Below are 230,686 nucleotides of genomic sequence, written 5' to 3'. Positions count from 1 at the left end.
AAACCTTTGACGCATACTGTACATTGGAAAGCATCGAATAAAGATGGAATTAGTTATTCATCAGTAACACCGTTACGAGTTATCCCTCTTGGAGAAATGGCGAGAACATTATCTGTAGATGCATGGGCAAAATTTGCTTATTTCTATGGAGAGTACAATGCTGGAGAAGAAAGTACACTAGCTTTTCAATATAGAAAAGTAGGTACTACAGATTGGACAATCGTTCAAGATGTTACTGTACAAAGTGATAGCAAATATTCTGCTCAAGTAATTGGATTAGAACAAAGTACGGACTATGAATTTAGGGCCTATCGTTCTGAAGCTATTTTCGGCGATATTCTGTTATTTACCACAGAGGAAGCCAAGACAGTACCTTATTTAGATTTTGCTACTTGGTTTCAAGTAGGATCAGGTAATAACTATTACAGATTGCCTGGCAATAGCCTATCGGATTCTCCGTGGAGATCGGGCGATAAAGGAGCGGCAGATCTTACTTTTTCACAATACATGAAGACGGTACTACCGATGCCAACGATGGAAAACCCAGAGTTTGCACGATTAGAAACTAATGAGGCTTTAGGTTTTAAAGCAGCAGGTTCTTTATTTTTAGGTGATATTCAAGGAAGTGGATTAAGTAACGTAGTGATTGATTTTGGTATTCCTTTCGAATCAAGACCTACTAAATTTAGCTTTGATTATCAATACAGCCCTTTGATGTATGATAACAAAATGGATGAGCTAGATGCCTATCTAATTTTACAAGTAAGGGAAGGAAATAAACGTTACCGATTGGCTACAGCATGGTTAAGGTCTGATGTAGAAAAGACTACTTGGACACCTGTAAACCTAGATATTGTCTATGGTAATGATGCATCGTTAAGCGATTTTATGCTACCAAAAAAGAACTTTGTAGAAAACCCAGAAGAAGGATTCTATCCTGATCTAACAGCGAAGCCTACTCACTTATTAGTTGTATTTTCTTCTTCTGCACATGGAGCAGATAAGTCTTCTGCAGCTAAGGGAACGGTCTTCGATATCAAAAATGTAAATATAGCATACGAAAAATAAATGATCATAAGAGGGGAGATTGAGATTCAACTCCCCTTTTTGATATCTACAACCAACAATTAAATCAAATTTAAACCAACAATGAATTTTAAATTACTAAGAGTGCTTAGTGTACTTTTACTCATTAGCTTTTATCACAAAGGGTACGCCCAAGAAGACGTTCAGGATGAAAAAGTGAAAAGGAGTGAGATGTTTAATCGTGGTATCGAAAACAGGACTTTTATCCCCAAAGGTCAGTGGTTAGTAGGTTCTACTTTTAATTATTCTGAGCACCAAAACAATAACTACAAATTTCTTTTGGCAGAAGATTGGACGGGACAAGGTTACAATTTCCAAGTGAGTCCTTTTTTCGCTTATTTCCTTAAGGATAACTTTGCCATCGGTGGTCGTTTTACTTACAAAAGAAGTAACCTTGATATCGATCAGATGAGTATTGTGATCGACGATGATTTGACGTTTGATATCAATGGTGCACATCAATTGTCTCATACTTTTTATTCTACCTTTTTTATTAGAAACTACATCCCTTTAGGTAACAGTACACGATTCGGCTTATTTAATGAAGTACGATTATCTTACGGCTATGGTCAATCAAAAGAAATGACCGTGGGAAGTACCCCTGCAGATACCCACGGAGTGTATTCTGTAATCAATGAGTTTAATATTGGAGTAGCTCCAGGTATGGTTGCTTTCATCAACGATATGGTTGCATTGGAAGTATCTATTGGTGTACTAGGATTCTCGAATAAGTGGATCAAACAAACAGAAAATCAAGTAGAAGAGGGCGATAGAAGAATTAATAAGGCCAACTTTAATATCGACATTTTCTCATTAAATATTGGCTTAGCATTCTACCTATAAATCAATGAAATATATATATAAATTAACCGTTATTACAGTATTGTTTTTAGTTACTTCATGTATTGAAAATGATATTCCTTATCCAACTATTTTTGGTGAGTTTTTACATTTTTCTGTTGAAGGACAAATAGGGACATCTCTTATTTCTCAAGAAGATCAAACTGTGATTGTTCGTGTTCCTACTGGGTATGATTTAACCAATCTAACTGTAGATAGTATTGCGATAACAGAAGGAGCAGTAGTAGCTCCGAATCCACTAGAAGTGAAAGATTTTTCTCAAAAAGTAGTTTTTAAAATTGATACGTATCAAGAGTATTATTGGGAAGTATTTGTAGAAACAGCAAGTGAAGATGTCAATATCACTCACTTTGAAATTGAAGGACAAATAAGTACAGATATAAGTGAAGGTAGTAAAGCCATAAGAGTAACTATGCCTGCAGGTACAGACTTATCAGATCTATCAGTTTCAACTTTTGAATACTTACCATCAACTGCAACAGTGAGTCCGAATCCTTCAGAAACTCATGATTTTACCGCTCCAGTGGTTTTTACATTTAATGATGAAATCAATTGGACCGTTACAGTAATTCATGATGGAGATGTAATTGAAGGAGATCAGGTACCGTATTCAGATTTTCAAACATGGTTCCAAGAAGGTACAGGAAACAAATCTTTTTACCTTCCGGGACAATCTTTAAGCGAGAATATTTGGAGGTCTGGAGATAAAGGAGCAGCAGATTTGACTATTAAAACTTATCCTCAAACGGTTTTACCTTATCCATCTATGGATGCTCCTGAATATGCAGTTTTAGAAACAAAAACAGCCGTTGGTGTAATTGCCGCAGGTTCATTATTTGTTGGCGATATTCAAGGTAGTGGACTTGCCGATGTGAAAACTGACTTTGGTATTCCATTTACAGATCGTCCGATTTCATTTACTACGGAAGTTGATTATACTCCAAAATCATATGGGGATAACCTTATGGATAAATGTGATATCTATGTGATTTTGCAAGTAAGAGAAGGAAGCGGTGAAAATGAGAAACGTTATCGTTTAGCGACTGGTTGGTTTAGATCTGATGAAAATATGAGTGATTTTACAACATTAGATATCCCAATGTTGTATGGTAATCATTCTTCATTAGAGTCGTTCATGATGCCAAGTACAAGTAATGAAGAAATGCCAGAAAATGGTTTTTATGAAGACGAAACGGCTAATCCGACTCATATCATTATAGTTTTTGCTTCTTCAGCAGATGGAGCCAATTTTAATGGTGGCATAGGATCGAAATTGAAAGTGAAAGGAATTGAATTAAATTATTAATTCCTCTAAAATAAGTAATTAAGCACAAGAAAGTTTCTTTTATAAAGTTACTTTCTTGTGCTTTTTTTTTCGCAAAGTTTTATTCGTCTCTACTATCCTAATAAAGAAAGTTTTACTTCAAGGTTGTCTTTTATGTATCTGATAAACAAAACAATATCTATTAAAGTAAAAGAAAAATACAGAACAATTAATTTATGTGATTAACATAGTATCCCCTTTTTGTAATAAAGAATACCCTATATTTCTTCGCATTCATTCACAACACTACAACAACTATTATTTATTATTTGCCGTATTATTCAATCGAATGAACAAATCTTTATATTATATGAAAATAAGAATTACGAGTGCTATTAAAATTTCATTACTAACTTTTTTATTTTTAGGAAGTGTGCAGGAATTAAAAGCTCAAGTTACCGTTTTACAATTAGCGGGCTGGGATAATTCAGTAGAATTTTCAGCATGGCAACAATTAGGTAGAAGCAGTTCGAGACATTTTTTAAATGTCCGTTTTGGTGTGAATGATTGGATGTACGCAATGAATCCAGATTCAGATGTCCACAATCAAGTAATGAAAGGAAATTATTCTGTCTCATTAGGTTATGGTTATCAATTGACCAGTAAATTGATGCCCTATTTAACGATAAGGAAAGACTTGAACCGATGGGATAATATTGGCTTTGTAAGTGGGGTTGATATTCAAACCAATAATAGGTTTAATTATACAGTGGGCTTTACAAGTACTTATGATGTGATGAAAGAATGGGATAGGAGTAATGCTTGGATAGATGTCTATTATGCGGTTGGAAATAAAGGTTGGAAAGTGGGTATGGAAGCAGCAGTCACCGTAACGGGTGAAGTGGGCTTTCTTTGGATGATTAATAAATCGATCAATTGGTCTAAGAAATAAAGATTCTTTTGTGATAAAATATAGAATGAAAACGAAAATTTTTAATATTCTCAGTGCGACTACTATTATGGTATGTCAACCTAAATTATCTTAATTGCTACAATCCCCCAATAGTATGATTACTTTGGGGGATTCTTTTTTTACTTCTTTAATTCCATTAGGTTTTCATATTCTTTAAGCGCTTCAGGGTTTTGAAGTGCATCTGTATTTTTTACTGGTAAACCATGAATAACGTTTCTAACGGCAATCTCTACAATCTTACCACTTCTTGTTTTAGGAATATCGTTTACTTCGATCACCTTTGAAGGTACATGTCGAGCGGTAGCATTGGTTTTTATCATATTCCTGATCTCTTCTTGGATAGAATTTGAAAGTGAATATCCTTCTTTCATTACCACAAACAAGATCACTCTACAGTCATCTTTCCATTCTTGACCAACCGCAATACATTCCTTGATACTCTCCACCTTCATCACTTGACGGTAAATTTCTGCAGTACCAATTCTTACACCACCAGGGTTTAAAACAGCGTCAGAACGTCCGTAAATAATCATTCCTTTATGAGAAGTTATTTCAGCAAAATCGCCTTGTGCCCATATGTTTTCATATCTAGAATAATACGCAGAATGATACCTTTTATTCTCCTCATCATTCCAAAAATATAGAGGCATTGTTGGGAAAGCATTTTTACAAACAAGTTCACCTTTTTCTTCAGTGATAGGTTGTCCTTCATCATTTAAAACATCTAAATCAAATCCTAAACCTTTACATTGTAACTCTCCAGGGTAGACATTTACAGTAGGGTTTCCAGACGCAAAAGCACCAATAAGGTCTGTACCTCCAGAGATTGAACTGACGATTACATCCTTCTTAAAACTATTATATAAGTAATGAAAACTCTCGATAGATAAAGGAGATCCCGTAGAATGAATAGACCTTAATTTCTTTAGTTGATGCGTTTGCATCGGGTAGATTTCAGCTTTTTCTAACGCACTAATGTATTTGGCACTTACCCCAAAAATACTTATTTCTTCTTCATCAATTAAATCAATCAGATAATGTGGAGAGGGATAAAATGGACTCCCATCTACAAGTAATAAGGTACAACCTGAGGCGAGGCCGCTTACTTGCCAATTCCACATCATCCATCCGCAAGTAGAATAATAAAAAAAGACATCGTTTTCTGATAAATCTACATGTAAACGGTGTTCTTTAAGATGTTCAAGAAGTACACCTCCGGTTCTGTGAACAATACATTTTGGTTGTCCTGTAGTACCGCTACTATACATGATGTATAAGGGATGATTAAATTCTACTTGTTCAAATTCTACCTCCTGAGCAGTATTATCTACGTAATCATGCCATCTAACAGCATGAATAATATCTTCTAAAGACACGTTGTATTCGATAAAATCAAAGACAATAATTTTTTCTATAGATGAAATATTTTCAGCAAGCTGATGTACTTTTTCTAAACAGCCATGTTTCTTACCATTGTACGAATAAGCATTGGCAGTAAATATCATTTTAGGAGCTACTTGACCAAAACGATCGAGTACGCCTTGAAGTCCGAAATCGGGTGAACAGGAAGTCCAAATAGCACCAATACTGCTTGTTGCTAACATTCCAATGATAGCTTCAATACAATTGGGAACAAACCCAGCCACACGGTCTCCTTTAGAGATTCCATCTTTTCTCATTTGATAAGAAAGACGAGCCACTTCTTTGTATAAGTTACCATAAGTGATCTCTCTTCTTTCTCCATTTTCTAAGCGGCTAACAATAGCAATTTTGTTATCCCGTCTTTTTAGAAGGTTTTCTGCAAAGTTTAAAGTTGCCTCTGGAAACCATTTAGTTTTAGAGATATGATTAGATTCAAGAATAAAAGGAGGTTGACCTTTCTCTCCTAACACCTTACAGAAACTCCATATTAAAGACCAAAAATCTTCTGATGCGTCTACAGATTTTTGATGGAGTAAATGATAATCGTAAGGTTGGTTACCAATAAATGATTGAAAAAATTGATATATCTGTGTACTTTCAATCTTTTGGTTTGTAGCGGTCCAAAGTGGTTGCATTTGAGCGTGTAGTGTATGTGTTTATTGTGTTTAAGTAAACCTAATATAATTAATTAAAAGTAAAGAAGTAACTAATTAAACAGTTTAAAAACTGCTAAAAAGCATTGTATGACAAAAAAAAACAAATGATTTAAGAATTAATCAAAATAAAGTTGACATTTGAAATACACTTATTTAATTTTGAGTCACATTTCATGAACTAGACAAATTTTTTAATGCAAGATTCTAACAAACTTCTACTTCACTACTTATTTCTTTTTATTCTAGGCTTTTCATTAATGGGTTTTGTAACCCCTCCTTCAGAGGATGATGAAGACAGAAAAAAGGTTCTAGGAGACGGACGACTTTACATGATAACATGGCAAGATGAATACGATTATTGGATGGGTGTAGGCCCAATGCAGGTTATCTTTAGAGGTGTGTCAACAGAAAAAGAGGCTCTTTCTATGATCAAATCTTCTGCAGCTAAGGAATGGGAATTTCTTGGAAAATGCGGAAAGTACAAAGTATACAAGGCAGATCAATACAATTCTTATGACGAGAATACAATTAAAAATGCTCAGAAAAAGGGCTTTAATTGGTGTTTCTTTTAACTGATTTCCTTATCAAAATAAAGGGTAGTGTAATTTATATTATTACACTACCCTTTGTTATTTTACAGGTTTACCATTTTGGTCTTTCATCTGAATTGTATGTTGTTACATGTCTTAATCATCAAGGTATCCCTACTTTGGTTGATTGATGTCATCAATAAATTCTTATTAACACTGTACTATTCTATACCTATTGAGAATACAATACATTTGTTACCATACTCTCAATTAATGTTTATACTATATTATAAATAGCTAAAAACTCCTTTTAATCAAATGAAATACCTCAGATTTATTTTTGGGTTATTTATGCTGACTTCATGTGTGGAAGACAAAGATGAATATCATCAATTATTAAATTCTGCATTAACCCTTTATGAAAATGCAGAATACGAGAAATGTATTCAAGTTTTAGATAAAAGCATAAATACTTATCCTGATTCGGTGTTACCATATAATGAAAAAGTAACTCTTTTAATCGAACTAAAGAATTATGATGAACTAGATAAAACTCTTGATCTTATGCTAGAGAATAATATAAGTAGGCAAACTGCTTATTTTTTGAAGGGTGTATTATTAGAAAAAAAAGAAAAAACGGATTTAGCATACGAGCATTATTTCTTATCCTATCAAGCGGCAAGAGAATACATAGTTTCTGACGAACAAAAAGCCATTGATTATATATTGTATCTAAAACTTATCCATAAAGAGGATAGTGTAAAATACATGATTGAATCAGTATTACATCAATATCCCAATAGCCAATTAATAGAAACGTTTACACAATTATTAGAAGATACTGATATTGAACTCTATAAAGAGAAATGGATCAATTTTGATTCTTAATTCAATTCCAGTTCAAAATTTAAACGCAAAAAATCCCATCTGTTCTGGATGGGATTTTTTATATATATCTTTTTTTTGAATTCTATTTTTGAAGATCTTGTCCGACATAAACATGCGTTTGAGGTACATCAGCAATTTTATTATGGTCTTTAGGCAATAGTACAGATACAGTTCCAAAAACTATAACCAAACCAATAAATACAGCTAAAAATCCTTTTAATATTTCGATGATATCTTTCATGACAATGAGAGTTTTAATTTATTAATTATAACTATTACAACGGCTTTAAAAACAACATGTTAGCTTTGTTTGAAGTTGTTAAATAAATAAAAATTATTAAGTAGTTTATCCTTTTCTGAATAAGGATTGGTACCATTTCGTACAGGTTTTTTTAATCTTTTGTCTTTTTCGATAAAGATATTCATGGACTCCACTGAAGGTGATAAATAGGAATAAAAGTGATAAAATGGGAATAAATAGTATTCCGATTTTACCAAATAAAAAATTGAATAATCTGCCGTTATGTAGCTCAAACATATAATTCCATAATGGAATGTGATATTGATCTATCAAACTTTGGGGCATTGCGTAAATAGACTCTTCTGTAGTTTTAAAAATGGATAATAAGCCATGTTGAAAAGTAGAAATAAAGTGAATTCCATCAGGTGATTTAAAATAACCCATTACCATATAATCAGCTGGCCTTTCCATACCGTTATATTTTTCTACACCTTTGCCATATATAATATCATAGGAGAAATCATCCCCTTCTTTATAATCAAAAAGCCCATAAAAAGAACCAACAAGGTAGTGGCCTTCCCCTTTGTAATCTAATACTGTTGCTCCCATTACAAAAATATTGACTGCCCAATCTTGTTTGGTAAATATTGCATTATGTTTCAAATCACCTTTGTAGACCCCTTCTTTAGTATCTAAAATAAGCTCATCTGTGTCGGTATTGATAGTAGCATTTCTTATACTATGATACCATTGGTTTTGAATTAATCCATTAGGAACATATTTTAATGGAACCTGCCCATCTACTAACGCAACTAAGGCAGGTGGTCTCATAAAAAAGCCTGTACCTCCAATTATGAGTAAAAATAGAGAGACATAAACACCTATGTTTGTATGGTTTTTTATCATCCAACCCATCCATTTATTGACTTTCTTTTTCTTGTCTATATTAGATGGTTTTTTCTTTTTCCTAAAGGTGATATATAAAGCCGTAACACTTAAAAAGATGAGCAAGAGTGAAATGATATCATAGACAATTTTTCCGGGTAAACCCCATAACCACCCACTATGTAAAGCAAAAGTATAGGAGATGAGGTTATAATCCGTCATCTGATCTTTTGATATTGCTAAATCTTCAAAATTTGATAAAGAAGAGAGGTTTCCTTTGAAAACATGATTTTCGGTAACCACTATCAGATGCTCTTTATAAGGGATGCTTTTTACTACTTTTTCTCTATATTCAGAGGGTAGTTCAATCCTTTTTGATGTTTTTTGATGAAGATCGATCACATATAAACCTCCATAACATGAGAGAAGTACTTGTTGGCTTTCTTGATAATAAAATAGACTATTTATTTTTCTGTAATACGAATAACTTTCAAAATCATTCCAGGAGTTAAATGTTTGTCCCTTATCTGTACTTATCCATAATCCTGCATTTCCTCCAACTAGAACCGTATCTGTACCTATGTAGGCTGCATCTCGAATCATACCTCTATTCCAATGTTGAGGGAGATAGTCAGAAGGCAACCAAGTTTTAGATACATTAAATGGTGCACAAAGGTCAATGTGGTTTAATAGAATACCAGATACACTCATCCATATTAAGATAAGAGAAATACTAATACCAATGTATTTATGCCATTTTTTTGAGAAGTGATATAGTCTTTTACTTCTTTTCATTTTACATAAAAGGAGGTCACAAAATGATGAAAGAAGTTCACCCCGTAATTATTATGGTTTATCAAGTGTCTATTTAAAAGGAGACAACCTTATTTGTATCAAAATTACTTAATTATAAATAAAAGACAAAAAGGTCTTGTATAAGTGTGGTTTGTTTTTGTTAATTTTGATCAATCATCTATAAGAGGTGAATTTTATTACCTTTTAAGGTGATTAGTTAATTTATCTTTGAGTATTAAAATTAAAACTCACTACCCCGATGTTATCAAAAGCATGCACATATGGCATTAGAGCCATGGTATATATAACTCAAAAAACTGAAGAAGGACTTAGAGTAGGAAGCAGAGATATTGCGGAGCATACCAAAGTACCTGAGCCTTTTATTGCTAAAATCTTACAGCAAATGAAGAAAGTCGGGCTTATAGAATCTGCTAAAGGCCCAAAAGGAGGGTTCTATATGTTAGAAAATCAACTGGACATAACATTATATAAAATTGTGGAATCTATTGATGGAGATAATCTTATGACCAGTTGCGGTCTAGGGTTTGAACATTGTTCGGATGAGAAGCCTTGTCCTTTACATTCTCATTTTAAAGGAATTAAAAAGGATTTGAATAAAATGTTGTCTGAAACAACCATATTAGATTTGGCTAAAGGTGTAGATAACGGAGAAGCATTTTTAGTGTAAGGATACTATTCATTCTTAGGACATCATCAAAAATATAAATTTATTTGATGATGCTTTTTTTGACTTATATAATAAAGTAAACAACTTTTAGTGGCTCAGATTTAAAAGTACAGCAAACCTACCCGTTTGATCAATCCTTAAATTATACCTTTAGACTATATTAGTATCAACACTTTAATGTAGACGGTGTTACGAGAGAATTTATTACTTCTTTTTAGTAGAATTTGGATAATTGATTTTTTGTAGATTGATTTGGTTACTCAAACAATCAATACATCCAATAAACATGAATAACAAAGCACTAAAAATAGGTATTATTAATGTTTCTGACAGAGCTAGTAAAGGAGAATATGAAGACTTGCCTGGTAAAGAGGTAAGACGATTAATGAACCTTTGGTTGGCCTGCCCATGGGAAGAAGTCTATGCGATTGTACCCGATGAGCAAGATCAACTAGAAGATGAGCTAATTAAAATGGCCATGAAAGGATGTAGTTTAATAGTGACAACAGGAGGAACTGGTCCTGCAATAAGAGATGTTACTCCTGAGGCTACAGAAGCTGTTTGTCATAAAATGCTTCCTGGATTTGGAGAACAAATGCGACAGGTGAGTTTACAATATGTACCTACTGCAATACTTTCTCGTCAGACTGCAGGAATTAGAGGTAATTCTTTAATCGTAAATCTACCCGGAAAACCTAAATCAATTAAAGAATGTTTGGAAGCTGTTTTTCCAGCTATTCCTTATTGTATCGATTTAATTGATGGGGCATATATAGAAACTAAACCTGAAGAAATGAAGGTTTTTAGACCTAAAAATTAGAAGAAAAGCCTGTAAAGAGAAGAATGAAAACTCTTTACAGGCTTTTTGTTATTGGACTACTTTATACTTTTTTCTTAATCCTTTCAGTTCTTCTTTTAATGTTTCTACAACTTCTGTATAGGCAGGGTCATGATAAACACTACTCATTTCTTGAGGATCTTTGTAACGATCATATAATTCCCATTCATCAACATCATCATAAAAATGAACTAATTTGAAGTCTTTTTTGACGATACCGTAATGTTTCTTTACCATATGAATGGATGGATAAGCATAATAATGATAATACACGGCATCTCTTGTCCATTGTTGATCATTACCAGTCAAAAGAGGAATCATACTCTCTCCTTGCATATCAGAAGGTGCTTCTATTTGAGCGGCTTCTAATAATGTCTGAGCATAATCTAAGTTTTGAACCATTTCGTCTTTAACTACTCCTTTTTGAAACTCATTAGGCCATCTTATAATTAAAGGTGTTTTAAATGATTCATCATAAATAAAACGTTTATCAAACCAACCATGTTCACCCAAATAAAAACCTTGGTCTGAAGTGTAGATCACTATAGTGTTTTCTGCCAATCCACTTTCATCTAAATAATCTAAAACTCTACCCACGTTTTCATCCACAGATTCAATACAACCTAAATAATCTTGCATGTATCGCTGATATTTCCATTTCATCTTTTCTTCATTGGTCATTGAAGGCCAATTTTCCTCAAAGTATTGGTTAATACTATCTACCACAGGGCCGTATAATGCTTTTTGTTCTGCCGATGCTCTATTGTACGGATAGTAAAACCCATCTTTGTAATTTTCGATATGAGGTGTTACACCTCCCATTTTCTGTAATGTCTCAGGTCTTATTTTACTATCATGATTATAGGTCATGTGGGTAAGTATGTTCATTTCTGCACTTTTGGCCGCTGTCCCTCTATTCGCATAATCATCAAAAAGAGTAGCAGGCTCAGGAAAAGTCATTTGTGAGTATTTTTTGAATTTATCTGCCCTTGGCCACCAAGGTCTATGCGGAGCCTTGTGCCAATACATCATCATAAAAGGTTTATCAGTATCTCTTTTATCTTTTAACCAACCAAGCGTAAGATCAGTAATTACATCGGTAACGTACCCCATTAATGTAGTATCCCCTTGTGGGGTAATGAAATCTGGGTTAATATAATTTCCTTGATCAGGTAATATCATAAAATCATCGAATCCTTTTGGGTTATTCCCGAAATGTAGTTTACCGTACATTGCCGTTTCGTAACCTGCTTTTTGGAATATCTGAGGAAAGGTCATTTGTGTGGTATCAAAAGGATGTATGTTATCCATTTTTCCATTGATATGAGTATGCTTACCAGTTAGTATTGTCGCTCTAGAAGGAGCACAAATAGAATTGGTAACACAAGCATTAGTAAACAATACACCTTCATCAGCTAGTCGATCAATATTAGGAGTTTGGATTAATTTTGAGCCATAAGCACTTATCGCTTGGTAGGCATGATCATCAGACATGATGAATAGAATATTAGGCCGTTTTTGTGAAGTTTCCTTTTTATTACAGCCAAAAATAAGAATGGTAAATATAAAGGGAAGGAGTAAGTTTAATTTCATTTTATTTCAAAAATTTTGTGATGTTGGAATTTAGGTATTCCCCTTTTTATATAGCTACTTTTTTATAAAAATTAATAAAAGGAGAGGTGAGAAGCATTTGTTGTTTTGGATCTTAAAAATAATTTCTAAGTCTTTTTTGTGCTAAAAAAACTAGCCTAGCGTTAATGAAAAACTGTTTTTTTATAAATCAAGAGAAAAGGAAATCCATAATTTATTGAAATGATTTCCTTCGGAATCTATGAAATTCACCCTTTTTCTTTGAATTAATGAATCATGACCGATTCCATTTTCATGTCTTCTATATTCGTTTTTATCAAATCCTAAAAGGAAGAATAACTATTTGATATTTTTTGATATGATAAAGTAGAAAGGATGAAAATATTTAAGAAAAAACTATTATCAATGATATTGGGTGTGGCAGTCATAGGGTCGGCCTGTTCTCAATATCCAACCGCTCAACAAGAAGTGGAATCAGAAAGCGTAACAGATTATGTGAATGCTTTTATTGGTACATCTAATAAAGGGAATACTTACCCTGGAGCTGTATTACCTTGGGGTATGGCCTCTCCAAATCCTCAGACAAAAGACTTTAGATTAAGAGCAGGTACACCGGCAACATATGAATACGGTGATCCATTTATCTACGGTTTTAGTTCTATTAATCTTTCAGGAGTGGGTTGCCCAGGTGGAGGTAGCATTCCTTTAAAACTTTCTACAGGAGATCTAGATTTATCTTCAGATAGTTTTAAGTCGTCTTACAATTCTGAAGTATCTAAGCCAGGATATTATAGTGTTGTTTTAGACAAGCATAAATTAAGAGCTGAAATGACTGCGACAAAAAGAACTGCTCGCTATCAATTTACTTTTAATCCTGAAGTTAAAAAGACAAACCTTTACATCGACCTTGCTTCTCAAATGAGTCATATGAAAGGTGGTGAGATTAAAGTGGAAGAGGACGGAACAGTTACAGGTTATCAATTAGATGGAGAATTCTGTGATTGTGAGGGAGTAGCAAAGATCTATTTTGCATTGAAAGTACAATCGACTCCTAACGCAGTAAAGGTATTTAAAGATCAAAAAGAAGTAGCCAATACATCGGCTAAAGGAAGTGATATTGGTGTTGCTTTTTCTTTTGATGGTAAGCAAAATAACCTAGACGTTCAAGTTGGTTTATCATTTGTTTCTGCAGAAAATGCAAAGTTAAATTTACTAACAGAACAAAAAGATTTAGCCTTTGAAGATATCAAATTAGCAGCAAAAGCAGAATGGAAAAAACAACTTTCTAAGGTAGATATTGCTGATGCGGATGTAGTAGATAAAACCATTTTTTATACTGCATTGTATCACTCTATCATCATGCCTCATATCATTAGTGATGTGAATGGAGAATACCCTTTGATGCAAAAAGAGGGTGTTGGTAAAGCAGAAGGATACACTAGATATTCTGCTTATTCTTTGTGGGATACTTATCGTTCTGTACACCCAATGAATGCACTATTATATCCTAAAGAACAAAGAGATATGACTGTGACCATGCTTGAGATGTATAGAGAATCGGGATGGTTGCCAAAATGGGAGTTGTATGGTAATGAATCTTGGGTAATGGTTGGAGATCCTGCTGTTCCTGTTATTGTAGATACTTATTTAAAAGGAATTACGGATATCGATACTGATTTAGCTTTGGAAGCAATGCTGAAAGGAGCAACAACAAAAGAGAATAATCCATTAAGACCTGGTATCAAAAATTATTTAGAATTGGGATATTGCCCAATAGATGATAGAGGTGGAGATCCAAAAGATTTTACCTTCCATAACGGAATTGTATGGGGTCCAGTATCTACAACATTAGAATATAACTTTGCTGATTATACCATTTCTAAGTTTGCAGAAGCTTTAGGTAAAGATGAGATAGCGAAAAAGATGTACGATCAAAGTATGTCATTTAAGAAGTTATACGATCCATCCACAGCGTTTTTCCGCCCAAAAACAAAAGCAGGAGAATGGATGGAACCTTTTAATCCTTTGGATAGACATTATGATATTCGTTGGAAAGGTAGTGGAGGTAAAGGATATTGTGAGGGTACTGCTTGGCAATACCGTTTCTTTGTGCCTCATGCTATGAATGAGTTGAAAGAACTAATGGGTGAAGAAAAATTCTTTACTAACCTAAAAGCTATGTTTGATGAAGGACATTTTGATTTATCAAACGAGCCAGATATTACTTTCCCTTATTTATTCAATTATCTTGATAATAAACATCATTATACACAAAAGTATACGAAACAAGAGTCAGAAAAATACTTTAAAAACGCTTCTGTAGGTATACCAGGTAATGATGATGCAGGAACAATGTCTGCATGGTTAGTCATGACACAACTAGGTATCTTCCCTGATGCACCAGGTATTCCTGTTTATCAGTTTACAACTCCTAAGTTCAATAATGTGACTTTACATTTAGATGATTATGTGTACGAAGGAAAAACAATCACTTTGAATAAAAGCGGTGATGGTGAGTACTTTAATTCTGTAACAAAAGGAAATACAGGAGAAAAAGTAAAAGGATTTAGTATTACCCATGATGAATTAGTTAATTCTGGTACGCTTACTTTCCAAACGGAGTTAGCTGCAGTAGTAGAATAATTAAAATACAGCATATTTTTTAAGAGGTAGAAGACTTAAGTTTTCTACCTTTTTTTATTTTAAAGTTTATGGCATTTTTTATTCTGATGAGATAAATCTAGTTAAAACCCTTAATTAAGCATCGTAAACAATGTTATTCTGTATTTTGTCTAGTCAGATCATTTTTAGTAATTTCTTTATTTCTTAAAATTTAAAGAGTCTAATGCTAATGTAACGTGAAATTTACACTTGTTATAATACACAACACCAGTATGAATTTTATGAAATATTACATTAACTTTTTAAGTGTCTTACTTCTTTGGAGTATTTCACTAAACGCACAAGATTGGCAACAACTAAACCCAGGTGCAGGAGGTAGAGTACAAGGCGTTTCTTGTGATCCTTCAACTCCGGGTAGAATGTTTGTTGCTTCAGACATGGAAGGGTTCTACTATTCGAATGATTATGGTACGAATTGGAATTGGTCTGGTAAAGATTTACCTACTGCCTTTATATTAAAAGTAGAGGGTAGAGGAAATAAGTTCTATGTAGGACATGCTAAAGGATTAAGTAAGAGTACAAATAAAGGGAGCTCTTATACTTTAGTACCAGAAACTACCGATAAAGCAATCGGGGTAATAGAAGTGGATCCTTCTAATTCAAATAATATCTATGCAGGTATAAATTGGAGAGGAAATGATGGGCACTTAAGCCATTATCCACAAACTACTACAGATACCAAACAATTATGGTATAGCCATGATGGTGGTACTACTTGGAATGCGTCTTCATGGGCTAATTTCCAATCAGGAGACCCAAGAGTTCAGAGTATTCAAGTACTTCCCTCAAATAGCAACCACGTTTATATTGCTACTAGTGATGGTTTATACAAATCCACTAATAAAGGGGGAAATTGGAATAAGGTCAATGGTCCATCTGGTATTGATGAGCAATACTGTTGGGGAGCGGACTTTACAGAAGACGGCCAATGGGTGTATGCTTTGTACAGAAAAGGTGGTTTCACTAGACTTTTTGCTCAAAAGTTATCTACTGGAACTTGGATTGACTTAGGAAAAGGTGCTTGGGATAGCCATAATATGTGGGAACCTTTGGTCTATCAAGATAATAACTCATCTAAACACTATGTATTAGTAAGTCAAAGAGATCAAAACCCAAATGAAGGGCTATTTGAAGCAGAAATATCGATCAATGGAAATAATGCATCTGCTTCTTTTCAGGTGATTATGTATCATAATGGATCTAGTAATGCAATTAATTATGATATTGGTTGGAACTATTACGTGACTAATAATCGTAATAAAGCATATTACCCAGGAACATGGAGTAACACAGGTTATACAAGAGGAGTATTTACACAATCTCAACAATCTTATTATACAGGTGATGCTGCAAAAGGTAATGCCGATTGGCGTGTAGTAAGTACAGGTTACGTGAAAACTCAAAATGGATTAGATTTTTATAGAAGTAGAGGTACTGCATCCACTTTTACGTATGATGTAGCAGGTATAGATAATTATTTAATTCAAGGTCAAGCAGATAATTTAGCGTTAGAAAGTTGGGATAATGGCGGATCATGGGTGCAGACAAGAACAACTTTTGGTGTTCAAGATGGTCATGGTGTGCATGTTATACCTAGTAATCCTGCAATTGTATTAATGGATGCAGCTTCTGGATTCGGAGGAGGAAACCCTGCGGCTAATTCAAACCTTTTATATAAAGTATTAGATAAGAATAACCCAGACCACAACTGGCAAAAATTAGCTTTTGGTACTTCTACTGCGGATAAAAAAGGGTTACCTAAAAATAGAATTTGGCAGTTTCATGCAGACCCTAACGATTACAAACGTTTATATGTAATCACTCATACAGGATTATATATTTGTGATGATATAGTTAGTCTTATTAATACAGGGGCACCTTATTTTAGAAAAATACACACAGGATCTACATTAGGAGCAGGTCTTTCAATAAACAGTGCCAACACAAACGAAATTTATTATAAAGATAATTCAGGAGTGTATAAAGGAACAAGAGCCGGAAATGGTGACTACTCTTGGGTACAAATGTCTCGTTCGACAGGTCAGACTAATAATTTACAATGGGGAGGAGTTGCCGTTGTGAATAAAGGCGGTAATAAATATGTGTATACCTATGAACGTTACAAAGGTATTGTAAGAGCAGATAATAACGCTACTCAATTTGGCTCTGGAGCGGTATTATGGGATGCAGATTTATTTAATTATTTAGATCAACCATCGTGGTATGATCCCGCACATCATATTATTCAGACCAATGCCATGTTTGTAGATGATGACGATATATATATTACTTACCATGTTTGGGAAGATGTTCGTTGGGGGTATGGTATTGTAAAAGGTACTGTTCAAAATGACGGAAGTGTGAATTGGCAAGATTGGACTTCAGACCTTCATTATTCTACTACAAAGCAGATTAAAAAGATAGGGAGTAAACTTTATGTAGCAACACAAGGATCGGGTATTTTTGCAAGAAAATTAAACGGTGGTCAAGCAGATGCATTACCTCCAATAGATGAAAAAGGATGGGAAAGTCCTAATGCCAACCAATTCTTTGTATTTAGTGATGCCGCTAAAGCGGATGGTTTAACTTGGGGAGGAACAGGTGATGTGGTTTCTTCTTATAGTTCAGGTCAAGCGATAGAAGGAACAGAATCTCGTTATGTAGATGGTTTAAATCAATCTGCAGCTCCCGGTGCAGACCATACATTAACGATTAATTTCTCTAGTCTAAATGTTTCTGGAGGTACCTTAAACCTAAGTGTATTTGGTATTGGAGGTGCACTTAATAATATCAATATTAAAATAGGAAGTACTGACGGAGGGTATCAAGATGTATTAAACAATACAATCTCTTCTAATTCATGGTCAGATATTTCTATACCACTATCAGGCGGTTCTTTTGATCCGACCAATTTTGATAAAATTATTATTGAAAGATGGGGTGGCGGAATTAGTAAGTTCTATTTAGATAAAATTTTCATTAATGGAACAGAAGTATCAGATGGTGATGGTGGATCAGGGCCAACTCCTCCTACTGGAAATGGCGATTGTGATGCGACATCTTCAGCTGGTAAACCTAACCCTCCGTGTAATGTTTGGGTAGAATCTGTAAGCAGTACTTCTGCAAGATTGCACTGGAATGATAATTCTGATAATGAGAATTATTTTGATATTCAAGCACAACTATCAGGTGATTCTTACAGAGCTTCAGGTATGCCTGATGGCGGTACTAATGACACCTCTGTTTTAATTACAGGATTAAATGCGAATGCAAAATATAAATTTAGAATTAAGGCCGTCAATACCAATGGAGGTTCTGTTTGGGTAGCTTCTGATGAAGTGACATTAGGAGGAGGTTCTTCTACTGTTGGTGTAACAGGAGTTAGTTTATCTCCAAATAATGTATCCTTAGAAGAAGGGCAAACCAATCAATTATCGGCAACGGTTTCACCAAGTAATGCTACGAATAAAAGTGTATCCTATAGTACATCTAATAATAACGTTGCTTCTGTGAATTCGAATGGTGTAGTTACAGCTAATACTAATGGTAATGCAACAATTACGGTTACAACTGCTGATGGTGGTTTTACTTCTCAAATTAATGTGACAGTTACTGCAGCTTCAGCTCCACCAACTGGAAATGGAGATTGTTCAGCAACATCGCCGGGGGGAAAGCCTAACCCAGCTTGTGGTGTATGGGCAGAGGTGACTTCAGCAACATCTGTTACGCTACATTGGAATGATAATTCTAACAATGAAAACTACTTTGATATTCAAGCTCAATTAGAAGGAGATAGTTTCCGAGCTTCAGGTATGCCTGATGGAGCTCAAAATGCCAATTCTGTTTCTATTACTGGATTAAATTCAGGAGCGAAATATAAATTTAGAATAAAAGCAGTGAACAATAATGGAGGTTCAGTATGGGTGGAATCAGACCAAGTACAGCTGAGTTCTAATGCTAGGCTAAGCACTCCTTTTAAGGAGGTAAAAGTATCGATTGCACCAAACCCAAGTAACGGACAATTTAAAGTGATTAGTCCAGAAGCCGGAAATGGTCAGTTATATTCTACTTTAGGAGAATTAATCACAACATTAAGTTGGAATGCAGGAGAAAATACATTTTCCTTGAATTTACCTAGTGGTATGTATATATTAATGTCTGAAAATCAAGGATTTAAAGAAAAGATAATTATCAAATAATCATAGAAAGGTAAGGCTTAGGTCTTACCTTTTTTTATTTAAATTTAGTAATCAGAAGAAAAATTATAGATTTCAAGAGTAATAAAAGTGACATTCAAGAGATATTGCATTACTATCAATTATTGATGTATTACTAATAATCACACTTAATTAATAACCACCTATTCTTATACAAAACATCAATAAAACTATGAAACACTCATCACTATGATGACTCACTACAATTACTTTAATTATGAAATGGATTTACTTTTTTCTTATCACATCGCTTTTAGCAATTAATGCCTTCAGTAATCCTATTGAGGATGAAAAACCGAAGCCTCATATTCGCTACTTAAATACTTTAGATGGATTAAGTACAATTGATATTATTTCGATTGAAGAAGATAAACAAGGTAAAATTTGGTTTGGTAATAAAGGTGGTGCGAAAGGATTTGATGTTTTTGATGGAAAGAAGTTTTCCAAATGGGAGACTATTGAGAACAATTGGTTAATCAAAAATGTATTAAAATCCCATAAATTAAGTAATGGAAAGGTATGGACATTGTACCAGAACTTTGGTAATCAAGGTTCTTTAGGTGTATTAGAGCCAGTAGAGAAAAAAGTATTTTATCATCATCTAGTTAAGGATGAACAAGGAAACCAGAAAGACTTAAAGCAAATTAAATTTATTGACTTCTTTTTTAACGAAAAAGAAGACCTTGTTTATCTACTAGATGATGCTAAAACACTTTATAAATTAACACTCGATGAAGACAAAAGACCTGGAGTCATTACAGAAATAAACACCCCCATTGATGCCTCTAAAGCTAAATATGCTCAAACAAGCATTTATGTTGATATTAAAGAGACTATTTGGATATCTCATGGTTTTCATTTGTTCATGAAGAAAGATTTAGATCAAAAATTTAGAGAAGTACCTTCAGTTGGAACAAACAAGGATTATATCATTAATGGTGCATACAAGACCAAAAAAGGAAATGTATTGTGGTTAACTAATTTTGGTATTTATACAGTACGAAAGGGGAAATTTGTAAAAGTCATTTCAGACGAAAATCACCCTTTGAATAAAACGAAAGTTTCCTCAATTATTGAAGATGAGTTAGGTAATTTTTGGATAGGTACGTGGGATGGTTTATGTAGAATGAAAAGCCTTACTTCTTCTGCTAAATATGAAATTATTGATAACTCTATGGAAGGGAAGATCTTTAATTGTATCACCGCAGATAGTTTTGGAGGAATTTGGTTTTCTGTAAAGCAGAAAGGAGTAGGTTACATTAATTTATATGATACTTCTTTTGGTATTATTAGACATAAAAATAATAAAGGTAAAGATAAATATATTGATGGTTACTTTAAAGATTCTAAAGGTAGAGAATGGTTTCTAACCGATTATGGATTAAGTGTTTATGATCCCTCAAAGAAAAGGTTAGGAAAATACAAAAGAGAACAAAAAGCATCGAATAAGACTTTTCCTCAAACAGATGCACTTGGGATTTTTGAAACAAAAGATGGGTCCATATGGATCTACTTTGTCAACCTTTATTTATGTAGAGTAGTGGGCAATGATGTACAAAACCTTCACCTCGATTTTCGCTATTTGAATATGAATATCATAAGAAATATTTCTGGTATTCAAGAAGATGATAATGGGTTATTATGGATTTCATCAGTAGAGAAAGGCGTTGCATCTTACAATCCAAAAACATTTAAGCTAAATAATTATTCAGATCCGGAATTAAAGATTGGTGCTATTTCTATAGCTAAGGATCCTTTATCAAATAGTATTTGGTTTGGCACCTCTAAAAAAGGAGTTTTTAAATTTGATGTAGATAAAAAAGGATACCCTAATAATATTAAGAATTATAAGGTGTCTAATAATATAAATAAAGACAATCTTCCAATACGTTTTTTACAATTTGATAATAATCATATTCTGTGGGGAGGAAATAGAAACAAGTATATTTTTAATAAATCGGATGCTGATTCAATATTTAAAACGGTAGGTGTTTTTAACGATGTGAAAGATCAAGTTTTTAATAATATTATGGTAGATGACGGTGCTATTTGGATCGTCGGAGATCATATCAATTATTATGATCTTGAGAAAAAAACTATGATTAATTTTTCTCCTAACATCACTAAAAACAGTTTATTTGGTAAGGCAAATATTTTTAAAACAGACGACGGAAATTATTATTTCTCAGGAAGTAATGGAGTTGTTTATACCAATAAATCGAACATTGAGTTTTCACCTTATCATCCTAAAATCTATTTTAATGATTTGTACGTGAATGGTGAAAGATTGACGAACGGTGTGAACGCTGAGAATGAGGTTATTTTGAAGCAGCATCTTTCTAAAACAAAACAATTAAAGTTGTCTTATGAAAATAATGATGTGGCTATTCAGCTTATTGGTATTTATCCTCCTTCAACAGGTCAACTGATCTATTTTTATCGCTTAAAGGGGTTGAATAATAAATGGTTCTCAACCACTAACGAAATGATTAATTTTGGTGCAATTACTCCAGGAGACTATACTATTGAAGTATATGCAGTAGATGATCAAGGAAATAAATCTGAAATAAATGCAATGCCTTTAACTATTCAGAAACCTTGGTGGATGTATACAGTAGTCTGGTTTGCAGCTGTTTTACTATTGATCATATTTGGTGTGATCATCTATAAAATGAAAGTGAAACAACATAAACAAAAAGCCAAGGAATTAGAGGCTATTGTACAAGAAAGAACTAAAGAAATTCAAATAAGAAATGAGGAATTACATCATCAATCGGAAGAACTAGAACAGCAAAGAGATAATCTTTTTGAGGCGAATCAAACCATTTCTCTTAAAAATGAAATGATTACACAAAGTTTGAATTACGCCAAAACTATTCAAGAAACCATTCTTCCTATAGAAGATCAATTGGATGCTGTATTTACAAAACATTATGTCTATTATCAGCCTAAAGATATTGTATCAGGAGATTTTTATTGGATGGCTAATGAGGGAAATAGAACAGTCATAGCATGTGTGGATTGTACCGGTCATGGTGTCCCAGGTGCATTAATGTCGATGGTTGGAAATGCAATTTTAAATCAAATAATAAAAGAGAAAAAGATTTTCTCAACGAAAGAAATATTACAGGTTTTAGATGAAAGAATAAAGAAGTTATTAAAACAAGAAAAAGGTTTTAATGATGATGGAATGGATTTATCAATTTGTTGTTTAGAAGACAAAGGAGAAAAGATAAAGTTAACGTTTAGTGGAGCTAAGAATGACTTGTATTATGCTAGAAGTTTTGAAAATCAGCTATCAGTTATTAAAGGGACAAAGCGACATATTGGAGGTAAAATATCTTCTTCAAGAGAGTTTGAAGAGGAGACTCTTTATTTCCTAAAAGGCGACAGAATTTATCTTTTTACCGATGGTATAATTGATCAACATGACGAAAATAGAAAGCGTTTTGGTAAAAAAAGGTTGATTCAGTTAATCGAAGAAACAATGTCGAACTCTGTAGATGAACAAGGGGAGTTAATTGTTGATACAGTTGGTAAATACTCTGAAAATCAGACACAAAGAGATGATATCACTTTTATGGCAATGGCGCTTTAATTTTCTGTTGAATTACGAATAATCTGATGATTTTTAATTCAATAGTATTTTTGGTCATTAATAAGATATATTTAATTAATGTTTAAAAGTTCAAAAAATTGAAATACAAACGTATTTATCATGCCAAGAAAATGCTAGAAATAAAATCAATTTTTTGAAGAGCCAACTAAAAATAAAGTCTTGAATTTTTTAAAGAAAATAGATATAAAACAAGCTCTAAACGCCAATAATGAGTACCCTAATGAATCAGTACCTAAAAGTAGACTAAAAGGTATAGGAAGTTTCATTGGAATGGTCATTGGTGAGCATACTACTGCAACGGAGTTTGTGATTGGCCCTTTATTTGTCTTGCACGGAGCCACTTTTACAGATGTCTTTCTGGGGTTGTTTTTTGGTAATCTAATGGCTATGCTATCTTGGGCTCTAATTTGTGCTCCGGTAGCTGTAAAGACTAGACATACCATACATTATGAACTTAAGAGAGTTGCTGGTACAGGGCTTTTGACGATCTATAATATCATCAAAGCACTTATGTTTTGTGTAATGGTTTCTGCTACTTTAATAGTCTCCGCCTCCGCAATAGCTCCTTTTTTGGGAATTACTCCTCCAGGTCTTATCAATTTTGAAATCACTAGTATCAATTGGGTTTGGTTAATATTAGTTGTGGGTACAATAGTGATGTTCATCGCTGTATTAGGCTTTGATTATATCGTGAAATTTGCCAATTTATTTGCTCCATGGATCCCATTAGTTTTTATTGGATCTGGCATTGCAATTTTACCTGAACTTGGTGTACATTCTTTCTCTGATTTTTGGGTGGTAGCTAATGAATCTATTTGGACAGGTGTAGCCGTTACTTCGGGAACGGATTATTCCTTCTTACATATTTTTATCTTTTCTTGGCTTTGTAATAGTACAATGCATATTGGTTTATCTGATATGTCTATTTATAGATTTGCAAAAAAGTCATCCTATGGGTTTGTTTCTGGATTAGGACTCTATATTGGACATATGTTAACTTGGATTTCTTCAGGTATCCTTTGTGCAGTAGCGCTAAAAAATGGAAATAGTAACCCTTCACCTGGAGAATTAGCGTTTTTAGGGGCAGGGTTTACGGGAATAATTTGTGTGATAGTCTCTGGTTTTACATCGGCCGTCCCTACAATGTATAGGGTAGGTTTAGCAGTACAAAGTTCGTTGAGGAGGTTCCAATTTTGGCAGATTACTTTAACCATGAGTCTAATTAGTATGTTATTAGCATGCTTTCCTGTAGTTGTTACTAAATTAGATCAGGTATTAGGAATAGGAGCATTAATTATCTCTCCTTTAGGAGCAGTTATTTTTGCAGATCATTTTATCTTCGAGAAGTTAAATTTATCTCCATTTGGAGCAGAGAAGAATAAAATTTACATCAACCCTCCAGTCATGAGTGCATGGATTGGGAGTGTTTCTATAAGTTATGTCATTTTTAATTTCTTTGGATTCGATTATTATTTCTTCTTAGCCTTCCCTTGTTGGATGTTCTGTTTGATATTGTATATCAGCTTAACTGCTATACAGCAAAAAATTATGATTAAGAAACCAACATTTGATGTTTACATTAACAGTAACAAAGATGATGTTTTAGTTGATTGATTAACATACAATATATTCTATATCCACCTACATGGATCACTTTAGTGTAAAGTGATCCTTTTTTCTTTTATAAAATTATTGAGTTTTAAGGTATAATGTTTTGAATAGAGCATAAACTCATGCTATGCCCCTTCTTATCAATAGCTAATCATATGAATATTGATACTGTAAAGAATCATGAGCTGAGTATTATTTAACGTTATCTATTGGTAAGGTATAGTAAACTATATACCATCATTTTAAAGGCATTACAATAAAAAAGACCTTCATTCTATACATTGAATGAAGGTCTTTATAAATATATGATGAGGATGTACCTCTAAGTAGTATATTCTATTACATATAATAAAAAGTATGGCTAATAATAATTTAATTCTTAACCCGTCATTAAAGCAGGTTGTCCCTCATCTTTTAATTTAATACGATATTGACGAGGAGTCATACCAGTGATTTTCTTAAAATTAATATAAAACACAGACTCTGATCTAAAACCACAATCAACGGCAATGGCAAAGTTAGTTAACTTCTTATCGATATCGGAAGCAATAATCTTCTTAGCCTCATCGACTCTCTTTTCGTTAAAATATTCGCTAAATGATTTACCAATGTGATCATTTAATAATCGAGAGAGCATATAAGAAGGAATACCTAAGCGTTCAGATAATAATTTTTCATTCAGTTCAGTATTCATATGAATTTGCTCCACATTAATCAGCTCATCAAGTTTTTCATAATAGCTATTCATTATTGTTTGATCAGTCTTATCCATTTTTACTACTAAGGTATTTCCTGATAATGATTTAGGGAATTTTAGAGCAAAATAAATAGTAATCAATATGATGCTACTATTAAATAAAATGTAGTTTAACTGAATAATATTCCAGATAAAATCAGATCCGTTTAACGGGAAAACTACTGTTCTGTACGTAAACTGAAGAAGAGCAATATAAAAGGTAACCCCAATAAAAGCACCCAATACTTTAGGCCAATGTAAATCGTTGGCTTTTTTAGAATCAGATTTAGGCTTTAAAGCTTTGAATTTTTTGAAAAGCTTAAATCCTATAAAACCTCTCCAAACTACAATGCTACCTAATAAGCATAAATGGAAGGTTGTACCAATGAATGAGTGATAAGTAAAAGATGAAAAAGATAGTATGTAACCAATTCCTGCTATTAAGGCAATAGCCGAAGGTGCAAAATACCAAGCCTTTTTCTTAGAAATCTTTTCGCCAAATAGTTCATCGAGGTACCAAAGTATTAAAGCAGGTTGCAACAAGTCTAATACATCTGATACAAAGAGCAACTCCGGAAAAGAGAATTTAACATTGGTATATCTAAACAAATACTGAAACATAATATTTACAGACATTGTAAGAAATACTGCTGATAATATGGAGTTCGACCTTGACTTCTTTAAGAACCCAATTGCAAAACTCATTAATAAACTTTGGACAAAGGCCCAAAGGAATAATACATTAGCCATAGTTTATTGAATAGATTTAATGTGTTTGTAATAATAGAAAACTTTCATTTCGAATAAATATAAAAAATATAGCGAAGGAGACAGTAATAATTTGCTACATATAAATATATCCTAAATATGTATAATTATTTTCATTCACACAAATAATGTGTACATAAAACACTTATAGCGTGAAATCATTAATTTTACGACAACAAAATATACTCTATTATCTTCTTAATACTCTTTGAATTTACTTATTTAAAGAAAAAATAAATATTTATAATAATATAATCAACTGATAATAAGGTGTTTGTATAATATTTACATTTTTCTCATTTAGAATAATGATTGAAAAAATGTTCTCAGATAATAAATGTACAACCGACAACTAATTTCACTTATTTTTTGAAATAATAGAATTTTGTTAATCATCTTAACAACATTTGAGCATGAAATGAACGCAAGTTCTTCAATCTATGGTGGTCAGCCAGGTAAATTTCAACTTTAAAACTAATTGTAAAATGATTAACAGAATTCGACTATTTTATTTTTTAGTCTTCGTGCTCTGTTGGGGATCTGCCCAAGCCCAAGACAAGATCGTCTCTGGTATTATTAGAGATGTAAATAAGCAACCGCTTATCGGTACTAATGTTGTAGAAAAAGGAACAATAAATGGAACTATTACTGATCTTGAAGGAAAATTCTCTTTAGTCTTAACTACCGAAAACCCTGTTTTAGTTTTTTCTTTTATAGGATACCTAGAACAAGAAATAACAGTGGGATCTCAAACGGACTTAATGGTAACATTAGAAGAGGATTTAGCTGAATTAGATGAGTTAGTAGTTATAGGTTACGGAACTCAGAAGAAAGAGAATGTAACAGGAGCAATTACCAAAGTAGGTAAAGATGCTATAGAGGGTAGACCTGTTGCAGATTTTCAATCAGCATTACAAGGTCAAGTAGCAGGTTTACAAATTACAGGAACTGACGGACAACCTGGTGCAGCTCCTACAATTCGTATTCGTGGTACAGGTACAATTACAGGTGGATCTGAACCTCTTTATGTAATTGATGGTGTAATCTTACAAGATGGAGATGCTTTCTCAACAATTAACCCTAGTGATATTGAGTCGGTGAACGTATTGAAAGATGCGTCTGCAGCCGCTATATATGGAGCTAGAGCAGCAAATGGTGTCATTATTATTCAAACAAAAAGAGGTAAGTCAGGTGGTAAGCCTCAATTTAATGTGAATATTTTCGGAGGACCTAAAACAGTTACAAATAAGTTGGATATGATGAATTCTCAAGAATACCAACAAGTAATGAATACTGTGAAAGATAATTCTGGTTTACCAAGAATACCTAATTTAGATGGAACAACAATAACTACTAATACAGATTGGCAGGATGAGTTGTACCAAACTGGGTATCAGCAAAGTTATGAGTTGAGCGGTAGTACTTCAGGTAAAAATGGTTCTATCTATGCATCGATCAATCATTACGATGAGAAAGGTACAATGATTAATACAGGTTTCACTAGAACATCAATGAGAATTAATAGTGACTTGACTGTAAAAAGATTCAAATTCGGTAATACTATTTCTTATACAAGATCGAATTATAATTTAGGATACTTGGGTGATAGAAACCCTACATTCTGGGCATTAGCTTACTCTCCTGCTATTGAAGTGAAAAATCCTGATAATTTAGGTGGATATAATGGTTTAGGGCCATTGGATGGTGATTATAATATGATCCAACCTGTAGCAACTCAAAATTTATTGGATAGAAATAGAGTGATCAATAGAGTAATTGCAAGTGTTTATGGAGAGGTGGAGCTTTTCCATGGATTAAACTTCAAAACTAATTTAGCGGCAGATGTTTCTAACATCCACCATAAAATGTTCATGCCTGAGTTCTATTTAAATGATACAGGTGAGCCTCCATATTTATTCCCAAGAGGTGCAGAATTACACGAAGAAAGAAATGAAAGATCGATGTGGTTATGGGAAAACACATTAAACTATAAAAAGACTTTTGGAAAGCATAACCTTGGTCTATTAGCAGGTTATACTATGCAACATAGTAGACAAAATTGGATGAATGCTTCAGTTTACGGAGGTAACTTATCTTCTGAATTACCTATTTTGAATGGTTCTCCAAATATTATTGCAGACTCAAAGTCACCTTTATATGATAAGAATACTTTATCTTATATCGGTAGAGCCATCTATGATTATGATGGTAAATACATGGCTACTTTTAACTTCCGTAGAGATGGTTCTTCAGTATTTACAGATGAGAACAGATTCCATAATTTCATGTCTGGTTCAGTAGGTTGGTTAATCTCAAAAGAAGGTTTTATGGTAAATGGTCCATTTGATCTACTAAAATTAAGAGCTTCATATGGTAGTTTAGGTAATGATCAAATTAACCAAAGAGCAACTCAATCTTTATTAAATTCAGTTCCTAGATATGTATTTAATGGTGGAACTCTTGTACCTACTGTTGCTCCTGGAGCACAGGTATTTAACCCAGCTTTAGTTTGGGAAAAGCAAGTGCAAACTAACGTAGGTATTGATGCAGCTGTATTAAAAAATAGATTATCATTTACTGTAGATTACTTTATTAAAGTATCTGATGATTTATTACTTGATTACACATTACCATCATCTACAGGATATAAAAACGTATTTGTAAATGCTGGAGAAGTACAAAACAAAGGCTGGGAATTCTCAGTAAATTGGGGTGATAAGAAAGGTGAATTCACTTACAGTATTGGTGCCAATGCTACATTCATTAATAATGAGGTGACACGTTTAGCAGAAGGTTTACCTTTTATTACTGAATCGAAAAAAGCCAACTGGGAATTTACTAGAAATAGAATTGAAGTAGGTCATTCTTTATATTCATTATATGGATTTAAGTCTGATGGTATCTACCAATCACAAGCAGAAATCGATGCAGGTCCTACACCTTACCCAGGTGCTGAAACTAAGCCTGGTGATATCAGATATGTTGATGTTAATGGTGATGGTGAGATTACTGATGATGATAGAACTTTTATTGGAGATGCTAACCAAAGTGTGACTTATGGTATGAACATCAATATGGGTTACAAAGGATTTGATTTTAACCTTCAATTACAAGGTGTTTACGGTAATGATGTTTTCAATTCTACAAGGTTCTACACTCAAGGTTATGACAGAGACTTTAATATGACAAAAGATGTATTAGGAGCCTGGACACCTGAGAACAAATCAACTACACAACCAAGAGCCATTGCAAAACAGTTGTCTAACAACGATGTGATTTCTGATTGGTGGGTTGAGAAAGCATCTTATTTAAGAGTTAAAAACTTACAGTTAGGGTATAGCTTTAATGAGAGCCTTAGAAGTAAAATGGGTGGCTTAAGTAAACTAAGATTATATGTTGCAGGTCAAAACTTATTTACTTTCACTAATTATTCTGGTCTAGATCCAGAAGTACAATTAGATGGTATTATACCTGATGGTACTTACCCAATGTCTCGTAGCTTTATTGCTGGTATTCAAGTTGGATTTTAATAGCTGATTATAAAAATGAAAAATATTTTAAATAAATCGATTTTAGCTGCAAGTGTTTGTCTTGCAACTATTTTCACCACCTCTTGCGAATCGTTTCTAGATGATGCGAAAGTACAAGTAGATGTGGATTCAAATACATATTACAAAAGCATTAAAGATGCTGAAATGGCCATTAATGCAGTGTATACTCCTTTGCATTGGTATGGTTTGTATAAACGTCATAGATATCTTTTAGATTATATGAGTGGTGATATGCAAACTACTTCAGGTGCTACTCAATTAATAGAATATGAAGGGTTTGGTTTTAGTCCTACCACTTCAGAATTAATCCCTAAAAGTTGGGAAGCAAGTTACACAGGTATTGCAAGAGCAAATGTAGTCTTAGATAAAGTACCAAGTATTGAAGTGTTAACAAGTGAAGAAGAGCGAAAAGCACACTATATTGGTGAAGCTTACTTTTTAAGAGCTTTCTACTACTTTAACTTAGTCACTCTATACGGTGGTGTACCAATCTATGATAAACCTTTTGATGGTAATTTATCAGAAGAGTTTTTAAGACCAATGCGTAGTACTGAAGCAGAAGTATATGCTTTAATTGAAACAGATTTGTTAAAAGCAATTGATATGCTTAAGGCAAGTTATGAAGGAGATAATATAGGTCGTGCTACTTCGGGAGCTGCTCAAGCTTTATTAGGTAAAGCGTATCTTTATCAACAAAAGTATAATGAGGCCAGAACTGCTTTGAAAAAAGTAATTGATGGTGAACATGCTGCTTATGATTTGGTACCATTTGATCAAAATTTTGTGAAAGATTTTGAAAATAATATGGAATCAGTATTTGAAGTTCAATTTATGGGTGGCGTTGGTTCTCCATGGCCAGATTATGATACTAACCAATCATCGAAAGCCAATTGGGTATCAACAGCAATCTCACCTTTCCGTTTTGCCAACGCAATTCCTTCATTAGAAGTGGATGGTTATTTTAATAGTTTCCCAGAGGAAAATGATATTAGAAGAAAGTACACTATTGCTAAGGAAGGAGATGAATGGAGCGGAGAAATTATTACAGCAACTCCACATATAGATAACGGTTGGAACAATAGAACAACAGAACGTGATGAAAATTACATTATTGGTGTAAGAAAATTTGCAGAAGATAAGTCTAACCCTGGGTTTAACCAGTCGCCTGTAAACTTTAGACAAATGCGTTTTGCAGAAGTTCTATTAATGTTTGCCGAAGCAGAAAACGAAGTAAATGGTCCTTCTGCTGATGCATACATGGCTGTGAACAAAGTAAGACAACGCGCAGGAGTAAGTGATCTAGCAACAGGATTAAGTAATTCAGAATTCTTTGTTGAATTAGTACATGAAAGAAGAAAAGAATTTACATTCGAATTCCAACGTTTCTTCGATTTAGTAAGATGGTCAAAACGTCCGGACGCAGCATCATTACCTGATTTTGCAAAACCTACGTATATGCCAGGCTTTACTCCAAATAAAAATGAATTATTACCAATTCCAGCAGTTCAGATTCAGCAGAATCCTAACTTAACACAAAACCCTGGATACTAATAATTTCACTATTCAAGAAAAAACTATATCTTGAACTAAACCTATCAGAGGTGCTTGCATTATGTAAGCACCTCTTTTCTATATTTGAATTTAACTAATTTTATAGAAGCAATGATTTATAATTGAAATACGTTTTATAAACTAGAATAAGGAATGTGATCTAAGGTGAAGAAAAGTTCCAATAGTTTTTAGACCTATGTTTAAGTATGAGGGAATTTTTGGTGAAAGAATGATGGCTTTGGGAGAAGAATTATTTCATCAATATCAGTATGATTTTTATGGTTTAACACAAGAACAAATGATATTAGGAACAAGTACAAGAAGTGGTGCAGAGAGAGAATCGGAAGCAAAAGTTTTTGATATGTTACTATTAAACACATCAGGTAAAGAATTAATTCCTATACCAGATTATATGATAGATTTGGCGATTCAAAATGATAATGATGAGAAGGGATCTTTATATTATTTATTAAATTTTCATGAAGGTGATAAGTCAATAAAAAAAGGAGGAAAATATTGGAATAGTTATGATAAATATCTTAAATCCCTACACTGTTCGAAGTATCAAGCCGTAGGCGTTACTTCGAACTCTCCAATTGTATAAGTTTGTAACTTATCACTAAAAGAAAACAACCCTCTCAAGTAAAAAAATGTTGGTTTACACTGCCAATAAATCCATCAGCAATTTCAAATCTTTTTATGAATCAAGATTACAGTACAGCAGCTTATATAAAAAAAAGTAGAACAGGAACAGACAGGTATGGAATTTTAAATAGTAATCAAACATTAACGAAAATGAAACGAACAAACGTAATGATGTTAACTCAACCTAGTCATTTTAAGAAAGGGTGGGTTAAAACTTATAGTGAAGAAAACATAATAAAAACTGATTTTATAATAAATAAAATTCCGGGTTTAACAGGAGAAGATGCACCGGTTCAATTTTTTGTACCTTCTCAAAGGCATAAACAAAATAGAAATATTAACAATGATAGATAAGTTGAAATTCCTTAGAATATTATTAATGCTTTGTTCTGTTAATAGTTTTTCATTTGCTCAAGATGAAGTTAATTGGGAAATAATTTTATCGTCTTATAAAACAGAGAGAAGCAAAATGACTGAAAATCAAAAGCAAATTGAAGATAGTGAACTGATTAAGAATTTAAATTTACCTATTACTAAAAGCACCGAGATGTGGTGTGATAGTATTTGTAAAGTTTGTAATTACAAGAGTTTTCATTTTGGTAGTAATAATAAATATCAAGGTGAGATATCTTTAACTTTGTATCAATTTAATAACAATATTATAGTATTTGGAGGAATATTTGATTTTAGTAGTATACCTGGATTTTTCATTTTTTATAAAAGGGAAAACATTTTAATTTTTTTAGGAAATTCAACTGGAAGTTTAGATCAAAGAGATATGACCTTTCATGATATCTATCTAATAGATAGTAATTATGAAGCATACAAAAGAATTGTATTGAATAAGGGAAAAGTTATTTATAAAACTAATATAAAAGAATACCCAGATAGAAAAGAATCTTTATTTATTCTTCAAAAGAAAATACAAACTCCATTTAATCTTAAAACATTATTGCCTTTATTTAATGATCAAGAATATTGGAAGTTTACTCGTGAATATTTATTTCCAGAACTTTCTCATAACCCTATTTGGTTTAATCCTATTGTGACTTATTCAGAAGAGCCTTATTCTTTAAATTATTTAACTGTCGAAGAAGAAGAAGAGTAGTAGTATTGAATTCCCCAAATGATTATGCAGTTGCCCACGGGAGTAATACAAGCAGGAGAAATCCCTCCACTGTTCGAAGTATCAAGGGGTAGGCGTTACTTAGAACTATCCCATTGTATAAGTTTATAACTTATCACAACAAACCAAGCAATCTACCCCCACATAGATTGCATTATTTCATATTACAACCTTTCAATTTTTGTAGCTCCAATTGTATAAGTTTGTAACTTATCACTAAAAGAAATCAACCCCCTCAAGTAAAAAAATGTTGGTTTACACTGCCAATTAATCCATCAGCAATTTCAAATCTTGGAGGTGGTGGAGTATAAGTTGCACCTGATTGGAATATATGCATTTGGAACAGTTTCAGGTAGTTTAATGAGTAATGCAAGTGGAGAATCCGTATTTAATTTTACAGTATTTCCTAATATGCCTTTTCATGTTTATGCATCAGGTAGGGGAGGTGAAGTAGCAGTTGAGTCTTTTATAGTCGCATATTCATCAGGGTATTGGGGAGCAAGTTTTTCTGTAGGTGTTGGTGGTGCTATATTACAAGTTGAAGGAAATTTGAATGCTTCATATAGTTGTGTAAAACCTATTAAAGATATTTCTCAATTAAAGTTTATTAAATCAATTTCTGATGAAAAGCAAAAAAATATTAGTTGTTACGTTAATTTTAATTTCTTGTAATATGAGAAAAGATGGAAAATCTTATAAAATAAATGAACCGGTTATTAAAAATGAGCTGTCTAAAGAAGAATTAGATTCTCTAGAGAAATTACTCGGACCAGAAAAATTTAAAGAACATCTGAAATTTATTAATAGTATAGAGGATACGTTTTCTGTAAAAGGAAGTAATAAAATTAAATTCAAAAAAAAATAAATTACATAATGGTGTTTATCACTGTTATATAGAATCCACTGTTCTAAGTATCAAGTCGTAAGGCGTTACTTAAAACTGTACCATTGTATAAGTTTGTAACTTATCACTAAAAGAAAAAAAACCACAAGTAAAAAAATGTGGGATTTACTTTATTGGTCAATGTCTCATGTGATAACTGTAAGCGTCTCTGAAGAAGTGAATTTCTTAGTTACTCATGGTTATATAGATGAAGTTGTTCAAAATACTTCTTCAGATATGATAAGAAGCATTACTGGAATAAAAAATATTGGTAATTGAGAGTATGTAAACCCAAATACAGAAAAACGATCTTATGAAGACACAGGAGAAAACTCAAGCTCTTTTACTGAAAGTACTTTTTTTAGATAAGAAAAATAAGTGAATATGAAAGTATTTAAAAAATATTTTGTCACCCTTATTATTATAATTATTTATGTCTTTTTATATGGTTATTCTATTTCTATTTTAATGAATTATGAAGATCACTTTTCGCAAGGAAAATGGTATTCATTTGAAAGTTTTGAATCTCATGAATTGAAAGCGTTTATCATATATAAGTATTTGCTTAATTTTCCTTTATCATTCTTTGTTTGGTTCTCTGATGAACTATTATTTTTAACGACATTTTTATTTATACCTAATGCAATATGTATTTCTATTTTATTTAATAAGCTTATTTTTAAAAAAAGATGATTTAAGTGAAATCGATGCAGCTTGGTCTACTTGGAGTGGAAGATAAGCAAGAAAATATGGATTTAATAAAGTCGAAGTTAATAGAACTGAAAATGGTGTTAATGCTAAATTTATAAAATGACAGACAGTAAATTAATTATCAAGGGTATATATAGAGATTTTCAAAATAAAAATAATTTAATTTTTGTTTGTGAGCTTTTAAATGGCAATATAAAAGTTGGAAAACATATCCTTTGTAAAAAACAGATGATTGGAAAAATAATTAGCTTTGATACAATTAAATTACCATTTTCCAATAATACTTATGAAGTAACCATAAACACAAAAAACTATAATTGGAAACGAAATGATGTAATAGATAAGGAAATAACTATTCTTTAGATGGCTATATTTACCTATAATAACCAATCTACCTCCCCAGATAGATTGGCTTGTATTATTTATTACAATTTTTCCATTTTAGTAGCTTTAATCATAGAATCGATAGCGAAAAGAATATGTTCCTGTTTGTCCCCCCACTGTTCGAAGTATCAAGCCGTAGGCGTTACTTCGAACTCTCCAATTGAATAAGTTTGTAACTTATAACAACAAACCAAGCCAATTTACTCCCAATTAAGAGGGAATGTGAAATAAATATCAACAAAAAATGTAGTTATAACTCTATAATGGGCTGAAATATATTTACTTAAATTTAGCTGAAGAAAAATGAAACTATTGTTACAAAAAAATCTATTTTTGGTTGTAAAATGATTGCCTCATAAGAAAGAAAATCCAGATATTCTTTGTTTAAGTAGGTAGGCTGTACATCGAATAAATTTCAAAAAAATAATGAAAAAACTTACAAAGCAAACAGTCCTTTTTACTTTCTTTTTTATAATCTCCTTTACCTTATCTGCACAAGAAAATATTGATAAGCTGAAAAACAACAAAAAGTTTGAACCGATAAAGGTGGTATTGAAAAATGGAAAAGTATTAGAAGCCTATAAGAAATCGTCTCAAGCATTTTATTTAGATTCTGAAATAAAAATTTATTCTCCTCAAAAAAAGGTCACCTATTTGTATCCAGTAGAATTTAAGTCTTTTTCTTATGGTAAGGTGACATATTATTCAGATGATGAAGACATATATGAATTAAAAATAAAAGGAAGTAAGGTCGACATTTTAGTAAAACATTCTGTAAGTGTATCAAGTTTTGATCAGCATACATTTACTACTGATCATGAAAGTTTGTATGTCAAAAAGAAAAATCAAAAAAAAGTTATTCAAGTAAAAAAGAAACATTTTGCAGAAGTCTTTTCGAAATACTTCAGTGATCATAAGGTACTTTCAAAAAAAATTTTGGAAGGAAAATATTCTCACCATGATATTGAACGTATAGTAGAGATATATAATACATCAAGCAGTGAATTAAAGTAAATAACTATTTTTTTGAAAAGAGAAAAGTGTCAACATCTAAGGAAAAGACTTGATAGACTAAATAAAAAAGGGGAAGACGATTATCGCCTTCCCCATAGTAAATGTAAGTGCAGTACAATAGTACCTTACAAATAGTTATTCATTATTTTACTAATATTCTCGCATTATAACTTCCTTCTTTACCTGCAACCTTGATAAAGTAGATGCCACTAGACAATGTACTAATATCGATGGTCTTTTTGATAGAGAAATACGCATTTTCTGAATGTACCTGAACACCATTCATATTGTAGATTGTAAACGTATAATCACCTGTAGAGATACCAGAAATATTTACCTGACCTCTTGTTGGGTTAGGGAATACATACATATCATTTCGAGTTACTTCTGCAGCAATTCTTGAAGATGAACTTTGAGGAGTTAAAGTAATTTTATCCAAGTTCCATTGCCAAGTAGCATCGCCAATAGCATAAACTCTAACTGTATGTGTGCCTTCAGAAAGTTGAACACTACTTCCATTTAGTGCTTGATAATCATCCCACTGACCATTATTCGCTACATTGTCTGTAGAAACCGCTGCTCCATCTATTTGAAGTTGAATTCTTGTGTCTCCATTTGTAGGAGTAGAGATCATATATTGAATATCATAAGTACCTGCACCTGTCACATTGATTTCATAATCTGCATAATCTTCAGAATTTACCCAATTGATTCCTATGTTGTTGGCTTTGTTTACTCCAAAAGGAACATTACCATCATTATAAGTACCACCCGTAGCAATAAAATCTTCTGCTTCGATGACAATGGTTTCCGCTGGGTTTCCAGTTCCAGGACCTTCATCAGTTGCATTTACTGTTATGTTTGATGTTGCCGTAAAACCTCCATCAGTAGTTGTAGCAGTAATTATAGCAGTACCTTCTGCTATCGCTGTAACCACACCAGAAGAAGTTACGGTAGCTACAGAAGTATTATTAGAGGTGAAAGTCATGGTTTGATCATCTGCATTTGCAGGGCTCACCTGACCTGTAAGGTTTCCTGTTTCATTAATTTCTAATGTCAGATTACCAGGGTTTACACTAACTCCTGTAACAGGAATTGTTTGTTCACCTTCTACAGCTGTTAATGTAATTTTATCTAAATTCCATTGCCAATTATTACTTCCAGAAGCTGTTGCTCTAATCACATTACTTCCTTCTGATAATACTATGGTAAATCCAGCGTCTAGATCAGAATAATTATCCCAAGACCCATTATTAGGAACAGGAGTAGATCCGGCAGAAGTACCATTGGCACTTAGAGAAATTGCGGCATTATTTGATGGAGTAGATATACTATAACTTACTTCATAAGTACCTGCGGTAGCATTAACATCGAATTCTACATAATCCCCTGAGTTTACCCAGTTAATACCAGTACCACTAATTTTGTTTGCTCCATATGGAACAAAGCCATCGTTAAAAGTACCACTTGTTCTAGCAAAATCTTCCGCCTCGATAACAAGAGTTTCTCCAGATGGAGGAGGTGTTGTACCTGTTGTTGATACCGTAATTGTTGATGTTGCCGTAAAACCACCATCGGTAGTAGTGGCTGTAATCACAGCTGTACCTTCTGCAATGGCAGTGACTAATCCAGATTGGTTAACAGTGGCAACAGCATCATTATTTGATGTAAATGTCATTGTTTGAACATCCGCATTCGATGGAATAACTTGCCCGGTAAGGTTCCCTGTATCACCTGTTTCTAAAGATAAAGAAGTAGGAGAAATAGAAACTCCACTTACGGACACAGGAGGAGTTGGTGTACCGCCATTCACTGGCTTATACACACGAACCCAATCTACTTCCATGGCATTTTTTGCTGGATTTGCTAATGAAGCATCTGTAGGAGTTTTGCCATAAGATACCAACCAACTTTGTGATTCTACATTGATAATGATATCCATTTCTTTTGTAAATCCGTTACCATTTTGATATTCACCCGGATCAATCACATTGTAGCCATTTGAAGCATTGCTAGCTGCTTGTAATGTTGCAAATTCAAACTCACTAGAATAAGCATAATTAGTGACCGCAGAATATCCGTTAGATAAATTGACAGGTTGTCCACCTATATTATTACCATATGAGTCTTGTGTTCCGGCTGGATGAATTTGATTGTAATAAGTATACTCCCATGTGCCATTCATTAACGTAGCAATAGCATTATGATACATTACCCTTACAAGATCACCATCAATATAATATTCGAAATGGAAAGGAGTTTTCCAATAGACACCTAACCTAAGGTATCTTCTATCTCCGTTGTTCCATGCCCAATCGCCCCAACCATAAGAGGTATTTACTCTACTATCGGGCCACCAGCTATTCCAATCTCTTGGTTGATAATCATGAAAAGGAGAACGAATAAATGAATGGTGTGAAATGTGTGTAAGATGTTTGAATCCATCAACGCCACCATAGTTTTCGATAATATCAATCTCTTGAGTATCGTCTGGGCTTAATAACCAGAAACAAGAAGCTAGATCAATATTGGCGACACTAATAGCCGATTCTACGTATACAGGATACTGTACTTTGGCATTAGAAGTAACACAGCCTGAGTTTACTCCGTTATTAGGTTTCCCCATTTTTGGAGAGTTTCCGTTCCAAGGATTGGATTGGTTACTTTGGTCCCATCTTGAGGTATTGATGACAAGACTACCATCTTTTACTGCAACATTTTGGTATTTCCAATACGTCGTTCCTGGGCCATCCCATGTATTGTGGTAGAAATTATACCATTTCCCATTACCAAAATTTGAGCGAGAATTAACTGCGTCAAATGTGTAGTTAAAGTCATCAGAAACATTCTCTTGAAGCTCCCATGTTTTGCCATTTCCTGCGTCTGCAGGTACTGGAATACTACTCCAATCTTGTGCTATTACAGTAGTACAAAGAAAAGAGAGAAAAAGTAAATTAAAGTACTTCATTTCATTAAAGTTTGTGTAAAACCCAAAGGGTATAAAAAAAAACTGGTTGTCGTTTATAATTCATTTCGAAAGTCAATTAACTTATTAAGTGTAATGACAACAACTAAATAGACTAGACAAAAACTGAATATTCATTTTATTCAAGTGGTCAATGATGCTGTATTATTTTAGTTAGCCACACTCTCATTTATTAGTTATGTGCATTGTTATTATTGTTTTTTACTCTTTAATTTAATTTTTTGTTCAGTTAAAATAGGGCTGATTTTTACTAGACAAATAACAGATTAGGCCAAAATTTTCAATATTAGTTCTTTTTGAAAAAAAGTCGGATAAACGGATTTTATTCTGCGTTATAAATTGTTATTGGAATAATTTGAGGGTTAAATTCTTAAATAATGTTAGATAATTTGGCTTTCGATTGATGTAATGTGTCCTTATAATGATAATTTAAAAAATTAAACTCTCTTATATATGAAATTAATAAGCCACTTATCTATCCTCCTAATTATAATACCTTTTACACTAATAGGTCAAACTGTAGAGAAAAGTACCATTGAAGATGTTACTGTTTTTACAAATGCTGCTCGTATTAATAGAACAGCCAATGCCTTTGTAAAAAAAGGAAATCATGAATTGGAAATCACCAATTTATCAAAGAATATCAAGGATGAATCTATTAGAGTAGAAGGCAACAATACATTTACTATTTTAAATGTAAGGTATGAAAAAGACTACATTACTGTAAAAGAGGAAAACGAGAAGCATCAATTATTAAAAGAGAAAATTGATGTATTACAAGAGCAAATCAATAAATTGAATTTAGATCTCACCATTGTATCAGAAGAACTATCTTTCTTAAAGGAAAATAAAAAAATAAATTCTACTTCATCAAGCTCATCAGATTTTCAACAATACATGGTCTTGTATGGAAATCAATTAAAAAAGTTGAGTACTTCAAAATATTCTATTGAGAAAGAGCTCAAAGTACTGAAAGAGGATTTGAAAGTGCTTCAAAATCAATTGAGAAGAGGAGGTAGAAATACCAATAAATATCAAGGGAAAATTATTGTAACTTATGAAAGTAGTGTGGCAAAAGAAATCCCGTTACACTTTTCTTATCAGGTATACGGAGCTAGATGGTACCCTACCTATGATATCAGAACTGCCAGTGCAGAATCTAAAGTAAATATTTCTTTTAAAGCCAATATTACTCAAAATACTGGTATAGATTGGGAAGGTGTGAAAATTAAATTATCGACTGCAAAACAACATGTTTCAGGAAATATACCTACACTTTACCCTAATTATATTGCTTATCAAAAAGATGTAGGACAGATGCTTCAAGATCAAGTTGCGGGTGTGGAAATTCAAGAGGAAGACGACATGGGATACCTCAAAAAATCATCTTTGAACGAAGTAGCTATGATTAGAGGCACATCTGTAAAGGACTCTAATCCCCCCTTGTATATAGTAGATGGTGTTCCCCAAAAGCATAATCCTAATTTACCACCTGAGGCAATTGAAGAAATTAATATATTAAAAGATGCTTCTTCTACAGCTATATATGGTTCAAGAGGTAGAAATGGAGTTATTTTAGTTAGTACCAAGAAGAATGGACAGTCTAATAAGTATAAAACATTAGCCAATAAAAACAGAACTGCTTTAGAGTTTACACTTGCCGATAAGCAAAACATATTATCAGATAATACGAAAAAAACAGTCATATTTAAACAAAATAAAGTGTCTGCAGATTTTGAATATAATAGTGTTCCGAAATTGTCTAAGTATGTATACCTCACTGCTATTTTAAAAGATTGGGAAGAGATACAATTAATGAGTGGACAAGCCAATATATTTTTAGATAATGCTTATGTCGGAAAGACAGATATTCAAACTAACAACCTATCAGATTCTTTAAATATATCTTTTGGTGTAGACAATTTTGTTTCTGTGGATCGAGAAAAACTGAACAAATACGAAGAGAAGAAAACAATAGGTTCTTCTCAGAAATTAAACGAATCATTTAAGATCACTTTAAAGAATAATAAATCAGAAGAGATTACTTGTAATCTTTTAGATCAAATTCCAGTTTCTGAAAGAAAAGAAATTCAAGTAGAAATAATTGATTTATCAGGAGGGAAATTAAATAAGAATACAGGAGAGGTGAAGTGGGAAGTGACACTAGCTCCTAAAGAAATTAAAGAGGTAGTGATAAGGTACAGTGTTAAATATCCAAAGGATAAAAAAATAGAGCTGTAATTATTATAGATTTATAAATGGAAAAGCACGAATAGCCTCACTCTCCAAATAGGCTATTCGTGCTTTTTTTATGGTGCTAAAGTATATTTAGGTTGATACTTAAATATCCCATTGACAGGATCTACTAAATCATGGTTAAAGATGACCAATTCAAAAGTGGAGTCTACTGTTTCGTGAGTGAATTCTATTTGCGGTATGTATTGAGGTTTGTGATTTTCAGCCCTCCATTGTGCTTGATTTCCACTTGTATTTAATTGTTCTACTTTAAATACAAATAAGCTTTGAAGCCCATTACTTTCTTCTACTTGACTTTTTGATAAGACTTTTCCCTTAAGGGTGATTTTCTTGTATTGATAATCGGAAAACACTTTTATTCTCTGTTCTCCGAATACATGCATTATACTATCTTCATTTTCTGAATGTGAAATGTATTCGAAAGTATTGTCATCGAATATTTTTAATTCCGAAGCTCCATTAGAAAAATAGGTGTGGTATTGTTCTTTTATTGTTTGATGAGATGATGGAAGAACGTCTTCTTTTTTGGTACATGAAAAAAATGTAGCCATTGAAATAACGATCAATAAAAAATGTTTCATTGAAATAGGTTTAATGATGAATAGTTGAGAGTGTTATTATTTATAGATTGAATTATCTTATTACGATAACATTGTGCAAAAGATAATTTGTTTTTGCTTTGTTAACATTTTTTACCCTTGAATTGGGTAATATAAGCACGACTATGAAGTTGTTATTTTGATAAATTACTGATTACGACACACTATGCGTATTTATTTGTACCTCTTCCTTTCAGTTTTTCTTTTTTCTTGTACCAATGCGAAAAAGGAAAACTTTAGTGCTCCTTTGTTACCTAAAGACTATATAATCAAGAAATTTCAAAACCACGATATTATTCTTTTAGGCGAAGAACATGGTGTAAAAGAAAATATAGAATTTATCCAAAGTATTATTCCAAGTTTATATAAAAACGGAATTTATTATTTAGGAATGGAATTCGGTGCTTATGAAATGCAAGAAGAATTAGACGAACTATTAGTAGCAGATGAATATGACCCACAAAAAACGAAGGATATTTTTTTCTATTATAATGTAGGATGGGCTTTTCTAGAATATCATGAAATCTATCATAAAGTATGGGAGTTTAATCAGACCTTATCTTCACAACAAAAGAAGTTTAGAATAATCAATTTAAGCTATAAGTTTCATTGGGATAAATTTGATATGGAACATCAAAAAGAGAGTTTAGATGAAGTATTTAACTTAGGTGAAATTGATTCTTTTAGAAGCGAAATCGTTCAAAAGGAAATCATTGATAAAAAAGAAAAAGCATTGTTATTGGTTGGCACACCACATGCTTTTTCAAAATTTACGCATGATGTTCAAAAACCAATAAAAGATCCTAATTGTCCTTTTGTAGATATCTATCTAGGAAATAGGTTGTATGATATGTTAGGAGATAAAGTATTTACGATTTTATTTCATCAAGCATTCTATGGTTATAAAGATAACGGATACAAAAGCAGTACCCCTGCAGATGGTAAATTAGTTGAAATGATTCAAAAAAGACATATCGGAAAGATTGGTTTTGATGTTTCAGGGGTCATCGGAAATCTACCCGATCATAGTTCATTAGGATTTTGTCAGGAGAATGTAAAATTAAGGGATATTTGTGATGGGTATATTTATTTAAAACCATTGAAAGAATTATCTGCCTGTACTATCGATGCATCTTTTTATAGTGGCAGGGATTATAAGACAGAGGTGTACCCATTTATTCCAGACCCCAATTGGAATACACCACCAGAGACATTGAAAGAATATCTGCAAAATATTCATGATTATGTATCCATTGAAAAAAGATATGGAGGCTTATAAAATGCATTATCTCTTTACGATCAATTCAAAAAAAAACCACTCCTCAAAGAAGGAGCGGTTTTAACAATTTTAGTTATCATCTATTAAACTTATCGCTTAATAAACTTTCCAAAGTGTGATAGTTCACCATCAATAAGTAGGGAGTAAATATAAATTCCTGATGGTAGTGTAGAAGCATCATAAACTAATTCATGACGACCTCTATTCATATGACCGGCATCCATTGATTCCATTTGAACGCCTTGTAAGTTATGAATGATCAAGCTAACATTACCTGATATTTGTGCATCGAATGCAAATGTAGTTTGCGTAAGAACAGGGTTAGGATATACTGTAATTGATGATTCTTTTGGTGAAGGTAAAGTAGAAGTGATATCATCATCTTCGGCTTTAACTTCAACAGAAATCATAGCAATTGTAGTTAAACCATGTACATCTGTAGCCATCATTGCTACTTCTGATATACCGACAGTAATTGCAGAGAAAGCAAACTGACCATCAGACAATCCAACTAAGACAACACCGTTTCCAGAGTCAGCAATTTGATAAGTAAGTGCATCACCATCCACATCACCAAAGATCTCAGAAGGGTCTTGATAGTGAACATCTCCAATAGTTAATTCAATATCAGAGGCTTCTTTAATATGAGGAGGTTGATTAACATGTATCACATTTACATTCAAAATACCTTCTGAAGTTGTACCATGTTCATCTTCTCCCAAGAAAGATAAAACATATTCGCCAGCATGTGTGTGGTCTGGAGTAAAGGTGATATATACCGTGTCATTTTCCACTTTATATGAACCAATATCACTTAAGCCATCTACTGTTACTGTATACTCGTCGCCTTCGATCTCTTCAATTGCAACTGATAACATTGTAGTGTCATTTTCATACACCATAAAAGTGGTATCGCCTAATTGGAATTGTGGACCTTGGTTAACGTGCATTGAAGTATAGAATGAAGTCCCTTCATGGTTAGGATCATTAGAAAGGATGGTCACTTTAGCGGCATAATCAGCATATGCTTTTGCATACTTTGCGTCATAACTTAACGTCAATTCTGTAGACTCAGCTATTGGTGTGCTACCTTCTTTTTGATCTATTGACAACCATATCCCTTCTTGAGCAGTTTTAGCCATAGCTCTTACCATGTAGCCTTTTTTCTCAAATTGAGGTGAAGCTGTGATATCTTCCCATCCATTAGATGTAGGTACAAAGAATGTATTCTCTAAACGCTCACTTACATCTGCAATACCTTGTGGATATTCCATTCCTGTTGGATAAGTAATTGCCACGAAGATTTGCTGACCAGTATAGAAACTGATTGTTTTTTCTAAATCAAAAGTCATCATCTGACCATTATCAGGCAGTTCTTCTTTGTTGTAAGCAACTGTTTTTTCAATTAATTTCACAGGCTTTTCGATAGATCCACCTAAAATAGTAATCACTACTTCTTCATTTTGAACAAGTCCTTTAGGAGTCATCCATGTAGCAACATGTGATAAATCAAATCCTTCTTCAGGAGTTGTAAATGTAGTAATAGTGGTTAGAGAAGCACTACCATAACCAATAGAAGAAGAAGGTGTCTCTTGTTGATCATAAGATAATACCTCATGATAATCAGCAGGATCTATTGCTGTGTAAGTAGCAGGAATTGGAGCAGATGCAGCCTCTGCTAATAGTTGTCTACTTGATGTAGCAAAAGAAGTTTTTGCTAATGGCTCAGTATCTTCTTGAGGGATTTTACCATCAATAATATACTCCACAATCACATTCCAATCTAATGAAGATTTACCCTCGTTATTATTGAAAGAGAAACTATACTCATCTGTATGATCAGGCTTGTTGGCATCAACATGAATATCTTTAACGATAGGCATATCGAATTGTGCAGGCTCATAGAAATTAGCTTTTACAGTAAATACATGCTCTTCACCATCTATCATAAAGGTGATAGATTTTTCCATCTTACCGGCTTCAAGTGGCATTAATGTAATTCTAGCTTCAAGTTCTTCACTAGGAGCAATATTAGGATTGACGTAATGGTATTCACCTTCTACTTGAATGATATCACCAAAACAACCACCCCAAGGATCAGGAGCACCGTCACAGATTTCTTTCCATTTGAAAATAGTCTCTAGGCCGAACCACTGCATAGGCACTTCTTGAATTCCACTTTCTGCATTAATTAAATTAATATTTAATTCCATATTCAATGCATCGTCTGCAGAAATATTATCCTTTGTCATGTCTAAGTTACCTGTACCAACGTTCTTTAATGTGAATTCTTTTTGCATCCACATGTTTGGAGTATAAAGTACATCTCCTAAATCAATCACATCTTCAGACAGAGCAAATTCTGGAGTACCAATTACCGTTAATTCTACAGGAATAGAAATATGTTCTTTACCAGGAGTTTTATTGGTAAACTCTAAGTTATGATGGTAAGCACCTCCTAAAAGGTCTGTTGCATCTACTGTAAATGTAAACGTCTTTTCTTCTCCTACAGGAATGACTGTTTTCTTAGCAGGTACATATTCTACTACCAAACCGTCAGTAATGTAAGGACGATAGAAGTTATTGACTACACCATCTGAGGCATCTTTATTTTCTAACCCACAAGTAAAGTACTTATTAAATACATTTACAGCAGCCTGATCGATAGTTTTGTACTGCGTTCTAATCGTACCATTTTTATACAAAATAGTCTGTGCAGAAACATAACCACCTAATGAACCCCAGTTATGAATATATCTATTGTAAGTGATGATAAAACGATCTTCATCATGTTTTACCCAAATACCTTTTAATGGATGTTCATCGTAATAATCTTCTCCTGTAAGCGACCATAAAGAAGCGATAAAGTTATGAGGTTCAGCCTCTGCATTAGGAATGTCTAAAGCAAATAACGGAATAGGAACAGTAGGTTCTGTAAACGTCATGATACCGTTATATCCAATCCACATTTTATCGTAACCTTCTTCCCAGAATTCGAAAGTGAAAGGCAGGTCATAAGGTTCCCAAAGTAGATCTAAATCTTGCACAACTACTCTTGTCCAAGAATCGTCGATAGCTTCCCATTGGAATACTGGAGCATTAGGATCAATAGAACCATCTAATTGGTTTTTATTATCTCTCCAAGCATAAGTAAAGTCTTTAATTTCAGGAGAAGACATCGCCTCCATTGTAGACTCATATAACCAACCCGAACCATTAGGAATAACTTCTAAATCTGATTTTCCATCAGCATTACTTACCGTAATATTCAAAGTAGAAGTAGAACCCGCATCTAAAGAAAGTGCTATCGGAGATTGATCTAAACTAATCTGAGGTTCATCGATTACAGTAGCTGTTACTGTGAATTCAAATGTTTCACCTTCAGCATTTTCGAAAGTAATTTTATCAGAATAAACTCCTGTTGCCTCAGAATTAAGAATTACTTTTACAGTGGTACCTAAACGAGGAAGTAATTGGAAAGCAGATTTATTTACACTGAATTTAGTGTCAACTCCACCATCAATGGTTATAGAATTAAAATCTACTACTGCGGTACCATTGTTATTAAAGTTGATATTATGGATTTGCTCCGAAGTACGGAAAACAGTACCAAAATTAATTGTTTTTTCAGAGGTAGAAATATCTGCTACACCACCATCCATAATGTCTACATTAACGGTAAAGTGAGAGATTGGAGTTATTGGATCATTACTTTGGATGGCAATATTTTGAGTGTTTAATCCTTCAACTAAACCATCTGTTGTAACATCATAAGTAATTTCAATAGATTCTCCTACACCTATAACACCTTCTGTTTTTGATAAGTTAGAGATAATTTGAGGACCAGGGTGGTTGACTTTAACCATCACTTCAGTCCAATCATTTTCAAATAACTTTTCTGGCTTTTGGGTAAACTCATAGATGTAAAACCCGTCTTTTTTATCTGGAGATTCCACACCAACAAAAGGGTCTGTTGCTTGACTGTTTGCATATCCAATGTCTTTATAACGCATTTCGATATTACCATTATAATACAAGACTACTTGGAAGGTCATCGGATAATCAGAGCGGAAATTTTCTTGTTTAGGCACCATTTGCTCATATTGTGCCACTACACGGTCATCAAATTTTTTGTATAGAATTTTAGAGTTCAAACCCCAATCAAAATACTCATACATAAAGGCGATGTAACCATTAGAAGTGAAATTTCTACCTAACAAACTACCGAAAGAACCATTTACAGGATCTTTGTCATCTACTGCAATCATACCTACATGCGAAAGGTACATTTCAGTTACCAATGTATCATAAAATGGAAATTGGAAACCAAGGTCTACCTTTACAAAATCTAAGAAAGGGTTTGATTTGAAGTCATTAGAAAAGTCAATAACATCATCAGCTCCAACTAATTCATCCCATTTCCAATCTTCTGTATCAGGGGCATCCGTATCAATTCTATCCCATGAATAACCAAATTGATGTATTCCTTCAGTAAGTTGATTACTGTATTTTGGAATCACAAATTCTAGCGGGAAGTTACCATTATTACTAATTGTTACAGTACCGTTACCTTCTTCTCCAAGGTTATGGTGATGAGTAATAGTGGCAGGGGCAACGTCAATTTCTGATGGCTCAATACCAAAAGCAGTGATAGCAATTAAACGTTCCCACCCTTCATCGTTGAATAATCTAACGATGGCATTTTCATTACCGCCAACTGTTGGGGTATAATTTATTTTTAAATCTGTTGCTGACCTAGGTTGGAAGGTCGCAAACCATTTTTTACCATTTGAAAGCTCCCATGAAGAAGTATTAGGTATACTGAAATCTGATCCCTCTAGAGTGGTCAAATCAATGTGGATGTTCTTTTCTCCACCATATCCAAAGTTGTTGATAGTAACTACAAACTCTTTTTCAGTTCCTATTTTTACACTACCAACTTCTACAATGTTAGGAGTAACTACATTAGACGGGTGTTCATAGACATTAATAAAATATGGAGATCTTGCTTCGGGATTTTCAGTAGCATTAGAAGCAATTACAGTATTGATTTCTACATATCCATTGGGAACTTTAGTAGCATCGATTGTTAAAGTAACTTCTTGTTCTCCTACACCGTTAATTTCACCATTCTCTGGAGATAAAGTAACGATTTCACCATAGTGACGGTCTTTACTAACACCTGCCACACAGAAAGAATAACCACCAAAACCTAAAGCATTAGAAATAGGTTGCCATGTTTTTCCTTCATCAAAAGAGAACCACTGTAAGTTTTCTGCATCTTTAATATTTGCATTCGTAGGGTTGATACCAATAGGATATTGGTTACCTGAAGGAACTCTTACAATAATCCACATTACTTCTCCATAAGGAAAATAAATATGTTCGCCATGAGCAGCCTGTACACGATGTAAACCTGCAGACGTATCGTTCACCTTTTCTGAAAGGACTAATTTAGCTTGAGAAAGAATACTACCCATGTATACTTCAACAACCGCTTTCTCATTCGTGATTTGATTTAGGAATACTTCAATTTCAGTAAGGTTAAAACCTTCCTCATCTTCAATAACAAAAGCAGAAGCTGTAGTATTAGAAATTGATAAGTCTTCTTCTCCAACGACAATACTTGCATAAATGCCATCTACATATTCTAGGTATTTGTTTTCGTAAGGTTGTAGAATACTCGGATCTTCTTTTACTGAAAATACTTCGGGAGTAATTTTTTTCTCGAAGCTGATATTTCTTTCACCTGTTTTTACATTACCCACAGTAGGAACACTATAGTAAGCCGATTTAAACTGATATTTATTTCTTGCAAACCCATTCCATTTAAGGATACCCTCAGAATTATTTTTGATAATATGTGTATGCTCAATAACATTGTTTTGAGAAGTATAAACCGATAAATAAGTAGTATTCGTTGGCACTTCAATATCAGGACCAAGATTAGTTGCAGTAGATACAGTTTCACTTAATTCAGAAGAATTTCCCCAACGATCATAAGATCTAACAGCAAAAGAATATGAAGTTTCTTCTTTTAGTCCTTTAACTTCTACTTCGTAAGCAGTGTTAGCAGTACTATCATTAAAGAAAATGACAGAGGTAGCTGTTGCTTCATTAAAATCTCCTTCGTGGTATAAAACTTCAAATTTTGAAGGTTGACCATCGTCTTCATCAGTTGGAACGGTCCAGCCTAAACGGATAAAATTATTTGTAGCACCTTTCACTACTAAATCATCAATTTGAATAGGAGCGTTACCTGAGTTTTCGATAACAGCTAATCCTGCATCAATTAACCCATGTCCTAATTTCCCTACGAAATTAGGGTTAGCACTATCAATATTTCTTGAAGAAGCAGTTAACTGATTCCATAAAACATCTGGTGTCATCTTGTCACCACCCATAGTAGAAAGAATAAGAGCAGCTACACCAGATACATGTGGACAAGCCATTGATGTACCTTGTAGGAAACCATAACTATTATTTGGTAAAGTAGAAAGAACTCCATTTTGAGATCCCATAGAAATATCACCACCAGGAGCAGTAATATCAATCCATCCACCATAATTAGAATAATAGGCTCTTGTTTTATTCGGACCTGTAGAGGCCACTGCCATCACATTTTCATAGTAACCAGGGTACATTTGCGCATCAATATTGGAGTTACCCGAAGCAAAGATCACAAGACCACCTTTCATTGGAGAACCTTCATAATCACCAGCTTCTGCAATAAAATAATCAATAGCATCTAGCACTGCTTGTTCATAGGCTCCAGCAGAAGTATATCCCCATGAGTTTTGAGAGATGACTGCACCATTGTTAGCCGCATAAACATAAGAAGCTGCCGTATTATTATTCGGTCCGCCAATCATTTGAAGCGACATGATACGTACACCATCACCAGAACCTGTACCACCTGCAATACCTGCAACACCTTTCTCATTGTTGGTTACCGCACCAATAGTACCGGCAACGTGTGTTCCGTGTTCTTGTGCATCTACAGCACCTCTATTGTAAGCAAAGTTGTAACCGTGTACATCATCTATGTAACCGTTTCCATCACTATCCACACCGGGCTCGCCATTTAATTCGGCTTCGTTTACCCAAAGGTTATCTTTAAGGTCTTCATGATTAATATCTACACCTTCATCGTGTACAGAAACAATCACATTGCTTGTACCTTGTGTAGTTTTCCATGCTTCTAATAACTGTATACTAGCATCAGCAGACCAACCACTTTTCTCACCGTCGTTATGGTAGTGCCATTGTTGAGAAAATAAAGGGTCATTGGTAGTAGGTGTATCTTCCTCATTAAAGAAAGCAGCAGTTTCTAAAACTTTTGCTGTACCTCTATCAATAATATGTTTCTCTAATCTAGGTTCTGCAATCTCAATAGCATCTACTTGGTAAAAACTATTGACCACCATTTGAGGATCTACATGAGCATCAACTTCAATTTCAAACCATAAATGCAAACCATGTCGTTGCAATTTGTGTTCATTACGTGCATCGTAAGGAAATACCCTTTTCATGTTGTGTGCATGAAATTGTTGTGCTGTAGCATCAAAGTCAGCTACTCCAATTTTACTCACTCCGGAGGTGTTCATTGGAGCAACAGAAAGTGCTGATTGAGTCTGAGGTTTGAATTTTACCCGCAGGTAACCTTTCGCTACACCATTACTTGTGTAGCGCATTGGAGCTGGATTGTTTTGTGCATTTCCTTCGTGTATAGGTACGAGCCCTAGACAACAAAGAAGAATAAGCACATAAGTTTGTAGCTTTTTCATCATTGCGATTTTTTAATAATTGAATCAGTAGAAGAGGCTAGTTTTCCATATAGCTTCTTGAGTACGTCAATCTCCTTCTTGCGTACCTCTATTAATTTTAAAAGAGATTCCTTGTCATCGGAATACTCAGTTTTTTTGTTTGTCGGCATGACGTGGAAGTTTAGGCCAACGATAATTACAATGTTACTCAGACTTTAAATGAATCTTAATAATGTAGTAGTGCTATAAGGGTGCTATAGGGGGTGCTACATTAATGCTACATTCTTCTTTTTTGATATTTAACTTGTTGGTAATTAGTTTTTTGTATTGTAGTAATGTGTTGGTTTAATAAAAGAATGATTAATGCATTTATAGTAGTAAATCAACGATGTATGTATCATTCTTTATAGAATTTTTTATCATAAAAGGACGGGTAAACAATGTGATTTAAACATTGATGAATGAAAAAGACATTGTGTTAGCTTAGAAAAGTAGTTTTCTTAAAAATGAATAAGTATTCATAAATCATATAACATATAATAGTATCAGAATTTCTTCCCATTCGATCTTGACGCAAATGACTTTATTATGATCTTACAATATGCGATAAAGGGTAAACAAAAGGAATAAAATTGGAAATAGTAGCGTCTTCCAATTAGTACATATCTTGTACTTCTTGAACGGTTAAAGCACCACTATCAAATTTACTTAAGAATGTTTGAAAGTCAATATCAGAATTGATCAAACCTAATTTTTTACGTAAACGGTATCTGGCCACCTGAATAGATTTAACACTTTGATGAGTAATATTTGAAATATCTTTAGTGCTTAAGTTCAACTTTAGAAAAGCACATAATTTCTTTTCATTAGGAGTTAGGTTAGGAAATTCTTGTTGTAATTGATCAAAGAAATGATGATGAACTTGTTCAAATCTCACTTCCAATTCTTTCCAGATTTCATCTGATCCAGATGTTTGTAAATTATAGACAATCGATCGAATCTTTTTACGACTATCAGCATTCATTTGAGGATCATCAAGCTGCATCAATTGTTCTGATACATTATTGATGAGTTCATTTTTTTGCATTAAGTGCATGACATTGGTCGTAAGTTCCTTGTCTTTAAAAGCAACATCGGATTGTAGGGCTTGATTGTGTTCTTCTATTCTTAACTGCACTGTTTCCATTAGTTCTTTTTCCATTTTTGCCTTCTCTTCATTTTGCTTGGCATTAATGGCTTTCAACATTTGCATTCTATAAAGAAGTACAGAAATTACGATAAATAAAATCATGAAAATAAGCACTCCAATAAGAATATTTTGCTGATCTTCTTTTTCGTTTTTTAATAACTGTTGCTCTAAAGCCAATTGATGATTTTTTTCTATAAAATCAACAGTTTTAATATGAGAGTTATTCTTTAATTGATCTTCTGTTTCTTTGAACTTGATATGATACTCTAAAGCTTTATCAAATGATTTTTGAGAACGGTGAAACTGAAAAAGATTATTATAGACATTTACTAAATCTTGATAAGCTTTAAGAGATAAAGCAATTTTTTCAGCTTTTAAATAATTCAATTCAGCTTGTCTAAAGTCATTTTCTTTTAAATGAATTTGAGCAAAAGCCAATAACGAATTGATCTGCCCTGAATGATCATCCGTGAGCTTTTTAATATTGTAGGATTGATTGAAGTAATGAAAAGCAGAATCAATACTATTACTCTTTAAATATTGATTACCTAAATTATGCAAAGCTCTGCCTTTTAAAGTAAGCTGATGGTCTTCTTTACATAATTCGATTACCTCTTTAAATTGCTGAATTGCCTGCTGTGACTTCCCAATTTCATCAAATAGATTAGCCTGATTTAAAAGGATATTCGGAATGAGGTATTCGCTTTCTGATAAAAGATAGGCTTGTTTTAAAGCTTCTTTATATACATTTTCAGCTTTGAGGTATTCTTTTTCCATTTGATAAAGCGTTCCCAAATTGATTAAAGCTTTTGTTCTACCAGCACTATATTTAAGTTTTAGAAATATCTGATCTGCCAAATAATAATCATTTCTGGCATCGGCATATCGGCCCTGTACCATATTTAAATTACCCTTTTGATGGTATAATTTTCCTAAAAATAAGGTAGGAGCATCTGTCGTATTTTGAAAGATATAAGTATCAACCAAGCGCAATGCTTGAAGTAAATCTTTTGAACCAATTTCCTCTATTTTATCTAATTGTTTTTCTTCTTCTAAAGTTAGGATTAAAGAATTTGAAGCAATCAGATTTTGAGCAATGACAGTTAATACAGTAAGCGTTAGTAATATAAATTTTTTCAATTTTAATCGATGGGTTTAGTTTAATTTCAAACATAATGTAATATTATTAATTTTCAAAATAGTCTAATTTTTTTTAAACTTATAAATGACATACTAACTATTTTTAAATTACTGGATTTTCAACATTTTTATTCGGATAAAAAGTCAAGTCTCTCTTCAATGATATAATTCGAATTTTTATTCATCAAATTTTAATTATATTTGGAAGACACTATAATTTTTAGACTACAATGAAATGAACTCTTTAGAAGAAAGAGAAAATGACTTTTAAACTTCAAAAGTTTATTAACAATGAATAGAAAGATTTTTTTTAAACTATTTACATTAGTTATTTTTTTGAATGTTTACTTTATATCTACTTTACTTGCATCTAACAATGATCCTTTTTTATTTAAAAGAATAAGTAATAAGGAGGGATTGAATCAAAATTCAATTTATTCTCTTGTTCAAGATGATCTGGGATTTATTTGGATGGGTACGCCCAATGGTTTGATAAAGTATGATGGTAATGTATTTACAACATATCAACATCAATTAGGTAACAAAAAGACTTTATTAGATAACTTCATTAAGGTTCTTTACAAAGATAAAAAAGGTAATATTTGGATAGGTACGAGCAAAGGTATTTGTGTTTATTTGATTGATGAAGATAAATTCATACCAATCCAAAGTTTTAATAAGCTAGTACAAAACTCAGTATTAATACATACAATAGCTGAAAATAATGGGGTATGGTTAGCTACTTCATTAGGGCTATTTCATTTAAAAGAAGAGGTAGGTAATTATCAATACAGTGTTCAAAATTTAGAGGGTCATAATAAAATTAGACCCAACCAACATTTTAGTGATGTCATTGTTTTAGAAGATCACACTTTGTTGGCAAGTAGTAGAAATAGTATTTTTCATCTAAAAATAGAAGAGAATAGTAAGGTTAGCGTAATTCACTCCATCGGAAACATTGAAAAGAAGAATTTAAATATTAGAGATCTTTATCAAGATGCAAAAGGAGTTATATGGGTGGGTGGTTTGAACTTTCTAGAATGTTTATCTATCCAAAAAACATCCAATAAATATAGTTATCAATGGAAGGAAGGTCCTCAATTGCAATTACTATCTGGAAGTTTAAAGAAATTAAGCATAATGCATATCTTCGGAGACGATAATGGTGAAAATATTTGGATTGGTACAAATAGAAAAGGGTTGTTTACATGGTCAAAATCCAAGAAAGAACTTAAAAATTATACACCTGAACCTAATAATCTTCGAAGTCTGAGTAGTTATTATGTGAATGATTTTATTTTAGATAAAACGGGAGTTCTTTGGATTGCAACAGCACAGGGAGGGATTAATAAAGTGGATTTATATAGAAAACCATTTTATTCGCTTACGGCTAATGATTTTAATAAAAAAGGTCTTTCAGGTAATTTAATCAATGATATTTTCATTGATTCCAAACAAAGAATTTGGATTGGGACATTTCAGAATGGAATGAATGTTTCTGAACGTGCTTTCAATTTATCCGATATTGAAAAAACAAATTTTAGACATTTATTGGGAAAGCAAAGAGTATTTTGTTTTCTCGAAATCAATCAACAATTATTGATTGGTACGAATAAAGGGTTTCAATTATACGATATTAAAAATGATAAACTCGTAAACTTGACAGATGATCACCCTCTAAGTAGAGAGAGATTTACCGAAGGAGTATTAAATCTCTTACATTATAAAAATCAGATTTGGGTAGGTACCCATAAAGGGTTAAGACGCATAAGTTTTACGACTACTTCACACGATTTAATTAAAGGAAACCTTCATCTTGAAAAAATAGAGAATATATCTAAATCTTCTATTCAATTATCTAATTCAGCAATAAATACAATGATGTATGAAGAGTCCAGAGGGTTATGGATAGGAATAGATAAAGGTCTATTCTTATTAGAAAGTGATGGGGAAGCATACAAGGTAAGTAATTATTCTTTTAACGAAAATGAGCAAAATAGTCTATCCAATAATCGTGTTTTTTCAATATTTAAAGATAAAAGTAACGGCAATATTTGGGTAGGTACTTACGGGGGTGGTCTAAATAAAATGTTATTTGATAGCGAACAGAATATTATTGGTTTTGACCGAATTACAGAGGAAGATGGTCTGTTCAATAATGTTGTATATGCTATCCTGAAAGATACTAAAGAAAATTTATGGTTGAGTACTGATGCGGGTATTTGCAAGTTTAACCCCGAAAAGAAAGAATTCAAAAAATACAATATGGGAGACGGTTTGTCTGCCAATAATTTCAGGAAAAATGCGAGTTTTCAAACTAAAAATGGAATAATATTATTGGGTGGGCTTAATGGACTTACCGCATTTTCTCCCAATAAAATTATTAAAAACCCATATCCATCTTATCCAATCATTACAGATTTTAAAATTTTTAATGAATCGATAAAACCTCAAAAATCGTATTACAACCAAGTTATATTAGAAAAATCGATCTCTCATACCAAGAAGCTTGTATTACCACATGATTTAAATCAGTTGACATTTGATTTCTCTGCTATGCATTATGCAACTCCAGAAAAAAATACTTTTGGTTATAAACTAGAGGGGATTGATAAAGAGTGGACGTATGTAGATAATCAACACCGATCTGTCAATTATACACAATTGCCCTTTGGAAAATATACCTTAAACCTTAAAGGTTTTAATGGAGATGGTGTAGGAAGTCAGAGTGTGCGGAAATTGGAAATAGAAATTCTAAGACCTTTCTATAAAACGTATTATGCTTATTTATTCTATTTTTTAGTCGTTTGTTTACTGATTTATTTAGTATTTAAATACCTGAAATTTATTGTAAGGTTAAGAAACAAAATAGAAATTGAAAAAAGAGAAAAGAATCATGCTAAAGAAATCAATGAAGCGAAATTAAAGTTTTTTACTGATATCAGCCATGAATTCAGAACACCGTTGACTTTAATGGTTAGCCCTTTAGAAAAAATCATCTATGACGATAGATTACACTCAGAATTAAAACCTATTCTTTCAAACATAAATACAAACGGACAACGATTAATTAGCCTTACCAACTCTCTTATTGATTTTAGAAAATTAGGACAAGGACAGGTAAATCTTTCTGTTTCAAATGATAACCTCGGTAGATTCATAGAGAAAACATCAAAAGCTTTTGTTGATTATGCAAAAGAAAAAAATGTAAAACTTAATATTCATATTCCAAAAGAAGAAGTTATTGGGTGGTTTGATTCGGCTGTGATTGAGCGAATCCTTTTTAATTTACTTTCCAATGCTTTTAAGTTTACACCCGATAGAGGAAATATTAGTGTATACCTCACCAAAATAAAGGAAAACGAGATTTGCTTAGAAATCCAAGATACTGGGAAAGGGATGTCTCAGAAGGAGTTAAAGCAGATTTTTAAACGATTTTTTCAAGGTAAAGGACAACAAAAAACAGTTTTCGGTAGCAGTGGAATTGGTTTGTTTTTAGTGAATGAATTAGTCAATCTACATAAAGGAGAAATAAAAGTATTTAGCGAAGAAGGGAAAGGGACATCTTTTAAAATTTATTTACCCATTAATAAAGAAATATACAACGATTCAGAAATCGTTAATCAAGCCAAAAGTAACGGGTTTATAGATCAATCAATAGTAAAAGAACTTGAACCAAAATCATTGGTAGAAGCGAAGGATAAAAATGTAGGGAAAATTCTAGTCGTAGAAGATAATATTGAAATTCAAGCCTTAATAGAAAGTATTTTTAAGCAGAAATTTGATGTTTATATAGCTTCAGACGGTCAGGAAGGATTCCAAAAAGCGTTAGAAATAATACCTGATCTGATGATTGTGGATGTGATGATGCCGATTATGAACGGTTACGAATTAAGTAATCAAATTAAAAATGACCGTAGGACAAGCCATATTCCTCTTTTATTTTTAACTGCACTCAATGATTTTGATAATCGAAAAACAGCTTTTGAAGAAGGAGGTGATGTTCATATATCTAAACCATTTTCACCTTATTTATTAGAGCTTCAAGTCAATAATTTACTCGAAACAAAAAGGAAAGAGGCAGAGTATATCAGAAAGGTTTTACTTATGGAACCTGATAAACCTAAGCTTGAATCAAAGGAAGAAACGTTCTTACACTTCGTTAAAGAAACCTTAGAAAAAAATTATATTAATGATGCATTTAATGTAAAAGAGATAGCTGAAAAAATGGCAATGTCTTATGTGCAATTTTATAGAAAATTTAAGGCCTTAACGGGGTGTAATCCAAATGAATACCTAAGGGAATTTAGATTAAAAAAGGCAGCAGAGTTTTTAAAGAGTGACAAAGAGCTTTCAGTAAATAAAGTAATGTATGATGTTGGCTTCAATAGTCAGTCTTATTTTACCAAAGCTTTTAAGAAACAATATGGTATCACACCTGCTGAGTTTAAAAAAGATGAAAATATAACTACATGATAATCAATGGTTAGTCATAGTAGAGCAAGAGAGAGTAATTTTAAAGCTAAACCTTATTTTAAAATACCGCCTAATTGCAAGTGTAGATATTACATATAATATCATCTATTCTTTAACTATACACTTTAATATGAAGAAGTTTTTACTCATCTATTTGCAACTATATAGTCTAGTGGTTTTTTCACAAGCAGTGAATAACGAACTCACGGCTGTTTTTCCTGAGGCTAATGTACCACAACAAGGCAGTACACCTCTTGTTTTTACTGAAGAATATACTTCTTCTGAATCTGATTGGGCGATATCATGGGGAGAAAATAAGGTTTTTGACTGTTTACTAAAATACGATAGCCCTATCAATCCTAATTATTCCTATGAACTTAGAATTGGAAAAGGAGGACAAGTTTATTCTTTTATCACTTCTAAAGGAGAAACAATAGCTCCACAATGGAGAAACCCGAATTCTGCCAATGGTTTAGAATATGGACCTAACTACTCTCCTTGGGTAGATGACGTATGGCAGTTAGTCGCTGTTGATAAAAGTTTACATGACCCTGAAAATCATGAAAAATATTTTATACATCAAGCAGGTGTTTACCTGAAGGATCCTAACATGAACAATCAGCAACCTTTTTATTCGCCTCAAGTAGCTTCTTATTATGATGCAGCGAATGAGTCATATACAACAGTAAATTGGGGGCAACATGCACACGTTGATGAAAACTTAAAGGCGGGTTTTACTTCAGAAATATTGTATTATACACAGTATAAAAATATTGGCAACGGTATTATTCAAGTAGATTATTTGATCTACAATTTTGGAAACGATACGATGGATCATATCAATGCACCTTGGGGAGGGGTAAGGCGTTCTGCATATGATCATAATTTTATGTCCAATTCAGACAACTCCTATTCAGAAGTAGTGGGTAATTTCTCCACTTTACCAAATACAAAGTTTACAGAGACTAATGGTTGGGTCGCTTTTTCTACAAATCAGTCAGGAACAGGCCCAAGTATGGGGTTGATGGTAAATAACGCAAGTGGTTTAATGAGAGTAGGTGATGCTTCAGGTGGTGATAGTAGAGACTTTAGTGTTTATTCTGGTATCAAAAATGGTTTTAGCATTGATTTTGGAAAGATCTATCGAATTAGAAACTATTTTATTTTACAAAGTTCAGTTGCTCGAATCAGTGAAAAAGTAGAAATTTTACAGCTACAAGAAAGAACATTTTGTGATTTCGAATCAAAAACAGAAAATGAAGTAGGCAGTACACGTTATTTTTTCAATCAAGATGATTTAAAAATCACTACCCAACAAACCAATAATGACAACGGGCTTTTACTGAAACTGCAACCCTATAATGATGCTTATCCATTATTTAAAATCAATGGTTTAAATGCAAAAAATGAAGTTGAAACACGCATTACTTCAGATTTATATTCATTTTCTCAGTATCCATATGATGGCCATTTGAACGATATTCAGTTGTTAGGCTTTACTAATTCTAAAAAAGAAGTGACCTTGGAAACGGTTACCATTACAGCAGGAGGAAATTATACTTTCCCAGATGGCACAATACAAAATAATCTTACAGAAGAGGTGACTTATTTTAGTTCTTTGGGTACCGATGCCAATGGGTTAGAGCAAATGATACAAACAACAGTAAAAATACGTGAGGGGTATTTTATGTGGTATGAGAATAGTTCTAATATTGAGAAAATTGATTATTCTACTCATACAAATAGTATTTTCGCTACAGATATTTCCAATCCTTACACAGGTGGAGTGAACACAAATAGCATAGTAACACGTTTGATGAAGCCTGAAGAATCACAAAATCCAACGGTGACTTTTTCAATGCCAAAAATTACAGATTTAACTCATCTAAAAATTAAACTTAAAGCTTGTTTAAATACGTCTAATTTAGTGCCTTTTGGAGAAGAAAACGCAAACCAACGCTTTAGGGTAATATTGAGAAATTCAACACAAGGTGGTACAGGACAATTGGTGTCACTACATTATTTCACTAATAAAACTACTTGGGAAGAATTCACATCAGACTTTACTTCAAGTACTATTGCTCAAAATATAATTGACGCCGGAGGTTTTGATCAGTTATTGATCTACATGGATAATACAGATACAACACGTTTTAATACGTACTTTATTGATCAAATAAAGAGTACTATACAAGTCAATATCGTTAATGCACGAATGAAATTTGAGGAAGAATTACCTGAATCAAAATTAGTTTTATATCCTAATCCTGCAACAAAAACTTTTCAACTTACTGAGAAAGTAGAATCTGTCAAAATTTTTAATAAAAGCATGCAGCTTCTTAAAGTTTACAATCAGGATCAAGAGTTTTATGATATTTCAGATTTATCTAATGGACTATATATCCTTGAATTTACAGATTTAAATGGATTGACAAACAGATGTAAACTAATGAAACAATAAACAAAGTAATAGAAATGAAATTACTTATCAACAGAAATTAAAGAGAAAAATTCTTTTTATATAAAGATTAAATGCAATATAAATACCTTTCTTAAATAGTTGATATTCAATGATATGAAATAATAAAACAAAAGAGAGTAATTATAAAGCAAAAACATTTCACACAATATAAACTACTTGCCTCTGTCATTATTACATGACAATCACTTGTCAATGATAGTAGTTCGCCTCTGAGTTGAAAGTGTTACTTTTTATACTATTGAAATGAAAACCGAGCTATATTTTTTATGAAAGCTCTGTCTATTGAAATGAATTAATACAAATAACACATGGGAAAAAAATTATTACGAATTGTATACTTATTCACAATATTAACGCTGTTATTTAGTTGTGAAGAAGAGCAAAATTTACAAAAAGTAGAAGTGGAAAACTTCTCTATTATTCCTTTAGTTGATACAATGAAAATCGCAAAAGGAAATCAATACTATTTTGATGTTTCAGTTTTTCCAGAAGATGCAACCAGTGAATCTATTCAGTGGGCATCTACCAATGCTGAAAGAGTACAATTGATTGATGCTTCTTTAGGTAAAATAGAAGCTTTAGAAGATGGTATTACTAAGGTCTACGCAAAATCTAATTTAAATGACAGCATCACTGATTCTATTTATGTACATGTAACATCTGATGTAATTCATGCTGAATCAGTAACTATTTTAGATGATGTAGAAAGTATTGACATATTTGAAAAAGCTACCAAACAGTTTACAACGACCATCCTACCAGAAGAAGCGGTGAATCATAATGTGATTTGGAATACTTTGGACCCTAGTATTGCCACTGTAAACCAAGAGGGTGTCGTAACAGGTGTAGGTCTTGGAACTACTCAAGTAACGGTAATTACTGAAGATGATGGAAATGGAGATATCACTAATGAGATCACGGTCAATGTCATTACAAAAGTTCCTTTGACGAATTTAAGTATTGACCCTTCTTCTGTAGATTTTATGGTTGGTAACACGAAACAATTAACTATAAACTTTCTTCCAGCTGAAGCAAATGATCTAGAGTGGGAATGGAATTCTAGTAATGAAAATATTGTGAGTGTTGACGAAAATGGAATAATTAAAGGAGAAGGAATAGGAACAGCTTCTATTACTGTAACCAATGGAACAATGACATCTGACCCGATTACTGTGAATGTTGCAACACCAATATTTGTCACTGGTATTACAGTTTCGGATAAAGTATATCAGTTTTCAAGTTTAAATAGATCTTACCAAGCAAGTGCAACTTTAGCACCTGTTGATGCCTCAAACCAAACAATATTTTGGACTAGTAATAACGAGTCAATTGTGACTGTTAGTGAAACGGGATTATTGACATCAAAAGCAGAAGGAGTGGCCATCATAACAGCTACTTCTGAAGATGGAAACTTCGCTGATGAAATAGAAGTTACTGTTAAAGTTGAAAATGTGATGTACTATAGCAAAGGATTAAAAACAAGTATTGTAAAAGGAAATCCTATTGCAGCATTTGGAACACTTGAGGTGGTTAATAATCCAGCAGATGCAAGCCATAAAGTAGGCAAATTCACAAGAGGTGCAGGTATTAACTCCTTCCTTAAAATACAATTGAATGGAGTTTTAGATTTATCAGGACCAAAGATATTTACTGTAAAAATGTATACGGAAAGTAAGGCCGATGCTCACAATGGTTTGAAAATGATTTTGCGTAATAGAGCAAAGGGAACATCAACACAAGTTACTTGCAGCAGTAGCATAAAAGTATTTGATGAATGGGTAGAATATACTTTTGATTTCACAAAAATCAGCTTAAATGATGATGTATACGAAGATGTCTATTTATTCTTAGCATCGCCTGATCGTACAGGAGGAGGTACAGATATGGTGTATTATATTGATGAATTTCAAGGACCATCTTTAATAGCTGAATAATACAGAAAATAAAGGCTCTTGAAATAATTAAACTAGTTTTTTAGAGTATTAGTATAATTATTTCAAGAGCAATGAAGTATGATTAAAATTGATAAAGTTTTGATGAAGGAAAGGAACAGGTTGAGGTATATGAAACGAGCTCTATCAATAAATAAAACAAGATAAAATTTATAAAAATGAACGTAACTATTACAAGACATATATTATTCTTCTGTCTACTCTTACAATCTACATTGCTTTTTTCTCAAACAAAAACAATATCAGGTAAGGTAACAGGAAGTAATGGGGAAAGCTTACCGGGTGTCAATATCTTAATAAAAGGTACAAATAACGGTACAGTAACAGATTTTAATGGACAATATTCAATAATACTCACTGGAGAAAATGATGTATTAATGTTTTCTTATATTGGTTATCAATCAGTTGAATTTTCTATAACCAATACTTCTTCTTTTGATGTTCAAATGGAAGAAGATATGAATGTCTTGAATGAGCTTGTTATCACAGGTATTCGAGCTTCACAAATGAGAGCTTCAGAAGTAAAAAGAGAAGCAGCGACAGTTGTTGAAGCAATTACTCCAGAAGATATAGGTAATTTTTCTGATATAAATGTAGCAGATGCATTACAAAGAGTTCCAGGTGTACAGATTGAAAGAAATGTAGATGGTTCTTCTGGAGATAGAGTATCTATTAGAGGGATAGGGCCACAGTTTGTTACCGTAACTATGAATGGCCGTACGCCAATTTCAGCAGGTAATGAGGGACGTTCTGATATGAGAAAATTTAATCTTAATATGATCCCATCAGAAATTATAAATGGAGCAACTGTTTATAAGGCCACGGAATCCAGATTAATATCGTCCGGAATTGGTGGATCAATAGACTTTCAAACAATTCGTCCTCTTGATTTAAAATATAAAAAGAATAAAAAGTATTTTGGAGTAGTTAGCTATAGAGGTTCTAGTAATTCAAAAATTGATGAATTAGATTTTTCTCCTAGATTTAGTGGTTCTTTTGGAGGTAAAATTAGAAAAAACCTTGCAGTATATGCTTCAGCAATGTATCGAAAAGAAAAATTTTATCGTGAAGAAGCTGCACTTCGAGGCTATAGAGAATTGGATTTAAAAGAAGATAGTAATGGTGATGGTGTGTTTAATGAAAATGATGGTGATAGACTATATAAAGATGTCATGGTGCCTACTGTAATTAATAACACACAGATGAATGATGAAAGAGAGCAATTGGCTATTTCTTCGGCTATTCAATGGAAACCAACCGAAAACTTAGATATTGTTGCAGACTACTTTATGACAAAGTTAAATGCAAATAGCGATAGACAAATGATGCAAATGCTATTAGCTCCAGGTGGTGCAAATGGCCTATTAGGTGCTAATAACTTTTTCCAGCCAGGTAGTATTTTATTCAACAAGAATTACCTTAATCATATAGACGCGGCAGGGGCAAGTAAGTCAAGAGCAATCTTAAGAAATAGGAATCAGTTTTTTGATAATCATACTACCAATAATATGGCAGGTCTAAACGCTAGGTATACACCAACAGAAAATCTTAAAGTGAATGTAGATTTATCGTATTCTGATTTGAACTATTTTCAAAACCTAACACAACCCGTTAGTCAACTTAATTTAAATACATATAGTCAAAGTGATATCAACGTGAATTGGAGAGGTGATTATCCAAATTACAATGTACCTGACGAATTTTATGATGCATCTAATTATGACCTTCTGAATACGCCGATTAAAAACATCAGGACAGAAGGGATTAATTATGCAGGAATGGTTGATTTAGATTATAAGGTGAATGACAAAATTAACCTATTAGTGGGTTCTCGTTTAGCAGTGACTGATTTTGAAAGTAGAGAAGGCGGACTTTTAATTAATGATTACACTGATGAACAAAAGGATGAATATTCAAAAATGATGTCGGAAGGAAGATTAATTAAAAATAATTTTTTTGATGGCAAAACAGGTTTGAATAATTGGGTATACACACCAGGACAAGAAATATTGGGCTTGACTCCAAATAGATCAGCTCTTGACGGTGGTAGTATTTTTGATTTTAATACTCCTTTAAGAGATGTGGTTTCAGAAGAAGGAAATATGTCTTTAGCTTCGGCTCGTTCTTATGGTTCTCAAGAAAAAACGTTTTCTGCATACGCTCAAATGAATGCTAAAACAAAACTATTTAATATCCCAATAGCGTTAAATGTTGGTGTTAGAGCAGTACACACAAATAATATTTCAAGAGGTTTTACTGGAGTAATGCAAACGGATCCTGTTTCAGGAGGAAGAGAAATTGTAGATGGAGCACTTTACCATGAAACAGAGTTTTCTGATTGGCAATTTTTACCAAGTTTAAATGCTAATTTAAGGTTGTCAAACAGAATCAATTATAGAATTGGTATCACAAAAGCAGCGTCTAGACCAAGATTTAAAGATTTGATTCCTAGTAATGATATTCAGTATTTAAACCCTAATTCAGAAATCTTTAATCCTGAATCGGAAGAGTATATTGAAAACCTTGCTGAAAGTACGCATAGAGGAACTGTTATAGCAGGTAATCCTGAATTAAAGCCGTATACTTCTTGGAATATCGACAATACTTTCGAATACTATACCAATAAAAATGGTGCATTTGTAGTGAGTGCTTTTTATAAGCATATTAAAAACTTTATTGGTACGGAAACATTAACTGATCAACAATATCCTGGGGAAGAAGTTTACGGAATAAGTTTACCTGCGGGTCAAGAAAATTTATTATTTGATATTACAAAACCTATCAATTTGACGGATGCAAATATCTACGGTTTAGAAGTAGGTTTTAATCAACATTTCACTTTCTTACCAGCTATGTTTAACGGCTTCGGTTTACAAGCAAACTATACTTATTTACATAGTCAATTTGATGATGCAGTTGGAGATGCTATTAATGGTTTCCCTGGCTCTTCTCCACATAACTTTAACTCTGTGCTTTATTATGAAAAATATGGATTTACAATCCGTTTCACTGCAGCATATAGAAGTAATTACTTAAGTAACTTAGGTGGTGTTGGTTCAACTAGAGCAGATGAGTCGCATTATACAGAAGGTGGAGTACGTTATAGTTTTAATGCAATGTATAGAGTATACAAAGGATTACAATTATCTGTAGGTGGTATCAATATTACAGGAACGGATACACGTAGATATTTAGCAGATGATCCTAATAATTTCAGTGCTTACTACAACCAAAATCCAGTTTGGAACTTTTCAATAAGATATAAATTGTAATCGTTTTTAGGACGAATATTTAGATAAAAAAGAGGAGTATTTTTAAGTACTCCTCTTACTAAACTAATCAATTATCAATCAAAATGACTTTAAAGATGATGTTATTCAATAAAAACAGTATTCTAGTTGTTCTCTTACTTCTGTTAATTCAGATCACCACTTTTGCTCAAAAAGAGGGAGCGAAAGATGAAAATATGGATGAAATGTGGGGAAGGACTACTGTGAAAGTGGATGCCCTGAAAGAAGGACGTGGAGAGCTATTCGCAGATGGAAATTTTGGGATGTTTGTCCATTGGGGTTTGTATTCTCATTTAGGTGGAAAATGGAACGGAAAAACATACTATGGAATTGGTGAATGGTTATTGAGCCCTAGAGTAGCTGATATTCCTGTGGAAGAATATAAAAAAGTGGCAGAAAGTTTCAATCCTACTGAATTTGATGCTAAAAAAATTGCTCAGTTGGCAAAAGATGCAGGAATGAAATATATCATCATCACGTCAAAACATCATGAAGGTTTTGCAATGTTTGATTCTGAAGTGAGTGATTTTAACATTGTAGATGCCACACCATTTGGAAGAGACCCTATGCATGAGCTTTCTGAGGCTTGTCATGAATTAGGTTTAGGATTTGGTTTTTATTATTCACATTATCAAGATTGGACGACAGCAGGAGGAGGAAAAAGCAAAATAGAAGGAGGCGATTTTAAAGATTACTTCTACAATAAATGTAAGCCACAAGTAAAAGAAATTTGTACTAATTACGGTGATATTGATTTCATATGGTTTGATACTCCAGGTGGAATGAAAAAAGAGTACATCGTTGAGTTAGCTGGTATGGTAAGAGAGTTGCAACCGAATGTAATGTTATGCAGTAGAGTGGGACACGGATTAGGAGACTACGCAAGCAGAGGAGATATGGAAGTGCCAGAACGCAACTATGAAGGTTTATGGGAATCGGCAGATACAAACAACGATTCTTGGAGTTATGCGTGGTATGATAACAATTTTAAAGGACCAAAAGCCATTTTGCACCGATTGGTTTCTACAATTGGACGTGGCGGAACCTACCTTCTTAATGTAGGTCCAAACAGTAAAGGAAGTATACCTGAAATAGGGGTCACTTTTCTAGAAGAAGCAGGACGATGGATCAATAAATATCCTCAAGTAATTTATGGTGCAGGTAGTTCTCCTTGGGGGCATGCCTTACCTTGGGGAGATGTGACTACACAAGGAAATACGTTATACCTGTCGGTATTTGATTGGCCACAAGATGGCAAATTATACCTTCCAGGACTTCAATCTAAAATTATATCAACGTCTATTTTAAACGGTGATAATAAAGAAGAAATTAGCTTTGAACAACAAGATGAGTGGGCCATCTTAAATGTACCCAACAAACCTGTAAGCCCATTAGTAACGGTTATAGCAGTAGATATAGATACAGAAGCAAAAAGTGCTAAAGTAGATCAAACTTTCGGGATTTATCCAAATACAGAAACCCATCTACTCACTGAATTTGCAGAGGTTTCTAATGCAGAGAAAAAATCTATTCGATGGATGGAGAAATTTGGAGAATGGTTAAAGACTACTCAAGTAAGTAAGTGGGAAGAAAATGGAGAAGCTGAATGGACAGTTGAAGTAAAGAAGCCCGGTTATTACCATTTAAATTTATGTCATAAAGGTGAAGGCAGATTGGTTTGGAAAACGGTAACGGATGAAGGAGCGTTAATCCAAAATCAACAAGCTGCTACTGAAAAATACCAAACGTATCCAATGGGAATTATTGAATTCAAAACAGCTGGAAAACATAAAGTAAAGGTCTCTTTAGTAGAGGGTGATGCTGAAACTTCTAGCTTGAAATATATTGCCATCGAGCCCATTGTTAGTGAGTCAAATTATAGTGAATTATAATAACCAATAAAGATTTTTTAAAATGAGAAAGAACAAAATAATCTACTTAGGGCTTATATCATTAGGTGTCATTTTAACTGCTTGTGGAATCAAACCTCAAGACAAAGAAAAAGTATTTAAAAAACCCAATGTCATTATTGTCATTACGGATGACCAAGGGTATGGAGATCTAGGACATACGGGAAATACTATAATTAAAACCCCTACAATCGATCAATTTTCAACACAAGCAATTAACCTTTCGAACTATCATGTAGCCACCACTTGTGCACCAACAAGATCAGGACTGATGACAGGGAGAAACGGAAATAGAAATGGTGTGTGGCATACCATAATGGGTGCTTCAATTCTGAATAGAGAAGAGGTGACTATGGCAGATGTATTTCAGCGAAATGGTTATCAAACGGCCATGTTTGGGAAATGGCATTTAGGAGATAATCATCCTTTTTTACCACAAGATAGAGGTTTTGATGAAGCTTTTTATCACGGTGGAGGTGGTGTAGGGCAAACACCTGACTACTGGGGGAATGATTATTTTAATGATACCTATTTCCGTAATGGAAAACCGGAAAAGAAAGAGGGTTATTGCTCAGATATTTGGTTTGAGGAAGCCATTCAATTTATCGAAAACAAAAAGGAAGCTCCTTTCTTATGTTATTTGAGTTTGAATGCACCACATTCTCCTTACAATGTGCCAGAAGAATACTATAAGATGTATGCCAATGAAAGCAATTTAAATGAATCTCAAAAGAGGTTTTATGGAATGATCACCAATATCGATGATAACTTTAAGAAGTTGCTTTCAAAATTAGATGAACTGAACATAGCAGAAAATACTATTGTCATTTTTACTACTGATAACGGAACATCCAACGGATATAAGCTAGATAAGGAAACAAAGCAAATGTTGGGCTACAATGCTGGAATGAGAGGAACTAAAGCGAGTGAATATGAAGGGGGACACAGAGTTCCTTTTATTATCAGATGGCCAAATGGAGGCATTACGGGAGGTGAAACACTGAATGATTTGACGGCACATGTAGATATATTACCAACCTTAACTTCTTTGGCACAAATAAATTATGCTGCTGAAAAAGAAATGGACGGTGTTTCTATTAGTAGTTACCTAACAAAAGGCACAAAACTAAAGGAAAGAATGCTTGTGATTGATACACAACGTGTTCCATGGCCTGTAAAAGGAAAGCAAAGTTGTGTAATGAATGGTGATTGGAGATTGATAAAAGGTAATGAATTGTACAACATTGCGAATGATCCTGGTCAAGAACAAAACGTAGCAGAAAAACATCCGAATAGAGTGACTGAAATGAATGCTTTCTATGATGCATGGTGGCAGAGTATGATAAAAGAAACGAAATTCTCTACCATTGACTTAGGTGTGGATTCTATTGATGTTTTAACGTGTCATGATGCACAAACAGTTGGTTATTACCCTCCTTGGAATCAAGGTCTTATTAGAAAAGGAAAGCCAATGAAACCTGCAAAAATAGCTGTCAATTTCGTAAGTGATGGAACGTATACATTTAATATAAGTCGATGGCCAGAAGAAAGTGGCTTTGCACTTGGTCAGGAGTTAAACGACGAAATTCCTGCAACGGCTTCAACTAATGCAAGAATTAAAGGGGAAGCCATGAAATTCAAAAAAGCTCATCTAAAAATTGGGGAGAAAAAATATACTCTTGATGTGGATAATACTGCTCAATCAGTAGATTTTGAAGTAAAAGTAGCAGAAGGTAAACAAGAATTAACGGCTTGGTTTGATTTAGAAGATGGGACGCCAACCAATGCATTTTACATCTATGTAAAGAAAGAGGGCAAAGTGCTTTAGATAATTATCAATCAAAAAGCGAAGAAAAAATAAATCTATTCTGAGGTGATACGTCACTTCTAAAACGACAAAAAAGCAACAATTTAAAAATGAAAAATAAAATTAATTTCACACTACTGATTAGCTGCTTAATGATGGTTAATTTGTATGCTCAAAATACACCTGAACGTTATCCGGATCTTACATGGGACAAACCACCTGTACTGCTTCATGTGGGAAAAACAGAAGGTATTTTTTCTCAAGAAGAAGTACAATTTATTGCGAGTAGTACAGATATTATTTGCTTAGAAAAAGGGCATGGTATCAAGCAATTCGGAAGTACTGAAAAAGGAATTGAAAAAGAAGTAAAGCAACTTAAAAAAGCAAACCCCGATATTAAAGTAATTTATTATTGGAATGCGTTTTTGGATTACCCGCTTTATGATGCACATAAGGAATATAACCAACATCCTGAATGGTGGCTGAAAGACAAAGAAGGAAACCTTGACTTAAAAAGAGGTAAAATGAAACGCTATGATTTATCGAATAGTGAGGTAAGAAAGTGGTGGGTGAACTCTTTAATGAAAGCAATAAAACAAACCAATTGCGATGGCGTCTTTATGGATGCTTTTCCTCAGGTAATTAGCCAAAAAAATAAAGAAATATGGGGAGAGAAAAAATATGATGAAATACAAGAAGGATTATTTTCACTGATTGCAGAAACTAGAGCAGCCTTAGGGGAAGATAAATTAATTATCTATAACGGTATAAGATGGATTAAACAATTAAATACCTCTATTGGAGAACAGTATTTTGATCAAGCAGATTGTGCAATGATGGAACATTTTGGCCATTTTGCAAGTGCATCAAAAGAAGCAATGTTAAGCGATATTCAAGCCATGGATAGGGTCACTAAAAAAGGGAAAATGGTGGCATTCAAAGCATGGCCAGAGTTCTCATGGTTGGACGAAGAAACACTTAAGAAACCTGAAAAAGAAAAGTTTGCCATAGCAGAGAAAAATATCACTTTTCCATTAGCTTGTTTTCTAATTGGAGCAAATAACTATTCCTTTTTTACCTACTCATGGGGGTATAGAGCAGGGCATGGTATTTTACATCCTTATGCAGCTTTACAGAAGAAAGTAGGGAAACCTATATCTGAATATTCAAAAGAAGGGTGGGTGCTTACAAGAGAATATGAATTTGCTAAAGTAAGAGTGGATTTAGAGAAAAAAGAAGCCGCTATTATTTACCCTAATTAGTACTTCTTTCAAGGGAAGTGAAAGTATGGAAAGATAATGCAAAGCATATCAAAAATAGAGACGAATACTCGGGCAATAACAGATAAAATATCATTTCAAAGCTACCCAATTATGGGTGGCTTTTTTGTTATGTATAAATTACTTAAATACATGTATCCTCCATTGTTCGCTTTATCATGTCGACAGACATCACTTATTTTAAATGTTAGAAGCCTCCTGAGGTCAATATGAAAATCATTAATACCCTATAATTAGAAGTAGTAAGACTTCTACAGTTTTTAATAAAATGAAGCCTATCAACTTACAATATAAAAGTAAAGTTTTTGTGCCACACTATAGTCTAGACATCTTAGTAGACAGCATAAATGCACCCTTATCAAATCCCGTTCTTAACTCTTAACTAATAACTATCTTAATACAAAGTATTTACCATTCAGGAAAGTGAAATATAATTCTATCCAAATTGTGAATAATAAAAGAAAGTATTGCAAGATTTGTACACTCAAAAACTGCAATGATACTACAAAAACTATTAATTTTAACGATCAAAACGTATCAACATTCGTAAGTTCTCAAGAAGAAGTGCCAGTACTTTATTGATGAGATGAATAAAGAATATAAGAAGCTTCAGATGGAATACATCAATTAAATTGACCAACAAAAGGAATAAAATATGAAAATCATAATTAGTTTATTAGTTGTAGCATGTTTCGTTCTCTCTTGTCAAGAGGAACAAAAAGAAGAAAAAGAACAAGAAGTATCCAGACTCGAAATAGATAATTCGACTAATAAAGTTGGATTAAGCAAGGATATTAAGTTCATACCTTTAAACCCTGCTCGAGGAGATAAGGCTCCGCAAGCAGGGGCTATTTATGGTAACATTAGAAAAGATGTAGCCACAGGTTACATAGGTAAATTTAAAAACGGTTTTTCCTCTCCTCCACATATTCATAACATCACTTATCGTGCTATTGTAATGAATGGTGAATTGCATAATGCTGACGAAAAAGCACCAAAAATGTGGATGACGACAGGTTCTATATGGACACAACCAAAAGGACAATCACATATAACAGCAGCACAAGGAGAAAATGCAATGGCTTATATTGAAATTGATAGCGGTCCTTACTTGGTTAAGCACGAAGGAGAAGCCTTTGAAAGTGATGAAAAACCAATCAACATGCATGCTTCCAATGTTATTTACCTTGGAAAAAGTGAGTCTAAATTAATTGGCGAAAACTGTGATGCTAAAATCGCTTATGTTTGGGAGAAGAAAAATGGTGAAAATGGTTATTTACTCAAATTACCAACAGGGTTTAAGGGGAATGTCTATAGTGAAGGTAGCATTTTTTTCGGTATTATTATCTCAGGAAAAGTAGCTTACACAATGCCAGATTCTGGAAAAATAATTGGTTTAGACCAAGGAAGTCACTTCGAATCTAAAACAAAAGCAATTCATGATATTTCCACAAATGAAGAGTCGTTAGTTTATATTAGAACGAATGCAAGATTTATGATTGAATAAACACTACAGCCAACAATAAACATAAGTAAAGAGCGTAAACCTAGGCCTTCTTTCAGATATTAAAAGTAATTAAAGAAGTAAAAAATGAGGGCGAAACCTTCAATAAAAAGTCATCATAATTTCTTGATAAATAATGTAATACTAATTATCTTATTGGCATCTAACAACAAACTATTTTTAAAGAGGTTTGGTGTATTTTTTAATAATGCATATGTTCAATATGGCGTATATCCGGAAAGTTTGGATGGATAAACCTCATTGTGTTTATCTAATGTTAGTCACAACTAAATGAAATTTTTAAAATACACAATCGCAATATTGCTTTTAATCACTGTCGGTTTTGGATTAGATTGGTTCGCAAATGAAATGAATCGATTTGGAAAAACTGTTATTGAAGACTATAAAAGACAAGCTGAATTTTTAAAACAACATAAGGACTCTACTGGACAATTGATAATTAACATAGAAAACTTAAAACTAGAACCTAAAAACGAAACAGAGGTTCTTTTTAAACCCATTTTGATTGATTATGCTTAAGATGAATATGTAAGATGTGATACAGCATCAACTAATTTAGCCATCAATGTTTGTTCTTTAAAAATGCTTGAATTAGAAGAAACCTTATTGGACTCACTAAACTTAGTTGCAAATAAACTATATGATAGTCTTATCATTGAACAGAATAAAGAAATTGCTCAATGGAAAAATGAAAATGAACTTTCTCAATTTGAATATGCATTCAGAATAAAAAGATACCACCGCCATCATACATCTTATCGTCACATAGCGGGATTACCTCAAATCCATATTCTTGACAAAATGCTATGAAATCTTTACCATCCTTATGAAACAGAGGATTTCCAAATACCATGATTTGACTATTAAAAATACCACAGCATCCACCCAAAAAACCGTAAGCATGGTCTTCAATTTTTATTTCTTTTGGATCGAAATAGAAGCATTTCCATTGTTGTTGTTTTAGAAACTTTTCTACTCCTTTATCTGACGTAATCGCCACTCCTTCCTGTAATACTAATGTGCTACAACGAGTGTAGGCTTGAGGGATATGCAATAGTTTTTTTGAAGAATGATCGATGATAGATCTTGACGTAAAACCTAATTTATGAATGATATAATTAGGGGTAGAGATACAGTTATAGTAAGTACTATCCTTTAAAGAAATTCCTACGCTTTCAATTCCAATAGTGTAGTCTATATTGTGTTCTTTAAGTACTTGCTGATAGTAAATTGGAATATTAGGAGCAATAATTAATTGCTGATTGGGTAGTTGATGTAGAAATATATCAGGATGACAACTAATAGAATTATAGGTAATTCCATCTGTTTTAAAACCGATCAAATGCTCTGCAAATAAGGAGAGTTTCTTTGCTACTTTTGGAAGAATTCGATCATCTACAAAGACTAATTTTGCTTTCATATAGATTTAAATTTTCGTTTCCTCTAAATTTCACTTGATACCCCTCTTTTAACAGAAGCGACTTATTTTTGCTCTTATAGCCCACCGCATAATTTACCTGTTGTTGTGGTACTTCAAAAGTATATTTTCCGGCAGGGTGATGAAGTATAAATTGATGCACTTTTTCAGCCCATATTTCAGACATCACTAATTCTTTAAAGGCAGGATGTAACGGACCATCAACTAAGTTTTTTCCCTTCACTAAATCTTCTGAAGGATGCAACCCAACCCTTAAAACTTTTACTTTGTTCTCCTCGAAATAATGCAAAATTTCTTTTGTCCATTCTATGGCTTCTTCCAAAGAAAGTGGTTGATACAAACCTTTGTAAAAACGCTTCTCTAATACGGTATCTTTCACCACAACGGTAGGATATATTCTTGTGGTATCTGCACCAAGCATAACAATATCTTGGGCGGTTTGAAAACTTAATTGTTTTGTATCGAAAGGAAGACCAATCATCATTTGTAGTCCAAGTTCGATACCCGCTTCTTTAATTAATGTAGCAGCTATTTTTATATCTTCGAACGAGTGACCTCTGCCAGATTTTTGTAATACAATTTTTGATGTCGATTGAGCACCTAATTCAACGGCAGTGACCCCGTATTTTTTTAAAAGTTGAATGATATCCCTATCAATATAATCTGGACGGGTCGAAAGACGTATGCCATGTACTTTTCCATCCATAATAAATTGATGGGCAACCTTTAAATATTCTTCTTGTAATTGAAGGTCTATACCCGTAAAACTCCCACCGAAAAAAGCAATTTCAATGGTCCTGCCATCATTCATAGTAACTAGGTATTCTTCAATAAGGCCTTTAATTTCAGATGGCTGAATGATGACATCTTGCCCAGAAATATTTTCTTGGTTACAAAACACACACTGATGAGGGCAAGCCAACTCAGGTATAAAAATGGGTATATTGGAATGTTTCTTTTTCACGAATTAGGTATCACTTATACTCAAATATATGGTAATTGTAGGTAGATAGAAATTAGGTTTGGAATTAATAACTATAGGGTACATAATTAGAATATTATTAAGCATTCAAATACAAAAAAAATGATGAACTGATAGTCTGATATTTACCCTCTTTTTCTTAAAGTTCGTTGGTGTAATTGTATCGAAGTTTTATATCAGTTTATAGTTAAATAGATGTATTGATTTTTCTGTATTTAAATCATAAATTGTGATGAGAATTTACTTTCTGACTACTATTCATTCAAAAGCAAAATATTATCGCCCAGTGCATATTAAGATTATAAAGTAATAACAGTAACAAACAATTGATAAACCCCAAACTAAGCGAAGTGCTTACGTTTGTAGTTTATCAAATTCACAAAGCACATTAATTGTATGAAATATATATTTTTCTTCGTCACTTTATTTTATTTTAATGAGACGTATTGTCAATTAGGAAAAGTTTATCCTAAAAATGAATCAAAAAATGATTCTTCATTGATACATTTTATTTCGGAATTAAAATTAGCAACACAAAAAAGAGATAAAGTATTTATTGAACAATCTTTAGCAACCAAAACTTACATTCCTTTAGAAGGTGTTGAGATATCGAACAAAGAAAAGTTTTTGGATTATTATTTTGACGCTCAATATACAGGAAGTATTCTTTGGGACAATTTAGACTATATTTTTAAAATCGGTGGTGGTGGATTTTCAGATTCAAAAGATGAATATTACCTTCCATATACCTCAGCAAATCTTTCTGTTAATGATATGTTTTCCTCTTTAGGATTAGTCGTTGCATTATCAGATTCTGTACCTGTTTTCGATGCACCTCATGATAATGCAGATATTATCAATCATTTATCATTTGATGTAGTAGAAGTGACATACGAGGGGTATCATAAAGACTACCTTGAAGTAATACTCAATTTATCGGATACAGTTTACGTTAAACCAAGAGATGTTATACCGACAGTTTCAATTAGAGCGGGTTTAATTAAAGAAGAGGGCAAATGGAAACTTCAGTATGCTGATGCTTTCGATTAGTAAATTAAATATTAATAAATAGTAGAATTAAAAATAATGCTTGATAAATTCAGACAACTGATAGAAAAGTACGCATCGATTAGTGAGGAAGAAGCGAAATTTGCTGTAAATCATTTTCCTGTAGAAAAACATGATAAGAATGAAGTGTTTTTTAAAGAAGGGAGTATTGCAAAAACGGTTTATTTTGTGATAGAAGGCTGTGTAAGGATTTTTTACAACGTAGATGGCAATGAAAAAACGGCCTTTTTTTTTACTGAGGGAAAGTTCTTTTGTGCTAATGAAAGCTTTCTGAATAATACACCCGCAAGAGAAAATTTTCAGGCCCTTGAAAATACGACCATAATGTCATTTCCAAAATCATTTGATGTAGCTCAGATGGAGAAATTCCCCAATTTTGAAATGATTGAAAAATATGCTCTTATCGATGAATTAATTACCAATAATCGAATCATAGAATCCTTTGTCACCAAATCTCCTGAAGAAAGATATATCGACTTATTAAAGACAAATAAAGCATTGTTTCAAAGAGTTCATCAACAATATATTGTTTCATACCTTGGCATTTCGCCAGAATCGTTAAGTAGAATTAGAAAAAGAATTGCAAGAGATCATTCTTAACTTAAGTCAAGATGTTCAAGAAGTGTAGTGATTAGTTTTGTCTCAAGTTTAAAATAAACATACAGTACATGGTTGCTGTTCATTATAACACTTTAAATAATTAGAGACATGAGTAATGCTTTTTCAAGAGAATTTTTAGGTGATAATCCAACAAAAAAAGATCTTTTAAAAATTGGGGGAGTTACTTTACTAGCGGTAGTAACCATAGGATATAGTAATTATGCCGAGTTATCAGAATTACCAATATGGAAATCCATCCTATTTTTATTAATGTTATCAGACATCTTTGCAGGGGCCATTGGGAATTTCACGAAATCAACTCAAGATCATTATAAAAATGATACAAAAAAACGAGTAACCTTTCTATTAATGCATATCCTACACATTAGTTTATTAGTAGTGGCGGTTGGACATGTATGGTTTGGTATTGGCCTTTTTGTGTATACTATTGCCGCTGGGCTCCTGGTGAATGCTTCGAAAACGGTAAAACAACAAGAAATTAATGCAGCATCCGTCATTTGTTTAGGTTTTCTACTTTTCTATGTGGCTTTTCCTGCACCTAAAATTCTTATTTGGTTGCCAGCTGTTTTTTTAATTAAACTAGTAATGGGATTCTCAATTAGGAGAGAGGATGATTATAGTTAAACCTTGAAATTAAAGATTCATAAAGGAAGTGGTTATTTGATATAGTTCATCTTCATGGTATTTATATGAAGACAGTGATTCAGATAAATGAAATATACCTGCTGATAATTAGGGCTTAGTTTGGTCAATAGGATCTAAAATTAAGCCCAAGTTGAACAAAGTTTATCGGAGGTAGAATTTTTTTGATGTTTTATCAATCACCCTATTGTTCTAAAGGGTAAATTGATTTAAACTTAAAATTATCTGCTTTTATTATTTGTTCCTCCAAGTTTTGAAATTCTACTATCATACTGGAATCCTTGCTTGAATTTTCACTAAAAGTAAAAGGTATAATATAGGGTAAATTACCATTAGAAATCCATTTTGCAGAGTGAATATCTTTTTTGACTTCTGTTGCATTAAGAATAAAACGAGTAGTAGATAATAACTGTTGTGCTTCATTTTCTTGCATTAAAACACGCCCTTTAATCACTTTCTTAGTAAAAGTATAAAGGATATTTTTTTGAGGAATTTCTGAAGTTTTATTAAGAATGGTATCGTTTTCTTGTAAATAAGAGATGAATTCAAAATCGTTATTATCGTATATATTCAGTAGTGACTTTCCTCTTTCTTGATTGTTATTAGTATAACTTTTGATGACATGATTTTCTAAGTTTTCATTACTACAAGCCAATAATACATTCAAACAAAGAAGTGATATGAATATTTTTTTCATTTTATGAATCGATTGATGGTAAATATTAAAACGTTTTTAACAATTTTTAGGTGTTAATTATTGAGTGTTGTTAACGGAGGGTAAACCATTAATCCTAGCTACTTTAAATAAAGTTGTTGTACAATTTTACTAGGGGAAGTTCAGCAATTTCCTATTGAAGTTCTCTTCAAAAGGAAGGTGAGGATGAGGTGTTATTGAATCATTTATTCTTGAATGATAACTACAGATCAAACCCAATTGACTTTCTAAGTAGAGTTAGAAAAAAGTATAGATAAAATACGATTTATAAGTAAAATAGTCTATATATTAAGCCTAATACGAAGAATTAGGAGGTAGAATTATTATACTCCAATTTTTTTTTATTCTTTCGTATTTAAGATCAATAACTGACAAATCAAGCATGATTGAGCAATTATCAAGTATCTATCAAGAAGAAGGGAAGAAAAACGCACCGAAATATTTACAGCTTAGTAATACATTTAAAACTTTAATAAAATTAGGTGTTTTAAAAGCGGATGACCGGATGCCATCTTTCACAGAATTGGTAATAGAATTAGATCTATCAAAAGATACTGTAGAAAAAGCGTATAATATCCTTAAAGAAGAAAACTATATTATTAGTATTAGGGGTAAAGGTACTTTTGTTAATAGCGGTCCTGCATTAGGTAAAGCAAAAGTGTTGTTGGTATTCAATAAAATAAGTCCTTCAAAAAAGAAACTTTATGAGTCATTTTCTCAGACTTCTGAAGGAAAAATTGAGCATGATTTACTTTTGCATAATGGAAGTTTAAGCCATCTAAAGAAGATTATTCAGGAGCAAAGAAATAACTACCATTACTTTGCGATTATTCCGATTTTTAATAATGTTTCTGATCAAGAAGTAGAGAAAGTATTGACAGAATTACCTTCCGATAAATTATTACTCTTAGGGAAAGCTGAAAATAATTTTAATAAAGAAATTCATAGTGTTTATGAAGATTTTGCTGAAGATTTATTCGATACACTTCAGCAGAATATTAAGCCTATTATTCATTTCGATCAACTACATTTAGTTATTGCTAAGGAATCTTCTAGAACCTTACAAGACGTTTGGTCGGGTTTTGTTAGATTTTGTCTTCATTTTAATTTACCCTATACAGTAACATCAAATTTTGAGGTAGGAAATATTGTTAGTAATACCTTATATATCGTTACAGATGATCAAGATTTAGCCAACATCGTTAAAGACAGCAAGAAAAATAATTATCAGTTAGGGAAAGATGTAGGATTGATTTCTTATAATGACTCTCCGTTAAAAGAGATCATTGGAGATGGTATAACAATCATTTCTTCTTCTTTCAGTGATATGGGTAAAATTGCAGCATTACAGATCATAAATAATGAATTGGAAAGTGTAAAAGTTCCTTTTTTGATGAAAAGGAGAGGATCTTTTTAAAAATGATTGGAGTATTTTTTCCATTACAAATAACCCACTGTGAAAGACCTATTTTAATTCTTTTGTGATAACTAAGATGTGTAACGTTTCTATTATAAAACCGAAACTAATTCCTATCCGATTCAATAATAAATAAAACCCAATTTTATAGGTATTAATATCAGAAGATTCATCATTATTTTAGTATATTCGATAAACAAAATGAGGATATTTAAAGTACTACTCATTTTATCACCCATATAAAACTAAGAATGAGAATAAAGATTAGTAATTTTTCAATTTAGTTTCTTTTCAATAGGTAAAATACTAAGATGGTATTTTATTAAAGACAATGAGACCCAAATTTCATTCCCTCAAACTGAATACAAAAAGCAACCAAATATTCTAAAAAAAACATGATTAAATTAAAAACAACAGCTCTAATACTCTCAGTATTATTTTCTGCAGTACAATTATTAGCACAAGACAAAAGAACTTATAAAGCCATTGACGAGTCTATACCCACAGGCAAAGTTATAAATTCTAAAATTGGTAAATTAAGTTTCCCATTGGGGTATCCAACAGACAAAACAGCTCAAATGCTGGAAGATGAGATGCTCTATATCAATGCCGTTAATGCGTACAATAATACCATTCAAGGGGCATCATTATGGGCATTAAGAAAAGGATTTGCTTCTATTGGAGTAAATGATGGTGATTTTATCGTTTCACCTGAAATGGTAGATGGAAAAGCATTAATGCTTACAGCTAATATGGATACCTATTACTTTTGGGGTAATGTAGACCTGTCTAATGGCCCATTGGTAGTAGAAACACCTCCAAACGTTCTAGGTATATTGGATGACTTTTGGTTCAACTGGATTTCTGATTTTGGATTGGCTGGACCTGATAAAGGCCAAGGGGGTAAGTTTTTAATAATTCCACAAGGTTATGAAGGTGATTTACCTGAAGGTGGTTACAATATTTGTCATGCTAAAACCAATTTAGTGACGGTTTTGGGACGTATGTTTTTAGTAGATAACTCAACTGAAACAAGTATTAATACTGTAAAAGAACATTTAAAAGTTTATCCTTATGTAGAAGGTGCACACGGAACTAGTGTAGCAAAATATTTAAGTGGAGAAGCTCCATTAGCAAGACCTTCAGATAAAGGCGAATTAAAACTTGTAGATGTATCTGGAAAAGATTTTAACACTCTACCTCCAGCAGATTACAATCATTTTATTTATATAAACGAGTTAATACAAAGTCAGCCTGTAGGGGCACTAAGTCCAGAAATTGCTGGTCAGCTTGCAGCTCTTGGTATTGTGAAAGGAAAGGAGTTTAACCCTTCTGAAAAACAAAAGCAGATATTGACAAAGGCAGTACAAGTAGCAAACGCCTACTCAAGAACTGCTGCTATGGGTGCTTTGCCTAACAACAAATCTCGCTATTACGAAGAATCATCTTCTTGGTACAATCCTTTGTTTGATGGTGGATATACTTTTATGACACCTCCACCAGAAATTGGAGAGAAAGGAGAGGTCATTCCTTACCCATCTGATGGTGCAAGAAAACTTGCAGCACGTACTTCGTTCTTCTACTTAGCCACAGGTATTACACCAGCAATGTGTATGCGTCTTACTGGTATTGGATCTCAATATTTGGTAGGGGCTACAGACTCTGAAGGGAATGCGTTAAACGGTAAGAATACTTATAAATTAACCTTACCACCAAATATTCCTCAAGAACGTTTTTGGTCAACAACTATTTACGATAATCAAACACGTTCTATGATTCAAACCGATCAGCGTTACCCTAGAGCAGGTAGTCAATCTTACCCAAGCTCAGCGGCTGAGGCGAATGAAGATGGTTCGATTACGATATATTATGGTCCAAATAAACCAGAAGGAGTGGCCGATGGTAACTGGGTTCAAACTATACCGAATAAAGGGTGGTTCCAGATTATTCGTTGTTATTCTCCTTCAAAAGGATTTTTCGATAAATCGTGGAGACCAAGTGAAGTTGAACTAGTGAAATAACAATTTCTTAAATAGTATAAAGGGTATTTTAATGCCCTTTATACTCCACTTTTTCTTTTAAGCGAAGATAAGCTTTTATAAAAAAAGACTCATTTATAGTAAAAGACACTCCATATTATACCTTAAATCTGGTTTATTTATAGCCTATTAAAAACTAAACTCTATACCCTGTAAGCACAACTGCTTACGTAGTTTACGCCAAACTCTTTTCAGACATTTAGTTACAATTCATTGAAAGGTCATTTTTAATGAGTTTTTTCAACTTTTCTTGTGTACTTTTCTCTCATTTTTTTTATCATGAGAAACATGATTTTAGGGAGGTTAATGGAGTAAATATTTTCATCACCTACAAGTAATAGAACAGGTCATAAAAAGCCATCACACTTTCTTGATAAATAAGCCCTTACTATTTACCTTGTAATCATCTTTCAATCGTTGAATAGCAAATTTTTTAAGAGGTTGGTCGTTTTTTTTAATGGATATATACCATCGCGTTTATTCTCTGTTACTCACAATTAAACTAATCAAAATGAAATCAATTAATAAAATAAAACTATTAATTTTTATAATTCTAGTCACTACTATTTCTTGCAGTATTTCAGATCAAAAAAATAAGAAAGATCTTAGCACCAATGAGTATCAAGAGATAATCAAAAACGACTATGAAATAAGCAAACCTACAAAGGGCGGGAACACAACACTTATCTTGTTCGGTGGGTTTCCTGAAAATGCAAGTGATATAAAACGAAAATTTCATTTTTTAGAGAAAGCAAAACAACATCAGATGACGATTTTATATATGAATTATAATCGGAAACTATGGATGACGAAGGAAGAAAAAAATGAAATGACCAAAAGACTCAATTCCATATTTTCTTCAAATAATCTTCCAACTGAAAACATACATATTGGAGGTTTTTCGAGTGGTGGAAATATTACTCTGTTACTTTCCAATCACTTAATATCAGCCAAGTCAGAGGTACAACCTAAAGGTATTTTTATTGTCGATTCTCCTGTAGACTTGTTGGAGCTTTATAAAGTGGCTGACAGAAATTTAGAACGTAATTTTTCTGAAACCTCAGTTCAAGAAGCCAAATGGTTAAAGAACTTATTCAATAATGAATTAGGATTACCAGAAAATGGTATTGCTAAATACAAAGAGTATTCTCCATTTACTTCTGAAACTAATCATATGAGTAACTTAACCTATTTAGATGGATTGAAGATTCGGTTTTACTCAGAACCAGATACTTTATGGTGGAAAGAAAATAGAAACTATGATCCTATCGATTTAAATGCTCATTGGATTGAAAAGTTAGTGAATGAACTAAAGATAAATCTACCAAACTCTCAAGTTGAATATATAACCACAAGTAATAAAGGATATAGAGAGAATGGTGAAAGGCATCCACATAGTTGGTCGATCATAGATAAGGATGATTTATTAAATTGGATGCTTAAAAATGCTAATGATGTCCAATAATTAACGTTTAGTTAGGTCTGATAGATCCAACTTATCCTTTTTAAAGGATCTCGAATAAATGATTAGTTTCAACTCAGAAAAATCCATTATTAATGAATCTATAAATTCATCGATAATGGATTTTTAACTAAAAACAAACATTAGCTATACTTTATCCACTGGTCAACTTTAGCGATCTTTAGAGAAATACCAATAATCTGAATAGTCATTTATCACTTCATCCTACTTTTTTTCTATAAGAAAAACTGTCACAAACATCTGAAATTGTTAGAGATACAAAAATCAAAAATATTATTGTAGACTACAACATATTGACTAACTGCCACATTTAAAGGATTAAAAAAAACAATTTTTGGAATGTTAAGGCCTTGAAAACAGAGGTCTGTTGTTTACTCAGATCGATCTGGATAATCATTGGATCATCGTGTAAACAGATAGCAATAGTGTGGTCTAAAACTCTAAAATTTTAAGTTTTCAAAGAGTTTAAACGGACACCTAGAATTTATGTAATAATTAAATTTACTATGAAAGAAATGATGAAATTTTTTACAATTAGCGTATTAGTGATTTTGTTTAGTTGTTCTAACCAAAATGCCATCCTTTTGGAGCCAAAAGGTCAAGTCTCCCAAGTAGAAGAATCTGCTGAAAGGGTCGTCACAACATTAAAAGAGACCGATTTTTTTAAAGAACCTACTAGTTTTGTGGTGTCTAAAAATTTCAAATCAGATTATCCTGTAGACAATAGTTTTTCTACTAACGATAGTGATGTACTACAAAAAGCGATAGATGATATATCTTCTCAAGGGGGAGGTAAACTATACATACCAAAAGGAAATTATTCCTTTTCAGAGGTATCTTTGAAATCTAATGTGCACTTGAGAATCGATTCCAAGGCAGTATTTAGACCGGCAGAGATACCTGATAAAAGGAATAAGAATTATACTATGTTTAAAGTAGTTAATGAAAAGAGTAAAACGCCAGTACAAAATGTGAGTATATGCGGTGTTAATGGAAAGTTTACGGTAGACCTTAGATATACGAAGACTGAATTTTTAAATGTGAGAATCATTCAATCTTTTAATGTGACCAATTTTAAGTATACTAATTTAATTGTTAGAGACAAGTTCTCTAAATTTTCCGTACTCACCTTCAATGGAATAAAGATTGGAAATCGGGTGTATGGACCTAATAAAGGATTGATTAAAAATATAGAACTATATGGTTCAGACTATGGTTATGGCGTTGTTCAGTTACAGTTGGCTAAGAAATTATTGTTTAAAAACTTATATGGCGAAGGAGGAGCTACTTTGAGAATAGAAACCCACAATAAAGTGTTAAGAGAATTGGGTACATATGATTTAGTAGATGAAATTTATGGAAGAAACATCAGGTCTGAAAATGGTAATTGTGCCTTAATGCTTTCACCTCATTTTATTGATCAAGGGAAAGTAGATGTTAGAAATATTAAATCTATAGGTAGTGGTTTTGCTGTGAGAATTAATAAAGGTTTTGCTAATCCTGAAGAAGCCGCATTAGGATTGAAAGCAGGAAGTTTTAGTGATGAATCTGTAGTGAAAAATGTTTCAGCTACTTATTCTAAAACTAAGGCACAAATTAAACCAAAACACTATAAATATATGCCATGTAATTTGAGACAGTTTATTCAAAAAGATCCAATCACTTTATTTCCGCATGGAGATAGTTATAATGGCCCTTCTATTGCCGCAGTACTTTATAATCCCAATTATAAGGTAAATATTACAGATAAGGATGTTTCTATAGAAGGCTTTCAAAAAGGTTTAGAAATAGTGACGGATGATGATATGAAAACTGATAATGAATGCGGTTTGTAAAACATTAAAAGAAGATATCTCTTTTATGTCACTCTAATGTGTCTATAAAAGGATAGTTAATTATAATGCTATAAATGGGTTTAGTTTTGTCTTTAGGATGAAAAACTAAGCCCATTTTTTTATATATACAGTATCATAATATAGTCATTGAAATTGATTCTAGTAAAATGATGCTATCTGAAAGATTATTCTCTTTAGTTAAACTTGAAAAGTGATGGTATACAATCAATAGATATCCTGATGCCTAAAATTTAAAAGAAGTGTATAATTACTAACTTCATGAATATAGGATTGACTTTTATAAGTTAAAAACCATAAATTAGAACTATATTCAAAAATCCGAATAACAAGCTACTTTTTTATGAATATGTACTATGATGTTTATCCTGATCATTTTAAGAAAACAACGTCATTGCAATTATTCTATGTTGTGTACAAGTTAAGAATGAAAAAAACGGATTAGATAATGTGTAACGGTACATATTGGTGAAATACTATTAAGTACCATATAAAAACGCTGTGTCAAATTTAAACACCAAAAACAAACTCTAACGGAAGAAAATCATGATAAAAAATAAAAAAGCCAAATGGATTGTAAGAGCATTATTGCTTAGTGGAACAGTTGTTTCTTTGTTTTTTGTGCCTTGGATTTTGGTGAAAGCTTGGATTTTACCGCTTCCAGATACTATTCAAGAACAAGTAGATGAGGCAATATCACATGGTTTTGATGGAATGATAGTATATGTGGACCAAGCAGGGAAGCCACCAGTTTTTTATACAGGGGGATGGAAAGATAGAGCAAAGAAAATTCCTGCCGATCCAAAATCATTTTTTAAAATTGCCAGTATTAGTAAGTTATATACCGCTGTTGCTGCCACTAAACTAGTGAAAGAAAATCGTTTATCTTTTGATAAAACACTAGTCGATTATCTTCCGGAACTCAAGGATAGGATTGAAAACTCTGATAAAATTACGCTGAGGATGATGATTCAACATCGTTCTGGTATTCCTAACTTTACAGATAATCCAGCTTATTGGGAAGACGAACAGCAAAATGGCAAGAATGCATTAGATTTTGCTCTTGATCTCCCAGCAAGTTTTGCACCTAATGAAGGATATGAATATTCAAACACAAATTATTTATTGCTTCGTAGAATTATGGATGATGTTTTAGGTCATAGTCACAATCAGTATATCAAAGAGAAAATATTGATTCCTTTGGATCTGAATAACACTTTTTTTTCTATTACAGAAGTAGATTTAGATGATGTGATGAGTGGCTACTATGTGGGTTATGAGGAAGACTTTAAAGATCATGAGTATGGAATGATGGCAACAGCAGAAGATGTAGGGACATTTATACGTGCGTTAAACGACGGTTCTGTATTCGAAGAAGGAGAAAAAGATATTTATCCTTACGAATATAATCACGGAGGTTTGGTGATTGGCTACCAAAGTCTAGCAGAATACCACAAGGATATTGATGCGGTAGTAGTCCAGTTTATTAATACTACAGATTTTAATGGTTACGAATGGAACCTATCGGAAATTACAATTAATCGAATTGTAGAAATCATAAGAAAGAAAACGAATAACAATTAAAAGCAGAATGGCTTAGGAGAGTGGTATCAAAAGTGAAGGTGCTCTCATTTAAATCATCGGTTTAGTAAATTGATAAATGGAAATACCTACAAAACAAATGTATCTTATTTAAACCTGTTAGATATTCATTTTGTTAATGAAGTTTGATCAAGTTTCCTTTATTGGAAACAAAATTGCACATTTGTATTATCAGTTTCCAGAAGAGGAAACTATGAAAGATAAAGTACTGATTCTAAATCAATTTTTGTCTTGAAAATTAAGAATAAATTAAACTGTTAATGAAGTTTGATCAAGTTTCCTTTATAAGAAACAATTTGTCACATTTGTAATGTTAAGTTACTTCAACAAGAAAAAAAAGATCAACTCTCTAATGCTATAAAAAAATGAAGATAACATATTTCATAAGAGAATAATTAAAGTAATTGTTAGAAAGTGGTTGTAAATATTCTATTTATTATCTCTTCGAGTTATATTTGTTTCCTAAATTGAAAACTTAAATTCTCATTACATCTCAATCAAAGTTGAATAGGAAATAATGGATCGAAAACAATTATTAGAAATCTTTGCACAAGCCCATAAATTTGATGGCTTACCACCTCTAGCAAATAAAGTTATAGGAGCCTTTTATTTGACCGATAATAAATACTTATCTTTTGATGAGATTATTGAATTGGTTGAATCTTCTAAGGGTGCTGTGAGTAAAGTACTTAAGTTGTTGATAAATATCCATAGAGTACAATATATTCCAGATCCTAAAACTCCTAGAAAACGCTTGTTTTATCTTGACCCCAAAGGAGGGAAAGGATATATCCAAGAAGTGGTTCAAGGACTGAATATGCAGACGGAAATGATAAAACAGTTCCAAAGCATGAGGTCTGAACATGCAGCAAAAGATATTAGTGAGCTTATTCAAAGCACAATTGCTTTTAATGAGGAAACTATTAAATTTTTGCTAAAGAGTAGTAAAAAGTATTATGAATAACATTTATTAATTAAACATTTTTATTCGTATTACGTATATAATATTATAGTACATATTTAGTTTCCTTCTGTGGAAATAATAAAAAACCACAAAAATGAAAAACAATTTCCTATTCTGGGTGAAGATATACCTACCCATGGTATTGATCTCCCTATTTGCTATCATTATTACACTTTAGTGAGTGTAAATCTATCCTAATTATCATTACATACTAAATCTATAGGGCTTTATTTATCATTCATTTAGCCCGGTTAATCTAATATCTATTTAGTTTCCTGAGACGGAAACTACACTATCTATCATGAAAAAAATTATTATCATAAGTTTTCTTCTTATCGGTTTTATGGATCTTCATGCCCAAAACCAATTGTCTATTGGTATTATGGCAGATATGAAGTCTTTAAAGACAGATAGTCTAGACGCCACCTTAAAAGGTGAGATTCAGTCTTTATTGGGTCATAAATATGATCTAAAATATTCTAAAGTACTTTATAATGAGCATAATATTAAGAAAGCCAAATCTCAATACGATGAATTGGTGGCCAGTAATTATGATGTAATCATCTCATTTGGAGCTACAAACGCATTAATGTTCCATGATTATAATATGGAATTTACAGTTCCAACGATATTAGCAGGGTTCATTAATCAAGATTTTATTGATCTACCATCAAACTCTAAAACATCTGGTATTAATAATTTCACTTATTTGATTACTCCCTTCTCAATTACAGATGATATCGTATCATTCAACTCGTTAGTTGAAAGTAAAAAACTAGGAATTGTTGTTGATCACTTCCTTTTAGAGAATTTTCAAATAGAAGAAGTAGTAAATAAGTTAGGAATCAATTATAAAATGATTTCCATTGACAATGCTTCAGATACTTTAGATTTTCTAAATGATATAGATGCCATTTATTTTAACAGTACTGAACAACTAGATAGTTTACATTATGCTCAAGTTATAGAGAAAGTCAATAGCTTAAAATTACCTTCTTTTTCTGCTTATGGTATAAGTGATCTAGAAATGGGAGTAATGGCGACTAACCAACCGAAGGTAAATTTCCCTCAGATTTTTAGAAGAATTGCTTTATCTATTGAATCGATTACTAGAGGTGAAAATCTAGCTGATTTACCAGTTAAAGTGAATTATAAAAAAGAATTGACAGTCAATCTGGAAGTAGCCGAATATATCGGGATTACATTTAATAATAGTGAGATTGTAAACATCAATTTTGTTCAAAATACAGTAAAGCTGGAGGAACAACCTTATACGCTAAAAAGTGTAATGAACATAATGGTGCACAATAACTTAACGCTTGATACTAAAAGAAGAGATATCGCAATTAAAGATCAGGATGTAAGGTTATCTAAATCTAATTATTTACCTGAATTAGGTGTAAATGCTGGTGGTACTTATGTAAATGCAGAAATGGCGGAACTATCTTTTGGACAGAATCCTGAGTACAGCATGGCAGGAAATGTACAACTAAAACAAACCATTTATTCTGCAGATGCTTCTACAAATATCAAGATTTCTAAACTGGCTTTAGAAGCTGAAAAAGAGGAGTTTAATGCATTTGAACTGGATCAATTGTTCGAAGTAAGCTTGGCCTATTATAACACACTGATTTATGAAACTAATAAAAGTATACAACTTCAAAACCTTCAATTAACGAAAGAAAATTTAAGGTTAGCAGAAGAAAACTTGGAGTTAGGTGTAGGAGGGAAATCAGATGTATTAAGATTCCAAAGTCAGTTAACACAAAATGTACAGTCGTTAATTGAAGCAAAAAACACAGTAGGTCAATCTCATCTAGCTTTAAATAAGTTATTGAATTTGCCAATGGAAGAAAGAATTGCTTTAGACGACAGTTTATTACTATCTAAAGTTGGAATTGATAGTGATTACGAAGGCTTATTAGAACTCTTAGATCAGCCAAGAGACCGTTTATTACTAACTAAGTTTTTAATCAGTGAGTCTTTAACAAACTCTCCAGAATTACAAAGCTTAAACTACAACAAAGAGTCTTTATTAAAGAATTATAAGTTAAACCAAAATGGTCGATTCCTTCCAACTGTAGCTTTACAAGGGCAATACAATCAGTTTTTTTTAAGAGAAGGAGCAGGAGTGAGTATGCCCACTGGCTTTCCATCGGTGCCTTTAAATAATTATAATGTTGGTTTGAATGTTTCCATCCCTATTTTCCAACAAAACACAAGAAATATCAACAAACAAAAGTCTAAAATACAGATGGATCAATTGTCTGTTCAGAAACAAGATTATGAACAAAACATTGAAAAATTTATCCATGAAGGTATTATAGGGTTGATAAACGAGATTACGAATATCGAAATATCAAGAGCTAATATGAGCATTGCAGACAAAAATTTAACCTTGTCTCAAAGTGAATATACCAACGGAATTATTCCAGTAGTACAATTAATTGATGCTCAGAATAATTACTTGGAAGCTAAAATGTCTTTTTCGACAGCACAATACAATTACTTTATCGTTTCAATGCAGATACAAAGAGCCATGGGTTATTTCTTCTTGATGAACTCAAAAGAAAACAATCAGGATTTCCTTTCTCGTGCAGAACAATATATCAGAAATAATTAATTCGAAAGAAAATGAAAAATACTACAATCGTTGCCTTCTTCCTTACTGTTCTAATTTTTAATACCTCTTGCAAAGAAGAGAAACAAGAAGCAAAAAATGTATTTAGAATAGTTCGCTATACAGAAGTATCTTACTCAGATTTAGATAATGCAAAGTCTTATAGTGGCAAAGCTGTTGCAGATCAGGAAATGGAATTAAGTTTTAGAAGTTCTGGAATTATCACTGAGAAAAATGTAAAAGTTGGTCAGAATGTTAAGCAAGGAGAATTATTAATGAAATTAGATAATATCCAAGCTAAGTTAACTTACGAACAATCTGTAGCTGCTTTAAATACAGCCAAATCTGAAATGTATACTGCAAAATCAGAATTTGAAAGAGGAAGAAAATTATATGAGCAAGGAAATTATACCTTAAGTAAATACCAAAGCGTAATGAATGCTTTTGAGAATGCTTCCAATCAATATGCTTCTGCCGAAAGAAAATTAGCCATTGATAAAGAACAAGTAAGAAATGGTTATATCTACGCTCCAAAAGATGCAGTGGTAGCAGAAGTAAATGCTAATTTGAATGAAACAGTAAGTTCAGGACAATCTGTGATTTTATTAAATGCAGGTAATGATTTAAATGTAGAAGTTGGAGTACCAGAAAATACCATTAATAATATTTATGTAGGGATGAATTCAACTTTGACTTTCAAGTCTATAGAACAAACAGTAAGTGGTAAAGTGATTGAAGTTTCACCTATCTTGGATAGAGAAAATGCAACTTTCCCTGTGAAGATTAGACTGAATGATTCTTCTAAAAAAATTCATCCAGGTATGCTTTCAGATGTGAAATTTGACTTTGAGCATATCGCTTCAGAATACAATATGGTATTACCATTAAGCGCCATTGGAGAGGATGCAAAAGGAAATTTTGTGTATGCCATTAAGCCTCTTGAAGATAGCTTAGGAACAGTGACAAAACAATATATAAAAGTAGGAGATTTGACCGATAGAGGAGTGGTAATCAATAGTGGTGTCGAAGTCGGACAAATAATCGTAACCGCTGGTCTACAGACATTGATAAGTGGCCAAACAGTAAAATTATAATTATTACCTCATCTACTATTCATCAAATATCATGATTAATTTCGCAAAGTTCTCTATCGAAAAAAACCGTATTGTTCTTAGTGTTTTAGCCGTTGTAATGTTAATGGGTATGGTTTTTTATCAAGGCTTATCTCGTGATAGTATGCCTCCATTTACTGTACGTGTTGCTACTATCGTTTCTGCTTTTCCTGGGGCAAGTCCTGATAGAGTAGAAGAGTTAGTAACAGATAAAATAGAAAAAATTGTTCAAGAATTACCAGAGTTAAAAAAGGTATCTAGTGATTCTCGTACAGGTTTATCTGTTGTACAAGTTGAGCTAAAAATGGATGTTACTCCAGAAGAGTTACAGTCTGTGTGGGATAGGCTAAGACGTAAGCTGGATAAGATGAACGATCTTCCTGCCAATGTTCATCCTGATTTACAAGATGAAGGCATCGGAGAAGTGTTCGGTATTGTTGTAGGGATTGCCAGTGACGGTTTTTCTTATGCTGAAGTGAAGGAACTTGCTGATGATTTAAGAAATGAATTGATAATGTTAGATGCTGCTGCTAAAGTAGAGATCAACGGTGTACAAGAAGAGAGAGTGTTTATCAAATTTGATAATGCCAAGTTGAAAAATTATGGTTTAACATCAAGTAGTTTAAAGTCGGTGATTAGTTCTACAAACATTTTAAATTCTGGTGGAGAAATCAATTATAAAAATGAAAGAATAGTTTTAGAGCCTTCAGGAAATTTTAATGATGTGGAAGATATTAAAAATGTACTTATTCCTATCGGTAATAAAGGAAGTGTGATCACACTTTCAGATGTTGCTGATGTGAAGAAAGGCTATATCTACCCTCAAAAACAAATTGTAAAGATCAATGGTCAACAAGGAATGACTTTGCATATTTCTTTAAAAGAAGGTAGAAATATTCTTCATTTAGGGGAAGAGGTAGATCAAGTTATCGAAGCTTATCAAGAAGTATTGCCGGTAGGTTTAGAGGTATCTCGTACTTCTTCTTTAGATCATTATATCGATCATAAAATCACAGACTTTGAGGGTAATTTAGTACAATCTATTCTTATTGTATTGGCTGTTATGCTTATCTTCTTAGGCTTCAGAACAGGTTTGATCATTGCGAGTTTAATTCCAATTGTTACCATCACTACTTTTATGGTAATGGGCTTACTTGATCTTGGAATCAACCAGATTTCTTTAGCAGCTTTGATCATGGCTTTAGGTATGATGGTGGATAATGGTATTGTAGTAGCAGAATCTATTATGGTAAAGATGGAAGAAGGGTTAGAGGTGAAAAAAGCGGCAATTGACTCTGTTCAAGAGTTATTCTACCCACTTTTAATTTCTACATTAACTACTTCTGCCGCTTTCTTATCATTCTTCATGGCAGAATCTATGATGGGTGATATTATGGGACCTATTTTCTCGGTCATCTCTATAGCATTAATTTCTTCTTGGATTATTTCACTAAGTATTATCTCTTTAATGTGTGTTTACTTTATGAAAGTATCTCCTCAAAAGGCAGGGAAAAAGAAGTTTTTAGATCGAATGATTGAAGCCTTAAAATCAGGTTATCACCAAGTGATTTTATGGTCATTAGAATATAAAAAGACGGTGGTATTTAGTGTAGGAGCTATGTTTGTGTTGTCTATTTTATCTTTTGGATTATTAGATGTTTTATTCTTCCCAAATAGTGATAGAAACATGATAACTATCGATATTAATTTACCACAGGGATCGAGAATTGAAGCTACGCAAGAACTTGTACAAGAAGTAGAGAAATATTTTAATGAGGAACTTAAGGTAAACGATATGCGTGAAGAAGGAATTGTTTCTTGGACCACATATATTGGTGAAGGACCTTCTTCTTATGATCTTGGATATAATGCAGATGAGCCTAATGCTAATTATGCACACATCTTAGTGAATACGTCAGATCAATTGATCAATATAGATTTAATCAATAAAATTGATGCGTACTGTTTCTTAAAATTCCCTGATGCCGATATTAAATCGGGTCTTTTAGGAGCTGGTGGTGGTGGTGCACCTATCGAAATTAAAGTATCTGGTAACGATCCTGATCAATTACAAGTGATCGCAACTTCTATTAGAAAACAACTTTCTGAAGTAGAAGGAACTAAGAATGTAAAAGATGATTGGGGTCCGAAAGGTAAAAAGTTTGTGATAGAGATTGATCAGAGTAAAGCCAAAAGAGCAGGCATTACTAATCAAGATATTGCAGAGTCTTTACAAACTATTTTAGATGGTTATACCATAGGAGAATACAGAGAAGACGAGAAATCAATTCCGATTTTATTACAAAGCGAAGAGAGTGCTAATATATCGTTATCAGTATTACAAACATCTAATGTTTACAGCCAGAATTCTGGTAAAAGTGTACCGTTAAGTCAGGTGGCTAAGGTAGTGCCAGTGTGGCAATACACTCAGATCAAAAGAGAACAATTAAAAAGAACAATTACTGTAGAATGTGAATTAACCGAGAACGGTAATGCAAATGGTATCATGGCAGAAATGAAACCTTGGTTAGCACAAGAAAATAAAAATTGGGGGAAAGGTTATACTTATACCTTAGGTGGAGATGAAGAAGAAAGTGCTGAAAATATGGGTGCTGTGTTCCAATACTTACCTTTATCAGCTTTCATTATTGTGATATTATTAGTGATGCAATTCAACTCTTTCCGTAAAATGAGTATCATTATTTGTACAATACCTTTAGGTGTGATCGGAATGGTGATAGGGTTATTGATCTTCCAAGTTCCATTTGGTTTCATGGCTTTCTTAGGAATTATTTCTTTAGCAGGTATAGTAATCAATAATGCAATTGTTTTAATAGAACGTATCGAAGTAGAGGAGAAAGAACTAAAGAAACCAGCAAAACAAGCCATTGTCGATGCCTGTTTACAACGTTTCAGACCAATTATTCTAGCTACATTTACTACAGTACTTGGTTTAATTCCTTTGTATTTAGGTGGAGGAGCAATTTGGGAACCTATGGCCGTTACAATTATGGTAGGGTTGATGTTCGGTACAATCATCACTTTAATCTTTATCCCAGCTTTATATAGTATTTTATTTAAAACGAATAAGATAGCATAACATAATTAACAACTAGGACTAGACTAACAAACAAACAAATCGAAAATAAATCTAATCTAATCTAATCATCAATTTAAGAATACTAATCTTATGTCAATCATTGTTATACAAGCCGTTGTTTCTGCTTTGTCAGTGCCAACGGAAATGGACAACATCAACGTGCACTTAAAAACGGGCGAGGTAGTTTCCGTAACACAGAGAGAATGGAAAAAAGGTAAAACTTTTAGTGATCATCAAAGCTTTGTTTTTATCCGTAAGTCTGAAAAAAAAGTGATAAAAAAAGAGGAGATCGATTACATCAGATATGAATCTTATAAAACGCACTCAAAGACTGCGAATTTTATGGAGGAGTATGCTAAAATTCAGGATTTGTCTTTAGAATCAAAGCAATATTATCATTCAAAAAAGATGAAAAAAGCGAAGTTGTCTAAAGCGATGGCCGTAGGATCTTTGTGTGCAGGAGTCGTGATCAATCCATTTATATTTATTGTAACTCCAATTCCTATTTCTCAAGCAATTGTTAGAAAAATCAAAGTTGATAAGCAATTCTGTCTGACAGGCAAAGCATGGAAAGAACTTAAAAAGAACAGAAAAGAAAAAATTAAATCCTATAAACTACCCACTGTCTAATCACTATCAATCAAAAAATGAAACAATTAATAACAAGCCTTTTTATTATCCTAATGATGACCATTGTTCCTTTTTGTACCTCTGCAGAAGATAAAGGAGATCCTTTTGACAGAGGCATAACCAACAGGACATTTATTCCTAAAGGCCAATGGTTGATAGGGGCAACAATCAATTATTCGGAACACATGAATGATAATTATAGTTTCTTAGTCCTAAATCAATGGGACGGAAGAGGTCATAATTTCGGTGTAAGTCCTTTCTTTGGGTATTTTATTAAAGACAATTTTGCTATTGGAGGGCGATTTACCTACCAGAAAAGCAGTCTAGAAATTGATCAATTGCATCTTGATCTAGGAGATGATATCAACCTATCAATAGAAGGGTTATCTCAATTATCTCAGACATTTTATACTTCTTTTTATATTAGAAACTATATCAGTTTAGGTAAAAGTAACCGATTTGGTTTATTTAATGAAGTGGGTATATCATATGGTTATGGGCAGACAAAAAACAAGTCGAATGGAGATCATGCAGAAGATATAAGAGGAATTTTTACGACAACAAATGAACTTAATATTGGTTTATCTCCAGGAATGGTGGCCTTTGTCAATAATAATCTGGCCCTTGAGGTAAAAATGGATGTGATCGGATTTAATTATAAACATGTCGATCAAAATGAAAATCAAATTAATACAGGTTCAAGAAGAACAAGTAGTGCCAACTTTGATTTGGACATTTTCTCTTTAAATATTGGTTTATCGTTATTCATATAATATCATGCAAAAATATATATTCTCTTTCATCAGCTTATTAGTTTTAAGTTCTTGTTTGAAAAATGATATTCCATATCCTTATATTTTTGGTAGTGTAAATTCTTTTCAAATAGAAGGGCAGAAAGGTAATGCCATTATTTCTGATGAACACATGACAATTGAGGTTAAGGTACCTTATGGAACAGATTTAAGTCAGTTAAAAGTAGCTGATATTGATATCATTGAAGGAGGTACTTTTTCTCCAAAGAAAGAAGAAATGACAGATTTTACTCAGGGTATTGACTTTATGGTAACTACCTATCAAGACTATACATGGAGTATTTCTGTTATTGAAGACGATTTTAATATTGTCATTCATCAATTAGAAATAGAAGGGCAAATCTCTTCTGATATTGACGAATTGAATCAAAAAATAACAGTTATAATACCGAATAATCTATCGATAGAACAACTGAAAGTAGTATCATTTGATTATTTTCCTACTTCTGTGGAAGCAGTCCCCAATATTTTTGAAGTGGTAGATTTTACAACACCTCAAAAAGTATCTTTTGAAGGAATTGAATGGACGATTGAAGTGTTATATGAAGATGATAACATTGAACTTGTAGGCGATCAGATAGTCTTTTCAAATTTTATGAGTTGGTATTATGGAGGTAGAAAAAGTGATGAATCAAATAATAGTAGAAAATTCTATCTTCCGGGAGAAGAATTTGATACTACTCCTTGGAGATCAGGAGATGTTGGTGCTGCAGATTTAATTATTCCTACAGGAGTAGAAACAGTATATCCTTCTCCATCTATATACAATTATGAATACACAACATTAAAAACAACTTCAGCCTTAGGTGTTGTGGCTGCAGGTTCTTTATTTGTGGGTGATATTCAAGGAAGTGGTTTGGTAAACGTGCAAACAGATTTTGGAATTCCATTTACAGATAGACCAAGAAGCTTTACTACAAACATTCAATATATTCCAGAAACATATAAAGGGGATTTAGACCAATGTGACATCTATGTATTATTACAAGTGAGAGAGGGAAGTGGTGATGACGAGAAAAGATACCGATTGGCGACAGGTTGGTTTAGATCTGATGAAGTGATGTTGAATTTTAAAGAGTTAAATATTCCTTTATTGTACGGCAATCATAACGATTTAGCTCCTTTTATGATGCCTTCATCATCTAACACTAGACTACCAGAACATGGCTTTGCATCAACAGATTTAGAACCCACACATATTGTGGTCGTTTTCTCATCTAGTTTTGATGGTGCCAATTTTAATGGAGGAGTGGGTAGCGAATTAAGAATAAAAAACTTTGATCTAAAGTATTAATCAGCATTTGATAAATAACTTTCTGGGCAAGTTTAATTTATAAAATTTAGAATGAAATAAATATCAAAATCATGAAAAAGTTTCAAAGTAATATAATAACAATAGTAATATACACGTTATTTCTAATCGTATCATTTCACTTTTTTTCTTCAATAGATCAATCCAATTCACAAAAAAGTTGGAGATTGAAAGAACTAAAAATAAATCATTAGTAGTTGATAGTTTATAAAAATGTAAGGGAGAAACAAAGACCCCAAAGGTTTTGCTTTTGGGGTCTTTGTTTGCTATTTCAAGGTATACTTAACAGTATTTTTTACTTTTAAAGAAGTCCCATCAAAAGTATAGTCAGAAACACTATACGTTGCTTCGCTTGTTTTCTTCATGATCAAACTACCTTGCTGATCGGGTAAAAACAGTTCTGCCTCATCTGCTTTTTTGATAATGTAAGCATTGGTTGTTTGGCCTTCATTAGAAGGAGATAAGGTAATACCTGCTTCCCATGGTCGAACACATTCTTTTTGAAGTGCACTCCATATATAACCTGCAGAAGCTATACAACCATGGGCATCTTTATCGTTACCAACCATTTGACCTTGTTCTTTACTATTACTCTCTTTTTGCCCACAGGCACTTAAAAGAAGTAAAGTGATAAAAATTGTAATGTTTTTTTTCATTTTGTATAATTGATTTTACCAGAATTTCCACCAAGCTGTAGCAGCTTTATTATCATTAATATTTGTAATAGTATTCACTTTATCATCAGCGGATTCTATTACATATTTTATGTCTATTAATGCAATATTACCACTAGCAATTTCCCAACCTTTTATAATCGGATTTTCTCGGATATCACTAACTAGTAAGCTGAATATAAAATCTGAAAAGGCATTTTCTTCTATACTATTAGGGATAATATTAATGATAATCTCTCCTGAAAAATCATTATCGGCAGCTTCAAATATATCTAAGACCACTTCAAAAAGATGATTTGATAGTGTAGAAGCATTGTAATGTCCTGCAAACAATTCTTTGATGATTTGTTTGTCTCCATTTACTCTTGATATACCGGATAGATAGGGTTGATCAATCTCTTTGAAGGTATCTCTTTTTATAAGTTGAACAGGAAGTGGCTCCTCTTTACTTACTAGAGTGGGATTACCTAGTTTTTGAAAAGGTTCTCCTAACTCTAAACCCTTAAATCTTTGAATAAACATAATTCCATTTGGAGAACTAGTGTCATATCCTTTCACAATAATCGCATCATGTTTGGTCTCCTCAAAAGGTACTTTACCTTCTAGGCACATTATGATTTGATCGTATTGTTCATCGTCATTTCTTAGAGTAGAAGAAAAGGCTTCTAAAGGATTTCCTTCAACAGCAACTCTCACAAGTTTAGATTGCCCATTTTTATAGAGCATCATGAAAGGCACAAATGGTACTTCAAGATCATGTCGAGAATAGAGGGCATAGTCCATGCCTGAAAAGATTGCTTCTTCTAGTTTTTGGTTACCTTGGAATACATCCATGATATTTTTTTATTGGTTTTTTAAAAAGTTAATCTAAAATAGTAAAAAACATGATAAGCTATTATTAATTTCACTTATTTTTTTGAAGAAATAATAATCCTATGATAGGTCCGATGCTTAAAAAAGTAAATAAATAAGTGGGTGTAATCAACTCTTGTAAAACACTGATTAGCTGAATGCTGATGATTGTAATACTAAAACCAAGACAATTGACTATCGTTAAAGCGGTCCCTTTTAATTCTGCTGGTGCATTTTGAGCAACAAGGGTAGAGAACAATGGAGAGTCGGCAATAACAAACATTCCCCAAAGAAATAAAAACAGAAGAAATAAAGGAGCTGAGGGAGACTGAAACAAAATGGGCGATATCAAACAACATATACAAGATAAGAATAATGACCATTGGGCAATTTTCTTGACACCGTATTTATTGGATAAATAACCTCCGATAACACAAGCAATACTTCCAACACCAATTATAAGAAAAGAGAAAAGAGGTACATTAATATTTAATTGATGATTGGAGGAATAGGCGCTCAACATTATTGGAACAAATGCCCAGAAAGTATACAATTCCCACATATGACCAAAATAGCCAAAAGCAGAGGATTTGAATGTTTTATTTCTAAAAATGATAAGTATCGCTTTACTATTAAATTGAGAAGAAGATTTTCTAAAAGGACCATCAGCAGCAAAAAGCAACATCAAGAAAGCACCAGTGATTGCTAAAAAAGAAGTAGCTACAATTACATATTGCCAGGGAAATGAATGGGTTAGTACCTTTAATAAATGGGGGAATGCTGTGCCCAAAACTAATGCACCCACTAAAAATGATAAGGACTTTCCTAAACCTTTTTCATAATAATCTGCCGCAATTTTCATCCCCACTGGGTAAATACCCGACAAAAAAAAGCCTGTAAAAAAGCGGATTGACATAATAGAAAGTAATGAATGTCCGTCCCAGATAATACCTAAGTTAAAGAGTCCCCCTAAAAATGCAGAAACAAAGAATACTTTTGAAGGAGAAAAACGGTCGGTGATTGTAAAAAGTGCAAAGACTAATGTTCCGAAAATAAACCCTAGCTGTACCACAGATGTGAGACTTCCTAAGGCGGAAGGTTCAAGCTGAAGGTCATTCACAAGATCACCCATTACTGCATTGCTAGCAAACCATAACGAAGTACAACAAAATTGAGAGATAACAATAAGAGGAAGGATGAGTTTATTTTGCATTAAATGTAAAAGTTGTTGATTGATAAGTACGAATGTAGTTGTATTTGTTTGTTTGAACAAATAAAATTCTGCTATAAATTTTAAATATTTCAGATCTTTAAGAAAATATTTTTGCAACTTAGAATAGTATTGTTTTACTTTTAACAATTATGAATTATATAAGAGCTACATACCGACTATTCAAACTAAGTATTGCCACAATTTATTATTTGCTTTGGGGTTACTTTCAAATCCTTTTAGGAAAGGATCGTGATTTGGTTTCTCACCAACTAAGAAAGAATTGGGGAGAGAAATGTTTATCGATTCTTAAATTTGATGTATCTGTTCAGAATACATTGGAGCAAGATCCTAAAGGTTTGATTATGGCAAATCATAGAAGTTACATTGATGTGCTAATCTTGTTTGCTTTATATCCTTCTAGTATAGTTGCAAAAAGTGATATAGGTAAATGGCCAATTCTTAGCTTTGCTGTAGGTTTAGCGGATATTATTTTAGTAGATAGAGGAAGTATGAATTCTAGGTTGAATACTATGAATGATATCAAGGAAAGATTAGAAAAAGATAAACGTATTATTCTATTCCCAGAAGGAGGTATAGGTGACAGTCATTTTCCTCAAAAATTTAAAGGTGGTAGTTTCCTTATAGCCTCTCAATTAAATACTACTGTCACTCCAATAACACTTTGGTACGAAGATAAAAACGATGCTTGGGTGGGAGATGTAAGTTTCTTAAAACACTTTTATCTTCAAATGGGTAAGAAGAAAAGCCATGCTAAAGTAAAAGTGATGCCTCCAATTTATAACGAAAGAGCTCGTGCTTTAAGTCAAGAAGTCTTTGATTGTATACATCAAGGAGTAATAGAATTTGAAGAAGGAGTAGAAAATAGTTTATGTGTTTAGTTTAATTTGTAAACCCACTCAATTAATTTAATAAGTTTCTATTCAAGGGATAATTTTGATATATAGTGTAAATGGACAAAAATATTAAACTAATTGAAAAAGAGATTTATGATAAATGCTCATTAAGCATTTCAGACTTTACATTAGAGACCGAAAGTGTAGACTATTATGCATGTCAGTTTAAATTAAATGAATGGCATATTATTAGTCGTAATGCCAAAATAACACCCAAGAAAGTAGGGCAGTTTGTAACCTTTTGGAAACGAAATAAAGAAAAAACTATTGCGCCTTTTGATGAAAATGATTTTCTAGATTTTTATACAGTAAACGTGAGGACTGAATATGAATTTGGTCAGTTTGTATTTCCAAAATCAGTGCTTATTGAAAAAGGAATTATATCAACAGAAAAAAAAGAAGGAAAACGTGGGTTCAGAGTTTATCCTATTTGGGATACTGTAACAAGTAAACAAGCAGAAAGAACTCAAAAATGGCAGTTAAATTTTTTTTACCAACTAAACAATCAGACTGATATAAAAAGAGTGATGGCATTATATGGTCAAAAATAAAATAAATTATTTTGTGTATTGCAATATTAAAAAACCACTAAAGCCCTGGTTTCATCAAATCTAAATCTTGATATTCAAAAATTTTACTTTTAAATTGTGCTTGTCTTTCTACTATCAAACAGCAAACTATTTTTTAAACTGTTGGAAGTATTTTTTATGCACAAATGTTATCAAGTTTCTTTTATATAATGACAGAACATTAAAGCTATTATATAAACACATTGTAAAAAAAGTGGTCGATCAAATGAATAACTGAAACCAATTTTTTTAAGAAAAAATATAAACCTTATGAAAAACAATAACTTCTACAGAAGATTTCAAGGGAAGGCCAACTCCGAATTAGCACAAATTATAAATAATCCTAAGTCTTATACTGAAGATGCATTAATAGCTGCAAGTCAAATATTACAAGAACGAAAGTTGGAGTTTTCTGAAGACCAGAAAGAGACGATTGAATTAATTGAAACACGAGTAAAAGAAAAACAATTTGAAGAAGAGAATAGCATAGAAGAGAAAGAATATTTTACTTTAACAAAAAGGGGAATTGCACTTTTTATTGATTTATCAATTCTTTCTGTAATAAGTTATTTCTTTGGATTTTTACTTATTGAGACCCCGTTGATTAAAGCACCGTGGGAACCAATACTAAGTTTGGTAATTATACTCGGGTACTTTACAGTTTTTAATAGTTCTATCGGTAAAAGAACATTAGGTAAGAAGGTGATGGGATTAAAGGTGAAAGATTATAACTTGAAACCTTTAAAACTTACCAATTCATTCATCAGATATAGTCTTTTAATTTCCCCATTTTTTGTTTTCAAAATTTTGAATTATTTGTCTTTTAACTCTTTTGGTGTGCTAGACGGTTTGAAATATACTTATTATGTAGGTATTGTTTATTTTATGATTACAGACAAAGAGCTTAGAAGAAGTTTCCATGATTTGATCACTAAGTCTTTTGTAAAACCTGAAAATCGTGATGAGACCAATTTCAACTACTCCATTAAGAAGCTAAAAGCTTTTTACTTTATTGCTTTTGGAATTATTACACTGTCTATCATTCTGAATGTGAATTCAAGGTCAAATGCAACCACGGAAACAGTTGATTTTGAAACTCAAACCCAACAACATCAAACTATTTTAGATGATAATACGTCAATTATTGAAAACATGATTATTGAAATTAAGGGAATTGAGGGTGTCGCAGAAATTGAAGGAATTAATTTTAAGATCATCAACGGAACAACAAATTTAGAAATCATTATTAGACCTAGTTACCTTTTTATGAAAGAGGATTTAGAAAATCAAGTGTATGAAATCTTCAAAAGTAAAGAGTTAAAAGTAGATAATCTTAAAGTCATTAAGCACATTGGGCTTGATATGACATTAGCAGAATTCAATATGACTAGAATAAAAAATTACGAACAATGACTTTAGATAAAACCCATCTGTGATGACAAAGTTTAAATTCATAAATTGTAATCTTATTATCACATAGACGAAGCAAATTATTTTCTAAACAGGTGTGTAATAATTATTTTTTGATAGAAAAGATGGACTTATTTAAGTCATAAGCAAACTAAAATGAAACAAAGAATATTACTAATAGGATTTTTGATTTTGTCAATCAATATTTTTGCGAAATCTGAAAAAAAATTCTGGGAAAGCTATAAAAAAGCCGATTTCACAACAGCGAGTAGAATAGGAGAAGAACTAGGGAACTCAAATATTGATTACCTATTTTTATCTTCCATATGTAATCACAATAACTATGATTACGATGTATACTATCAAAAATCCGATTATTACCATCAATTTAAAAATGGTAATTATGAGACATTAGAAAAGTTACTCAAAAAAAATTATGATGAAGAGGATTATTCAATCAATAATTTAATGGGAATTATTAAAAATCAAATTCCTTCAATTAATTTAAAACCTGCTGTGACTTATTTCCAAAAATCATTAGAATTAAAAAGTAATAACCCAATTGCACACAATTATCTTTCAATGATTTACATCCAAAATGGAGAGATTGATAAAGGAATTGCTTTTGCTCAAACAGCCATAAAGGAAGATAATACTTATCCAGAACCTTACAATAATTTGACTTTTGGATATTATCAAAAAGGAGAGAATAAAAAGGCTTCTGATAACTTGATTGAGTGCATGAAAATGTGTTTAAAAAATACAAATAGTACCTATCAAAACTTTATTCAAATCTCTTGCAAAGAAGTTACGCTCTTACTTAATAACACAATGATTGGTGTTCCAAGTTTTAGGGATAATGCATATAGAGAATATTTATTTACTGAATTAAAAGGTAGAAATAATACCTTGTTGAGTTTGGCTAATCAGTTTTATGAATACAATAGTTACAAAGAGGTAAATTTGATCTTAGATGAAATCAAAGTGGATAAGTCAAACCAAGGTAAATTCTATTTTTTAAAAAGTATGAACTCTTTAATGGCTGGTGATACGATTCAGCATAGAAAGAATTTAGATCAATTAGTTAGAATTAAAGCGGTCGAATATACCTTAGATGTAGGTAATTACTGTTATGCAAATCAAGACATGAATTTAGCTCTTGAGGCCTATGAAAAAGCAGAATCAATTATTAATTCAGAGGAGTTAAAAGTAAAAATATTAGCGAATATAGGAACAGTAAACTTACAACTGGGGAAATATGAAGAAGCTATTAGTACGTTTGAAAAAGTACTAAAAATAAATGCTAAAGATGATATAACTCTTACTAATCTTGGAGCAACTTATTTTTTTAAAAACGACCATGTGAAAGCAAAAAAGTATTTACTAGAAGCGAAAAAAAATTGCACTTCACAAAATCAAATGGATGCAATAGAACTATGGTTGAATAAGGTTGAATCAAAATAAGAGGGAAGACCTGAATTAAACATAAAAAGACAAAAACTAGGTCCACAAATTATTGCTGGACCTATTTTTATTTACCCAGAGAATATGGGGGTAATCGGAGATAAAAATTCAATCATTTGATTATAAAGGTAGTTTAGAGACTAAAAAAGTATCCCTGCGTCATTAGAAATACTCACAGAAAGGATTTTTTTACTGACAAGTACTTTATTGATCTTAGGTGTAAATAATTTTGTGTATCACCAACATGGAGTAATGACTACTGAAATTGGTAATGATATCATGTAAATCAGAAATTTCTGAAAATACGATTGATATAACTTTTTTAATCCCATTGGGATACTAAACAATAAATGAAATGAAGAAATTAGTTAGCTTTTTATTTGGAGTACTTTTACTTCAACCACTGTTTGCACAGGAAAAAGGAATCATGAATAATAAAGACAGCGAGCATGTTGTTTTTAAGAGTATCAATATTGGTGACTGTAAATGGACAGAGGGTTTTTGGGCAGACAAATTTAAAGTTTGTGAGGAAGCGATGATTCCTTATATGGGCGAAGTATTAACAGGAGATGTTGGTCATGCTCTGAACAATTTTAAAATTGCAGCAGGCATGAAAGAAGGGGAGCATAAAGGCATGAAATGGCACGACGGTGATTTTTATAAATACATGGAGGCCATGATGTATATGTATGCTCAAAATGGAGATGAAAAGCTGATTTCTACTTTAGAGGAATACATTGATATTATTGGTAAAGCCCAAGCAGAAGATGGGTATCTTCAGACTCAGGTTCAAATTACTGATAAGGAAAGATTTGGTAACCGTCAGTATCACGAAATGTACAATGCGGGTCATTTAATGACAAGTGCTTGTATTTACGAACGTGTTACGGGTAAAACTAATTTCTTAGATATTGCTATCAAGCATGCTGACTTCTTATACGAACAATTTTTACCTGAAACACCAAAAGAACTGATGCGTTTTGGGTTTAATCAAACACAAATTATGGGTTTGGTAGAATTGTATAGAACAACAAAAGATCAACGTTATTTAGAATTAGCAGAGCATTTTATCAACTTAAGAGGTAAGTCTAAAATTTGGCCGGACGCAGTCGCTAATTATAAATTTATTGGCGATATGGTGCAAGAGAGAACTCCACTTAGAAAAGAAAAAACAGCAGAAGGACACGCAGTTTTGGCTTTGTATTTCTATGCAGGTGCGGCGGATGTATATGCTGAAACGGGAGAGAAAGCATTAATAAATGCATTGGATCGTTTGTGGGGTGATGTAGTAAATAAAAAGATGTATGTAACAGGTGCTTGTGGTCAAACTCACCATGGGGTTTCATCTCATGTAGATATGATTCATGAAGGCTTTTTACAGGAATACATGATGCCTAACTTATCGGCTTATAATGAGACTTGTGCTAATATCTGTAACGCTATGTTCAATTATAGAATGTTGGGGTTACATGGTGAGGCAAAGTACGGTGATATTATGGAGTTGGTATTATTTAATAGTGCTTTATCAGGTATTAGTATTGAAGGAAAAGAATATTTCTATGCCAATCCTTTAAGAGCATGTAAACTGGGATATAAACCCAAAAATAATACAGAATTTGTTTCACGTAAACCTTATATTAAATGCTTCTGCTGTCCTCCTAACTTAGTTCGTACAATTGCTAAAGTTTCTGGATGGGCCTATAGCTTAACTAAAAATGGTGTAGCTGTCAACCTTTACGGTGGAAACGAATTAAAGACAAAAATGTTGGACGGTTCGGTAGTAGAATTGACACAAAAGACGCAGTATCCTTGGCAGGGATCAATTAGTGTAACAGTCAATAAAGCCAAGAAAACACCTTTTGATATACAAATGCGTATTCCAGAATGGGCAAAAGGAGCTACATTAAAAGTAAATGGTAAGAATGTTGACACTGAAGTAGTTGCAGGTCAATATGCTACAATTGAAAGAAAGTGGAAAAAAGGAGATGAGATTAGCTTAGAATTACCAATGGATATTAAACTATTGGAAGGTAATCCTCTAATTGAAGAAGTGAGAAACCAAGCGGCTATCAAAAGAGGTCCTGTGGTATATTGTGTTGAATCGCCAGATCTACCAAAAGAGACTTCAATTCTTGATGTATATTTACCAGTGAAGTCTAATTTTACAGCTACTTACGATCCTAACTTATTGGGTGGCGTAACTACTATTAATGGTACAATGAAGATAAGAAAAACGAATAAAACAGAGATGTATAACGAACTATCTTCTAAGACTTTTGTAGACTACTCTGCTAAACTTGTTCCTTACTTTGCATGGGCAAATAGAGGGGACGCAGAAATGACTGTTTGGGTACCAATTGTTTGGTAATCGTCATCAATATAAATATTTATAAAAAGGTTGTCTCATAATTAAAAGAGACAACCTTTTTTTGTGAAGTAGATGGTAAGAAAAAATACCGTCATAAGCTGTTATAATAGATATTACTCTTCCTTTCGAATGTACTTATCATAATTTCATGCTAAATAAGAAAGTACTAGAATATAACTTAAAGTCCATTCTAGTACTTAATAACTCAGCAAATTTTCTAAAATGGTTTATTTATCCAATAAATCCTTTTAGAGTGTATACAACTATATAAATTTTCGTTCTACTAAATATGTTTGATTTACTCTACCGTTACTTGTAGAGGATGCTTTGTTTTTATTGCAAAGTCGTTTAAGTAACTATTCCATTCTTCTTTAGACTGAAATTGTTGACTACCTTCCCATCCAAAACCAGCATAATAATCTACTATTTTTTGGTTTGGCTGAGTGATAACATATAAATGACTTAAATCTTTTTTATCAACCTCATGTCTACGAGCATCAGAAATAACATGTGGATTAATAACGATACCTGTACCCAGCATATGCTGATCAATTTTCTCCCAATAGCTGAAGTATCCTTGTTTAATATTCAGGTTAGATTCCCCTTTCTTATTATGTAAAGTAATACCTATAACAGTAGGAGGTAAAGGTTGATCACTTGTGAAATGTGATTGAAAGTGACATAAATTACTGCCTAAATCTAAGCTGATAATTTTTTTCTCTGCAACGCTATCCCCATCAATAAACCATTTTTCATAGTTTAATTCGAACATAGTTCTAATGGGTCCTTCTGCGATCTTTTTATAAGAAGAGAAGTTTTTAGAACAGAACAAAGTGTCAGAATTCCAAAATCCAATGCCACCAATACCTCTACTAATACCTACATGGTAAGGATCATACCCCTCTCCAGTATCTTTATGGTAAGAACCTGTTTTTGCAACATATTTACTGTACCATTTATTAATGATAGGATAATCCACTTTTTTTAACCAAGCATCAATACCACTAGTTAATGTACCTTGAGGCAGCTTTTGCTCCACTCTGCGTTGGGCGTCCGGTCCGTATGTTCTAAAAGCAACACGATCGTTTTCCCAAGCATAATCATCTGTTCTTTCAGGAACAAACCTTGAGTAGGTCATTAAAGTAGATGTAGGTTGTTGTTCTCCATCGTTTAATGGACGAATATTAAATCTCAGGGTCTCCATCGATTGTATATTCGTTTGAAAAAGCCATACATCGTTTTTACCATCCCCATTCGTATCCATCCATTGATTAACCAATAGCTTATTTTCTTTTTGATCGAAAATAGCTAATTTATCATACCCATATTGATCAATAAGAGCTTGAAAATCATTAGGATTTAATTCGATGGTTTCATGTAAACGATCTGAATTCAAGGGATTTGTGATAGTAATAGATGTACTCTTATTATTTTCACATCCAATTAGACCAAATGGTAATACTAGAATTAATATTTTAAAAAAGTTTCTCATCTTTCTCACGTATTAATTGTTGATTTTTGCCATTTCTAATTTTGGTAATATCAAATGAATGACACCAAGAATAATTAGATAAGAACAGCCGGCAATTAAGAACATCCAGAAGTAAGCTCCTGAACCATTTCCATCCAATAATTGTCCTAGAGCAAAATCTATTGCCATACCAGTAACCGCTCCAATCATACCACCAAAACCAACTACAGAGGCAACAGCTTCCTTAGGCATAGTATCAGATGCTACAGAAAATAAGTTAGCAGACCATGCTTGATGTCCTCCAGAGGCCAATGCTATAAGGCATGCAGCAATCCATTGGTTGTCTGTACTAGTTGCAAATACCACAGGAAGAATGCAAAGTGCACAAATAAGCATTGATATTTTACGAGCTTTATTAAGTGTCCATCCTTTATCAATAAAGAATCGAGAAAGATATCCGCCACCAATACTACCCAAATCTGCGACAACGTAAACAATCACTAACGCTGCACCAAGCTCCTTAATAGAAACTCCGAATTTATCGGTAAAAAACATTCCTGACCAGAACATAAAGAAGTACCAAACGCCGTCCGTCATTTTTCCTATAGAAAAGGCCCAAGTTTGTTTAAGCTGAATCAGGTTCTTCCAAGGTAATTTCTTCACCGCTTTCTCCTCCTCATTCATGTTCAGCTCATCTTGCTGTATGTAAGCAAGTTCTTCTTTAGATACGTTCTTATTTTCTTCTGGCTTTTTATAGATTGTAAGCCAAAGAACAACCCATATTGCACTCAAAGCACCTGTAACTAAAAAAGCATACTGCCAATTAGTACCATCTTCCAATACAATAGATGCAACAGCAATTGGTGCTAAAACAGCACCTACATTAGAACCGGCATTAAAAATACCAGTGGCCAATGCTCTATCTTTTTTAGGGAACCATTCTGCAACTGTTTTTACAGCGGCAGGGAAGTTACCCGCTTCACCAAATCCTAATCCAAATCGGGCAAGAATAAAACCTATTAATCCAAATGCAGGACGTAAACCTGCGTGAAGCATACCAAAAGTACTCCATATTGCGATAGATATGGTATAACCTATTCTTGTACCAAATTTATCTATAATTCCACCCATTGATAACATACCAATAGCGTAGGCACATTTAAAAGCAATATTGATAGTAGCGTAATCTGCTTTCGTCCAATTGAATAGTTTTTCTAGAGTTGGAGCTAAAACGCCAATAATACTTCTATCCATGTAGTTGATAGTCGTAGCCATGAAAAGCAATGCCAAAATTCGGAATCTATAATTCCCTGTTTTTTTTGGTGTTTGCTTATCATTAACTTCACCATCAACAAGTATTTCTTGATTAGTGTCCATAGTTATATAAATCTTATAAGTAAGTAGTCATTAAAAAGTATAAGTAAAATTCAAAGAGTTGTTAGTGTAGATGATCAATTAAATTTAATAATGCAATACAATTTAATTGTAGAATCTCAACATAGTTACCATTTCAATTACTTAAATATATTTAATTGTCTACTTATTTTTACATTTCATTTCGAATAATTTGATCAAATATGATCAATTATAAAGTGGAAGAGAGAAGTGAAGCTCATTGATAAGAGTTTCACTTTTCTTTATTGAAGAGAGTATTCAGTCTTATTCTTCACCGTGAGGTTTACCAATAGTAGCTAAAATACCACCATCAACATAAATAACTTGTCCATTGACAAAATTAGAGGCCGCTGACGATAAGAATACTGCAGTACCAGCTAAATCTGAAGGATCTCCCCATTTACCAGCTGGAGTTCTATTGATAATAAAGTCATTAAATGGATGACCATCTACACGGATTGGTGCTGTTTGTGAAGTAGCAAAGTATCCTGGTCCAATACCATTTACTTGAATATTATATTTTGCCCATTCTGTTGCTAGGTTTCTAGTAAGCATTTTTAAACCACCTTTAGCAGAGGCGTATGCACTAACACTATTTCTACCTAGTTCACTCATCATAGAGCACATATTGATGACCTTTCCACTTCCTCTTTCTTTCATACCTTTTGCCACGTATTTAGACATGATAAAAGGTCCAACAAGATCAATATCAATTACTTGTCTAAAGTCTTCTACATCCATTTCTAAAGCTGGAGTACGTTTAATGATACCCGCATTATTCACTAAGATGTCAATTGGTCCTACTTCTGCTTCTATTTTTGCGATTCCTTCTTTTACTTGGTCTTCTTTAGTGACATCAAAAGAGTAGGCTGCAGCCTCAATATCGTTGGCTAAGTATTCTTTTACTGCGTTGTCTAATTTATCTTGAAATACATCATTGATCACAATTCTTGCACCTGATTTGGCTAAACCTGTAGCTATTGCCATACCTAGACCATGAGTACCACCTGTTACTAATGCTACTTTTCCTGCTAAACTGAAATTTTGTATCATAATATATAATTTTTATGTTGAATGATTGGAAAAGAAGTCACAACAATCAGTATTATCCTAGAGTTGTTTGTTAGTTGTAGTTTAACGTTGTGACTTCTTGATTTTTGAAATGAAATATTTAATCGAAATATTGTTGTTATCTGAGTTCTGTAATGGCAAATTTATCCATGTCATCATAGTCTAAATTTTCACCAGCCATTCCCCAAATAAATGTGTAATTGCTTGTTCCTGCTCCAGAGTGCATAGACCAAACTGGTGAAACCACAGCTTGTTCGTTATGCATCCAAATATGTCTTGATTCTTCTTTTTGACCCATGAAATGACAGATTGCTTGATCTTCTGGTAATTCGAAATAGAAGTAAGCTTCCATTCTTCTATCATGAACGTGACCAGGCATTGTATTCCATACGCTACCAGATTTTAGTTCTGTCATACCCATTTGAAGTTGACAAGTATCTACCACACCATTGACCAATAGTTTATTGATAATTCTATGGTTAGAAGTTTCTGGTGCACCTAATTCTACTTTTTCTGCCTCTTCATTTGTTACTTTTTTAGTAGGAAATGATTTATGTGCTGGAGTAGAGTTCAGGTAAAACGATGCAGGTTTAGAAGAATCTACGCTTTTAAAAGAGACATCTTTAACTCCTCTACCCACATAAAGAGCTTCTTTAAAATTCAATGTGTGTACATCACCATCAACAATTACTAAACCTTGTCCACCTACATTTACGATTCCAAGCTCTCTTCTTTCTAGAAAGTAGTCTGCTTTTAAAGGATCAATTGGTTGAAGCTCCAAAGTTTGGTGAACTGGTTTTGCTCCACCAACAATGTATCTGTCTTCATGAGAGTAAGTGAGGTTGATACTGTCTTCTTCAAACACTTTCTCAATAAGGAAGTGCTCTCTTAGTTCTTTTGTATCGTATTTTTTAGCATCCGCTGGATGTACTGAGTACCTACATTCGTATTTCATAATTTCGATATTTTATAATTAATACAATCGATTGTAATCTTTGAAAAAATAAAAAGTCGTTGATTTGACTTGTTTTGATACTGTAATATTACAAATGTTTCTTTTACATTTCCAAATTTCTGCCAATAAAAATACAATCGATTGTATTTTTGGTATTTTAATTTCATATTTGTTGGAGTTATTTATACACATAAGCAATATGTAAATACTATTTATGTAGTATACTTGCAAGGTTGATGTCACTATTAAATGGTTAATTTGTAGACATCCAGAATGAATTAAACACTGAACTACTTTTGAAGTGCAACCACTTTAATAGGTAGATATATATATTATGGAGAATAAGAAATCGGTCACTATACATGACATTGCAAAAGAGTTAAAGATAGATAGTTCTACAGTATCGAGGGCACTAAACAATAATCCTAGAGTATCTGCAAAAACAAAAAAGATAGTTCAGGATAAGGCCAAGGAAATGCACTATCAACCGAATAATCTAGCCTCCAATTTAAGAACACAAAAATCAAATACTATTGGTATAATAGTACCCCATATTACTAAATACTTTTTCTCTACAGCGATTAGTGGTATTGAAGAAGAAGCACATAAAGCGGGGTATAATGTCATTATTTGTCAATCTAAAGACTCTGAAGAATTAGAAGCAAAAAACATCAATACTCTGATTTCTAGTAGGGTAGATGGTATTTTGATTTCTCCAGCGATTAAAACTTCTAAGATTGATCATATAGAAACAGCGATGAAAAGAAATGTGCCTATTTTCTTTTTTGACCGTTACATTAAAGGAATTGAAACAACTAAAGTAATTACGGATGACCGTACTACATCGAAAGAATTAACCCTACATTTATTAGAACAAGGGATTCAAAAGCTTGGTGTTTTGGCTGGTGATACTAAGGTAAGTATTTACGATAATAGAGTAAAAGGTATCTATGATGCCTTCAAAGAGTCAGGACTAAATACAGAAAGTAAACTTATTCTTCAGCAAATAAAGTTAGATGTAGACGACGCCCATGATGCAATCAATAATTGGGTACAAAATAAAGTAACGTTTGATGCTATTTTTGCCATGAATGATATGGCTGCAATTGGTGCTCAAATTGCCTTACAGGAAAACGGATACAAAGTACCGGATGATATATTAGTGGCAGGGTTTAGTAATGAACCTATAGCTAAATTAGTAAGTCCACCTATAACAACTGTACATCAGCCTGCTGCAGAAATTGGAAAATTGGCTGCTAAAAAGATCATTAATTATATCCAAGAAAGTGATACAAGTATTCTGGCTTCCGAAACAGCTGTACTTAAAAGTGAATTAATAATTAGAGCATCAACAGAAAAGAAGTCTACTACTTAATTATCTTTACTAAGTATTACCCAATAAATAATAGCTTATAAGAAAACTAATCATAGGATAACGAACATTATTATACTCTGATTGTTGTTTTTCATACTTTCTACTATCATTTGAAATAAATGAGGATTTGAAGGTTTTATGAGTGATAATATGTACGATTTTACCCGTAATAAAGACGATTGAACGATTTTACCCCCTTTTTTGGACTTTCAGATATCCCTCCTTTTCTACTTTGCGTCACTTAAATGTCAATCACACACTTAATGAGAGTGTGATTTTATGATGAGTAAGAGGAGGAAAGGGACAATAAAAACTAAATAAATTCCCTCTTCCATTCCAACTCAAAAGTCGTTGGTGATTTTTAAAATTCAGGTTTTAAAATTCATTTTAAGACTTGATGTAATCAGCAATGAAATGTTTTATTATTTACAACCAAAATTTAACAACACAATGTTTAAAACTAACTTAGGATGTCTCATTAAGAAGGCATCATCATTTGCTACTAAACAACTAAGTACAGGAGTTTTTCTGTGCGCACTCTTATTTACTTTACACACCAAAGCTTCAGCCGCAACAATTAATGTAAGTAATTCTCAACAACTAATTGATGCTTTAAAGAATGCAGCATCTGGAGACGAAATTGTTTTAGCAAGTGGTACATATACTACTTCGGCATCCACCTATTACTACCCTTTACTTAGCTATTATTCGGGTATTGATAGTGATATCGCATCTAGAACTGCCTACTTCAGGGGATCGCAAAGTAACATTACTCTGAGAAGTGCCAACCCTTCTAATCCTGCTATTCTAGCCGGTTCAGGTTGGAATGTTGATGGTTACGTGCTACATGTAACTGGAAGTAATTGGGCGATCAAGGATTTAATTATCAAAAATGGAGCGAAGGGGCTTATCCTTGATAACTCTAGTAATTCTATGATACAGAATGTAGAAATTTATGATATTGGCCAAGAAGGTCTTCATGTCAGAGATCATTCTCATGATTGTATTATTGATAATATTTTTATTCATGATGTAGGAAAACGAAACGATGGATTTGGCGAAGGTATTTACATCGGATCTGACAACTCTGTTTGGTGGGAAGGTGATGGAAATAATACGGGTGAAAAAGGGAAACGCTACAGAAGGGCATGCCATAATACACTTGTAAAGAACAGTACTTTTGGTCCTAATATTTCTGCAGAACCAGTAGAGATTAAGGAAGGTTCTGAAAACACAATTGTAGAAAATTGTATCATCCGAGGGTCAGGTATTTCAGGAGCTAACTTTGCTGATAGCCACTTAGACATCAAGGGTACATTTACCCAAATTAGAAATAATACATTCTACCAAGATGGGAACAGTGGAATTGCTCGTTCAATTATGATTGTCCCTAGACAAGGTGCGGGAGTTGCCCAACAATATACAGCACATGATAACTACATTTATGGCAACACCTTCGAATTGAATTCTAGTGGTGTCGAAATAGCCGTTGCCAATAATGGTTCAGAAGATATATACGCTTGGAACAATACTAGAATACCTTCAGATGGAGATTTTTATAATAGTAGAATTAATGATTTTGAGCCTTCAGTGATTAAGACGGGTAGTGCTGCAAAAGGAAGTTCTTGCCACATCGCAACGCCTGAAAGAGGATATGAATTGACGGGAAGCAGTGGTAGTTTTAGCTTTGAAATTCTTACAGAAGAAGGTTTTACAGTCAGTTCTGATCAAAGTTGGATGTCAGCTTCTAGAAGCGGAAACACTATTACAGTTAATTATAATAGTAACTCTAGTGGGTCGAATCGTTCTGGTAGAATTACTATTAATGGATGTTTAGATACCTATGTAACTATTGATCAAACTACAGATTCATCGTCAGTTTGTTCTTTAGTGGTAGGAAATACTTCTTTATCGTTTACAGAAGTTGCAGGAAGTGCGAGTATTACGGTCACATCCGAGGAAACATTTACAGTAAGTGATGATCAATCATGGCTGACAGCTACAATAAATGGAAATGAGGTACTTATCAGTGCATCAGAAAATACTTCTGAAACCACACGTACAGCATTAGTAACAGTGGTAGGGTGTGAAACTCAAACAATTGCAGTAACACAATCTGGAACTACTTCTATTTGTACATTATCTGTTTCAGAATCAAGTTTAAGTTTTGGTAGTAATGCAGTAAGTCAAAATATCAATGTTACTTCTACTGAAAATTTCACCGTATCTTCTTCTCCATCTTGGATTTCTACTGCAGTAAATGGTAGTACGCTTACTATTAATGTAAGCGAAAATACGGCTAGTTCTTCAAGAAATGCTACGATAACAGTTTCCGGTTGTCAGAATAAAGTGGTTATTATCACACAAGAAGGGGATACACCATCATCTGGAGGAACGACAATTAATGTTGCAGCCGATTCATATGTTAGAGAAGATAAGCCCACCAGAAATTATGGGACGTCTACTTCTATTAGAACAGTTAATTTAAATAACGACAGCCAAGAATGTTATTTAAAATTTGACCTATCGGGTATTTCTTCAGGAAATGTTAATTCAGCGCAACTTAGTTTGTTTCCTTATTCAGGCAAAAGAGTGAATAATAATTTACATGTAGCCAACTCCAATTCTTGGTCAGAAACAGCTCTTACTTGGGAGAATAAACCTTCTTATGGAGGATCAATTGCCAATTGGTATATTGATGATGACGACCAATTTTTCTACATTGATATCACTAATCTAGTAAAATCGAATGCAGGAGGAGATTTGACATTAGTGATTACAGGAGCATCTGAGGACGATATAAGATATAGAAGTAAAGAGTCAGGAAATAACGCTGCAACTATTTTGATTAATGGAGGACAAAGTAATGTAAGGCTTCATAATCAGTCTATTGTAATTGAAGATGATTTAATGACAGCAACTCCTTTTACGGTGTACCCAAATCCAAATAGCACATCTACTTTAAAGGTTTCTGGAGCTGATGAAAAGGTATATATTTTAAATCTTCAAGGAAGTATGGTGTTGAGTTCAGTAGAACAAACAATTGATATTTCAAGTCTAGCCCCTGGTTTTTATATTGTAAAATCAGGAAATCAGACCACCAAACTGATCAAACAATAATGAAGATGGGCCAGTAATTATTTTTATCAAAAATGAATGGCTATTTCCCACCTCTTATGAGTAAATATAAGAGGTGGGAAAATTTTTAAAACGTGTTCTCAATACTTGTCCTTGTGATGAATAGATAGACAATGATTTATTGAAAAAATGAAAAGAATTGAATGTGTATCGTTTGTTATTTGTAAATAGACTACCAATAACTTTTTTTTAATTGTAAACATTGTTAATTTAATGATGAAATCAACGATTGACTAATGCATTATATTATTGAATACTAACGAATTGATTTTTTTTTAATAATGCATTTATGATGACTATATAGGGGCTATTTTCTCACTTTCAAATTCTATAAAAACAGTACGTATATAAGAATAAACTCTGTCTTGTCCATTTATTCTTATCAACGAATACGGTTTGTTACATTCATTTAGCATTTATGTGCTACTAGCATCTAGCTCTCATCATTTTTTGAAATGAAAGGAATATTATGAAAAATTGGAGAATTGTATTATTTGTATGTTACTACTTTATCGCATCAGTAGCTGCAGAATCATTACCAGATCGACTACAATATAAATATTTAAATACTAAACACGGGTTATCTCAAAGTAACGCCATCACCTTAATTGAAGACAATCAAGGAATGATTTGGATAGGAACTAGAGATGGATTAAACCGTTATGATGGAAAAAAAATAGAGATTTTTAGAAATGATCCGAAAGACTCTAATTCCTTATCGAATAGTGATATTTTGGATTTAGCACTAGACCCACAACATGGGTTATGGATTGGTACTTATTATGGTTTAAACTACTATAATATTCATCAGAAAAAGTTTACAAGGTATTTATCGGGTACTTCAGATTCAGATAATATTTCGAACAATACCGTGCGTTCAGTCACTACTTTACCGAATGGTAATATATTGGTTGGAACTAGGGATGGTCTGAATGTGCTAGATGTAAAAACCGGTAAATTTTCTAAATTCTTTCACAGAGACAATGACCTTCATTCTATTCCTGATAATCATATTTTTAAAGTATTTGTTGATGCACAACAGAAAATTTGGGTGGGTACAGCTAAAGGACTTTGTATCATGCGTCCTATCCAAAATGGGTATACTTTTGAGCAAGTGGAATTACTGAATGGGAAGGAAGTTTACGTACAAGAAATCTTGGAAGATAAAGACCATAATATATGGGTGGGTACCCTCGGTGATGGACTTATTAAGATCGGCAGTAACTACAAAACATTGCGTCATTATAAAAAAGAGAATAGTACTTTTTCGAATAATAATGTTCGTGCATTGGCATTTGACCAACATGATAGACTTTGGGTAGGCACTTATAATGGTCTCGATATTTTGGAACCTTCAGGAGAATTAATCACCTCTTACTCTTCTTTTTATAACACTAATGCCCTCTCTGGAAATAAGGTAAAAAGTTTATTGTGTTCTAAAGATGGTACAATATGGATTGGTACTTATTATGGAGGGGTGAATATTTGGAATGAGGGTAATTTTAATTTTAGTTTCATTAATCAAAAAACCACAAATAATAGATTTACTCATAACGTTATCAGTTCTATAGAAGAATTGAAAGGGAAATTATATTTTGGTACGGAAGGTGGAGGAATCATTATATGGGATAAGCAGAAAGATCAATTCACTACCTATAATACTCAGACTTCTTCATTAAAAAGTGATATTACTAAAAGTTTAAAAGTAGATACAATTAGAGATGAACTTTGGGTGTGTACTTTAGATCAAGGGATTTCAATTTTTGATGTCAAAAAATCTAGATTTACTCATTTTATCAATGATAAAAATGGTTTAAGTCATAATGCAGTATATGATGTTATTCAATGGGATAAAGATCGATTTTGGATTGCTACTTTTGGTGGAGGACTCAACCTTTACAATCGCTCAAAGAATAAAGTAGAACAAGTATTTACTCCTAAAAACAGCCAATTGTCTGATGAAATGATTCGAACAATGCTGCTTGATAAAGATAAGAATCTGTGGTTGGGTACTCAAAATGGATTGACCTATTTAGCACTTGATAAAAAGACAAATCAAGTACTGCAAACCAAACAATATTTTTTTGATGCAAAGAAAGGAATTAGTGCGGATATAATTGAGATATTCCAAAGCGGAAGTGGAGATATTTATGTAGGAACCAGGGTGTATGGCCTTCAAAAGTTATCAAACGATCGTTTTCATGAAATTGATTTATTTTCTGAATTATCCTCTTCTAGTCAATACATTCATGCCATTGAAGAAGATGAAAAAGGAATACTTTGGATCAGTTCCAATAACGGAATTATGCGATATGACCCCTTAACCAATCAAAAGAAAATATACCAAGAATCTGACGGATTAATCTCGAAAGGATTCAATAATAAAGCCTCGAAATTGGGGAGTGACGGTTTAATGTATTTTGGAGGTCCAAACGGAATCACCACATTTAACCCCAAGTCAATTTTAGAAAATGATTACGCTCCCGAAGTTCAGTTGATGAATATTTGGGTGAACAATCAAATGATTTTGCCGAACGATTCCACCCAAATTCTAAATCAAGCCATTGGAGAAACGAAACAAATAGAATTAGCGCATGATCAATCGAATTTCACTTTAGATTTTGCTTTTACTAATTATATCAACTCAGAGAAAAATAAATTCATTTATCGTATTAAAGGATTGGATAACCAGTGGAAACAGACAGGGAATTCGAAAGCTAATTTTACGATTCAACAAGCAGGAAATTATGAATTCCAAATAAAAGGAGTGAACAGCGACGGGGTGGAGAGTACCCAATTAAAAGTTTTAAAAATTAAAGTACATCCAGCTCCTTGGTTTTCTATGTGGGCTATCATTTTGTATGTTATTTTGCTAGTAATCATTTCATTAGGGATTTATCTTGTGATGAAAAGGCAAACGAGCTTGCAGTATGAATTAGAGTTAAATCATAAAATAAACTTGCAGCAACAGGAAATCAATAGAAGTAAGTTACAGTTCTTTACTAATATTTCTCATGAATTCAGAACGCCTCTTACTTTAATATTAGGCACTTTGGAGCAAGTGATTGCTGAATACAAAGGAAGTAACACCGTATTTAAAAGACTCTCTATCATTCAAAGTAATACCCAACAGTTAATGAAATTAATTAATCAGTTGATGGATTTTAGAAAGATGGAGAATGATAAATTAGTTTTGGAAGTGGTGGAAGATGATTTAGTACAATTTTCAAAAACCATATTTCAGTCCTTTCAATCATTAGCCTCTGAAGGGGGGTATGACTATGAGTTTAAGTGTGATAAAGAGCACATTGATTTATATTTTGATCCTCATAAATTAGAAAGAGTTTTTTACAATTTGTTGTCAAATGCTTTTAAGTATACTCCATCAAAAGGGAAAGTATCATTTAGTATAACAGAACATCAGGAAAAAGTATTTATCGTAGTAGAAGATACAGGGAAAGGTATTCCGAATGAATATAAAACAAAAATTTTCGAACGCTTTTATCAGGTTTCCGAAGAATTAAGGAAGAACCAACAAAATTATGGAACAGGATTGGGTTTAGCGATTTCTAAGAGTATTGTCGAGTTACACCAAGGCGAACTTACAGTAACAAGTGAAGAAGATAAAGGAAGTAGCTTTGCCATAGTTTTACATAAAGGAATAGACCATCTACAAGATCAAAATATCACTTTTAAAAATACATCTTCTTATGCCTTCGAAAATAAAAATCAAGAGGGGATAGCACAAAAAGGTACTGAAGTGAAATTGAAACAACTTGTGAATGATAAGGATAAGTCTACAGTTTTGGTGGTAGAAGACAATACACAGGTAAGAGATTTTATTGTAGAACTTTTGTTGGAAGAGTATAATGTAATAGAAGCTGAAAATGGAGAAGTAGGCTTGAAAAAAACATTGGATCATCATCCAGATTTAATTATAAGTGATGTGATGATGCCTGTTATGGATGGAATTACTTTTTGTAAGCAAGTGAAAACGGATATTCATACAAGTCACATTCCTGTAATACTATTAACTGCAAGAACTGCTGATCAATTTAAATATGAAGGGTTAGAAATGGGAGCGGATGATTACATGAGTAAACCCGTTAGTATTGCAGAACTAAAATTGAAAGTAAGAAACCTTTTGAAATTTGTTGACAGCTTAAAGAATAAATTTAAAGACGAAGGTCTTGTCAGGCCAAGTGAAATGACGATCTCTTCTGTAGATGAAGAGTTGCTGGAAAAGGCCATTGAAATAATGAATGAAAATATAGGGAATCAGTTTTTTAATGTAGAGCAATATGCCGAAGATCTTGGGTTAGGAAGAACCATGTTGTTTACCAAAATAAAGAAATGGACAGGCTTAACACCGAATGAATTTATATTGGCTATGCGTATGAAGCAAGCAGCGCAATTAATAGAACTGAATAAAATCAATATTTCACAGGTTTGTTATAAAGTAGGTTTTAAAGATCCGAAGTATTTTTCTAAATCTTTCAAAAAATACCATGGCTGTACTCCTTCGGTTTACAGTAAAAAATTTAGAGAAAACATCGATATAGACCATTAAGACGCTATTTTGTACTATTTTATCCCTTTTTTTGAACAATTTTAAACTTATCACCGCCTTACTTGCCTAAAAATTATCAAGTGTTATATCGACATTTCATTATGTCGTTTTAGTATGAAATGAATAACTATTACTCTTCAATAAATAAGCTTGATAATTCAGTAAACTTATTGAATTTATAAACTAAATATTATGAGATTGAAAAATCGACTTTCAAAGGTTCGCTATTTGGCCTATGCTATTTTTTTCTTTTTGTGTTTAAACGCCCAAGCACAAACATCTTCTGAGGTGAAATTTATCACCGGTACTATTACTGCAGAAGATGATAAAATGGGTTTACCTGGAGTTTCTGTGGCTATTGAGGGAACTACAAATGGCGTCATCACTAAAATGGATGGTAGCTTTACTATTGAAGCCAAAGCGGAAGACATTCTATTGATTTCCTTTATTGGTTACGAATCGCAAAGAGTAACAGTAGGAAGTAGAACTGTTATTAATGTGGCTTTACCTACACACACAGAATCATTAGAAGAAGTGGTGGTAGTTGGTTATGGAGCTGTTCGTAAAAGTGATGTATCTGGCTCTGTTGCCTCTGTAAAATCAGAAGACTTAGCAGCTTACCCGGTTTCTTCTGCAGTAGAAGGATTACAAGGTAGAGCAGCAGGTGTTCAAATTTCATCAGCAAATGGAGGACAACCTGGAGCAGGTTTCAACATTAAAGTAAGAGGGGGGACATCAATTAATGCTAGTAGTAACCCTTTAATTGTAGTAGATGGTTTTGTAGGTGGTGAAATGCCTCCTGCGGAAGATATTGCCTCTATGGAAATTCTAAAGGATGCTTCTTCTACAGCAATTTATGGATCTAGAGGTGCCAACGGTGTGATCTTGATTACTACTAAAAATGGTACATCTGGTGAAGTAAAGGTGGATGTTAACACTTCGTACACTACACAACAAGCGTCTAATAAGTTAGACTTATTGAACGGTCAGCAGTTTGCTAGTTACATGAATGATTTTCAAGATTATGATTATCAAGGAAGCAATACAGATTGGCAGGATGAGATTTTTAAAACAGGAGGAATTTCAAATACTCAAGTATCAGTAAGTGGTGGTTCAGAGAATGTGAAATATTACATTTCAGGTACTTATTTTGATCAAAAAGGTATTTTGGAAAGCTCTGGATTTAAGAGATATTCTATTAATTCTAATGTGAATGTAAATCTATCGAGCTGGGTAAAAGCAGGTGTTAGTGTTTATGCTAGAAGAGGAACAACCAATGGTGTAAATACACAAGAAACATCTGGTGGTTCAGGTAATGCAGGTGTGATTAGTTCTGCTTTTAGGTTTAACCCTGATTTAGGGATTTATGATGCAAACGGAAATTATACAGTGTCTACAGTGGGTGATGAAATTGACAACCCTGTAGCCATGACTAAAGAGTATACTAGAGAGAAAGTAACCGATCGTTTACAATCAAATACTTACTTGGATTTTAAATTTGCTCATTGGTTAAATTTTAAAACAACATTAGGTTTAGGAGTAACTAACTCTAGAGAAGGAGAATTCTGGCCTACTACCTTAATCAAAGGTGAAAACGCCAACGGATTAGCTGGTATACAGAATAGAAAGAATTCATCAGTATTAACTGAGAACTATTTCACTATTAAAAAAGAAACGGATAAGCATCGTTTAAATTGGGTGAATGGTTTCTCATATCAAAAAGAATCGGAAGAATTTTCTTCAGTATCTTCTCAAAATATGATTTCAAATTCGGGTAGTTTTTGGGCACTTCAGCAAGGAGGTACACCCAATACACCTTCTTCAGCACTGACGGAATCAAGCATTATGTCTTTCTATTCTAGAGCAAATTATACTCTTAATAACAAGTATATTTTTACGGTAACTGCTAGATATGATGGTGCTTCTAATTTTGCAGAAAATCAAAAATGGGCATTCTTTCCGTCTGCAGCCGTTGCTTGGGACATCAATCAAGAAGCCTTTATGCAAAACCTAGATAAGTTTTCTGAATTTAAACTGAGAGCGAGTTATGGTATCTCTGGTAATCAGGCAATCGATCCTTATCAATCATTGGCTCGTTTAGATCCTACTTATTCAATCGATCCAGGGCAGAACGCTCTTAAGATTGGTAACTTCGCTTCTCCAGACCTTACTTGGGAAACTACTTCACAAGTGGATATTGGGGTAGATGTAGGGATTGTGAATGGTAGAGTAACTTTATCTGCCGATTACTACGATAAAAACACAGAAGACTTATTGTTCTTTAGACAATTACCAACTGTTGCAGGTTTAAAAGGACAATTACAAAATGTAGGTTCAGTAAATAACTCAGGTTTTGAAATCATGTTACGTACTAACAACCTAGTAGGTGAGTTTGAATGGGATACTGAATTTGTATTCTCTCGTAACAGAAACCAAGTAACATCTTTGCCTGACTCTACTGAATTCTATGGTAATTCTCCTGCACATATGTTGTTAGGTGATGATACTCAGTTATTAGTGGAAGGTCAACCTGTAGGAGTATTTTACGGATACAGATATTTAGGTGTATATCAAGAAGGTGATAACTTTATTGAAGGTTCTGGTTTTGAAAATGAAGCTGGAGGAGAGCGTTTTGCAGACTTAAATGGTGATGGAGAATTAAATGCAGATGACAGAGAAATCATTGGTGATCCTAACCCTGATTTTACTTGGTCTTTAAACAACAGTTTCAGATACAAAAACTTTGATTTAAACCTTTATATCCAAGGTGCTCACGGACAAGATATGGTGAGTTACACGCACATGGAGTTAGAAACAATGTCGGGTAAAGGTAATTCAACTACTGCCGCATTAAACCGTTGGACTCCTGAAAATAGAAACACGGATATTCCAAGAGCTAATACCGCTAGACCTTACAGAATGTCTGATCGATTTATTTATGATGCAAGCTTTATCAGATTAAAGAACGTTGCTTTAGGGTATACTTTCCCAAAAACTGCGATCAAGAAAATCAAGCTTAGATCATTACGTGTTTATGCTAGTGCTCAAAACTTACTAACATTTACAGATTACCCTGGTTTAGACCCTGAAGTAGGTTACGGAAGCGGTTCGAACTCGAATAGAAATTTAGGAGCAGACTATGGTAGTTATCCTAATGTAAAAGGATACACTTTTGGTATCAATATCGGTCTTTAATTCACTACTAATCAATAATAAAATGAAAAATAAATTTATATATATCATCTTATTATCCTTAGGTGTAATGATGAATTACTCTTGTGATAATCTAGAAGAAAAACCAGTAGGTGTACTATCTCCTGGGGAATTATTTAATACACCATCTGATTTGATGTTGAGTGTAAATGGTGGCTATTCACTATTAGGACATGAGGCATTTTGGGGAAGAAAATTACCATTAACATTATTGTTAAGAGGTGATATGGCTACCATTGGTGATATGGGTACTTCGAGTAGAAGAATAGAAGTAGACCAAATGAGTATGAGCGCAAATAATGGTATGGTTTCGGCTTTTTGGCCAAAAGGTCATGAGATTATTGGTGCAGTAAATGTAGCTATTGAAGGGGCAAAGATTGTGAACGGAGATGAAGAAAAAGTCAATGAGGTTGTAGCTGAGGCCTACTTTTTAAGAGCATTTATCTATTACAATTTTGTGAGATTATTTGGTGCTCTACCTTATGTGGACGAAGGTATTACTAATCCGGATGATGCTTACAATATGCAAGAGGTTCCTGAAGAGGTGGTTTATGCAGGTATTATCGAAGACCTTGAGTTTGCTAAACAATGGTTGCCCGATCAGCCAAGCATGAGATCTCGTCCTGGTAAAGGTACAGCAGCAGGCTTTTTAGCTTCTGTGTATTTAACTGTAGGAGAATATGAAAAGGCCTATCAAGAAGCAAAATATGTGATTGATAATAGCGGTACATTTAACTACAATTTGGAAGGAGATTTTGCTGCTCTTTTTGATCCGTCAATTGCAGGTGCTTCTAATGAAGTATTGTTTGAGATTGATTCTAAAGGGGGTGATGGTGCAGGTGTTCCTAGCTCTTTAGGAGGTGGAAATGCAGCTACAGATTTTATGGCACCGGTTACTGGTCCTAGAAAAGATGAGCGTTTTAGCTTTAATGATGGATGGAGTGTTGCAGTGCCGTCTCTAAAAGTATTTGAGACTTGGGATGAAAAAGATTATCGTCGTTCTGTAAGTTTTGATACTACAATAATGTTTAAAGGTGAAATGATACCTTTTACGGATTTCCCAACAGCAGATACAAGAAATGTAGCTAGACCTTATATAGCGAAATACTTTAGGGCGAGTGGAGAAGCAGGTACTCCTGCAGGTAGAAATGGTAGAGATTCTGAAATTGATTATCCAGTCATGAGATATGCAGAAGTATTATTAATTGCGGCAGAGGCGTTAAACGAAACTAGCGGTCCAACGGCTGAAGCACAAGGTTATATTAATACTGTACGTGAAAGAGCAAGAAGAGAATTAGATACAGATGGATCTAACGACAGTGCTTATCCAGTGAATATTTCTGGTGGATTGTCTCAAGATGATTTTAGAACAGCAGTTTTAGAAGAAAGAAGATTAGAGCTGGCATTTGAATTTGGTAGATGGTATGATATCAAGCGTCTTCAATTAGGCCCAGAAGCTTTTGGGGCAAATGGATTGGAGCAACAAGCATTTGATCCTTCGAAAGATTACTTGATGCCAAAGTATCAACAAGATGTAGATAGAATGCCAAATATTTCTCAAAATCAAGGTTACTAGATTTATGAATTATTTTAAATGCTTAATAGGAATTGTGCTGTTTGGATGTGCAGCAAGTAACGGAAATAATACCGGAGGGGATACAGCAAAAGCAAATGAGCATTATGAAATTTGGAACTCGAGCGTTGATGCTCGAGTTCCTAACATGCTCAAATACAAGGTAGATTCCGTTAGTTTCCCTCGTAGCCTCGAGAAAGACGGGGTGACCAGAAAAAGACCCTCAAAAGATTGGACGTGTGGTTTCTACCCAGGTTCTCTAATTCAGATGTTTCATATCACTGGGGATTCCATTTTTCTAGATCAGGCCAATTTATGGTTGCCTTATGTAGAGAAAGAACAATGGAATGCAGGTACTCATGATATGGGTTTTAAAGTGTTTTGTAGTATTGGAGAAGCATATAAAGTCTCTAAAAACAAACATTTGGAGGAAGTACTTCTACAAAGTGCTAAAACTTTAAGTACTCGATTTAACCCAGAAGTAGGTTGTATTAAATCATGGGATTTCGGTCAAGACCGATGGACCTATCCTGTGATTATTGATAATATGATGAACTTAGAGTTACTATTTGAAGCCTCTTTAATTTCTGGCGACTCTTCATTCCATGATATTGCAGTTTCTCATGCAGAGAATACCATGCAAAATCATTACAGAGAAGACAACAGTTGTTATCATGTTTTAGACTACAATCCTAAAACTGGTGAAGTAGAAAACTTTTTGACCCATCAAGGTTTAAATGTCAATTCAGTTTGGTCTAGAGGACAAGGTTGGGGTTTGTATGGATTTACAATGTGTTATCGCTATACAAAAGATGAGCGTTTCCTAAAACACGCACAGAAAATAGCTAGTTTCATTATGAATCAACCTAATATGCCTGAAGATAAGGTGCCTTATTGGGATATGCATGCACCTAAAATTCCAAATGCTTTTAGAGATGTTTCATCGGCTTCAATATATGCATCTGCTTTATACGAACTCTATACTTATACTAATGAAGATGCTTACCTCATTTATGCAGATGAGATTCTCACTTCTTTAGGGAATGAACAGTATGTATTAAATAACATTGATGCACCATTTATTTTAGATCATAGTACAGGGGATTGGCCCAAAAATGATGAGATTGATACATCAATAGCTTATGCAGATTACTATTTTCTAGAAGCGATAAAAAGAAGAAAATCATTGGAAATAAACATGTAAAAAGTGAAGAGGATGGAGAAAGTGTATGTACTGGTTCTTATGGTTTTTACACTAATGTGTACAACAATTACGAATGCCAGAGAGATAAAAAATATAAACAAAGGGTGGTATTATTTAGAGCAACCTATTGAAGATGTGAAAGAAGTGTCTTCATCTGGTTCTTGGGAATCTATTCATCTTCCTCATACTTGGAATGATAAAGATGTGATAGATGCTGTACCAGGTTATAGAAGGTCTTTAAGTTGGTATAAAAAAGTATTGCATTTTGATAAACTAGATAATCAAAGGAGGTTTATTTATTTTGAAGGATCAAATATAACTACTGAAGTATTTGTCAATGGAAAAAAGGCAGGGCAACATATTGGTGGTTACATAGGTTTTGAAATTGAAATGACAGAATTCCTTACTGAAGGAGATAATGAAATTTTAGTCAAAGTCGATAACAGTTATAATCCTCAAATCATCCCTTCTCAAAAATCAGATTTTTTTATCTACGGAGGCATTACTAGAGATGTATGGCTAAAAACGGTAAGCCCAGTATATGTGGAAGATGTAAAGGTCACTCTTGGAGAAGTATCTCATAAAAAAGCAGTAATAGACCTTTCTGTTCAACTAGATGGTGTACTACAACACAAAACCTCAATTCGTATTTCAGTAAAAGACCCGAAAGGGAATATTGTCGCGACCGTAAAAACGAAAGCAGACAATAATATCAAAGAGCAATTGGTATTGACTGATCCTACTTTGTGGAGTACATCATCCCCTCATCTCTATTCTGTAAATGTGGTATTACATGATAAAAAAGATACCAGTGATCAATTATCTACATCATTTGGGGTGAGATGGTTTGAATTTAAAAAGAATGGCCCATTTTATTTAAATGGAGAACGATTATTATTAAGAGGTACTCACAGACATGAGGAACATGCTGGCGTAGGTGCAGCTATGAGTAATGCACTCCACCGAAAAGACATGGAAATGATTAAAAGCATGGGAGCCAACTTTGTGAGATTAGCCCATTACCCTCAAGATCCAGAAATATATAAAGCTTGTGATGAATTAGGTATTCTAGTGTGGGATGAAGTGCCTTGGTGTAGAGGTGGTGTCGGAGATGAAACATGGAAAGCCAATACCAAGCAAATGCTGAAAGAGATGATTGATCAAAATTATAATCATCCTAGTATTATCATTTGGTCTTTGGGTAATGAAATCTATTGGCTACCTGATTTTGAAGGGGGAGATGATGTGAATAAAATGAATGCATTCTTAACAGAAATGAATGATTTGTCGCATACATTAGATCCTACTCGTAAAACAGCCATCAGAAAGTATTATGATGGAGCCAAGATTGTTGATGTTTTTAGTCCATCAATATGGTCTGGCTGGTACAGTGGTGCTTACACAAATTATAAGACGGTAGTGGATAAGTCAATCCAAGATTATAATCACTTTTTCCATATGGAATATGGAGGGTCTAGTCATTTAGGCAGACACACAGAAAATCCAATTACTGGTGAAGGAGTGATACAAGCTGACCATTGGGAAGAAGAAGTCAATCAAATAGAAGTGAAAAGTATCTCTAAAATAGGTGATTGGAGTGAAAACTACATCGTAGATCTTTTTGATTGGTATTTGAGTGTAAGTGAAACACATCCCGACTTTGTGGGAAATGCACAGTGGGCATTTAAAGATTTTGGTACCCCTTTACGTCCAGAAAATGATATCCCTTATATGAATCAAAAAGGACTATTGGATAGAGCAGGTAACCCCAAAGATGCATTTTATGTATTTAAAAGTTATTGGTCAGATGAACCATTTTCTTATATAGAGTCCCATACTTGGACAGAACGATCGGGTAAAAAGGGGCGACCAAGAAATGTATGTGTTTACAGTAATAATGCAAAAGTAGAATTCTTCCATAACGGTAAGAGCCAAGGAATTAAACAGCGTAACATAAAGGAGTTTCCTGCGTGTGGTTTAAATTGGGATATACAGTTTGAAGAAGGAGAAAATAAGCTTTTCTGTATAGGTTACGACGAGAATGAGGTAGAAGTTTCCAGAGATTCTATGGTGGTAAATTATAGTTTTGAAAAAGCTGGGACACCTTATGAAATACAACTTAGCACTCAACTTATGGAAAATGGTCGTTATTTATTAATCGCCGTAACAAGAGATAAAGAAGGTAGAAGGTGTTTAGATTATGAAGAAAGGGTCTATTTTCAATGCTTGAATGGAGGAGAACTGATACAAAATCAAGGTACTCCAAATGGAAGTGCATCCATTAAAATGGCCAATGGAAAAGCGGTCATAGAAGTACAGCCACATGCATCAGCCCAAAAGCTTCAATTAGGTGTTTTAAATCAAAATTTTAAAGGAACTTATATTGAAGTGAAACTGGAAAACAATACAGTAGAACAATAATACCCGAGTTCATCGAATATAATGTGGAATGGCAGTGATGTATCATCCATTTTATTTGTAGATACATTAGATCTCAAATAAGACCCATTTGGTCATATTTGAGGTCTTTTTGTGTTAATTTATTCATTTATTTCACATAAAAAGCGTGTAATACATCATTTTATTAAAAAATATTTACATAAATTTTGTTTTTGTGGTACTTAATAGCATATATTTGTAGTGTAATACATCATTAAGATGAAAAAAGTTACACGTTATTAGACAGAAGTTTTTCAAAAAATTTAAGTTTTATTCATTCATTAATTGATTTAGAAGTGTAAATCCAATAATAGTTTTTAACAACTAAACTACAGACAATCATTTCATTATAATTTAGGACAGTTATTATAGGACAGTTAACAAACAAATTCGGACCGCAAAAAGGCTTATTGCTTTTTTGGGGTTTTTTTTTGTGCTAATAATTGTTTTCTATAATCCTTAATGGATAGATTTGCGTGTAAAACAACATTTTTTGATAAAAATAAGTAATTTAGGTAGTATATATTTGCATTTAATAATCATAATCATGTACATTTATGATGTAATACATGATTTAATAATAATTAATAACACATAATGATGACTGGGCTAACATTTTCTGATTTAAAAGATAAAGTAACTGTTGTTACAGGAGGAGCAGGAGTATTAGGACTTAGTATTTGTAAGGCATTTGCAACACATGGTGCAAAAATAGCCATACTAGATCTTGATCAAGAAAAAGCAAAGGATACAGCATTGTCATTAACAAAGGAGTTTGGTAATCAAAACCTTGGCGTAGCAGCAAATGTATTGAATAAGCAATCTTTAATTGATGCTAAAGAAAAGATCAATCAAGAACTAGGACAAATAGACATCTTGGTTAACGGAGCAGGAGGTAATCATCCAAAAGCTACTACCAAAGTAGAGCAAATGTTTGATGCAGAAGATGAGGGTACTTTCTTTGATTTAGATCTAGAAGGTTTTGACTTTGTGTTTGATCTTAATTTTAAAGGAACACTTCTACCTTCAATGGTTTTCACTAAAGATATGGTAGGAGAAGGAAATAAAGGAGTGGTATTGAATATATCATCAATGAATGCTTTTAAACCTTTAACTAAAATACCTGCTTACTCAGCGGCAAAAGCGTCAATCAATAATTTCACAGAGTGGTTAGCGATGCATATGGCACCACAAGAAATTAGAGTGAATGCAATAGCTCCAGGTTTCTTTATTACAGATCAAAATAGATTTTTAGTCACCAATAAAGATGGTTCTTTTACAGAAAGAGGACAAAAAATTGTGAACGGTACTCCAATGGCAAAATTTGGAGAGCCAGAAGATATTCAAGGAGCAGTTCTTTATTTATGTTCTGATGTTTCTTCTTTTGTTACAGGAATTTGTATTCCTATCGATGGTGGTTTTAACGCATATAGTGGAGTATAATGAAAAATTTAGGATTAGAACAAACATGGAGATGGTATGGGCCAAACGACCCAGTATCTCTTTTAGATATTAAGCAAGCAGGTGCAACAGGTATTGTATCTGCCTTGCATCACATTCCCAATGGCGAAGTATGGACTGTTGAGGAAATCAATAAAAGAAAGCAGGTAATTGAAGAAGTAGGATTGACATGGTCTGTGGTAGAAAGTGTTCCTGTTCATGAAGACATCAAAAAGCAATCAGGCGATTACAAATTATATATCGAGAATTATAAACAATCTATCAGAAACTTATCTGAGTGTGGTATCGATACAGTTTGTTATAACTTTATGCCTGTATTAGATTGGACAAGAACAGATCTATCTTTTAAAGTAGAAGACGGTTCTGAAGCACTTCGATTCGATGTTTATGAATTTGCTGCTTTTGAATTGTTTCTATTAAAAAGACCGGGAGCAAAAGAAGATTACACTGAAGAAGAGCAAGCGAAAGCAAAAGAGATTTTTTCTAAAATGTCAGATGAAAAGAAGGCAGAATTAGTTAAGAATATAATTGCAGGTCTTCCGGGTGCTGAAGAAGGATATACGTTAGAACAATTCCAATCGGTATTGGATAGTTATAAAGACATTGATGCACAGAAATTAAGAGAAAACTTAAGAGATTTCTTATTGGAAATCGTTCCTGTGGCTGAAGATCAAAATGTGTATTTAACTATACACCCTGATGATCCTCCTTATCAAATTTTAGGTTTACCAAGAGTAGTAAGCACAGCAGATGATGTAGCTTGGCTTTTTGAACAAGTCCCATCATTACATAATGGTCTTACTTTCTGTACAGGTTCATTTGGTGTGAGATCTGATAATGATTTGGTAGAAATGGTCAAACAATTTGCTGATAGAATCAATTTTATCCATCTTAGGAGTACGAAAAGAGATGCAATCGGTAACTTTTACGAAGCCAACCACTTAGAGGGAGACGTAAATATGTTTGGAGTGATGAAAGCACTTTTAGAAGAACAATCTAGAAGAATTGAGGAAGGGAAAGGAGAAGTGAGAATGCCAATGAGACCAGATCATGGACACAAAATGTTAGATGATTTGGTGAAAAAGACTAACCCAGGTTATTCTGGTATTGGTAGATTGAGAGGTTTGGCTGAATTAAGAGGACTGATGCATGGAATCATTTTATCTAAACAAAAAGAAGTGTTGTGCATAGAAGAAAGTCTATAAGAATTCAAGAGATTGCAAAAAAAGCAGGTGTATCGGTAGGAACAGTTGATCGTGCTCTTCATGACAGAGGAAGAGTAGCGCAGAAAACGAAAGATGCCATTTTAAAAATCGCCGCTGAATTAAGTTATGCAGTTCCTAAAACCATTGACAGGAAAATAGGAATTGGAGTGTTACTCCCGGATCCAAAAACAAACTCCTATTGGGAGAAACCTTTGGAAGGCATAGTTCAAACTGCAGAACTCTTGAATGATACAGGCTTAAGCATTCACCTCCAACTCTTTGATTATAACAATGAAGAAGATTATTTAAAAAATGGTCATTTGCTGTTAGAAAAGGAGTTGGAGGGGATGATTATTCACCCTAAATATAAAGAAGCAACGTTCGAATTGATTAGAGAAGCAGAGCAAGTAGATATGAAACTCGCTTTTATCAATTCTAATATCACGGAGATTTCTCCTGATTATTTTATTGGTCAAAATATTGAAGCTTGTGGAGCATTAGTAGGACGATTACTAGAAGTTTCAACAAGAGAAAATGAAGATATTTGGATCATTAATCCTTATCATGATGAACGTCTACCAATTTCTTTTCAAAGAGAAAGAGCTGTAGTTAATTTTTTGACAAAAAGAGGACAAGACAGGTCAAATCTTATCATTATTGATCTCCCTTTAAAATCAGATAATCCAGCTTCTTTATTTGATGGCAAAGCAACACCAAAAGCCATTTATGTTACTAACTCTAGGGTAGCAGAATCTTATTCTTTTATTCAAAAAATCAAAGGGTATAAAGACAAAGAAGTTGTTTTTATAGGTCATGATTTATTAAAAGATAATAAGGCATTACTTACCTCAGAAAAAATAGATTTTTTAATTACTCAAGACTCTGCAAGACAAGGCAGGGAAGTGTTAGAAAATCTCTACAAAATATTAAAAAGTAAACAACACAAAAAAATAGAAACACTATTACTGCCTTCTTTAGTTACCAAGGAGAACATCTGATGAGTAAAAGTGTATTCTTTTTTGTTGAACCACATTAGACATGAAAGCATTTATACACGAAGATTTTAGTCTTGAAAATAAGTATGCAAAGCAACTTTTTCATGATTACGCTAAAGATATGCCGATAATTGACTATCACAATCACTTATCAACAAAGGATATAGCAAATGATAGACAATTTCAAAACATTGCTCAAGCTTGGTTGGAAGGTGACCATTATAAGTGGAGAGCAATGAGAGCGAATGGAGTGAATGAAGATTACATTACAGGAAATAAATCTGATAAAGAAAAATTCCTTCAATGGGCCGCCACTGTACCACATACATTAAGAAACCCGTTGTTCCATTGGACACATTTAGAATTGTCCAACTATTTTAATATTGATACATTATTATCGCCGAATACTGCTGAAGATATTTATACTGAGACTTCAAAGTTGTTACAACAGAAAGAGTATAGTTGCAGAAGTTTATTGGCGAAACAAAATGTAAAATTAGTCGGAACTACAGATGATCCTGTGGATACTTTAGTGGATCATCAAAAAAATAATCTTGAAAATACGGATACAGTGATGTGTCCAACCTGGAGACCTGATGCTATTTTAGGTATAGAAAAAGGAACTCAATTTTTAGATTATGTAGCTAAGTTAAGTGAAGTAGGAGGAAAGGATATTACTTCTTACGATAATTTAATTGATGTTTTAAAAGACAGAATGAATCACTTTAATCAATCTGGCTGTAGAATGTCTGACCATAGTTTATCAGAAGTACCTACAGGAGATGAAGAGATTGAAGAGGTTGCCGCTATCTTTAAAAAAGCATTGAAGGGAGTTGCCTTATCTAAAAAAGAACAAGATGCTTATAAAAAGCATTTACTTATTGAAATGGGAAAAGAGTACCACCGTTTAGGTTGGGTAATGCAATTACATGTTGGCGCTCTTCGTAACAATTCAGAAAGACAATTTAAACACCTTGGACCTGATACTGGTTTTGATTCAATTTCTGACGCAAACCATATTATTCCATTATCAAAAATATTAAGTGATTTAGATATAAAAGATCAATTGCCAAAAACGATTTTATATAATCTAAACCCTTCTGATAATTATGCTATGGCTGCTTTAGTAGGGAATTTCCAAGATGGTATTACACCAGGGAAAATTCAATTAGGTTCTGGATGGTGGTTTTTAGACCAAAAGGAAGCAATGGAATGGCAGTTAAATACACTATCTAATATTGGGTTGTTAAGTAGGTTTGTGGGGATGCTAACAGATTCTAGAAGTTTCTTATCTTTCCCAAGACATGAATACTTTAGAAGAACCCTTTGTAATTTATTAGGTAATGATATTGAAAAAGGACTAATTCCTAACGATATGAACTGGGTAGGTGGTTTAGTGCAAGACATCTGCTATAATAATATAAAGAACTATGCTTTTTCAGATTTAAACGTCTGATAAGAAAAAATCGATGTAGTTAAAAAATAGGTACTCATTTCTGTCATGTTTTGTGTGTGTTTGATAGAGTGGGTTACCTATCTACAAAATTACTTATCAAACGATTGATAAAATTCTAGGTATTAAATTTATTGATGCCGTTTGTTGTACAATGTTATTTTTAACTGCAAGTAGTAATTTAGAAAACGAAAAATTATGGAGAAGGGGTGTATTCCTCTAATAAAGAATTGATTAACACTTTTTAAGGGTTGTTTCAATAGTAAAAACAAGTAGCGTTTATAAATGACCGTTACTTGTTTTTGTGTTAAATAGGTTTTATCAAAAGGTCTAATTTTTATTAATTGGAGAAAAGAGAAGGCATTTTTTTAGAAAGTATTTTATTGATTTTAGAGAAAACAAATACCTTACTTATTTTTCATTGCACTCAAGGTATTATAAATAATACTCCCAGCTAATATTGAACATTTTAATTAGGAAGTTTGAACGTTAAGTAAAAGTCTCCTCTTTTTATAATTCATCATTCATTAGAAATATGTTTCATTCAGTCTTCTTGATTAGTCTAAAAACGAATCACCTTATTTTCTTAATGTAAATGTTCAACTGTTTATGAGTATGAACTACAAATTAACAATATCAATCGGTTTTTTTGTTAAGTTATTGATTTTACATCCCAGTTATTTTAACTTTTATAAAAATTAATCTTGTTAATGCAGTAAAGTTTTCAGCCATCCTATTTTTTCATTCTATGTATTATTAATAATTTTATATTATTCATAATCTTACACATCCATATTTATTATTCATAGCTAGCTCTTTTGAAAGATCTCTTGGAATAAAAATTGGTTAATGAATCTTAACATGTATTATACTTCCACATGTTAAATTTGATAATGAATATTAATTAACAATTTAATTATTTGAACTATGTAGTGACGAGACCTAATACAACGATTGAATTTAGATTCATTTAAAAAGTGTTGATTTAACAATAAAATCGTCTTTTAAAGGGGTTAAATAATACCTTTTGGACGAATTTACTTCTTTTTGAGATCATTTTTCGGCGTTTAATCTCTTATTTTAAGTCGTCATCAAGGACTTATTTTTTCGACGATGGGTACTTGACGAACATATTATAGAAATGATAATACGTTCTGAGAGTCCTATTATATACCGGTATAAAGAGAAGAAAAATTGATAAGTAAAATGACTTTTTGTTGTTCACTTTTTTAAATAATGAAAATCGTATGAAATGGAATTTAAAAAATGCAATGTTAAAGTACAGAAGTGACAGGTAAGCTATTTACCACAATCATTGTCATACCACCTAGTATATAATAAGCTAGGGAAGTATGCTAACTATTATTTTTTAACACTCTTAATTAGATAATCTAAGATCTCAATCTATAGAGATTAGTTTTGCTAACTAATGAAAACGTATAACTATGAAGTATAAAATTTTACAACGACTCTTGTTAATGTTTGTGTTCGTACTGGCGTGCAGCATGGAGATATTAGCTCAAGAAACAATAACAATATCGGGTATAGTAACTGCAGATGATGGTATTGCTATGCCAGGAGTTAACGTTATTATTCAAGGTACTACAGAAGGTACTATTACAGATATTGATGGTAAGTATATGTTAGAGGCTCCAGCAGCATCTGAACTTTCTTTCTCTTTTATAGGATATAAGACCGAAACAGTTTCAGTTTCAGGTAGAACTTCAATTAATTTTCAATTAAAGCCAGATTTAGAACAACTAGATGAAGTTGTTGTAATTGGTTATGGTAAACAAAATCGTAGAGATGTAACTGGTGGTATTGTTTCGGTAAAATCTGAAGAATTAACACAGGCAACACCAACATCAGCATTAGAAGGTATGCAAGGTAGATTATCAGGTGTATCGATTACTTCAAACGGTGGTCCTGGTGCAGGAGCTGAGATCTCAATTAGAGGTACTTCAACATTAAATAGTGGTACAGGTCCTTTATATGTTGTAGATGGTCAGCAAATGGAAGACATTAACAGTGTTAACCCAGAAGACATTGCATCTATTGAAGTATTAAAAGATGGTGCATCTGCAGCTATTTATGGTTCAAAGTCTGCCAATGGTGTTGTAATTATTACTACAAAATCAGGTAAGTCAGGTGAAACAAAAATCAATGCTAGTTTCGTTCAAGGATGGAGTACGTTAGCTTCAAAAATTCCAGTGTCTAACACTAGACAAGCAAAAATTTATGCAGATGCTAGAAAAGGTAACGATCCTAATGGTAGTCCTCTAGATTCTTTATCAACGATTTATAATCAAGATTATGACTATCAAGATATGATTACTAGAACTTCGCAAAGACAACAATTTGGTTTATCATTAAGCGGAGGTACTGAAACGGCAAACTTCTATTGGAATACGGGTTATTTAAATCAAGATGGTGTAGTAAATAACTCAGATTATCAAAGATACAATACTACTTTAAACGTTAACTTTAAAGCAACAGATTGGTTAAAGGCAGGAGCGAGAATCATGGGTTCTTACTCAGAGCAAAATGGTTTGAATACAGGTGCTGTATTTGGTCAGATTTCTACTCACTTCCCTTATCTACCAGTTCAAGATGCTGATGGTACTTTTATCCCTCAAACATCAAGTCAACAAAACATTCTTGCTGAGACATTATTTACAGAAAGAAGAAGAAGAAGATATAGAGGTCAAGGTTTTGCTTTTGCAGAATTCCAAATTTTACCGTCACTAACGTTTAAATCAACATTAGGTGTTGATGTTCACTTCAAGAGAAATAATGACTTCAACCCAACAATTGTTCAACCATTAGGTAGAGCTCCATCGGGTAGCCAAACTACTGAGCATGATTTCAGTTTCCAACATGAGAACTATTTAAGCTGGCAAAAGAAATTCGGAAATCATAATATTTCTGCCATGGCCGGTATGCAAATCCAAAGATGGAACGATGAATATGCAAGATTTGAATCGAACTCATTTAACAACGATATCAACCGTACATTTAATAACGTTGCTGAGTTAACAGCTGGTGCTTCTAGAACTGAAGCTGAAGCACACTCAATTGTTTCTCAGTATAGCCGTGTAACGTATGATTTTAAAGGTAAATATTTATTTACTGCAACAATTAGACGTGATGGTTCATCAAGATTTGGTGAAAACAACAAGTACGGTATCTTCCCAGGTGCAACAGTAGGTTGGAGAATCAGTGATGAATTCTTTATGGAACCACTTAAGCCTGTATTATCTAACATGAAGATTCGTGGTGGTATTTCTCAAAACGGTAACGAAAGAATCCCTAACTTCGAAAGTAGAACTCTTTACAGACCAGGTTATTTTTATGACGGTGTAAACGGTATTGGTGTAAGCCAAATGGGTAACCCAGATTTAGTTTGGGAAACAACTCAACAAGCTTTCGTAGGTGTAGATTTAGGTTTATTCGAAGATAAGATCAATTTAAACTTTGATTACTACGAGAAATTAACTTCAGACTTATTGTACAGCGTTCCATTACCTCAAGAAACTGGTTTTAAGAGTGTAAGAAGTAACGTTGGTGAAATTAAGAACAGTGGTATTGAAGTTAACATCAGTGCTAACATTATCAACAAAACAAACTTCAAATGGTTCTCTAGCTTTAACATTGCTACAAACGTAAACGAAGTAGTGAAACTAGCAGAGAAAGATGGTCAAATCATTCAAGGTGATTACATTATTCGTGAAGGTGGTTCAATTGGTGATTTCTATGGTTACACTGCGTTAGGTGTTTTCCAATACGACGAATCGAATGCATTTGATGATAATGGTAAGCAATTGACTCCAATTTTTGATGATGAAGGTAACTTCCAAAACTATGAGTTGGATGGTCAAGAATATACAGGTGAAGTGAATCAGTTAAAGGTTCAAAACCGTACTTTATTAGGTGGTGATGTTCACTGGCAAGATCATGATGGTGACTTCAACATTGATGCAGATAATGACCGTTCAGTAATTGGTAATGGTTTACCAGAATTATTTGGTGGTCTTTACAACGAATTTACTTATAAAGGAATTAAGCTTTCAATCTTATTTGATTTCAACTTTGGTAATGATATCTACAAGAAATATGATCAAACAAGAAACCAAAGATTAGTAACTACAGTAGTTCCAGGTCCTGATAGAATTGAAAATGCATGGTACGAACAAGGTGATATTGCAAGATACCCTACTTTGTATTCTAAATCAGCTTCTAAAAACAACTTAGGACCAAATACTTTCTGGTTAAGTAAAGCAGACTTTATTAAATTACGTTCAGTACGTTTAGACTACTCTCTTCCAAAAAGTCTAATGAACAAAGTAAGCTTTATGTCTGATGTATCTTTCTATGTTTCAGGTAACAACTTATTTACATGGACTAACTTCGATGGATACAATCCTGAATTAGGAACTAACGGTAATGCACTTCAACCAGGTTTAGATAACTTAAGATACCCTCTTTCTAGAGAGTTCTTATGTGGCTTGAAAGTACAGTTTTAATAATAAGTAAACTAAAAAGACATAAATTATAATGAAAATATTAGGAAAGATTGGTTTGGGGGTTTCATTATTGATCCCAATGTCCCTTTTTGTTGGGTGTGATAGCCTTTTGAATGTAGAACCAGAAAGTCAAATTGGAGTAGATCAGTTTTGGAAAACAGAAGCTGATGCTGCTTCAGGAGTTGCCGCAATTTATGATGCCGCTCAAGATGCATATGCTTCAAAATACTTTATTTGGGGTGAATTAAGATCAGATAACTTTGATGCTGCTCCAAATGCTGAAAAAGTAGAACCGATTCAATTGACAGGTAATGATCTTACGGATCAAAACGAAAAAGTTGGTGGATGGGGTGAAATGTATAATATGATATTGAAGGCTAATTTGGCTATCAATAATATTCCAAACATTACAGGTGATATTAACAGTAAATTAGGTCAAGCTCATGCATTAAGAGCATTTGCTTACTTTGATTTAGTTAGAGCTTACGGTGATGTACCTCTTTATGTAGAAGTTCCTAAAAGCTTAAAAGATGATATTTTCCGTGAGAAAACTTCAGGAGATCAAATTATGAATGAAGTGGTTATTCCTGATATGCTTAAAGCTGAGGAGTTAATTGCTAATCCGACAGATCGTTTTACATTCTCTAAATCAAGTGTTTACTGTCTTCAGGCAGAAGTTTACATGCACATTGGTGAGTATGGTAAAGCAAAAGAAGTACTTGATAAATTAGAGGCAATGGGTGAATTTACTTTGGTAAATAATGCAGAAGCATTCCACGCATTGTTCAGAAACGAACCAGAAAGAGCGGGTCTACCATCTAACCAAATGGAAACTGGTCCTGAATTAATTTTCTCTATTGTTTATAACTTAGAGCAAGATTTAAAACAAGGTGATATTTACAAAATATTCTGGCCTGGTGTTCCTGCTTACGCTGTTTCAAAAGCATTAGAAGAAAAATGGGAAGCAACTTTCCCAACAGATTCTGTAGCTTGGGAAGCAAAGTATCCTAACTTCACTCCTTCATCTAAAAATGAAGAGGGAAGAACGATTTATGGTGATAACTACCGTTATGTACAGTTGATCGAAAAAGATAAGGAAGTTGGCGAAAGAAGATATGGTAAGTATAACATTGTTAACTACCCAGCATTAGATGACGATACTGATATTGTTGTGTATAGATATGCAGGTATGCTATTATTGTTAGCAGAAGCTGAAGCTCACTTAGGTAATTTATCAAAAGCTGTAGACATCGTTAACAGAATCCGTGATAACCGTGATTTACCTCAAATTGTGTTATCAGATTACCCTTCACAAGAAGCGATGATCAACGTAATTCTAGACGAACGTCAGTTTGAATTATTAGGAGAAGGTAAGAGATGGAATGACTTACGTAGAAACAACAAAGTGGTAGAAGTAATGAACCCAATTAATGGACAACAAAATGATAAATTATTGTTCCCAATTTGGTTCCAACACTTAGTAGACAACCCTAACATTACACAAACTCCTGGTTACTAAAAATTTGAATGAAATGAAAAATATATTTAAAAAATTCACCAATTTATTCTTACTAGCTGGGTTTGCTTTAATTGCAGTTAGTTGTGATTTGCAATTGCAAAGAGAATGGCAATATGTTCCTGAACCAGCAGGCAATCAACCCACAGGGATGAATGCTTTGGAGTGGATCCAAATGATTAATGCGGATACAACTTACAATGATGCAGATGGTGTACCTCAATTTGAATACCTTTTAGAAACTATTACTCTAACAGGAATGGAAGAAGTATATAGTGATCCTAATACAAATAAAACTTTCTTCTTGTTACGTAATGGTGCATTTAGAGGAAATAGACAATTGATTTCGGATATGACAGGTGATGCCAATACTCCATTGGATCAAATTGAAGTTGAAAGATTAGAAAAAGTTTTGAAATATCATACTGTAACGGAGGCATTAAGCCAAACGGATATTCCTAAAAATGACTTTTTCTTCTACTACCAAACACTTGTTGAAGGTGAAGAAGGAGTAATTGAAATTCATAAAAGATTGTTCAACCAATCGATGAGAATTAATACTAAAATTGATAGAATTGGTTCTGGTGATACACCTACCAATATGCCTGGTACTTCTAAAGGTAGAGGTGTAGATTTACACAACTATATCTTTACAAATGGTATGGGTCATCAAATCAATGGGTATGTAAGATACGCTCCTTATTAAGTCGAAAGATGAAATAATTTTGATAGATAGCTCTTCTCATTTACCAAATTTCTGGTGAGAGAATTAGCTATAACAATAGCACTAAAAAGGCTGTCTCATAATTGTTTGAGATAGCCTTTTTTTAATCCAATAAAATGATAATACACAGAATTGATAGATAAGAATATATTTCTAATACTTCATTCTGTTGAAAAGCTAAACCAACATAAAATATCAAATGATGAAAAACTTATATTTTATATTTCTATGGATATTAATTTTTGGATGCAGTCCAATGATTAAAGATCAAAGTCAACTCATTCAATTTCAATCTATTAAATGTGATGAAATAGTCAACCCTTTAGGGTTAGATAATTTACAACCTACTTTTTCTTGGGAGGTAGACGTATTGGGCGAAAACAAATCTCAATCTGCTTATCAAATAGTAGTTGCTAGTTCAATAGAAAAATTGAATGATGAAAATGCAGATGTGTGGAACAACGGTAAAATTATGACTAACCGTTCTTCCTACATCAAGTACAACGGAAAACCACTTCAACCTTTCCAAAAATATTGGTGGAAGGTGAAAATTTGGGATGAACAAGGAGTAGCATCCGATTGGTCTCCTGTGGGTACATTCGAAATGGGTATCTTAAACAATGCACAATGGGAAGGAGCAAAATGGCTTTCTGTAATGGATAATAGAACTTCAGAACATGCCGCAAGACCGTATCAAACAGGTAAAATGTCTAAGGCATCAATGGTAAAAAGTCAGCCTGCAGGATACTTTAGAAATGAAATTGATCTTGAAAAAGAAGTACAAAGCGCTAGAGCATACATTTGCGGATTAGGATATTATGAGTTGTACATGAATGGTGAAAAAATTGGTAATCATGTTTTAGATCCTGCCCCTTCCAACTATGATAAACAGGCTTATTATGTCACCTATGATGTGACCAATCAATTAAATAAAGGGAAAAATGTAGTTGGATCAATTGTAGGTAATGGTTTTTACGGACAGAATATTTCTTGGAAACGCGATCCAGAATCTGAAAAAGATTTATCGTATGGAAAGCCAAGTTTTAAACTACGTATTAATATCACTTATACCGATAATACTTCTACTACAATTTATTCCGATCAAAATTGGAAATCTTCTACAGGACCCATTGTATTTGATAATGTATACGGTGGAGAAACGTATGATGCAAGATATGCTTTTGAGGGATGGAATACAGTAGATTTCAATGCTTCAAATTGGAATCAATCCAATATCGAAAACCCCAAAGTATCAAAAATAAGTGCACAATTAATGCCTCCAATTAGAGCCCTTAAAACTTTACAACCTAGTCAAATATTTAAAGCACCTGATGGTGATTGGATTGTAGATTTTGGTCAAAATATAGCAGGATGGGTAGCAATCAAAGTGACTGAAGAGAAAGGAAAATTGATTGATGTAATCTTGACGGAAGCACTTACAAAAGATGGAAAAGACATTTACTTGGGTACTACGGGAGGAGGAGCCAATGGCTTAAAACAAAACCTTAAATACATCAGTAATGGAAAAAAGGATCAAGAATGGTCTCCTAAATTTACTTACCATGGTTTTAGATACGCCAAGTTTTCAGGTCTCTCAAATCCACCTACAAAAGAAACTATTCAAGGGGTATTAGTCGCAACAGACATGCAAGAAAGAGGTAGTTTTTCTTGTTCAGATTCTTTATTGAATAAAATGCATTCCATCAGTAAATGGACCATTGTAGATAATATGCACGGTATTCCAGAAGACTGTCCTCATAGAGAAAAATGCGGTTGGTTAGGAGATGCCCATGCGTTTTGTGAATATGCTTTATACAATTACGAGTTAGATCATTTTTACAAAAAGTACATGGAGGATATTCGTACACAGAGGAAGAAAGTGAAAGGATATCATTCAAAGACTGAGTTTTTAGTGCCAACAATGATTGCTCCCGGAAAAAGAACATCATCCATAGCAAAATTAGATTGGGGGGTAGCTACCATCTACTTACCTTATTATCATTATGTTTACTACGGTGATTCATCAATAGTCAAAGAATACTATCAAGATATGAAAGGACTAACGGATTATTATCTTTCTTTCAAAAATGAAAGAGGAATTATTGATAATGGTATGGGAGATTGGTGTCCGCCTAGATGGGATAGAAAAAATAACCCCTCAGCTATGGAGTGTCATCCGGTAGTATCAGCCAATGCTTATTTTTATGATATACTAGGTATAATGAAGAAGTTTGCCACCTTGGTAGATGATAAACAATACGCCAATCAGCTACAAAAAGAACAAAGAGAATTACAAGCTGCTTTTGATAAAGTTTACCTAGAAGAAAAAGGGGAATATAAATGGTATGGTAGTCAGACGGCAACGGTTATGGCACTCCAATTTGGAATGGTCGATAAAGGAAACCTATCAGAAGTATTAGAAGGATTAGTGACCGATATTCAAAAAGAAAAAGGAGGGCATCATTCAACGGGTATTCACGGAAATAGATATATCTATTCTGTTTTAAGTAAATACGATAGAGCAGACTTGGCTTATCAAATTCTTACCATTCCTACCTTCCCAAGTCAAACTTATGTAATGAATTACGGGTTTACTACTTGGCCGGAAAGGCAATTTGAATGGGAAACCATGAAGGGATTAACCAATTCTTTAAACCATCCAATGCATAGTGGTTTTTCAGCCTACTTTTATGAAAGTATCGGAGGAATTAAATCATCTTATGAAAAGGCAGGTTATAAAAAATTCACTGTTGATCCTACTTTTCCTAATCAAATAACTTCAGCAAATGTAGCTGTACCCACACGTTATGGAGCTATAAAAAATGATTGGAAAATGTCTGGAAAGACTTTAACCATGGATCTAAAAGTACCCTTCAATACTACCGCTAGTATCGTTCTTTCTGCAAAAGAAAAACAGAGTTTACGTATTCAAACAAATAAAGGAACTACATTAAATGATCTCAACTTTGATCAGAATAATCTGCAATTAGGATCGGGGAATTACATCATTCAATACACTAAAGCATCGAATACTTTATTGTAAAAAATGCTATACGCAAAACAACACTTGTTTTATTTCAGGGACTACCCGAAGTGAAACAAGTGTTTTTGTACTCTAAATCGTATTTGAACTATTTTACCTTTAGTATGGATTATTTTACGGGTGTAAAACACTGACTTTCTGTTATAATTGTAACAAGCGGATACTATTGATAAGGCCAATATATGAAGGCCGATGAAATGATTTGGAATGAAATGTATGGAAGTATTCGACTCATATGACACTACTTTAAAGAGTAGTCAATCAAAAAGAAGATGTAAAGTTTAAGGAGAAATAAACTTAATAACAGATAAAAAATAAACGTAAAATTTTTTAAGGATATGTCAAGATTATTACAAAAAGTCATAGCAGTATTATTTTGTATTGGACTAATATCTAGTTTCAAGAGCACAGATAATCCTATTGTCGAAATTTATAAACAACCCACAGCAAATATTGAAAGTCGTGTTCAAGATCTTCTAAAAAAAATGACCTTAGAAGAGAAGGTGGCACAAATGAGAATGTTCCATGCTAATAAAGGAGTGGAATTTAGTGAAGACGGAAAATTAGAGCTTTCTGAAGTTGTAAAAGAAAAGTTAACGATTGGTATTGGGGGGATCAAAAACCCTGGAGAGCATAATACACCAGAAGAAGCTGCTGAATTGAATAATCAATTACAAAAATATATTATTGAAAATAGCCGTTTAGGAATCCCAGGTTTCTTTGTAACGGAATCTTATAACGGTGTGGATGCAGAAGGCTGTACAAGTTTTGGTCGTCCGATTAATATGGCATCAACTTACAATAGAGAGTTAGTAAAAAGAGTATATGATGCTGTTGGTAGAGAAGCAAGACTAAGAGGTTTACACTTAACACATTCACCTGAAGCAGATATTGTAAGAGATCCAAGATTTGGTAGAATGAGTGAAGCATTTAGTGAAGATACTTATTTGACTACTCAAATGATCATTAATGCAGTCAACGGTTTACAAGGAGATACTGAAGGATTAAGTGCTACTCATATTGGCGCTGTAACGAAACACTTTGCAGGTTATGCTCAACTTTCTGGAGGTACTAACTTTGCCTCTATAGAAATTTCACCTCGTACTTTAATTGATGAAATTTTCCCTCCGTTTGAAGCTGCCGTTAAAGAAGCCAATACTTTAGGAATTATGGCTTCTCATGGTGATCTTAATGGAATTGCAAGTCACGCTAACCCTTGGTTATTGACTGAAGTATTACGTGACCAATGGAAATTTGAAGGTTATGTTGTTTCTGATGCAAATGATATTGGAAGATTACATTACTTCATGAAGGTAGCCGAAACTCAAGAGGAAGCAGCATTATTAGGTTTGTTAGCCGGAGTTGATGTGGACCTTTATGCAGAAGATGCTTACGCTTTATTACCGAAAATGGTGAAAGAAAACCCTGAATTGATGCAATACATTGATCGTTCAGCAGCAAGAGTTTTAAGAACTAAATTTATCTTAGGACTTTTCGAGAACCCATATGTGAAAGTAAAGAAAGCAAAGAAAGAAGTTAGAACAGCTGCTCACTTAACGTTAGCCAGAGAAGCAGACCGTGAGTCAATTGTATTGTTAACTAACAATGGCGTTTTACCATTAGATGGCAACAAAAACATGACACTAGCATTAGTAGGTCCTTCTTTAGATGAAACAGTTAAAGAACAATTTGCAAGTGTAGTTGGAGAAAACGTTCAGCTTGTATCAGAAAAAGGATTTGATTTAACAAATAAGAGAAGAGGGATTCCTGAATTAACAGAGGAGAAACTTCAAAAAGAAGGGATACAAAAAATCATTAATACGGCACAGAATGCAGATGTTATTGTGGCTGTAGTAGGTGGAGATGAATATACTTCTAAAGAAGGCTTCTTTACTCATGCTTTTGGCGATAGAGATAGCATTGATCCTGTAGGTTTACAAGATGAGTTGATTTTAGAATTAAAGAAATTAGGCAAGCCAGTAGTCATTGTTTTAAAGCATAGAAGAACATTATCGGTTAACACTTTTGCTAAAGAAGCAGATGCCCTTTTAGATTGCTGGGATTTAAGTGAAGAAGGAAATTATGCAATTGCTGAAGTATTATTTGGTCAAGTAAATCCATCAGGAAAACTACCAGTAACAGTACCAAGATCAATTGGTCAGATTCCTTTCCATTACAGTCAAAAAGAAATTAACTATAAGAAAGGATATTTATTTGCAGAGAACACACCACTATTTGATTTCGGATACGGATTAAGTTATACGCAATTCGAATATTCAGATATCACTTTATCTGATTCAAACATGACAGTGGATTCTTACTTAACAGCCAGTGTAACAATTACTAACACAGGAGATGTAAAAGGTAAAGAAGTAGCACAATTATATATCAAAGATTTGATTGGTACGGTAGTGAGACCAATGCAAGAGTTAAAAGGGTTTGAAAAGATTGAAATAGCTCCGGGTGAAAGTATACAAGTATCTTTTAAAATATCACCTAAGATGTTAGAGTATACAGGGTTAGATATGAAGAAAAACCTGGGCATTGGTGATTTTGAATTAAGAATTGGCCGTTCAAGTGCCGATTTTAAAACCGCTAATTTCACTTTGAAATCAGGTAAAATATAATATTTGTTGAATATTCTTTTTTGAATAAAATCATCATTCAAATGAAAATATATAAGATTTTTGTAGTAATGTTTTTGTGCCTTGCTTCTTGGAGCTCTATGGCACAAAGCTTACAACATCCTGTGATTTGGACTACTGCAGACGAGAAGGAGACAGTTTTATCAAAAATTGAAAACTACGAGTGGGCAGGTAGAATTATCGAAAAAGCAAAAAGTAGTATCGATATAAAAGTCAATACTCATATTGATAATCCGAGTGCTATTTTAAATACTATTCCTGAGTTGGCTGCAGACGATAACTTGTCTGAATCTCAGGCATCGGCCAATAATTCTAAACACTCTAAAGTTTTGAATTATGCTTCTTATGCTGCTTTGGTGTATTATACCACTGGAGAAGAAAAGTATGCTCAATTTGCGGCTGATATTCTTTGGTATTATATCGAAGAAATTGCTCAAAAATATCCTCATAATACCGCTTTGAGTGGTAGTCATTTTTATGATCCTAGATGTGGATATGCACAATTTGCCATTGCTTATGATTTTATGGTAAATTATTTGAAAAAGGATGATACAAAAGTCTATCAAAAGTCTTCAGGTAGTAAAATTGCATTTGATAATGTAAAGGCACAAAAAGCCGTATTTAATATAGCCTCTAATGCCTTACACGAACATGGAGGGGCTGATACAAAATATGGGAAAGAGGTAAGTAACCATCCGATATTAAGAGCTCCAGGTGTTTTATTTAGTATTTTAAATGTAGAAGATGATGAGGAAAGAGAAAGAATGTTTGATGTATTTTGGAACGTAGGTACAAGACATCAAAATTCTTTTACAAAGTCTATCTTACCAATGTATGGTAACCAAGGAGTTTGGCCTGAAGCAGTGAGTTATGGATTTATGCAAAACGTGACTTTGATATTAAACCTAGTAGATCGTTTAAAGCCAGAACTTAACGTAATGGAGGACAACATGCATATTTTAGATGGTAACTTTTTGTTTGATAATCTAAGAATGCCCAATAGACGTTTTGTACGTTATGGAGATTCCCATCGTGATATTGATAAGACAGACGAATTATACTTGTATACTTTAAACCTTGCTACTAGAAGAGGTTTTGATGAGCATATTCAACAGGCAAAAATTGCGTTAAGACAAATTTATGATGCTAATGGTGGTTATGATCCTTCAGTATCCATTTCAGTTTTTGATCATTTTTCAGCATTCGAACAGTTATTCTGGGGTATAGATATTCCAAAAAATATTCAGGGGGAAATCGATTTCCAAAAACCTACAGTAATTGTAGAACACGCTGGTGTAGCATTACAACGTAATGATGCCGAAGAACAAAATGAAGATTATGGTCTTTGTGGTATTATTGGTGGAGCACATTATGTACACTCTCACTGTACAGGTATTACTATGGAATTGTATGGAGCAGGATATATAATGGCTGCAAATGCAGGTTTACCTAAAACATTAGCCGAAAGAAAAATTCCTGAACATATCGAATATTTTTGGAGACATGCAGGTAATAATACCATGATTGTTAATGGTACAACACACGGTATACAACAAGGGGCTTGGAATTCAGATTCTTATTTATGGATGAATACCACCGTAAATGAATCAGCAGAACCAAGACACTTAGAAGATCCTATTCATCCTCACTTTAGTTTTGCTACTCAATATTTAGATGATAAGGTAAATAATGATGAACAAAAGAGAACATTAAGTACTATTCGTACAAGTGAATCAACTGCATATTATTTCGATATGTTCCGTTCACGTTCTTTAGGAGATAACAATTTCCATGATTACATCTACCACAATTTAGGGGATGCCACTCAATTGGTAGACATGGAAGGCAATGCCTTGAGCGTATCTGCTACAGATCGTTATCAAAATGATATTGGAGACTTACGTAAATCTCCGGGTTGGCGCTTTTTTGAAGATACAAAAGCAACCGCTTCAACAACAGATGCAGTACATATTCGTTTTGATTTGGAAGAAACTAATACGTATATGAACATGTTTGCTCCAGGTGGAATAGCACGTGAGTATACTAAAGCTTTAGGTCCTGCTACTCGTGAAGCTAGAGGAGGTTATATCAATAAGAAAACTCAAATTATGGCGATTCGTCAGCAAGGTGAGGCTTGGGATAAACCTTATGTACATATCTTTGAACCAAGTAAATCAACTAACTCAAGTATCAAATCGGTAGACTATTTATACAATGGAGAAGTTGTGGTTGGAGCAAAAGTGAAAACACAAATTGGTAACAAAATAGTTGTTGATTATATCCTTTGCCAAGAAGACGATAATAGTACGGTGACCATTCAAGACCTTGGAATTGAATTTGACGGACACTTTGCAATTGTTCGATACGAAGAGGAATTAGAAAATGCTAATGTTACTTTATACATTGGCGATGGTAGTAAACTAACCTATGGAGAACATTCGCTTCAGGCAGATAATACCAATAAAGCACAAAAAGAAATTGCAGTAAAAGCAGACGAAAACCGCGGACTTGGCTTCTTGAACTTAGAAAACAATCAAGAATTTACAAAAGGAAGTAGTATAGATGTTGAAGCAATTGTAGGTGCAGATTACAAAGAAGTTTCATTATTTGTAGACGATGTAAATGTGGGTACTTTAACTTCTGCTCCTTATAAATGGTCTTCTATACCACAGTTAACGGATATGAATAATCTTTCTTATTTGGTGCGATTAGAAGCAGTGGATAATGAAGGAGTAAAAGAAGAAAGAGTATTAACTATTCTTACACCGAATCAATGGGCATATACAGATGATAATCAACCTCATACTATTCCAGGAAAAATAGAATTTGAGCATTATGATCATGGTGGTATAGACATTGCCTACTGGGATAAGATCAATAAAAACTCATCGTCGTTTAGACCAGATGAGATGGTAGATATTAGTTCTGATGGCTCTAAAGTAAGAGATATTAAGGCAGACGAATGGTTGGAATTTACGATAAACGTAGAACAATCAGGAAACTATGATTTAGAAGTGAATCATCAAACACGCCGAACTCCAGCTTACCAACAGTTATCAGTATCACTACATGATGAAGGGATTCAGCTGATTTCCAATAAGTCATTGACTTACACAGGAACAAGCTTTATCACAGAAAAAGTAGGCAACTTCTATTTAGAAAAAGGAGAACATGTTATAAGGTTCAGTACTTTAAGCTATGGTTTTGATTTTGATTATTTTGAATTATCAAGAACAAGTAATAGCTACGCAGTCACCTTTAACGATGGCGAAAATACAGTAGTCAAGTATTCTAAAGATGATGGAACAGTAGACTTACCATCAACTCCTATACATCCAGCAAAACTTTTCAAGTATTGGGGAAATAGTGCTGGAGAACAATTCGATGAGACGACAATTGTAGTCGAAAATATGGAAGTAACAGCTGTTTGGGATATCAAAACCTTTACAATTGATATTACTTCAGAAGATGGAGAAGTAAGTATATCTCCAGAGCAACTGACTTATGATTACGAAGTTCAGGTGACTTTAACAGCTACTCCAAAAGAAGGATTTGAGTTTGTTTCTTGGACTGGTAATGTTGTAAGTACAGACAATCCGTTTACGGTTACCGTAGATAAAGATTTGAAAGTAACAGCCAATTATAAAGCAATTGTTACAGATATATCTTCTATCGAAAAACAAGAGACAAAAATATATCCTAATCCTTCTAATGGTATTCTTAATATCATAGTTCCGAATCATGAAACAACAACATTTAGATTATATAACCTTAATGGTAAAGTCATGAGAGAGGGATCGTTTAAGGAAAAAATCACCTTAAATGGATTAACCAACGGGTTGTATATTCTTGAAATAAAAAGACAGGATACTTTAGAAAGGTTGAAAGTCATCATTCAATAATAATGAAAAAATACCTGTGATTTTACAGATGATTGAAAGGAGACCGATCAAAAATCATAGGATTCTCGTTACTCTTCTTCACTATTGATAAACACTAAGAGATAAAAATTTTATTATGTGGAAATTAGGTAAGGTTACATATTTATTGATATCAATTCTAGCAATTGGAATTTCAAATGTTTATGCTCAAAGAGTAGAGATACCCTTTAATAAACAGTGGAAATTTATAATGGATGTGGATCAAACCGAATTTTCACAAAAGGATTTTGATGCAAGCAAATGGACAACATTAGATGTACCTCACGATTGGTCTTTTAACAAAGGTGTAAGAACCGGAGGAGATCAAAAACAAGGTGGAGGTTATCATGATGGAGGTATTGGTTGGTATCGTAAAACATTCCTTGTGAATAAAACAAGTTTCTCTAAAATCACTTACGTTAACTTCGATGGTGTTTATATGAATAGTGAAGTATGGGTAAATGGGACTTCCCTAGGAAAAAGACCTTATGGTTATATTAGTTTTCGTTACGACATATCAAAATATTTGGTAGAAGGCGAAAATAGCATAGCTGTAAGAGTAGATAATAGTTTAGAACCCTCTGCTCGTTGGTATCACCCTTGTGGTATTTATGCAGCGGTTCAATTAGTAGAAGTTCACCCAGTTCATATTTTACCTAATTCAGTATTTGTGACCACTCCAGAGATCACACCTGCTAGGGGTAAAGTGAATGTTAAAGTAGATGTATCGTCTGCTAAAACGCAAGGAAATGGACTTCAATTAGAAGCTTCAATTGTTACTTTGGAAGGGAAATCTATTGCATCAACTCTTCAAACTATAGAAGATAATTCAAAAGCACTAAGTGTAAACTTAGAAATAGAAAAACCTCTAAGATGGAGCCCTGATACTCCCAATTTATATGTTGTGAAAACTAAAATTATTTTGGGTGATAAAACTATCGATGAGATAGACACAAGATTCGGATTTAGAACAGTTGAATGGAATAAAGACACAGGCTTTTGGTTAAATGGGAATAATCTCAAACTAAAAGGAGTATGTGAGCATTGGGAAGGAGGACCTGTAGGCGGTGCTTGGACAAAGCCTATGTTGAGATGGAAGCTTAATCTATTGAAAGAAATGGGTATAAATGCCATTCGCCCATCACATAATCCGACACCTCCAATGTTTTATGATATTTGTGATGAAATTGGTTTGCTAGTGATGGATGAAATCTTTGATGGATGGCATAAAAAAGCACCTCAAGATTACGGGAAACAAGCTTTTAGCGAGTGGTGGCAACGTGATATAACAGAATGGATTACGAGAGATCGAAATCATCCAAGTATTTTTGTATACAGTTTAGGCAATGAAACACATAGCGATATTGCCCCTGAATTAGTAGAATTTAGTAGGAATTTAGATCCTACAAGATTATACACTTCTGGAGCAGGCAACAGCGAGGATATGGACATTATTGGTGTTAATGGCGGGTCTGAAACACAAGCCTTTATTGAAAATAAACGTTTTACAAAGCCGTTCATTTCTACAGAAGCACCACATACTTGGCAAACTAGAGGGTATTACCGTACACAAACTTGGTGGCGTGATAATGTATTGCCAGGTACGTACGAGTTACCTAACTTAACAGAAAAAGAGATCTTTTTTTATGAAGGGTTAGACCCGAAAAAATGGAAGAACAGAAAGCAACGTTTTAATTCTTCTTACGATAATGCAACGGTAAGAATTTCGGCTAGAAAAAGCTGGGAACAGGTAAGAGATAATCCTTGGATAAGTGGTCATTTTAGATGGACAGGATTTGATTATTATGGTGAGGCAGGATTAGTACATGGTGGTTTACCTTTTAATTTATTTATGGGTGGTGCATTAGATGTAGCCGGGTTCAAAAAAGACCTTTTCTACTTCTATCAAAGTCAATGGACAACCGAACCAATGGTACACGTTTTACCACATTGGACACATCCTAGAATGGAGAAAGGAACAATAATTCCAGTTTGGGTTTATTCCAATGCAGAAGAGGTAGAACTGTTTTTCAATGGTCAATCATTAGGAAAAGATAAGCCTGGCACTGTTTGGAACGAAATGCAATGTGAGTGGATGGTTCCATATCAAGAAGGTACACTAGAAGCAGTGGCTTACAATGGAGGTAAAGAGGTAAAAAGAACACAAGTGAGTACAAGTGTTACCCCATCAAAATTATCTACTGAAGTGACCACAATTCCTGCAGAAGATAACTTTAATGCAAGTTATATCATCACTTCTCAGAGTAAGGATAATAACAATCAATTGTATCCTTACGGAGAGAACAGAGTGTATTATAAACTCTACGGTGATATTCAAAAGGTATCCATGGAAAATGGTAATCCAATCGATCCTACAAGTCGAACAAAATCGGATTATAGAAATATGTTTTTCGGTAAAACCCGTCTTTTCGTACAACAAAAAGAAGAACAATCAGGGGCTATTGTTACCGCTTCAATTTTAGGTGATAAGGCACTTTATTTATCGAATATAATTACAATTGATGCCGACCAAATAAACTTATTTGGGAAGTCGAAGAAATTAAAATTAAAAATAAAATATACTACAAACGGTACAGATCCACGTACAGAAGGCAAAGTATATAAGGAGGCATTTACAGTAGAAGACGGTACGCTAGTGAAAGCTATTGTGATGCACAAAAATGATGTTTTAATCAGCATGGAAGAACGTTTCGGTAAAACTGAAGGGTTATTCTGGGGAAATGAACATTCTGCTGACATATGGATTGGACGTGGAATTAACATCGGTGCTGAAGTAGCAGAACTTGAAGGAGAGGCTAAAGTTAGAGACGATGCCTACAGATATAAAGGAGAAGGCTTTGTGGCTTTTGATGATAAAGAAGGAGCCATCACATGGTTTAAAGAAAACGATGGAGAAGCAGGCGACTTTAGTATTCGATTTAGGTACATGCATAATAATGTGAAGCAATTACATCCAATGAAATTGTTTGTGAATGGTGAGTACATTAAAACCTTCGAATTTAATCCGACCGGTGGTTGGGAAAAGGAATGGAAATTCGTCACTACTATTGTCAATTTTAAAGAAGGAGCGAACGAGATTAGATTAGAAACCACTGGAGAAGGCGGACCTTATATCGATGAATTATTTGTGGATTAGAGATAAATAACAACAATACTTTTACGTAAAGAAAGAATCGGTCTTCATAGAAGGTATTCTTAATGGAGTAAATCATATAGAATGCTTAAGATCAGATAAATACTTTCCAGCCGAATGCAGAAGAATGTGCATATTTTTCAGAGTTACAGAAGACCGTTAATATGGTGTAATTGACCTGAGGTATCTTTACTTGTGAATATATAGCCTTACCAATTAACTATAATAGTCATATCAACATTTTATGAAATTATTTATATTATCTATTCTAACGGTATTGATTAGCTATTCTAATACTCTTTCTCAACAACGCGAACAAGGTGAATTAGAAAAGAATTTCAAAAATCCCCCACACAATGTAAAACCTCGTACATGGTACCATGTAAATAGTAACAATATGTCGAAAGAAGGTTTTACAAAAGATCTTGAAGCAATTGATAAAGCGGGAATCGGAGGCATCTTAGTGTTCAATGTTTCTATGGGATTACCTGAAGGAGACGTACTTTATAATTCAAAGAAACATCGTGATATCTTAACACATGGAGCCAAGGAATGTGAAAAAAGAGGGTTAAGTTTTGGGGTTCATAATTGTGATGGATGGACGTCGAGTGGTGGTCCTTGGGTAAAACCGGAACACTCCATGAAAATTGTAGTGAATAGTCAGACAATAACGCAAGGTGGTGAGAATCTCGAATTAGCACTACCTCAACCACCAACACGTTATGATTATTATAAAGATATTGCAGTGGTGGCTTATCCTTCGTTAGCAACAGAACTACTTGATCAAAAAGCGAAGCCTATTATTACCTCTTCTTATTCAGGGTTTGATAAAAATTTAGCAGTGGATAAAAAGATAGATACATATGCTGACTTGAAAGCAAAAGAGTGGGTGCAGTACGATTTCGGAGCACCCTATACTATTCAATCCATCTCCTTATTTATCAATAAACGAAAAGGGAGTTTTGAGTTATTAAAATCTGATGATGGAAAAAACTTCACGTTAGTACGAAAACCAAAAGTTGAACGTATAGGTAAGGATGAATGTTACTTTTTGGAACATTTTAAAGCCGTTACAGCAAGATATTTTAGAATAGTTGCCGCTTCTGATTGTGGCATTTATGAGATGGATCTTTCTGCAAATTATGTGCTGGGAAATGCTTTAGAATTTACTTCTTACCGTCGACAAAGAAGACCGATTGGTACGCCTAAAGCATCTGATATAATTAAAAAAGATCAGATTGTTGTTTTAACAGACAAAATGGATGCATCGGGTATTTTGACAACTTCACTACCAAAAGGGAATTGGACAATTATGCGTTTTGGGTATACCACTTCTGGAGCAGTTAATGAACCTGCATCGGAAGAAGGAACGGGACTAGAAGTTGATAAGTTGAGTCGTGAAGCCCTAAAAATTCATTATGATGCATTTGTGGGGAAATTGGTAAAACAAGCAAAAATTGATGCTCCAAATGCACTTCAATATGTAGAAATTGATAGTTATGAAGTAGGTCCGCAAAACTGGACCGATGGCTTAGAAAGTATTTTTAAAAATAAATTTGGCTATGACTTTGTTCCATTTTTGCCAATGTTTGCTGGTAAATATATTGAGAATACAGAAACGATAGAGGATGTTTTTTGGGATATGAAAAACCTTGTAAGTGACCTCATGGTGGCCAATTACTTTGATTACTTCACTGAACTTTGTCATAAAGATGGCTTAATATCTTATATAGAGCCCTATGGTTTTGTAGGTCCTTTTAATAGTTTAGATGCAGGAAGAAGTGCGGATATTCCGATGGGTGAATTTTGGTTAGGGAAACCCAATAGACATAAAAGAGCACCGGTTTCTTCTGGACATATTTATGGTAAAAATGTGATATCAGCAGAAGCGTTTACAAGTACAAAATTAAATTGGAGTTTTCATCCTGCTTTAGCCAAACAGAAAGGAGATTATGAATGGACAAATGGTATAAACGAGTACATGTTTCATCGTTTTGCTCATCAATCTAATATACATGTGAAACCAGGAATGTCGATGCATTTCGTGGGTTCTCATATTGACCGCACCCAAACATGGTGGGAAAGTGCTGGACCTGCTTGGTTTCAATATTTATCTCGTGGTTCGTATATGTTACGTCAGGGAAACCCGGTATTGGATCTTTTGGTTTTTGTGGGTGATCGTGCACCTAATCATGTAGTGCATCCTAGTCAAATAAAGCCTCAAATTCCTTCTGCTTATAAATACGATTGTGTAAATTCAGATGTGATTATTAATCGTATTTCAGTGGAAAAAGGTCAACTAGTATTGCCTAATGGAATTATATATAAAGCATTAATTCTTCCAAGAATACAGGTAATTAGTCTTGAAACCTTAAGAGGGATACATCAATTATCACAACAAGGAGCTGTAATAATTGGTAAAAAACCATTAAAGTATGGTGGTTACCTCAAAACAGAAGCGATGAATCAGGAGTTTGATCAGTTGGTGGCTGCAATATGGTCTAATCCTAAAACCTATTCAAGTGATGAATGGGAAACAATATTTGAAGCAAACAACATTCATAAAGACTTGATTGTTAAAGGTCAACCAGATTTTAATTATTATCACAGACGTACTGAAGATGAAGATATTTATTTCATTTACAATCATAGTTTATCAGAAACACAAGTTTTAGATTGTAGTTTTTTAGTAGATGGAAAAGTGCCGGAATTGTGGCGTCCAATGAACGGAAAAGTGACGGTATTGGCAGAATATAGCCATAATAATGGAAGAACAAATGTACCAATTCAACTTCAACCTCAAGAATCAGTATTTGTTGTTTTTTCCAAAAAATCAGATAACCTTCCAAAAGTAATTTATACTCCTTCAGAACAGGTACCTGCTCCTCTCTTTTTTACCAATGAAAAGAGTAATGAAGTTACGATGTTAGTAGAGGGAAATGGCACTTATAGTTGTAAAGTAAATGATAAACAATGGGTAAGTACTGTTACTGATCTTCCAAGTCCTATTCAGGTAAATGGTAAATGGAAAGTTGATTTTAGAGAAGAAGATCATTACAAAGGAAGTCTAGAAACAAATTATTTATTTGATTGGAGCGAACATGAATTAGATACAATTAAGCATTATTCAGGTACAGCAATTTATACAACATCTTTTGAAGTTGAGAAAGGAACACTTCAATCCAATAGAGAATTTAAATTAGATTTAGGAAAAGTGAATGTAATTGCATCAGTTCAACTCAATGGTGTAGATGTAGGTGTAAGTTGGGTGGCTCCTTACCGTTTGGATGTTACTTCGGGGTTAAAAGAAGGACGAAATGAATTAATCATTAAAGTGACAAATCAGTGGACGAACCGTTTGATAGGCGATGAAAAACTTCCCAATCAGATCAATTATGAAATCAGAAATAAAGAAGCAGGAGAGAGGGAAATGATGCCTAAATGGTTTAGGAAAAATAAACCTTTACCCAAAGGTCCTCGAACAACCTTTAGTGCTTTTTCATTTCAGAAAGCAACAGACAAGTTATTGCCTTCGGGACTCATTGGACCAGTACAAATTTTGCCCCTAAAAAAAATTACAAAAAAAGCAATTTGAAGCGAAAAATGAAAATAGTCTACTGATTTCTCTGTATTCAATAATAGAGATAGAAATCAGAAATTTTTTAAATAAAGAATAAACGGGAACGCTTATTTATTCTTTTCATCCATTTGGGCTACTTTTTTACTTCAGACACCTTTTTTGAAGGTATTTCTGTACTAATCTACCTTTCTTTTAGATTATTTTCACTTCCCTTTCTTCTAGTTTTAGGTTCAAATGAAATGTATGAATTACTCTTATAAAATAAACTATCAGATATATAGTGTTCTTTAAAATCAAGAGAGATTCTAACAGAAGCAGCTAATTGGATACGTCGTCATTCTGGCGATAAACCTATATGGTTAACCGAATGGGGCGTAAGTGCTAACATAGATATAGAGGTAAACTCTGCAGCTTGTTTAGAGATGGCTGATGTTTATCTGTTATGTCGGAAAATCAGGCTATTTATGACCTTACTAATTGGTTTATTTTTTAAGATTTAATGAATTATGTATGAAATGAAATCAGCTTTTAAGAGTAATTGATTTACTCAAAATATTAACACTTTACTTTACTATTGAATAAGCAGTATGAAAGAAAAATTACTTTTTCAAGGATTTAATTCCTTAACAAAACATCATCTACTTTTTACTTCTCTATTTATATTCGGAGTTGCTATTTTTCAGAATACAAACGCACAGGTATCTTTTGAATTGGAACAAATGGTATCTGATAAAATCATGTATTTTGATGGAAACAAAGTAGATTTAAACCACACAGCCAACAATCCATCAGGATATGATTATGTCTATGGTAGAGCGTTAACGCCACACGGAGATTGTATCAAAGTCTATCAAAATTTTGTGTTCATGACTTGGTATCGTGGAGGTAAAGAAGATAGACATGTTATGTTAACTCGATATAACATGACTACTGGCGTTTCAAAAACCATTGAGTTCCCACATCAACATACAGGGTACAATGGTAAATGGTGGATTGGTGAAACACATAACACTATTTCTGTAGGTATCTGTCCGAAAGACAATACAGTACATATGTTATATGATTTACACAGAAATGGAAACATTGCCAAAGATAACATTGGTACAGAAGATTATTTAAGATATTCGTACACAGAAGAAGGTGCAGCCATTGTACCTGATGATGAATTTACATTAGAGCGTTTTGTTAACTCTGAAAAAGGAAACTACAAACACCTTTCTTTTAAAGGAATTGATAACATTACAGTAACAAAGCTACTTACTTACCCTGCATTTTTTACTAATGACGAAGGAGATTTGTTCATGAAAAACCGTTTCGGGTATTCTGAAAATGGTCGCTTCCTTTTTGCAAGATATGATGGTAACGAATGGCACGGATACACAGACTTTAATAGATCTGGAGCAACCAATTACGGTTCAGAATACAACTGGGGATTGTACGGAGATATTAAGTATGTGAATGGTAAAATTAGAATTGGTTTTCAACGTCGTTCAAACAATAGAACAGATAAGTATCAGTATCAAAACGGTATTTATTATGCTTATTCAGACGATCCAAAAGGCTTATCAGAATGGAAAGATTACACGGGTACAGGTTTTTCAAGACCTCTAGCAGATGCTGATTTAATTAAAGTGAGTGAACCTGGAGACTGGGTAGAAACTACTCAAAAAGATAAGGTTCATATCGTTAGTGGTTTTGATTGGACAGTGACAGAACAGGGAGATGTACATTTTGTAAGTACAGTAAAGGACAAAGAAAATAATGTCACTAAAAAGTTACACACTTACAAAAAGAATGCTGATAGCGAATTTACTACTGTGGAATATACAGCAGGTAGTGAATTATATACAAGCGGAGACGATGTATATGTCATTGGTTTAAAAAGTGGTAGAGTAAACATTGTAAAAACCAAAGGAGGAGCAAGCGAATTTGAAACAGTTTACCAACATACTACAGGACCTATCTTTGATAAAGGTGTAGCAAATGTCTATGACGGAAAGGTATACTACTTCTTAAAAGAAAGTGGAGGCACAGGCGATGAAAGAACAGCTTACCTTCAAGTATTCGATCTAGGTATTTCAGATATTAAAGTAACCGTTACCTCGCCAACAGAAAATTCAACACATTTATTAGGAGAAACAGTGGCTGTAAATGCCGAAATCACTTCTACGAACGAAATTAAGGAAGTGAATTTTAGTGTAAACGGTCAAGCCTTAAGTACCATCACTTCTGCTCCTTATACTATTGATTGGACACCAGATGCATTAGGAGAATATAGCATTGAAGTAGAAGCAGTGGATATTTTAGATGAGAAATCGTCTGTAGCTAAAGTAAATGTTGAAGTAGCAGACCCTAAGAGTGTATTAATCTTTAAAGACCTAACAGATAATACAGAAGTTCCGACGGGAAGTGATTTAGATTTAACCGCCATTGTAGGTACAGACTTTACAGAAGTTGCTTTGATGGTGAATGATGTGAATGTGGGTACTTTAACAACTGCTCCATTTGTATGGTCATCCGCTTCAATCCCTGCATTAAGTAACCTTACTGATTTTGAATATCAATTAAAATTGGTGGCTAAAAATGTAGCAGAAGAAGTAACAGAAAAGGCAATCACAGTATTGACACCTAAGCCAGAACAATGGCCGTATACAGAAGATAATCAACCGCATGCAATTCCTGGTAAAATAGAATTTGAGCATTATGATAACGGAGGAATTGATATAGCTTATTGGGATAAGATCAATCAAAATTCTTCATCATTCCGCCCAGATGAAATGGTAGATATCAGTTCTGACGGTACAAAAGTGAGAGATATCAAAACTGGGGAGTGGTTAGAGTATACTATTGAAATAGCCGAATCAGGAGATTATGAATTGATCGTAAATCATCAGAGTAGAAGAGTACCTGATGTAGAACAATTAACGGTATCATTTTTTGATGAGGACATCACTTTTATTTCCAATAAAGTACTTACTCACACAGGAAGTTCATCTTTCATAAGTGAAAATATTGGTACTTTTTATATGGAAGCAGGTGTTCACGTTCTTCGTTTTAGCTTTTTAGAATTTGGTTGGGATGTCGATTTCTTTGAATTAAATAAAGTTGAAAGTGAATTTGAAGTCACTTTTAAAACGGAAGAGAATACAATTGTAAAATCGGTAAAAGATGATGGTACTTGTGATTTACCAACTCCACCTACTAAAGAAGGTTATTACTTTAAAGAATGGGTTACGGCAACAGGAGAAGTATTTGATGAAACAACGATAGTGACTGAAAATATGGAAGTTGTTGCCACTTGGACCAAGAAATTCACGATTACTACTCAATTCGACGAAGATCAAGGGGAAGTTACTTATACCGAAAACGATGCATTCGAATACACTTTTACAGCCACAGCTAAAGAAGGTTTTGAATTTGAAGCTTGGTCTGGTGATTACGAAGGAACAGAAAATCCTTTGACAATTACGATAGACGATGACTTTAATCTTCAAGCTACTTTTAAAGCAGTAAATGCTCCAGTTACTTCAATAAATAATTTACAGAGCAGCTCTAAAGTATATCCGAATCCATCAAATGGACTTTTTAAAATTGAATTATTAACGGCACAAAATGCTGAATATAAGGTGTATTCTATGACCGGAAGATTGGTTAGTCAAGGTCATTTTTACCATAAAACTTCTTTAGAAATACCAAACAAAACAAATAACATTTATTTCCTAGAGATCATCACATCTTCAGGAGTAGAAACGAAAAAGCTTTTGATTAAGTAGTGCTAAAAAGATCAGTGACTTCTGTAGTTCGACTAAATATCACTCTTAAGTCACTGATAGATTTCTCATGAACATCACTTTTTCAAATTCATAACAATATAAAATTAAAGTATGATGAAAAAACAATTAACAATTTCTGGATTAACATCTATCGCAAAACATTATGTTTTGACTTTCGCTCTAGCACTTTTAGGGATCTTTACTACTCAGAATGCTTTTGCTCAAGAAAGTATTGTAGTAGAATTAACAACACCAATTCAAAGTTCAACCCATATTGTAGGGTTTGATATAACCATTTCTGCATCAGCTACTGCCGACTCTGGAATTGAAAGAGTAAACTTTAAGGTGAATGGAGATCAAATTAAATCGGATGCTGCTGCACCTTATTCTACAACATGGACACCAACAGAGACAGGTACTTACAGTATTACTTGTGTAGCTGTTGATAACGAAACATTTAGAAAAACGTCGGAAGCTGTTACTATTACGGTGGTAGAAGCTTCTGAAATTAAGCAAACTGCATTTACTCCTGATGAGACTCCTCATCAACTTCCTAACAGAATCGAATTTGAACATTATGACAACGGTGGAATAAACGTAGCATATTGGGATAAAAAAGGAAATAATGCATCAGATTTTAGATCGGAAGAGATGGTAGATATCTCTACAGACGGTACAAAAGTTCGTGATATTAAAGAAGGGGAATGGTTAGAATACACTATCGAAGTTCCTGAAACTGGAGACTACGATTTATTAGTAAATCACCAAACAAGAAGAAGCCCTGCTTACGCGCAATTAACGGTATCTTTTATTGATGAAGGTATTACTTTTGAAAGCAATAAAGTACTTACGAATACAGGATCTGAATCTTTCATGACTGAAAAAATTGGTACATATACAATGGAAGCAGGTGTTCACGTGTTAAGATTCAGTCTATTAAACTTTGGTTTTGATGTTGATTATTTTGTACTAAACAAAGCAGGTGCTACTTATGAAGTAACATTTAATGATGGTGTAGGTACAACAGTAAAAACAACGAAAGCAGACCTAACAGTTGACTTGCCAGATGCTCCTACAAATCCTGATAAAACATTTAAGCATTGGGAAACAAGTGATGGACAAATTTTTGATGAAAATACTGTAGTTACTGCTGACATGGAAGTAACTGTAGTGTGGGATGTGAAGAAATATACTTTAAACATCACTTCTGAAAACGGAACGGTTGCCGTTGATCCTGAACAAGATAACTATGAAGAAAATACAGAAGTAACTCTTACTGCAACAGCAGATGAATTTTATGAGTTTGAATCATGGACAGGTGATTATGAAGGTACAGAGAATCCTTTAACAGTTACAGTAACTAAAGATTTAAATATCACTGCTAATTTCAAGACAAGCATCGTATTCTATAATGTAACATTTAATGATGGAACAAATACAGTTGTTGTAAAAACAAATGCTGATGGTACTTGTGAATTACCAGAGCAACCTGTACAAATAGAAAATAATTTCCAACATTGGGAAACTAGCACAGGCGAAATCTTTGACGAAACTACGGTAGTAACTGAAGATATGGAAGTGACTGCAGTATGGGCTGTGAAAACATTTAGTTTAACAGTAAATTCTGATAACGGTACGGTTGCTATAAGTCCTGAACAAGACGTTTACGAGATCAACACTGAAGTAACTTTAACCGCTACTGGAGCAGAAGGTTATTCATTTGTATCATGGTCAGGAGACTATATCGGAACGGATAATCCAATTACTGTTAAGGTGACGAAAGATATGTCTCTTACAGCTATATATGAAACTGTAACATCTATTGATGTACTTCAAAGTGTTTCTAATGTATATCCTAACCCTTCAAATGGTGTGGTAAATATCGAGCTAACACAAGGTGATAATGCTGCGTATAAATTGTATACATTAAGCGGTCAGCTTGTAAGTGAGGGTGAATTCTCAAGAAAAACTGTTTTAAATGTACCTAAGCAAAAAAGTGGAATGTACATTTTAGAGATCATCACTAAACAAGGTGTTGAAACGAAAAAGATTTTAGTAGAGTAATTTATTAAGAAGGATAAAAAAGGTTGCCTAGTTGAATGACAAGGCAACCTTTTTATCATTTAATATTATGTAGAAACATCTCTATTTTTTTAATAGTGATTGAAAATGTAAAAAGATAAATTCAAATTATACATCAATTTCTTATGAAAGCAATACTTAGCATTTTTCTTTGTTTTATGCTCTTATCTATCAACATGAGTTGTGTGAAAAGTTTAGCAGAAGATGAAGTTTTAGAAGAGATCATAGAGGAAGAAAATGAAGAAGAGGAGGAAGAAGAAGAACTAGAGGATCAATTAATAGTAAGTCCGGAAATTTATCCTTTTGACTTACCTACAAGAATAGAAGCAACGTTAACAGTTGAAACAAGCCAAAAAGAAAAGTTTAAAAATCCCTTATTAGGATATAATATTGAAGGGTTCAATACCCAAACAGAAAAAGATTTTATAAGAAAGTTTAATCCTGTAAGTATTCGATTCCCAAGTGGTTTATGGTCTAATTTTTATGAATGGCAAACTGATGGTTATCAGAATGATAGTTGGGATAACAAAAGCCATGAAGGGGCATTAGACATCTATGCCGAAAAAATCAAAGGTCATATCAATCAAATTGCTTCTTTAAATACCGAGAAAAAAGAACAATATGGTCGAGGTTTCCATATGATGTGGACCTATTCTATGAATTTTGATGATGCAGAGAGCTGCCTAGCAAGAGCAGAAAAAGATGCTGCTTTAGGGTTTGAAATTAAAGATATTGAACTAGGAAATGAACATTTTTGGAAGTCCCAAAGGTCCAATCAAGTGCCTACAGAATATGATTATTTGACAAGAGCATCTTCAGTGGCCGATGCCTTACATCAACGTTTTCCAGAAGTGAGAGTATCTATTCCAATAAGTTGGAGAAGGTCTCATGAAGCTTATAACAAGGTCATTATTGATGATAAAAAATATTTTGACGCAATCTCATTACATAAATATATGGGGTCAGACCCTGATGTACCTGGGGAGAGTAATTCAGCTTACAGTGCGCTTTTAACATCGAGAGAGGTATTAGCTGAGGATGTGAACTGGATTCGTAGTCATGCCGGTGATAAACCTATTTGGTTAACCGAATGGGGAGTAAGTGCTAATAGTGAGATTGAGGTAAATTCTGCAGCCTGTTTAGGGATGGCAGATGTCTATTTATTTATGGCCGAAAATCAGGATATTTATGATCGTGCTAATTGGTTCATATTCAATAAAGCATTGAACCCAATGGTAGTTGTTGATGAAAGAAGAAAGCCTATTTATCCACTTCAAAAAAGAGGTTATTTATCGGTATATGAGATTTTTCAAGAAAACTTTATGGATGCAGATGTGGTAGCGTCTCAAATTGAGTCGACAAAAATAGACGGGACAATGAATGCCGTAAATGCATCTGTGGTTGAAAAAGAAGGTAAAAAGGTAGTTGTAGCGGTTAATCTAGCAAATAAGCCAGCCAAATTCAATCTTAAGATGGGAGGTTCTGATTATGAAGGATCTTTTACACATCATGCACTTGTTTTTGATAGCTTAGGAGCCGTACCAAATATTGATATTGACGCAGATCCAAAACGATTAATCAAAGAAGGAGACGGTAGTATTAGTTTACCTCCTTTATCGGTAAATCAAATTATTTTGCAATAAAAACCTAAAGTGATAAAAGCTCTTTTCTATCACAATAAATCGAAGAAAAAGTTATGAAACAATACTTCATATGGGTTGTCATGATTTCCATGTTTGTAGCATGTAAATCAGGTGATAAACCATTAAAGCAAACATCAACTATAGAAAAACCTAATGTTTTATTTATCGCTGTAGACGATTTAAATACTTGGTTAGGTTGTTTGGGCGGATATTCAAATACAAAAACACCTAATATTGATCGTTTAGCAGAAAGTGGAATTGTTTTTTCTAATGCCCATTGTCAAGCACCATTATGCGGACCTTCTAGAGCCTCTATTATGACAGGTTTGAGACCGTCTACAACAGGTATTTACGGAATGACTCCAGATGCTAAAATTAGATGGGAAGGGAACAAAGCAACAAAAGACATTACTTTCCTACCAGAGTATTTTAAGCAGCAAGGGTATCATACTATGGGGATAGGTAAGTTATTTCATATACATGCGCCTAAAAATGTTTTTGACGAATCAGGTGGTAGAGTAAAAGGGTTTGGCCCTTTGCCTAAAAAACGATTTGTATGGGATGGTTTTGGACAATCAGATCGTAAAAAATATGGCAGAACAAGTACAGATTGGGGGGCATATCCAGAAGTAGATTCATTAATGCCCGATCATCAATCGGCCAATTGGGCAATGGAAAGGTTGGATCATCAATACGACCAACCCTTCTTTATGGGACTTGGTTTTCTACGTCCTCATGTACCTTTATACGTTCCTCAAAAGTGGTTTGATCTACATCCTTTAGATAGTATTGAGGTGGCTCCTTATCAGTCAAATGATTTAGATGATGTACCATCAGTAGCATTAAAAATAAATGATTTACCTATGATGCCTAGTACTCAATGGGCAAAGGAAAATGGTGAATGGAAGAAAATTATCCAAGCCTATTTGGCCTGTGTTAGCTTTGTAGATTATGAAATTGGAAGAGTATTAGACGCCTTAGAAAATAGTGAATATGCAGATAATACCATTATAGTATTATGGTCTGATCACGGTTATAGACTAGGGGAGAAAGGTACGTTTGCTAAACATGCACTTTGGGAGTCGGCCACTAATGCACCTTTAATTTTTGCAGGTCCTGGAGTTCCAAAGAATAAAGTGATCAGTTCACCGGCAGAAATGCTATCGATATATCCTACGCTGTTAGAACTATGTCACCTGCCTGCATATCAACGCAATGAAGGAAAGAGTTTAGTAGGGGTAATGCATAGAAAAGAAGAGGGACAAAGTTATGCCATGACTACTTTTGGTTATAACAATCATGCAATAAAATCGAATGGGTTTAGATACATTCAATACGAAGACGGAAGTGAAGAACTATACAATCATGCTTTAGATCCTCATGAATTTTCTAATGAAGCTGGTAATCCAAAATACAAGGAGGAGATCCAACAGCTTCAATCTTTTTTACCTAAGGTAAATGTTCGATGGGATGATTATTCAAAATACAATTTTCAACCTTATTTTGTAGAGCAAAAAGAAAGGGTAAATAATTCTATTCAATAGATATTTTGATGGCACCACCCATGACTTAAGTTGTGGGTGGTGTTCATTCTTTTACTCCTGAAATTCTAAACTAATAATACGATTCAAAAAAATAGACTCAATTACTTCATCACCAATAATTTTCCTAAAAATATAGAATGACTTTTTTGTGTCAATCTGCAATCAGAAAGTGCAATTGATTGATTTTGTTTTGTGTGACATTTGTATCATAAGGTTTGAGGAACAAATCTTTAATCATTCTCAAAACAATAAATTAATAATCTATTATGAAAAAGTTATTTATTCTTTTATACGTTTTAACTAGTTATCAACTATTTGCTCAAAATGGAACTCTAATTAAAAATGTGGATGTTTTTGATGGGAAAAATGAACAATTAAGAAAAGGGGTCGATGTATTGATCCAAGGAAATAAAGTTCACAAAATTGCTAAAAATATAAAAGCGGATTCAGTGGAGGTGATCGAAGGAAACGGTAAAACCTTGATCCCTGGTCTGATTGATGCACATTGGCATACCACTTATGCTTATACTCCTGCTGAGGTTCTACTTTTAAATCAGGGCGATATGCCAGAAGTAGCGATTCGTAGTATGAAAGGAGCAGAACAGACCTTAATGAGAGGCTTTACAACCGTTCGTGATCCAGGTGGGAATCCGTTCGCCATAAAGAAGTTAATCGATTCTGGAGAATATCCTGGACACCGTATTCTTCCTTCTGGACCTTTTATGAGCCAAACAACAGGTCATGCAGATCATTACTGTATTCTTGATGAGCCAAGAACTACATCAGGAGATAGAAGCTACTGGGAAAGAAATATGATGTCTATCACAGCCGATGGAGTACCTGAGGTGCGTAAAACAACAAGAGAAATCTTGAAATACGGAGCTACTCAAATCAAAATCTGTACAGGTGGTGGTGTATCATCAGAGTATGATCCATTGGAAGTAATGGAGTATTCTATGGATGAAATCAAAGCGATAGTAGAAGAAGCAGAAAACTATGGCACTTATGTTCAATCTCATGTGATGATTGATAAAGGCATTATTGCTGCCGTAAATGCAGGTGTGAAATCTATCGAACATGGTTTTTTTGCTTCAGATTCAACATTGCAATTGATGAAAGACAAAGGGGTATGGTTAAGTCCTCAACCATTCTTGGAAGGCGACAACTCATTTGCCGATCCAGGGAGTCAGGAAAAATGGTTACAAGTAGTAAAAGCTGTGGACAATGTTTATCAAAAAGCATCAAAAATTGGAGTGAAATTAACTTTTGGAACAGATATTCTGTTTGATGCAGAAAGCACTAAAAATCAAAATATTCTTCTTTCAAGATTAGGCAATTGGTTTTCACCTTATGAAGCCTTAAGAATTGCGACTTCAGGAAATGCGGAATTATTAGAATTATCAGGTTCTAGACACCCGTATCAAGAAGGTCCATTAGGAGTGGTACAAGAAGGTGCTTACGCAGATATGATTCTTGTAGATGGTAACCCATTAGAAAACTTGAACCTTATTACAGATCCTGAAAACAATTTCTTGATGATCATGAAAGATGGAAAAATATATAAAAATATAATCACTCAATAATTGATTAAAGTCGATAGTTATCACTTGAGTATTGATAATGCTGCTTTCAAGAGATATACCATCCAAACGACTTAAAGAAATTTCATTACGATTCAATTAATTGAATTTACACTTAAAAAGCGTAATGAATTGTAGAGTTAGTTTTAAATACATATTGATTATTTTGAAATACCTCTGGTTTTACTGGAGGTGTTTTTTCTTTTTATTGAAGATCTCTTTTACTTTCTATTACAATGATATTTTTTTGTATATAAACGGTAAAGTGAAAAATGATAAGCCACTAAAATTACTATCTAAAACATTATTTTGGGGATTTAAAAAGTAAAGTGATTTATACTTTTGGTTGATATTAAGGTATTTAGTGTTTGTTTATTTATGAAACAACATGAATAATGTTCGTATCCCATACATAATCATTATTAGTGTTAACATAGACCAACAATATAATTAAAATCCATATTTATAGAATATTTTAGCAAAATCTAATTTTATGATTCACTAGCAAACAGAGATTTTACCTGATGGAAGTATACATGTTATTAATATATAGCCTATTAATTGGTTGGGCTATATTTTCAACTTATTATTCACATAGAGTATGGAAAAAAGGATTAGATAGGGTGGTCCCTTATGTATTTGATTCAATACCAAGTGTCTTTACAACAATAGGAGTATTAGGAACCTTCGTAGGAATATATTTTGGTTTAAGGGGGTTTGATGTAAATGATATTACGGGTAGTATTCCCTCCTTATTAGAAGGATTAAAAACAGCCTTTACAACATCTATATTTGGTATTATTCTTTCTTTATTTTTTGGAAAAGTTTCCCAGTATACCTTACACTTAGCTGAGTCAAAAGCTCCATCTACTTCTACAAGTGAGGTAGGTTTACTTCAAGAGATAAACAAAAATATAATTGAGAGCCAAAAACAAAATACTGAAAACTTAGAATTGATTGCTAAATCTTTATCTAGTGATAACGATCAAAGTTTATCAACACATTTAGTAAAGTTGCGAACTCAATTTTTAGATTTAAAAAACGAACAAAATACCCAAAATAAGACTTTAAATGAAGTATTAACCGCATTAGGAGGAGATAAAGAAACAAGTTTATTATCTCAAATTAAGAATTTACGACTCGAACAATCAGAATTTGCAAAGAAGAATACTGATAATATCAAATGGATAATTGATTCGATGAAGGAAAATAACGAATTAATTTCGAGGAAGTTTGATGAATTTTCTGAGCTACTTGCAAAAAATAATACTGAAGCTCTAGTGGGAGTAATGAAACAAGCTACTGAAGATTTCAACCAGCAAATGTCTTCTATTGTAGAAAAGTTAGTTCAAGAAAACTTTAGTGAGTTAAATAATAGTGTTGAAAAGTTAAATACATGGCAGCAAGAAAATAAAAAAATGGTGTCTACATTAACAGAACAGTTTAATCAAGTTACTTCTAACATTGAATCCACATCTTCATCAATCAAGACTATTACTGAAAATACAAGTAAACTTACTGATAAGGATAGTGATTTGAAAAAGCTAATTATTGACTTACAAGAAGTAATGATCAATGATACCAAGTTTAAGGAGATAGCAACAAAACTATCTTCAACAGCTGACACCATGAAAGAAAATACAACAGCTTTTGATGAGACTACTGAAAAGTTAAATAATTGGGTTAGAAATCAAATGAATTTTACTGATAGTGTAGCAAAATTATTAGTAAGATTAGAGGAGATAGAGAAGATAAAAGATATTAATGAAGTCTTCTGGGAAGGGACTAAATCGCAATTAACAGAAGGTGTACATATCATTTCTAATGCTAATCAACAACTAGCGAATGATGTTGAAAGTATTAATGAAGAATTTTATGTAAGGTTGAACGACACTCTTCAAAATTTAGATACTTTAATTCAAAGAATTATTACCAACTATAAATAATTATGGCTTTTAAGACAAAAAAAAGTAATGATTCGAATTGGGTATCCTTTAGTGATATCATGACTGGTTTAATGGTAATATTCATGTTTATTGCGATTTCTTATATTAATGAAGTACAAAAAAGAGAGCAAGAAATTAATGTGATTATTGAGGATTATAAAAAAGTACAACAAAGCCTTTATGTCACTTTAGATAGTACTTTTACTAATAGATTTTCAAAATATAACTTAGTGGTAAATCCGGATTTATCCATTCAGATAACAGATGCAAGTTCTTTGTTCCCTTCACAGAGGTATGATCAAAAGGTAGAGCTTACAATGGAGTTTAATAAATTTCTTAAAGAGTTTACTCCTTTGTTTTATAATGTAGTATTAGACCCCAAGTACATAGATAATATATCAGAAATACGAATTGAGGGACACACGGGAATTCGTGAAAAATCGTATGAGTTTGATCAAGAATATTATGAGAAAATGTTAGTGTTATCTCAGAAAAGATCTAATAAAGTATTAAACACTATGATGCATCAACCGTACTATACTAACTTATCTGACCAAAATAAATCAAGACTAAGATTTATTACCACTTCAAATGGTTTAGCTTATGGTAAAGCATTAGATCAAGAAGGGGATTTTAAATTCGAATCAGGTAATGATATTGATAGGAAAAAATCTATGCGTGTTGAATTTAGAATAATCACAAATAGTCAGAAGGTCGTAGAAGAATGGGTGAAAAAAACGGAATAGTTATGCTATATAATTTTGAATACCTAAAAAATAAATTAGATCAACTTAGATTTCCTGAGATACAGGCAAATACTGGTTTTAAAATAATAAAAGGGGTCAATTTTGAAAAGGCTTATAAAGAGGGCTCTATTCAGTTTGATGCTAAAGGAATACATCTTGAATACGATGGGAAAAGTCACAAAGGTTATATGTTTATAAAAGAACCATGGATTGAAAAATATGGTTCTTATCCAAAATTTCATGTTACACAGTGTCAAACGATTCAGGAATTTATTAATAGAGGTAATTTCAAAATAAGATATGAATTTTCAAACTCAAGTGTCAACGATCTTATAGATAAGTCTTCGAGAAATCTATATAAAGATCAGGCTTTAGAAATGTGTACCTACTGTAAAAAAGCTATAATGGAAGATATTCACACCACGGAAGATTTCTTTGATTCTTTGGATAAAAGTGAAATAGAATCAAATAATATTGAGGTAGATATTCATGGTTATGTGAAAGACAAGGAAAAAATTAGTAGGGTATATAGAAGTCGTCATAATTACATTTGCGAAGTTTGTTCAATTGAACCATTATCTAAAATGGATAGAAGGTGGTGGCACGTACATCATGTAGATGGCGATAAAACAAATAATAGTGAGACTAATTTAAAATGTCTTTGTATTAAATGTCATTCAGAAGTAGATGAAAGACACATATTAAACTTTTCGAAAGGAACGATGAAATTGGAATTGGATGCTTTTAAAAAGAAATTCACTTTTTTATAAATTTCATTTTTATTTGGCTCGAACAGACATAAATAATATTTAAAATGTCATCTAAATCAATACCGTCTATATCAAGCGTATCCCAAATTTGACCTTTTGGGGATCAATTTCAAATAATTCCTGAAGTTATTTTTTACAAGATTTAAGGGTGAAGAACTTTTAATTACAACCCTTTGATTGTACTGATAGAGGACGTATTGTGGCTTAGTTATTTTACGATCTTTCTGAGAGAGATATCTCTTTGTGTGATTCATCTACTATCCTTTCAATTGTAGCCCATTTTAGGTGACAAAAAAACGACTTATTAGGTGTTTTATCACTGATAGTTTCCATATAAGTCGTTTTTATATATAATACTGAAGTCCCTAATAAAGAGTTATTTTTGATCTGCTAGTATGAATATGGATTTAACTGGGAGTAAATGTATGTCTACTTCAGTATAATCGATAGCATTTCTTTTTACATAAGTGTGCTTTATATCAGAGGTGATTTTACCCGTATGTGGGTTCCACAATTCAGGCACTATTTTTCCTCTTAGCCAAACTTTAGTAGTTATATCTTCATTACTAGAATTAGTAAATAAATAAATGTTTTTGCGTTCTTTTATTTTATGTAAATAAGAGAATTTCCCAAAATCAGAACCCAATATAGGATTATCAGGAAATAGAACATCAGCATCTGTTTGATATTCTTTCAATACATTTTCTAATTGTTCTTTTGTAGGCTGTGGGATAAATATAGTTTTACCACCTTGAGTATTATTATTATTATTTTGTATTGCAGATAATAATTTAGTGTCTTCTTTGGGTGTGACATTAAACATCTCTTTAATAATTGAAATAACTTCTGTATCCTTGCCTAATTCAGTAGATTTATATGGTAATTGAGTAGTTGCAATCACTGTACCTCCTTTATCATAAAAACTCTTTAGTTTTTCTAAGGTTTTTAATGAGATGATTTTACTTCCTGTCATTATCATGACTTTATATTCTTGGAAGTTTTCTTGATTATTTAACCTTACTAATCCATCACGAATACTATACTTTTTATCTAAGAATAGCTCTGGATGAACAAAGGTGAAATCTCTACGTATATCATTGGTTAACCATCCACTTATAATTTGATAATCTGTGATGGGAGAAATGTAAAAACCCTGACGTACATTATCAGGATTATCAAACCTGAACCACCCTGCTAATTCTTCAAAAGGATATAGAACACCAATTTCAGCAACTTTTCTTCCCCCTTGTAACATTAAACTAGACCTTCCAACATATTCCGAATAGGCTGGGAGAGCATCTTTTAGTTTTGCACTATAAGGTGAAACTAATGGAGCGATATATACTTTTTTGGGATTATACCACATACCATGAGGAATAACCATATTTACGCCTCGTACAAATAAATCCATCACTGACCGATAGAGCATCAAGGAATCAAAGTGAGCTTCTTTATAGGCTCCATATATTTCTGTAGAAACCAAAGGGCGGTCATAATAATCAGCCGCTGAACTAATAAGTTTATGACCGTTTTGCCCAAATTGATAACCAATTATGGCATCTGTTAAAGGTATTTGTGTATAACGGTAAAACTTAAAAATGTCGGCATTCATATCAATTGGTGTAGGGTCATAGTTTCCAGGAGGATGCCCCGTACTTCTTAAGCCATTTTCCTCATTCCATTGTGCTACCAATTTAGGAAACCCTTCAGCCAATAGTTCTGCTCTGGTATTAAAAAAAGCATTTCGAATAGCTTCGGTTTCAGGACCAATATCATACCACAAAGCAGGATAATAAGGTCTAGGATCAAAACCATTCAGTTCTTCAAATTTTTGGTTAAACGTCCCCGTCCAATTTCGAGGGTGTTTCCAAAATCCAACGTCATCAAAAAATGTAGTTTTGATTCTATTCCCAAAATACTGACCGAAGCGTTCTTTATATTTTTCATATGTTTCATTAATCATATGACGAACAGCAACAGTATCCATAAAGTCCATACATAAATATTTCTTATGGAAATCGTCTTTCATTAATGGGAACAACATAATCGTCCATTGTCCTTGAGGAACTGACCAAGAAATACGACCATTTTTTTCAAAAGAACTAATATCAATTCTTTCATTCGTTTCTTTATGAATAGCTACCGCAGACATCAATTGAATACCTGGTATTTTTTGATTAAAAATGAGAGGACCTTCAATCTCTATCTCAATTTTATCAAGGCGTTTCATGGTATGTTTTGGATACAGTTGTTCCATTTTGCCACCTGCCATACCACTAGGGAAATCATTATCATCATAAAGAATAATTTCCATATCCTGTTCTTCAGCAACATCCATCATATCTTGATATCTCTCAAAATAGTTTTCTGATAGAAATTGAGGACTTGTACCAGGTCTTGTAGGGCTTTTTTCTGCTAAGGGCAATAAACTTACTCCTGTAAAACCAACAGCTTTAGCATCTAACATCTGTTTTCTGATGCCTTCTTTAGTGAGAGCACCATTGATATGCCAGAACGGCATTGGTTTATAGGAATTTGGTGGGTTTTTGAAATCGGATTCCAGTTGGGTTTGACAGGAGCAAATAATGCTCCCGATCAGTAACCCTCCAATGATAAAAAATAATGGTTTCATTCTCGTAATTTTGAAAAGTAGAATTGAAACTATTTAAGCTCTTTCTTAGATGATTTTTCTTTAAGTGATGCTTCAAAATCCCAAGCACCTGCATCAACTAAAAACGTAAGGAAATCATCTTGATTCTTGTCGAAAGAAATACCTTTCACCCCTTTTACGAAATCACCTTTTTGCCAGATTGTTTTTCCATTGGCTTTCACTTCAATAATATCTGCTTGATGTTTAGGAATACCCACCACAGCTGTTGTTTTATTAGGAGATTCTAGGTGAAGTTGGTATTTATTGTTATTCAATTTTACTTCTGCAATAATGTTACCCTTAACAGTAGGAACTTTGGTTTCTAAAGAGGTCATATGAACAAGGTTTGGACACACACTATAGCTTGCCCAAGCCACATCCAATGGTTGTATACCTGCTACATATTTACTTAAAACGGTGTTAGATCCATTCCAAGCATGATTATAACTACCACCTTTCGGAAACATCTCATATAAAGTAGATAAACCAGAATTGACTTGGCTCTCGTATTGCGCTTTCATTCTTGCTAAAGAAGCATCGTAATGTCCTGCAATGAACATCGCTTCTTCCGCCACCCATTCAAAATGTGGACTACTATATTTATTAGGGATCAACACATTTTTTACAATAGCATCGTAATTTTCTGGCTTCGCTAAACCTGTAGTAATCGCTAAAGCATTGGCTCTATCATCTTTAAACTCATCAGGATTTGAACTATAAAAACCATCTTGCCAAAAGACCTTGTCATAGTTTTCCTTAATAGAATTGATTCTTTCTGTGTATAGCTTAATGTCTTTTTTATGTCCCAATACTTCTGCCATTTTTCGAGCTTGAATTAACGCTTGATAGTAATAAGCAGGTTGCATAGGTAGTTTATCGGTGGTTCCTTTTACTCCCCAATCTAACCAATCCCAAGAATCGGAACTTTGTCTGATTCTGTAAACTGGCAACCCATCTTCACCCATCGGAAACAACGTTAAATAATCATAGACAAAAGGATAGGCCTCTTTTAAAGTTTCTAGATCACCTGTGTTATAATAATAAGGCCATACAGTTTGAGAAATAAACTGTAAACTTTGTCCAACTAACTCACGTACACGAGCAGGACCTAAAGCACCTAATACTTTATCATCGCTGAAAGACAACGTTTGTATAATTGCCTTTTTCAATAGCTGATGCCCTGCATTATCCATGCTATAAAATAAGTAGCCAGTTTGGTCGGCAACATCACCAATCCATAAGGCACGTTCTCTATCGGGGCAGTCCATAAAGTTATCTCTTGCACACACAAAAAGAGTGTTGTTACCCATTTCCCATAAACGTTGGTAGAAAGGATCACTTACCTTGTAAGAACCCGCCATTTCTCCAACACTTAACCAACGGTATTTTAAGGCAATTACTTTCACTCCTTTAGGGATTGTGTATTTTATTTGATGTCCATTCATCCAAGAAAACCCTTCGAAAGATTGTTTACCAGCTTTGGTAATATAGGTAGCCGTAATTTTATTTAAACGATTATCTGTAGTGATGTGAATAGTTTTACCTGCTTCAGCCTCCACCTCTAGATAAGGGGTAATTTGTTTATTGAAAGGAAGCTGAGCAATGATTACCTCACCATTACTTGTAAAAGGAAGTTGTAACTGATCGTGATTACTATAATTCACTAACCCATGGTCTATTAATCTTGGTATATAGTTTTTGATTAATGCATACCAAGGAGCAGCCCCAGCATTTCCTTTTTCAACTGCAGGAAGCCATTTTTTATCATCAAAACTAGAAGTATACCAAGCAGACGAAGTCCAGTCGTTTAATGCTTTTTGAGCATCATACTTCACAGGATATTGTGTAAGATTTTTACTAGCAGGTTCAATAGTATTATCATAGGCAGGGTGTTGTATTGCTTTCCAACTTTTGTCAGAAACAATAGTTTGCTTTCCTATTTTTGAATGAAATAATAGTCCCCCTTTTTTACTATCAACATGAGTTCCTTTGTGGGTCATTCTACCCCAATACCAAGTAAGTACTGCAATAGTGTTTTCTCCTTTTTGTAAATAAGGCGATATATCAATTTCTTCATACCAAGAATTGGTAGGCATGATTCCTTTTTTTCTATCCCATTCTCCCGCCTGACTTGGTCCACGAGAGAAACCGCCTTCAAAGACAACCATTTCCCCGTTAATCCACAACCAATATTTACTATCTACAGAAATTTTTGTTTCCGCTGTTTTAGGAAGCTTATCAATATGAATGGTCTTACGGAAACTCATCCAAGTGTTGGAAGGACCATCTTCTTGTTGCCAGATCCATTGTGCATTGTCCCAAGACTTTTCTTGAGCCATAGTCATTGTTGAAGTACATAATAAAGCCATGATATAAAGCAGAATTATGTGTTTAGTTTGATTTAGTTTCATGAATAATAATTTGTGTTATCGTAATAGTTAAGTAATAATTCATCCTTCATCTTTTCAGACCGAGGTTATAAAAAGATTTGTATGCCTACAAAAATACACGAGGGAAAAAGTAATATCATCCAGAATAAAGGTAGAAGCATCTTAATCTTAGTGGTTTATGTTAGAGAGTTAATCTTTAGAACTATACCTTTATTGATATAAAGAAATAGACAGTTTAAGTTTGAGGTTCATTATTTAAATGAAATATTACGAGCAAAGGATCGGGACACGCTATTTTTTTTCATAAAAAAAGGTACACTTTAAAGCATACCTTTCTTTCTCTGAAATAGAATCTTGATTCAATGAAAATATTAACTTAATGAAGTTTCATTTTTCTTAAGTAACCTTAGCGTTTCATTATAATCAATAGCTAAAGCTTTCCTAGTTAATTGTACAGTATGATCAGTTCCTTCAACAGCACTTTCAATTTCATCAATTGATACCTTGAAAAATTCTTTTCTAGGGTTTACTTTATTTACTTGATAATCAGATAACTTCTTATGTAATTGATTTTCAAGTTCTGGTGCATTTTCAGAGAAAATCATACCATGAACATCAAATTCAAAAGGAACTGATGCTCCAGAAAGCTCTTTAACTCTATCATTAGGTTCTAAACGTCTAGTCATGCCAATTTTATAAACATCATTACCAAAAGATCCTATGTTAGAAATGATATAAACATGACCACGTTTTGTTTGTTGGGCCATAGATATTGCACGTTCCCCTTTCTCAATAGCTTCTTGTAATTCAGAATTTAAACGATCAAGTTGAGCTTGATGTTTAGCTCGTTCTTCTTCATTCATTTTGTCCATTTCCTTTTGAAACTTCCTAATTGCTTCTTGTGCAATTCGCTCTTCTTTAGCAGCATCTTCTTGGGCTTTTCTGAATTCAGCCTCAGCTTTTGCTTCTTCACGCATTTGAGCTTTAATGGCTGCTTGTTCTTCTTTTTCTAGTTGACGTTTAATAGCAAATGCATGAGCAACTTTAGCTCTTTTAATTTCACGAACAAGAGGGGTTACACCATCAATTTTCACATCAAGAGTCATGTCGCTATTTTTCTGAGTAAAGAACTTTTCATATTTACTCCATAGTTTGATTAATTGCTCTTCTATTTTATCATAGTTCGAACCATTAAGTTTGTCAATCAGTATTTTGGATTCTACTTTAAATCCTTTTGTCAAGAAAATAACAGCAGCTTTAAACCAAGAGGTAAATTTACTTTCAGTTAATGCATATGGATCAATCGACAACCCTTTAAAATCAGATGTAGTTAATTTCCAATCAAGATCAGATAATTTCGATTTTAGGTCACTAGAATGATCATACTCATTGATGTCAATATCTTCGATATCTTGAATCATATCATAATATTTAAGTTCAAGATCAGCAAGCAAGTTTTTATCTCTTAGCAATTCTTTTCTAACTTCAGAAAGGTCATTCTCTACTTTTGTTAATTGCTCCGAAATGTTCTGATGCTCTTTTTTCTTTTTGTTTATTTCTTTGTTCGTGTCTGATTTTACAGAGTCGATAATACTTCTTCTTCCTTTATAGAAAGCAAAAGCACATAGAAAAAGTAAAATGCCCGAAGTGATAAAGAAATATGTTGGAATTTCGTTATTCGTTGGCTGAGGTGTCTCGATTAAACGACCTTTTGTTAATTGTCCAGCAGATGTACTTTTAATCGTTTTAGTTTTATCTAAGCTCATCAAATCATATTGGTAATGATGGTCAACAACTTTATGATTGGTGATAGTGAAAATTTGTTCAACATTGTTTTCGTAAAAGACTGTATCACCAATATGTAATTTTTGTGCAATTGATTTTGATAGGGTAAATGTCATGAAAAATATGACAGGTAAAAACCATTTATTCATTTTATAATCAGGTTAGTGTTAAATTGTAATTTCATTTAAAAGTAGATAAAGTGTTTGTGAAACCATAACAATAATCTCCAAGAGAGAATTAATAAATTCTAATAGTTTCCAAATTAGGAAACCTTATTATATTAGAATTTTTTTTTGACATTTTTTATTAAAAAGTAGAAGGAAAATATGCTGGAGTATATGTCTTTCTTTCACTTGAAAAAAAAGATACGAATGCGAATATTTTGTTTATTGCTTATATGATTTCCTTTTTAAGTAAAGTTATTATGAGCTAAAAGACATCCAATTATTCCAAACATATAAGTTGGTTGAAGAAAGCATTTTGTACACTAGATGATATTGTAATATTCCCGATTTTGGTATGTCAGATTAAGTTTATATACCAGTATTTTTCCAATTACATTACAGCAGGAAACAGAATACAGATAGACTACTTAATCTTAGCAGTTTGTGCTTAAGGAGAGGTAGCGGGTATGTTCTTGGAGGATTCTACCATTTATTCAGACTTTAATGATAGTCGTATCCAATAGATTTGTGCAATTATAAATAACAATAGTCATTCGTTCTAAACGTTTGAACACATCAAGCTGACACCAATTGATACCAACACAACATTGCTTTTTTGGTTAGAAACGAAGACTTAAAATTGAATTGAATTGAAATGAAACTATCTATTACTTTATCACTCCTTGCAACTTTGTTGATTGGAGTTAAAACTTATGCACAAGTTCAACTCGAAAAAGAGGTGAAAATCACAGATGTTGCACTACATTTTGATGGAAAGAAAGTAGCTGCAGGCTCAGCCGATGTAGACGATAAATACGATTATGTATTTGGTCCAAACATATCAGCACATGGAGATTGTCTAAAAAAATACAAGCAATTTGTATTTATGAGCTGGTATAGAGGCGGAGAAGAAGACAGACGCATGATGCTGTCCCGTTACAACACTCTTACCGGAAGTATAGTCACGATTGAATTCCCTCATCGACATACGGGACATAGCGGCAACACCCATTTAGGAGAATCGCACAATACCATTGGTGTTGGAGTAAGTAAACTAGACGGGACAATACATTTGTTGTTTGATATGCATGCTTACAGTAGAACTATTCCTAATGGAGCCTTCCCAACAAATTATTTCCGTTACGCTTATTCTGTGAAAGAAGCTGCAAGTGTAGCAGACGAAGACTTTACATTAGACCTTTTTGTCAAAGACCCAAAAGATGATGATTACAGCCATAATAGTTTAAATGGTATCGATAATGAATCAAAGTTTGGTCGTTTAACTTATCCTAAATTTTTCTCTAATGATGGAGGGGATCTCTTTATGTATATGAGAAAATGGAGTAGTTATAATGGTGGGTATCATTTTGCAAAATACGATGCAGCCACTTCAACTTGGTCAGAGTTCATCAAGTTTGCTGATTATAACGATCGAAATCACGGTCAGCCTTATGATTGGGGAATGTATGGTAAAATGAAATATGTGAATGGTAAAATCAGAGTGGGTTTTCAGCGTAGATTAAATAATAGAAATGATCGATATCAGTATCAAAATGGTATCTATTATGCCTATTCTGATGATCAGAGTGGAAAATCGATGTGGAAAAACCATAAAGACGAAGACTTTTCTATTCCACTAAGAGATGCCGATTTAATTAAGGTATCAGAACCTGGAGATTTCGTGACCACTACACAGAAAGATAAGGTCTATATTGTAGGAGGTTTTGATTGGAATGTAACACAAAATGGTGATGTACATATTATTTCACAAGTAAAGGATAAAGAAAATAACATCACTAAAAACATTCATTCTTACCGTCCAGCAGGTAGTAGTGAATTTATTCATAGTACTGATTTTTCTGGAGGATCGACCTTATACACTTCAGGAAATAGTATTTTCATTATCGGATTGAATTCCTCGGGTAGAATTTTTATTGAGAAAGCGGACGGCGGAAAAAACAATTTTGAAAGAGTATATGAAGCCACTTCAGGAAGAAGGTTTCACCATGGTGTTGCTTATGTTTACGAAGGTAAAGTGTATTACTATATGATGGAAAGAGGAACAGGGACTCAACAATCTTTATTTCTTCAAGTCATAGATTTAGACATAGACGCTTCTGGACCTGCAGGTTATGTTTATGCGGCGGATCAAGATCAAACAATTAAAGTATCAGGAACGATGGATATTGCCTACGGTGCTGATGGAGAATTTGTGTATTTGTATGATCAAACAGAGGATTGCCTTTGTGATAGCTCAACTTTTGGAGCATCACCTGATACAGAATCAGAGAAGAAGTGTTATGTAAGACCTGTTGTTTTTGTTGATGATGTACTTTTAAATAAGTCAAAAAAATCACTTGAGGTAGAACAAACCTATCAATTAAAAGCAACGGTAAATCCATACAATGCCAAAAATAAATCAATCACATGGCATTCTACCCATCCTTCTATAGCCACTGTTTCTGAAACAGGATTGGTGACTGCTGTTGCACTTGGTTCAACAGAAATTGTTGTCACTACAGAGGATGGAAACATAACAAATACTTGTGAGGTAGATGTAGTGGAAGAAGCATTTCCTAATATTGAATCTGTAGATGGCGCTCAATTACCTCATGTTCCTGAAAATTTATTGGACGAAAATCCGAGTAATGATTCACGTTGGAGTGCGAAAGAATACCCAAAATCTGTAGTCATCGATTATGGAGAAATTCTCTCTTTTACCAATACCAAAGTAGCTACTTATGAGAATAGATCGTATCATTTTACCATAAGTATTTCAGACTCACCAACAGGAGATTTTACGGAAATTGTGAATCAGTCTGGAGCAACTTCGGTGCAACCAATAGAACATTCGTTTCCAGTGGTGACAGGACGTTATTTAAAATTAACGATCACAGGTGCAACAGGATATGAAAGTAATTGGAGTAGTATTACTGAGTTTGAAGCTTTTTATCTAGCTAATAATAAAGTAGAAAGTATCGCTTTAAATTCGTCTTCTGCTTCTTTATTTGCAGAAGAAACTGTGCAACTAGAAGCTACGGTCTCTCCAAGTGATGCTGATAACCCATCAGTAACATGGTCTTCTTCAGAAATATCTGTAGCCAAAGTAGATAGTAATGGGTTGGTAACAGCAGTGTCAGAAGGGAATGCTACAATCACAGTAACCACCGAAGATGGAGGGTTTACAGCCACATGTTCAATCACTGTGCAACCAAAAGAGGTCATTAGTAGTACGGGTATTTTATCGAATGGATCAAGGAGTTTAATTTACCCTAATCCAGCGAATAAATGGCTTCATATTCAGATGAAAAATAATAGCAATGCGCCACTTTATATTATAATAATCAACCTTATTGGTCAAGTTGTTTTAGAAAAAGTGCTAAATGTAATTGAGGACCCTATAGATATTACCACACTAAAAAAAGGTACTTATATTATTTCTGTGAGTAATGGATCGGAGGTATTTACAGGGAAATTTATCAAGGAATAATTGATACTAGAATTTCTATTTGAGATAAAGAATGAATCATCAAAATTATGGGGCAATGACTTCATGATTTTGATGATTTTTTAGCTTAGTACTTCAATTTATTGGTTTTCGTCACATCAAAAAGTGCTTATTTGAAATATATCATAGATGAGAATAAGAGATTGAAAATAGGTGATATTGATGCTTTACTAGTGTAGTAACCCTGATAATAGACTATTCTACTATTATTTGAGATTATAATAATGAAAGTGCTCGATATATTTACTATCACTAAACAACATCATATTGAAATGAAAAGAATAACAACAGAGCATTTTCAACTAACTGATTTTTTAATGGCTATTAGAGATTTTTTTGGAGGGATAATCTCTCGAAAAATACCTTTATATCTTGCATTATTTTTTAATACAGGATTTGCAATAGCTCAAGAAAAACCAAACATTATATTTTTTCTGGCAGACGATCAAAACATTACAGATTACGGTTGTTACGGCAACGATAAAGTAAAAACACCAGGTGTAGATCGTTTAGCAAAAGAAGGGATGATCTTTTATAATGCATTTACTGCGCAGGCCATTTGCGCTCCAAGTAGATCTCAGCTTTTTACGGGAAATTACCCTTTGAAAAATGGATGTTTCATGAACCATGCTAAAACAAAGCCTACTATGAAAAGTGTGACCACTCGTTTAACAGCACTTGGTTACGAAGTGGTACTTGCAGGGAAAAGTCATGTGCAACCATCCTCAGTTTATCATTGGAGTAAAGAATGGCAACCTGTAAAGACAGAAGGAAAACCACGAGCGTACATTCCTCTAGACAGTATTGCCGATTATTTAAAAAATGCTGAAAAACCGTTTTGTATGTTCATCACATCAAAGTATCCTCATGGAAAATATTTTGATGTACCTGCGAAATCAGCGGACAATTATACCTTTTTTCCTTATGACAATAAGCAGAAGGACAATCAAGATTACCTTAAAAAATTAGCAGGATATTATCGAAATATAGAAGAAGATAATATTCAATTAGATCATGTTTTAAACATGGTAGATCAATATTTGGGAGACAATACCCTTTTCATTTATAGTGCCGACCATGGCGTAAACGGGAAATACACAGTGTACGATAGAGGGCTAAATGTACCCTTTGTGGTACGTTGGCCTAAAGAAATAAAAGCCAATACTAAAAGTGATGCATTAGTTCATTACACAGATGTTTTACCCACATTTATTGACATTGCGGGGGGAAAAGCACCCAAAGAGTTAGATGGTAAAAGCTTTTTGAAAATTCTGAAAGGCAGTAAAAAAGAAATTCATCAGTATGTCTATGGTGTGAGAACAAGTCAAAATATCTTGGCGGCATCTGTATCTCCATCAAGAATGATACGAAGTAAAAAGTATAAATACATCAGAAATTTTAATTCGGTAGAGGTGGTTGATCAAAATTTGGGAGACAATGAAGCTGTCAATGCTTTTATCAAAATGGGTGCTTTGAAATTTAAAAATTTGCCATTTGAAGAGTTATATGATATCGAAAAGGATCCGTTTGAACAAGTGAATTTGGCAAAAGATCCTAAGTATAGTAAAACAAAAGATCAACTAGCGAAAGCGATGTTTGAATGGATGAAAAACCAGGGTGATATATTGGATGATACAGAAGGGAATATGCCTCTTATACACCCAGGGAAAAGATTTAGACTCGATCAACAATCAAAATATATTGATATACCCGATTCGTTGGTCAATACCTTAAAAAAGGAGGATTACTTAACGTTAGATTATCTGTAAGCCTTAAAAAAATATACCATGAAATACACGATTACTTTAGGCATTGCAGTCTTCCTGATGTGTTTGTTTGCCTTTCAAAAAGAGAAAAAAGAAACGAAGCCAAATATATTATTTATTGCCATAGATGATTTACGACCAGAGTTAGGTTGTTATGGGGCAAAAGAAGTGCTATCACCCAACATAGATAAGTTGGCAGAAGAAAGTATTGTTTTCAATAGAGCGTACTGTAATGTGCCCGTTTGTGGTGCATCGAGAGCAAGTTTACTTACGGGTATTTTGCCTACAAAAACACGTTTTATTGATTATAAAGCGAAAGCACAAGAAGATGTACCAACTGCAAGAACATTACCGAGTGTCTTTAAAGAGGCAGGTTATACATGTATTTCTAATGGTAAAATTTTCCATTACAATAGAGATATGATGGAGCAAAGTTGGAGTAGGAAACCTTGGATGCCCAAAAGCAGTCATTCTACTAGTTTTGATCCTGAAACAAAGAAAATACTCAAAAAATCAGGCAATGGTAGAATCTACGAATTACCCGATGTAGCCGACAGTGTTTATACTGATTTTAAGATCGCACAGCAAACGATCAAAGACTTGAAAAAGTTTAAAAAATCGGGTCAACCCTTTTTCTTAGCGTGTGGCTTCTTTCGTCCTCATATGCCCTTTTATGCTCCTAAAAAGTACTGGGATTTATACAAAAGAGAAGAAATTACAATCGCATCCAATAGAAGCCGTCCAGAAAATGCTCCCACAAAATTAAAAGGGGGTGGAGAGTATAAAACGTATTATTTTGGAGACTATGAACCGAATACAGAGGAGTTTCATAAAATGATGAGACATGGTTATATGGCGTGTGTTAGTTATGTAGATCATTTGGCAGGTGAAGTTTTAAATGAATTGGAAAAATTGGGTTTGGCAGAAAATACTATTGTAGTGATTTGGGGAGACCATGGATGGCATTTAGGAGAGCATGAATTTTGGGGGAAACATAATACCATGCACAATGCTTTAAAAGTGCCTTTAATTATTAAGGTACCGAATAAGATCAATGGTGAAACCTCTCAAGCATTGATAGAAAGCGTAGACATCTATCCTACATTATGTGATTTAGCTGGATTACCTGTGCCAGAAACAGTGATGGGAGAAAGTTTTAAAACAATTCTAGAAAACCCAAATCAACCATTTAGGGAGGCAGTTTATGCACGTTTTAAGTCTGCTGATGCTATAGTAACCAAAGATTTTAATTACACTCTGTTTGATAATGGTGAGCAAATGTTGTATCACATTGTCAAGGACCCCGAAGAGAATCAGAATGTGGTCGATGCTCCTCAGCATACAGATCAGGTACATAAGATGAAAGCCTTATTAAATGAAAGACAAAAGGTGGCAATGACCTATCAGAATCAAAATGAAGAAAAATAAAAAGTATTAGAAGCATGATGATCTATAGAATAATATTTCTTCAACTTTTGTGTACTCTATCTGTTTATGGACAAAAAGAAGCTCGTTCTTGGGTGGAATTTGCAGCACAAAAGGAGAAGGGGCAGTTATCTTTTACTTCATTAAATGATTATTCTTATTCTGGGTATCATTTTTCGGAAAAACCTATTCCAGATGTATCTCAATGGAAGCAATTGGATGTAACTCAATTTGGAGCAGAACCAAATGATCAGCTTTTTGATGATGATGGGATTAGAGCAGCAATTCAAGCCGCAATAGAAAGTGATCAGCCGACGGTGGTTTATTTTCCCGCCGGTAAGTATTTAGTTTCTGATACTAATAATGCGGATCAACCGTTTATTATTAATGGGAGTAATATCGTATTAAAAGGGGCAGGGTCTGGAGTTGGAGGAACTGAAATATTTACTGATAAAACGACAGAAACGACTTCTTATCCTTATCGTTTTCAATTTGAAGCAGATAAAACTAATCAACAAAAGGTAATTGCTACAATAGAGAAAAGAATCAACAAAGGGGCATTTACTATTGAGGTTAAAGATGGAAGTCAATTGGCAGAAGGTCAAACAGTAGAATTATATCATAGTGGCGTAGGAAACCTTGAAGCCAATGCACCGGGTTTGCAGTACAAGGATATTTGGAAGATCAAAAATAGAGGTATAACGGTGGTAGAAAAACACCGCATTATTTCGATTAAAGGAAATCAAATTACATTTAAAAACCCTGTTCAATATACCATTACAGCAGATATTTCTGGAGCAGAGTTACGAGAATATACTACAATAGAGGAGGTCGGAATTGAAGATATTCTTTTTACGAGTGGATGGAAAAACAGATCCGAAATTTATAAACATCACGATAGTAAATTGGTAGATTATGCCTATCGTGCGATCAAGTTTGACCATGTACAAAATGGATGGATTAGAAATTGTGAAATTCGTGATTGGAATGAATGTTTACAGATAGATCATTCTATTGGAGTCACAGTTAAAAACCTTACGATAGCAGGAAAACAAGGGCATACGTCTTATTATGCAAGGTATTCTTATGGAGTATTATTTGAGAATTGTGAGGATAAAGTACCCATTGGATTTAATCATGCAGGAGGTCAAGGGCACGGTCCTGGTATGCGTTGGTCAACGGTAAATACGGTTTTTCTAAACTGTAAAATGATGAAACATCAATCCGTAGATTGCCATGGATATCATCCATACAGTAATTTATTAGATAATGTATCAGGAGGTAGTTTCTATAATAACGGTGGAGCCGAAAATTCTTATCCACAGAGTGGACCTTATATGACTTTTTGGAACTTTATACATGAGGGCAATTTTTCAAAAAAAGTATTTGATTTTTGGGATCCTATCAATAGAAAAAACAATACATATATGCAGCCAAATTTTATTGGATTTCAATCACCAAATCAAAATATCACTTTAAAAAATACAGGTTTTGAAGAGTTGACAGGAGAGGAGGCTTATCCAAAATCATTATTTAATGCTCAACTTCAATTAAGACTTTATGGTGGATATATGTCAGGGTCATCCTCAAACTCTACTGCAATTTTTGCTAATGATAAAAAGGAAGAGACTTATTGGGCATCTCAGTCAAATAAAGAAAGTGATTGGTTAATGTTAGATATGGGTAATGATCAAAGTATAAATGAGGTAATTATAGATGAAAGAACTGATCTTATTAGACATTGGGAAATTGAAGTTTTAATAGAAGGAAATTGGCAAAGAGTGGTATCAGGAAATAAGGTCGGAGCTAGAAAAGTGGTTACTTTTAATCCTGTATCCACAAGAAAAATAAAATTTAAAATGGAAAATAAACGAAGGAAAAGTGAAGATGACTCCATTAAAATCAACGGTTTTGAAGTGAAATTTAAAGCCAAGGATACTCTTAAAAAGAGAGAAAATAAATAGTTCAATTTAAATGAATACACTATCTCCCCCAAATTGGACGATTCTACAAGTTTTGTGGATCATCAATTAGCAAAAATTGTATTCCTTTAGGGTAAGGAGAAATTATGAAATGAACAAGTACAAAAGAATTGATGTTGTTTTAATGTACTAGAACAAATGAATTTTTTGATACGAAAAACTAATATAATAAATGAGCTATACCATCTTCAATTGGAAAATATTAAGTGATAGAAAGCTATTTCTATTTGTACTATTTTTTAGTATTGCTATTATATCTAATGCACAATCACTTCAGCATCCAACAATATGGATTACAGAAGAGGAAAAAGAGGAAATATTAAACAAGGCAGCAACTTACGATTGGGCACAAGAATTAGTAGATAATGTGTACAAGGTGGTGGATGGTAAAGTCCGTATACATGAGAAATATCCGGATAGAATTTTAAAGAAAATTCCCCCTTTAGCAGAAGATGATAATATACCAGAATTAAGTGTCACCACAGTGCATCAACATGGTAAAGTGACCGGTCTAGCAGCGAATGCAGGATTGCTCTATTATTTATCAGGAAAAGAGGAATACGCTCAACTTGCTGCGGATATTATTTGGCATTATGGTAGTGAGTTGGCTACAAGAACTCCACAAACAACATCAATTTGTGGTTATCCATTTTATGATGCGAGGACTTCTTATGGTCAAATAGCCATTGCCTATGATTTTATTCAGCCTTGGTTAAAAGCATCGAAAAGAGTAGTAGTTAATCATAAATGTGATAAGTTTGAAGACTATGATGATAAGGTAATGCAAAAAGCCATACTGAATATGACAGACAATGTTTTACAACAATATGGAAGACCTGATCACCATGGTAAATCAATTTCTAATCACCCAGTATTAACAGCCCCAGGGGCCCTATTTTTAATACTTTGCGTGGAAGATGATAAAGAAAGAGATCACCTTTTTAATGTATTTTGGGAAAAAGGGACAAGTCATCAAAACTCTTTTAAAAATACGATTTTACCCATGTTTGGGGCACAAGGAATATGGCCTGAATCTACCAGTTATAGCTTTATGGCTAACGTAACCATGATTCTCAATATCATAGATCGAATTAAGCCAGAAATGAATGTATACAAAGATTATAAATATATTCTTGATGGTAATTTCTTATTTGATAACCTAAGATTACCCGACGGAAGATTTGTGAGTTATGGAGATACTCATAGAAAAAATGACGGAACAGAAGCGTTATATAGATATACTTTAAACCTAGCTGAAAGAAGAAATTTGACCACCTATGAACAAAAAGCAAAGGTAGCGCTCAGACAAAAGTACAACCAACAGGGAGGCTTTTCTACAAATGTTGAAATAGCTACGTTTGGTTACTACACATCATTTACAAAACTATTGTGGGGAATTGATGTTCCTAAGCAGATAGAAACTACCATCGATTTTCAAAAACCTACTGTAGTGATTGAGCATGCAGGTGTGGTTCTTCAAAGAAATTATGTAAAAAAAAATAACGAGGAATTTGGCTTATGCGGAGTAATTGGAGGAGCACATTATGTACATTCACACGTAACCGGTATTTCCATGGAGCTTTATGGAGAAGGTTATGTGATGGCACCACAAGCCGGTTTACCTACAAGTGTGGCACAACGTAGAATACCTCTTCATGAGCATTATTTTAGATTATACGCAGGAAATAATACGGTTGTAGTTAATGGTTCGTCACATGGTTTAGATGAAGGGTCTTGGAAAGGTAAAGCCAATGTGTGGCAAAATAGAACTGTAAATATTGCTGCAGAACCTTCTCATTTGGATGATCCTATAAGTACTAATTTTAGCTTTGCTACTCAACATTTAGAGGATGAAGTGAACAATGCCATTCAGGAACGAACTTTAAGTACAATTCGTACAAGCCCTGAAACAGCCTATTACTTTGATTTATTCAGATCAAAATCTTTGGATGAGAATAAATTTCATGATTACATCTATCATAATTTAGGAGATAAAATGACTGTGATGAATGATAATGAAAAGAAAATTCCTACATCACCTACTGATAAATATGATAATGATATCGGAGATCAAGTTCATTCCCCAGGTTGGAAATTTTTTGAAAACACCAACTCATCTGCACCAATAGATAAAGCTGTAACAGTAAGGTATGATTTATTAAAGGATAAAAAATACATGCATCAGTTTTTACCATCTGGGGTGACGAGGGAATATACCACTGCTTTAGCACCAGCAAGTAGAGATATCAATGAAGAGTATCTTGATAAGAAAACACAAGTGTTGGTCATCAGACAGCAAGGAGAAGCATGGGACCGACCTTTTATTTCAGTTTTTGAACCAAGTGCATCAAAAAAATCGAGTATTCAAAGTGTAACTCCCTTAGAAAACGGGCAATCAATTGTTGGTGTAGAAGTAAAATCAAAAGTACATGGGGACACAGTAACAGATTTTATTTTATGTACCGACGGTTCTAATTTTGAATACAATAACCCTTCACTTGGTATTTATTTTAAAGGAAGATACGGAATTGTAAGAGTTGTAGAAAAGAACAATGGAGATAAAGAAACAACACTTTATATCGGCGATGGACACAGTTTGTCTTATGGTGATCGAGTAGTCTACGCGAATAAAGAAAGAAAAGGCATTAAGGTTTTTAGTTTGAATTAAGGAGTTGAATAAATGAATTTGACTTGGAAATAATTTCAAACCCTTATTGCAGTTTATAATACAATAAGGGTTTGTTTATTTCTATAGATATTCCAAATTAAGAATCTAATCAAATGGCTATATTAAATGCCTAAGGTAGTAGAAGAATATGCTAGTGGTTTTAAAAAGTTGTAATCGTTATGTTTCTAAAATCAATTGGATATCCTTCATATTGTAAAAGAATTTTGCCTTTCTGAGTTTCAGGATTTTTTCCTTTATTGATGACTTTACCATTTAGTTTTTGAATAATTTCACCCTTTCTAGAACGGATAGTAATAGTATTCCAATCTCCGGTTGCATTAGAACTATCTTTATATCGAGTTGCAATAATATTCTTTCCAGCTTGTTTTGCATCTTCAACGTCTAAAGAATATCCATCAATTAAAATAATGTCTCCAGTATTCCCTTCCTTTACTTGAAACTGTATTCCCTTTGGCCATATTTTATCTTGAATCAGTGGAGAAATAAGGTACATCACTCCACTATTTTTATTTTTACTTCTTTTTATAAAAGTGCTGTCTGTATTCCATCGGTATTCTAGGCTTAGCTCAAAGTTTTCATAGCTTTTATCCGTCATGAGGTATGCTATTTTTTTTCCATGGAATCTTATCACCTCGTCTTCAATAATAAATAAATCGGCAGGGTTGGAATGTATGCCGCTTTTAGGTTCAAAAGCATACCACCCTTCAAAGTTCTCACCATTGAATAAAGATTGTTTGTGTTGAGAGAACACCGATGAACAAAAACAAAATGATAGTAATATAAAAGAGAAGTATTTCATGACGGTTTGTTTGTATGTGATTAAAAAATCTGATTGAAATCGAATATAATAAGTAATAGAATGGAGAAAGTTGGATTGTATTATATGGACGGTATTTGAGACTATTTTAGCCAATTTTATGAGTTCCAAACTAACTCATATAAAGAATAACTCGTGGAAGACTATCGGACAATTCTACCAACAACTGAGAGAGATTACTAATTGATGTTCGTAAATGAAAATCGTCGTACATAATTTCATTTTAACGTAGTTTATGAATGTTAACAAACATTGTATTAAAAAATATTACACACAATGATTCATTGTATAATATTGCACTATATAAATAAATATTTGGATAATAATAACCTATTAATATTACAATGAAAACAAAATTTCTATTTATTTTTACTCTATTTAGTTCTTTTCTTTCCCTAGGTCAAACCACCAAAGTTTCAAATATCACCTTACAACAATACATTAATATTGAAGGTCGAAAAATGGAACTAAATGGAGCAGGCGTCAGAACTAAATACTTATTCCCAGTGTATGTAAGTAGTTTGTATTTACAAGACAAATCATCCAACCCGAATGAAGTATTGTATAATATCGATCATAAAATTGTACAAGTTGATATTATTTCTAGTTTAATCACAAAAGAACAATTTAAAGAATCAGTAAAAGAAGGTTTAGAATATTTTAGAGAGTCTTCAGATATTGATCATGAAATCGATATGTTCCTTAGTGTTATTAAAGACGAGGTGGTGTTAGGAGATAAATTTCAATTTGTAGCAGAAGACTCTGTTTGTAAAATTTTTAAAAATAACAAAGAGTTGATTGTTATAGATGGTAAAAAATTTCAGAAAGCACTATTTTCAATTTGGTTAGGAAATAAACCTATTGACGACAACTTAAAAGATGAAATGTTAGGTAAAATTTAGAAAAATTCTATTAATACATTTGAATTCATCATCAGTCCACTCTCTAAAAAATGGACTGATGATATTATATTTACATCACATTTCCCCATTAACCTTAGACATACAAATAAAACGCATTGTTTTTTTACCTTCTTTTGTAGTAAACCAAGCCGCTAAATCTGTTTTTCCTTCCTCAACATCAATAGTAATGTATGTGGTGGTTAAAGTATTGTCAACTGAAGCTTATTACTTGTTGCATTTATTACATTTAAGAATGATTTCCTTTTTTACGTTATTATGGATGTATCGACAAGAAAATCAAGAGGTGTTCCTACTTTTGATGAAAGATACTTTAAGAAAACCTCGTTAAAGGCATGGAATTCTGCTAGTTATACCAATATTAATGATGCGTTCATAGGTCTAGGCCAATGTATTACATTTTCTTCCCATTGGTTTTTCAAAGAGCACTTTGCTCCTTATTTAAGATTTGGATTTTCTAACGGAGTAGGAGAGTATTTGAATCATGTATTTATTTGATTTCTGAAACCTCATCACTTCTCGAAGATAATACTTCTTTGTGAGTTCTTCTTATATATATTTTTCGCTTTAATTTTCCCTTTTTTATGACTTGGGCGATATTGATTATTAGTGGGATCAAGAATACATTTGACTTGATATTCAATCATTTTTTCGAATGGAAGGAGGAAATCATTTGTATCACATTGCTCTACCTCTCCTTTCTTGAGTAAATTTATTACAGTATAAACCGACTCAATTGTACTAAGGCAAAGAGACTCTGGTTGCTGCTTAAGAATGAACTTTGATTTTATTTTATTATCAAAACTTACCCTTTGTAATGATTGGAGATTCTTACTAAGTCTTAGCATCTTACGAGCACAAGGCCATGTCCCGTCGAGTATAAATAGATGTGGAGAATCGCCTAGAAAGTGATTCATTTCAGTGCTATTTCTTTCTGATAAGTTGAAGTTTTCTTTTCCTGGATAAAGTAAAAAAGAGCTACTTGCTTCATTGGTTAGTATTTCATTAACGCGTTTGTTATTCGTAAAATCAACATCAACGATAATTTCAGAATGTTCAAGTTGAAGGTTTGTCATAACCCCTGTTCCGTTTTTTTCTTTCTTATATTCCATAGGATGCATAAGAATGACAAAACGAGTATTTGTTTGTATAGGATTAGTGTATTTACAACTACATGAAGCAGATGGCCTCATACATTTATAACATTTGACTCTAGGATTTTCTATTTCTACTCGCAAAGTAAATTTCTTTATATTTCTAATTGACTATAATCGCATTATAAAAATTATAGTCTAGCCTTCAACTCTCAAACAAGCTGCTGCCTGAATTTCGGCTGCAAACTTAATTATTTTCAAAGTTGAAGCAAAGGTTTTATTTTAAATATCTGCTATATCGTAAGTGTAAAGGTAAAAGACAGCTCTTGTAAAGACACATTAACGAAGTCTTCTGACTTTGAAGTGAATGATAATGCGGTATTTATATTCAAGTTAGAGAGACAATAATCTGTTTCATTTTAAGATAAAGGAGAAGATATTTCCTTTTTAATTTGGGCTAAACTGTTTGTTGTGTAAGTGTCAGCGTTTCTATGAACTCCAGCATTCTGAAAGTTTGTAACTTATCACAACACTCTAATATTTACATATAGAAAAATAATCCTGACCAAGGCTTTTCATCATGATCAGGATTTAGTAGAATGCTAAAATAGTTACTGATTAGTTTACTCAATAAACGTAATTGGTAATATCATAGATGACGCATAAGCGTGGTTATTGAGCATTTGTGGTTTCCAATGACTAACACGAACGACTTTATTATAAATGTATAATTCAACATCTGTGTATTCATGTCTTGGGTCTTTTTTAACTTTACCATTTCTATCAACGATAAATGTCAAGTAAACTTTTGTAGTTTTTTTAATCACAAAATCACTATGTTTCACTTCCTCTTGCACCTTTTCATAAAAAGTTCTTAACCCGCCTTCATGCATAGCTCTAGAAGACTGATCAGGGTTTTTGATCCACATTAATGTATCTCCAGAAGTCAAAATGGTTTCTTTGCTTAATGGAATATTGTTCTTGTAGATTGTATGATATTTTGTTTGATCACTTTTGTTTATATAATCAAGTATTCCAGATCCATTCGACAACACTTCTTTTCCTTCCATAGTAATTTGAGCAACCTTCTTTTTACCTTTTACAAAAGAACCATTTTCAACAATCTTATTATCATTATAATATCTGATATAATCATAAGATTTATCAGCATACTTCTCTTTTGAGGGATTACGGTAAAAATCTACCGCTTTTTTAATTTTCTTAAAGGGGTATACGATAGACTTACTATGTAATACATGGTTTTTGATCAAAAGAGCGGTTACGGTATCACCTTCCAATTGGAATTTTCTCATGTAAGGTGTTTCCTTTTTGGTCTCATTAGCCATGTATTTTGTTTCATAGTATAATGTATGATTTGTTTGTTGAGCAAAGACGTTGACTGTAATCATTAACGCCAAGAAAATAGTCAGAATAGCTAATTTTTGAAGTTTCATTTTGATAGATTTTTTACAATAATAATTTAGCTTTAAACACTCCCGCAAATACCTATTATTTTTTTTAATTCACAAGCTATTACACATCAATTATCCTTTGATAAAGACGTTATAGATGACGTGAATATGAGTATACTTTATTTGAAAACACTCACTCAATGTTGTATTTCTGAGTGCTGTGTTAGGCTTAATACTAGAAATTGCGGGAAGCATGTTCTTGTGGAATATCAATACTAGTTTTTAAAGTGGAGTAGTCACTTATTTACTCCTAATAGCATCTTTTTTTATGTCTTCAGTCTATCTAGGTAAATTACTTATTACTCCCAAATAGGTTTTTGTCTAACAAAAGAGGTACCCCATCTACCTACTTTTGTAATGTAAAAACTTAAAAATCTGATTCTATGAAGACATTTAGCTCAATTTTGATCGCACTTTTGTTTACTGTCACTGTTAATGCACAGAAAAACAAGAAACCAAACATTTTGGTGATTATGGGAGATGACATCGGTATACCTAATCTTAGTGTATATGGTCATGGTATGATGGGGTATCAAACACCCAATATTGATAAAATTGCAAGACAAGGTGTAATGTTTACTGATTATTACGGTGAGCAAAGTTGTACAGCCGGTCGAGCAGCTTTTATAACTGGTCAACACATCATAAGAACAGGGTTATCTAAAGTGGGGTTGCCAGGTGCACCTGTAGGTATTCATGATGGAACAGTAACACTTGGAGAAATGTTAAAATCACAAGGATATGCAACAGGTCAATTTGGTAAAAATCACTTTGGAGACCAAGACCAATACTTACCAACTAACCACGGTTTTGATGAGTTTTTTGGAAATCTTTATCACTTAAATGCCGAGGAAGAACCAGAGCATGAAGATTGGCCAGAAAATGATGCTAATGGTCGTGTTGCTAGGCCTAGAGGTGTTATTAAAGCATCTGCCGACGGAAGAATAAAAGATACTGGTCCATTAACTAAAAAGCGAATGGAAACTGTTGACCAAGAATTTAAGGCTGCTGCTTTTGATTTTATGGAAAGAAAGACAAAAGAGGGGACACCTTGGTTTACTTGGATGAACACTACAGGTATGCACTTCTTTACGCATATTGATGATAAATATGACGGTATTTCTGGATTGAACAAATACGCTGATGGTATGATTCGTTTAGATGACATTGTTGGGGCTTTCCTTACAAAACTAGAAGAGTTAGGGGTAGATGAAAATACAATTGTAATCTTTACTACCGATAATGGTGTACATCAAGCTACATGGCCTGATGCGGGAGTAACTTGGTTCCATGGCGAAAAAACAACTAATTATGAAGGTGGTTTTAGAGTGCCTTGTATGGCTAGATTCCCAGAAAGGTATGGAGTTGAAGCCGGTACTATAATTAACGAAGTCACTTCACATCTAGATTGGGTCCCTACATTAATGGCAGCAGCTGGAGATGAAAAAATTACAGAAAAATTAAAGTCAGGAGATTTTAAAGTGAATGATAAAACGTTCAAAAATCACTTAGATGGATACAATATGCTTCCTTTATGGTCTGGTAAAACAGAGAAAAAACCTAGAGAATATTATATCTATGGTACTGATGGAGGTGAAATTTCTGCCATTCGCTTTGCTGACAGATGGAAAGCCATGTATATGGAACAAAAAGCTGTAGGACAAGATGTTTGGGTATATAAACTAGAGCATCTAAAAGCACCATTCTTATATGATTTAAGAATGGATCCATTTGAAAAAGCAAGAGAAACAAATGCTTACCATGATTGGTATGTTCAACACCCTTTCTTATTCGGATGGGCAGGGAGTTATATTATGGAGTTTAAGGAGACCTTTAAGGAGTTTCCTCAAATTCAAAAACCAGCTACTTGGAACGTTACTGAAATAAAATAGTAGTTTTTATAAATGCCAATATTTAAGAAGTTGTCTCATAAATCATCTACACAATACTATAAATTAGTAGGAGTAAGGTAGGAGACAACTTCTTTTTTTATAGTACTTAGGAATACATTATCCTATTATCAAAAAGTGTGAACCTATCTTCTCTTCAATCCATTTGGCATAACAATCAATTGTATAGAACTTAAATTAATAGACATGAAAAATACGATTCTTATAATGGCCATTTTGTTGATTAGTACGTTTTATGTGCGTGCTCAAGACGCAAATGACCCAATAGATCCAAGCCCAACAGGTGCGTTATTTAATAGAGCATATGGTGATGAATATTCAAAAACTCAATTTTTAGCCAATTTAACGATATATGATAAATGGTTTTTTAGATTGACAGTTGAAGAACAATTCAATTATGACAGTAAAAATGAATTTAAAGGGGGTAATTTTATGGTTTCTCGTTTATTCAACTCTAAAAATGAAAAACACAAATATGGTTTTGGTGTCATTGCAAGTAATTTTCACAATGTAGGTTGGGCAGGTGGCGTCAACTTTGTTTCAGTGAGTAAGTTACTAGGCGGTTGGAAGGTAATTACATTAACAACATTACAAGGTGGAGACGAAATTTTCACAATGGAATTTCAGCCCGGCTTATATAAAAACCTTAAACATAACTGGTATTTAAGATCTCATCCAAGAATGTTATTTGATTTTAATAACAGCGATAAGAATGAAGTACCAGTTGGATTTGGTTTCGGGAAAATATTTTCTGCTGGTACTGATGGTTTGACTAAAATAAACCTATTATTTGAACCACAATACGACTTCTATCAAGATACTCCAATGCTTTACATGGGAATGAAGGTACTTTGGAATTGATCTTATAAGCTATTTTGCTGTCATAAATTGATCAAAATGGAGGTCATCTTCGATCTTGATTTATCTAATTATAATTATTCTAGATTTATATTTCCCAACTACTTAATGTTAGTACAAAATAAAACCCTTACCACTTTCTTAACTAAAGTAGTAAGGGTTCTATTTTAAATATAAAGTAATATTTGATGCTGCTTATAATCACAATGAGAAAAGTTGGATGAAGTACCAACTTCATCCTTTTTTATATCCACACATCAAATCAACACTAAATTATTTTTCTACTTTTTCGTAAGTAGTATCTGCCCATCTAATTTGTGCTCTTCCACCTTTTACACGATAAGCACCATATCTAACACCAGATTGTGTACCTCTTTCTGGCTCAGGAATATCCCAATTAAATACTTCTTCGCCAACTATAGCATCAGCATAATGTATTTTTTTAGAAGCATCATTCGGATCTGCTCTAAACCCAACTTTTAACTCTATATGAGTACTCTGTCCTTTAGGAATGTTAGTAAGATAAATAATATCTCTACCTTCAGCTCCAGAACCTCCTCTGTAATTGATTTGTTCTCTGTAAAGATCAAAGGAAACCTGAGTGTCTTTTGTTTCTTCTGTATCACCATACACTGGTTTAGCTAAATAAAGACAGATTGCTGGGTCAGGAGAACCTCCACCTCCTGTGTGTTTACCTTTTGCTTGCATAATGTAAGTACCATCACTGCCTTCACCAGCAGCATCACCTGTTTCTAAGATCCTTACTGTACCAGTAAAATGAACATAGCTACCTACCTCTGTAGATGTAGCTCTAGCTAGAGACCTTTCAATTCTAGGTTGAAGACTACTTTTGTCAATATTGTTAGATTCGTGAGTAATGTTATACGAACCCCATATTTTACCATTTATTGTTGTTTCATAATAGTTGGCATAACAACTTCTATCATCTGCAGTTCCAACATTAACAGAATTAGGAATATCTGTTACCCTTTCTGTATTTTGTCCATCGTCATTACAAGTAGTATAACTGCCTGTAATTTCATCAGAAATAATTATTTCAGGACCAGTAGGCTCTTCTTCTTCCTCTTCCTCCTCTTCTTCTTCTTCTTTATTATCACCATCTGGATCTTCTGTATCCTCTGGAACAACTATTTCTTCCATTTCTTCTATAGTGTCATCCTGAGAACAAGACCACATAAAAGCGGTTAAAAGTATTAGTATGGAGAAGAATAACTTAGGGACAGACAAAAATAAATTCATACGTTTCATTAATAGTAAAGTTTAATCTGGTTGAAAATCAAAAAATGGTGTTCCGTTTAGTTCTATTTATTCTATAGAAATAAACGATCCAAACTTTAAAAGCAAGATGGAATTTTAAAAAGAAAAAATAATCCAAATCGCAGGTGCAATAGTTCAAAAATAAAAGAAAATCAAATGAGATGACTTGTGAACACCAAAAGAAAAATGATTTAATAGACTTGCAGTTTACTTTAAATATGAACTTGAGTTTGCATCAAAAAATGAAAAACACAAATAATCACTCTACTAAAGAGATCTCACGTTTATCTATAATGTAAAATAGTCCAAACTAAAGGTGAATCTGTCTAAATGATATCGTAAGGGTTGTTACTACGAATTTATATTTAGTTCTTACCATCATTGATTTTTATGAATGAACTGTATTAATGTGATAGAGAAATGAATTACAAATATCTGTTTTTCCTTTTTTGATTCACACTTTGAATTATTACGCCAGTAAATAACTAGACATTACATTGAAATGAAAAAATTCAGTTTACAATTACTTTTACTATTTATCTCATTGACCGCATTTTCGCAGTCAGCCAGCTACACGAAATCAACAGTTGTAACAAATTGTTGGAAAACGAATCCTGTTATTGCAACAGCAACACAACAAAACTCAATTGCAATTTTTGAGAACTTTGTCTACATGGTCTACTATAATTCTGATAGATATTTGTGTATATCTAGAAGTGATAATTATGGTGATGGTGGATGGAAAACCATTCAATTGAACCACAGGTACGAACAAAGAAATGGAGTTTGGGATAGTCACAATACGCCCAACATTATCATTTCTCCAATAGATAAACGTATACACCTTTCTTTTGATCATCATAAACGTGATCTAAGGTATATGCTTTCGTGGGCAAATACGGCAACAATTAGTAATGCTCAATTTACCGCAAGCAGATTTAGTTCTGTTCGTAAGTATTTAGAAGCTAATAAGACCACCATTAAAGACGTGACTTATCCTCGATTTTTTGTCGGAAGAAATCAGAATCTGTTCTTTATGTACCGAAAAGGTGGTAGTGGCAATGGCGATACTTATATGGTAAAATATAATAATGATGCCACATGGAGTAAGCCATTTGAAATTATCGATGGTAATATCGGAACGTACAACGGAAGTAACAGTCGTTGTGCTTATTTTAATGATGTACAATTCCATTCAGGAAAAATTCACCTGACTTGGGTTTGGAGAGAAACACCAAATGCGGATACAAACCATGATTTAATGTATGCTTATTCCGGAAATGATGGTGTTTCATGGAAAAACGCTAAAGGTGAGTATTTATCCATGCCTATGAATGTAAATAGCAATGGATTAAAAGTAGCTACAATTCCTCAAAATTCTGGCTTAACCAATCATAACGGTGCAGCAGTAGATGGAGATGGGAATGTACATACTATTTTAAGAATAAATGGTGCATATTATCATCATTACGGAGTGAAAGGTACAGATGGTAAATTTAATTGGTCATCTAACCTAGTAGCCACATTTACGGGCGATAGACCAAAGCTATACTGTGATCGAAGTAGTAATACTTTGTATCTTATCGTTAGAAAATCTTCTAGCTTAAAACTGTTTGCAACAGCATCTAACGGACAAAAATGGAATCAGTGGAGCGAAATTAAATCTTTCTCAGACAAATTTACTTCTACCACAAATAGCATCATCAATAGTTCTGGTACCCAGCTTACCACAATGGCGGTATCAAGTGATAAACGTTTGCAAATCATCAAATGGTCTTTGTCAAGTTCAAATGCAAGAACAAATCAGGCTTTTGTTAACGAAGAAACACCACTAGAAAAAATAATGACTGTATATCCAAACCCAACAAATTCAGATTTTACAATTGATTTTAGAGGAGTGGAAAATGCAGATGTATTAATATTTAATCAATTAGGAAAACTTGTTTACCAATCTCAAATTTCGGAAGGGGTGGTTCATCTTAAAAAAGGGGACTTATTTTCTTCTGGCTTTTATTTGATAAATGTTGTAGACAAGCAATCGCTTAAAACATATCAAGGTAAAATCCTTATACAATAGTTGAAAAATACTATAACGAATTAGTACAGTATTTATCATCTAATAAGTGATTTTAAAACATAAAAATCAATGAATGAGGTTGTCTTTAAAAATCAGATATATAGTTGTAGAAGTGTTCGGAAGAATAGCTCTATAAGCTATGATCAATTAAAATGAATGTGATTTTAAGAGAAGACAACCTCATTCAATTATCGTCAAATGAATTGAGTTTGTGTGAAGTGTGACAGTGTATTGAAACTTTTTGATTAGAGAAATTAAAACAGAAACTAATAATATTGTAATACAAAAATAGCGACTACAGTGAAAAGAAGAGATTTTTTACTTAATTCAACATTAGTAGGAGTTGGATTAAGCTTACCTTTCGGGTCATTATTAACCTCTTGTTCAAGTGGACATAGTAAAAATAAAGAGGGTGTGAATTTTAAAGATTTTTCTTTCAACCTCTTGAAAAAGTGGTGCGACGGAATGATTGACATACAAGTAAACAACCCCGCTGATCCTACAGTGCATGGCCTGATGGAATGTCCTGCTTGTGATGTGATTCATGCACGTCTTCAAGATGCCGTTTATCCTATGTTTTACATGGCAAAAGAAACCGGCGAAGAGAAATATTTGCAAGCAGGAATTAATGCTTTTGAATGGGCAGAAGCCAATGTGAGTAGGCCTGACGGTAGCTGGACCAACGATTTAAATCCTAAATCATGGAACGGTACAACAGTTTTTGGCGCTATTGCTCTAGCAGAAACGTTAAAACACCATTCTGATTTATTGGACGATAAAACCATTGTACGTTGGAAAAACAGGTTAAGAGAAGCCACAGATTTTATCTTAAAGAAATTTCCTAAAATCGATGCGACCAATGTAAATTATGGAGGGACAAATATTTATGCTTTACATCTGATTGGTGAATTGTTAGATGAGCCAAAATACACCAATAAAAGTAAGGTTTTAGCCAATGATATCAAGTCTTATTTTACAAGCCCAAATAGATTATTATTTGGTGAGATCAAACCATCTGCTCATAAGTTGAGTGTAAAAGGTTTACCAGGTGTGGACTTAGGGTACAATGTAGAGGAAACTCTAAATAGTTTGGTACTCTATGCTCACGAAACAAAAGACGAAGAATTAATTAAAATTCTCCATAAATCCCTTGATAGTCATTTAGAGTTTATGATGCCAGATGGCGGATGGGACAATAGTTGGGGAACAAGAATGTTTAAATGGACCTATTGGGGTTCACGTACTTGCGATGGCTGTCAACCGGCATTTAGTGTTATGGCTTCCGAAAACCCAGCATTTGGTACAGCAGTAATTAAGAATACAGAACTTTTAGACAGGTGCACCAGTAATGGATTGTTACATGGTGGTATGCATTATGTTTCTCATGGTATAAAACCATGTTTGCATCATACGTTTACCCACGCTAAATCTTTGGCATTTATGCTAGATAACTGGAAAGAATTACCAGATTTAGACGTAGCCACTCCTTTACCAAGAGCTACAGCACAAGGAGTTCAATATTTTGAAGAATTAGATACGGTCTTGGTTTCTAGAGGGCAATGGCGTTCAACCATTACAGCTTACGATGCAGAATATTATCATAAGAAAGATTTAAGACAGGCTACGGGTGCATCTCTTTCCACTTTATATCATAATAAAGTCGGGTTAATTTGTGCTGCAAGTTTGGCTGTGTATAAAAAAATGGAACCTTTAAATCAGCAAAGTGCACCAGGAAAAGACATTGCTTTAACTCCCAGGATAGAAACATTTTCTGGAGATCAATGGTACACAAACTTATTTGATTTAGAGGCATCATTCAATACCAAAAACGACGACTACCTTATCACTGTACAAGGGGCGATGCAACTTAAAAACGAAAGCAGACAAAAAGTGGTCAATACGGCTGGTAATTTTAATGTCGACTATCAATTTACTAGCGATAACCTAATCATTAAAGCCAGCACTAATCAAGATATTAATGAAAAGACGGCATTTGTTTTACCCATTATTTCACCAAATAATGAAGAGGTAATTCATGTCAATGCAAATAAAATTAAGGTGAAGAAACCTAACGGGACTCTTAAAATTTCAGCCAATGTTCCCATCAAAATTAGAAAAACTGAAAAGAACAGGACATTTAATATGGTACCCGGTGTTGAAGCAATTCCACTTGATCTATTTTTTGATAAAAATGAAAAATCGATTAGAATCAAATTGGAAGTAGTATAGCTTACGATGTTGTCAAAAACACTTTCTTTTGTCGAACTCAGATAATGAGGTATTGAAGGAAAGAACTATCTATAATTATTCATAAAAAGTAGCACCGAGAGTATTCTTGGTGCTGCTTTTTTTTGTTTTTGATCGATTTTAAAAGGCATCATAAGTGTCTCTTTTAAAAATTGATTGATGTAAAATCTTCTTTTTTTCTTGATATAAAATCGATCACTAAATATTACCTCAACAATCTTTGATAAAAACCTCTTTGTAAGTACTGTTTTTCAGTCTATTGGACGATACTACTTTCTTTAAGGATTTTTTTTTACCAAAAAATGGGGAGTTTTAGTTCGTAAGATTAGATAAGTATTTCAGACTTCTCATTTTTTTGATATGAAATTTATTACTAAACAAAATACAGGGTTTTATATCCCTTTAATGTTAATCATAACACTAATTACGACTTCTTGTAATACGAATGTAAAGCGTAGTCAAATTACTGAAAGTCCACGTCATAAATATAATTTTAATTTGGATTGGCAGTTCATTAAATCCAATCCTAATAATGCAGAGAAAGTAGAGTATAACGATTCGGATTGGGAAACAATCAGTTGCCCTCATACCTTTAATGATATTGATACCTTTGATAATTTTAGTAAAGGAAAACACGATGGAGAATCGGATCAATGGAGAGGAACGGTATGGTATAGAAAGCATTTCCAGATTCCTGAAAAAGACAGAGGAAAACGAGTATATATTGAATTTGAATCTGTTCGTCAGATCGCAGAAGTTTACGTAAACGGTAAATTCTTAGGAAAAAATCAAACAGGCTTTATCCCTTTTGGATACGATTTAACTCCTTACCTTAATAAGGATGGAGAAAATGTATTGGCTGTGAAAGTCAATAACGATAGAGGAGATCATTTTAGAGATAACTTTCCATTAGTATGGAACCACGAACATTGGCACCCGTCTCACGGTGGAATTTACAGAAATGTATTTCTTCATGTCATGAATCCATTACACATCACTTTACCTTTGTACGACAATTTAAAAACAACAGGTACCTATGTGTATGCAGAAAATATTAGTGAGAAGGCAGCAGATGTTTTTGTCACTGCAGAAATTCAAAATGAAAATTCATCAACAGAAAGCTTTACAGTAGAGAATCATATTTTTGATAATAACGGAAAGTGGGTGACGTCTGTACACTCTTCAGAAGAAATTTTGAAAGGTGAAAAGAAAGTACTTCATCAACAATTAAAAGTAGAAAACCCAGAATTGTGGTCTACTAGATACCCTTACATGTATAAGGTACAATCTGTGATCAAACAAGGAGAAAAAGTGGTAGATACCTATGAGTCACCATTAGGAATTCGTTCTTTTGAGTTTAATCCTGATTCTGGTTTTTATAATAACGGTGAGTATGTAAAATTACATGGTTGGGGACAAAAACCGACCAATACTTGGGCAGGTCTCGGTGCTGCATTGCCAGATTGGTTAAGAGATCATACGTATCAATTAATGGATGAAGCAGGTGGTAACTTTATTCGTTGGGGACACTGTGCGGGATCTCCTGCTGAAATTGATATGGGCGATAAATATGGTTTTGTTACCTTAATGCCGGGAGTATCAGGTGAATCTGAAGACGAAGGAGAAACATGGGATATAAGAATTGCCGCTTTCCGTGATATGATTGTGTACTACAGAAACCACCCTTCTATTTTTATTTGGGAAGGAGGTAACTGGTCGGAATCTGTAGCACATTATGAAGAAATTTTGAAGGTGATTGCTACCTATGATCCCAATGGTAAAAGATTAATGGGTAATAGACGAGCTGATTTAGAAGATCATTCTAAAGATTATGTAACGATTGAAATTGGTACTGAAGGATGGGAAGGAGAAATGGATAACTTACCAATTATCGAAAGTGAATATTGTAGAGATGAATCGCCGAGAAGATCTTGGGACAAATTCACTCCCGATGATAATTACTTTTCACACCCCAACATTAAGAAGAACACTTATGTAATGGCCTCTGAAAAGTTTGCCGTAAGACAGGCGGAACATTGGTGGAAAAAAATGGGGGTAAAACCTTACCATAGTGGAGGTGCCAATTGGGTGTTTACAGATGGTCCTCACGGTGGACGTTGCCCTACAGAAGTCACTAGAGCAAGTGGTGAAGTAGATGCAGTTAGACTACCCAAAGAAGCTTTTTATGCTTGTAAAGCCATGTGGAGACCAGAGCCTCAAGTACATATTGTAGGGCATTGGAATTATACATCAAAAGTAAAGAAACCTATCTATGTTATCTCTAATGGAGATGCCGTGAAATTGTATGTGAACGATCAATTGATAGGCGTCGATTCTGTTCCAGATAATGGCTATGTTTACAAGTTTAATAAGGTACAATGGGAAGTAGGTTCGATTAAGGCAGAAGCTTACCTTAATGGTAAAAAAATAGTTGAACAAACAAAAATAACTGCTGGAGAACCATATGCAATCCAATTAACACCAATTACAGGTCCAAAAGGGTGGCAAGCGGATGGTTCTGATATTGCTTTGATTGATGTTGAAGTGGTAGATAAAGAAGGCAACAGATGTCCATTGGAGAAAGGTAAAGTAGATTTTACTTTTGAAGGAGAAGGTGTATGGAGAGGAGGATACAATAGTGGATTAGAAAACACTATCAATCATCTTTATTTAAATGTTGAAGCAGGAATAAACAGGGTAGCGGTTCGCTCATTGTTAAAAGCAGGTAAGGTAACAATTACGGCTTCAATGAAAGGAATCAAACCTGCAGAAGTAGAATTGCAATCTAATCCTGTAGCGTTAAATGGAGGTCTTACTTTAGAAATGCCTCAAGTATTTGATGTAGTGGCATCAAGAGAACCTTTACCGGTACATGTACCATACATTCCTCCTTATAAAGCAGAAGAAAGATTGAAAAGTGATTTATTTACAAGTTTCAGTTACACAGGAGACGCAGAAGCAAAATTAAGAACCAACGCATTTTGGGGAAAGAAAGCATACATAGACTTACCGTATAATTATACAACAATACCTAGATATCTTCATGGAGCTGAATATGTTAGAATGCCAAATTCTGATTACAAATATTGGGCAAGAGACCAACTGCAATTTGTGGCAGGTAAATCTATGACTATCTACATTGGTCATGACAAAAGAGTGCCTTTACCTGCATTTATTAAAGAAGACTATGTACCCACAGGAGATAGTTTTAAGTTGGGAAAAGTGAGCATGTCAATTTATAAAAGAGAAGCTGAAGCAGGAGAAAGCATTGTAATGGCAGGCAACAGCGATGGAGAAGTTCCAGAAGATGCAAGGATGTATGTTGTTTTTGGAAAACAGAAGTAGCAGACGATATTTTATTCAAGACAAGATGAATTAAACACGATATGAAAACGAACTTTTATCAAACTAGATTACTCTTAATTACCTTTTGGGCTTGCCTAATAGGGGTAAAAACTTACGGACAAACAACCGACCAGCCAAATATCATTTTTATACTAACTGATGATCAACGTTGGAATGCTTTGGGTTATGCAGGTAACCCTCATGCAACTACTCCAGAAATGGATAAGTTGGCCGAACAAGGAACGTATTTTAGCAATGCGATGGTAACAACACCTATCTGTTCTGCCAGTCGTTCTTCCATTTTCTCTGGTGTTCACGAAAGATCTCATAGATATACTTTTCAGACTGGAGATATTCGTGATGAATACATGCAAAACGCTTATCCTTTAGTATTAAAAGATGCAGGCTATTATACAGGTTTCTTTGGTAAATTCGGGGTGAAATATGCCGGAATGGAGAATTTATTTGATGAAATCGAAGATTATGATCGTGCTTATAAATACAAAGATTACAGAGGGTATTATTATAAAACTATCGATGGTGATACGGTTCACTTAACAAGGTATACAGGTCAAAAAGCATTAGACTTTATTGATGATGTTCCAGAAGATAAGCCGTTTTCATTGTCGTTATGTTTTAGTGCGCCACATGCTCATGATGGTGCTCCAAAACAATACTTTTGGCAAGATGAGCCAGATAAATTGTATCAGGACATGGAAATGCCTGAGCCAAGTCTATCACAAGATAAATACTACGATGCCTTACCACAAATTGTAAAAGACGGGTTCAATAAAACAAGATGGTATTGGAGAGATGATACACCAGAGAAGTACCAACACAGTACAAAAGGGTATTACAGAATGATTTATGGGGTGGATCAAGAAATTACTAAAATCAGAAAGAAATTAGAAGAAAAAGGGTTGGCTGATAATACCGTGATTATCCTCATGGGAGACAATGGTTTCTTCTTAGGAGAACGTCAGATTTCTGGTAAGTGGTTAATGTACGACAACTGTGTTAGAGTACCTTTAATTATTTATGACCCAAGAGGTAAAGAGCATCAAGATATTGATCAAATGGCGTTGAACATCGATATTTCTGCCACTTTAGCAGATTTAGCCAACGCAGAAGCACCTCAATCTTGGCAGGGTAAAAGTTTGATGCCATTGGTGAATGGAGATAAAAGTGCATTTCTTAGAGACACGGTTTTAATTGAGCATTTATGGGAGTTTGAACATATTCCTCCAAGTGAAGGGGTACGTACTAGCGAATGGAAGTATTTACGTTATGTCAATGATAAATCAATAGAAGAACTTTATAACTTAAAAAAGGATCCTAAGGAAACGAAGAACTTAGCCAACAAGTCGAAATACAAAAAAGTACTCGAAGAATTCCGTGCTAAAAATGATGAATTAGGACAACGTTATGGTGATGTCTATTCAGGTGTTCCTTCAGGTTTAAATGTGGAATTGATTAGAGAGCCTTCTCATACAATTATTAAGGATAGTCAACCTGAATTGGGATGGATGATTCCAGCGGAAGCAAGGAAACAAAAAGGATATCAAGTGTTAGTTTCTTCAACAAGAGAAAAAGCACAAATGAATATAGGTGATGTTTGGGACAGTGGTAACGTAAGAAGCAATCAATCTTCTAACATAGAAATTGATACTACACTAGCACCGAATAAAACTTACTTCTGGAAAGTGAGAATTTTTGACGAAGCCAATAGAATTTCTGAGTATTCGCAAATTCAAGAATTCAAAACAGGAGATTTAGAAAGAAACGAAACATCTTCTAACTTCTTCCAAATTGAAAATATCAAGCCAACAAATGTGAAAGCATTAGGAGATGGAGGATATTTCCTAGACTTTGGTAAAGATGCTTTTGCCGCATTAAGCTTTAATTATGATGTCGAAGAAGAAAAAGAAATTACCATTCGATTAGGAGAAAAACTGTTGAATGATAGAATTGATCAGAATCCAGGTGGTACTATTCGTTATCAGGAATTAAAAATTAAGGTAAAGCCAGGGCAAACGTATTACGAAGTGCCATTGGTGGCCGATGAGCGTAATACCAACCAATTGGCTGTTGCTCTGCCAGATTCATTCCCAGTGCTTTTACCTTTCAGATATGTTGAGGTAGAAGGAACGGATGCTAATTTTAGACCTGAATTGGTCACTCAGCAAGCTTACTTTAATTATTTTGATGCCAACAGCAGTGCTTTTGCAAGTTCAGACAAAGTGCTTAATCAGGTATGGGATCTTTGTAAATACTCTATAAAAGCAACTACTTTTGCGGGTTATTATGTTGATGGTGATCGTGAAAGAATTCCTTATGAGGCAGATGCTTATTTAAATCAATTGAGTCATTATTCTATGGATAATGAGTATGCGATTGCTAGAAAAACAATTGAGTATTTCTTCGAAAGTAAGCCAACATGGCCAACAGAATGGCAACAACATGTAGCGATGATGATGTATCAGGATTACATGTACACTGGGAATACAGAACTAATCCATCGTTTTTATGAGAGATTAAAAGTAAAAACATTAATGGACCTTGAAGTGGAAGATGGTTTTGTGAGTACAAAATCAGAAGCACACAATGCAGATTTCTTATTAAAATTAGGTTTCCCTGATACCACACGAAGATTAAAAGATATTGTCGATTGGCCTCCAAAAGCCAAGAACTTCGGTGGTAAGAAAGGAGCGCAGCAAGGAGAACGCGATGGCTATGTATTTAAAAGAATCAACACAGTAGTGAATGCTTTCTATTATCACAACATGATGATAATGGCTGAGTTTGCACATATTCTAGGTAAATCTGAAGAAGCTTATGATTTTGAATTTAGAGCGATCAAAGTGAAAAAATCAATTAATGAGCAACTGTTTAATGAAGAAGGAGGCTACTATGTTGACGGTGTGGGTACAGACCACGGATCTTTACATGCCAATATGTTCTTGTTAGCATTTGATGTAGTACCAGAAAATAGAAAACAATCTGTTGTGGCACATGTAAAGTCTAGAGGACTATCTTGTAGTGTATACGGTGCACAGTATTTATTAGAAGCATTGTATGCTGCTGGAGAAGAAGATTATGCGTTGTCGTTAATGACGGGAACAAGCGATCGTAGTTGGTACAACATGATCAAGATTGGTTCTACTATTACCTTAGAAGCATGGGACATGAAATACAAGACCAATTCTGATTGGAATCACGCTTGGGGTGCTGCTCCTGCCAATATCATCCCGAAAGAAATGTGGGGAATTAAACCTACAAAGCCAGGTTTTGAAATGGTAGAGATTAATCCTCAAATGAGTACGCTAAAAAATTGTTCTATAGAAGTTCCCACTGTAAAAGGACAAATAAAAGGTACTTACACTAAAGTGAGTAATAGAGTGAAAAAATTTACTATCGAATTACCTGCAAATATGGTAGGCGAGTTTAAGTTGAATTTATCATCAGAAGATATTGTCACTCTAAACGGAAAAACAGTCAATACATCATTTGGATCACTTCGTTTAGAAGCTGGTAAAAATGAGATCAATATTAAAGTCAATTCATTCTAATGAATAGAGGAATTGTAACTACCCAGATCATCTAATTACTCAAGGCCAGGTTTTACTTTGAGTGTAAAACTTGGCTCACTTTTCTTTTTTGAAAGTGATAGAAGAATTGAAAAACAAGAACATGAAACTTTTTTACATATTCATCTTACAAATTTTATTCTGTAGTTTATCACTCCAGGCGGTTGCTACTCCTAATGTGAATTATACCATCAATAATTCATGGCAATTTATGAGGAGTAATGAGATAAAAACGCTTGCTGATATTTCATCTAACAGCAAAAATGCAGAATGGGTAAATATTCCACACACTTGGAACGATAAAGATGTTATTGATGAAGAAGAAGGGTACTATCGCGGAATGGGTTGGTATATTAAAGAAGTTAGCATTCCCACATCCTTTAAAGAAAAGGAAGTATTTCTTCAATTTGAAGGGGTCAATACGCTAGCAGAAGTGTATATCAATGGTCAATTATCGGGTACTCATGTTGGAGGGTATACACGTTTTGTAGTGCCTGTCTCAAAGTTTATCACTTTTGATGATCAGCAACTTACCACCACCTTTAAAATTGTGGTAAAAGTAGACAATAGCTTCAACAAAAACCGACCTTCTTTAACGGCGGATTTCACTTTTTTTGGAGGAATTTATCGAGACATCAACCTTATCACAAAAGATAAAGTTCATTTTAATTTTGAACAAGATGGATCGAATGGGTGTTTTCTTACAACGCCCAAAGTATCGGTAGAGAAAGGGGAGTTGCATTTAAAAGCACACATAAAAAACGATGCTTCGTCTAAGAAAAAGATAAAACTAATCAGTAAAATATTTGATCCAAAAGGAAAGTTGATTGCTGAAAAAATAAGTAAGATCAATTTAGTACCTCAACAAAACAGTACGATTGATATTGATTTAGATGCCGTCGATCAACCACAATTATGGGACACTAAAACTCCCCACCTGTATCAAGTAGTTTGTGAGTTGTGGGACGCTAAAACCAATACAAAAGTAGACGAGGTGGTAAATCCTTTAGGCTTTAGATGGTTCGAATTTGATGTAGAAAAAGGGTTTTTCTTAAATGGTCAGTCATTAAAATTAATAGGAACAAACCGACATCAAGATTATAAAGGAATTGGTAATGCATTGCCCGATTACTTGCATGTAGAAGATATCAGAATAATGAAAGAAATGGGAAGTAACTTCCTTAGAATTGCTCATTATCCTCAAGATCCCTACATTTTAGAAGCATGTGATCGATTAGGTATTTTGGCTACAGTAGAAACGCCAGTAATAAATACAGTCACAGAAAATGAGCAATTTGATAAGAATTGTTTGAGTGCCCAATTAGAGATGATTCGTCAAAGTTATAATCATCCTAGCTTAATTATTTGGGCATATATGAATGAAATACTGCTAAAACCAAAATACAAAAAAGACCCAGTACGTTATAAAAAATATACTGATTATATCGTACAGTTGGCCAATAAATTAGAAACTCTAACAAGAGAAGAAGATCCTTTTAGGTACACCATGATACCTAACCATGGCGGTATGGAAACATATCGTGATGCAGGTTTAACAGAAGTACCCATGATTGTTGGTTGGAATATTTATGACGGTTGGTATGGTAGAGAATATGATGCCTTAGAGGCCAAATTGATTAAATTTCATGAAGGGGTCAATAAACCATTCATTATAACGGAATATGGGGCAGGGGCAGATCCACGTTTGCATACTTTAAACCCAACCAGATTTGATTTTACGCAAGAGTATGCCACAAATTATCATCAACATTATGTGAAGGTAATTCATAAGCTTCCTTTTGTAGCAGGTGCAAATGTTTGGAATTATGCAGATTTTAGTTCGGAACACCGGGTAGATGCAGTACAAAGTGTTAATAACAAAGGTTTGGTGGGCATAGACAGAAAGCCAAAAGACGTTTACTATTTTTATCAAGCAGCTTTGTTAGAAAAACCTTTTGTAGGTATTGCTGCTAAAACTTGGAAAAGAAGAACATGTATTGAAAATCAAGAGGGTAAGTCGGTAATGCCTGTTCAAGTGTTCTCGAATCAAGAACAAGTAGAATTGTTTATTAATGGTAAGAGTTGTGGAAAGAAAAAAGTAGAAGAAAAAATAGCGGTATTCGAGGTGCCTTTCATTCATGGTATTAATCGCCTTAAGGCGGTAACAAGTACTTTGGAAGATTATGCCGAAGTACGCATTAATATATTGCCACAGAAACTAGATACTTTTCCCGCCAATGGTTTTTCTATCAACCTTGGTGATGAACGTTTTTTCTATGATGATCAAATAGACCAAGCATGGGGGATAGGTAAAAAATATACAGAAGGAAGTTGGGGTACAATAGGAGGAACACCTTACGTGAGACCTTCCAAAAGAAAGCAACATCCTTACGGAACCAATCATACAATTCAAGGTACTTATAACGATCCTGTGTACCAAACGCAATTGGTGGGTATTGAAAAATTTAGAATGGATGTGCCTCCAGGAGTTTACGATGTTCAACTACATTTTGCTGAATTAGAAGGATCGAGCGCCAAACACCTTCCTTATGATTTAATGGAAGGCGAACAAGTAGATAAAGAGCAGATAAGTCGTACTTTTTCTGTTAAAATAAATGATCAATTGATCTTAAATAGGTTAGATATATTGACTCAATTTGGAGAATACAAAGCGATAAAATATAAAGCTCAAATTAGAGTAGAAGAAGGTCAGCCTCTACTGATAGAATTTGATAAAATCATTGGAGAACCGGTCATGAATGCCATAGAAATCTACAAGAAAATTTAATGCTTGATACATAAACAGACTTTAGTTTTAAAAGGACTTATCAATAAAATAAATAACAAACCACATTTTGAGGTGGTGAATGAACAACATAACAATGAAACGAAAAACCTTACTCTTAGTAGTTCTATTACTTAATTCCTTTTGGGTGGCAGCACAAGAGAAGCCCAATGTATTGGTATTTTTAGTAGACGATTTACGTCCTAATTTAGGATGTTACGGAAACGATGTGATCCAAACGCCTAATATTGATAAATTAGCTGAACAGGGCATTAAGTTCAACTCAGCCTATGCTCAACAAGGTATTTGTGCACCTTCTAGAATGAGTATACTCACCTCAAAAAGAGTAGATCAAATAGGCGTTTATTCAATTTTTACGCCATTGCGCTCTGTACAAAAAGACATGGTAACTATGCCTCAGTTTTATAAATCTAATGGATATAAAACAGTAAGTATAGGTAAAGTATATCATCATACAAGAGACGATATAGACAATTGGAGTATCCATATACCAAAAGAGCCGAACGCTTACGTACTTCCAGAAAATCTCGCTTTGATAGACAGTATTAAAGAAGTGGGTGGTAGAAAAGGTCCTGCATACGAAGCAGCAGATGTTAAAGATGAAGCGTACAAAGACGGTAGAGTAGCAGTGGCAGCTATCAAGACTTTAAAGGAAATCAAAAACGATCCTTTTATGATGGTTGTCGGACTTAGTAAACCGCACTTACCATTTAATGCCCCTAAAAAATATTGGGATTTATATGATCGTTCATCATTTAAAATTCCTTTAAGACAACAGCCTACTGATGTCAGTACTTATGCAACAACTCCTTGGGGAGAATTAAGAGGCTATTACGGAATGCCTAAAAAAGGACAATTAAATGATGAAACAAGCCAAACACTTATTCATGGTTACTATGCAAGTGTAAGTTATATCGATGCACAAGTAGGTAAAATTATGGATACTTTAGAGGCATTGGACTTAAGAAAAAATACCATTGTTGTATTTATGAGTGATCATGGATGGAAATTGGGAGAATATGGAGATTGGTGCAAACACACCAACTTTGAATTAGATACAAGAGTACCTTTAATTATTAGTAGAGAAACTAATTATAACAAAGCAAAATCTAATAAAACTTCTGATGCACTTGTAGAAAACATTGATGTTTTCCCAACATTAGCAGATGCATGTGGCCTGACATTAAAAAACGTTGATGGTAAATCTTTGGTGCCATTATTAGATAAGCCCAATAAAAAAGGGGATGAGGCCGCTTACAGCCTTTATGCTAGAGGAGATAAGATAATGGGATTAACTGTAACCAATGGAGAATGGAGGTATACAGAATGGAGAGATCTTCAGAATAAGAAACTTCACTCTTCAGAACTCTATTTGTGTGATCAAGATTACAGTGTTCAAAATATTAATTATGTAGATGATGCTAAGCATCAGAAAATTGTCGATAACATGAAAGGATTATTGTATGCGCAATATCCAAAAGATAAGTATGATTTTCTTTTTCTTAAGAAGAAAAAAGTAACAAAGAAAAAGTCTTGAATAGTTGGATTCTTTACCTGAATTAATTTAGTAGTTTTTAAATACGTACCCCGTTCTCAATTTTAAAAAAAAATATTTTAAGTGGAGAGTTGTGGTACGTATTTTTATTAAATTTAAAATATGAAGTACATAAATAACATAAAATGGGGAATAATAGGTTGTGGTGATGTAACTGAGGTAAAAAGCGGGCCAGCCTATCAAATTGTAGAGGGTTTTGAATTGAAAGCAGTCATGAGAAGAGATGCTACAAAAGTTCAAGATTATGCTAAAAGACATGGGGTAGAAAAATACTACACCGATGCTGATCAATTAATTAATGACCCTGAAATAGATGCCATTTACATTGCAACACCTCCAGATGTTCATTTATATTATGCTTTAAAAGTAGCTAAAGCCAATAAGATATGTTGTATCGAAAAACCTTTAGCACCCAACTACCAAGATAGTCTAGCTATTTACAATACCTTTAAAGAGAAAAATATCCCTTTGTTTGTCGCTTATTACAGAAGGTCATTACCACGTTTTGAAAAAGTAAAGACATGGTTGGATCATAATGAAATAGGAGAGGTAAGACATATCAATTGGAAATTAAGCAGTCCACCAAGTGCATTAGATGTATCGAAAGAATACAATTGGAGAACAGACAGTAACATCGCCTTAGGTGGCTATTTTGATGATTTAGCTAGTCATGGAATAGATTTATTAGTGCATTTTTTCGGTAAATTTAAAGAAGTGACAGGACATTGTACTAATCAACAAAAATTATATTCAGCCTATGATTCCATCACTGCATCTTGGTTGTTTAACAATGGCATAACAGGTACTGGTTATTGGAATTTTGGAAGTCAAAAAGAAGAAGAAACCTTAGAAATTCTAGGAAGTGAAGGGACAATTGTTTTATCTATTTTTCATGAAAATCCAATACAATTAAAGAAAGGTAATAAGATAGAAACAATAGAAATTGAGCATCCAAAACATGTGCAATTGTGCCATGTAGAGCATATGAAAAAGCATTTAATGGAAGATGATTTCACTCATCCATCCACCCCTTATGATGCACAACATGTAAGTTGGGTCATGGACAAAATATTAGGTAAAATATAATGAAAATAAAAAAAACAGCTTCAATTTTTGGTACACTTGTATCCTTATTTTTAATCACTAGTTGTCAAAATGCGAAGGTCAGTTCAAAACCAAATATTTTACTTATTTGTGTAGATGACCTTCGACCAGAATTAAGCAGTTTTGGTGCAAACTATATCAGTTCACCTAACATAGATTCTTTTGCTGCAGAGGGAGTTGCATTTCAAAAACATTACGTTAACGCCCCAAGTTGTGGGCCGTCTCGCTATACTTTATTGACGGGTAAGTATGGACCATCAGGTAATAATGCACTATTTAGAAGAGCGAATAAAATAAAAAAAGGTACAGAAAAAATAGATGACAGTATGCCCGAATGGTTTAAAAACCATGGGTATACAACAGTCTCGGTCGGTAAAGTATCTCATCATCCCGGTGGAAGAGGAGGTAAGAATTGGAATGACAGTACAGAGATTGAAATGCCAAACGCTTGGGATAAACATCTTATGCCAGTTGCAGAATGGGAACACCCTAAAGGAATGATGCACGGCTTAGCCAATGGACAGCAACGAATAACATCGGCGAGCACAGATGTTTTTCAGTCGGAAAAAGGGGATGACTATACTTACCCAGACGGTGCAATTACAGATGAAGCATTAAAACAATTAAGATTGCTGACCTCTAATAATGAAAAACCCTTTTTTCTTGCCTATGGTATTATCAAACCTCACTTGCCATTTGGAGCTCCACAATCTTATTACGATCGGTATGATGGAGTAGAACTGCCTGAAATAGCACATCCTCAAAAGCCAAAAGGAAAAACAACATGGCATGGATCGGGTGAGTTTATGGGGTACAACCGTTGGGGATTAAACCCCAATAAAAATAAGGATTTTGCGGATGAAGTACGTCGTCATTATGCAGCATGTGTAAGCTATGCAGATGCTCAAGTAGGTATCATTCTAGATGAATTGAAAAGAACAGGAGCGGATAAAAACACCATTGTTGTATTATGGGGAGATCATGGTTGGCACCTGGGAGAACATGCTATTTGGGGGAAACATAGTTTATTCGAAGAAGCCTTACATGCACCACTAATCATTCAGTATCCTGGAATGCAACAAAAAGGAACGACCACAAATGCTATCGTAGAGACCCTCGACATTTTTCCGACATTATGTGATTTGACAGGAATTGAAATTCCTAAATACGCACAAGGTGAATCATTAAAAGAGATATTAGCTGCACCTAATACCCCTGGCCACACAGCTATAGCCTATACAGGTAAAGCTTCAAGCGTCAGAACATCTACCCATCGAATGACACTTCATAAGGATGGATTTGTAGAATTATACGATCATACAACCATGGAGAAGGAAAACAAAAATGTAGCAGAAGAAAACTCAGAAGTGGTGGATAGTTTAAAGAGGGTTTTAAATAATAGATTATTAGATTAAATCATAACACACTTAATAACTAAGACTTATTGTAGTATGTTAATTTCAATATAAGAACTTTAAGAAAAGATATAGTGCAATATCGTAATTTCCTACAGCATCTATTACATCTTTGGGCTACAATAAATTGTGTGTATGAAATGATCAATTGGAGTGAAATGTTAAGAATTAAAAATATCGACTTATTTTATGTAAGTCATAATTAAAAAAAATGAATATGAACTTTTGTCTTGAAAAATATAAAAAAATGAAGCTGATAGTAGTCATTACTATTATTTTATTTTCATCACTTGTTTCCTGTAGTATTCAATCAACAGATAAAAATAATGTGAAACCAAACATAGTTATTATAAATATTGATGACATGGGTTGGAAAGATGTTGGTTTTATGGGAAGTGAGTATTACGAAACACCTAATATTGATAAGCTCTCTACCAATGGTATGGTGTTTACCAATGGTTATGCAGCATCAGCAAACTGTGCACCGAGTAGAGCCTGTTTAATGACAGGAATGTGGACACCACGTCATGGGGTTTATACGGTAAATTCTTCTGAAAGAGGGTTAGCGAAAGATCGAAAAATAATTCCAACAAAAAACACAAACCTCTTAGCGTCAGAATTTACTATAATTCCTGAAGTTCTAAAAAGTAATGGATATACTACCTGTCATGCAGGCAAGTGGCATTTGAGTCATAATCCTCTTGAAGATGGTTTTGATGTAAATATAGGTGGTAGCCATGCAGGTCTTCCAAAAAGTTATTACCCACCTTATAAAAGTGTGCGTATTGCTAAAGGGAAAAGTGAATATTTAACGGATTTGGTCATGGAAAAGGCGATAGAGTTTGTTGATACGATTGCTTCACCATTCTTTCTTTACTATTCTCCATATGCTGTACATACACCTATAACTCCAGTAGATAGCTTACTAACTAAATATAAGAATAAGGCACCCTGGAATGGTCAAAAAAACTATAAATACGCTACCATGATAGATAATCTAGATAGAAATATTGGGTTGCTAATAAAAGTATTAAAAAACAAAAATCTTTTTGATAATACCTTGATTGTATTTACTTCAGATAACGGAGGGTTGTATGGAATAACCCAACAAAAACCTTTAAGAGCTGGAAAGGGAAGTTATTATGAAGGTGGTATTCGAGCGCCTTTTTTCTTTGTTTTCAATAATAAAATTACACCAAATACAAAGAGTGATGTACCAATATCCAATCTCGATATTTTTCCAACTATTCTAAATTATGCTGGTATTGAAAATACACAATTGGAATTAGATGGAGATAATATTTCTTCAGTACTTGAAGGAAAAACAGCAGCACTAGAGCGTCCATTATTTTGGCATTTTCCCATCTATTTAGAAGCCTACTATAGAAAAGACAACGAAAACAGAGATTCGTTATTTAGAACAAGACCTGGCTCGGTAATACGTAAAGGCGATTGGAAAATGCATTACTATTTTGAAGATGATGACATTGATTTATTTAACTTAGCTGAAGATATTGGAGAGCAAAACAATTTAGCTAAAATTAAGCCTAAAAAGGTAGAAGAACTTCTAAAGGATTTACAAAAATGGTGGAAAGATACTAATGCCCCAATTCCTACAAAATTGAATCCTAAATATGAAGATTAAAAAAACGAATACACCATGTTTTATGTAAGTAATGAGGGTTAATTTGCTACAATAAGTTTTTTAATGTTTGTAATACCTAACTATTATAAGTATCCAATTGATAGGCGTTACTCCAATTTTTCTAAGTGCATGACAAAAACAGTTTTGTGTGAAAATCTTGATCATTAAAATTTTTATCTAATAGCTTATCTGAAATATAATCTAATCCATATTTGAAGAAGATTTTAACTCTTCTTCCATGCTTTAAAATTCTTATTTCCTTGATATTATGATAAAAAAAAATCCCTTCTGTTCTAAGTAACGCCTGTCGCTTGATACTTAAACAGAAGGGTGATTTGAACTATTATACGTCCTATAAGCGAGCTTTAATTCTCCTAAGTATGGATTACTTATATTACCCGTAATAGCACTATATGGAATTTCGATATAAACTTTGTCAGTATTATTTAAATTCTCATCTTCATATCTAAACAATTCTGTCCCATCTTCATCGTTTTCATATACCACTATCAAATTCACCAGGAACAATGTTAACTGTTATTGCAATAAGATAACCTATAACATTCTCTTCCAAGTCTTTCTCCTCTATAACTTCTATAGATTCTAATGGTGCATTTCCATTTGTTCCGATTACTCTTACACTAATGTTTTCAGGAATTAATGCAGATGCTTCGTATGGCATTGTAATTCTAACCTGACTATTTATCAATTGACCTGATTCTGGATCGACTGCTACTTCTCCACTGCCTTGATCTTGCAAATAAATAATATTGGATAAATCAATTGAAGGATCAAAAGAGGAGAAATAATAATTTTCAGAAGAAGATGATAAATCTAACCTCCCACTTGAGTTATTTGCAATATCTTTTGCTTCAATTCCTACAATAGTAAAATAAGTTGGATACTTATTTGGATTTGACAATCCTTCGTTCGGGTTAAATTTGAAAATAAGTTGATTTAGATTACTATTATCTTTGGTGAAGTTATCTAAAGCAATAGATAGTTCCTGTTCATTAGTATTTGATCCATCTACAATTACTCTATTAACTTTAAGACTTGTTTCGTCTTTATCTAAATCAAATTCGTTCAAATTCAACGTTACAATTGCTTCCGAATCAGATTGCAACCAAGTTAAGTCTTCTGTACTCCATTCTGGAGATAAAACTTCAGTATTTGCAACACGAAGGATTGGGTCAGCTAGTAAGCTAGGCTTCGTATTATCTATAATGTGATAATCCGTCCAAGTGGCATTTAATCTTGGATCAGAAGTATTATATAGATTAACAAAAGATTTAATTACTTCTCCTTCATTGAATAGATTTAGTATATCTGTATTCAAGGTTAAGATAATTCTATTATTATCTGTATTAATATTAACCTCACTATCTCTTGGATACAAGACTTTTTTTACTTCATTAGCTTCATTAAATAACACTATTTCTGAAAAATTTTCATCAATAACTTGTTCTGAAACACCGTCTTCAAAAGCAAACTTATATTTTAGTTGAGAACCTTGTTTTAGATAATTTTTAGTTTTCTGATGATGTACACTCGCTATGTAAAATTCATTTTCTGTTAATTTTATAATAGGATTCCTATGAGTACCATTATCATTTATTTGGGTAACAACTCCTTTATTTCCTGCAAGGTCTGTATGTTCTATGTACATACTTAATTCTTCATTACCTCTAAAGAAACTACCATCTGAACTTGGAGCACCAAAATCTAAAGTATATTGATTACCACTATCATGACTAGGGTTTCCAATTTGTGGTAATCTAAATATTTCTGTTGAATTATTACTAAAAACTAATTCATGTTCTTGTTCAGTATTAAATGTAGGATCATCTACCTTTACTGAAATATTGACTTCTGTTTCTGATTTGGCAACTGTCAGGTCTGATAATTCTACTTCCGGTTGTGTGAAATCAAAGAATACGTCTATTATTTTCTCAGGCTCTAAAGTGTAAATTAAATATTCTGTTACCTCATCGTACTCTTGTGAAATAGAATTCCAAATAAATGTTATCTTCGTGTAAGTAATAATTAAGTCTATTTTATTTAAACTTTCATCTGTAACATAAGAAGCTATACTTGATTTATTGATCGAAATTTCAGTAGGATTATTATTTAAATTATAATTAGTAGAATCCAAACTTAATTCCTTATCATCAAAAAAAATTTTGGAAGAAGAAAAAGAATAAACTACATATTGAGGATCACCTGTTGACCCTTCATTAGCATGTGCTACTCCACTTAATGAAAATTTTATTGAATCATCGTTGGAAGAAAAAACATAAAATGTATTTTCACCAATGTCAATAGAATTATAATTATTATTTTTTAGTTCAAATGAATCAATATTCTTATTAATTTCATTCCCAAATGAAAAATTAATAAGTGAAAGAGTAAAAATTAAAATAAGTACAGAAAACCTCATATTCGTATATTTTAATTATTACAAGTTCCTATTATATCTTTTAAAGGTACACCATCAAAAAGAATATCATTCTCCATTATTTTTCCGGTCTTACATGTGTTATCAACAACCTCTAAATATTCACTAATTTCACCCAAAGGAAATTCACTATATGGCTTAATTAAAACATAATGACTATTTGTTATCATCATATCATAATCAAATTTCACATTAGATAATACAAGTTTTGAGTCAAATTTATCTGTCACTGAGAAATCTACAGCACTATCTCTTCGTTTACTGTCAACTAAAAACTTAAAATTACAATTCTTTATGATTGTAGAAATTCCTACAACTCTTATGGGAGAATATCCATATTCATTATCATAGAAAAAATTACAGTTTTCAATTTCTAAAGGTAGTGAGTAATTAGTTACACCATCAACCGCTGCCCCTGATATATTTTGATTATTTTCATACCCATAAAAAGTACAATTTCTAATCTTAATACCTCCTGCTACGTAATTTAATTTTGCTCTTTTAAAATTAAAACCATCAACACACAAATTACCACTTTCAAAAGCTCTTGCAAGAATATTAATACCACCTTTAAAAATTGATATATTTGATATTAAATTTCTATCTTCTAATTTTTCAAAAATATCACCATTAAAAGATCCTCTGATAAAAATATTCTTCTCAAACATTAATGTTTCTGTATACTCTCCTTTTTTAAATAAAATCTCAACAGTCGCTGCACTATTGTTTTCTGAAAGTGTATTTGCTGCATCTGCTGCATCTTGAGGTTTCGTAAACGCATTCTCCCAACTACTACCATCTCCAGTTCCAGTCGCTGCAACATCCACAAATACACCACCATGTAAATCGTCTAACGTTTTCACTTCAGAGGCTACTTCTTCACTCTCTTCTAATACAATTTTTACTGCTGCTTTCACCTCATAAGACACTCCAATATCTAAACCGTGTCCTACCGCTACTAAAGTCGTCTCGTCTTTCATTTCGGCATCCATCCAAGTATATGCTGCATCTGAAGATTTTTTGTAGTAGAAACCTAATTGTAAATCATCGTTAGGTGCAATATCCGAAGTGAATGTCCCCTCCATGTATAAACCACCTTGGTTATTACTTACCTCTAAGGTATTTACAGCGAAGGTATATGTTTTGAAGTTTTCCTCTTGTACAGAAAGTACATCCTCTCCATGTTTTACTGTTACTTTTGAAGAGTAATCAGAAGACATCTCTAAACCAGGAACAACGAATTCTAACCCTTCAAGATCTGCGTCGTATTCTTCGGAAACTGTTTTTACTACAGTCTCTCCGGAAAGTACTTCTGCAACAATCGTGATTTTTGTATTATCTAAAACGCCTTCTAAAGCACCGTTTAATCGTAATGAAGTAAAACCACCATTTACTGTAAAGTTTGTTTTTACTTCTTGCGTACTTACTTTCTTTTTCCCTGTAGTCACGACATCTTCGCCACGAATTACAGAAAAATCGTATTGGTATTCCTTACCAGAAGTTAATTCTGATACTTCGAAAGTAAACTCTCCATTTTGTACGTTGGTAAAAGACTTTTCGGAAATCACCTCTTCCCCATCGTAGACAACGAATTTAGCCGTAGCTTCTAAGGAATCTTCATAATTTTCAATGTTTGCTGTTAACTCCAAAGTGGTATAACCAATTGTTGGATCTGAAGCTGTTACTGTTACGCCGTCCATCCCATTTATTGGATTATCACCACCATTAATAACTTCTTCTGACTTATCACATGATGTTGTCAGTAATAACAAGTATCCTAGTAGGACAACTAGCGTAGTTAGTTTGTTTTTCATGTTTGTAAAATTTATTTCAGTTTTAGCGAATCGATTGAGTACATTACGCTATTTAAAAAAATTATTGTCGTATTACGAAAAAATAAGTTTAGCTTTATTTCGCAGACCGAATGTAATGTTTAATCAAATTATTAAAAAAATACAGGACGTAATTTTTAATTTATTTGCTCATTTTATTTGTAGTTCACAATAGAATCTATAAATAATTCAATTTTAATATTTTTTGATAATTGACTTACAGCGCTATATATGCTTTCTGATATTTAAATTAGTACTAACTAAATGAGTTATAATAACAAAATATTTATAAATAAACGTTGTCTAATTTTTTATTAACATGTAAGTAACATAAAGCATATACTTTTAATACTTGTATATTATAGAAGGAAGTATTCATCTATTCGGGTTATCCTATCGTAAACTTACCTAAGCTATCAGCACATATATTTTGCTTATCCTTATTTGAAAAAGAAAGATTCTTACTTTTCAAATACAGAAATAGCTTCTTCTAAATCTATTGTCTACTTGTATTTATCCTAGTTATTCCTAAATAGGACTGTTTATTTTGAAAAAAAAGGAATAGAATATACCTTAGTATTGCAAAAGCAAGCGCACAAATCGTTTACATTCGTTTAGTACAAAAAATCTGTACAATCTTTTTACGCTTAACAAGACTAATTATTTTACATGTCTGAATTCGCTCAAAAAACAAAGAAAACTTCAGATCTTAGCCATAAAACTTATTCATCAGGCTATCTTTTTCAGGAAAGAAAAAAGATAGATCCCAAAGATCCACCTCCTATTTACATTTTTGTAGATTGTAATTTTGATAGAGGTCTAGATAACGATATTTCCTTTACTTTTTATTACGATAAAGGGTATTATCATGATGAGGACATTCAACGGCCCTGTGTTCTGAAGCTCAATTGGGACAATCCATTTATAGAATATGAATTGCAACTACCCAATAGTATCTTTGAAAAACTAAAAGACCGTTTGAACACCCATTTTAATGGCATTAGTTTTATCCATACCTCTTCCTCTGTTGTTTCAATACCTTACAATAATAATGAAGCAGGAGGTTATGATGCTTTCAATAAGGAAACTGTATTTTCTCAAACACAAAACTCCAAAGGTCATTATATCAGTCATTCAAAATATGTTGTAAAAAGTTTGGAAGATCTTTCTGCTGAGTTGAAAATACAATCTAAGTTTTCAATGCAATTGGATCAGCATTATAAAAAGTATCAGAATACTCAACCTAAGAATCTGAATTACGAAGAGCTGGTAAAAAAGATGTATTCTGAGTTAAGTTTAAAATATAGAACGACTAAATACATACAGGCAAAGACAGATCTAATGTCATCGTCTATAGGTCCTCAGGCACTATTTTCGATTGTTAAAGATAGTATAATGCCACATCACACTATCTTAGATCTCTACCAAGTTTTTTCTGGTCCAGATGAGGATGAGTTTTTTGATGTTCTTGCAAAAATAAATAACCATCCCCCTTCTATTGAAAAGTTGGAATCTACTTTTAAAAGATTATATCCTGAGGAAAAGGGAATAAAAGAATGGTTGGTAAAGGAATTGCCCGAGCACAGAAAAAAATGGCTTCAACTTTTACCCAATACCAATAAAGGGGAATTACCTCTGGATTACGATCATATTGCACAAAATATACTTCAATACTATGAGGAATATCAAATTGCTTCTCGCTATAAAATAGATCCTTCAACAATTAAAACTCGCCTTGATGGATGGGAAGCTTATGGCAAAATGCCTAAAATGCCTCAGGTAAGAAAAAGGGTCATGAAAGGTATTCAAACCGAGTTGGAAAAATTGGAAATGAACGCTGCCTCGGTGGCAACTCTTCTCCAGTCAGAACAATTTATTGAGAAAAGTCTGATGGAGCTTCTGACTGAGATGGAAATAGCAGATCAATTGTCTTATCTACTACCAAACATAAATCAGATTAATTGGATGGATACTGTATATGTTGAAGATCTATCCTATTCCCTTGATGAAATCCTTCATAAGGAAAAGACTTTTAAAAAGGAGGAAGGTATAAATATCCCTTATGCGAATGGTGAGCTAATACGTTATCAGGACACGGGAGAATATGCCTATATGGTTTCGGAGGGAGATACTATTTCAGGTATTTTAAAACGGTTCAACATCAAAAAGGAAGATTTGATGCTATCGAACTGGTGGGATGGTTTTGCTGAAAACGGACAATACCTTATAGGAACGGATTCCCACTGGCTTCAGGAAGGAGATATTGTTACTCTTCCTAATTACTTTTTTCCATTGAATGGTCAGACTTTTTATATCTATGACCGTTGGGGCGAAAAAGGAATAAAAGTTCAAAAGCAACAGGGAGAATACAAAAGAATACCTGTTCACTGTAACGACTATCAAGAATTAAAACAATTGATAAAGGATAAAATTGATGAGTGTGACGACAATACAAGGACTTACAATTTAACGCTGGATATTACTCTAAGCATCAATGCTCAAATAACTGCATTCATTTATGTAGGAATAACTACTGGAGGTAATATAGAATTGGGTTCCGGAGATACCCGTAGTTTTGATGTGATTTCCCAGTGCTTTTTTAATAGTAGTATTGGAGTAGGTAACAAAGGCCTAGCCAATGCTGGGGTAAGTGGAGGAGGAAAAATGACTTTCGATCTTGGGCATTTCAACTCCTTAAATGGAAGCTACTCTTCCGCCAATCATTTTTTGGCCTTTTTTGAAAGGTCGCTCTACAGTTTTATGAAAACATATGAGCTGGATGATGCTTTGGAAAAAAGTGGATTGAATGATTCATACTGGGAGAATGAAAGAAATAAAGAAAACGGTGTTTGGGATGAACTGGCCAAAGGATATACCCGAAAAGTTCGAGTAGCGGGTCATGGGGAATTGGAAGCAGGTGTTGTGGGCATAGGAAGTGCGAAAGGGGGTAGGGAATACAAATATGCAGAGAGTTACGGAATGAAAGGTGTTACCACAATGGAAGACCTGATCATTGATGATGACTATGATAACATCCTTAAACAAGCCATTGAAGAGGATAAAACGATCACCTCATATGTAGAAGTTTCTATTGGGGATTACAAACTAAAATTCAATTTTACTGATGTACTATTCAGTACGAACCAAAGTAACCTCGGTAATTATATGAGTATAAGTCTCACTTTACCAGGAGACGACATGCTTGATCTATTGAAAGTGATCAAAAATGATCTAATGACGTTTGGCATGGTTAAAAATGCTATGCCTGAGAAGAAAGGTCTTTTTAGTGAAAGCAAAGTACTTCAAGAGGCAGTCAATCAAAAAAAAATGTATGGCGATGTACAGAGTGTTCGACAGGACAATATCAAAAAACAAAAAGCTGCTGCTAAAAAAAGTGGAGAAATCGTTGAAAGTCTTAAAAATCAAGGTCAAAGTAGAAAACAGTGGCGGCCTATTTATAATAAACAACAAGCGGCTTTAAGAAAAGTTAGAACTACAGAGATAAAATTAAAAAGAGACTCACTGAAGCAAAAACTCACTGACCTTTTCAAGAAACATCTGAAGGATAATTCCATAAGAGTTAAAGAAAATCGAAAATTAATTACCGATAAAAAAACTAAAAGTTATACAAGGTTAGTAGCCAATTTCCAAGAAATAGACAATGAATACAAAATGCTCTATTTTAGAGGCATTGTTGGTGGTTCTGCTGAAGCGAAAATTGGAACTAAAAAAGGCTTTGCGGGTTTAACGGGAAAAGTAACCGGAGAGGTGGAAGTAATGGAATTTTTGGGAACAAATACGATTAGCTATGCTTCCATTGTCAATAACGGTATTTTTAAAGAAGGTTTACAACGTTTGAATCAGTCGGAAAAGGTATATTTTGATAAATTTATTCAGGATGCCTTAAAAGAACTAAAAAGCAAGGGGTTGGAAGAAGTGTTCTCCCGAATTTCTCCCCAAAATATAAAACGTTTAAAGGAGTATACCCAAGCAATAAGTAATCGTTATGAACGTCAGAAACATTTATTTCAGGATAAAGTACTAGAAGATTTTTATCAGGGAGGTTGGAGTGAAGAAAAGAAGCAATTCAGTAGCCTAATCTCTAATATTATGAATGAATTGGAGGGGGGACAAAATTATATGACTCCAATCAATATGAGTGACTTTTCTGATGGTCAGAGAAGTCTTCTGAGCTGTATAAAATCTCATCTGATGAAAAATGTAGAAAGTTTGAGGTATCAACCTCCAATCACCTCTTCGGAACTTTTTCAAACTTATGGCAGTAACGATCCCAGATTTATAGCGATCAGAGACAAGATACTGGGAGAGGAAAAGGCAAGCAGTCAATGGTCTACATACAAAACCACTAGAGGAGTTGATCGTTTTTCTGGACAGAAAGATGAGAATGCCTCTGAAATGAATGCCATTGCAAGAAACTTTGGGGACAAAGTGAAAACAGCTGTGATTGCATATGCTTCTGCATTGAAGAAAGATAAAATACTACCAGAACAAGCAAAATGGTCCGAATGTCCTATTGATGATCTTTCACCAGAGCAAGCGGATTTGTATTTAGGAAAAATCGAACATATTGTTAGGTTTTTGCATAGGACAGAAAACCGAGAAAGCAAAAATATCCAATTAACTTTTGATGAAGATCATAACCTATCAGAGTTTATGAAGAGTCTTTTGATGAATAAAAATATCAAAACTGATGAATACTTTTTATCAAAATTTGAGCAAGATGTTTTATATCCATTAATGTTAGAAAATATAGTTTATGGGAAACAAGTATATAAACCTTATTAGTGTAGTACTGATTTTATTAGCATTTACAAATTGTACAAATTATAGAACTATGAATGAAGAAGAAGTAATAAAACAATTATATAAAAAGTACTACCCTAATGAATCGAGTGTATCTAAAGTACGTTACGATATGGATGATGATGAAAATCATGTAATATCAGTAACAATTGAAAATGCATCAGATCTCACAGAATTTCCAGAAGAGCTTTTAGCGTTTAAAAAGTTAGAGCAGATCACCATAAGAGATTGTAATATAGAGGAGATACCAGAGTTTATTACAGAATTTGATTCATTAAAAATACTTACAGTATATGGCAATCCTGTTAAAGAGATTCCAGAATTTATTGTGAATTGTAAAAATCTAAAACAATTAGATGTTGAAAATACTGAAGTAAGTGTTTTACCAGATTTCTTGGAAGAAATAGATTTGATAGGTATTTATATAAAGGGTTCACAAATAACGGGTTTTCCAAAAGTCCTCTACAAGTTTAAAGATTTAAGAATTTTAACTATATCAAACGATGAACTCCCTTCAGATATAGGCTCATTTAAATTAAAAGTTCTTTGTGCAGAATTAAAGAGCTTTAAATATATTGATCAACTTGAAAAGTTAATAGAACTTGACTTATCTAACAGCACTGCAAAATATCTTCCTGAAAACTTCGGTAACCTTCAAAAACTGGAAGATCTCAATCTTGCAAACTGTAAAAATCTAGTGAAGCTCCCCCACTCAATTGGTAATATCAACCGGTTTTGGGGGATCACTTTAAGCGGATGCAGTCGATTAACCGCGCTTCCGAGTAGTATGAACAAAATACATATAGGAGCTTTAGATTTAAATCGCTGTTATAATTTAAAGAGTGTCCCTAAAGGAATGATGGTCGGCGCAATTACCGCAAGGGAGACAAAATGGAAAGCTATGCCATCAGGTATTTTTTACAGTACTTGCCATAATTTAGATGTCACCGATCATCAAATCACCGATATTACAGGCATTGGTAATATGTATAATCTCAATATTTTAAACTTATCTAGGGGTAATATTCAAAAGATTCCCGATGGTATAGGTCGTCTAAAAGAATTATCTATACTTATAATGGAGCATAATGATATTAAGGTAATTCCAAGAGCTTTAGATAATTGCCTGAAATTAAAGGGCGTTCGGTTGTATGGGAATCCGGTGTATGATATGGAGGCGTTGGAGGTGTTTTAATAAAAATTTATGGGAAGATCGAGAAATGTATTATTTCTTATCTTTACAAAAAGAATAAAATTGCATGAGAAAATTTCCGATTGGCATATCAGATTTTAAAAGAGTAATACAAGACGATTACTATTATATCGATAAATCTCTATTTATTGAAGACATTATTGAGAGTAATGCTATATCTATTCTCATACCTCGTCCTAGACGTTTTGGCAAGACATTAAATATGTCGATGCTTCATGCTTTCTTTGATATCAAAAAAGGGGAAGAAAATAAAGTTCTTTTTGATCAATTAAAAATAAGACAATCGGAGGCGTGGAAACATCAGGGGAAATATCCTGTGATTTATCTGTCTTTAAAAGATATTAAAAAGAATACTTTTGAGGATGCCATTTATAAAATTAAAGTTCTTTGTGTTGAATGGCTTGAAGAAAATGAAGAAATACTTCAATCAAACCTTTTAACCATATCTGAAAAGAATATTTTAAAAGACTTAACTAAAGACAACTGGAAACTAGTTGATTTAGAGAATTTTTTAAAAACTGCAAGTAAAATTTTATCTAAAGTATATAATCAAAAAGTAGTCATCTTAATCGACGAATACGACTCTTGTATCATCAAATCGTGGGAAGCAGGTTACTATCAAGAAATGATCTCATTTATGAGAGGTTTCCTTTCTGGAGGTTTTAAAGACAATGATCATTTATTTAAAGGCGTTATCACTGGAATTCTTCGTGTAGCTAAAGAAAGTATATTCTCTGGATTGAATAACCTTGTAGTAAGTACTGTTTTAGAAAACCAAAGCGCAGATAAATTTGGCTTGACGGAAGAGGAAGTTAAAAAGCTGCTTCAAGAGGTAAATATCAGTCCCGCTTTCGAGGAGATTAAAAAATGGTACAACGGTTATAAAATCGGTCAACACACAGGAATGTATAACCCTTGGTCAATTTTAAACTTTGTCGACAAGCATGATGAAGGCTTTAAACCCTATTGGGTAAATACTTCTGCCAACGAATTGATTGAGGTTTTGCTTACCAATGCTAACGCTGATCTGGAAAAAAAGCTAACTGGTTTTATCGATGGGCAGGTGATGGAATGTGAGATTGATGAAACAACCATTTTTCAAGATTTGGATAATGGTAAGCAAGAAACCGTGTTAGGATTGTTGCTTTTTAATGGGTATTTGACTACCACATATACTAAAAATGATGGGAGAAAAACACATTACGGTTTAAAAATTCCAAATGAGGAGGTGATGATTGTTTATGAAAAAATGCTCGAACGCTTACTTTCAAAATCCACTGAAGTAAGCGAAAGTACAATTCTTTCTGCCTTACTTGATCAAGACGCTAAGGAGTTCGAATATGCTTTATCGGAATATATGCTGACCTCGTTTAGTTTCCATGATGTACAACACAGAGGTTCTCTACCTGAAAAAGTCTACCATGCTTTTATATTAGGATTAATGGCTCATCTCTCTACTCGATTTATAGTAAAATCCAACCCAGAAACAGGACTTGGAAGAGCCGATTTAATGATCTACCCAAAAGATAACAACGACCCTAGAGGTTGGGTATTGGAGTTTAAAAAACTAAAGAGAAGCTCTCCTCCTTTAAAGGAATTGGCTCAAGAAGCTATGCAACAAATTCATTCTTCAAAATACATGACTACACTAAAAGAAAATTACAAAACAGATCTTATGCTGGTAGGGGTTGCTTTTGATGGAAAGGAAGTAAGTTGTGTAACGGAGTTGATTCCTTAGTTCTTATTTGATATTTATCAGATGACTTGTCCTGAAAAAAGTTGACAGTTAAAAATACATTATACCCATCTTCATATTGCTTGTAGATGGGTTTTCTTTTTCCATTTTTTCAACTTCACCTTTTGTTGTAAATGAGCTTGGTTTGGAGTTAAAAGACCTATAGAAAAATGAGGTCTAGTTTGGTTATATAGAGCAATTGACTCTTTAACTTGTGTTTCCATAATTTCTTTACTTCCAAAATGAATATCAAGAAGGAATTCATCTTTAAGTATTCCATTAACCCTTTCTGCTATTGCATTTTCATAAGGATCAGCTTGTTCAGTCATACTGATTTTAATATCATTCGCGTTTAAAATTTTTGTATATAACTGACTGCAATATTGAAGTCCTCTATCTGAGTGATGTATCAATTTTTCATCATATATACGACCCTTTAAAGCCATTTCTAATGCTTCTACAGTGGTTTCAGCCTGCATGTTATTAGATAATTTATAACCTACAATACGTTTAGAGTAAGCATCTGTAATTAAATGTAAGTAATGGTGCTTTGTATTACAAGTTAAATAAGTGATATCAGCTACCCATACTTGCTCAGGACGATGAATATGAAGTCCTTTTACACAATTTGGATATTTACGCATCCAGTGTTTTGAATTCGTTGTTTTATGATACTTTTGTTTTCTACTTACTAGTAAATTAGATTCTCTTAAATATTTGAACAACTGATCCCTACCCATTTTTATTTGATTAGAAGACAAAAAATCTTGCATCAAATAATGTAGTTTTCTTCCTCCTAATTTTGGAAGTAACGACCTGTATTTCATTACTTCTTGTTTTACTTGATCAAGATAGTCTTTTGATTGTGACTTCTTAGTAGAACGCTTATAGAAAGCTTGTTTTGTATAACCAAACAGTTGACATAATTGCTCTGTTGTTAAAGCATTTTCTGTTTTTATTTCTTGAACTGCTTGGTACCAGACTTTTTTACAATCTTAATATTCAATTCTCTTTCAGCTATCTCGATAAACTTTTTGTATGCATCTAATTCTGCATCTTTTTGTTTTAAAGCTTTTTCTAACTCTTTTTCTGTTTGTCGTAATGATGCCTCAAGGTCTTTTATACGCTGTTGCTCTTTATCTTTCATTGGTCGTCCTATGGATTTATATTTTGTGTGAGACAATTTACCATATTTTCTTAACCAACGAGCAATTGTACTATGACCTGCAATCGAATATTTTCTATGAAGAGCTGCTTTTGTATAAAGCCCACTTTCAAATTCTTCTACAACCTTTTGTTTGAATGATAAGCTGTAAGATATTGGGGATTCTGAAGATTTTGCTTTTCTGGTGTTTGACATAAATTTATTACAATTTAGTCAACTTATTTTAGGACGTTACAA

130 protein-coding genes (1 of these 130 running past the window's edge) are annotated in these 230,686 nt (G+C 33.3%); 101 read left to right on the top strand and 29 right to left on the bottom strand.

The features are described from left to right. The 4 genes from NH26_RS23805 to NH26_RS23790 all read left to right on the top strand — a co-directional run. On the top strand, window positions 1-1,068 hold the 3' portion of the coding sequence (locus tag NH26_RS23805) for a DUF4493 domain-containing protein (RefSeq protein ID WP_084812361.1). It extends 1,047 nt beyond the left edge of the window; only the last 1,068 of its 2,115 coding nucleotides appear in the window; its start codon lies beyond the left edge, outside the window; the stop codon is at window positions 1,066-1,068. Between the two features lie 81 nt (window positions 1,069-1,149). Continuing rightward, the gene (locus NH26_RS23800; protein WP_052431695.1) at window positions 1,150-1,929 is read left to right on the top strand and encodes a hypothetical protein; all 780 of its coding nucleotides are present in this window, start codon (window positions 1,150-1,152) and stop codon (window positions 1,927-1,929) included. A 4-nt stretch (window positions 1,930-1,933) separates the two neighbouring features. Next, on the top strand, window positions 1,934-3,253 hold the full coding sequence (locus NH26_RS23795; protein WP_044217153.1) for a PCMD domain-containing protein: 1,320 nt from the start codon (window positions 1,934-1,936) through the stop codon (window positions 3,251-3,253). A 328-nt stretch (window positions 3,254-3,581) separates the two neighbouring features. Next, window positions 3,582-4,163, top strand: a complete 582-nt coding sequence (locus tag NH26_RS23790) for a hypothetical protein (RefSeq protein WP_139263281.1) — start codon at window positions 3,582-3,584, stop codon at window positions 4,161-4,163. 140 nt (window positions 4,164-4,303) lie between these two features. Here the strand turns inward: NH26_RS23790 and NH26_RS23785 are convergent, their stop codons facing one another. Then, the gene (locus NH26_RS23785) at window positions 4,304-6,241 is read right to left on the bottom strand and encodes an acetoacetate--CoA ligase (protein WP_044217150.1); all 1,938 of its coding nucleotides are present in this window, start codon (window positions 6,239-6,241) and stop codon (window positions 4,304-4,306) included. Window positions 6,242-6,456: 215 nt separating this feature from the next. Between NH26_RS23785 and NH26_RS23780 the strand changes: the two genes are divergently transcribed. After that, window positions 6,457-6,834 (top strand): hypothetical protein, encoded by a 378-nt coding sequence (locus NH26_RS23780; RefSeq protein ID WP_044217149.1) that lies wholly within the window; start codon window positions 6,457-6,459, stop codon window positions 6,832-6,834. Between the two features lie 276 nt (window positions 6,835-7,110). Beyond that, a complete protein-coding gene (locus NH26_RS23775; RefSeq protein WP_044217147.1) occupies window positions 7,111-7,680 on the top strand; it encodes a tetratricopeptide repeat protein in 570 nt (189 codons plus the stop codon). Window positions 7,681-7,762: 82 nt separating this feature from the next. Here the strand turns inward: NH26_RS23775 and NH26_RS25560 are convergent, their stop codons facing one another. Both NH26_RS25560 and NH26_RS23770 read right to left on the bottom strand, forming a co-directional pair. Beyond that, window positions 7,763-7,921, bottom strand: coding sequence for a hypothetical protein (locus tag NH26_RS25560; protein WP_158022029.1), 159 nt, complete (start codon window positions 7,919-7,921; stop codon window positions 7,763-7,765). 105 nt (window positions 7,922-8,026) lie between these two features. Next, window positions 8,027-9,601: a PepSY-associated TM helix domain-containing protein gene (locus tag NH26_RS23770; protein ID WP_044217144.1), complete on the bottom strand. Its 1,575-nt coding sequence runs from the start codon at window positions 9,599-9,601 to the stop codon at window positions 8,027-8,029. Window positions 9,602-9,860: 259 nt separating this feature from the next. On the opposite strand from NH26_RS23770, the gene NH26_RS23765 reads away from it, so the two are divergent. Continuing rightward, entirely contained in the window at window positions 9,861-10,289 is a 429-nt protein-coding gene (locus NH26_RS23765) for an RrF2 family transcriptional regulator (protein ID WP_044217143.1), read from the top strand. Between the two features lie 286 nt (window positions 10,290-10,575). Beyond that, on the top strand, window positions 10,576-11,109 hold the full coding sequence (gene mog, locus NH26_RS23760; protein ID WP_044217141.1) for a molybdopterin adenylyltransferase: 534 nt from the start codon (window positions 10,576-10,578) through the stop codon (window positions 11,107-11,109). 48 nt (window positions 11,110-11,157) lie between these two features. On the opposite strand, the gene NH26_RS23755 is transcribed toward mog, so the two are convergent. Continuing rightward, on the bottom strand, window positions 11,158-12,720 hold the full coding sequence (locus NH26_RS23755; protein WP_044217138.1) for a sulfatase family protein: 1,563 nt from the start codon (window positions 12,718-12,720) through the stop codon (window positions 11,158-11,160). A gap of 372 nt (window positions 12,721-13,092) precedes the next feature. Here NH26_RS23755 and NH26_RS23750 point away from each other — a divergent pair, with 372 nt between their 5' ends. The 4 genes from NH26_RS23750 to NH26_RS23735 all read left to right on the top strand — a co-directional run bounded on the left by NH26_RS23750 (window position 13,093) and on the right by NH26_RS23735 (window position 24,849). After that, window positions 13,093-15,360, top strand: coding sequence for a GH92 family glycosyl hydrolase (locus NH26_RS23750; protein ID WP_052431694.1), 2,268 nt, complete (start codon window positions 13,093-13,095; stop codon window positions 15,358-15,360). Window positions 15,361-15,620: 260 nt separating this feature from the next. Beyond that, entirely contained in the window at window positions 15,621-19,598 is a 3,978-nt protein-coding gene (locus NH26_RS23745; RefSeq protein WP_158022028.1) for an Ig-like domain-containing protein, read from the top strand. A 235-nt stretch (window positions 19,599-19,833) separates the two neighbouring features. After that, window positions 19,834-23,214 (top strand): SpoIIE family protein phosphatase, encoded by a 3,381-nt coding sequence (locus NH26_RS23740; protein WP_044217137.1) that lies wholly within the window; start codon window positions 19,834-19,836, stop codon window positions 23,212-23,214. A gap of 180 nt (window positions 23,215-23,394) precedes the next feature. Beyond that, window positions 23,395-24,849, top strand: coding sequence for a purine-cytosine permease family protein (locus NH26_RS23735; RefSeq protein WP_044217135.1), 1,455 nt, complete (start codon window positions 23,395-23,397; stop codon window positions 24,847-24,849). Between the two features lie 376 nt (window positions 24,850-25,225). Here the strand turns inward: NH26_RS23735 and NH26_RS23730 are convergent, their stop codons facing one another. Then, the gene (locus NH26_RS23730) at window positions 25,226-26,332 is read right to left on the bottom strand and encodes an AraC family transcriptional regulator (RefSeq protein WP_052431692.1); all 1,107 of its coding nucleotides are present in this window, start codon (window positions 26,330-26,332) and stop codon (window positions 25,226-25,228) included. Between the two features lie 503 nt (window positions 26,333-26,835). Between NH26_RS23730 and NH26_RS23725 the strand changes: the two genes are divergently transcribed. The 10 genes from NH26_RS23725 (at window position 26,836) to NH26_RS23680 (ending at window position 36,215) form a co-directional block, all read left to right on the top strand. Next, entirely contained in the window at window positions 26,836-29,880 is a 3,045-nt protein-coding gene (locus NH26_RS23725; protein WP_158022027.1) for a SusC/RagA family TonB-linked outer membrane protein, read from the top strand. Window positions 29,881-29,895: 15 nt separating this feature from the next. After that, window positions 29,896-31,452 (top strand): RagB/SusD family nutrient uptake outer membrane protein, encoded by a 1,557-nt coding sequence (locus NH26_RS23720; RefSeq protein WP_044217131.1) that lies wholly within the window; start codon window positions 29,896-29,898, stop codon window positions 31,450-31,452. Window positions 31,453-31,648: 196 nt separating this feature from the next. Next, complete coding sequence (locus NH26_RS23715; protein WP_044217129.1) at window positions 31,649-32,056, top strand: hypothetical protein; 408 nt, start codon at window positions 31,649-31,651, stop codon at window positions 32,054-32,056. 95 nt (window positions 32,057-32,151) lie between these two features. Continuing rightward, complete coding sequence (locus NH26_RS23710; RefSeq protein WP_044217126.1) at window positions 32,152-32,451, top strand: hypothetical protein; 300 nt, start codon at window positions 32,152-32,154, stop codon at window positions 32,449-32,451. Beyond that, a complete protein-coding gene (locus NH26_RS23705; protein ID WP_044217124.1) occupies window positions 32,441-33,205 on the top strand; it encodes a hypothetical protein in 765 nt (254 codons plus the stop codon). The genes NH26_RS23710 and NH26_RS23705 overlap by 11 nt, the downstream gene beginning before the upstream one ends. Before the next feature lie 318 nt (window positions 33,206-33,523). Next, on the top strand, window positions 33,524-33,895 hold the full coding sequence (locus NH26_RS23700; protein WP_139263279.1) for a hypothetical protein: 372 nt from the start codon (window positions 33,524-33,526) through the stop codon (window positions 33,893-33,895). Window position 33,896: 1 nt separating this feature from the next. Next, entirely contained in the window at window positions 33,897-34,088 is a 192-nt protein-coding gene (locus NH26_RS23695) for a hypothetical protein (protein WP_044217119.1), read from the top strand. Window positions 34,089-34,223: 135 nt separating this feature from the next. Beyond that, window positions 34,224-34,385: a hypothetical protein gene (locus NH26_RS25555; protein ID WP_158022026.1), complete on the top strand. Its 162-nt coding sequence runs from the start codon at window positions 34,224-34,226 to the stop codon at window positions 34,383-34,385. A 531-nt stretch (window positions 34,386-34,916) separates the two neighbouring features. Beyond that, window positions 34,917-35,180 carry a hypothetical protein gene (locus NH26_RS23685; RefSeq protein WP_044217115.1) on the top strand — a complete coding sequence of 88 codons (264 nt, stop codon included), beginning with the start codon at window positions 34,917-34,919 and terminating at the stop codon, window positions 35,178-35,180. A gap of 447 nt (window positions 35,181-35,627) precedes the next feature. Continuing rightward, window positions 35,628-36,215, top strand: coding sequence for a hypothetical protein (locus NH26_RS23680; protein WP_044217113.1), 588 nt, complete (start codon window positions 35,628-35,630; stop codon window positions 36,213-36,215). Between the two features lie 142 nt (window positions 36,216-36,357). Here the strand turns inward: NH26_RS23680 and NH26_RS23675 are convergent, their stop codons facing one another. Beyond that, window positions 36,358-39,183, bottom strand: a complete 2,826-nt coding sequence (locus NH26_RS23675) for an Ig-like domain-containing protein (RefSeq protein ID WP_052431691.1) — start codon at window positions 39,181-39,183, stop codon at window positions 36,358-36,360. Between the two features lie 471 nt (window positions 39,184-39,654). Between NH26_RS23675 and NH26_RS23670 the strand changes: the two genes are divergently transcribed. Continuing rightward, entirely contained in the window at window positions 39,655-41,442 is a 1,788-nt protein-coding gene (locus NH26_RS23670; RefSeq protein ID WP_044217111.1) for a DUF4139 domain-containing protein, read from the top strand. Between the two features lie 68 nt (window positions 41,443-41,510). Here the strand turns inward: NH26_RS23670 and NH26_RS23665 are convergent, their stop codons facing one another. Further along, entirely contained in the window at window positions 41,511-42,038 is a 528-nt protein-coding gene (locus NH26_RS23665; RefSeq protein WP_139263277.1) for a hypothetical protein, read from the bottom strand. 184 nt (window positions 42,039-42,222) lie between these two features. On the opposite strand from NH26_RS23665, the gene NH26_RS23660 reads away from it, so the two are divergent. Next, window positions 42,223-43,335, top strand: a complete 1,113-nt coding sequence (locus tag NH26_RS23660) for a hypothetical protein (protein ID WP_052431690.1) — start codon at window positions 42,223-42,225, stop codon at window positions 43,333-43,335. An 89-nt stretch (window positions 43,336-43,424) separates the two neighbouring features. Here the strand turns inward: NH26_RS23660 and NH26_RS23655 are convergent, their stop codons facing one another. Both NH26_RS23655 and NH26_RS23650 read right to left on the bottom strand, forming a co-directional pair. Further along, window positions 43,425-51,122, bottom strand: a complete 7,698-nt coding sequence (locus NH26_RS23655) for a S8 family serine peptidase (protein ID WP_158022025.1) — start codon at window positions 51,120-51,122, stop codon at window positions 43,425-43,427. 634 nt (window positions 51,123-51,756) lie between these two features. Then, complete coding sequence (locus NH26_RS23650; protein WP_044217106.1) at window positions 51,757-53,430, bottom strand: tetratricopeptide repeat protein; 1,674 nt, start codon at window positions 53,428-53,430, stop codon at window positions 51,757-51,759. Between the two features lie 291 nt (window positions 53,431-53,721). On the opposite strand from NH26_RS23650, the gene NH26_RS23645 reads away from it, so the two are divergent. The 9 genes from NH26_RS23645 to NH26_RS23605 all read left to right on the top strand — a co-directional run bounded on the left by NH26_RS23645 (window position 53,722) and on the right by NH26_RS23605 (window position 72,671). Next, a complete protein-coding gene (locus NH26_RS23645; protein WP_044217104.1) occupies window positions 53,722-57,906 on the top strand; it encodes a hybrid sensor histidine kinase/response regulator transcription factor in 4,185 nt (1,394 codons plus the stop codon). A 130-nt stretch (window positions 57,907-58,036) separates the two neighbouring features. Then, on the top strand, window positions 58,037-60,367 hold the full coding sequence (locus tag NH26_RS23640) for a T9SS type A sorting domain-containing protein (RefSeq protein WP_084812359.1): 2,331 nt from the start codon (window positions 58,037-58,039) through the stop codon (window positions 60,365-60,367). A 329-nt stretch (window positions 60,368-60,696) separates the two neighbouring features. Next, the gene (locus NH26_RS23635; protein WP_044217100.1) at window positions 60,697-62,322 is read left to right on the top strand and encodes an Ig-like domain-containing protein; all 1,626 of its coding nucleotides are present in this window, start codon (window positions 60,697-60,699) and stop codon (window positions 62,320-62,322) included. Window positions 62,323-62,498: 176 nt separating this feature from the next. Beyond that, complete coding sequence (locus tag NH26_RS23630) at window positions 62,499-65,612, top strand: TonB-dependent receptor (RefSeq protein ID WP_084812358.1); 3,114 nt, start codon at window positions 62,499-62,501, stop codon at window positions 65,610-65,612. An 83-nt stretch (window positions 65,613-65,695) separates the two neighbouring features. Continuing rightward, window positions 65,696-67,522, top strand: coding sequence for an alpha-L-fucosidase (locus NH26_RS23625; protein ID WP_199880294.1), 1,827 nt, complete (start codon window positions 65,696-65,698; stop codon window positions 67,520-67,522). 22 nt (window positions 67,523-67,544) lie between these two features. Then, complete coding sequence (locus tag NH26_RS23620; protein WP_044217096.1) at window positions 67,545-69,368, top strand: arylsulfatase; 1,824 nt, start codon at window positions 67,545-67,547, stop codon at window positions 69,366-69,368. 89 nt (window positions 69,369-69,457) lie between these two features. Beyond that, window positions 69,458-70,609 carry a putative glycoside hydrolase gene (locus tag NH26_RS23615; protein WP_084812357.1) on the top strand — a complete coding sequence of 384 codons (1,152 nt, stop codon included), beginning with the start codon at window positions 69,458-69,460 and terminating at the stop codon, window positions 70,607-70,609. A gap of 673 nt (window positions 70,610-71,282) precedes the next feature. After that, on the top strand, window positions 71,283-72,134 hold the full coding sequence (locus tag NH26_RS23610) for a DUF4437 domain-containing protein (RefSeq protein WP_044217092.1): 852 nt from the start codon (window positions 71,283-71,285) through the stop codon (window positions 72,132-72,134). 288 nt (window positions 72,135-72,422) lie between these two features. After that, a complete protein-coding gene (locus tag NH26_RS23605) occupies window positions 72,423-72,671 on the top strand; it encodes a hypothetical protein (protein ID WP_044217090.1) in 249 nt (82 codons plus the stop codon). A gap of 202 nt (window positions 72,672-72,873) precedes the next feature. On the opposite strand, the gene NH26_RS23600 is transcribed toward NH26_RS23605, so the two are convergent. Together NH26_RS23600 and NH26_RS23595 are read right to left on the bottom strand one after the other, a co-directional pair. Continuing rightward, on the bottom strand, window positions 72,874-73,572 hold the full coding sequence (locus NH26_RS23600) for a DUF6873 family GME fold protein (RefSeq protein WP_044217088.1): 699 nt from the start codon (window positions 73,570-73,572) through the stop codon (window positions 72,874-72,876). Beyond that, window positions 73,544-74,554, bottom strand: coding sequence for an elongator complex protein 3 (locus tag NH26_RS23595; protein ID WP_044217085.1), 1,011 nt, complete (start codon window positions 74,552-74,554; stop codon window positions 73,544-73,546). The genes NH26_RS23600 and NH26_RS23595 overlap by 29 nt, the downstream gene beginning before the upstream one ends. Before the next feature lie 414 nt (window positions 74,555-74,968). On the opposite strand from NH26_RS23595, the gene NH26_RS23590 reads away from it, so the two are divergent. From NH26_RS23590 to NH26_RS23580, 3 genes are all read left to right on the top strand, one after another. Beyond that, window positions 74,969-75,622 carry a hypothetical protein gene (locus NH26_RS23590; protein ID WP_044217084.1) on the top strand — a complete coding sequence of 218 codons (654 nt, stop codon included), beginning with the start codon at window positions 74,969-74,971 and terminating at the stop codon, window positions 75,620-75,622. Between the two features lie 36 nt (window positions 75,623-75,658). Then, window positions 75,659-76,240, top strand: a complete 582-nt coding sequence (locus NH26_RS23585) for a Crp/Fnr family transcriptional regulator (RefSeq protein WP_044217082.1) — start codon at window positions 75,659-75,661, stop codon at window positions 76,238-76,240. Between the two features lie 108 nt (window positions 76,241-76,348). Beyond that, window positions 76,349-76,885 carry a hypothetical protein gene (locus tag NH26_RS23580; RefSeq protein WP_044217081.1) on the top strand — a complete coding sequence of 179 codons (537 nt, stop codon included), beginning with the start codon at window positions 76,349-76,351 and terminating at the stop codon, window positions 76,883-76,885. Window positions 76,886-77,087: 202 nt separating this feature from the next. Here NH26_RS23580 and NH26_RS23575 read toward each other — a convergent pair whose 3' ends face one another. Beyond that, window positions 77,088-77,600, bottom strand: coding sequence for a hypothetical protein (locus NH26_RS23575; RefSeq protein WP_044217079.1), 513 nt, complete (start codon window positions 77,598-77,600; stop codon window positions 77,088-77,090). A gap of 400 nt (window positions 77,601-78,000) precedes the next feature. On the opposite strand from NH26_RS23575, the gene NH26_RS23570 reads away from it, so the two are divergent. The 12 genes from NH26_RS23570 to NH26_RS23515 all read left to right on the top strand — a co-directional run bounded on the left by NH26_RS23570 (window position 78,001) and on the right by NH26_RS23515 (window position 96,544). Further along, complete coding sequence (locus tag NH26_RS23570; protein ID WP_044217077.1) at window positions 78,001-79,035, top strand: GntR family transcriptional regulator; 1,035 nt, start codon at window positions 78,001-78,003, stop codon at window positions 79,033-79,035. A gap of 395 nt (window positions 79,036-79,430) precedes the next feature. Further along, the gene (locus NH26_RS23565; RefSeq protein WP_044217075.1) at window positions 79,431-81,056 is read left to right on the top strand and encodes a DUF1254 domain-containing protein; all 1,626 of its coding nucleotides are present in this window, start codon (window positions 79,431-79,433) and stop codon (window positions 81,054-81,056) included. Window positions 81,057-81,585: 529 nt separating this feature from the next. Then, on the top strand, window positions 81,586-82,539 hold the full coding sequence (locus NH26_RS23560) for a hypothetical protein (protein WP_044217073.1): 954 nt from the start codon (window positions 81,586-81,588) through the stop codon (window positions 82,537-82,539). A 533-nt stretch (window positions 82,540-83,072) separates the two neighbouring features. After that, a complete protein-coding gene (locus NH26_RS23555; protein ID WP_158022024.1) occupies window positions 83,073-84,392 on the top strand; it encodes a glycoside hydrolase family protein in 1,320 nt (439 codons plus the stop codon). 564 nt (window positions 84,393-84,956) lie between these two features. Continuing rightward, window positions 84,957-85,994, top strand: coding sequence for a serine hydrolase domain-containing protein (locus NH26_RS23550; protein ID WP_044217071.1), 1,038 nt, complete (start codon window positions 84,957-84,959; stop codon window positions 85,992-85,994). Window positions 85,995-86,529: 535 nt separating this feature from the next. Further along, window positions 86,530-86,976 carry a hypothetical protein gene (locus NH26_RS23545; protein WP_052431688.1) on the top strand — a complete coding sequence of 149 codons (447 nt, stop codon included), beginning with the start codon at window positions 86,530-86,532 and terminating at the stop codon, window positions 86,974-86,976. Window positions 86,977-87,277: 301 nt separating this feature from the next. Continuing rightward, window positions 87,278-89,599, top strand: coding sequence for a TolC family protein (locus tag NH26_RS23540; RefSeq protein ID WP_044217069.1), 2,322 nt, complete (start codon window positions 87,278-87,280; stop codon window positions 89,597-89,599). 11 nt (window positions 89,600-89,610) lie between these two features. Further along, the gene (locus NH26_RS23535) at window positions 89,611-90,690 is read left to right on the top strand and encodes an efflux RND transporter periplasmic adaptor subunit (protein ID WP_044217067.1); all 1,080 of its coding nucleotides are present in this window, start codon (window positions 89,611-89,613) and stop codon (window positions 90,688-90,690) included. A 31-nt stretch (window positions 90,691-90,721) separates the two neighbouring features. Further along, window positions 90,722-93,808 carry an efflux RND transporter permease subunit gene (locus NH26_RS23530; RefSeq protein ID WP_199880293.1) on the top strand — a complete coding sequence of 1,029 codons (3,087 nt, stop codon included), beginning with the start codon at window positions 90,722-90,724 and terminating at the stop codon, window positions 93,806-93,808. Between the two features lie 90 nt (window positions 93,809-93,898). Continuing rightward, window positions 93,899-94,438, top strand: coding sequence for a hypothetical protein (locus NH26_RS23525; RefSeq protein WP_044217065.1), 540 nt, complete (start codon window positions 93,899-93,901; stop codon window positions 94,436-94,438). A 17-nt stretch (window positions 94,439-94,455) separates the two neighbouring features. Next, complete coding sequence (locus tag NH26_RS23520) at window positions 94,456-95,211, top strand: outer membrane beta-barrel protein (protein ID WP_044217063.1); 756 nt, start codon at window positions 94,456-94,458, stop codon at window positions 95,209-95,211. A gap of 4 nt (window positions 95,212-95,215) precedes the next feature. Further along, window positions 95,216-96,544: a PCMD domain-containing protein gene (locus NH26_RS23515; RefSeq protein WP_044217062.1), complete on the top strand. Its 1,329-nt coding sequence runs from the start codon at window positions 95,216-95,218 to the stop codon at window positions 96,542-96,544. A 284-nt stretch (window positions 96,545-96,828) separates the two neighbouring features. Here NH26_RS23515 and NH26_RS23510 read toward each other — a convergent pair whose 3' ends face one another. From NH26_RS23510 to NH26_RS23500, 3 genes are all read right to left on the bottom strand, one after another. After that, entirely contained in the window at window positions 96,829-97,218 is a 390-nt protein-coding gene (locus NH26_RS23510) for a hypothetical protein (protein ID WP_044217060.1), read from the bottom strand. Window positions 97,219-97,233: 15 nt separating this feature from the next. Further along, window positions 97,234-98,070 (bottom strand): hypothetical protein, encoded by an 837-nt coding sequence (locus tag NH26_RS23505; RefSeq protein WP_044217058.1) that lies wholly within the window; start codon window positions 98,068-98,070, stop codon window positions 97,234-97,236. Between the two features lie 70 nt (window positions 98,071-98,140). Next, entirely contained in the window at window positions 98,141-99,301 is a 1,161-nt protein-coding gene (locus NH26_RS23500) for an MFS transporter (RefSeq protein ID WP_044217458.1), read from the bottom strand. A gap of 149 nt (window positions 99,302-99,450) precedes the next feature. Between NH26_RS23500 and NH26_RS23495 the strand changes: the two genes are divergently transcribed. The 5 genes from NH26_RS23495 to NH26_RS23475 all read left to right on the top strand — a co-directional run bounded on the left by NH26_RS23495 (window position 99,451) and on the right by NH26_RS23475 (window position 106,026). After that, window positions 99,451-100,200, top strand: coding sequence for a lysophospholipid acyltransferase family protein (locus NH26_RS23495; protein WP_044217056.1), 750 nt, complete (start codon window positions 99,451-99,453; stop codon window positions 100,198-100,200). A 71-nt stretch (window positions 100,201-100,271) separates the two neighbouring features. After that, window positions 100,272-100,766 carry a MepB family protein gene (locus NH26_RS23490; protein WP_044217054.1) on the top strand — a complete coding sequence of 165 codons (495 nt, stop codon included), beginning with the start codon at window positions 100,272-100,274 and terminating at the stop codon, window positions 100,764-100,766. Between the two features lie 288 nt (window positions 100,767-101,054). Next, window positions 101,055-102,197, top strand: coding sequence for an RDD family protein (locus NH26_RS23485; RefSeq protein WP_044217052.1), 1,143 nt, complete (start codon window positions 101,055-101,057; stop codon window positions 102,195-102,197). A gap of 153 nt (window positions 102,198-102,350) precedes the next feature. Then, window positions 102,351-103,658 (top strand): tetratricopeptide repeat protein, encoded by a 1,308-nt coding sequence (locus tag NH26_RS23480; RefSeq protein WP_044217051.1) that lies wholly within the window; start codon window positions 102,351-102,353, stop codon window positions 103,656-103,658. A 355-nt stretch (window positions 103,659-104,013) separates the two neighbouring features. After that, complete coding sequence (locus NH26_RS23475; RefSeq protein ID WP_044217049.1) at window positions 104,014-106,026, top strand: glycoside hydrolase family 127 protein; 2,013 nt, start codon at window positions 104,014-104,016, stop codon at window positions 106,024-106,026. A 298-nt stretch (window positions 106,027-106,324) separates the two neighbouring features. Here NH26_RS23475 and NH26_RS23470 read toward each other — a convergent pair whose 3' ends face one another. From NH26_RS23470 to kduI, 4 genes are all read right to left on the bottom strand, one after another. Continuing rightward, window positions 106,325-107,518 (bottom strand): DUF4861 family protein, encoded by a 1,194-nt coding sequence (locus tag NH26_RS23470; RefSeq protein WP_044217047.1) that lies wholly within the window; start codon window positions 107,516-107,518, stop codon window positions 106,325-106,327. Window positions 107,519-107,530: 12 nt separating this feature from the next. Then, window positions 107,531-108,874 (bottom strand): MFS transporter, encoded by a 1,344-nt coding sequence (locus NH26_RS23465; RefSeq protein ID WP_044217045.1) that lies wholly within the window; start codon window positions 108,872-108,874, stop codon window positions 107,531-107,533. A 282-nt stretch (window positions 108,875-109,156) separates the two neighbouring features. Further along, on the bottom strand, window positions 109,157-109,945 hold the full coding sequence (locus NH26_RS23460) for a gluconate 5-dehydrogenase (RefSeq protein WP_044217043.1): 789 nt from the start codon (window positions 109,943-109,945) through the stop codon (window positions 109,157-109,159). Between the two features lie 136 nt (window positions 109,946-110,081). Further along, window positions 110,082-110,918: a 5-dehydro-4-deoxy-D-glucuronate isomerase gene (gene kduI / locus NH26_RS23455; RefSeq protein WP_139263275.1), complete on the bottom strand. Its 837-nt coding sequence runs from the start codon at window positions 110,916-110,918 to the stop codon at window positions 110,082-110,084. 334 nt (window positions 110,919-111,252) lie between these two features. Here kduI and NH26_RS23450 point away from each other — a divergent pair, with 334 nt between their 5' ends. The 27 genes from NH26_RS23450 to NH26_RS23320 all read left to right on the top strand — a co-directional run bounded on the left by NH26_RS23450 (window position 111,253) and on the right by NH26_RS23320 (window position 170,733). Next, window positions 111,253-112,293 (top strand): LacI family DNA-binding transcriptional regulator, encoded by a 1,041-nt coding sequence (locus tag NH26_RS23450; protein WP_044217038.1) that lies wholly within the window; start codon window positions 111,253-111,255, stop codon window positions 112,291-112,293. A 450-nt stretch (window positions 112,294-112,743) separates the two neighbouring features. Continuing rightward, window positions 112,744-115,413, top strand: a complete 2,670-nt coding sequence (locus NH26_RS23445) for a CBM96 family carbohydrate-binding protein (protein WP_071397282.1) — start codon at window positions 112,744-112,746, stop codon at window positions 115,411-115,413. A 487-nt stretch (window positions 115,414-115,900) separates the two neighbouring features. Further along, a complete protein-coding gene (locus NH26_RS23440; RefSeq protein ID WP_044217035.1) occupies window positions 115,901-120,001 on the top strand; it encodes a hybrid sensor histidine kinase/response regulator transcription factor in 4,101 nt (1,366 codons plus the stop codon). A 192-nt stretch (window positions 120,002-120,193) separates the two neighbouring features. Then, the gene (locus NH26_RS23435) at window positions 120,194-123,196 is read left to right on the top strand and encodes a SusC/RagA family TonB-linked outer membrane protein (protein ID WP_052431685.1); all 3,003 of its coding nucleotides are present in this window, start codon (window positions 120,194-120,196) and stop codon (window positions 123,194-123,196) included. Window positions 123,197-123,218: 22 nt separating this feature from the next. After that, window positions 123,219-124,790, top strand: coding sequence for a RagB/SusD family nutrient uptake outer membrane protein (locus tag NH26_RS23430; RefSeq protein ID WP_044217033.1), 1,572 nt, complete (start codon window positions 123,219-123,221; stop codon window positions 124,788-124,790). Between the two features lie 4 nt (window positions 124,791-124,794). Beyond that, window positions 124,795-125,991, top strand: coding sequence for a glycoside hydrolase family 88 protein (locus tag NH26_RS23425; protein ID WP_084812356.1), 1,197 nt, complete (start codon window positions 124,795-124,797; stop codon window positions 125,989-125,991). Between the two features lie 54 nt (window positions 125,992-126,045). Continuing rightward, entirely contained in the window at window positions 126,046-128,412 is a 2,367-nt protein-coding gene (locus NH26_RS23420; RefSeq protein ID WP_199880292.1) for a glycoside hydrolase family 2 protein, read from the top strand. 618 nt (window positions 128,413-129,030) lie between these two features. Beyond that, window positions 129,031-129,873, top strand: a complete 843-nt coding sequence (locus tag NH26_RS23415) for an SDR family oxidoreductase (protein WP_199880291.1) — start codon at window positions 129,031-129,033, stop codon at window positions 129,871-129,873. Further along, window positions 129,873-131,096, top strand: coding sequence for a mannonate dehydratase (uxuA, locus tag NH26_RS23410; RefSeq protein ID WP_044217028.1), 1,224 nt, complete (start codon window positions 129,873-129,875; stop codon window positions 131,094-131,096). Before NH26_RS23415 ends, uxuA begins: the two co-directional genes overlap by 1 nt. Further along, window positions 131,075-132,094, top strand: a complete 1,020-nt coding sequence (locus NH26_RS23405) for a substrate-binding domain-containing protein (protein ID WP_044217026.1) — start codon at window positions 131,075-131,077, stop codon at window positions 132,092-132,094. Before uxuA ends, NH26_RS23405 begins: the two co-directional genes overlap by 22 nt. A gap of 40 nt (window positions 132,095-132,134) precedes the next feature. Continuing rightward, a complete protein-coding gene (gene uxaC / locus NH26_RS23400; protein WP_044217023.1) occupies window positions 132,135-133,547 on the top strand; it encodes a glucuronate isomerase in 1,413 nt (470 codons plus the stop codon). A gap of 1,502 nt (window positions 133,548-135,049) precedes the next feature. Continuing rightward, entirely contained in the window at window positions 135,050-138,067 is a 3,018-nt protein-coding gene (locus NH26_RS23395) for a SusC/RagA family TonB-linked outer membrane protein (protein WP_052431684.1), read from the top strand. Window positions 138,068-138,098: 31 nt separating this feature from the next. Next, a complete protein-coding gene (locus NH26_RS23390; protein WP_044217019.1) occupies window positions 138,099-139,586 on the top strand; it encodes a RagB/SusD family nutrient uptake outer membrane protein in 1,488 nt (495 codons plus the stop codon). Window positions 139,587-139,599: 13 nt separating this feature from the next. Continuing rightward, a complete protein-coding gene (locus NH26_RS23385) occupies window positions 139,600-140,289 on the top strand; it encodes a fasciclin domain-containing protein (protein ID WP_044217016.1) in 690 nt (229 codons plus the stop codon). Window positions 140,290-140,509: 220 nt separating this feature from the next. Beyond that, window positions 140,510-143,350 (top strand): family 78 glycoside hydrolase catalytic domain, encoded by a 2,841-nt coding sequence (locus tag NH26_RS23380; protein ID WP_242427368.1) that lies wholly within the window; start codon window positions 140,510-140,512, stop codon window positions 143,348-143,350. Between the two features lie 338 nt (window positions 143,351-143,688). Further along, window positions 143,689-145,977, top strand: coding sequence for a glycoside hydrolase family 3 N-terminal domain-containing protein (locus tag NH26_RS23375; protein ID WP_044217012.1), 2,289 nt, complete (start codon window positions 143,689-143,691; stop codon window positions 145,975-145,977). Between the two features lie 41 nt (window positions 145,978-146,018). Next, window positions 146,019-149,897, top strand: a complete 3,879-nt coding sequence (locus tag NH26_RS23370) for an InlB B-repeat-containing protein (RefSeq protein WP_084812355.1) — start codon at window positions 146,019-146,021, stop codon at window positions 149,895-149,897. A gap of 115 nt (window positions 149,898-150,012) precedes the next feature. Then, the gene (locus NH26_RS23365) at window positions 150,013-153,072 is read left to right on the top strand and encodes a glycoside hydrolase family 2 TIM barrel-domain containing protein (protein ID WP_044217009.1); all 3,060 of its coding nucleotides are present in this window, start codon (window positions 150,013-150,015) and stop codon (window positions 153,070-153,072) included. A 241-nt stretch (window positions 153,073-153,313) separates the two neighbouring features. Then, window positions 153,314-156,664 carry a glycosyl hydrolase gene (locus tag NH26_RS23360; RefSeq protein WP_052431683.1) on the top strand — a complete coding sequence of 1,117 codons (3,351 nt, stop codon included), beginning with the start codon at window positions 153,314-153,316 and terminating at the stop codon, window positions 156,662-156,664. Between the two features lie 572 nt (window positions 156,665-157,236). Next, window positions 157,237-160,422: a BNR-4 repeat-containing protein gene (locus tag NH26_RS23355; RefSeq protein ID WP_071397281.1), complete on the top strand. Its 3,186-nt coding sequence runs from the start codon at window positions 157,237-157,239 to the stop codon at window positions 160,420-160,422. 114 nt (window positions 160,423-160,536) lie between these two features. Continuing rightward, window positions 160,537-162,486 carry an InlB B-repeat-containing protein gene (locus NH26_RS23350; protein ID WP_158022023.1) on the top strand — a complete coding sequence of 650 codons (1,950 nt, stop codon included), beginning with the start codon at window positions 160,537-160,539 and terminating at the stop codon, window positions 162,484-162,486. A 143-nt stretch (window positions 162,487-162,629) separates the two neighbouring features. After that, complete coding sequence (locus NH26_RS23345) at window positions 162,630-164,147, top strand: hypothetical protein (protein WP_206780207.1); 1,518 nt, start codon at window positions 162,630-162,632, stop codon at window positions 164,145-164,147. Between the two features lie 53 nt (window positions 164,148-164,200). Continuing rightward, complete coding sequence (locus tag NH26_RS23340; protein WP_084812354.1) at window positions 164,201-165,691, top strand: sulfatase; 1,491 nt, start codon at window positions 164,201-164,203, stop codon at window positions 165,689-165,691. Window positions 165,692-165,957: 266 nt separating this feature from the next. Beyond that, the gene (locus tag NH26_RS23335) at window positions 165,958-167,274 is read left to right on the top strand and encodes a metal-dependent hydrolase family protein (RefSeq protein ID WP_044217003.1); all 1,317 of its coding nucleotides are present in this window, start codon (window positions 165,958-165,960) and stop codon (window positions 167,272-167,274) included. A gap of 533 nt (window positions 167,275-167,807) precedes the next feature. Then, window positions 167,808-169,217 (top strand): hypothetical protein, encoded by a 1,410-nt coding sequence (locus NH26_RS23330; RefSeq protein WP_139263273.1) that lies wholly within the window; start codon window positions 167,808-167,810, stop codon window positions 169,215-169,217. A gap of 2 nt (window positions 169,218-169,219) precedes the next feature. Next, window positions 169,220-169,963 carry a hypothetical protein gene (locus NH26_RS23325; RefSeq protein WP_044216999.1) on the top strand — a complete coding sequence of 248 codons (744 nt, stop codon included), beginning with the start codon at window positions 169,220-169,222 and terminating at the stop codon, window positions 169,961-169,963. A gap of 2 nt (window positions 169,964-169,965) precedes the next feature. Continuing rightward, window positions 169,966-170,733, top strand: a complete 768-nt coding sequence (locus NH26_RS23320) for an HNH endonuclease signature motif containing protein (RefSeq protein WP_158022022.1) — start codon at window positions 169,966-169,968, stop codon at window positions 170,731-170,733. A gap of 376 nt (window positions 170,734-171,109) precedes the next feature. Here NH26_RS23320 and NH26_RS23315 read toward each other — a convergent pair whose 3' ends face one another. From NH26_RS23315 to NH26_RS23305, 3 genes are all read right to left on the bottom strand, one after another. Next, complete coding sequence (locus NH26_RS23315) at window positions 171,110-173,365, bottom strand: glycosyl hydrolase (RefSeq protein WP_084812353.1); 2,256 nt, start codon at window positions 173,363-173,365, stop codon at window positions 171,110-171,112. A 29-nt stretch (window positions 173,366-173,394) separates the two neighbouring features. Next, window positions 173,395-175,794: an alpha-L-rhamnosidase-related protein gene (locus NH26_RS23310; protein WP_044216995.1), complete on the bottom strand. Its 2,400-nt coding sequence runs from the start codon at window positions 175,792-175,794 to the stop codon at window positions 173,395-173,397. Window positions 175,795-176,144: 350 nt separating this feature from the next. Continuing rightward, window positions 176,145-177,707, bottom strand: a complete 1,563-nt coding sequence (locus tag NH26_RS23305) for a GIY-YIG nuclease family protein (RefSeq protein WP_052431680.1) — start codon at window positions 177,705-177,707, stop codon at window positions 176,145-176,147. A gap of 670 nt (window positions 177,708-178,377) precedes the next feature. Here NH26_RS23305 and NH26_RS23300 point away from each other — a divergent pair. From NH26_RS23300 to NH26_RS23280, 5 genes are all read left to right on the top strand, one after another. After that, on the top strand, window positions 178,378-181,212 hold the full coding sequence (locus NH26_RS23300) for an Ig-like domain-containing protein (RefSeq protein WP_052431679.1): 2,835 nt from the start codon (window positions 178,378-178,380) through the stop codon (window positions 181,210-181,212). A gap of 290 nt (window positions 181,213-181,502) precedes the next feature. Next, window positions 181,503-182,999, top strand: a complete 1,497-nt coding sequence (locus tag NH26_RS23295; RefSeq protein WP_199880290.1) for a sulfatase family protein — start codon at window positions 181,503-181,505, stop codon at window positions 182,997-182,999. An 18-nt stretch (window positions 183,000-183,017) separates the two neighbouring features. Then, window positions 183,018-184,424, top strand: a complete 1,407-nt coding sequence (locus NH26_RS23290; RefSeq protein WP_044216993.1) for a sulfatase — start codon at window positions 183,018-183,020, stop codon at window positions 184,422-184,424. Window positions 184,425-184,438: 14 nt separating this feature from the next. Next, window positions 184,439-186,385, top strand: a complete 1,947-nt coding sequence (locus NH26_RS23285; protein WP_052431678.1) for a DUF4955 domain-containing protein — start codon at window positions 184,439-184,441, stop codon at window positions 186,383-186,385. Window positions 186,386-186,575: 190 nt separating this feature from the next. Continuing rightward, window positions 186,576-189,071 carry a hypothetical protein gene (locus NH26_RS23280; protein WP_044216991.1) on the top strand — a complete coding sequence of 832 codons (2,496 nt, stop codon included), beginning with the start codon at window positions 186,576-186,578 and terminating at the stop codon, window positions 189,069-189,071. Window positions 189,072-189,231: 160 nt separating this feature from the next. Here NH26_RS23280 and NH26_RS23275 read toward each other — a convergent pair whose 3' ends face one another. Continuing rightward, a complete protein-coding gene (locus NH26_RS23275) occupies window positions 189,232-189,891 on the bottom strand; it encodes a 3-keto-disaccharide hydrolase (RefSeq protein ID WP_084812352.1) in 660 nt (219 codons plus the stop codon). A 362-nt stretch (window positions 189,892-190,253) separates the two neighbouring features. Here NH26_RS23275 and NH26_RS23270 point away from each other — a divergent pair, with 362 nt between their 5' ends. Together NH26_RS23270 and NH26_RS23265 are read left to right on the top strand one after the other, a co-directional pair. Beyond that, window positions 190,254-190,811: a chalcone isomerase family protein gene (locus NH26_RS23270; protein WP_044216988.1), complete on the top strand. Its 558-nt coding sequence runs from the start codon at window positions 190,254-190,256 to the stop codon at window positions 190,809-190,811. A 276-nt stretch (window positions 190,812-191,087) separates the two neighbouring features. Further along, window positions 191,088-191,327, top strand: a complete 240-nt coding sequence (locus NH26_RS23265) for a hypothetical protein (RefSeq protein ID WP_044216986.1) — start codon at window positions 191,088-191,090, stop codon at window positions 191,325-191,327. A 14-nt stretch (window positions 191,328-191,341) separates the two neighbouring features. On the opposite strand, the gene NH26_RS23260 is transcribed toward NH26_RS23265, so the two are convergent. Further along, on the bottom strand, window positions 191,342-192,067 hold the full coding sequence (locus NH26_RS23260) for a tRNA-uridine aminocarboxypropyltransferase (protein ID WP_262494316.1): 726 nt from the start codon (window positions 192,065-192,067) through the stop codon (window positions 191,342-191,344). 479 nt (window positions 192,068-192,546) lie between these two features. Further along, window positions 192,547-193,377 (bottom strand): hypothetical protein, encoded by an 831-nt coding sequence (locus NH26_RS23255; RefSeq protein WP_044216982.1) that lies wholly within the window; start codon window positions 193,375-193,377, stop codon window positions 192,547-192,549. A gap of 401 nt (window positions 193,378-193,778) precedes the next feature. Here NH26_RS23255 and NH26_RS23250 point away from each other — a divergent pair, with 401 nt between their 5' ends. Continuing rightward, window positions 193,779-195,287: an arylsulfatase gene (locus NH26_RS23250; protein WP_044216980.1), complete on the top strand. Its 1,509-nt coding sequence runs from the start codon at window positions 193,779-193,781 to the stop codon at window positions 195,285-195,287. Window positions 195,288-195,491: 204 nt separating this feature from the next. After that, entirely contained in the window at window positions 195,492-196,166 is a 675-nt protein-coding gene (locus NH26_RS23245) for a hypothetical protein (protein ID WP_044216978.1), read from the top strand. 270 nt (window positions 196,167-196,436) lie between these two features. Here the strand turns inward: NH26_RS23245 and NH26_RS23240 are convergent, their stop codons facing one another. Then, window positions 196,437-197,432, bottom strand: coding sequence for a hypothetical protein (locus tag NH26_RS23240; protein ID WP_139263269.1), 996 nt, complete (start codon window positions 197,430-197,432; stop codon window positions 196,437-196,439). Between the two features lie 511 nt (window positions 197,433-197,943). Here NH26_RS23240 and NH26_RS23235 point away from each other — a divergent pair. From NH26_RS23235 to NH26_RS23195, 9 genes are all read left to right on the top strand, one after another. Continuing rightward, complete coding sequence (locus NH26_RS23235) at window positions 197,944-199,518, top strand: BNR-4 repeat-containing protein (RefSeq protein ID WP_044216974.1); 1,575 nt, start codon at window positions 197,944-197,946, stop codon at window positions 199,516-199,518. Between the two features lie 300 nt (window positions 199,519-199,818). Continuing rightward, the gene (locus tag NH26_RS23230) at window positions 199,819-201,747 is read left to right on the top strand and encodes a hypothetical protein (RefSeq protein ID WP_044216971.1); all 1,929 of its coding nucleotides are present in this window, start codon (window positions 199,819-199,821) and stop codon (window positions 201,745-201,747) included. A 378-nt stretch (window positions 201,748-202,125) separates the two neighbouring features. After that, window positions 202,126-205,110, top strand: a complete 2,985-nt coding sequence (locus NH26_RS23225; RefSeq protein ID WP_052431677.1) for a glycoside hydrolase family 2 protein — start codon at window positions 202,126-202,128, stop codon at window positions 205,108-205,110. A gap of 41 nt (window positions 205,111-205,151) precedes the next feature. Next, on the top strand, window positions 205,152-208,679 hold the full coding sequence (locus NH26_RS23220) for an alpha-L-rhamnosidase-related protein (protein ID WP_052431676.1): 3,528 nt from the start codon (window positions 205,152-205,154) through the stop codon (window positions 208,677-208,679). 121 nt (window positions 208,680-208,800) lie between these two features. Further along, complete coding sequence (locus NH26_RS23215; RefSeq protein WP_044217430.1) at window positions 208,801-211,485, top strand: glycoside hydrolase family 2 TIM barrel-domain containing protein; 2,685 nt, start codon at window positions 208,801-208,803, stop codon at window positions 211,483-211,485. Between the two features lie 94 nt (window positions 211,486-211,579). Further along, complete coding sequence (locus NH26_RS23210) at window positions 211,580-213,040, top strand: sulfatase (RefSeq protein ID WP_044216969.1); 1,461 nt, start codon at window positions 211,580-211,582, stop codon at window positions 213,038-213,040. A gap of 120 nt (window positions 213,041-213,160) precedes the next feature. Further along, window positions 213,161-214,144 carry a Gfo/Idh/MocA family protein gene (locus tag NH26_RS23205; protein ID WP_044216966.1) on the top strand — a complete coding sequence of 328 codons (984 nt, stop codon included), beginning with the start codon at window positions 213,161-213,163 and terminating at the stop codon, window positions 214,142-214,144. Beyond that, on the top strand, window positions 214,144-215,577 hold the full coding sequence (locus tag NH26_RS23200) for a sulfatase (RefSeq protein ID WP_044216962.1): 1,434 nt from the start codon (window positions 214,144-214,146) through the stop codon (window positions 215,575-215,577). Before NH26_RS23205 ends, NH26_RS23200 begins: the two co-directional genes overlap by 1 nt. 247 nt (window positions 215,578-215,824) lie before the next feature. Next, the gene (locus NH26_RS23195; RefSeq protein WP_044217429.1) at window positions 215,825-217,222 is read left to right on the top strand and encodes a sulfatase; all 1,398 of its coding nucleotides are present in this window, start codon (window positions 215,825-215,827) and stop codon (window positions 217,220-217,222) included. A gap of 496 nt (window positions 217,223-217,718) precedes the next feature. Here the strand turns inward: NH26_RS23195 and NH26_RS23185 are convergent, their stop codons facing one another. Both NH26_RS23185 and NH26_RS23180 read right to left on the bottom strand, forming a co-directional pair. Beyond that, a complete protein-coding gene (locus tag NH26_RS23185) occupies window positions 217,719-219,662 on the bottom strand; it encodes a hypothetical protein (RefSeq protein ID WP_044216957.1) in 1,944 nt (647 codons plus the stop codon). Between the two features lie 11 nt (window positions 219,663-219,673). Next, entirely contained in the window at window positions 219,674-221,494 is a 1,821-nt protein-coding gene (locus NH26_RS23180; protein ID WP_044216954.1) for a hypothetical protein, read from the bottom strand. 687 nt (window positions 221,495-222,181) lie between these two features. On the opposite strand from NH26_RS23180, the gene NH26_RS23175 reads away from it, so the two are divergent. The 3 genes from NH26_RS23175 to NH26_RS23165 all read left to right on the top strand — a co-directional run bounded on the left by NH26_RS23175 (window position 222,182) and on the right by NH26_RS23165 (window position 229,287). Beyond that, the gene (locus tag NH26_RS23175; RefSeq protein WP_044216951.1) at window positions 222,182-226,318 is read left to right on the top strand and encodes a LysM peptidoglycan-binding domain-containing protein; all 4,137 of its coding nucleotides are present in this window, start codon (window positions 222,182-222,184) and stop codon (window positions 226,316-226,318) included. Between the two features lie 49 nt (window positions 226,319-226,367). Beyond that, window positions 226,368-227,531, top strand: a complete 1,164-nt coding sequence (locus NH26_RS23170; protein ID WP_139263265.1) for a leucine-rich repeat domain-containing protein — start codon at window positions 226,368-226,370, stop codon at window positions 227,529-227,531. A 64-nt stretch (window positions 227,532-227,595) separates the two neighbouring features. Continuing rightward, window positions 227,596-229,287 (top strand): AAA family ATPase, encoded by a 1,692-nt coding sequence (locus NH26_RS23165; RefSeq protein WP_044216946.1) that lies wholly within the window; start codon window positions 227,596-227,598, stop codon window positions 229,285-229,287. A 71-nt stretch (window positions 229,288-229,358) separates the two neighbouring features. Here NH26_RS23165 and NH26_RS23160 read toward each other — a convergent pair. Further along, a protein-coding gene (locus tag NH26_RS23160; RefSeq protein WP_139262739.1) for an IS3 family transposase occupies window positions 229,359-230,644 on the bottom strand; the annotation gives its coding sequence in 2 pieces (ribosomal slippage) (window positions 229,359-230,275 and window positions 230,275-230,644; 1,287 coding nt in all). Window positions 230,645-230,686 lie beyond the last annotated feature (42 nt).

Origin of the sequence: Flammeovirga pacifica, from assembly GCF_000807855.2 — a bacterium.
Lineage (GTDB): Bacteria > Bacteroidota > Bacteroidia > Cytophagales > Flammeovirgaceae > Flammeovirga > Flammeovirga pacifica.
Note: the sequence above shows the minus strand (reverse complement) of the source record. Positions and strands in the feature narration are given on the sequence as shown.

Coding starts and splice junctions, on each gene's coding strand:
- NH26_RS23800 (WP_052431695.1), top strand. CDS start 1,150: ATGAATTTTAAATTACTAAGAGTGCTTAGTGTACTTTTACTCATTAGC.
- NH26_RS23795 (WP_044217153.1), top strand. CDS start 1,934: ATGAAATATATATATAAATTAACCGTTATTACAGTATTGTTTTTAGTT.
- NH26_RS23790 (WP_139263281.1), top strand. CDS start 3,582: ATGAAAATAAGAATTACGAGTGCTATTAAAATTTCATTACTAACTTTT.
- NH26_RS23785 (WP_044217150.1), bottom strand. CDS start 6,241: ATGCAACCACTTTGGACCGCTACAAACCAAAAGATTGAAAGTACACAG.
- NH26_RS23780 (WP_044217149.1), top strand. CDS start 6,457: ATGCAAGATTCTAACAAACTTCTACTTCACTACTTATTTCTTTTTATT.
- NH26_RS23775 (WP_044217147.1), top strand. CDS start 7,111: ATGAAATACCTCAGATTTATTTTTGGGTTATTTATGCTGACTTCATGT.
- NH26_RS25560 (WP_158022029.1), bottom strand. CDS start 7,921: ATGAAAGATATCATCGAAATATTAAAAGGATTTTTAGCTGTATTTATT.
- NH26_RS23770 (WP_044217144.1), bottom strand. CDS start 9,601: ATGAAAAGAAGTAAAAGACTATATCACTTCTCAAAAAAATGGCATAAA.
- NH26_RS23765 (WP_044217143.1), top strand. CDS start 9,861: ATGTTATCAAAAGCATGCACATATGGCATTAGAGCCATGGTATATATA.
- mog (WP_044217141.1), top strand. CDS start 10,576: ATGAATAACAAAGCACTAAAAATAGGTATTATTAATGTTTCTGACAGA.
- NH26_RS23755 (WP_044217138.1), bottom strand. CDS start 12,720: ATGAAATTAAACTTACTCCTTCCCTTTATATTTACCATTCTTATTTTT.
- NH26_RS23750 (WP_052431694.1), top strand. CDS start 13,093: ATGAAAATATTTAAGAAAAAACTATTATCAATGATATTGGGTGTGGCA.
- NH26_RS23745 (WP_158022028.1), top strand. CDS start 15,621: ATGAAATATTACATTAACTTTTTAAGTGTCTTACTTCTTTGGAGTATT.
- NH26_RS23740 (WP_044217137.1), top strand. CDS start 19,834: ATGAAATGGATTTACTTTTTTCTTATCACATCGCTTTTAGCAATTAAT.
- NH26_RS23730 (WP_052431692.1), bottom strand. CDS start 26,332: ATGGCTAATGTATTATTCCTTTGGGCCTTTGTCCAAAGTTTATTAATG.
- NH26_RS23725 (WP_158022027.1), top strand. CDS start 26,836: ATGATTAACAGAATTCGACTATTTTATTTTTTAGTCTTCGTGCTCTGT.
- NH26_RS23720 (WP_044217131.1), top strand. CDS start 29,896: ATGAAAAATATTTTAAATAAATCGATTTTAGCTGCAAGTGTTTGTCTT.
- NH26_RS23715 (WP_044217129.1), top strand. CDS start 31,649: ATGTTTAAGTATGAGGGAATTTTTGGTGAAAGAATGATGGCTTTGGGA.
- NH26_RS23710 (WP_044217126.1), top strand. CDS start 32,152: ATGAATCAAGATTACAGTACAGCAGCTTATATAAAAAAAAGTAGAACA.
- NH26_RS23705 (WP_044217124.1), top strand. CDS start 32,441: ATGATAGATAAGTTGAAATTCCTTAGAATATTATTAATGCTTTGTTCT.
- NH26_RS23695 (WP_044217119.1), top strand. CDS start 33,897: ATGAGAAAAGATGGAAAATCTTATAAAATAAATGAACCGGTTATTAAA.
- NH26_RS25555 (WP_158022026.1), top strand. CDS start 34,224: ATGTGGGATTTACTTTATTGGTCAATGTCTCATGTGATAACTGTAAGC.
- NH26_RS23685 (WP_044217115.1), top strand. CDS start 34,917: ATGACAGACAGTAAATTAATTATCAAGGGTATATATAGAGATTTTCAA.
- NH26_RS23680 (WP_044217113.1), top strand. CDS start 35,628: ATGAAAAAACTTACAAAGCAAACAGTCCTTTTTACTTTCTTTTTTATA.
- NH26_RS23675 (WP_052431691.1), bottom strand. CDS start 39,183: ATGAAGTACTTTAATTTACTTTTTCTCTCTTTTCTTTGTACTACTGTA.
- NH26_RS23670 (WP_044217111.1), top strand. CDS start 39,655: ATGAAATTAATAAGCCACTTATCTATCCTCCTAATTATAATACCTTTT.
- NH26_RS23665 (WP_139263277.1), bottom strand. CDS start 42,038: ATGAAACATTTTTTATTGATCGTTATTTCAATGGCTACATTTTTTTCA.
- NH26_RS23660 (WP_052431690.1), top strand. CDS start 42,223: ATGCGTATTTATTTGTACCTCTTCCTTTCAGTTTTTCTTTTTTCTTGT.
- NH26_RS23655 (WP_158022025.1), bottom strand. CDS start 51,122: ATGAAAAAGCTACAAACTTATGTGCTTATTCTTCTTTGTTGTCTAGGG.
- NH26_RS23645 (WP_044217104.1), top strand. CDS start 53,722: ATGAATAGAAAGATTTTTTTTAAACTATTTACATTAGTTATTTTTTTG.
- NH26_RS23640 (WP_084812359.1), top strand. CDS start 58,037: ATGAAGAAGTTTTTACTCATCTATTTGCAACTATATAGTCTAGTGGTT.
- NH26_RS23635 (WP_044217100.1), top strand. CDS start 60,697: ATGGGAAAAAAATTATTACGAATTGTATACTTATTCACAATATTAACG.
- NH26_RS23630 (WP_084812358.1), top strand. CDS start 62,499: ATGAACGTAACTATTACAAGACATATATTATTCTTCTGTCTACTCTTA.
- NH26_RS23625 (WP_199880294.1), top strand. CDS start 65,696: ATGACTTTAAAGATGATGTTATTCAATAAAAACAGTATTCTAGTTGTT.
- NH26_RS23620 (WP_044217096.1), top strand. CDS start 67,545: ATGAGAAAGAACAAAATAATCTACTTAGGGCTTATATCATTAGGTGTC.
- NH26_RS23615 (WP_084812357.1), top strand. CDS start 69,458: ATGAAAAATAAAATTAATTTCACACTACTGATTAGCTGCTTAATGATG.
- NH26_RS23610 (WP_044217092.1), top strand. CDS start 71,283: ATGAAAATCATAATTAGTTTATTAGTTGTAGCATGTTTCGTTCTCTCT.
- NH26_RS23605 (WP_044217090.1), top strand. CDS start 72,423: ATGAAATTTTTAAAATACACAATCGCAATATTGCTTTTAATCACTGTC.
- NH26_RS23600 (WP_044217088.1), bottom strand. CDS start 73,572: ATGAAAGCAAAATTAGTCTTTGTAGATGATCGAATTCTTCCAAAAGTA.
- NH26_RS23590 (WP_044217084.1), top strand. CDS start 74,969: ATGAAATATATATTTTTCTTCGTCACTTTATTTTATTTTAATGAGACG.
- NH26_RS23585 (WP_044217082.1), top strand. CDS start 75,659: ATGCTTGATAAATTCAGACAACTGATAGAAAAGTACGCATCGATTAGT.
- NH26_RS23580 (WP_044217081.1), top strand. CDS start 76,349: ATGAGTAATGCTTTTTCAAGAGAATTTTTAGGTGATAATCCAACAAAA.
- NH26_RS23575 (WP_044217079.1), bottom strand. CDS start 77,600: ATGAAAAAAATATTCATATCACTTCTTTGTTTGAATGTATTATTGGCT.
- NH26_RS23570 (WP_044217077.1), top strand. CDS start 78,001: ATGATTGAGCAATTATCAAGTATCTATCAAGAAGAAGGGAAGAAAAAC.
- NH26_RS23565 (WP_044217075.1), top strand. CDS start 79,431: ATGATTAAATTAAAAACAACAGCTCTAATACTCTCAGTATTATTTTCT.
- NH26_RS23560 (WP_044217073.1), top strand. CDS start 81,586: ATGAAATCAATTAATAAAATAAAACTATTAATTTTTATAATTCTAGTC.
- NH26_RS23555 (WP_158022024.1), top strand. CDS start 83,073: ATGATGAAATTTTTTACAATTAGCGTATTAGTGATTTTGTTTAGTTGT.
- NH26_RS23550 (WP_044217071.1), top strand. CDS start 84,957: ATGATAAAAAATAAAAAAGCCAAATGGATTGTAAGAGCATTATTGCTT.
- NH26_RS23545 (WP_052431688.1), top strand. CDS start 86,530: ATGGATCGAAAACAATTATTAGAAATCTTTGCACAAGCCCATAAATTT.
- NH26_RS23540 (WP_044217069.1), top strand. CDS start 87,278: ATGAAAAAAATTATTATCATAAGTTTTCTTCTTATCGGTTTTATGGAT.
- NH26_RS23535 (WP_044217067.1), top strand. CDS start 89,611: ATGAAAAATACTACAATCGTTGCCTTCTTCCTTACTGTTCTAATTTTT.
- NH26_RS23530 (WP_199880293.1), top strand. CDS start 90,722: ATGATTAATTTCGCAAAGTTCTCTATCGAAAAAAACCGTATTGTTCTT.
- NH26_RS23525 (WP_044217065.1), top strand. CDS start 93,899: ATGTCAATCATTGTTATACAAGCCGTTGTTTCTGCTTTGTCAGTGCCA.
- NH26_RS23520 (WP_044217063.1), top strand. CDS start 94,456: ATGAAACAATTAATAACAAGCCTTTTTATTATCCTAATGATGACCATT.
- NH26_RS23515 (WP_044217062.1), top strand. CDS start 95,216: ATGCAAAAATATATATTCTCTTTCATCAGCTTATTAGTTTTAAGTTCT.
- NH26_RS23510 (WP_044217060.1), bottom strand. CDS start 97,218: ATGAAAAAAAACATTACAATTTTTATCACTTTACTTCTTTTAAGTGCC.
- NH26_RS23505 (WP_044217058.1), bottom strand. CDS start 98,070: ATGGATGTATTCCAAGGTAACCAAAAACTAGAAGAAGCAATCTTTTCA.
- NH26_RS23500 (WP_044217458.1), bottom strand. CDS start 99,301: ATGCAAAATAAACTCATCCTTCCTCTTATTGTTATCTCTCAATTTTGT.
- NH26_RS23495 (WP_044217056.1), top strand. CDS start 99,451: ATGAATTATATAAGAGCTACATACCGACTATTCAAACTAAGTATTGCC.
- NH26_RS23490 (WP_044217054.1), top strand. CDS start 100,272: ATGGACAAAAATATTAAACTAATTGAAAAAGAGATTTATGATAAATGC.
- NH26_RS23485 (WP_044217052.1), top strand. CDS start 101,055: ATGAAAAACAATAACTTCTACAGAAGATTTCAAGGGAAGGCCAACTCC.
- NH26_RS23480 (WP_044217051.1), top strand. CDS start 102,351: ATGAAACAAAGAATATTACTAATAGGATTTTTGATTTTGTCAATCAAT.
- NH26_RS23475 (WP_044217049.1), top strand. CDS start 104,014: ATGAAGAAATTAGTTAGCTTTTTATTTGGAGTACTTTTACTTCAACCA.
- NH26_RS23470 (WP_044217047.1), bottom strand. CDS start 107,518: ATGAGAAACTTTTTTAAAATATTAATTCTAGTATTACCATTTGGTCTA.
- NH26_RS23465 (WP_044217045.1), bottom strand. CDS start 108,874: ATGGACACTAATCAAGAAATACTTGTTGATGGTGAAGTTAATGATAAG.
- NH26_RS23460 (WP_044217043.1), bottom strand. CDS start 109,945: ATGATACAAAATTTCAGTTTAGCAGGAAAAGTAGCATTAGTAACAGGT.
- kduI (WP_139263275.1), bottom strand. CDS start 110,918: ATGAAATACGAATGTAGGTACTCAGTACATCCAGCGGATGCTAAAAAA.
- NH26_RS23450 (WP_044217038.1), top strand. CDS start 111,253: ATGGAGAATAAGAAATCGGTCACTATACATGACATTGCAAAAGAGTTA.
- NH26_RS23445 (WP_071397282.1), top strand. CDS start 112,744: ATGTTTAAAACTAACTTAGGATGTCTCATTAAGAAGGCATCATCATTT.
- NH26_RS23440 (WP_044217035.1), top strand. CDS start 115,901: ATGAAAAATTGGAGAATTGTATTATTTGTATGTTACTACTTTATCGCA.
- NH26_RS23435 (WP_052431685.1), top strand. CDS start 120,194: ATGAGATTGAAAAATCGACTTTCAAAGGTTCGCTATTTGGCCTATGCT.
- NH26_RS23430 (WP_044217033.1), top strand. CDS start 123,219: ATGAAAAATAAATTTATATATATCATCTTATTATCCTTAGGTGTAATG.
- NH26_RS23425 (WP_084812356.1), top strand. CDS start 124,795: ATGAATTATTTTAAATGCTTAATAGGAATTGTGCTGTTTGGATGTGCA.
- NH26_RS23420 (WP_199880292.1), top strand. CDS start 126,046: ATGTGTACAACAATTACGAATGCCAGAGAGATAAAAAATATAAACAAA.
- NH26_RS23415 (WP_199880291.1), top strand. CDS start 129,031: ATGACTGGGCTAACATTTTCTGATTTAAAAGATAAAGTAACTGTTGTT.
- uxuA (WP_044217028.1), top strand. CDS start 129,873: ATGAAAAATTTAGGATTAGAACAAACATGGAGATGGTATGGGCCAAAC.
- uxaC (WP_044217023.1), top strand. CDS start 132,135: ATGAAAGCATTTATACACGAAGATTTTAGTCTTGAAAATAAGTATGCA.
- NH26_RS23395 (WP_052431684.1), top strand. CDS start 135,050: ATGGAGATATTAGCTCAAGAAACAATAACAATATCGGGTATAGTAACT.
- NH26_RS23390 (WP_044217019.1), top strand. CDS start 138,099: ATGAAAATATTAGGAAAGATTGGTTTGGGGGTTTCATTATTGATCCCA.
- NH26_RS23385 (WP_044217016.1), top strand. CDS start 139,600: ATGAAAAATATATTTAAAAAATTCACCAATTTATTCTTACTAGCTGGG.
- NH26_RS23380 (WP_242427368.1), top strand. CDS start 140,510: ATGAAAAACTTATATTTTATATTTCTATGGATATTAATTTTTGGATGC.
- NH26_RS23375 (WP_044217012.1), top strand. CDS start 143,689: ATGTCAAGATTATTACAAAAAGTCATAGCAGTATTATTTTGTATTGGA.
- NH26_RS23370 (WP_084812355.1), top strand. CDS start 146,019: ATGAAAATATATAAGATTTTTGTAGTAATGTTTTTGTGCCTTGCTTCT.
- NH26_RS23365 (WP_044217009.1), top strand. CDS start 150,013: ATGTGGAAATTAGGTAAGGTTACATATTTATTGATATCAATTCTAGCA.
- NH26_RS23360 (WP_052431683.1), top strand. CDS start 153,314: ATGAAATTATTTATATTATCTATTCTAACGGTATTGATTAGCTATTCT.
- NH26_RS23355 (WP_071397281.1), top strand. CDS start 157,237: ATGAAAGAAAAATTACTTTTTCAAGGATTTAATTCCTTAACAAAACAT.
- NH26_RS23350 (WP_158022023.1), top strand. CDS start 160,537: ATGAAAAAACAATTAACAATTTCTGGATTAACATCTATCGCAAAACAT.
- NH26_RS23345 (WP_206780207.1), top strand. CDS start 162,630: ATGAAAGCAATACTTAGCATTTTTCTTTGTTTTATGCTCTTATCTATC.
- NH26_RS23340 (WP_084812354.1), top strand. CDS start 164,201: ATGAAACAATACTTCATATGGGTTGTCATGATTTCCATGTTTGTAGCA.
- NH26_RS23335 (WP_044217003.1), top strand. CDS start 165,958: ATGAAAAAGTTATTTATTCTTTTATACGTTTTAACTAGTTATCAACTA.
- NH26_RS23330 (WP_139263273.1), top strand. CDS start 167,808: ATGTTATTAATATATAGCCTATTAATTGGTTGGGCTATATTTTCAACT.
- NH26_RS23325 (WP_044216999.1), top strand. CDS start 169,220: ATGGCTTTTAAGACAAAAAAAAGTAATGATTCGAATTGGGTATCCTTT.
- NH26_RS23320 (WP_158022022.1), top strand. CDS start 169,966: ATGCTATATAATTTTGAATACCTAAAAAATAAATTAGATCAACTTAGA.
- NH26_RS23315 (WP_084812353.1), bottom strand. CDS start 173,365: ATGAAACCATTATTTTTTATCATTGGAGGGTTACTGATCGGGAGCATT.
- NH26_RS23310 (WP_044216995.1), bottom strand. CDS start 175,794: ATGAAACTAAATCAAACTAAACACATAATTCTGCTTTATATCATGGCT.
- NH26_RS23305 (WP_052431680.1), bottom strand. CDS start 177,707: ATGAATAAATGGTTTTTACCTGTCATATTTTTCATGACATTTACCCTA.
- NH26_RS23300 (WP_052431679.1), top strand. CDS start 178,378: ATGAAACTATCTATTACTTTATCACTCCTTGCAACTTTGTTGATTGGA.
- NH26_RS23295 (WP_199880290.1), top strand. CDS start 181,503: ATGAAAAGAATAACAACAGAGCATTTTCAACTAACTGATTTTTTAATG.
- NH26_RS23290 (WP_044216993.1), top strand. CDS start 183,018: ATGAAATACACGATTACTTTAGGCATTGCAGTCTTCCTGATGTGTTTG.
- NH26_RS23285 (WP_052431678.1), top strand. CDS start 184,439: ATGATGATCTATAGAATAATATTTCTTCAACTTTTGTGTACTCTATCT.
- NH26_RS23280 (WP_044216991.1), top strand. CDS start 186,576: ATGAGCTATACCATCTTCAATTGGAAAATATTAAGTGATAGAAAGCTA.
- NH26_RS23275 (WP_084812352.1), bottom strand. CDS start 189,891: ATGAAATACTTCTCTTTTATATTACTATCATTTTGTTTTTGTTCATCG.
- NH26_RS23270 (WP_044216988.1), top strand. CDS start 190,254: ATGAAAACAAAATTTCTATTTATTTTTACTCTATTTAGTTCTTTTCTT.
- NH26_RS23265 (WP_044216986.1), top strand. CDS start 191,088: ATGGATGTATCGACAAGAAAATCAAGAGGTGTTCCTACTTTTGATGAA.
- NH26_RS23255 (WP_044216982.1), bottom strand. CDS start 193,377: ATGAAACTTCAAAAATTAGCTATTCTGACTATTTTCTTGGCGTTAATG.
- NH26_RS23250 (WP_044216980.1), top strand. CDS start 193,779: ATGAAGACATTTAGCTCAATTTTGATCGCACTTTTGTTTACTGTCACT.
- NH26_RS23245 (WP_044216978.1), top strand. CDS start 195,492: ATGAAAAATACGATTCTTATAATGGCCATTTTGTTGATTAGTACGTTT.
- NH26_RS23240 (WP_139263269.1), bottom strand. CDS start 197,432: ATGAAACGTATGAATTTATTTTTGTCTGTCCCTAAGTTATTCTTCTCC.
- NH26_RS23235 (WP_044216974.1), top strand. CDS start 197,944: ATGAAAAAATTCAGTTTACAATTACTTTTACTATTTATCTCATTGACC.
- NH26_RS23225 (WP_052431677.1), top strand. CDS start 202,126: ATGAAATTTATTACTAAACAAAATACAGGGTTTTATATCCCTTTAATG.
- NH26_RS23220 (WP_052431676.1), top strand. CDS start 205,152: ATGAAAACGAACTTTTATCAAACTAGATTACTCTTAATTACCTTTTGG.
- NH26_RS23215 (WP_044217430.1), top strand. CDS start 208,801: ATGAAACTTTTTTACATATTCATCTTACAAATTTTATTCTGTAGTTTA.
- NH26_RS23210 (WP_044216969.1), top strand. CDS start 211,580: ATGAAACGAAAAACCTTACTCTTAGTAGTTCTATTACTTAATTCCTTT.
- NH26_RS23205 (WP_044216966.1), top strand. CDS start 213,161: ATGAAGTACATAAATAACATAAAATGGGGAATAATAGGTTGTGGTGAT.
- NH26_RS23200 (WP_044216962.1), top strand. CDS start 214,144: ATGAAAATAAAAAAAACAGCTTCAATTTTTGGTACACTTGTATCCTTA.
- NH26_RS23195 (WP_044217429.1), top strand. CDS start 215,825: ATGAAGCTGATAGTAGTCATTACTATTATTTTATTTTCATCACTTGTT.
- NH26_RS23185 (WP_044216957.1), bottom strand. CDS start 219,662: ATGAGGTTTTCTGTACTTATTTTAATTTTTACTCTTTCACTTATTAAT.
- NH26_RS23180 (WP_044216954.1), bottom strand. CDS start 221,494: ATGAAAAACAAACTAACTACGCTAGTTGTCCTACTAGGATACTTGTTA.
- NH26_RS23175 (WP_044216951.1), top strand. CDS start 222,182: ATGTCTGAATTCGCTCAAAAAACAAAGAAAACTTCAGATCTTAGCCAT.
- NH26_RS23170 (WP_139263265.1), top strand. CDS start 226,368: ATGAATGAAGAAGAAGTAATAAAACAATTATATAAAAAGTACTACCCT.
- NH26_RS23165 (WP_044216946.1), top strand. CDS start 227,596: ATGAGAAAATTTCCGATTGGCATATCAGATTTTAAAAGAGTAATACAA.